Below are 230,686 nucleotides of genomic sequence, written 5' to 3'. Positions count from 1 at the left end.
AGTATCCTTTGGAATTGGCAACAATTTACCAGCGGTGAACTCGTTCATCCAGTGGACCAAATCAGGCTTGGCAGTCATCCGAAATTGATGGGTTAGCTGGTAACTTTCGTGATAGTAAGGAGCAAGAAGCTTTTTTAAACGACTTTGATCCCAGTAGCACTTGGTTCGTAAGACCTGATTCATGTCAAAGACGGCAATTACAACCTTGCTCGATTTGATAATCTCTTCTAACTGATTTTCCTGGTAGAAGTTGTTGTAATGGTCAGGTGATGAGAGTAAGAGGTGAGCTTCATCAACAATGACCACGTCAGCACGTTCGTCTTTTTTATGCATTTGGTTAATAAACGAGGTTGGACGCATAAAGTTTTTCTTTAAGACGTTATTTTCTGATCCAGCAATCTGTTTGTAGACTTTCAAGATTTCGGGATGGTTGACCAAAAAATAATTCTTGGTGCCATGAAGTTTGCCATCCCTTCGTGCGGCTTGCTGAATGTTGAAGAAGAGTTGACTTAAAATCACGCTCTTCCCGGTTCCAGCGTCACCAAAGATGGTAAAAATCGAATGCTGTTTCTGATCAATTCGCTGATTAATAAATTGTTCAATTCGATCAATGAGCTGTTCCTGTTCGCCAGTCAATTCGTGGAGATTAGGAGCAAGCTTCTTAATTGCTTGATTGTTATGCATTTTGAGTGTTGTGCTTTCTTTGAATGGTCCAGTTGACCAAGGTTAAAATTAAACCAGCAACTGCTAAGACGAATAGTAAGAGGAAGTCCATGTGACCACCCATGATGGTTTTGGCAACGTACTGAGCGGCATCATGTGCTTGGTTCTGATTGAAGGCGTAGATGGTTGCTAGCACACTGGTACCAATTGAACCCGCATATTGTTGCAACATGTTGAACAAAGAGTTCACATCGGCTGAATCGGACTGAGGTGCCGTTTCCTGAGCGTTAGTAATGGTACATGAGAATGCACAGTTAAATCCAAATCGGAGAAGGGCAAACAGTAACATTAAAATGATGGTACTAAACATGGCGGTCATCGTACTAAACAAGAACATGGCAATCGTCAATAGGACCATTCCAGTGATGATCGGTTTGAAAGCCCCAAAACGATCGTAGACACCACCAGCAAATGGTGAGGTTACACCACCAATGATGGAACCAGGCAACAGGATTAATCCAGCAACCATGGCACTCGAATGGAGGACCGTTTCCGCATAAATCGGGATGACAAATGAAGCACCAATGTTGATGAACATCAACAAGAAGTAGTTAATGGCATTTAATGAGACCGTTGGAATTTTAAGGGGATGAAGTGACATTAGTTGGGAGTCACCGTGACCATTGAGGTAAATGAACAGTCCGAGGGTGATTAAACCAATGATAATTGGGATCAGTCCGCTCATGAAGGTTGCACCCTTAACGCCGAACTGGTTGGCACCCCATACAAATGAGAAGAGGGTGACAATCAGGAGGGCAAAACTGATGAAATCAAATCGTTTAGAAATTCCAGGAGCCTGAAGGTCGATACTCTTGAGCCCAATGAATAACGTGATTAAGACGATTGGGAAGGCGATGATAAAGATGTATCGCCATGAGAGTAGGGATGATAAGGTTCCACCATAGGTTGGACCAAGGGCTGGAGCAATTGAAATTACCATTGAGGCAATCCCAGTGTAGAAGCCAATCTTTGGTCGTGGAACTTCAGCGAAGATGATTTGGTACATCATGGGTAAAGAAAGTCCGGTGGCAGCGGCCTGAATTAAACGTCCGATTAAGAGTAACCAGAAGTTAGGTGCAATTGCACACAAGACGTCACCTACGGTAAAGGCTAGGACAGCGAAGACGAAGATCTTCTTTAGTGAGAACCTCTTAAGTAGATAAGCGGTGGTAGCCATCGTAATCGTTACCACTAATAAGTATCCGGTTGAAATCCACTGAACTAAATTCAATGAAATGTGAAAAATTTGGGAAAGTTCTGGGAACGTCACGTTCATTGAGGTTTCCAGTAAAATTCCACAAAATGATAATAACGCGGTTGCGAGGATCGCGATTTTGGTTTTTAAACTTACTTTTGAATCCAAATAATTTCCTCCATTAGCGTCTTTTATTGATTGGCGTCGTTAACTGCTTTGTTGACAGCGTTTCTAAATCCAGTTGCATCTAAAGCGACCACTCCCTTGATGGTAGATCCACCAGGTGAAGTAACTTGATCCTTCAGGGTGGCCGGTGAGATGCCAGTGTCTAACGCTAATTTACCGCTACCTTGCACCATGCTGGCCGCAACTTTAAAGGCGGTTTCACGATCAAGGCCATTTTGAACGGCTGCATCAGCAAGGGCATCCATAAAGACGTCGACAAAGGCAGGGCCACATCCGGCAACGGTACCAACGATACCCAGATTTTGGTTACTGGTCTTGATTAAAGTACCAAGACTAGCAACCACCTTTAAAGCAGTTTTTACGTCGTCTTCATTCGCATGATCTGATTCGCCAACGGCAATGCAACCCGCGTTGACGGCAACCGGGATGTTAGGGACGATACAAACTACCGAATTGTTTTTGTGAACGTTGTTAATTTCTGCCTCAGTTACACCCTGGGCAGCTGAAACAATGACCGTTTGGTCGGGCAACTTCGTGTTTTTTAAGACACTAACCGTAATGGGTGCCGGGGTTGTTACAAATAGCACGTTCAAATCGCTTGGAAAATCATCATCAACGATTGTGAATCCCAACGTCTTTGATAAATCTTTCAGTTCTGAGGTAACGTGGTGTCCTTTTACAAGAATGTCACGAGGGTCATATTTATTAACTAAACCCTTAATGATGGCGCTGCCCATGTGGCCGGCACCGAGTAATCCAATTTTCATGTATTTCACTCCTTAATTTACTATTATGATAATAATACATCATTGTTAATTGGTTATGTAAGGCTGAATTCGGAAACCACGGATTTTGTGAAAACTGATCATTATTGGTAAGCGCTTACAGCAAATGATATAATAAAAGTAGGGTTTTATGAATGAAGTACGAGAAAAGGGGCTGGTAATTTGAATTTAAAGGGTTGGTTTCATAACTTAACTAATAAAGAAACGCCGAGCCTTTCAGACACAAAATTAGCTGATAACATCGAGTTTATTGATAATGAAGGTAAATACCTGGAAACGGTCGTTAATAGTTTTAGGGACAAATCTGGTCTGGTTCACTACCGGGGTGAGGGTTATACCGTTGAAAATTCGTTTGCCTTTGCCATTGGAGACCTTGTGAATGACGATAATCTCATTGAAAAGTGTACATATTCGATCAAGGTGTTAAAAAGAATGCGTGCACCTAAGAAGTCCAAATTAGCTACATTAATTGCTCAGATGATTAAAATGATCGGTCATGTTTCCGACTACATTAACGGGATGCGACGTGATATGCACAAGGGGACTTCCGGACACGCTGCCATTCAAATGTATTGGCGCAGTGAGAAGGCGATTAAAGACTTTAAAGTCGAAAAGGTGTACACGGTGGCCCTTGTGAATGCTGATAAACCACTAGTTAAGTGAAAATAAAAAAACTGGACTCGTTTGAGTCCAGTTTTTTGATGGTTTAATTTATTGATTTAATAATTCGTCATCGACAGCCTTAACGTAGCTTTGTAGTTTCTTATCAGCAGCTTCCGCAGTATCAGCTTTAACACCAATGTAGAATTTGATTTTTGGTTCAGTTCCAGAAGGACGGATGGCAAGCCATGTGCCATCATCGAGCCAGTACTTTAAGACGTTTGATTGAGGTAAATCAATCTTTTGGGTTGATCCATCCGCCATTGTAGTGGTTGAAGTTTGGAAGTCTTCCAGTTTGACAACTTTAGCACCATTAAATGAAGTCATAGGGTGATCCCTAAAGTTCTTCATGATGGCTGCCATTTTGGACTTACCTTCAAGACCATCAAATTCTTTGGAAATGGTCTTTTCTCTAAAGTATCCATACTTCTTGTAGATTTCTTGTAAGCCGTCGTACAAGGTCATTCCCTTTTCCTTGTAGTATGCGGCTACTTCAGCAAGTAGCAAGGTGGATTGAATGGCGTCCTTATCACGAACGAATGGTTTGATCAGGTAACCATAACTTTCTTCAAAGCCAAACAAGAAGGTGTGATCATGATTTTGTTCAAAGTTCTTGATTTGTTCGGCAATAAACTTAAATCCGGTGAGGACATCTTTCATTTCAACACCGTAGTTCTTGGCAATGTCAGTAGCCAGTTCCGTGGAAACGATTGATTTGACCACGACACCATCCTTAGGAAGGTCACCAGCATCTTTTTTGGCCTGCAAAATGTAATTGAGAAGGACACTAGCAATCTGGTTTCCGGTCATGAGTTTGTATTCGCCATCGGGCTGTCTAACCGCAGCTCCCAGACGATCAGCGTCAGGATCAGTCGCGATGAGGACGTCCGCGTCTTCTTTTTTACCTAACTGAATGGCCAGGTCAAAAGTCTGTGGGAACTCTGGATTAGGAAACGGAGTGGTGGGAAATTCAGGATCAGCGATGGTCTGTTCAACCACGGCATCGTAATTCTTGAATCCAGCGTCTGATAAAGCCCGTCTGGCAATGATTTTACCAGTTCCATGAAGCGGAGTGTAGACAAACTTTAGGTCTTTTCCTACCTTATTAATTAGGTCATGATTAACATTGACGGTTTGAACGGCTTGAAGATAAGGAACGTCGACATTTTCACCAACGATGCTCATCAGTCCGTTATTTCGCAAGTCTTTTTCCTCAGAAACGGGAATCTTGAATAAATCGTCAACCTTACGGACGTAGGTAGTCATTAAATCGGATTCCTTTGGTGGCATCTGACCCCCGTCTTCACCGTAAATTTTGTATCCATTGTACTGTTTAGGGTTATGGCTGGCGGTAATCATGATGCCCGCGTAGGTGTGTAAATGACGAACCGCAAACGATAGTTCTGGGGTAGGGCGAATGTCGTCAAAAACAAACGTCTTAATTCCGTGAGCACCCAATACTCGAGCTGCTTCGTGAGCAAAAAGCTGGGAATTGTAACGAGGATCAAAGCTGATTACCACGCCCCGATTCTTTACCTTAGGATCAAGCGTATCCATTAACTGAGCCAAACCTTCAGTGGCTTGACGAACAGTGTAGACGTTCATTCGGTTAGTTCCAGCGCCTAAGGTTCCCCTCATTCCAGCTGTTCCAAACGAAAGTGAAGAGCCAAAAGCATCTTTGATTTGATCTGGATTATCACGCATTTTTGCTAAATCAATTTTTAATTCTGCGGGCATATCTTCCTGGGAAACCCAGTTTAGGTATTCCTTTTTAGTATCTGTTGAACTCATAATTCTCCTCCTGGAAAGCAATTTTTTCCACGTCGAATAGTGTGAATTGTAACTTCTATAAAGGATTATAGTTAAAGTCTGACACTCCGTCAATGTAAGCGCCTTTATATTGCCATCGTGACTATGATATACTGATATCAAGGTGGTGAGACAAATGAAATTTGATTATGAACCAGGACGTTTTTACGCTAACGATGTACATGGCAACCTAATTGCCGAGGTAACTTTTACTGAAGATAATGGAGTGGTCTCCATTAATGAAACGTTTGTTAACCCAAACTATCGCGGGCAAGGACTCGCTGGGAAGTTAATTATGGTAATGATTGATTACGCTAAGAAAAACCATTACCAGATCAAACCCGTTTGTTCCTTCGCCGTTAAATTTTTCGAAAAAAACACTCAATACGATGATTTATTAGTAGGAGGTAAATAAGATGGCTGTACTAGTTGCCGGAGGAGCCGGATATATCGGTTCTCACATGGTAGATCGCTTGATTAATGAAGGATATGACGTTGTTGTGGTTGATAATTTGTCAACTGGACATCGTCAGGCCATTAATCCAAAGGCAAGGTTTTATGAAGGGGACACCCGTGACTCGGATTTCTTGGACGACGTGTTTTCTAAAGAAAAGATTGATGCGGTCATCCACATGGATGCATTCTCACTCGTTCCCGAATCAATGAAAGATCCACTAAAATACTTTGATAATAATGTAATTGGGATGATTAAGTTACTGGAATCAATGAAGAAAGCGGGCATTAAGTACCTGGTCTTCTCTTCAACTGCCGCTACTTACGGGAATCCAGAACGAATCCCGATTTATGAAAAGGATCGTAAAGACCCCATTAACCCTTATGGTGAAAGTAAATTAATCATGGAACACATCATGAAGTGGGTAGACGATGCCTATGGCATTAAGTTTGTGGCATTACGTTACTTCAATGCTGCTGGAGCCAAGGAAGATGGCTCAATTGGTGAGGATCATCATCCAGAAACGCATTTGATTCCCATTGTTTTAAAGGTGGCAGCCGGTCAGCAGGATACGATGAAGATTTTTGGGGACGATTATGATACTCCGGATGGAACTAACGTCCGGGATTACGTCCATGTCCTTGATTTAGCCGATGCTCATATCTTGGCCATGAAATATCTGGAAAAGGGTAATCCAAGCAATATCTTTAACCTGGGTTCTTCAACTGGCTTTTCTAACAAACAGATTATTGATGCAGCACGAAAAGTGACTGGAAAGAAGATTCCAACTGAGATTGCTCCAAGACGTGGCGGTGATCCTGATACGCTGGTTGCAAATTCTGACAAGGCTCGTGAAGTCCTTGGCTGGAAACCACAATTCGATAATATCGACTCTATCATCAAAACCGCTTGGACGTGGAAAACGAAGCATCCAAATGGTTATGAAGATAAATAAATGGGGCACAAATATTGAAGAAGAGTAAAACTTACATTGGTGTCATCCTAGCGATTGCTGGTGCCATCATGTGGGGAATTCAAGGACCAGTTTCGCAGTTTTTGTTTCAAGACAAGAGTTTTTCAACGGAATGGCTTATGGGAGTTAAGATGTCGGTTGCTGGCATCTTAATTCTTTTGTTTACAAAATTTGTTCAAAAGAATCACATTTTAAAGATTTGGCATACGGGTCGAAGCTGGATGATCCTGCTTTGTTATGCCATTTTCGGACTTTCAGCGGTTCAGTACCTTTATTTACTTACGACGCGTGCCAGTAATGCAGCCACTTCGACGATCATGCAGAGTTTAGGAACGGTTATCATCATGATCCTAACCGTCATCGTCTATCATCAAGCTCCGACAATTCAACAGGGTGTAGCCGTTATTGTGGCCCTAATTGGAACCTGGTTACTGGTAACAAAGGGTGACCTAACGCATTTAGCGATGAGTCCGAAGGCGTTCACCCTTGGCCTTTGTTTGGCATTCGCGGGAGCTCTTCAGACCATGCTGCCAGTTAAACTGCAGGAAAAGTTCAGCACGTTTGTCATCATTGGGTGGGCCATGATCGTTGGTGGCGTAATTTTTACCTGTATCCATCCCTTCTGGGTCGATGTTCCTCATCTGACGCTTGGCGGAATCTTAGGAGTGGCCTTTATTGTACTTTTTGGCACAATGCTGTCATTTCTTTGTTTTACTTCCAGTCTACGATACGTATCCGCTACCACCGCGGGACTACTAGATACGTTTGAACCACTCTCAGCAACCATTGGAACGGTTGTGTTTTTGCACACTAGTTTCAATCTTTACGAAACTATCGGTGGCATTTTGGTCTTGAGCACCGTCTTTATCCTGGCAATTAGACCGCGAAAATCGTAATGATAGCACTAACTAATTAGTTGGTGCTTTTTTAATTGACTTGTTTTCGTTGTATTGCTTGTTTGTGATCAATTTTGTATAATTGAAAGCGTTACACATGAATTAATATGTTAATTAAAATATTAAGCGTTGAGGAGGAGTTCGATGAATAAATTCGTCAAAAAATACATATTTTTTGCGGCATTCTGGGTCATTGCTGTTTTAGCCGCTGTCTTATTTTTGCCTAACATTTCACAGATAACTGCGGAACACGGACAAACTAAGATTCCAGCTAACATGCAGAGCCAGGTTGCAGAAAATATTCAAAAGCACTGGGGTCATCACATTAGTGATACTAGACAAGTGGTCTTGGTATACAACAATGGTGATAAAAAGATTGATGCGGGCAAACAAGCCGACATTAATCACACTGTCTCAAAGTTAAAAAATAATGCTGATTACTACGGCATCAAGGGTGTAACGTCCGCTAATGAAAATGCGGCGACTAAGAAACAGCTGATTTCAAAGGATGGTACCACTGAGCTGGTCCAACTGAATGTTTCTAAGAAGGATTCGGTTGAGACGATGAATAACAAGCTTAAAAAGGGTGCCAAAACGTCGAATCTGAAGTCGTACGTCACTGGGTCGGACGTTTTAAACGATGATATGCGGCAATCGATGATTGACGGAATTAAACAGACCGAGGTTATTGCCGCCGTCTTCATCTTGATTGTCCTGATCATTGTCTTCAGATCGCCAATTGTCCCATTAATTTCACTATTAACCGTGGGAGTATCGTTCATCGTTTCCTTGAGCGTTGTGATGAATTTGGCTAAGTACATGAACTTCCCACTGTCAAACTTCACCCAAGTCTTTATGGTGGTGGTCTTATTCGGGATTGGAACGGATTACAATATCCTGCTGTACGACAGGTTTAAAGATAATCTGGGTCAAGGAATGGATAAGGTTGAAGCCACCGTGGACGCGAGAAAACGAGCTGGAAAGACCATCCTTTATAGTGGGGGATCCGTTTTAATCGGGTTCTTTGCACTGGGACTGGCGAAATTCTCTATTTACCAGTCCGGAGTAGCCGTTGCCATTGGGGTAGTCGTTCTCCTGTTGGTTCTACTTTCATTGAACCCATTCTTTATGGCACTCCTTGGTAAGACCATGTACTGGCCTGCCAAGAATCTTTCCCCCAAGAAGCGTGGAAGTCGCATTTGGCACTTCCTTTCAAGTCATTCGGTGGCTCATCCCATCATCGCGATTGCGTTGGTCTTAGTCCTAACGCTGCCACTGATCTTCTTTACCGGAAAGAGTAGCTTAAACTACGATAATTCGGTTGAACTAAGTGATTCATTGCCTTCTAAACAGGGATTGAACACGGTTCAGCAACACTTCTCCAAGGGAACTGCTGAACCTTCCACCATTTACATTCAATCTAAGCATAAAGTTAACAACGAGAAATCGATGATGGAGATTGACCGCATCACTCGTCAATTGAAGAAGAACAAGGAAATTAAGACGGTTGCGTCGGTTACCCAACCAAGTGGGGAACCGGTAAATCAACTCTACTTAAATAATCAACTTGGTACGCTTAATAGTAAGATGCAACAAGCTAACGCAGGATTAAGTCAGATTCAGGCCGGGGCTAACGGTGGTTCCTTTAATGCCGATCAACTAAGGTCGATTGGAGCTTCAGCTCAATCCATTGGAAATCACTTGAAGACCATTCAAGGGGTTAGTGGGGCAAGTACTACTCCTGGTCAAACTTCTGGTCAGGCAGTAATTGCTCAGATGCAGCAACAGGCAACTGCCATGGGATCACCAATGAGCCCACAACAGTTACAAATCGTTGCTAGTGGACTTCAAAACGTTAGTTCTCAAGTTCAGATGCAACAAGCATCTGCGATGTCTGGTTTGCAAAATGAATTAACTGGTATTGCTTCAGACACACAAAATATCGGAAACAATGCGCAAGCCATGGGGCAACAACTCCAAGGAATTCAGTCACAATTGACACAGGCTAACGCTGGTCTTAATAAGATTAATCAGGGAATGCAACAATCCAACGAATACCTGACGGGACTTCAAGATTCAGCTGCCGCTGCTAATACGTTCTACATTCCAAATCAGGTACTTAAGAGTAAAACCTTTAAGCAATCGTTGAATAATTACGTCTCCTCAAACGATAAGATTACTAACATTACCGTTGTTTTGAAGGATAATCCATCCAACGCGAAGTCAATGAACCTTGTTAAGAATGTGCAAAACCAAGTTAAGCAGTCTCTTAAAGGAACCAGTCTAAATGACGCTACCGTTGCCATTGGTGGTGAAACAGCTACGATGTCTGATACCCATGACATTGCATCGCAAGACTTCTTTAGAACGGCCGTTATCATGTTGGTTGGAATCCTGATTGCGTTGATGTTTGTAACGCGTTCCATTTTGCAACCACTCTATATTGAAGGAACGTTGATTTTGACGTACTTCACTTCGTTAACGTTAACCCGTTTGTTCTCAGAGACCTTCTTAGGCCAAAGTATGTTAACTTGGAATACACCGTTCTTCACCTTTATTATGCTGATTGCGTTGGGTGTTGATTACAGTATCTTCCTGATGATGAGGTATCGTGAGACCACGGATGGATCACCAGCGGAACGAATTGTAAGTTCTGCCAACTACATTGGTGTTGTGGTATTGTCAGCTGCCGTCATCTTAGGTGGTACCTTTGCCGCACTGATTCCATCTGGAATCTTGACACTGATTCAGGTTGCCATTGGTGTCATCATTGGTTTGATTATTCTAGTAATTATCTTGCCAATCCTGTTACCAGCTGCCATTCGTTTAACTTATCAGCCAATTAGCTTTAAACGAAATAAGAACTAAGCTTAAGCTTTAAATTAAAAGAGAGATCAGTTTTGACTGACCTCTCTTTTTTGTGTCATCTAAAATGACATGGGCTATTGACCGGCTTTCGCTTTACGCCTAAAATTAACTTATTAATATGTAAAAAAATAAATCGGTCGTGACCGAGTTAGGGTGAAAATATGAGTGAAGCTAAGACTAGCATCGGAAAAAGTAAAGTATTAAAAGGGATTGCCTGGGCAACCCTGGCATCAACCTTTTGGGGTATTTCTGGAGTGGTCCTTCAGTTTGTCTCACAAAATGCTGCCATTCCAGCCTCATGGTTCTTGTCAGTAAGAACCATTTTTTCTGGAATTTTGCTTTTAGTAATCGGATCCATCATGTATGGAACCAAGATTTTTCATGTCTTTAAAGACTGGAAGTCCATTATTTGTATCGTCGCTTATGGAATCATTGGATTAGGTGCTAACCTAATGTCATTTTACCTTAGTGTTCAGGATGGAAATGCTGCTTCGGCAACGATCCTGCAGTACTTATCGCCATTATTTATCCTGTTGGGTGGATTTTTGTTCATGCATAAGCGACCTTACAAGATCGATTTAATCGTTTTTCTACTAGCTCTTGTAGGGGTCTTTCTGGCAATTACCAAGGGTGACATTAATCAATTAGCCATCCCACTTCCAGCCCTACTTTGGGGAATTGTTTCTGGAATTACCGCCGCTTGTTACGTGGTCATCCCTCGTCCACTAATGGAAGAAAATTCACCCATCGTGGTTCTCGGTTGGGGAACTTTGATTGCGGGCTTGGTCTTTAACATTCATCAACCAGTCTGGGTTGGGGTTCCACACCTAACTACTGGTGCCATCGTTGGAATTGGAGCCATCGTAATCATTGGAACGGTCATTCCATTTGCATGTTTGCTTCACAGTTTGCACTTTGCTTCCTCAGAAGACGTTAGTTTGGTGGATGCTGTTCAGCCAGTGGTCACTTTCATCTTGAGTGTGCTCTTCTTACATACTAAGATTAGTTTGATGGAAGTAGTTGGATCGGTGTTGGTAATTCTCGCAATTTACATTTTGCAGGATTCCAAGCGCCGGAACGTGAAACAACAGAAGCTGTAACAAAGATAATCATGGCAAATAAATATAAAGTAATGCGTTTTACCGGAGTTCCACTGGCAATGGATGATGCCGGTAATTATGTAATTAAAAAAGATGAGAACGGCAATTTTAAACTTCATACTTGGCGAATTGGAAAACATACCAGGGGCCATTTTCATCGGATCGGTCAAGTTTTTTTAACGGAAAATCGATTAAGGGTTGCCATTGTGCAGGATTTTAGTGTATCTTTTAACAAACGGCATCGGTATACGCCGATGGAGCGTTTTTTAGATGACTATGTTGATAAAAAAGTTATTGATGAAGCTGAGTCACACTTGGATTAATTGGAAACTTTGAGGAGATAATATGAAAAGTAGAACAGGTAAGATGAGCAACACCGTTAAGGGAATTTGTTTAGCGGCGTTTGCGTCAACTTCATGGGGTGTTGCTGGTGTCATTACACAGTATGTTTCACAAAATGTTGGGATTCCAGCTTCCTGGTTTCTATCAGCCCGTACCACTGGTGCGGCCATTGTTTTGTTACTAGTTAGTGCCATTATTTATGGTAAGGGAATCTTTAGTGTCTTTAAGTCGTGGAAGTCAATCATGTGGTTGGTTTTGTATGGTTTGTTTGGACTAGCAGCTAACATGGGAAGTTTCTATGTCAGTATTCAGACCGGTAACGCAGCGGCAACTACGATCTTGCAGTACCTATCACCACTGTTTATCTTATTAGGTGGATTTGTGTTTATGCATAAAAAGCCGATGAAGATGGACATCGTGGTCTTCGTTTTGGCCTTGGCTGGAGTGTTTTTATCAATTACCAAGGGTGATATTTCACAACTATCAATTCCAATGGACTCATTTTTCTGGGGAATTATTTCTGGAATTACCGCCGCTTTATACGTGGTTCTGCCACGTCCATTGGCTCACGATAATTCACCCATCGTTGTTCTTGGTTGGGGAACTTTAATTGCCAGCTTGGCCTTTAACATTAATCACCCGGTATGGACCAACGTTCCCCACTTAGGAATGGGCGGAGTGCTTGGCGTTTGCGGAATCATCCTGTTCGGAACTTTGCTTACTTTCTCCTCACTAATCTACGCTTCTCGTTTTACCTCATCAGAGGTCATCAGTTTACTGGATGCGATTCAGCCAGTAGCGACCTTTGTCCTGAGTGTGATCTTCTTACATACTCACATTAGTTGGGTTGAAGTCTTAGGTGCTGTCCTGGTTATTCTGGCGGTTTATATCCTTCAGTATGTACAACGCCACAAGAATCAAGAGGAGCTCTTATAACTTTCTTAAGCATTTGAGCATATTGGTTTGAAAGCCCAATCTTTCAGGATATAATAGTGTCAATCTTAATAAAGGGAGAGATTATTATGGCAGAAGAAAGTAAAGAAACAAAAGCATTGGACAAAATTTCAGAAATCATGAACAAGTTGCAAAAGACTTTGGACAAAGAAGGCACTGAATCAAAAGAGGGCCACAAAGTTCATAGTTGGTTGGAAGAACACCGTGCTATTCATGAAATCAAACGAACCCTTCACGAAGTTGGCAAGTTCGACAAGTTTGACTCAGCCGCTTACGACAAATTCATGAAGGATTACGAAAAAGTTGTTAATGATTTGGACGACAACGATTAATAATCTATAATTTCTAGGGAAGCTGCAATGGTAGCTTCTCTTTTTTTGTGAGGATCTTTAAAAAGAAGGGAAATGATAATTTGGCAGGTACGACGAATGAGTTCAGCTTTGATGGATTCACTTTAAATCCGGCGGTAGGTGAGTTGAGTAGTAATACGCAATCCATTAAATTAACCGCTACTGAAACCTCGCTGATGGTGCTTTTTATTGAGCACAAAGACAAGTTAGTATCAAAAAAAGAATTAATGACTTTTCTGTGGGCCAACGGTGCTTTTATTGATAAAGATGCCATTGAAGATGATATCAGCAGATTGAGACATAAACTTGGTCAAGTGGGTTTAAAAGATAAGATCAAGACGGTGCCAATGCGAGGATATAAGTTGGTTACAAATCGGTAGGGTTAATAATCAAAAAGAGAGATGACAAAAATGTCATCTCTCTTTCTTTGTATAAAAAAGAATCCATCAATTAATTGATGGACTCAGGAAAATAAAAAATTATTTCTTAAGTAACTTTTCAGCATCAGCTTTAACGTCGTCATCGCTCATGTCTAAGTACTTTTCCATGTCGGATTCAGTCTTCATGGTGTCATGACTGTTATCTTCCATGTAGTGGTCCCATAAGGCATCACGGACAGGAATTGAGTCATCGCTCCAATCAAATACTTCTGACATCTTTTCGTCTAATACACGTGGTGTTTCAAAATCATCAGCCATGTTATATATCCCCTTTTCATTTATTCACTTCTATTTTAATTCTTTTTAACAAAAAGTGTTAGCTATTTGCACTTAATTTCGCCTTTTTACTTAATTTTTTGATGCCAGGAATGCTTAACATTGTCACAAAGCTAATTAAATATAGAACGGAAAGGAAAATCATTACAACCATCAGGTTATACTGGTCCATTAAAATCCCAATGATCACCGATGACATTCCGCCAACCGCTCGACCGACACCAACAATAATGTTGTTAGCACTACTTCTAACCTCGGTGGGGTAGAGTTGACTGACAACTGCACCATATCCGCCATACATCCCATTGGAGAAGAAACCGACGATCGCTCCAATTACTAGGAGGGCAATCGTAGTGTGAGCGAGTACTAGGAGATAGACCATGATTGACGAGGCAATTAAAAAGATGCCAAATGAAAGTCTAGGACCAATGCGATCCAAGATGGAACCAAAGGTCATCATTCCCACACTCATTCCGATAATGGTGGAAATCATCCAAAGTGATGATCCGGCAACGTTCAATCCACTTTGCTTTTGAACGATGGTGGGTAACCAGTTCATAAGGCCGAAATAACCAGCGATTTGGACGGTGGTCATGATCATTAAACCGATACTTTGATAAGATGTTTGAAAGTCAGAAAACATGTATTTTCGAATGGCTTCTGTGGTAGAAATGGTTTGTTCCTGCTTGGACTTCAGAAATTCATTGGATTCCGAAAGGTGTCGGCGAACGAAGAAGATTAAGACAATGGGAATTAATCCAAATAGGTAGAGTGCGTGCCAACCCAAGTGGGGAATAATAAAAGCAGCTAAGACGGCCGCAAGCAGTGCACCGACTTGACCGCCAACCGAGGCAATCGACGACATTTTACCTAACTTATTCTTGGGAAAGGCTTCCGCAAGGAGCGTAATTCCCAGCCCGTATTCACCGCCTGCTCCGATTCCGGTCAGTAGTCTCAAAAAGTAAATGAGATGGATGTTGTTGGCAAATCCCATTAAAGCCGTCGCAAACGCAAAGATGAAGATGGTGTATGTAAACGTTTTGACCCTGCCAAATCGATCGCCCAGAAAGCCAAAGATGACTCCACCAAGTAACATTCCCCAGTTAGTAATGGTTCCAATCAGACCGGCAGCTCCGGCTGAAATGTGGAGCGAAGCAATCATCGAACTCATCGTGAAAGATAGAAAGAGCACATCCATGTTTTCAAGACCAAATCCAGAACTAGATGATAGTAAAACTAGTTTTTGGTTCTTGCTCATTGCGTGGCTGTGCTCAGTATCATTGGTTATATTATTATCCATAATTTCCTCCAAATTAAGACTCACAGGTCTTTTTTATTTGTTGCTGTTAGCGATTATTGCATAGCAAAATTATTTTCGCAAGGTCCAATTTGAACTTGACGAGCCGACCAATCTTCCCTATATTAGGAGTAATCATTAATTAAATTGGTTCAGAGAAGCCAAAATTATGTTTATCAATTCATATAAATTTAATTCTAAAGGACCATTCTCTGACATTTGTCTCGGAATGGTCCATTTTTGTGAGGTAAAAAATGAAAAAAACAATGATGATCGCGTTGGATTTTCCAACCCAAATGGATGTGAATACTTTTCTTGATCAATTTCCGTATCCAGAACAGTTGACTGTTAAGATTGGGATGGAACTCTTTTACCATTACGGACCAGAAGCAGTGCGGGAAATTCAAAATAAGGGATGCTCGATTTTCCTGGATCTAAAGTTAATGGACATTCCCAATACGGTTTATGCTGGAATGTTTCAACTGGCCAAACTGGGAGTCGATTACGTGACGGTCCATACCCTTGGTGGTAGTGAGATGATGCGTGCCGCCAAACGGGGGCTAGTTGATGGGAGTGCGGAGGCAAATAAGAAGGTGCCCGAACTACTGGGAGTAACCGAATTAACCTCCATTTCCCAGATGGCGCTTACTAACGAGCAAAACTGTTCGTTAACTATGAATGAACAGGTCGTTTCCCTTGCTAACTTAGCCAAAGCATCCGGTTGTGATGGCGTAATTACGTCCGCCAAAGAATTGAGTGATCTTGTGGAACAGGTCGGCGATGATTTTGACTACGTGGTTCCTGGCATCCGGAGCAAGGATGACGCCAGTGAGGATCAGAAGCGGGTGGCAACTCCAGAGCAGGCTCGAGAACACGGTGCTTCCGCCATTGTCGTCGGAAGGCCAATTACTCAGAATGAGCATCCCTATCGAGCCTATCAAAAGTATGATGATGAATGGAATCTTAAGAAAAGGGTGGATTAATGATGAATACAACTAGCATTTTAAAGGACCTCGTGAGTGATCGAATTGTCCAACTCAACTCCAGTCAGCCGTTTACGTTTGCGAGTGGGATTAAGTCGCCAATCTATACGGACCTTCGTTTGACCATTTCGTATCCGGAGTTAAGACGTAAAATTTATCAGGCCCTTGGTCAGTTGATTGAAACTAACTTTCCTAACACCACTGTCATTGGCGGTGTTGCTACCGCTGGCATTCCTCATGCTGCGTGGGTAGCGGAAGAAATGCAGTTACCGATGATCTACGTCAGATCCAAGCCCAAAGATCACGGAACCAGTAAACAAATCGAGGGAAGGGTAACTCCGTCTGACCACATTGTTTTAATTGATGACCTGATTTCAACCGGTGGAAGCGTGATTAAAGCTTCCAAAGCAGTTCAAGCTGACGGCTATCAAGTTGACGGGGTGGTTTCAATTTTCTCCTATGGGTTTGCGGACGCTACTGATAATTTTAAAAAGGCTAATTTAAAATTTGTGCCACTACTAACTTATCCAGAATTAATTAAGCAAATGCTTAACGATGAACAAATTCAAAATGATGAGTATGAACGGTTGAACAAGTGGCACCATGATCCATGGTCATGGAAATAAATTACCGTTTTTATTTCCCAATTTTTAAGGATATATTACGATCTGTTATCGCTTACAATTCGTTATTGACACGTGAAAAATTTAACTATATGATAGGAATTGTTGATAGATAGATGAATATAGTTACAAAAATAGGAGAAGTGATTATGGTTAAAGCAGCAGTTGTTAGAGATAATTCAGATGGATATGTAGACGTTAAAGACGTCAAGTTACGTCCAATTCATGAGGGTGAAGCCCTAGTTAAAGTTGAATATTGTGGTCTTTGTCACACTGACTTGCACGTGGCTTCAGGTGATTTCGGTGAGGTTCCTGGCCGAATCATTGGACATGAAGGCGTTGGCCGAGTAATTCAAGTTGCCGACGATGTAACCGACTTAAAGATTGGTGATCGGGTTTCGATTGCCTGGTTCTACTCAGCCGACGGAACTTGTGAGTACTGTGTTACTGGGAATGAAACTTTATGTCGGAACGTTAAAAACTCCGGGTTCACTGTTAATGGTGCGATGGCTGAAGAATGTATCGTAGACGCTAAGTACGCTGTTAAGGTTCCAGAAGGTTTGGATCCCGTAGAAGCAACTTCATTAACCTGTGCTGGTGTTACGACTTACAAAGCCTTGAAGATTGGTGACACGAAACCAGGTAAGTGGGTTGAAGTCGTAGGTGCCGGTGGTTTAGGTAACCTTGGAGTTCAATTAGCTCACAACGTTTTTGGTGCCCCAGTGGTTGTCGTTGACGGTGACCCCAAGAAGTTGGAAGCCGCTAAAAAGAACGGTGCCGATGTTTTGATTAACCGTCACGATGGTAACGTAGCTGAACAAATCCAGGACAAGGTTGGCGGTGTTTACGATTCTATCGTTACGGCCGTTAATCCAGACGCTTTCACTCAATCAGTTAACGCCTTGAGACCTAATGGAACATTGGTTGCCGTTGCTCTTCCTAAGGGTGACATGGCACTTAACATTGATAAGACGGTTCTTGACGGCATCAAGGTTGCTGGTTCACTTGTGGGAACTAGACAAGACCTAAGAGAAACCTTCCAGTTCGGTGCTGAAGGAAAGGTTAAACCAATCGTTAGAACCGACAAATTGGAAAACATCAATAACGTCATTGATGACATGAAGGCCGGTAAGATTGTTGGTCGAGTTGTCTTTGATTTCACTGGTGACGACAAATAATTTAAACTTATAATTAATTAAGAAGCAGAATTGTTCAAATTCTGCTTCTTTTTTTAATAATTACTTCGATGTTCGTTATAATGGAGAAATGAGATTATTTTTAAATTCATAACGAACGAGGAAGCATAATGAAAGAAAAACCCAAGTATAAAATTGCCATTCCAAATCAAGTGGTAGAACGCTTGCACATTAAGCCCGGTGCTAAATTGAAGCTAGCGTTACGGCGGCAAGGGATGATAGTTGAAAAAATCAATGATGGGAGTACGGACTCTTGGAACGTGTCCATCTGGTGGTCACTCGTTCCGGCCATTTTAACTGCCATCATGGTTCTAATATTTTTTAAGTATCGGAATTTTCGAATTATTCCCTTGAGTGGTCAGTTTTCGATTGCAAGTGGAACCATTATTTTTGGTCTGATTTTTGGTGCACTCTTATTCACGCTTTTTCTGGTGAAGAGTCGGAAAAATCCGCAAAATACCATTTATCGCAACATTTATTGGCGAAATTTCCCAACGATTGTCCTGTCATTTACGGCTAGCTTGTTGGTTGGATTGCTGGGAATCTTTTGGATTCTGGGAATTGCCTTTAAGGGAGCAACGTTTGATGTTTATACAGCGACTATCATCATTGCGGTTTTAGAGGGAATCGTGAACTACGTCATGATCGGGGTAGCCGTGGCTTTGACGCCCACGTTACTAGTTGATCTCTTGAACCTGATTATCGTGTCTGGAGTCCTCATCTCCATGTCGTCTAACAGTCATCGTTACTGGTGGAAGCATAACCTGAGCTTTCTTGGAACCAGTCGGGCCACTGATAGCTGGCAGTTTAATTTGACCATTATTTTCTCGGCTTTGTTGATGTGGGCCGTGATTGATTTCTTGTTTGTTTCATTGAAGTCGGTGCAAAAGCCCACGGTTCAGACTTGGGTTTTAAGGACCCTGATGACCCTAATGGCTTTTAACGTTGCTGCGATCGGGATCATTCCAAATGACATTCAGGTTCCGTGGATGCACTTCTGGCATACGCAGTTTGGGTGGTCGTTAGTCTGGATTATCATTATTTTAATTGCGGGAATTCGGTGGCTGTGGCCGGGGATTTCCAAGAACTTTTTAAAGACCTCTTATCTGATTGGTTTTCTCCTGGTACTAGCCAGTATTCTCTTCCAGGTCGTGCACTACTTTTCACTTACAGCTTTTGAGATTACCTCGTTTACGTTGGCGTTTGCGTGGATTTTGATGTTATTTCAGTACATTTTAAACGTCGTGAACAAGGGAATTCTAGATTTTACGGTTACTTTAACCCAAAATAAATAAGCAGAATCCATGAAATAAATAGCGTGATATCCTACAATGTATTCATGGAGGTGTTAAGTATGAGTAGAGACTTAGAATCAAAAGTACGTTTAAATAATGGCGTTGAAATGCCCCAATTAGGAATGGGTGTTTGGAAGAGTAACAACAAAACTGCCGCTCAATCCGTTGAATGGGCACTAAACGATGGTTATCGAGCAATCGATACCGCTAAACAATATGGTAATGAAGCCGGTGTTGGTGAAGGTCTGAAAAAGGGCTTAGCTGACAATGGATTAAAACGTGAAGACGTTTTTCTAACAACTAAAGTATTTAACGGTGATCAAGGATATGACTCAACACTTGAAGCTTTTGAAGGCCAATTGAAGCGTCTTCAAACTCCATACGTTGATTTACTATTGATTCACTGGCCAGTAAATGGCAAGTACAAGGAAACATGGCGCGCCCTTGAAAAGATTTATCATGAAGGTAAAGCTCGCGCAATTGGAGTTTCAAACTTCAACATTCGTCGTCTTAGAGACTTAATGAAGCATTCTTCCGTAAAGCCAGCCGTTAACCAAATGGAATTCCATCCATTGGAACAAGAAGCTGACATTAAAGAATACTGTGATTTAAATGACATCAAACTCGAAGCATGGTCACCACTTGGTGGTGGAGAAGCCTTAGGCAATCCACTTGTTAAGAAGTTGGCTGAAAAGTACGGTAAATCAACCGCACAAATCATCCTTCGTTGGGACATGCAACGTGGTATTATTTCAATTCCAAAGTCAGCTCACGAAAAGTATATCCAAGCTAATGCTGACATCTTTGACTTTGAACTTGATGATGACGACATTCGTTTAATTAACAGTCTAAACGTTGACAAGCGTTCAATTTGGTACGGTGACTTCCGTTGGAACGGAAATCCTGATGCTCCAGTTGACACTGTTGATCAATGGGACGATTAATATTAATCAAAAGAGAAGCATAGGCTTCTCTTTTTTATTGCCTGCAATGGCGACTGATAGCGTTTTTATTAAGATTTAGTTATAATAAAAGGGTAAAACAAATTAACAAAGGGAGAAATATTATGATTATTAAAGCAATTAAAAGTGCCTTAAATATCACTAAAAAGCATTTTTGGATCTTGCTGGCAATGGTTGTTCCCGCTATCCTAATCTCTGCGATTCTTGGCGGAGTTGTTAGCAGCCTGCAGAATTCTGAAGCTTTGAGTTTAAGTTATAGTTTTGGTGCTAGTTTTAGTGTCTGGTTAATATCCGTCTTGGTTGGAATTATCGGAGTGGTTCTGTTCGAGTCGGCCGCCATGGGTTATCTTACTGGTGATGAGACCGAGACCTTTAAGTTTGAAGATGCCTTTGTGGCCTTTAAACAAGGGAATACTTGGTTGGTAGCAGCCTTATACGCTGCCTTCATGGATCTGATTAGCTTCATTTTTGGAGCACTGTTTGTTGCCGCTGTTGGGGTAATTAGTGCGTCATTTGTACCCCAGGCCTTTGGTTTTAATACCACAACCGCTCAGATCATTGCTCTGATTATTGTGGGCATTGTGATTTTGGCTTTAGTCGGAATCGCTTGGATTTTCGTTGCTACCGGCCTAGCCTTTATCTACCTAACTTACTTTGACGCTAAACGGAAGGGTCAAGAATTGCATTTGATGGCTGGATTCTCGAAATCTTGGAACCTCATGAATGGTAAGCGTTGGGATTTGATTGGTTTGAAACTTTTGACCTTAATCATTGCCGTCGTTACCTTTGCTATCATTGCGGTAGTTGGGGCCTTGTTATGGTGGATCTTTGCCTCAATGCTAACTTGGACCGTCTTTGCGATTGTACTAGAAGCAGTTTTGGCTGTTCTTGCCGTTGCTATTTCAATTTTTTACACGGTATGGTTCGCAATGGCTAATATCAAGTTCTACGAAGAAATTAAATAGTTAATAAGATAATTTTAAAAGAGAAGCTGATGGGCTTCTCTTTTTTTGTGGATTTTCATTTTACGCAAAAGTTCGTTATCCTGGACCTAATTAATTTTAAGGGAGAGTATCATATCTATGGCAATTGAAGCAATTAGTAAAGCACTTAGTACCACCAAAAAATATTTCTGGCGACTCCTCTTGATGACGGTTCCGTATGTGATTATTTATTTCGCTTTAACTGGGATCGAGATCTATTTTATGAAGGAAACCCAGATCATGAACTTGGACGATATTTTTACATCAGGGGTTTCAATGATCATGCGGATCGTGATCACACTTATCACCAACATTTTGGGGATATCCATTATTATGGGATATCTTTTGGGTGAAAAAGACGATCATTTTCCCTTTAAAAATGCGTTTGCAGTTTTTACTAGGGGTAACACGTGGCTGATTTCGATTGGTTATTCACTTCTTATAATTGTGATTATGATTTTATACGCTGGTGTCACGATAGGTGGAATTTTGGGGATTGCGACCCTGTTAGGAAGCTTTTCCCTAAACGTGTGGCTGAAACTGTTGATTGCGATCGTCGGGATTGGTTTAATAGTTGCCTGGTTCTTTTTGTATGCTTACGTTGGATTAGGACTGCAGTTTATGTATCTGGCTTACTTTGAAGCCAAGGGACAAAATAAGCACGTTTCCTTCTTTTATGGTATTAGAGCCTCTTTAGAAATGATGAAGGGACACCGATGGAGCCTCTTTGGATTCAAATTTACCTTATTATTAGTTGCCCTGGCAATTTTCCTGTTGTTAGGAATTATCGGAATTATCTTATGGGCGATCTTTGCTGTTGCTCTATCGTTAAGGATTTTAGGAACCATCTTTCTGATTTTAATTGGTCTGATGGCGTTTGCAGTTTTTCTTTTCTTTAATGTATGGATTTTCATGGGTTACGCAAAATTTTATGAGGAAATTAAATAACAAAATGAAGCACAACCAGCCACTTGGTTGTGCTTTTTACATTGTCAAAACGAACGGGGCGTGTGATAATTCTAGTAACGGAAAATGGAGGAATTACATATGATTGCAAACGCAATGACGAAATCGTGGGAAGTTGTTAAGAAACACTGGTGGATGATGTTTTTAATGGGGATTCCGGCCGGAATTGTTGGGGCATTTTCTGATCCTTCAATGCTATTGAAGCTGCAGGGAATGCAAAGGGCCCTTTTCTCAATCTTTGAGCTAATTGTCGGGTTAGTGGGCATCTTATTTTCAGCCTCGTTAGCAATGGGATATGCCAAAAGTATGCAGACGGGGAGTTTCAAGTTCAAGAATGCCTTTGTGGCTTTTAACCGGAAGTATAACTGGCCCGTTATTATTCTTGTGGGACTTTTGATGGCACTTGCTGAAGCATTTGCAACGCTACTGTTCATCGTTCCCGGAGTAATTTTATCCGTTGGTTGGGGACTATGGATGTATTCGTATCAAGACAGTATTGAAGCTGGCGATGAGGTTGGCATTACCCAGGCATTTACGGATGCATGGAAAACGACTAAGGGATACAAATGGAACTTCTTTAGATTACAACTGTTGTTTTTCTGCATGTACATGGTGTTAACCATTCTGCTGACCGCCATCACCTCAGCTTTTAAGGGGAATGGGATCGTTGTTGCTGTGGTTTCAGTGCTAGTCTATATCCCGATGATCATCATTAGCTTTTGGAACTCAGCGGCTCAGATTATTTTCTATCGCGAAATTAAAAAGTAAATTAACGTAAAAAAAGAGCTTACCATCGGTAAGCTCTTTTTAGTATTCTAATTATTATTTAAAAAGGGTATTAATTTGATCGTACTCAGCATGAGTAAGATTGATATCCAAGGCTTTAGCATTACTCTTAACTTGTTCTGGTTTCTTAGCACCAGGAATGACAACTGTGATATCGGGATTCTTGATGTACCAAGCTAGGACAATTTGGGCAATTGTGGCATCGTGTTTGTCAGCAATTGGCTTTAATTGATCAACCTTATCAACGATTTTTTCAAATTCTTTACCCTTAAAGTCAGGGTTATCATGTCTAATATCGTCTTCAGGGAACTTGGTTTCCTTACTGTACTTACCGGTCAAAAGACCTGATGCCAGTGGGAAGAATGGTACAAATGAAATATCATGTTCCTTCAAGTATGGGAATCTCTCTTTTTCTGCCGAACGGTCGATTAGGTTGTATTCCTCTTCATCAATGTCAACTAAGCCGTCAAGGTTAGCTTGTTTCAATTGGTCCATTGACATGTTTGAGACTCCGATGGCACGAATCTTACCAGCTTTTTTCATTTCATTTAGAGCAGCAACCGATTCGTTTAATGGAGTGTGATCGTCTGGAAAATGAATGTAAAAGATGTCAAGGTAGTCCGTTTGAAGTCGTTTGAGGCTATCTTCAACGCATTGCTTCAAGTATTCTGGTGAGTCGTCGATCACAACGCTGCCATCACTTTGAACTTTTTGACAACCCTTGGTAGCGATCTGGATCTTGGAACGATCATAATCTTTGATGGCTTCACCAATAAGCTTTTCTGATTCACCCATGCCGTATGCAAAAGCGGTGTCCAAAAGGGTGATTCCAGAATCTAGGGCTGTTTTAACAATTTCGATTCCAGTTTGATCACTTAGATTAGGGAACAAGTTATGTCCACCAACGGCATTGGTACCTAAACCTAATGGAACTGTGGTGACGTCTGATTTACCGATTTTTACTGTTTTCATGTTAAATTCCTCCATTACTGATTGAGTTCTGCTTTAACCTCTGGTTGGTCTAGCAAGTAGTGATAGATAATAATTGCTTGATTGTGCTTGGTATCCTTCGCTCCATACAATAAAATTACGTTACCAGATTTTAGATGAGTGGCCACTAATGATACAAATCCTGGCATCTGTGAATTGTTTTTTAATTCTTCCAGGTATTTTTGTTTGAATTCATCAAACTTAGCTGGATCATGTCCGAACCACTTCCGAAGGTCGGTGCTTGGGGCAATTGATTTAAACCAGACATCCAGATCGGCATTGACCTTGGAAATTCCACGGGGCCATAACCGATCCACTAAAATACGATAACCGTCTTTATCAGCGGGTTTGGTGTAGATTCGTTCAAGCTTTAATTCCATTTTTCTTGCCTACCTCCATCGATTATTGAATCTCTTGTACTATAAGTAAGTATACGATATTTGAGGGTGCAAACGTTAGAATTTAGTCTCCGATGTGGTAAAATCAAGTGTTAAAAAATTTAAGGAGGGACAGTATATTGGTTAGAAAAAATCGGATTTCGGATGGCATTTCAAAGTTGCATGGATCAGCCAATGGATTTTTGAAAAAATTTCAAACTGAAATCGATGAAAAGCGACATCCTAATAAACGAAGAGTGATTGATGGAACAGATATTGAACTGGCGCCACGACAAAAAATCGAACGTCATCGTTATCCTGATTTGGTGGACTATGGGACCTATTATTCTGCGATGATGAATAATGGTCATACTGTTCTGGTTAATCCAGATTACCCTGAATATAGTGTTGAAGTGATGCCTGGATCCTATGATCAGGAACATCATTTCATGAATGACACCAAACATTGGCGGATGTATTATGTTGATGGTGTTGGAATTGATCGATATTCAGCCCCAATTCCCGAATCATACGATTACTTACAAGATATGGATAGCGACGAAGCCGATAAATTTCCTGGAATTCCTGGAGATCGATACGGAAATCGTTGGGCAATTGGATATAATTCGAAGGATAAAGTTTTGTTAGTAAGTAATGAAGCTTTGAGCTTAAATAAGCGTTAGGGTGTTACCAAACGTCACATCTGTAACGTCAAACTAAATTTTGTGAGATGAAAAAATGGAACAGTTAAGCATTGATAAAATTATGGAAATTCTTCCAAACAAAAATCCGACCTTATTTGTGGACCGGGTGGACCAACTAACTCCAGGCGAGTCAATTGATGCAGTGAAAAACGTGACCGCTAATGAAAACTATTTTCAGGGTCATTTTCCTGGCTTTCCATTAATGCCGGGAGTCTTAATTGTTGAGACCCTTTCTCAGGTGGCGTCAATCCTAATTTTGAAATCAATTGATGAAGATCCCCAGAAGAAAGAAACGAAACTCGATAAAACAAAGAACGTCAAGTTTCGTCACATGGTTCGACCCGGCGATACTTTGAAAGTTCACGTTGATCTTAAAGAAGCTGCTAACGGCAGATACGTTGTAGCAGCTGATGGTGAAGTGGACGGTAATAAGGCCTGCTCGGCCACCTTGGAGTTTTCGTTAGCAGATCGGCTTGATTGATGATTAGTAGGTGTTAGGTAATGAGTGCTTTTAAGATTATGGCAAGTTCCAAGAGTGTCCCACATCGGGTGGTCACTAATGATGACCTAGCTCAGATTATGGATACTTCTGATGAATGGATTAAGCGACGCACGGGAATCTCACGCCGGCACATTGCAACGGAAGAATCAACTACTTCAATGAGCATTGAGGTTGCCCAAGCGCTTTTAAAGAAGGCCCGAATTGATCCCAAAGACTTGGATTACGTGATTGTAGCCACGATGTCGTCTGATTATCAGACACCAGCAACGGCTGCCAGCGTTCAGGGAGCTATCGGCGCCACGAACGCGGTTGCTTTTGACATCGACGCAGCATGTACTGGTTTTGCATTTGGAACGTCGATCCTTAATTCACTGTTAGCAAAAAAGAGCGGTAGTTGTGGAATCTTGATTGGAGCAGAAGTTTTAAGTAAACTTCTGGACTGGTCAGATCGATCAACCGCCGTGCTTTTTGGTGATGGGGCAGCTGGGGTGTTAGTTCAAAATGATCCCAGCTCATCTTCACAAGTTTTAGGGGAATCGCTTAAGACTTTTGGTAATTTAGGTTCAGCGCTAACTGCTGGCCATTTTGCTGACGTTACTCCTTTTGGCAAAAATCCAAACCAAGAAAAACAATTTTTCAAGATGGATGGGCACCAAGTTTTTAATTTTGCTTTAAAAAAGGTTCCACTTTCAATTAAAGAAGCACTGACTGATGCGGATTTATCACTCAATGACATTGATGTTTTTGTCATGCATCAGGCCAATGCACGTATCATTGCGAGTGTTGTCAGAAAGCTGGGCTTACCAAAAAATCGATTCCCGATAGATATTGATGAGTACGGCAATACAGCGGCGGCCAGTGAACCGCTGCTATTGGCAGATTTGCTTACAAGCGGTAAAATTCAAAGAGGGAACAAGATTGCCCTTGTCGGTTTTGGTGGCGGATTAACTACTGGAACTGTTATAATTAATTATTGAGAACAAATAAATTTTATTAATGGAGTGATTATTTATGGCTGAAAAAGCAGATAAGAATCAGATTTTTGACAAGATTAAATCGGTGGTTACGGACCAAACCGATATCAACCCAGATGACATCAAGATGGATGCCAACTTCAAGGATAACTTAGACTTAGATTCACTAGATATCTTTGAAATCGTTGATGCCTTAGAAGATGCTTACGACATCGAAATTGACAGTGACGAAGGTATGGAAACTGTTTCTGACTTGGTTGATTACGTTGCCGAACAGATTGACGACAAGGACAAAAAGTAAATAAGATTTAGGAGTGTTTTGAATTTTGAAAATCGGTTATTTATTCAGTGGACAGGGACAACAGTTTCCTGGCATGGGATCTGACTTGTATCAAAATAATGATACTTATCGAAACGTGGTCGATACCGCGTCACGGACTTTAAATCTCGATTTATCCGATCCCAAGGTTTTTGACGATCCTGAAAACACTCAGGTTGCCATCTTAACGATGAGTTATGGTATTTATCGCATTTTAGCGGATCAATTACCAAAGGCTCAAGCGATGATGGGACTTAGTTTGGGTGAATATAGTGCTTTAGTATCCGCTAAAGCACTATATTTTCAATCAGGATTAAAACTAGTTCGGGATCGAAGCCACTATATGGATGAAGCCGGGAAACAAAATCCAGGCTCCATGGCAGCGGTCCTAAAAATTGACCCGGACGTAGTGGTCGATGTTACCAGTAAAATTGACGGAGCGTATCCTGCCAACTTTAATACAAGTGAACAAACTGTGATTGGTGGAACCAAAGCCGGGGTTGAAAAAGCCAGCGCGGTCCTTAAGGAACGGGGTGCTAAGCGCGTCGTTCCATTAAAAGTGGCGGTGTCTTCTCACACGCCACTTATGCAATTAGCGAGTGATTTGCTGGCCAAGCGCATGGATAACGTCGCATTTAAGACTCCTACCATCCCAGTTATTAGTAACACCGATGTGGATCTCTTTAATGAGAATAATCTGGCCGATACGTTGACACGTCAATTAGTTAACCCCACCCATTTTAGAGAAGATTTGGAATTGATGGTTAATAATTATGGGGTTGATACGCTCATTGAGATCGGGCCTGGAAACACCCTAACTAAATTTGTGAAAAAAACGCTTAAAGATATTAACGCGTATAGTGTTGATAGTTTAAAGAAATTAACTGACTTACAAGAAAAACTTGGTTTGGAGGACTAATTCATGACAACAACAAATGATAAAAGCACGGTCTTAATTACTGGTGCTACCAAGGGAATTGGTCTGGCAACTGCCAAACGTTTAGCTAAGAATCCCAATAATTTGGTGATCATTAACTCGCATAGAGAACTGAGTGACGATGAGGTAAAAGATTTAAAGTCACAGTTTGATACCGAGATTGAGATTCTGATTGGTGATGTCTCAAAAGAAGAAGACGCCGAATCAATGGTTAATCAAATTCTAGACGAGCATGATCACTTGGACGTTTTGGTGAATAACGCTGGCATTACCAAGGATAAATTACTGACTCGGATGAGTGAAGAAGACTTCAAGGCCGTGTTAGATACGAACTTGGTTGGAACCTTCAACATGACGAAGTACGCTTTAAAGACCATGCAAAAGAAACGAGCTGGAGTAATTGTAAACACTTCAAGTATTTCGGGTCTTCATGGAAATATGGGCCAAGCCAATTATTCTGCCAGTAAGTCAGGAATTGTCGGTTTAACTAAGACCACCGCTCAAGAGGGATCACTTCGAGGCGTCCGTTGTAACGCGGTTGCTCCCGGAATGATTAAGACCGATATGACGGCTAAGTTAAGCGACAAGATTATTTCAAAGTGGGAAGATACTATCCCACTTCATCGTTTTGGAAATGCTGAAGAAGTAGCCGAAACAATCGAGTTTTTAATTAATAATCAATACATTACTGGTCAAGTAATCACTGTTGATGGCGGACTCACAATGTAGTTCCGTTTACTTAAGGGAGGATTCAATTGGGTAATAGAGTTGTTGTTACGGGTATGGGTGCAGTAACCCCGATCGGAAACGATGCTGAAACTTTTATTGATAATTTGTTGGCTTCAAAGGTCGGAATTGAAAAAATCACTAGTTTTGACACTTCTGAGATTAAAGCTCACGTGGCAGCTGGTGTAAAGGACTTTGATCCAGGCAAACGCTTAGCTAAACGAGACTATCATCGAGTAGATCCATTTGCACAATACGCACTTTATAGTGCCGTGGAAGCAATGAATCAAGCTGGGTTAAAACGTGGTGAGTACGATGGAAAGGATCTGGGTGTCATTTATGGATCTGGAATCGGTGGGATTAGTACCATCGAAACACAGGTTCTCAAGATGTATAAGAAGGGTCCCCGTCGACTTTCCCCGTTATTTATTCCAGAAACCATCATTAACATGGCGGCTGGAAATATTTCAATCTACTTTGGTGCAAAAAATACCAGTAAAGCAGTGGTAACTGCTTGTGCGACTGGGACCAACGCCATTGGGGATGCATACGAATACATCAAAGCTGGAAAGGCCAAGATGATGATTGCGGGAGGATCCGAAGCAGCGATTACTCCCGTCGGCATTTCGGCCTTTGCTGCCTTAACAGCCTTATCTTCAAGTGAAGATCCCGAACGCGCCTCGATGCCATTTGATCAAGATCGTGATGGCTTTGTAATGGGTGCTGGTGCTGGGACCCTTGTTCTTGAAGATTATGATCACGCGAAAGCACGTGGTGCACATATCTTAGGTGAAATCGTGGGCTACGGCCAAACCAGTGATGCTTATAACCTAACGGCTCCAGATCCAGACGGAGAAGGTGCCATTGGAGCAATGCAACAAGCACTTGATGAAGCTAACATTAAGACGGCTGATTTAGACTACATTAACGCTCACGGAACCGCTACTCAGTCCAACGATATTGCTGAGTCTAAGGCCATTAGTAAGTTATTTAACGATAATGATCACGTTTTGGTTAGCTCAACTAAAGGGATGACCGGTCATGCATTGGGAGCTGCCGGAGCCATTGAGGCGGTAGCAATCCTTGGTGCCATGAAACGGAGCCAGATGCCCGTGAACGTTGGGGTTACTCATCAGGATCCCGAGAGTCATATTCGACTGGTTGATCAGGCCAACGCTAAACGACCAGTTAATACGGCAATTAGTAACTCGTTTGGATTTGGTGGCCATAACGCGGTCCTTGCAATAAAGAAGTGGAATCAATAATGAATGAAAAAGATATTGAAAAGTTAATTACAAAGTTTGATAAATCAAATCTGCAGGAATTAAAAGTTGATGAAAATGGTCAACAGGTTTATTTCTCAAAGATTGATAGTCATTCAAAGCCAGTAACACACGTTGAAAAAAGTGATGTTGGTGATGAAAATGAAGCCAAAAAAGAAAACTTGCAGCTTAATGCGCCAACCAATGATAATTATCAGTTAAAGGCGCCCATGGTAGGGATTCTTTATTTCGCTCCTAGTCCCGAGAAACCTGATTTTAAAAAAGATGGTGATCGGGTTGAAAAGGGTGAGACGGTTTGCATTATTGAGGCCATGAAGATGGTTAACGAAGTTAAGAGTCCTGTTAGTGGAACGATTGTTAAACGATTGGTTGATAATGGCTCCATGGTTGAGTACAACGAACCGGTTTATGAGATTAAGGAGGACTAATTATGACACTGAATGTTAATGATTACATTCCTCAACGTCCTCCAATTCAAATGATTGATAAGATTGAGGACATTACTCCTGGTGAGGGAGCAACGGCGACTAAGATGCTGGCTGGTAACGAGTGGTATTTTGCTAATCAGGGCAATCATCCTACGTTGCCACGACCATTAGTGCTTGAATCGATGGCTCAGACTGGGGTAGTGGCCTTATTATCAATGCCAGAGTATCACGGAAAAAACGCGTTCTTTGGCGGGATTAAGCAAGCTGAATTTAAAGATGACTTCAGGCCGGGGGACGTTTTACATCTCAAGGTGGATTTACTGAAGGTTAAACATAATATTGGAATTGGCAAAGGTGTTGTAACTAGGGATGGGCAAGAAATCGCTAATGCAACGTTGATGTTTGCGGTTGAATCATAGTGAGTGAAAGGTGATTTAATGTTTAAAAAGGTACTGGTGGCTAATCGGGGCGAAATTGCGGTCCAGATTATCCGTGCGCTTCATGATATGAATATTAAAGCGGTGGCGGTTTATTCAACGGCTGATGCTGATAGTTTATTCGTAAAATTGGCCGATGAGTCAGTATGTATCGGTGGACCATTTCCAGACGAGTCATATCTCAATATGGCGGCAATTGTTGATGCAGCGGTATTAACCGGTTGTGATGCTTTGCACCCGGGGTATGGCTTTTTGTCTGAAAACGCTGATTTTGCCGAACTTTGTAATCAATGTGGCGTGAAGTTCATTGGACCAAGTGCCAAGGTCATTAACCTCATGGGTAACAAGGGGCATGCGAAAGAAGCCATGAAGAAGAGCGGGGTTCCAACGATTCCTGGTAGTGACGGCTTCATCGATTCCGTCGAGCAAGCTAAAAAAGTTGCTCATCAGATTGGTTATCCGGTTATGCTAAAAGCTGCTGCAGGTGGCGGAGGCAAAGGAATTCGGAAGGTTGCCGATGATGATGAACTTTTAAAGTCCTTTCAGGATACCAAGCGGGAAGCTAAGCTTTCGTTTGGAGACGATCGGTTGTACATGGAAAAAGACCTAAATGATGCCAAACACATCGAGATGCAGGTCATTGCTGATGAACATGGCGACATCGTCTATTTCCCAGAACGGGACTGCTCACTTCAACGTAATCATCAAAAGGTAATTGAGGAGAGTCCTTGTTCTGAGATTAACCCTGACAAACGAAAAGAACTTGGTCAGATTGTAGTAAACGCTACCAAGGGAATCCAATATACAAATACAGGTACATATGAATTCTTAATGGATCAAGATCATAACTTCTACTTTATGGAAATGAATACGCGACTGCAGGTTGAGTACACCATTACCGAAGAAGTAGCTGATGTTGAAATCATCAAGGCTCAAATTTTGGTTGCTGAAGGAGAAAAGTTACCCTTTACTCAATCAGATTGTGAAGTTAAGGGATATGCTCTTGAGTGTCGAATTGACGCTGAGGACCCTAGCAATAATTTTGCCCCATCGCCCGGTAAAATCACCAGCCTGCATCAAACTTACGGAACCAAGGGTGTCCGGGTTGATTCGGGAATTGGACAAAATGACGTCATTTCGCCGTACTATGACTCGATGATTGCCAAGATCATTGTTCATTTACCGACTAAGAAGCAAGCAGTACACAAAATGCGACGGGTTCTTAATGAATTTCACATTGAAGGAGTTAAAACCAACCGTGATTTCTTGATTGCACTGTTAGCGGACAAGCATTTCTTAGCTGGTGACTTTAACAATAATTATATTGAAAGTACGTTCTTAAAAGAATGGATGAAGAAACATGGCAAAAAATAATTTTGAGAATTTGAGTTCTGATGAACTATCCAGAAGAATGGATCAAATTCCTGAAGATATTTGGATAAAATGTCCATACTGTGGGACCACATTTTTTAAAAAGAAGTTGGGTAAGTACAAAGAGTGTCCGAATTGTGGTTATGCCTTCAGAATTGGGGCCAAAGAACGCATTGCAATGATGTGTGACGATTTTACCCCAATTAACACGGAGTTGAAGGCGTCGAAAAAATTTAAAGACGCTAAATACGTGGCTAAATTGAAAAAAGCACGGGAAGTAACCGGTATTAATGAAAGTGTCCTTTCGGGGATTGGAACCATTGACGGTACCAAGGTCGCAATTGCTGCCATGGACTGGCGGTTTGTGATGGCCAGTCTTGGAACGGCAACTGGTGAAATTCTGGCCCGTTTATTTGAAACGGCTACTAAAAAGAACCTACCAGTGATCGTCTTCACCGCATCGGGAGGAGCCCGAATGCAAGAAGGCATTCACTCTTTGATGCAGATGGCTAAGGTCTCTGAAGCCGTGGCTGAGCACAGTAAGGCCGGATTACTTTACATTAGTGTTTTAGGCGATCCAACTACTGGGGGCGTGACGGCCAGCTTTGCGATGCAGGGAGACATTTTGTTGTCAGAACCACACGCATTGATTGGTTTTGCGGGTCGTCGTGTGATTGAAAAGACGATTCAACAACGACCGCCCAAGGATTTCCAACGATCCGAAACATTACTTAAAAATGGTTTTCTTGATGACATAGTTAAACGTTCAGAATTAAAGCCAACTTTAAGTAAGCTACTAAAGTGGCATGAGGTAGGTGATCTTAATGGCTAAAAAAACTGCTTGGGACAAGGTCTTGGCTGCAAGAGCAGCCAAAAAAATCGGAGTCGATGATCTTATCAATGGAATTACTGATGATTTCATGGAGCTTCATGGAGATCGAGCCTATGGTGACGATCCGGCTGTTTATGGTGGAATTGGCACGATGGATAACATCCCCACTACGTTTGTGGGAATTAGAAAGGGTGCCGACCTGAACTCCAACATCGAACGGCACTTTGGTTCTGCGGAACCGGATGGTTATCGCAAGGCCCTGCGCTTGATGAAACAAGCCGAAAAGTTTAACCGCCCCATCGTCACGTTGATTAACACTCCAGGGGCTTATCCCGGAGTCGATGCTGAGTATCACGGAATTGGTTATACGATTGCTCAACTGATTTTACAGGGGATGCAACTAACCGTTCCCTATATCAGTGTCATCGTCGGTGAAGGTGGCAGTGGTGGTGCGCTAGCCCTGGCCGTGGGTGATTGCGTCTGGGCCTTTGAAGATAGTATCTATTCGGTGCTTTCCCCCGAAGGCTACGCCACCATCTTGTGGAAAGATCCCAGTCGAATGAAGGAAGCCGCTTCGGTCATGAAATTAACTCCTGATGAATTACTATCGGAGGGAATTATTGATCGAATTATTCCTGAAGCTAATACCGTCGACGGCTTTGAACGGTTTCGGAACGATTTAGTTAAAAAAATCAGGGAACTAAATGCGCTTTCCAAAGATGATTTGGTTTCAAAGCGACTTGCCCGTTACCGAAATTTTTAAGTAGGAAATTAATTTTTTGATATAATAGTGTAAATTTGATATTTGGTTCTAGGAGGATTTTGAAAATGGCAGATTTATTAAAAGGAAAAAAAGTTGTTGTGATGGGTGTGGCGAATAAAAAAAGTATCGCCTGGGGTTGTGCTCAAGCCATCAAGTCACTAGGTGCTCAAGTTATTTTAACTTACCAAAATGATCGTTTGAAAAAGAGTATTGAAAAAACGATTGGTGATGAAGAATTCCCATTGGTTGAATGTGACGTTGCTGAAGATGCTAACGTGCAAAAGGCTTTTGACGAGATCCATGATCGTTTTGGTAACATTGATGGTGTCATCCATGCCATTGCGTTTGCCGACAAGGAAACCCTCCAAAACGGTGTGATTAACACCAAGAAAGACGGTTATAACTTGGCTGAGGACATTAGTTCTTACTCATTTATCTCAGTAACCCGTTACGCAAGCAAGATCATGAACAAGCCAGGTAGTATCTTGACACTAACCTACATGGGCTCTACTCGTGCTATTCCTGACTACAACATGATGGGGATTGCTAAGGCCTCCCTTGAATCCACCATGCGTTATCTAGCTGCTGAACTTGGAAAAGACCAAATTCGTGTTAATGCGATTTCTGCTGGAGCAGTTAAGACTTTAGCAGTTACTGGCATTAAGGGTCATCGTGATCTTTTGAAGATGTCACAATCATTCACCGTTGACGGTGAAAGTGTTACAACTGACCAAATTGGAAACGTTGCTGCTTTCTTAGTTAGTGATTTATCCACCGGAGTTACTGGTGACATTATCTACGTTGACAAGGGTGTTCACTTACTTGCCTAACAAAAATTAAATTAAAACGTTAAATATCTCATAACCAAAATTGGTTATGAGATATTTTTTTGTTTTTGCGAGTGGTGAATTGAGCATGATTACACATTAAAACAAGTGTAACCAGACGTTCATCAGCTTTAGATCATTGGTGTGACAAGTTTTTACCTCACAATCATCACGATCTGGTTGGGTTTTGATTGCTAAATATGGGAATTTTGTTGAATATGAGTACATGGTAATTATGCGAAGTGCCATATTTGAATCAAAATAGTTTAGTAGAGGTGAATAATTTGAGTTTAATGAACGCAAAAGAAATCATGGATCTCATCCCGAACCGTTATCCAATCTTATTTATTGATCGGGTCGATGCGATGGATCCAGGTAAGTCAATCACGGCTACCAAGAATGTCACAATTAACGAAAATTATTTCCAAGGACATTTTCCTGGTAATCCAGTTATGCCCGGCGTTTTAATTATTGAATCAATGGCCCAGGTGGCTTCGATCTTAATTTTGAAGTCGCCACAATTTGAAAATAAGACGGTTTATATGGGCAGTATTAGAAATGCCAAGTTTCGAAAAATGGTTGAACCCGGAGATGTTCTGCGCTTTGAAGTCAAAATTGACAAAGTTAGAGGAAGTGCTGGGTCGGTTTCATGTGTGGCCTACGTTGGTGATAAAAAAGCATGTGAGGCTCAACTAACCTTCATTGTCAGTGCAAAAGAAAGAGAAGAGTAAGCGAGTATAGGAGTCGCAAATGGGAAGTTTTTCAATCTTAGAGACGGCAAGATCAACCCCTGAGCGGATCGTAACGAATCAAGATTTGACTAAAGTGATGGACACTTCCGATGAGTGGATTAAGCGCCGGACTGGAATTAGTGAACGTCACATTTCTCAAGCTGAGACCAATACGTCCATGTGTGCAGATGTGGCCTCTCAACTAGTTAGTAAGGCAAACGTTTCCGCAGATGACATTGATTTTATCATCGTGGCTACCATGTCATCTGACTACCAGACGCCATCAGCTGCGGCAGCGGTTCAGGGACTACTTCATGCTAAAAATGCGATTGCGTTTGATATCAATGCGGCTTGTTCCGGATTTGCGTACGGTATTTACGTTTTAAACTCGTTACTTAGTAATCGACCCAATTCCAAAGGAATTCTGATTGGTGGCGAGCAACTTAGTAAATACATTGACTGGTCCGACCGGTCAACGGCGGTGCTGTTTGGTGATGGAGCAGCCGGAATCTTAGTTGCAAATGATGGTAGTCGTTCTGAGGTGTTAGCTAGTAATCTTGAAACGGTTGGGGAACTTGGCGGGTCTCTAACAGCTGGGCATTTAGCGGATGATAAGCATCGTCCATACTTTAAGATGGATGGTCACGAAGTCTATCGCTTTGCCACCCAAAGGGTTCCACGATCCATTCGTTCAGCCATTGCTGATACCAACATTGAGTTAGATGATGTGAAGTACTTTATTGTTCATCAGGCTAACGAACGAATCATTAAAAGTATTGCTAATAAACTTGATTTACCGATGGAAAAGTTCCCGGTGAACATCAATAAATATGGCAATACGGCCGCTGCTAGTGAACCACTGCTTCTTAGTGAGTTGGTGGATTCCAAGCAAGTTAAACGCGGTGATAATCTTGTTTTAACCGGATTCGGTGGTGGCTTAACCATCGGAACCGTTGTAATTCGATACTAAAATACAAAAAATTATGGAGTGATATATTATGGCAGACCAAAACGAAATTTTTAACAAAATCAAAGACTTAATTGCAAAACAAACTGATGTACCTGCAACAGACATCAAAATGGATACAAACCTTAAGGAAGATGTTGATATTGATAGCCTTGACTTCTTTGAAGTGGTTGATGGACTTGAAAATGAATACGACATCGAAATTGAAAGTGATGAAGACATCAGTACGGTTGCTCAATTAGTTGATTACATCCAAAAGAAAATTGCAGAAAAAGATAAATAATCTAATTCACTATTTACTTGAACAGGAGGGAATCATTTGAGTAATCGAGTCGTTGTAACAGGAATGGGAGCCGTTACTCCCATTGGAAATGATGCCAATGCTTTTGCCCACAACTTATTTAATTCTAAGGTTGGAATTGCGCCAATCACTAAATTTGATGCTAGTGACACTGGCGTTACTGTGGCTGCTGAAGTTAAGGATTTTGATCCAGGCCAACGCTTAGATAAGCGGGACTACAAACGGATTGATCTTTTTTCTCAGTACGCCTTATATAGTGCCAAGGAAGCAATGGATCAGGCCGGCTTAAAAAAGGGTGACTATGATCCAGAAGACTTAGGGGTTATGTATGGAAATGGAATTGGCGGTTTAACCACCATTGAAAGTGACATTATCAAAATGCATGATAAGGGTCCTAAGCGAGTCTCACCACTGTTTGTTCCCAAAGCAATTGCCAACATGGCCTCCGGAAATGTTTCCATTTATTTTGATGCTGAAAACACCTCCCAGACCATCGTAACGGCTTGTGCTTCCGCCAACAATGCAATCGGAAATGCCTTTGAATTAATCAAGCAAGGAAAGGCCAAAATGATGATTGCAGGTGGGACAGAAGCTGCCATTACCGAGATTGGGATTGCCGGCTTTGCCAAGTTAACCGCACTTTCAACTGCCAAAAGGGTCGAAGATGCTTCCATGCCATTCGATGAAAACCGAAATGGATTTGTCATGGGTGAAGGTGCTGGGACACTAATCCTTGAAGATTACGATCATGCCAAAGCACGTGGTGCCAACATTTTGGCCGAAGTAGTTGGATACGGTGCTACTAGTGATGCCTACCATATGACTGCTCCTAATCCATCTGGAAAGGGTGCCATTAAGGCCATGCAAGAGGCCCTTGATGAAGGCAATATTAAGACGAGCGAGTTAGATTACGTGAACGCTCATGGGACCAGTACGCACGCCAACGATGTTGCTGAAGCAGGCGCAATTGAAAAGTTGTTTAATGATAACGATCACGTCAAGGTTAGTTCCATTAAAGGAATGGTTGGACACTCCTTGGGAGCTGCTGGTGGACTAGAAGCGGTCGCCCTTGTGGCTGCCCTTCAAAATGACCAAATGCCAGTGAACGTTGGGATGAAACATAAGGATCCTGAGATTCACGTTGATTTGGTTGATGAAAACAACAAAAAGGCGCCTGTAAATACTGCCATTAGCAATGCATTTGGCTTTGGTGGTCACAATGCGGTAATTGCGATGAAGAAGTGGAATGAAGATTAGTGAATGAACGAGAAATTGAAAAATTAATTGATAAATTTGAAAAGTCAAACTTACAGGAGATCAGGGTTAATGACGATAATGGAGAAGTTTACTTCTCCAAAATTCCTGATCACGGTAATTTGAAACCGACGAGCGAGCATCAAGAAGAGACTGCCAAACCAACGGCAATCAAAGCCTCAAAAACGGATGCGACCACGACGTCGGATAATTACCAGTTAAAGGCTCCAATGGTTGGGATCTTGTACTATGCTCCAAGTCCTGAAAAGGATGATTTCAAAAAGGATGGAGATCACGTTAAGAAGGGTGAAACCGTCTGTGTGATTGAAGCGATGAAGCTAGTTAACGAAGTAAAAAGTCCCGTTAGTGGAACCATCATAAAACGAATTCCAAAGAGCGGCTCAATGGTTGAGTACAACGAACCAATTTTTGAAATTCAGGAAGACTAAGAATATCAATGCACGTTAGTTTTGAAGGGTGATTTAATGTTTAAAAAAGTGCTGGTGGCGAACCGCGGCGAAGTCGCAGTTCAGATTATCCGTGCACTTCACGAAATGAACATCAAGGCCGTGGCGGTTTATTCAACCGCCGATGCCGATAGTTTATTTGTAAAATTAGCTGATGAATCCGTATGTATTGGTGGACCGTTTCCAGATGAGTCATACTTAAACATGGCAGCCATCATTGATTCCGCGGTTCTTTGCGGATGTGATGCCCTCCATCCTGGGTATGGCTTTTTGTCTGAAAACGCTGATTTTGCAGAATTATGTGAACAGTGCGGAATTAAATTTATTGGACCAAGCGCCAAAGTGATCAACTTGATGGGAAATAAGGGGAATGCGAAGGAAGCCATGCGACAAAATGGAGTTCCAACGATTCCTGGAAGTGACGGTTTTGTTGATACTTATAAGCAAGCCAAAGAGGTTGCTAAAGAGACGGGTTATCCGGTCATGTTAAAAGCTGCTGCTGGTGGCGGTGGTAAAGGAATCCGAAAGGTTTTAAATGAAGCCGAGCTAAGAAAAGCCTTTACCGACACTAAACGTGAGGCCAAACTCTCATTTGGGGATGACCGGCTTTACATGGAAAAAGATTTAAGTGATGCTAAGCACATCGAGATGCAGATCATTGCCGATGAGCATGGGCACGTGGTTTACTTTCCAGAACGGGACTGTTCCATGCAGCGTAATCATCAAAAGGTGATTGAGGAAAGTCCCTGTTCCCAGATTACCGAACAGAAGCGACAGGAACTGGGCCAGATTGTGGTCAAAGCTGCTAAGGGAATTGGCTATACCAATACTGGAACCTTTGAGTTCTTAATGGATCAGGATCACAACTTTTACTTCATGGAAATGAATACGCGTCTGCAGGTTGAATACACTATTACTGAAGAAGTCACTGGGGTCGAAATTATCAAAGCACAAATTATGGTGGCTCAGGGACAAGAACTACCATTTACCCAAGCCGACTGTGCCGTAAAGGGTTACTCAATTGAGTGCCGTATCAACGCTGAAGATCCTAGTAACAACTTCACCCCATCGCCAGGAAAGCTTGAGCAAATGAAGTTTCCCGATGAATCGGACTCCATCCGGATTGATTCCGGGGTGGAAGCAGGTGATATGATTTCACCTTACTATGATTCAATGATTGCTAAAATCATCGTTCATAAACCCACTAAGCGTGAAGCCGTTAGTGAAATGAAACGGATTTTGACTAATTTTGTGGTGGAAGGTGTAACAACGAACCGGGACTTCTTAATCGATTTGATTTCTGATCGCCACTTTCTTGCGGGTGATTTTAATAATAATTACATTGAGAGTACGTTCTTAAAAGAATGGATGAAACAGTATGACAAACAAACAGTTTGAAAAGATTAGTCCAGCGAAATTAAATGAGCGAATGGATCAAATTCCTGATCACATCTGGGTTCAATGCCCAATTTGTAAGAAGAGTTTTTACAAAAAGGATCTAGGAAAATTCAAAGAGTGTCCGAACTGTCATTATGCTTTTCGAATTGGCGCTAAGGAACGGATTCAACTGATGTTGGATGAGTTTGAACCAATCAATACTGATTTGAAGGCTTCAAAGAAATTTAATGACGCTCAGTACGTAGCTAAATTGAAGAAGGCTCGTGAGGTTACTGGAATTAATGAAAGTGTGTTATCGGGGATTGGAACCCTTGATGGAATGCAAGTAGCTGTGGCAGCGATGGACTGGCGGTTTGTGATGGCCAGTCTTGGAACGGCAACCGGTGAAATTCTGGCCCGTTTATTTGAGACCGCTACGGAAAAGAAATTACCAGTGATTGTCTTCACCGCATCGGGAGGCGCCCGAATGCAAGAGGGCATTCATTCCTTGATGCAGATGGCTAAGGTTTCTGAAGCCGTGGCTGAACACAGTAAGGCCGGTCTACTTTATGTGAGTGTCCCTTGTGATCCAACTACTGGAGGCGTAACGGCTAGTTTTGCGATGCAGGGAGACGTTATTTTGTCGGAACCGCACGCATTGATTGGTTTTGCGGGGCGCCGTGTGATTGAAAAGACGATTCAACAACGCCCGCCCAAGGATTTTCAGCGATCCGAAACTCTTCTTAAGAACGGGTTCTTGGATGCCGTGGTAAGGCGTCGTGACATGAAGACAACCCTGACAAAAATTCTTAGGTGGCATCAGGTAGGTGATAATAATGAGTAAACCAACTGCATGGGATAAAGTTGTTAACGCAAGAGCTGCTGGTAAAATCGGAGTTGATGATCTCATTAATGGAATTACTGATGACTTCATGGAACTTCATGGAGATCGAGCCTACGGTGACGATCCGGCTGTTTATGGTGGAATTGGGACGATGGATGATATCCCCACTACGTTTGTAGGGATCAGAAAGGGTGCTGACCTGAACTCCAACATCGAACGGCACTTTGGTTCTGCGGAACCAGATGGTTATCGCAAGGCGCTGCGCTTGATGAAACAAGCCGAAAAGTTTAACCGCCCCATCGTCACATTGATCAACACCCCAGGGGCTTATCCCGGAGTCGATGCTGAATACCATGGAATTGGGTATGCGATTGCCCAGTTGATCTTACAGGGGATGCAACTAACCGTTCCTTATATCAGTGTCATCGTCGGTGAAGGTGGCAGTGGTGGTGCGCTAGCCCTGGCAGTAGGTGATTGCGTCTGGGCCTTTGAAGATAGTATCTATTCGGTGCTTTCTCCGGAGGGATACGCCACCATCTTGTGGAAAGATCCCAGTCGGATGAAGGAAGCCGCTTCGGTCATGAAGTTGACCCCAGATGATCTTTTGAAGGAGGGTATCATCGACCGGATCATTCCTGAAGTGAATACCGCCGACGGCTTTGAACGGTTTCGTGGTGATTTGGTAAAGAAAATCAAAGAACTGAATGCAATGTCAAAGGATGAGATGCTTCAGAAACGATTGGCCCGATACCGTAATTTTTAGTAAATGACCGAAACGAGTGAGAGTGTTACTATTGTACCTGTTGAAAATAGTGAGACTCTTATTTTGTCTCTTATTGATGATTTTTAATAAAACGAAAAATGGAGAATTACATGATTAAATTTTTAAGTGATTCGATAACTACGAAGGCATTTCAACCTTACTACCAAGAACTAGGGATTATCGACCAACCAAAGAAACAACAAACTTTGGTGGGACGAGTCCTGTTAGCCAATTTGGTGGGAATGCCCGTTAAAGACGCCATTAAAAACGTTGACATTGATTTCGGTCACTACGGGAAACCATACTTTGTACCAAATGGTTATCATTTCAACATTGCCCATTCCCATGATGCTGTTTTAGTCGCCATTGCCGATCATCCCATTGGGGTTGATTTAGAGCAGATTCGTCCCTACGATTACACCAGAATTACCAGAGCCTTTACGCCTGATGAACTGGAATATCTCAAGAATTTAAAGGGAAAACGGCAGGGAGAACAGGCATTACGTTTGTGGACCATTAAGGAAGCGGTTTTGAAGTTGCAAGGAGTTGGCTTGATTGGAAAGCCTAAGACCGTCGTGACCACGCTTCCTCACATGGAAAGTGCGAGAAGAAATGATGATTTGTATCAGATTAACTTTTTAGACGTAGGCTGGAAGTACATTGGGACACTAGCAATTCAAGTGGAGAATGAGAATGAACGATAAGTTGAACGCACGGGTGATTCACAGTCTGATTAGTTTTCCCATCGATCAAATTGAGGTCTATGATCAGTTACCCTCGACCAACGAAGAGGCTCAGACTGAGGTGTGGCAAAGACCCGGAATGATCATTGCCAACGAACAAACCAAGGGGAAGGGCCAAAATGGTCACCATTTTTACTCGCCCGCTGATAATGGCGTTTATTTTACGGTGATTTTTCCGGCCAAAAACGAATTCGTTCAAAATCCGGGGATCCTGACCCTTGGGATTGGTGTCGCAGTGACACAAGCCATTAACCAAGTTTACGGAATCGATTCCCAGTTAAAGTGGGTAAACGATATCTATTATGATGATAGTAAGGTTGGAGGGATTCTGACCGAAATCCAGAGTAACGAAAATAACCAACCAGAAAACTTCATCATGGGAATTGGTCTGGATATCGGCATCATGCCATTTTCACGTAATGAGGATCAAATGGTGGGCAGCTTGAATGTTATTCCGCCGTTACAACGTAATCAGGTCATTGCGGCTATATACAATCATCTGTATGCTATTTACTATGAGTGGACTGCTGATCAAATCATAGTGGAGTACGTTAAACATTTAATGTGGCTTAACGATTGGGTCTCACTGATCAATCAGGGCCGTGAAATGTCTGGTCAATTAGTTGGAATCAACGATGAGGGGCATTTACTGTTAAAGACACCCGATGATCAAATGATGAGCTTAGATCCAAATGAAACCCAAAATATTAGAAAAAAGGAGTCTGACAGTTAGTGACAGATTCCTTTTTTCTATTGATTAAATGAAAACGTATGCTAAAATTAGCAGCAAGTTTAGGAGGTAGTAATATGGTTAAGTTAAACGAAATGAGAGACTACGTTAATCAAAAGCAACTTGATGTGGCTTACATCAGTAACTTTGAAGACATCAAGTATTTCACGGGCTTTGGCAGTGATCCTGTTGAACGGGTTTTGGCACTCTTTATTTTTCCTGATGCCGAACCATTCTTGTTTGCACCAGAGCTAGAGGTCGAAGCCATCAAGGAATCAGGCTGGAAGTATCCGGTTTATGGTTACCTTGATCACGAGGATCCCTTTAAATTAATCGCTAAACATATTCGGGACGTTAATCCAGATCCCAAGCGCTTTGGGATTGAAGACGATAACTTGGTTATTAGCCGTTACCAGCAGTTACAAGCAGAGTTTCCGAAGGCTGATTTTAAGACCAACGTTGCTCCTAAAGTGAACGAGTTACGTGTGATTAAGACCCCTTACGAGATTGAACAACTGGATGCAGCTGGCAAGGAAGCAGACTTTGCCTTTAAGGTGGGCTTTGAAGCCGCTAAGGCTGGCAAGACCGAAGCCGAAGTTGAGTACCAAGAAAAGATTCGTGGTGTGATGAATATGAGCTTTGATACTCTGGTTCAGACCGGTCCTCATGCTGCGGAACCACACGGGGCAACTGACATGAATCAGATTAAAAATAATAACTTATTACTGTTTGATCTTGGAACGGTCCACAACGGATACATTTCGGATGCTTCTAGGACGGTAGCGGTTGGTGATAAAATTCCAGCAAAACAAAAAGAAATTTACGACGTTGTGTTAGAAGCCCAACTAGCGGCTCAATCGGCTGCCAAACCAGGAATTCGAGCTGAGGAACTGGACGCGATTGCTAGAAATATCATTGATAAAGCTGGTTATGGTAAGTACTTCATTCACAGACTTGGTCATGGAATGGGAATGAGCGAACACGAATTTCCTTCCATCATGGAGGGCAACCAGATGGTCTTGAAAGAGGGCATGTGCTTCTCCATTGAACCTGGAATCTACATCCCCGGAGTGGCCGGAGTTCGGATTGAAGACTGCATTCATTTAACGAAAGACGGTAACGAACCATTTACGCATACTTCCAAAGAATTACGGTACGTATAAGAGAATATAAAAAGACCTTGGATTGAATTATCCAAGGTCTTATTTTTTTACATTTGATGAGTTTGCTCACGTTTGGGACCAGTTGAAAAGGTGACAAGGGGAATTCCGACAAGTTCTGAGACACGATCAAGAAACTTTTGAGCGTTCTCTGGGAGTTTGTCGTAAGTATCACAGTCCGTGATGTCTTCATTCCATCCTGGCAGGGTTTCATAAACCGGCTTGCACTTATCGAGAGTGTCGAGGTTAGCGGGATAATAGGTAATTTTTTTACCGTTTAATTCGTATGCGGTACAAATCTTAATTTCCTTAAGTCCATCAAGAACATCTAAACAGTTGAGGGCTAAGTGGGTTAGACCTGAGACTCGACGGGCGTGACGTAGTGCCACGCTATCAAACCAGCCAATCCGACGGGGACGTTTGGTAACGACTCCGTATTCATGAGCGGTCTCACGGATGTGATCGCCGGTGGCGTCTAAGAGTTCAGTTGGAAAGGGTCCCTCACCAACTCGAGAAGTATAGGCCTTACAAGTTCCGATGACACGATCAATTTTACTTGGACCAATTCCTGCACCAACGGCAGCTCCACCTGCGACTGGATTAGATGAAGTCACGTATGGATAAGTCCCATGATCGACGTCTAACATGATCCCCTGAGCTCCTTCAAATAAGACGTTCTTGTGGTTATCAATTTCATCGTTTAAAAGGACCGAAGTTTCTGTCACGTACGGTTTAAGTTGTTTTCCAAGTTGAACGTATTCGTCATAGATCTCGTCAAAGTTCAGTGGAGCGTGATCGTATAACTTCACTAGGAGTTCGTTCTTTTCCGACAAAACATCCTTAAGACGATGCTTAAACGTTACCGGATCGATTAGATCAGCCACGCGAATTCCGACCCTAGCGACTTTATCCATGTAAGCTGGTCCGATTCCCTTCTGGGTGGTTCCAATCTTATGATTTTTGTGTTCCTCTTGTAGTTTGTCGAAGAGGGGATGATAAGGCATAATTACTTGTGCACGAGATGAGACCCGTAAGTTGTCGGTTGAAACGCCATGTTCATTAAGATAGTCAACTTCCTTAAAGAGTGACTTCGGGTTTAAAACAACTCCATTTCCAATTACGGCCAACTTATCTGGATAGAAGATTCCGGATGGAACTAGTTGAACGTGAAAATTTTGATTGTTAAAAACGATGGTATGACCAGCGTTGTCACCACCCTGATATCTGGCAATGATATCCGCATCGGCGCTTAGGGTATCAACAATCTTCCCTTTTCCTTCGTCGCCCCATTGACTACCAACCACAACTGTTACAGACATATATAGCACCTCGTAAATGAATTTTTTGACCAAGAACAGTTTACCAATCGGATTTAGAAAAATCAAGAACATTCCTAATATTGTCAAAAATAATGTTCGGGTTTTACGAACGATTAGAAATGGCTTAAAATGATTTTGGGGTTTATTTGACTGAAAAGAAAACGTTATGTAAGATTATCGTGTAATTACAATGAGGTGAATGAAATGATTGATCGTTATACGCGAGCACCAATGAAACAGATCTGGAGTAAACAGAACCAGTATCAGACTTGGCTGGAAGTGGAGATTGCTATTGATGAAGCTTGGAGTAAGCTAGGCAAGATCCCTGAGGCCGACGTCACCGCCATTAAAAAGAATGCTACTTTTGACGTTGATCGAATTGCACAGATTGAGGCCGAAACTCATCACGATGTGGTGGCCTTTACTCGAGATGTCTCCGAATCGCTTGGGCCTGAGAAAAAGTGGATTCATTATGGGGTTACCAGTACCGATGTTGTTGATACTGCCCAAGGGCTTCGTTTAAAACAGGCTGATAAGGTAATCAGACAAGACATTTTGACATTGATGGATACCATTAAGGCCAAGGCGTTAAAATACAAGGACACCGTTGAAATTGGTCGAACTCATGGAGTTCAGGCGGAACCAATGACGTTCGGTTTAAAGATGGCCCGCTGGTATTCAGAAATGAAACGAAATTTGAAACGATTTAATGAAGCTTCTGACGGAGTGGAAGCCGGAAAGATTTCCGGAGCAGTTGGTACTTTTGCTAACATTGATCCGCAGGTAGAAGCCTATGTGTGCAATAAATTAGGACTTCGGGCACAAGAGATCACTAGTCAGGTGTTGCCCCGTGATTTACACGCGGAGTATATTTCAACCTTGGCACTAATTGCTACCAGCTTGGAGAACTTTGCCACGGAAATTCGGGGACTCCAACGTTCTGAAATTCATGAAGTTGAAGAACACTTTAATCCTGGTCAAAAAGGATCATCGGCGATGCCGCACAAACGGAATCCAATTGGTTCCGAAAACATTTGTGGACTGGCCAGAACGATGCGTGGCTTAATTACAACGGCCTACGAAAACGTGTCATTGTGGCATGAACGTGACATTTCTCACTCATCAGCCGAGCGGATCATTTTGCCGGAGAGTACCACGCTTTTAGATTATATGTTGCACCGTTTCAACAATATTCTTTCTAATCTAGATGTTTTTCCTGAGCGGATGAAAGAGAACATGAAGTTGACTTATGGCTTGATCTACAGTCAACGAGTAATGTTGAAGTTGATTGATAGTGGCATGAGTAGGGAAGCTGCTTATGACCTAGTACAACCACTTACCGCTCAGTCATGGGAGAATCATGAGTCATTTGAAAAGTTAGTTAAAGATAATAAGCAAATTAGTGAGCGTTTATCCGATCAAGAAATTAATGATGCGTTTGATTATCATTACCATCTGCGTCATGTCGATGACATCTTCAAGCGGGTTGGACTTGAATAATAATCTTTGTTCACTTTTTGATTGCTTTTATTAATCATCCATTATATCATTAGCATGAATTATATAATTCTGGGGTGCCGTATGGCTGAGATAATACCCATTGAACCTGATCAGGTTAAGACCTGCGAAGGGATCCGACTACACTATAAGTGTCATTTTAATCATGTGTTGAAGTTCCCGGAGGAGATCCTGGAACTTTTTTTGTTGGAGGAGATAACATGAAAGTATTAAGAGAATGGCATTTAAAGGACATCATTTTAGTAACGTTAATTGGAGCTTTTTGTGGGGTAATCTTCTGGGGAACCTCGTTTCTGTACAACTTGTTGGCCGCAGCTTTGACCCCGTTTGGCTTGCAGCCATTTGCCAACGAAGCCACCTTTGGCTTGTACACACTAGCTGGCCCACTAGCGGCTTTTATCATTAGACTTCCCTTTTCAGCCACCCTTGGTGAATTCTTGGGAGCGTTTGTTGAAATGATTTTAGGAAGTCAGTGGGGAGTGGCTGATTTACTCTCTGGTCTAATTCAGGGACTATCTTCAGAGCTAGGATTTGCTGTATTAGGTTATAAACATTATAATTGGTTAGGAATCATAAGTACGACGATTACCACCACGGTAATTACGTTTGCTTGGGACATGATCAAGAGTGGTTACGCTAACTATCACATTGGTTTCTTGCTGCTCTTATTCCTTACTCGTCTTGTGTCAGTCTTCTTATTTAGCGGAGTGTTGACATACTTAATCAGTCGATTACTCGAGAAGAGTCAGGTCCTAAGTCGATAGGTCGTACCCAATACTAACTAGGGGATGACAGAATGTCTGATTATCGAATTGAAAGTGACACACTCGGAAACGTGAAGGTGCCAAAGAATGCCTTATGGGGAGCTCAGACAGAACGCAGCCGCCATAATTTCCCAGTCGGTCCCAAAATGCCGGTTCTGGTGATTCGAGCACTTATCAACATTAAAGCCAGTGCGGCTGAAGTTAGCGTTCAACAAAAGACGATTGAGAAACAAAAGGGTGCCTTGATTGAGAAATCCGCAGCTAGGCTACTCGAATTGTCTGATGAACAGCTCATGCAAAATTTTCCGTTACACATTTATCAAACTGGATCAGGAACTCAGACAAATATGAACGTCAATGAAGTCATTGCCCATGTTGCAAAACAGATTGATCCAGACGTTGAGATTTTGCCAAATGATGATGTAAATCATTCACAAAGTTCTAATGATACGTTTCCAACCGCGATGAACATTGCGAGTTTGGTTGCCATTAACCAGTTATTGCCAGAATTACAGCACTTAATTAAGGTGATGCAACGTCTCCAGAGGAAGTACTGGGATGTGGTGAAGATTGGTCGCACTCACTTACAGGATGCGACCCCCATGACGTTTGGTCAGGAAGTATCTGGATGGGCTAGCACCATTCAACACGACCTCCAATTTGTGGCTGACAATTCTAAATCATTGTTGGGATTGCCGATTGGTGGCACAGCAGTTGGCACCGGACTAAATACCGCTCAAAATTTTGATGTTGAAATGGTTAAGAACCTAGGGGACAAGTATCACGAACCGTTTGAAGTAGAAAATAAGTTTTACGGTTTGGCATCTCACTCGGCCCTTACGATGACACACGGAGCGGTTAGAACCCTTGCTACTGACTTAATGAAAATTGCTAATGACATTAAATTCTTGGCAAGTGGCCCGCGAGCTGGCTATGGCGAAATTACCATTCCAGCCAACGAACCCGGATCATCAATTATGCCGGGAAAAGTAAATCCAACTCAAGGAGAAGCCATGGACATGGTAGTGGCTCGCATCATGGGGAATGATACTACGATTGAAATGGCTAATACCCAAGGAAACTTTGAGATGAACGTTTATAAGCCTATCATTATTGAGTGTTTTCTCGATTCCGTTCAGTCGTTAACTGGCATCTTGAGTCATTTTACGGACCTGATGGTTGATGGAATTGAAGTAAACCAAGATCGAATGGAAGAATTAGTTCATAATTCGCTTATGACGGTGACCGCCTTATCACCACACATTGGATATCACCGAGCCGCTGAGATTGCCCAAGCGGCTTTGAACGGAAAGACCGACCTTAGACAGGCTGCCGTTGAGTCGGGATACGTTACTGGATTCGACTTTGATAAGTGGGTTAAACCTCTTGAAATGACGAATCATAATCGTAAACAATAGGGAAATGAAAAAAGCCAAAGATTAACATTTAGTTAATCTCTGGCTTTTAGTTATTTAATTATTTTTTCGAATCATCGTTTTGGTTGTTTTGATCCTTAGAACCCTGATCAGAATTATTTTTAGGCTGACCAGTTGATTGGGGATCAACATTACCATTCTTGCTTCGCTTCATCATTTCGGCCATCAACATTCTGTATTGAGTACGGTATGCATTGTAAGCCTTCTGAGAGTCCTCCATGTTGGTCTGAGCGTCGTGAAGTCTAGTTCCTAGTTGTTGGTTAGTGTAACCGGATAAGTTCATCTGAACGTTCAGAGTGGCGTTATAAGCATGGGTCAAATAATGATACCCAGATAACGTTGCTTTGGAAATGGTACTTGCAGCATGTTTAACCGTTGGTTGTTCACTGAAGTCGTCGATTCCATTAACAATTGGATCACTGATGTGCTTGTTCCAGTAAGCGATTAATGGACCAGCAAAGAATGCCACAATAATTGATGCAAATCCAACGGGACCACCTGCAAGGACAGCGGCAATTAAGAATAAGATATCTTGAATTACACGAGCGGTCTTATACTTAATGTGGAGTCGTGATGAAACAATTGGAGCAATCGCATCGTACGGTGCAACCCCTAGGTTAGGCGCCATGTAGATGGAACTACCAGCGGTAAATAGAATTAATCCAAGGAAAGCATTAGCAACGATTACGAAGAAATTAATGCCCTCTGGGAAAATCTGTTGATAAAATTGGGTGAAGATTTGGATCTCGAATCCAACTAAGACCATGTTCATGATGGTTCCAATTCCGATCATGTGACGGTCAAGGAACAGGACAAACACGAAGATTACTAAGTTGGCTAGTAATTGATACAAACCAAGTGACATATGTAGGTGGTTTGACATCCCAATATTAACGGCCGTAAATGGATCAAGTCCTAAAATTTTACTTGATCGAAGTAGGGTAGCACCAAGTGATAACATGGTGATCCCAACAAATGACATTAAAACTTTAAGTAATATGTTAAATGTCTTACCGTACCACGTCATTTTTGGTGCGGCGGAATTAGCTGACGGATTAGAATTACTCATTGAATTAGACTTCCTTCTTAAAATTGTTATTAATATTATAACTTATTGATGAAACAATTGTAAGGGTAACGACTGCCAGGAAGCCATTTTACGTGGTGAAATTTGCGATAGATGACTAATTTCCAATTATGTATTATAATGCTTGGTAACTTAAACTAATCATTTAAGTTGATTTTGTAAATCGGAGGGATTGCTTATGAATATTAAAGTATTAAACAAGCAAAGCGCTCAGCCAGTTAAAGAATGGCAACAGCGCGAAAATAACCTTTTTCGAGTTCATCAATTAATGCATAATAAAAAACTTCAATTGAGTAAATCAGCGCAGGCGATGATTTCGCCCGTCTTAAAACCGTTAACTTAGAGAATCTTAATAATTTAATTGCAAGACATCACGATTTCAACTAAAATGCATTTGTCTAGGAAGTGAGTATAATGGCTGATTCAGATTTGAAACAACAAGTCGAAGATTTAACGGCTCGTAATAAAGAGCTTCACAGTAAGATTCAAGCTTTGACGAATGATACTGACATTTCTGATAAGAGCACTAATGAGTTGAAATCCCAAGTAATCCAATTTCAAGACGAACTAAAAAACGCTCAAGATCGGGCGACTCAGTATGAAGATAAATATAATAAAATGAGTACTGAATACATGGAATTATCCAATCAGTACCGTGAATTGCAGACGCAACTTGATTCATTAAAAAATAAATAAGTGTGAGGAAGTTTTCTTCACGCTTATTTATTTATTGTGACAAGCTTTAAAATGTTAATAGTGAATGGTGAAATTATGTCAAAAAAAGAAACAGCCAAAAAAAGAATAATTGATGGGATGTTTGAGATGCTTCAGACAAAGTCCTATCAAGAGATTACGGTCAAGGACGTCTCCAAACACGTTGGGGTTTCCCGTATGACATTTTATCGTAACTTTCACACCAAAGAAGATGTCATCGTAGGTCAATTTCAAGAAACCTTTACCACCTTTATTAATCGGCTCCTAGCTCAAAAGATCTCGAATTTTAATGGGCTAGCAACGACCTTTTTTACGATTATTAAGGAAAATAAGCCAATGATGGATGCCATCGTTGATAATGACTTGTCTTATTTACTGTTGAAGGTCTTGAAAAAATACATTACCAATCTAGTTGACGATGACATTCTAGAATTACGTGCTAATTCGTCAAAGATGCTAATTGCGATGATATCTGGTGGTTTAACGGAAGTGCTATTAACGTGGACCGAAGATGGGATGGAAGAACCCGTTGAGGAGCTGGTCATCTTTGCGTCGAAGTATTTGAACTTCAAGGTTAATTAAGCTTCATTAATGTTTTAATTTAAAAATATGTATAAAAAAAGAGCTCAGCGCTTACTGAGTTCTTTTTGTTTGGCTAAAACTAGTCCATTGGAGTAACGTTAGCAGCTTGGGGACCACGGTCTCCCTCTTCAACGTCCAAAGTAACCTTTTCGCCTTCGTCAAGGGTCTTGAAACCATCCTTGTTGATAGCTGAGTAATGTACGAATACATCACCATCATCAGTAGTAATAAAACCATAACCCTTGTCAGCATTAAACCATTTAACAGTACCTTGTTTCATAATATGAAACCTCCTAGCGCATAGCGCAATAAATTTTTCAGTGTTGCTTAGTTTGAATCTTAAAAGGAAGTCATTTCATAATAATACAAAACAAGAAACCTTAGAAACTCGAAACCATTCACACATCTATTTAAATATAACATAAATCCGTGGGATGTCAATATGATAGACTTAGATTAATCAATTAAAAGAAGATGAAGATATGAAAACACTAATAATCGTTTCACACCCTGAATTTCAGGACTCCATTACCCAAGCATTCTTAAAAACAAGTCAAGCAGACCTAGATGACGTCACGTGGCATTGTTTAGACGAAATCTATGGAAGTGATCCGATTGACGTTCAAGCTGAACGAGAACTCTTAAATGGAGCTGACCGCATTATTTTTCAATTTCCACTTTATTGGTACAGCGCTCCAGCCTCCCTTAAAATTTGGGAAGATGATGTTTTGAGTCGAGCGTATACCTATGCAAGTGAAGAGGGGCACTTGAAAAATAAAGAATTGGGGATCGTCACGAGCGTTGGTTATCCCAAGTCGGCTTTTGCCGCAGGTGCTAGCCAATCGTTCAGTATTTCCCAGATTATGATTCCATACGAAGCTCTGGCAAAGCAAGCGGGAATGAAGTTTATGAAACCACTTGTAATTGCGCAGTTCGGCTATTCAACTGATGAAGAAAAATCACAACTGTTGGTCGATTACCAAATGTATCTGACCGCCAAGTATCCCTTTAGTTTTAACGAGCGTGAGACTTGGATGATTCATCAGCTGAAGAAGTTGGCAAGTGGCAGTATGAAGAATCATCAACAAGAACTTGATTTAATTATTCAAGAACTTGAGACAGGTCAAGACGACTTAAACGACTTAAAGGAACAGATTAATTTAATTCGAAATAAGGAGGAAGATTAAGATGAGTGACAATGAAGATTGGACTATCAATCAGATCGATGAATTGATAAAGAGTCAAACATCATTTATTAATCGATCCTTACTCGAGGGATGTGAACGATTGGTAAAAGAACAGGCTAAGAGAAATGAGCAGGCTGAAAATGAAATTGATGGGCGGAGTTGGAGCCCTGAGAAATGGTAGGATTTTTACTGAAATTGAGAGATAAATGTTGACAAATCGGTTTTAAATAATATTATTGGATTAATTTAGTTTGATGAAACGTCCTGATAGCTTTAAGTTTTGAGGTTATGAGGACGTTTTTTACTAATCAGACCAAATAATCTAATCGAAGAGAGTGATTTTGTGGAAGTTCAATTAAAACGAGTCACCAATACCCCAGTCAACGTTAAGATGTTGCAAAAAATCATCCATCAAACTTTTATTAATACCTATCAAAAAGATACTGCAAAATCAGAGCTTCAGACGTATTTGGATCGGGAGTACAATGTGAGCCAGATTCAAAAACAGTTAGACGATCTGAATTGTCAATTTTACATCTGTGTCGTTGATCGACAGGTTGCTGGTTACATGAAATTGAATTTAGGTAATAAACAAACGGAAGCTTTTCCAACCGCAAGTGTCGAAGTTGAAAAATTGTACATTTACCCGGAATTCAAACGGCTTGGACTAGGAACTAAGTTTCTAAAGAAAGCTGAAAGGGTCGCAAAGCAGGCGGAAGCTAAAATGCTCTGGATCGGTGTCTGGGAAGAAAATGAGAAGGCAATTAAGTTTTATCGTAAACTGGGCTTTAAATATTTAAAAACCCATGAATTTAGACTTGGGAGTGAGATTCAACGTGATTTGATTCTAGCGAAGCGGATTCAATAAGATTTAAAATTTAATTTTCAAATAGAACGGGTGACAAACATGCAAAAAGCAGACAAACTGAACATTTTAAGGGATTTAGTCGGAATTAACACCGTTAATGGTAATGAAGTTAAGGCTGCCAAGTATCTCCAATCACTTTTGAAGCGGTATGGAATTGACGGTCAATTAATCGACCTTGGAAACCATCAAGCTAATTTAGTGGTGGAATACGGAAACGGACAAAAACCAGTTTTAGCGGTGAGTGGACACATGGATACGGTGGCCGTGAATGAAGAAATGTGGAACACCAATCCGTTTGAACTTGTAATTAAGGACGATGTCATGACGGGAAGCGGGGTAACCGACATGAAAGGTGGCCTGGCTGCCATCGTGATTGCCCTAATTGAAATAAAAGAAGCAGCCGTTAAGATTGACGGAACAATCCGGCTCCTGATTACAGCTGGTGAAGAAGTGGGAATGAATGGTTCACATAGTCTTCAATCACAAGGGTACATGGATGATGTGGATGCTTTGTTAATTACTGAACCAACTGGTTATCGGATTGTGCGTGCCAATAAGGGTGAAGTTGATTTCTTGGTTACTTCAACTGGGAAAGAGGCCCATAGTTCACGACCTAACTTAGGGATTAATGCGATCCAAAACCTGATGGATGTTCTAGAGGAAGTGAAGCAAGTCATTTCTACGAGAGCTGAGCAAAATGCCAGTGAGGTTTTGGGACAAACCACCTATACTGTTGATGTATTTAACGGAGGAATTCAAATTAATGCCATCCCAGGTTCTGCTAAAGCGGCGATTAATACCCGGATTGTGCCAAACTATGATAATCAGCAGGTCATCGATGACTTTAACCAGATAGTTGATGATTTTAACCAAACCCATGACGGGGAAATTAATCTCGAGATTTTGATGAATATTGCGCCAGTGGTTGCGAAACCAAATTCTAAGTTGATTAAGGAACTTTTAGCTATTGCAACTCCATACATGAAGAAGATGAAGTACAGTTCTGATGAAGTCAAGATGGGCCAAGAGATGATGGTTAAGCAGGGATTTAATCCCTTTGCAACGGATCAGATTACGGTAATGAGTGCAGCAGGTGGAACCGACGCCTCTGAGCTTTTATCCCAAAAATTAAACGGTGCTAATTATGCTGTGTTTGGCCCGGGGAATCCAATGAAGATGCACCAAAATAATGAATCAACGTCCCTTCAAATGTGGTTAGACTTCATTGAAATTTATAAGAAACTTTTTAGTCAGTACTTTGTTAATTAGATAAAAAAATCGTCTTGAAGGTCAACCTTCAAGACGATTTTTATTTAATTAAGCTTTATTTTCTGGTCCAAAGACCTTGATACGATCAAGGCACATCTCTTTAAGTGCGTTTGTTCCAGCCTTTAAGAAAATCCGTGGATCATAGTTTTTGCCTTCAAGATCCTTATCAGAGTGAACGTAGTCTCGCATGGCCTGATGAAAGGCTAGTTGCCCTTCTGTGTTGACATTGATCTTGGAAATTCCAAGTTGGATTGCTTTTCTGATTTGATCATCAGGAATACCAGAGCCACCGTGTAGAACCAATGGTAACTGTTTGCCGGTTTGGTTATAGATGGCTTGATCAATTTTCTTTAGGTGATCAAAGTTTAAGCCCTTCCAGTCCTTGGGATATTTTCCGTGGATGTTACCGATTCCGACTGCTAGCATGTCGACCCCGGTCTCAGCCATTTTAACGGCTGAGTCGACGGGGGCAATTTCACCGTCAGCAATCACACCATCTTCTTCACCACCAATGGTGCCAACTTCAGCTTCGACACTAACATCCTCAGCGTGGGATAATTTAACGAGCGTCTTGGTCTTATCGAGGTTCTCGTCCAAGGGAAGAGCAGAGCCATCAAACATGATGGAAGTGAACTTAATTCCCAAAGTCTTAATGGCGTCGTAAAAGGTACCATGGTCAAGATGAATTGAAACGGGGACGGTGATGTTTAAGGCGTAGTACATGTCCACAATCAAGTCATAAACCAGTCGGAAACTCCCCATGTAGTTAGCGGCTCCAGAAGTTGCCTGGATAATTACAGGTGACTTAGCTTCTTCGGCTGCTTCAAGAATGGCTCTAGCCCATTCCAAGTTATTAACGTTGAATGCTGGAACGGCGTAGTGTTCTTTTCGAGCCTTATCTAACATTTCAGTACTGTTTGTAATCATTTTCTTCTCCTTTATTCCCAATTTTCCTTTTGAAACGTACTTACATTTCCGTGAATGACGTACTTGGGATTCTGATTGGATTTCTTTACGGCAGTTTTTATGTCACTTGTTTGTTGACTGTTTTGGGCAATGTCAATTAAGAAGGAAACTAGATCATCCTTCCAAGTGAGACGTTTGTCTAATCCATACTGAATCCAGACGCTATTAGTCTTAGGATCATTCCACGAACTTGCCCCATGATAAGGACGATCATCGATCAAAATTCCACCAACATAGTGAACTAATCCTTTATCGTGGGTCATTGTTATTTTTTTATAAAATGGACTGTTTTTCTCAGATCCAAAGAAGTGCTGAATCCACGCTACTTTATCCTGCCAAGCACTTGGATTACTCCAAGGAGCAGTGGTCAAGATGTATAGATCATAGTAGTCAGCTAATTTATTGACGCTTGCGATGGCATCTTCAGTTGGATCTAAGTCCCGAAAAATTCCAGGGATCCGATCGGGACGAACATTATCTGGGAGAGATTTAGCTCTTTGGTTTAAAACCGGAATAGTGTTGACCAATACGTTGTCCATGTCTAAAAATAACTTTATTTCTTTTTTTAATTTCATGAAACATGATATTCCTTTCTTTTGTGAATAATGCACTTCAATTATAAAATTTAAAAATTATTCAAGCTTGAATAATTAGAAGATACCACAATAATATTAAATTGCTTTAATTTAAATTTTTTAATAAGGTGATTATTCAAAAAAAGAGGTACAAATTCAACATAACAAAATGTTAATTTGTACCATAAGTTATCTTGCCCAGTGGTTAATTGGACCATACTTGTGGCCAACCTGGATTTCATCTTCGATTGCACCGTCAACGTACTGCTTGGCAATCTTAATGGAATCGGCAACGGTGTGACCCTTAGCTAGTTCAGCGGTGATTCCAGCTGAGAGGGTATCACCAGTTCCGTTTTTACGATCGGTAGTGAAGTAAGGGCCATTTAAGTTAAAGTGCTGGCCATCTTCTAACAAAACGTAGTCAGAAACCTTTGTTTGACTGGGATCGTCATGGCGACCCTTCACAATGACGTTGCTAGCGCCCATGTCCTGCATGGCTTTAGCTGATTTAGCCATGAAATCAGGATCATCAACATCGAGTCCAGTAAGCTTTTGTGCTTCAAAGAAGTTGGGTGTTAAAACGGTTGCCATTGGTACTAATTCGTTTTTCATGGCATCGAAGGCGTCTTCTTCAAGCAACATGGTTCCAAACTTAGTGGTAATTACTGGGTCAACCACTAGTGGACCAAAGTCGTATAGCTGATAGTCTTTTACCACCGTATTGATAATGTTGGCATCAGAGAGCATCCCAGTCTTAGCGGCTAAGATATGAAAGTCATCACCTAGATCTTTGAATTCTTGATCAATAAAACTAGTTGGCATGTTGACACTATCATGAATTCCATAGGAGTTCCCTGATACACATGCCGTAATAATTGAAGCACCGTACACACGACGAGCAAAGAAAGTTTCTAAGTCAGCCTGAATTCCAGCGCTGCCATCACTATCACTGCCGGCAATTGTTACTGCTTGCGGATAATCTTTAGTCATTTTTGAGTCCCCATTTCCACTTTAATTTGATTTTTACCTGTTCCATGTATTATAATACTAAGAGCTGATGTATTTAAGAGTTTAGACTTAATTGGAAGGAGTTTTTCATCATGAGAATTTGTCATCCAAATGGTGTCCAAGGTCGTCGTCCGATCGACACTAAAAAACGTAAAGCAAAACAAAAAGAAGTAGCAGATTTACAAAAATTTTTGAAGCAAAAACCTGCTAAATAATTTAACTAATTAACTTTTACTAGACATCTGATGGTCGGTTCTCCGATCGTTAGGGTCTATTTTTTTACGAACATTTTCTTTGATAACTATTGCACAAGATGTGATAATGAGGGTGAAAAATAGAAGGAACGGGATGATACCAATGGGTGTGAGTAACGGTTAGCTCAAAGTTATTTTCATGAATCAACGATTATGTAGAGGGGACTTAAAATTATGACTGACGTAAGTATTCCAAACTATGATAAAAATAACATGCCAAAGACCACGAAGAGTGCGGTCTTAGAGAAAGTGTTCGACATTGACATGAAGGACACCAAACTAAAAGAAATGGGTCCAACTGACGTTTTGATTAAAGTGGTAGCGGTTGGAATTTGTGGTTCCGATGTTCATTACTATGACCAGGGTCATATTGGTGACTTTGTGGTTAAGAAACCACTGATTTTGGGCCATGAGAGTTCCGGTGTTATTGTTGCTGTTGGCGATAAAGTTACTAAGTTCAAACGTGGTGATCGGGTTGCCATGGAACCTGGTGTTCCATGCGGTCACTGTGAAGCTTGTCGAACTGGTCACTACAACCTTTGCCCGAATATGCAGTTTATGGCAACGCCACCCGTTAATGGTGACTTAACTCAATTTATCGTTTATCCTCAAGACTTTGTTTACCCAATTCCTGAAAATGTCTCATATGAAGAAGCTACTTTGAACGAACCATTGTCAGTTGGTGTTCATGCTACGCAAAAATTAGGTGTAGATGTTGGTTCATCAGTTCTGATTTCCGGAATGGGTCCCATTGGTTTACTGGCAATTCTGGCCGCTAAAGCCCATGGAGCTGATCAGATCATTGTTAGTGATGCTGAGCAATCACGATTGGACGTTGCAAAAAAGTTAGGAGCCACTAACGCGGTTAACATTAAGAATGCTGATGTTCTTGATACCGTTAAAACTCTTACCAACGGGGTTGGAGTTGACTATGCCATTGAAGCTTCTGGAACGGTTCCTGGTGAACAAACTTCCCTGCATGCCTTAAAACGGGGCGGAAAGGTTGCTTACATTGGAGTTCCAACGACTGACCAAACTCCACTGGACGTTCCGTTTATGACTGATCATGAAACTACGATCATGGGGATCTTTAGATACTGTAATAATTATCAAACTGGTTTGAAGATTTTAGCTAAGAATACAAAACTGGTTGATAATTTGTTAACTAACTTCTATCCATTGGATCAAACTAAGGCAGCACTTGAAAAGTCCAGAACCGATAAAAGTAATTCAATTAAGGTCATTATTTATCCAAATGAACAACTGAGAAAATAGCGCCATAAGTGGATTCTGCAACGGGTAATTGCAGAGTCCATTTTTTTTGCAAAATAATTTGCTAAATTAGTAGACAAGCTATTAAGACCTGTGTATACTTATGAACAACAAATTAAGTATTTCATTATTGCTGTGTAGTTCAGTTGGTAGAAACGCTTCACTGTTAATGAAGATGTCGCTGGTTCGAGCCCAGCCACAGCAGCTATTTAAAAAGCACCACTCGTAATTGAGTGGTGCTTTTTTATTGATAATAAAAACCACAATTAGGATTGTGGTTTTTAAATTAATGCTTCTTACCTTTTTTAGCTTTTTTAGGTTTACGCTTTTTAGGTTTTGACATTTGTCTCAGTTGATCTTTCATGCCTTCAATTTCTTTTGCATGCTCCTGTTTCCATTCTTTGAATGATGATCCTGAATCAGAATCGGCGGGTTTAAGACCGGTATCTAACCAGAATAATGCTTCTGATAGACTAGGGAAATTGTGCAACCAAAGCGTTTGACCATTCTCAGAATCGAAAGCAACGTATGAGCGAGAGCGCCGCTTTAAGAAGGTATGCTTTCTAATCTTGAACGCTTCTCTTTTTCTAGTTAAAAAGTAATCTGGTAAAATGTATTTACCGGGAGTCATTAACTTTGGAAAACGTTCATTTTTTTGAGCATGACGGTCTTTGAGCATTGCTAACGCTTGATCAACTGTAATTAATTTTGCAGCTATATCGGCCATTGTATGAATCCCCTCCTACATATTATTTTCGCATAAATATTACAAAATGCAAAATGATATGACTAAATGTAAGAATTAATTAAGAATTTGAATGGAGTAAAAATGGGAAAGACAAAGAAGTATTACGCAGTCAGGCGAGGGCGTCATCCTGGAATTTATCCGACCTGGGATTTGGCCAAAACTCAGATTGACGGATATTCAGGAGCGCAGTATAAAAGCTTTCAAACCAAACGGGAGGCGAGTGCGTACTTGTATAATGAACAAGCACCAACCACAGAAACAGAGGGAGGTCACACCCAACGTCCTGACATTATTGTTTTCACCGATGGTGGGTCACGAAATCATGGTAATGTCGCTGGTGGTCACGTTAAGTCCAACGATAAAGCAGCCTGGGCGTACCTCATTGACGCTCCAACGGGTCAACACGTTGACTCTGGTGGGGAATATGGGGTTACTAACAATCGGATGGAAATCATGGCACTCGTGAGGGCCCTTCAGTGGCTATCTGAGCACCAACTAAATCATGCTGGCATTGGTGTAGTCAGTGATTCCAGATACGTTTTAAACGCAATTACAAAGCATTGGATTGATGGCTGGAAAAAGCGAGGCTGGAAACGCAGTGGTGGTGAACTGAAAAATAAGGAGCTCTGGCAACAGCTTGATGAACTTTTGCATCAGTTTTCCAACATCCAGTTTGGTTGGACGAAGGGTCACGCCACTAACAAGGGAAACGTCTTTGTTGACGAGAAATTGAATCAGACTATGGACAAAATGTAAATTTGCTTAATAATAAAGATGAAACCCCAAAGGAGTGATTCAATGACAAGTGAGAGAGAAAAGATGACAAATGGTGAACCGTACAATCAGTTTGATAAGGAATTGATTAGTCGGCGAATTTTATGTCGAAAGCAGTTACAGGAGGCTAATAATACCCTTGATAACGAGAAACGAAACGGATTAATTCAGGACTTATTGGCTAAGAGTGGTCCGAAGTTCTTTGTTGAAACTGGAATTGAGTTTGATTATGGTTTTAACATTTATATTGGTGACAATTTTTATGCTAATTATGGGTTAACCCTTTTGGACACCGCTCCAATTACGTTTGGTAAAAACTGTTACATAGGTCCTAATTGTGGACTATATACCAACGTTCATCCCCTAAATGCAAAGGAACGGGTGGCAGACGTTGAAATGGCTGCCCCAATTACCATTGGTGATAATGCTTGGTTTGGTGGTCATGTCACAATTGTTCCGGGAGTGACCCTCGGGAATAATGTGGTCGTAGGAGCTGGATCCGTTGTCACCAAGTCATTTGGCGATGATGTGGTCCTGGTAGGTAATCCTGCAAAAGTATTAAAAAAGATTGATAATAATTAACGAATTTTACTTATTATCTTAGTTGTGTATAATGATAATGAAAGATAAGTAATTATCATTTGTGTGACCGTTATAACGCTATGCAAGTGTCTCTATGAGCACCATGCATAGCGTTTTTTATTGTGAAAAAGTATTTGGAGGGATTTCTTTATTTTTAAAAAATTTAATATTGATAAATTCGTCTTTATTCCCACGCTGTTAATCTTTGGAGTGGGATCGATCATTTTGATCGTTGGTGGTTCAAAATTACAGGGGATTTTAGCTCTGGCTTTAAATTGGATCACTAATCAAATGGGTTGGGCCTACATGGTTGTTTACATAATTAATTTCTTATTTTTTATGTGGCTAATCTTTTCAAAATATGGTGCCATCAGACTGGGAGAACCACACTCGAAGCCAGAATACAGTGACCTTCAGTGGGGAAGCATGGTGTTTGCGACTGCAATTGATGCTAGTATTCTGATGTTGAGTATGGTTGATCCGTTAAGGTATCTCCAACATCCACCATTTGGCGCAAAACCATTTTCTGAAAGTGCGTATAACTACGCGCATATGTTTGGTCAATTTAATTGGGGACCGATGGCATGGATGATGTTTGCCCCGGCCACCATTGCAATTGCGTACATCTTGTTCGTTAAGCACGGGAAGGTTCAGCGTCTAAGTTCTGCGATTGATTTCATTCAAGGAGAAGCCAAGTGGAAGTACTATCTCAGACAATTAGTTGACTTTCTGGTTGTCTTTGGAATCATGGGTGGAGTTGGATCTTCCGTTGGAATGGAGATTCCAATCATTTCCAACGTCTTGAGTCGCTTATTGGGAATTCCTGATAATTTAATTCTGAAGATTGCGCTCTTCGGTGTTCTCTTTGTCATCTTTGCATGGACTGTCTACAAGGGGCTTAACGGTGGGATTGACCGATTGAGTGATGCCCACATTTGGACCGCCATTATCTTCTTGGCGTTTGTCTTGTTAGTTGGTCCAACGATTTACATTTTAAGTTCAGAGACAAATAGTTTGGGACTACTAGCTGATAAGTTCGTTGCCATGTCGACGAACACCATTCCCAATGGTCCGGCAGATGTTGCTAAACAAGAAACGATCTTTTACTGGGGTTGGTGGTTATCATACATGCCAGTCATGGGATTGTTTATTGCACGTATTTCAAAGGGACGCACGATTCGTTCGACGCTGATTGGAATGCTTGGATATGGTTCGGTTGGTTGCTTGAGTTTTTATGCCATTCTTGGTGGATACTCATTGTGGCTTCAAAAAACCGGCCAAATTAATCTGGTTCATATCTTGAATACACAGGGGCAGGCCGCAGTAATTACTGCTGTCTTGTCTAATCTGCCGTTTAAGGCGATTGTGTTCGCGGTCTACTGTATTTCTTGTTTTATTTTTCTTGCTACGACAATTTCATCGTCGGCCTTTATCGTTTCATCGTTTACGAGTCTAGGACTCAAAGAAGGTCAAGAACCAACCCAGTTTAACCGAATGACCTGGGTGGTCGTCTTCGTGTTGTTCTCCTTCGGACTTGTGGTCGTTGGAGGATTTAGCACCATTCAGACCTTCTGTGCGATCGCGGGATTCCCACTAATGTTTGTATGTATCATGATCCTGATATCGATTTATCACATGGTGAAGAATGATGAGGGAATCGTCCTTAAGAACAAAGCAATGGATGATTTACGAATTAAGAAGAAGAAAGAAAAGATGCGTCGGATTCACGCCAAGAAAATGGTCAAGAGTATTGAAGATGCTCAGGGTAACGATCATGAGGCCTCACTTCCTGATCCTAATAAAGAATAAATAATTAGTAATAATCAGTAGTTTTCTACTGATTATTTTTTTGTCGAAAATTTTAAAATTAATGATATGATATTACTGAAAGGGGATGAAAAAAATGGAAAAATTTGAGCCATTAACGTTTCAAAGAATTTTATTGACCGTTGACCCTGATGACAGTAAGTCAACTCAACGTGCTTTCCGTTATGCGGTAACAATGGCCATTAAGTTTAAAGCATCACTTGGAATTTGCTCGGTGTTAGAAAATAATGATATTAATATTTATGATTCTTTAACACCAAGTAAAATCGAAGCTAAACGTGACCAACTACGAGAAGTAGTTGGTGGCTATGCTGATTGCGCTTCAAAGGCTGGAGTTGAAGATGTTACACCAATTATTTCGGTTGGTGGAAGTATTGATGATGAGATTTTGGACTCAATCGCACCTAAGTTTCAGGCTGATTTGCTCATCTGTGGAGCTGATGCTACCGGTGAACACGGTAATCGGAGTATAAGTGTTAAGTTAGTTAAGAAGTCTAAGATTTCAACGATTATCATTCGTTAGTTTCTAAATCTTTAAGTAGGTAGGGATGGATTTTGTCAGATAAATTAAGAAGATTTTTTAATGAAGGTACCACCGATGAGATCACCAAGAGGATGCTCGGAACGTTACTTGTTTATCATTCACCCAAGGGTTTAATGAGTGGCTACATTACCGAAGCAGAGGCTTATTTAGGGCAAAAAGATTCAGCAGCTCATGCTTACCAAGGGAAACGAACTCCATCTAATGAAGCTTTGTATGGAGTTCCAGGTACAATCTACATCTATTCGATTCATGGTCGCCTTTGTTTAGATGTGGCTGCTCAAGCCAAGGACGTTCCCGAGGGAATTCTGATTCGGGGAATTGAACCATATCAGGGAATTGATTTGATGAAAGCCAATCGCCCGAAATCCGGCTTTGAGTTAACCAACGGACCGGGAAAGCTAATGGATGCCCTTGGAATCTATGATAAGGACATGAACCTAATTGAGTTAGGTGATACTGCCCTTGATCTTGACGTTGATAATGTGAAAGTTCCAAAGAAGATTGTGGAGTCAGGGCGGATTGGTGTGAGTGATCGTGGAACCTGGACTGACAAACCGTATCGATTTTACGTAAAAGGAAATCCTTACGTATCCAAGCTACCCAAACGTGAGATGGATTTAAAAACTTACGGATGGAAATAAAAAGGGGATGCTACTTTATGAGTAGCATCCCCTTTAAACTTGCTTATTTTTCGTTATATAAAGCCTCAACACCGCTAATATCACTTGGTCCAATTTGATTGGGATTGAGTGAATTGTAGTAGGTATCATTAGGGTACATGATACTATCTTTTTCGTGATTGTGTTTTAGTCCCATGGCGTGGCCTAATTCGTGTTCAACGGTAAGTAATTGTTGGTTATAAGTGTAACGCATGTTAGCCATGACCCTGGGATTCAAAGTGATTTTGGCCCCAGTTTGAAAAGTGTGATCATTAACATTTTTGGTTTTAGTTAGATTAAGGGTGACACCAGCGTAATGGTTACCCTTCCAAAATCCTTGATTACTGTTAGTGATGCCAATCGTAGTTGGAACCTTGGTCTTGGAACGAACCCAGGTAAAGGCGTGGGTTTTGTTCCAATTAGTGATGGCTTGATTGATAATAATACGATAACTTTGGGGTGTCCCTTTGCGAATATAATATTTGGCGGTGGGCTGTTCATAACGAAACCCAATGTTAGGGTCGACGTTTTGGTCCGCTTTGGCATTTGAACTGGGTAGTGAACTAAAGGCAACGAGTGAAATGATGAGTGCCATAATGATTCCAGTAATTTTTGAAAGTTGTTTCATGATATCCCACCTTTGTGACTTATTTTAGTCAAATTTATACTAGCATAAATGAACATCAGGAAGAATCAAAAGGAAAAGGGTACGAAATTCTTAACAATTTCGTACCCTTTTTGTGAATTATTATTTTTTAAACATGTACTTGGCGTCTGCAACGTGATCTTGAGAGGTTAAGATCTTAGGACCATCTTCTGTGATTGCTAGAGTGTGTTCGTATTGAGCTGAATAAGAACCATCTTGGCTGACATAGTAAGTCCAGTCATCCTTCTTATCGTAGTCATCCTTAATTTTCCAAGTTCCTAGGTTGACCATTGGTTCAATCGTAATGGTCATTCCGGGACGAAGACGCATTCCATGACCTGCAACTCCGTAAGCTGGAACAGCTGGATCTTCGTGAATTGAAGGTTGAATCCCATGACCGATTAATTCTCGAACATCACCCATGTGATTTTCGTCTTCAACATAGTGTTGGATGGCAGCACCAATGTCACCAATTCGATTGCCGACTTGAGCTTGATCAATACCAAGGTAGAGACCCTTGCGGGTTACTTCCATTAACTTTTTAATCTTTGGAGAAACGTCTCCAACAGCGTATGACCAGCAAGAGTCACTTTCAAAGCCATCTTTGTTCACACACATGTCAACTTTAACGATGTCACCGTTCTTAAGTTTCAGACCACGACGTGGAATCCCATGGGCAACCTCGTTATTGATGGAAATGCAGGTTCCATAATTATAGCCATCAAATCCTTTTTCGGAGGGAGTGGCACCATGGTCGGTAATGTACTTGTCAGCGAATTCTTCGATTTCCCAGGTATCGATTCCCGGTTTAATAATTTTTTTAAGTCCGTTGTGGACCCCAGCAAGTACGGCACCAGATTCTGCCATTTTTTCAATTTCACGGTCTGATTTTAAAGTAATCAAGTAAATATCTCCTTTTTATTACTGTGGTAATTTGTTTTTCTACTATATTATTAAAGATTAAAAATGATTTTAAATTACCAACTTTTTTAATAGATTTCTCACGCCTCTAATATATCACTATTTGACCTCTTATTTCTAATCTTAAATTAATTGACTCATCTTTGTGAAAACGCATCGTAGAAATATTTTCCAAAATTTATAAATTGCATGGTATCATGTTACAATATCAATGAATTAAGTAATGGATTAGTTACTGAAAACAATTATATGAAGACTTTTCACTATTAATAAGTATCAATATTATGTTATTATTATTATAATATTATGCGGATTTTGTGTAATTCAATTTAACACAAGATATCGATGAGACTAGGCTTTGTGTTTTTCAGTTCACTAAGATTGTTAAACATATACATATCGTAATTTTTAAATTATTCTTAGAAAATGTGAAATCTGAATTCAAAAGTTAACTAATTTTTGTATCAAAGAATGTTGGATTGGGAAATTAATTAACAGGTTGAATGCTCTTTTTATTTGTTAGGGTAGGAGAGGTGAGGATATTGCTAAAAAGAATGAAGTACGTGAGCATATTACTATGTAGTCTCTTTGTAGTGGTATGCTCACTTTCTTTAGCTCCAAGGGCTGATGGTTTAATTAATTATTCACAAAACAATGATACCCATATTGGTCTAAACGTTCAGGGAAGATTAAATGTCCCCATTATTAATCCGTTTACCCCCAATGACAATTCTAACATTGGTGATAACGGTGCAGCAGGAGAAAATAACGATCCGACTGCGCTAGATTACGTGCCTAAAGAGTTAACGTTTCAATCGTTACGTGATCCTAACTTTGCTGATAGTCCACTTACGGCGGACGGAACCAGCGTATCAAAAGACGGGAATCAGAATAATTTTGTGTTTGCCCAAGTCCATGATTTTGGTGGAACTGGTCCCATGGCTTTAAAGGCAACTTTACGACCTGACCAAAACGGAAATGGATTTACTAACGATCAGGGTGGAGCACTACCAGGAGCATTCATTAAACTTTCTAACACCCAGTTGTTTCAGTACAATATCGGGGATGTAATCTATAATAATATTTCTAGTCCAGCCTCACCAGACAACATTGGAACTACTACAATTACCACTGATGCTGATGCGCCAGTGATGCTTTCTAATACCGACAATGGTCCAGCTGATCAATCTTCTGCCCCAGTTGGTTCTTTTGGGGTCTATGAGTTAGCCTGGACATTAGATAATATGCGGCTTGAGGTTCCATTTGATAGTAATAGTTTTACTGGACAAGCTAAGATGCCGTCTCAGAATACCGAATATAATGGAACGATTGATTGGAACTATTCACCTCAGGTTAACAATTAATAGTTAAGGACACGGATTATGAAGAAACTACTGAAGTCATTATTAGTTACATTATTTACACTATCTGTGATGGGGACTTTAAGCTGTTTCACGGTCTCAGCTGCTAACTTGAGTAGTACGGTTCCGTTAAGCGTAAGGATTGACGATAGTAGCCACATATCAAAGCAAAAAGCATATTACCAGATTCAGGCCAATCAGACCCGTGATTTTCCGATTGCAATTTCAGTAACAAACATGAGTAAAACCAATTCTTGTCAGGTAAGTACTCGGGTTGACGCGGCTTCTACTTCATCAAAATTAGCGTTGTTTTATGATAATGATCAGAGTAAATTTGAAAAACTCCCGTTTAACATGCGAAAGTTGGTTACATTTGCTAATGGGTCTGATCGCAACTTTCAACTAAATCCCGGTCAAACGCGCAACATTAAGATGTCACTTAACCTAAATAATGATCAGTTTAAAAATTTTAACGGTGAAATCTTGGGGGCGGTGACTTTTACTCAAGATGCCCCGACCGTTAAGGGTGAGATTAATAATCAATTTTCTTACACCATCCCGGTTCAGGTAAAAAAAGGAAAGATTCCAACTGGCGAAGTTGAAAAGACGAGTGCTAGTTTGAAGAGGCCAGCGATCCAGCATTCAATGCTAATGTTTGGATTAGCTAATCCAAAACCAGCGATGTTAAATAATGTGAAAGCTAATGTTAGTTTAAAAAATACGACATTGAACCAAACAATCACTAGAACTAGTATCAAACGAGGTCAGATTGCCCCGAATAGTCAATTTACGGTTAAGCAACCATTAAATAAGCAGTTGTTGCCGGGAAAATACATCGCAACAATTAATCTAAATGGAAAAGATCCAGTTGATGAAACGCCCAGTAACGTGGAATTACGAAAGGAATTTACCATCAACCCAGTGGATTACGTGAGAACATTTTCATATCAGACGGTCCTGATCTTTGTAGGAATCGTAATGATCATGTTGATCATCATTGCGGGCTTGACGTTCTTGATTATCCGGAATCATCGCAAAAATAAGCTTTAAATCTATGCTGAGGAGGAGAATGAACAATGAAAAAGAAAAATCGGAATCAATTAATAACTTTAAGCGGAATTGCGCCATTATTCGTGGTTGCATGTGCCGTCTTGTTTATGTACACTTCTAGTTCAAATAATCCTGTCTCAGCAAAAGCTGGAAATAATGTCAAGACGGAGGCTAAAGCTTCAAGTTCGTCATCAACTAGTTCCAGTCAGAGCCAAGCCTCTTCTAGTAGCACTCAAAGTAGCTCTTCAAGCCAATCTTCTAGTAGCTCGTCGGCAAAAATAAGCTCAGATAATAAGGCTAGTGAGGAATCAAGCAAGCAGGCCGCTCAAGACGTTCAGAAGACCAAGACCTCTGCCAATGAAGCTAAGGCCAAAAAAGATCCTAATGACACCAAAAATATTAAACTAATTCAAGAAAGTAAGAATGCCGAAAGTGAGTTTAAGAGTGGAAAGTATGTTCCAGCCACGAAATTATCAGCTGCCCAAATTAAAACGGCTGACTTATCAACCATTTCAGTTGGCGATTGGGATAGTTATGTAGCGGCAATTCAAAATTCAAATGTTGATCATATTTTGATCGCAAATGATATTGCTTCTCCTGATACTGGTCATAACCAGATCCAAGCTGCTCCACGACCGAGTGGTAATTTAGTCGTGGATGGTCAGGTAACTAATTCTAATAATAGTCCCGATGGACAACATGTCGGTGGGCCGACGGTTGATCTAGGTGGTAATAGTTTTGACTGGCATGGAAATAATGGCTCCTATTCAGATGGAACATCAAGATTTCCTAATATCCAGGTAAACAACCTAAACGTGTACAGTGGAAACTACTACGGAATGTTTTGTGATAGTAACGGTGGTACTCACGGTGATATTCAAACGTACACCAACTATTCCTTTACGGGAGCTCAACCATTTGTTAACTATGGTGGACTCAATATCCTAAAGGGCAAACAACGGCTTAATCAAGTTAGTTATTATACGGCTTTGGGTAGAACTAATACCGACGTTGATAACGGTGGTCAACAACTAATGGAGGGCTGTGCCCTTTGGATTGCTGATAGTAACGATAAAAATAATCCCACTGATCTGAAAACAACTGTTAATAACAATGGTTCTACTCCAAACTTCGAAATTGGTGATTGGGGAGATGAACGTTGGGATCGTCGAATCCAAAATCCCCCTATCAATCCTAATACTAATCAACCATTTGGTATTGGCCAGATTGCCATTGGCAATAATGTTAACGTTAATATGAATTCTGCTGCTAAACAAAATACTGGTGGGGGAAATACCGGCATTTCCGGACAAACCACTGGCTTTGATCTAGGTAGAGGAAGCAAGCCAGATGATTTTAGTATTGGTAACAATTCGAATGTTAACTTTAGTATGAGTCCGGGACATTATGCCATTGTTTCTTACAATCGTGCCACTAGTAGTGCCTCATCAGGGATTAGCATTGGGAGTTCCAAGGTTACCGTTAATACTGTGAACAATGGATATGGTAGTCCATCATCAGGAACTCCTTCAATTTGGGCTAACAGTGACATTACCGTCAAACCGAATACGAATGAATCAACCAATTCACCTGATGATAGTCCTAATATTAGTATGTATAAAGACGCTCAAAGTGATTCTCCAACCATGATGCAATCCAGACGGGGAAACATTGATTTGAGTGGCATGGGTCACGGGGATTTTCGTTTACAAAATTATGGTCAGTATAAAAACGATAGTTTGGATGATCCGTTACTCCAGGTTAGAAATTCTGGAAGTGGCAGTCAGCAAAGTAGTGGTCCACAAATTATGTTTCCTGGTGGAGAGCCCCTGAATGCTTGGGACCTAAATGGTGCCAATAATGATGGTCCATCTCAATTTCAATGGATGACCCCTAGCAGTGGATTTTCTTATCCAAAACAAACCGCAGTTAATGGTAGTAATTTTAATATTTACCAGTACTCACGACTAAAGGTAGGATCATCGACCACCCAGGGAAACATCGAGTTTACGCACCCACTAAATGATGCTCATGATTCAAAGTATTCCAGAACCATTTCAGGAAGAGTTACTGATAATAATGGGAAAGGAATGGGCGGCGTCTTCGTCAGTTTAACGGGGGATCCCAACATCAGCCCAGATGATGCCGTTGATAGCATTAATGATGGGTATGTATATGGTTATCCATACTTTACTCCGAAAGCTCCCGATAACATTAGTTCACGTCAGTATACAACGTACACTAATTCTGATGGAACTTTCGATTATACTTTGCCCAAGGGTAAGTATTTAAGTGCTGACGAGACCATTAATGGATTTGCGGCTTATTATGATAGGGCCAATAGTGATTCGTGGTTTCAGACAAATGATGCCCAAGAATCAGTTGATGGTGTGAGTGAACCAGGAGTCATTAATCCTTACGAACCACAAACACCAGGAACTCCTGATCCTAATCATCCCGATCAAACTTATCCAGATAATGTTAAGGCGGGAGATCAGGTATCCGGCAAAAATAACCCATCTAATAATAATCCTCCGGCAATGTTAAGACTGGATGCGGTTCCTCAAAGCATGCAATTCAACATGGAAGGGAAGAACTCAACCCCATCAAATGGGCGTGTAGCTGTTCCTATTTCACAAGACGGAACCTCATTAGCTTATAATCCTAATAGTTCCGATCCAGGCATCTTTACTCAGTTTACTAACTCCGCTGGAAGCGAAATGAATGATGTGGGCTGGGGTCTTACAGTCACGGCTCAGTCAGGTTCAGCTCAGAATAACTTGTTGAATAACGCTTCACTTGATTTAGGAGGATCCTCTTTAGGTGATGGGTTCTTACAGGAACTGTCGCTCAATCAGGATAAGAGTATGCTAACGTGGAATAAAACCGGAAATAATCTTGGAAACACGATTAACTTTGACGGACAAGCCACTCCGATTGTTTCAAGTTCAAACGTTGACTTGGATAACTCTACTTATCAAGCGTTCTGGAATTTGGCCAACGTTAAGTTGAATCTTGATGAAAATGTTTTGAAAAATAATAATGCTGGTTTAGGTGGTAATTCACAAAATGCAAGCGGAACGTTGACTTGGAACTTATCACATGGACCTTCAGAAGGAAATTAACCAACATAAAAGACGATAATAATTGAAAGATTGTTATCGTCTTTTGTACATAAGCAATTAATTATAATATTGGGGTGGATTGATAATGAAAGTAAGCAAAAAATTAGCAATAATCGGGTTGACTGTGATTGCTAGTGTTCTCATGATTGTGATGGTGACTCCAACCACTCATGCTGACACCCAGAATCAGGTTCCCCTTGAGGTTCTGCCACAGTTAAACGGAGTTAAGGGACAGCAAAAGGGTGCCAATTATTTTGATATTAAGGCATCTCCAGGCATGAAACAGCAACTGAAGGTGCAATTGATCAACCGTAGTACTAAGATGCCCTTAAAAGTAAAATTAGGGATTAATCCAGCAACTACTTCGGGAGCTCCTACGATTAGTTACGCCAATAAGGCTCAAGCAACCAACAATCATTTACAATTTCCGATTGAACAACTGGTAACTTTTAACAAGGCTTCAGATCAGACAGTTTCTTTACAACCGCACCAGAAACAAACCGTTACTTTGAACCTAAATGTTCCAAACGACGAGAACTTTCAGAAGTTTAATGGAACAATTCTCGGTGGACTTTACGTAGTTGAAGATAATGGTAACAAGTCGTCTTCCCCGGTTAATTCCCTGTATTCGTATTCGGTTGGAATCCAACTAAAACAGGGGAAGCAACTCGCTAACATGAAAATGAATGGCGTTAAGACGTTACCAGCTGGGAATCCGAACCTCATAAAGGTGAAGTTAGCTAATGATAGGGCTGCTGTGTTAGGGAAGACCAAGATTAGAACTGATATTACCCCAATCAATAGTTCCAATGTGGTGGCTTCACATACCACTGCCAATGCCATTATTGCACCCAATAGTTCGTTTGATTACTTGGTTCCTAAACCCACGAAGAGTTTACCTAATGGTCAATACACCCTTCACCTAAAAATGACCTCAAATGATCCTCAATTTAAGGCGACAAAGGTTTGGAATTTTACGCATAACTTTACCGTTAATAATCCCGTTTCGGCGACTAACTCAGGTAGGAAAACAGTTGCTAAGAGCATCTTTTGGCTCGTTATGTTAATATTGTTATTAGGTATTATTGGAGCCTGTATTTACTTCTTCTTCGTTGGAAGAAAGCAGGATGAAATCTAACTTTGAAGTATAAGAAAGCGTTCAGATGTCAAGATGTGAGTTAGCTTAATGACATTTGATTCGTTAAATTTTAATGCAATATCTCTGAATTACTAGTATCCTTAAATTATTAGAACAAAGGAAGAGTGATTTTTTGGAAAAAGCAACAAAGAAAAACATTTTTTTATTTGCGATCGGAATCATTGTAGTGGTTGCTGGCTTTTTGTTTATTGAATTTGGAATTAACGTTGATGGCGTTAAGCAACATGATCATACGCCCATTTTATTTGTATCTGACTTAAACAAAACTTCTAAGGCTGCCAATCATTTGACGGTTACTTCTAGTCGTGAGGGTGGTGAATATGCCATGAAGATTAATGTTTATCCAGATGGCAAGATTTATTATCATCCGAATGAAAACGTGCATGCTAAGTATCCGATCATTAAGGTTAACTTCAATGACAATACTGCTTCTACAGTAGTTCAGGCGAAGTGGTTAAACGAAATCTTAGTTCATTTGAATCGTAAGTATCGTTATCAGCAGTACAATGCCCTGGGCTTTGGCTCTGGAAGTTTAACGGTTTATCAAAATGCCGTTTCTTACGGACAGGAAGCTAATCACATGCGCTTAACGAAGTTCATTTCGATTGGTGGTCCCTTCAAGGGAATTATGCCAAAACAAAATATCATGAATCATCGTTATCCAAAAGTGAGCGAACTGCGAGATGGTTCGAAGACCTTTCCTAAGGGTGTCAGTGTCCTGAACGTCTATGGCCAGTTGAGTCGGGCTAACAAGTCGGATGGACGGGTTACAACGTCGTCGGCTAGAGAACTCAAGAAGTTGGTTCCAGGATCTGATTATCAAGAAATTAAGGTTAGTGGAAAGTCTGGACGTCACAGTAAGCTGTTGAGTAATCAGATGGCTTCACGAATTATCGAACGATTCTTGTTCGCTGAATAATAAAAGATAAAAAAGCGGAAGCACTTCATTGAAGTGCTTCCGCTTTTTACGTTTCTAATTAAAGTTGATTAACGACACCTTTTTCAACGGCACGGTTCAGTGCCTGTAGTTCGTTAATTTTGGACTCAATGAGGTATTGGCCTTTGACCTCACTCTTGTCTTTGGCGTCTTGTAATTGTTGATCTAAGAATTGAATTTGTTTATCGATATAATCAGTAAGTTTCATATTATTCGCTCCAATCTATTCTGTTTTCCACTTACATCCTACCAGATCTGAACCCGTTTATCAGGTTTTAAGTACATCTTATCTTCAGATGTTACGTCAAAGGTCGTGTAAAAGTCATCCAAATTTTTGACTTGAACGGATGCTCGAAGTGGGGAGGGAGCGTGAACGTCAATTGATAGTAGCAGGTTTTGGTATTCTGGAGTGGCTTTCATGCGCCAGATTCGACCCCAGTTAGTAAAGAATTGATATAAATCGGGGTCGGTGTCATTTTTAGCGGCTTCCTCAGCACAACTGAGTCCACCAGCATCAGCAATATTTTCAGAAACCGTCAATTTTCCGTTAACTTTTCCGCCAGCAAATGGAATACCGTTGAATTCATCAATCATCTTTTGAGCTAGTTTAGCAAAGTGTTCGTGGTCCGATTTGGTCCACCAGTTGTTCAGATTGCCATACTGATCAAACAAAGAACCGTTATTATCAAAGGCATGTGAGATTTCATGCGCCATCACAGCACCAATTCCACCATAATTGGCACTCTCAGGTTGATCAAGACTGTAGAATGGTGCTTGTAGGATGGCAGCTGGAAAGACAATGATATTCTTAAAGGGATGGTAATAAGCGTTCACGGTGTTGGCACTCATTTCCCAGCGTTCTCTTTCAACTGGTTTATTCCACTTGGAGAACTCGTACTGGTTAGCAATCTTTTCAAAGTCGAGGAGGTTACTTAAAACCGTACCACCATCTTTTTCCTCCGTTACGTGGAACTTCTTGTACAAAGGATCAAGTTCATCAGGATATCCAACCTGAACACCAAGGGTTGAAAGCTTTTTGATGGCCATTTTCTTAGTGTCTTCACTTAACCAATCATTGTTAGTAAGGCGATTCTTGTAGACGTTAATCATGTTGTTAACCATCTGATGAACGTCATCCTTTGCTTTTTCACCGAAGTACTTCTTCCCGTAGTAGTCGCCGATGACCTGGTCGAAAGTACCAGAAGCAAGGTAGTAGGCCGCTTTTTTCTTATTAGTGGCCTCTTTCTTACCAGAAAGGGCTCGGCTGTAGGTTCCACCAGTTACTCGGAATTCGTCCGAAAGGGCTCCACTGTAGCCATTAAGGGTCTTAACGAGCATCCAATCCTTCATGAGCTTAAAGTGTGATGAGGTAAGAAGTTCAGACAGATTTTCAAAGAATTGAGGTTCGGTCACAATGATCTTTTCAGGGAGGGCACCAACGAGTTGGTTAATGGCTTCCTTTAGGTTTAATACGTTGGTTGATTTGGCCAGTTGGTCAGGACTTTCAGGATTATACATCTTACTATAATCCGCAGCTTCCTCGGCTGACTTAACGTTAGGGGCAATTAAACGATCAAATTCAACCGCATTTTCAACGATGTTTTTGCTATCTTCTTCACTGTATCCGGCCATTTCGAATAACTTGACGGTCATTTTAATGAAGATTGGCATTAAGGTCTTAGCGGCCTCATTGTCCTTTTCATAGTAAGTTTTGTCGGGCATGAATAAGGAAGGACCGCTCGCAAAGAGGGCGTTGACCTTAGCGTTCTTCATGTCAGGGTCAAGGCCAAGTGAAAATGGGGTAGGGAGACCTGAAAGAATCCAGTCGGGAAGTTGGTCGTTTAGATCATCGTAGTTATCAAGGTTGGTAATGCGATCAAGGACTGGTTTTAAGGGCTTCACGCCATCTTCGTCACGCTTTTTAAAATTGGTGGTCATATTGTAGAACTTTTTGTACTCCTCTAATTCAGGAGAGGTGGCGTTTAGCTTGCCACTCTGGAGTTCTGCTGAATCCTTCATCAGGGTTTTATCGATATCATCAACTAGATCCATGAATCCACCAGTTGAAGAGTGATCGGATGGAATCGTAGCTTGTTTAATCCACGAACCATTGATGGCATCATAAAAGTCATCTTTTAGTTCGGGTTTGTTAATTGGAAAATCTTTCTTTGTCATAGTCATTGTCCTTTCGAAACTTTTATCATAACTAAATGGTATCAAAAAAGTCCCATGAACGACATTCACGGGACTTAATTTTACTGATTATTTATTTTTTAAGGTCTTCAATTGAGTTAACGTTCTTCATGTACTTCGGAACGGCTAATCCAACCTTTGCCTTGTCGATACTAGTACCAATGATTTCAACGTTGTTCTTGTACTTCTTGTACATTGGAGCCATTGTAGTTGGCAACCAACCAGCAGTTGAAGCATCAGCGGATCCCGTTGAAAGGGAGGTCCACATTGGTTGAGCTTCCATTGCTGAAAGGGTTGGTTTGTAACCCTTCATTCGAAGTAACTGGGCAACCACGTTAGAAGATGATAATTCCGAGTCCCATGAAACTAGGACAAGTTTAACGGGTTGACCGTGTCCTTCAGGAACACCATTGAGCCATTGTTTAACTAGTTCAGGATGTTTAGCAATAAATTCCTTGGAAGCTTTTTCAGCATTTTCACCCTTGTCAATCTTGAACATCACTTCACTCATTAGTTCATCATTCCAATGGAACTGTTTGAGTAACTTAGTTGCGCCAGGATCTTTCTTTTCAAATCCCTTATGGATAATGGTTTGAATGTGTTCACCTTTTCCATAAGCATTCTTTGGATCCTTCAAGAATTTGATTGGATACTTTTGAAACATCCAATGAGGTGTCCAACCAGTAATAACGATTGGTTGTTTATACTTTAGGGCTTTGTCTAAGGATGAAAGCATGGCAGCAGTAGAACTAGCCTGAAGTTGCCACTTTTCTTTTTTTAGTCCGTAGGTATTAATTGCTTTAGTAGTGGATGACATGATTCCAGCTCCGGAATCAATTCCAGTTATTGTGTAGTTAACTTGTGGTCCAACTTTTGCGTTGGGATTGTACTTTGGTGGATTTACACTACATGCGGTTAAGGTCACCGCTAGAAGTAACGCAGAAGTGATTCCGAGAATCCATTTAGTAAATTTTTTATTCATTATTCGTTAGATCCTGCATCAGTTTTATTGGCACCACCAAGGCCTTTACTGATTTTATCAAGGACAATTGCCAGAATAACGATTGCGATACCAGCTGCAAAACCAGTACCAACGTCATTTCTACCAACGGCGAAGTAAACGGCTTCTCCAAGTCCCATCGTTCCAATCATTGAAGCAATAACAACCATTGAAAGGGCAAGCATGATTCCCTGGTTAATTCCAGACATAACGGTTGGTTTAGCCAATGGGAATTGAACTTTGAAAAGCTTTTGCCATGCGGTACAACCGAATGATTCTGAAACTTCCAGGTATTCACTAGGTACTTGTCTAATTCCAAGGTTAGTCATGTTGACGATTGGTGGAATTGAGAAGATTACTGATGCAAACACACCAGGAACTTGACCGATTCCAAACAAAGCAACGGCAGGGATCAAGTAAACGAAGGCTGGCATCGTTTGTAGAAATGACATGATTGGACTAACGATGGTTTGTACAATCTTACTCTTAGCCATCCAAGTTCCAAGTGGAACCCCAATGATGATAATTAAAAGACAGGTTGTAAGAACCAGATCCAGAGTCTGAGTCATTTCACGCCAGTAACCCTGGTTCCAAATTAATAGAAATCCTAATAATTCAAAGAGCATGAAGCCCCAGTGCTTAGTTTTTCTGAATAAGAACCAAGTTCCAAGCAGGATAATCACAATGAATAACCAGATTGGAATAATGTCAAAGACCCATTGAATACCATTCATAACGGTATTCAAGAACAGTGTAATGGCATTAAAAAAGCCAGCAAATCCAGTTAGCCAAGCAAAAAAGGCATTCACCCATTTAGCGATTGGAATTGCACCAATGCTAGCAATTGATAATAAACTATTCATTAGTCATCTGCTCCTTTCGTTGCCATGGCATCAAGAACGGCACTTCGAAGAATAATTCCCTGTAAGTGCTTTTCGTCATCAACGACTGCGTATGGAATTGGCGATTTAGAAATTGCATTGAACAATTCGCCAATTGGGGTGTTTGGAGCAGTTGTTGGCACGTCAGTTTTAAGTGCAGTATGAAGGTCTTTCTCGTTCTTATCAATCATTTCGTTAGCATCATCAGCATCGACAATTCCCACAAAATGATTGTCGGAATCAACCACGAAGATACTTGAAATCTGATCTTCTTTCATACGACGAAGGGCCAACTTAGGACCATCCTTATCAATGTTAACGGTGTTTGGTTTAACCATTACATTGGAAGCAGTCAGAATCTTAGAACGATCAACGTTTTCGATAAATTTCTTAACGTATTCATTTTTAGGATGATCAAGTAAGTCTTCAGGAGTATCAACCTGAATGACGTCACCATCATGCATCATCATGATTCGGTCACCAACTCGTAGTGCTTCGTTTAAGTCATGACTAATGAAGATAATGGTTTTGTGAAGTTTTCGTTGCAGTTCCAATAACTCATTCTGCATTTCACGACGATTCAGTGGATCAAGGGCTGAGAAGGCCTCATCCATCAGGAGAATATCCGGATCGTTGGTAATGGCACGAGCCAAACCAACACGTTGTTGCATCCCACCAGATAGTTCCCCTGGATAACTGTCGTCATATCCGTGAAGGCCGACCATTTCAAGTGATTCATGAGCCTTCTTGTCACGTTCTTCCTTCTTAACGTCTTGAACTTCAAGCCCGAAGGCAGCGTTTTCAAGGATCGTACGGTTAGGAAGTAATCCAAAGCCTTGAAAGACCATGCTCATTTTCTTTCGACGAAGATCAAGTAATTGTTTCTTGTCAAACTTCATGATATCTTTTCCATCCAAATAGATGGCACCAGATGTTGGATCGATTAAACGATTAAACATCCGTAACATGGTTGACTTACCTGAACCAGATAGTCCCATGATAACGAAAATCTCGTTATTTTTGATTGAGAAGGTCGCGTTATCAACACCAACGGTACTACCGGTCTCATCAAGAATGTGGGCCTTGTCTTCTCCCTTAGATAAAAGTTCTTGTGCTTTTCTAACATGAGGACCAAAGATCTTTGTAATGTGATCTACTTTGATTTTTTCATTATTATTTTGAGTCACAGAACTCCTCCTTTCGATTAACATCTTCATTAAAAATAAAAATATCTACGTTAACCAACTTAACAATTTGAAAGGTATATGTCAAATTATCTATCATTTGGAAATAGCGGCACGTCGGTTTTTATAGCCTCTATACTCCTACTCTGATATAGGTTTACCGTAATGTAATTTTATCTAAAAATTAATGTTAAAGGTTGAGAATTATGTTAGAAGAATTGTCCGATCCCATAATGGATAATCATGGTGATGATTCCAACGATGACGTTTCGAACTACGGCGATCTTGACCAAGCCGTTTCCGAGTTCTGCACTTAGAAATCCAGTGATGGCAACGGCGATGATGACGGCAATAATGGTTCCAGGCCACTGAAGACCAACCGGGAGGAGGGTCATTGCTAATAAGGGAAGGATCCCACCAAGAGAGGCCGAACATAGAGAAGACAGGGCCGCACTCCATGGACTCAAATACTTTCCTAATTGAAGGTCATATTTCACACTTACGACGGTCTCTAAGGGTTTCTTTGAAAGAAGGTCCTTAGCGATTGCGGTGGCCGTTTTTTGACTAACTCCTCGGCCCACATAAAATTCGATTACACTTTGAAGTTCTTCATTAAAGTTGGTTTTAAGTAACTTACTTTCGGTTTTGACGGCCGCTTGCTCGGTATCACGCTGAGAACTAACAGAAGCATACTCCCCACCGGCCATCGAAAAAGCGCAGGCAAGTAAGTCAGACAGTCCAGCAATGAAAATGGTAAGGGGGTTAGTAGTGGCAACCGCCACTGAGAAGAGGACACCCACGACGGTCAAAATCCCGTCGTTTGACCCAAGGACTCCGGCTCGTAGGTTATTCAGTTTTTCGTCCATGGTGTTGTCATTGTTATCTTTGTGATCTTTCTTAAAATGAAAACTCATCTAGTGTCCCTCCTTAAAATACTAACCCGACTAAACGACCAACAAGGTATGCGACGGTCATGGTGACTAATCCAGAGATGACATTTCGTATTAGTGACTTAGTCCGATTAGCATTTCCTAGAACGGCAGCTACGTATCCGGTAATTGAAAGTGCCAAGATGATGGCAAGATAAGTTCCAAGAACCCGGTACTGAGATGGAGCGACAAAGATGGTGACTAGAGGCAGAATTGATCCCGTGGGAAACGAAATCATGGAAGCAATTGCGGCAGCGTACGGACTGGTAAAATCTTTTCTATCAAACGAGTATTTTTCCCGCACGACTGTCGTTAACGCATCTTCTTGCATCATTTCGGAAGTGGCTTTTTCTGCCAATTCAGGAGCCATTCCCGTTTTGAGATACTTATTTTTCACAAAGTTAAATTCACCATCGTAATCGTTGGCAAGACCACGTTTTACAAAGTCGATGGCCTGTCGTTGTGAATCCTTTTGGGTGTTGACTGAAACGTATTCTCCCATTGTCATTGAAACCGTTCCGGCTAGCATTCCCGCCAAACCAGAAATCAGGATTGCCCAGTTACTGGTTGACGCTCCAGCGACACCTAGGACAATCCCTGCGACTGATAGGATACCGTCATTAGCACCCATGACACTTGCTCGCAAAACGTTGATTTTTTGCGCAAGTGATGTTTTCTTTTTTGCCATAATTAATTCCTCCAGTTTATAATGATTATAATCTAGCTCAACTACTATTTTACCGCAATCTCTTGATCTAGTAAACATGAATGATAAATTATGCACAAAAAAAGCATCATGACAAACGTCATAATGCTTAATTCTGAAATAAAATTAGTTTTTAAGTGATGCTTTCGGCATTTCAACTACTCTTTTGTTACTACTCTTACCCTGATCTTGCTTAGGTTCTTGAGCGTTCTTTTTAGCCTGGCATTCTTTACAAGTGCCGTGAACTTCTACGTTTGAGACTGATGGATCAAATCCAACTTTCTTAGTGGCGTCTTGGAGTTCTTCGTCGATCTTCTTGAATTTAGGATCATCAATATCAATAATCTTACCACAAGTGTCACAAATGGCGTGGAAATGGGGATGACTGTAAAAGTCATAACGATATCCGCCATCTGGGTTTGGTAATTCAATCACAATCCTAAGCTTTTTAAATAAGCGCAGGTTATTGTAAACGGTTGCCATACTAAGGTTGGGGAACGTTTCTTCCAAGAAATGGAAGATCGTCTCAACAGAAGGATGGTTGTTGTGATCAATTAGGTACTTCAAAATAATTTGACGTTGTGGGGTAATACGAACATTATTGCTTTTCAAAATGTCCATAGCTTTCCCATAAGCTTCTTTCTTCTCTCTATCATTCATAAATATGCACTCCCATACATTATAATGTTACTCTTTTATTTCAATAATCATTCTAGTAGCTTATGGAACACAATTCAACTGAAATTACTGAAATAATTGAAATCTAGAGGATTTAGCTGATTTAGCGATTTGGGAGAGTCCTAAAGTTTTTATTATACTCATAAGATTATGTTGGTTATTATTTAATAGGAGAGAAATACTAGATTGTTTTAATTCTTTAAAAGTAAATTGTATCATATGGTCAAATAATTCGCTGATAAAATCTGGAGCAATCCCAACTTCAAAGATAAAGTTAAATTGGGGTTCATTATTGGCTAGGTTGGTGATGGCAAAAATTCCCAATAAGACTTGGGTTTGCTTGTCTTTGACTGCCCAAATTAAAGCTTGGGATTGCATGATTTGGCGCATGTCATCGTTTACAAGGTCAGCAGTCCTTGATGCATCGTACTCACCGTCAAGACGAACGTTGGCAATGGTACGACCGTTTAATAATTGAGTAATTTGCCCCAAACTAGTAGTGGTTAACCAATCTAGCTCAAGATGAGCAGTAAAAATAGGGTGGTAACTTTCAAATTTAGTCATGACTTTCTCCCTTCAAATGGTTCCAGAATTGGTGGAGATCATTTTCTAATTCACGTGGATTATGAGCAATGTGATAATTTTTCCATTGCGGTGGGTAAAGATTCGTGTATCTTTTTTGGGTAAATCTTTGATCCATCATTACAATAACACCTTGATCATGTTTTCCACGGATTAGGCGCCCAGCTGCTTGAAAAACGTGGTTTAATCCAGGAAGTTGATAGGCATATTCAAACCCGTGACCGTTCTCGGCGTCAAAGTAGTCCCGAATGAGGTTGGTCTCCGAGTTAAGTCCTGGAAGTCCAACCCCGACGATTCCAACGCCGATTAACTTATCCCCGACAAGGTCAATCCCCTCCGAAAAAATACCACCCAAAAGGGCAAAACCCACCGTCGGTTGATCATCGGGATGATCGAACTGGTGAATGAAGCGAGAGCGGGCTTGATCGTCCATCCCTGACTCTTGTTTGATGGTGTGAATGGTTGGATGTTGTTTGGTAAATTCAGCGTAGATTTTCTCAAGGTATAATCCGGATGGGGCAAAAATGAGATAGTTACCCTTCTTGGCAGTCACCATTTGATTAATGGTAGCGACAATTTTGGCGATGCTTTGGTCTCGGTTTCGGAACGTAGTATTAATGTATGAAGTCACAATAATGGACTGGTTTTCAGGTGGAAAGGGAGATGGTAGTTCATACTTTAGACTGTCGGGTTCGTCACCTAAAACCTTAGCGTAGTAGTCCATTGGTGAGAGGGTGGCTGAAAATAAGACGGCTCCGCCACCTAAGTTGAGGGTCTCGGCTAGATCATGGCTGGGATCCATACAAAAGAGGCGCACGGTGACATTTTTTCCATCCAGTAAGATGCGAACTTTATAATTAGGACCAAAATATTCATTGATTTTAAGGTACCCGGTGCACTGAAAGAAAAAATCGAGTACGACGTCTAAGTCGTCACCATCATCCTGTTTGGCAATCCACTTCCGCATCACCTTAACTAGGTTAGTAACCGCCTTCGTAAATTTATCGAGAGGGTCATCAGTGGCCGTTTCAAAGACGTGATCATCACGCAATGGCTTAGCAACTGCATTAAACTGACGCTTGAGTGAACGGAGCTTGGTTAACACCTTTTTGTTTGATTCCTTATCCCTTGAAATGATTTTGATAACGTCGGCTAGCGAACTAGACGATAGTTCAGTTGAATACATCTCGCGGGAACGATCCACGAGGTTATGAGCCTCATCAATTAAGTAAAAGTTACGATAGTCTTGAACCTCAAAGAAACGTTGCAGGTGAACCTGGGGATCAAAGAGGTAGTTATAGTCACCAATGATTACATCGCAAAAAAGGCTGATATCAAGTGAAAATTCAAACGGGTCCAGTGTGTATTTTTTTGCATACTTTTCTATGACGTCACGCGTAATCTGATGATTGTGACGCAAAAGGTCCTTTAGGGCGGGCTTCAAGCGATCGTAGTAGCCAATCATATAGGGATTATCTTCAGGAGCTTGGTCTCGCTCCTCTTCAAACATGATCTGGTCCTTGGCCGTAAGGGTGATGCTTCTTAACCGCAGCCCCTTGTCACTCATAAGGCGAATGGCATCTTCAGCGACTCTTCGGGTGCTCTGCTTAGCCGTTAGGTAAAACACCTTGGAAATAAGGTCATTTCCCATGGCTTTTATGGTAGGAAAAAGGGTTGAAATGGTTTTTCCCGTCCCAGTGGGCGCCTCGGCAAACAGGTGCCGATGGGTCACCACCGTCTTGTAAACGGCGGCGGCTAATTCATGCTGACCGTCACGATATTCCTTGAAAGGAAATTGGAGTTTTTGGGCGGTAGTGTGTTTCTCTTCATCTAATTGATCTTTAAGCTTAAGCCACTCACTGAATTCTTTGATTAAATTGTTAAAGAAACTTTCTGCATCTGTGAATGTAATTGATTGTTCTTTTTGGGTGATTTCTTCTTCGGGAGTTTGAACGTAGGTGAGCCGCATTGTTACGGTTTTGATTGCTGGATTTTCGTTCATGAGTAAGTAGGCATAGGCTTTGACTTGCCCCCAGTAGAGAATCATTTTATTTTCAGGGATGTCTTGAAATTCGATGTCAGAGGTTTTGATTTCTTCAATGATAGCCGAATCATCGTTGAGGATTACACCATCAGCCCGACCATGCACCAGGAAATCGTTGTGATTTACTTGAACCGTTTTTTCAAGATAGTATTCTTTTTGGTAGTTTTTTGTTCGATTCTTTTGTAGTTTGTGGTGGATCCTAGTGCCAGCTTGAGCCGTGTTTAAACTACTTAAACTACTATTGAGATCGCCACTTCTTAGTAAGAACTCAACGAGATCTCTGACTCCAACTTTGTTCACCATTTCCACCTCCATTTTTCCATAAAAAAACAACTTCAAGCGAAGTTGTTTTATTCCTCACGCCAACGATTGAACTCGTCCGCGTGTGATCCTAAGTAATTCATTGCTTCTTTAGTTAACCGGTCAACCTCGGGCTTGGTTTGATCCGGCATCACGTGATAAAAGTTGCAGACATATCCTTCGGCGATGTTTTCGTATTGTTCTTTACGACCGTATCCGGCGTCATTGAATAGTTTATCTAAACCCTTGACGTCATCTTTGCCTGCTTCGTAGATTTGCTGAGCTAAGTTAGTTTTGTTTTCTCCTAACATTGTGGCAGCGTATTTAATGATGAAATCGTTCATATCAATAATGATGTTTTGGCGTTGCTTACGTTCAATTTTCTTCTTCGACATATTTTCACCTCAATCTCATTTTAAAGCATTCATGGTATAAATGAAAATAGAAAGTAAAAGCTTAAAAAGAACGCAAAATTTATGTTATGATAGGCGCACTAATCTTGGTCGAATCCTTACATGTGATAAGATTAAACTGATGTTACTAGAGAAGTAGGTGATAATTTGAATAATTCGGTTGATCAAGTTGTCAAAGACTTGAGGTATTCGATGAATAATAATTTATTGGTAAATTTGACCCAACGAAACACCACGGTTTTTTATACTGGGGTCGTGGTTGCCCTTGATGCTGCTGGAGCCATTCTAATTACGTATGATGACTATGGATTAGCTAACGGACTGGTATATGTAGTTTATGGTGACATTGACGACATTGATTTTCAAAGTGAAGACCTGACCAAGATGGAAGGTCGGATTCGGATGTCACGCCAACTAAAGCTGAACGGGACAAAACAGGAAGTAATGAAGCTTAATTCGAAGAATGATCTATTAACTCAGATCTTAGGAAATTCCTTTGTTGACCAGCAAGCTATCATGGTGGTGACTCAGGACGGCAATTCCGTTGAAGGTTTTATTAATTCGTTGTCAGACTTTGAATTTTCACTTTCTGTAATTGATAAGTTTGATAATGAGAACGTGACACACAAGACCATTATTAAGCCATTGGTTCGATCCGTTGAGTTTTTGGGAACGGAATTAAAATTATTAACGGATTCCAAGTCGGTGTTATTTGCTAAACACATTGATCCTCAAGTAGTAGATGGCCAATTAGCGATTGAAGCTAACCTCTATTCCGCGATGGAAACCGGGAGACGGATTGTGATGATTCCTAAGATTCATTCCGATCTCTTCTTTATTGGTCAGATTCGGGCGGTTAATTCAGATTCGGTAATCTTTTCGTTGGTTGATATGATGGGACGATTTGGCGGTTATGAATTAATTAAAATTGATGAGATTGATAAGTTAGTGATTAAAAGTGATTATTTGCGTTTGATTAATCATTTTGTCTCCATTAATTCAGCCAACGGCGTTTTCGTTCAACCAGTTTTAAATAATGATCGGAGTTTTGATGCAACGGTCAACTTGTTTGCCGCTACGATTGAGATGGCCATCAAGTTTCAACGGGTGGTTCGCATTAAAATGAATGACGGACAATCGTACCTCGGTTTTCCCGTAAAGTACGAGCGGGGACAGGTTACGGTTCAGATTGTTGATAAAGCTAAATTATTTGTCGTAAATAACCAACTGATTAATTTAAATGATATTGATGAGATTGCCTTTGGCTATCTTGATTCGTATCTAATTGAACAACAAATTGGATAAAAAAACGATGACTTTCATGAAAGCCATCGTTTTTTACTTGTTATGAACAATAAACTGTTTAATTATTTTTACTTCATCCTGAGTGGGTTGAACTTGCATACTCTTGATGGCGTGAAATCTTTCCACGGTCATATGTAAGTCAACTGCCATCTGGTTATCAGGAATATCATGTTTTTCTTGGAATTTAATCAGATCAGTTGCTACTTGACTAAATTCTTCACCAATTTTCATTTTGTTTCCTCCTCTACTTCTCTTACTTGAGTCCATTATACATTAATTTATTTAATTGAGACAAAGAATACTAAAGGAGAAGTAGGATCGCTTGAAGTAAAATTACGTTGAAAACGAAGACCAGCCAGTCTACCATCGTAATTTTAACCGGCTCATAAAAAGTTCGAGACTGACCCTCAACGAATCCATGCGATTCCATTCCTTGCGCTAAGTTTTCTGACCACCGAATGGCTGACAAAATGGCCTTAAAGTATAGGGTAGGTGACCACCAGTGTAATTTAACGCCGCGCATTAAACTCGCGGTTTTGATTTTATTAACTTCGGCCTGAATCTCAGGAAGAAGGTTGAACGCTGCCATGGCACCGTAAACGAATTTGCTTGGAAGATGGAGATTCTGTTCAAGTGAATTGACTAACTCATAGAGCTTGGTTGTTAAGGTGAATGCTGCTCCGTAGATCACATAGACGTAGATTCGAGTGAAAAGGAGGATCCCGGCGTGGCTACTCTTAGCGTACAAGATTTGCGAAATAAGGAGCCCAATGGCAGGGATCAACGCAATCAGGAGGATCCATAAAAGACGCTTTAATTTAACACGTTTAACTAAAAGGTAGAGAAGCCCCACTACGATTAAAATCACGTTGCCAACAATACTGTTAGTAAATGATACTTCGAGTGCAATGATCAGGACTAAGATGAATTTTAGACTAGGATTCATGAACATCCTCCTTATAAGTCAAGCGGTGATTAGCGAGTTCGATGTAAAAATCAGCGTTGTCCACCAATTCCGTTTGTTGATGAGAAGCAAAAATGATCGTTTTGCCAGCGTGGGCCTCGCCTTCAAGCAACCTTGAGATAATCGTGGTCGATTCTTGATCAAGTCCGGCAAACGGTTCGTCCAACATGAGAATGGGAGCATCTCTGATTAACATGATTACGATTTGCAGTTTCTTTTTTTGACCGCCACTAAGTGAGTAGACAACTCGATCGGTGAGTTGATCTAAATGGAGTTCTTCCATTAAGTCATTGATCCGATCATCCGTCCAATTCTTCGTAATGGCGTTCTTTTTGGCCAATTGAATCTCATCATTAATGGTAATGGTCAAAAATTGGTCTTCTGAATTTTGGAAAACAAGATTTTCATATCGCATGAGAAATGGGAGGGATGACTTCTTAATGTTGCGATTAAGGATTTTGACGACCCCGTTATAAGAGTGGAGACGTGATAAGGCTTTGAAGAAAGTTGATTTACCACTCCCGTTCTTCCCATTTAAGTAAGTGATGCCAGGATACAAATCAATGTTTTCTGGTTCAATTAAGTTTTGGTTGCCATCGGTCATGGAGAAATTGAGTAGATTAATGATGGGATCATTGTCTGACATGATCCTGTATTCAATCTCTTTGTCAGGATGGTGTGGGAGACGGTTCTTAATTTGCTTAACCGGAATTGGTTTGACGGAATCGTTTTGAACGTTGAAGAAGTGATCGGCGATTCCAATGTAATCGCTCAAGTTATGATCGGAAATGATGATGGTCCGATTGTGTTCTTCCTTAAGTTGAACGAGTCGCCTGATGATGTCTTTCTTACTTTCGACGTCGACGTTACTAAAAGGTTCATCAAGGAGAAGAACGGGACGTTTCATGGCAACTGTCACTGCTAAAGCAACTTTTTGTTTCTCACCCCCAGATAAGGTTGAGATGGTCCGATTTTTAAGACTGCTGATTCCACAAAAGGCTAGGGCCGCATCAATGCGATTGGGCATTTGAGCGGGATCGATCTGTAAGTTTCCGAGGGCGAAGATTAGTTCTTCTTTGACGGTTTTCATCGCAAATTGGTGGTTAGGATCCTGAAACAGCATGGCTGTCTTTTCATCCATGTCAATTTTTCCACTCATTTCGCCCTTACTGTACTTAGGATACAGTCCCGCAATCAGCTTCAAGAGCGTGGTCTTCCCGCTTCCAGTTGGACCAAATAGTAAGTTAATACTATTTGGCTCAAACTTTAAATTAATTTGATTTAAGATTTTATCCTGTTCAGGATATGAAAATGATAGATCTTTGATATTTATCATCATTTATTCTCCATAAAAAAAGACGTCCAAACCGCGAGTGGGAGAACGTCCAGCTGATGTATTTAACAAGCTTAGTTATATATTTCCTGCGCTGGTATTGTCCAAGTCAGGTTCAACGGGTATGATCTCAGCCACTCGGCACCCCAATGTTTAATTAAGTTTAGTATATCAAATATGGCATAAAAATCAATTTTCAATTAGAATAGGGGAGATAGGAAAAATAGAGCGGAGGATACTTTCATGAATTCATGGTGGAATCTTGTAGGTGTAATTGCGTGGTTAATTGTTTTGGTAGTTTTAATCCTTGTGATTAAAAACATTCGTTCACGCCGAATTAAAATGATCGTCCAAGATAAAAAGACTTTTGAATGGCGAAATTTGCTGATCTCAATCGTTGAAATCGTTGTTTTCTTGGTTTTGCTGGCTTTGATGGTTTACACGACCTTCTTTAGAAACATTACCAAGACGAACAACCGGAACGTTGTTACCACGACGCAAGTGGAACCATTAATCATTCAAAGTGACGAGCACGGTTCTTATTACGTGAAGGTTGATGGTAATAGGGGCCCGATTCAACAATATTCGTTCTGGTTAAAGAACGTTAAGTATCAGCTTCCAAGTACCAATGCACAAGTAGTTACGACGCGTGGTAATGCTGAAGTTACTGGGCGCAGTTACAAATTGAATCACAAAAACATTAAATTAAACGACCAGCACTTCCAGAACGCATGGGCCAAGGTAGTTACTTTGACATATAAAGGGAACTTCTGGAATGGTTTGGGGATGCATGCCGGAAAGGATGCCAACCAATTCATTTTAATTCGGGTTCCTAATAAGACGTTCGTACAGAGAAATAAATAATTATTTAACCACCGATGTTTACGGACCGGTGGTTTTGTTTAAAGATGGAGGAATTGAAATGAGTGCAAAGATTCCAGAGACGATGGATGAAGTTAAAAACTTGTGGGATGAGCTCAAAAAAGAAGGCAAGGACATTACACTTGATGAGTTGATCAAAAGTAACGTCCAGGATTTAACCCAAGCCTACCTGGATTCAGCTGAAGAGGGTCACTATGACTCGGCTAAGTTGGTTAATGATCAAACCATTGCGTTTGTTAGCATCACCGGGAGAACGATTGGAAAGTATGTTACCAAGGGAACCAGCCTGGTTGATGACTTTAAAAATAACTCTTTAAAGCTAGAGTTAGACCTAGAAGCGGCTGCAAATAAAGTCGCAAATAAATAATTTACTTGCAATTTACTGTGTTTATCGATAGCATAGTATTTGTTAAGCGCCCTTAGTGTAATGGATAGCACATGAGATTTCGGTCCTCATGATCCGAGTTCGACTCTCGGGGGGCGCATTTATATTAGTTTCAAAGCATTGATATAACAGCATTTAAAAACAAGTTGGTCTCTATTTGGCTTCAGTTAATAGGAAGGGCTGACAAAATTCTTAAAACTGGTATACTTATTTAACGGAGATTAAGTCGCAAAGAAGCCTCACTACTTTTGGGTAGTGGGGCTTCTTTTGTATTTAAACTTGTATTTTATGTGTGCGTAATTTTTTATCACCAAACGCCAAAAATGTTTGTTTTCCCAAATGGTGGTAAACTTTTCATGAATTAACTTTAGGAGGTAAATTTATGAGTGAAAGTGTAGTAATCTTTGGTGTTGGAAAGGGCTTTGGCTTTTCCATTGCCAAGAAATTTGGTGAAGCAGGCAAGACTCCAATTTTAGTAGCCCGGAACGCTAATCAATTGAAACAGTTTGTAAAAGATTTGAGTAACGATGGCATTAAAGCTGATTTCATTGTCGCAGATGTAACCGATCCTACTCAGGTAACCAATGTCTTTAGTAAGGTCAAAATGGCTTATGGAATTCCAGAGACCATGGTTTATAACGTTGGTGATAAAACTTTGGATACACCATTTTCATTGCCATTGGATCAAATTAAAGGAATTTATGACACCAATGTTTTTGGTGCCATTACAACAACACGACAATTCGTTGGTCTTTCAGATGATTCTAAGTTGAATCGGAATATTTTAATCACTGGTGGTGGAGCAGCTTTTCATCCCACGAAGGATAACGTCACTTTAGCGGCTACCAAGGCAGCTTTAAGTGATTACGCATTTTCACTTCATGATGCAGTTGAAGATGATAATATTTACGTTGGTTTGATTACCATTCAAGGGCTTTCTGGTAGTAGTGAAGAGATGCAACCAGACAACGTTGCTAAAGTCTATGTAAAGGCTGCTCAGGATCGTTCTGAAAGGGAAATTAAGTATCCAACAAAACCGTCTGATTTTTAGGAAATCGAGGCATTAAAATGGCAGATAAAGACGCACTTCTAATTATTGACTATACTAATGATTTTGTGGATGATCAGGGATCTCTGACCGCTGGTGAGCCAGCTCAGAAACTTGATCAGTCCATTGTTGATTTGGCTGAAAAATTTAAAGATGACAATCAATTCGTGATTTTTCCAACTGATGTGCATAAAAAGGACGATCCATACAGTCCCGAAACCAAGCTTTATCCAACTCACAACGTGCGGGAAACCTGGGGTCGTCAGTTGTATGGAAACGTTGGAAAGTGGTTTGATAAGAACCAAGATTTGGATAATGTTTGGCAAATGGATAAAACCAGATACAGTGCGTTTGCTGGGACGGATCTCGATCTTAGACTCAGAGAACGAAACGTGAAAACGTTGCATTTGGTGGGTGTCTGCACCGACATTTGTGTTTTACACACCGCGATTGCTGGATATAATTTAGATTACAACTTGGTCATTCATCAGAGCGGAGTGGCAACCTTCTCTGATTTGGGACAGAAATTTGCGATGGATCACTTCAAGAATGTTCTGGGCGCAAAGATTGTTGATTAAAATTGTCATACTGATTTTTAAAGTATATACTAAAAATAATTGAACAATTGTATGAGGGGGTGCCATTTGGCTGAGATTATACCCATTGAACTTGAACTGGTTAATACCTGCGAAAGGAATCGTGCGTATCTTTAATTAAAAATGTAATTAAGGGCTCCTCATCATTGATGAGGAGCCTTTTTGTATTGGGGATGTTAGTAATTGAGAAAAGTAAAGTTTACCGATGAATTAATAGAAAACTCAACAGAAATAATGGATCAGATCATGGATTGTGATTATGTTGAGGGGATTAAGGTTGGAGAAGTTCCGAAATCTGCACTTATCAGATACGTTCAACAAGACGAAATGTATCTGAATGGTTATGCTGATCAATTTCAACAAATAAAAAAAGAGACAATGGATTTAAAATTGCAAAAGTTTTTAGTAATTTGTGTTAACGGAATTAGAGATGAGCATACACCACATGATGTCATGATGAGAGTTATAGACATTACCGGCAAGCAGGTTCAAAGAGTTCCCATGCTTTCAGTTACAAAAAATTATGTTAAAAGTATGCATAATGCCGTTAATACCAAGTCAATTTTGATTGGACTGTGTGCACTTGCTCCGTGTATTTGGACTTATTATGTGATTGCTTATCAGTTAAATAAAAGTGATTGTAGAAATAATCCTTTTAATGATTGGATCAAATTTTATTTGGATCCCAGTGAAATGAAAAGTGTTTTTTACTTTATTAATCAACTGGCGGAAATTCATCCTGACGAAAGAGGGAGGGCTAATATGGTATTTCAAAGTAGCTGTCAATATGAGTTGGATTTTTGGAATACGATGTATGACGCTTAAAGTCATGAGAGGGAGATATTATGAGTAATGAAATTAAACAATATCCAGAAGCATTAACAATCGCAGGAACAGATTCTGGCGGTGGCGCAGGGATGGAATCAGATATAAAAACCATGCAAGCATGTCAAGTATCCAGTACCAACGTGGTTGTTGGTATAACTGCTCAGAATACCATTGGGGTTCAGGATACTTATCCACTTCCTGAGAAAATTATTAATGAACAATTTGCTTCTATCTGTGACGATTTTGACATTAAAGCAACTAAAACTGGGGCATTATTTGATGAAAGACATGTTCAATTAGTGGCGGATAACATTAAGAAGTATAAATTAGGTCAAATTGTAGTTGATCCTGTTATGGTAGCTAAGGGAGGTTCAATTCTACTTGAAGAAAGTGCCATTGAAACTTTGATTAATGAATTGATCCCACTAGCCGATTTAGTAACACCAAACTTGCCTGAAGCAGAGAAAATTACGAATCAATCGATCGAATCAGATGAAGAAGTTAAAAAAGCCGCTCGAAATATCCAGATTGCTGGTGCTAAGAATGTCATGATTAAAGGCGGCCATGGTACTAACAAGATCGTAAAAGACTATGTTCTTTTAGAAGATGGTTCTGATTTTTGGTTAACTGTCAATCGAATTGATACGGTTAGAACCCATGGGACTGGAGATACGCTTTCTTCGGCAATTGTTTCAGCATTAGCACGTGGTGAAAAAATGGAATCCGCTATCCGTTTTGGAAAAAATTATTTGGATAAAATTATTAGGAATCCACTGATCATTGGTCATGGTCATGGGCCGTTAAATCATGGAATGTGGGAGTAATTAACATGCAGTTTAATAAGGAAGTACTTCAAATTTATTTGGTAGCTGGAACTCAAAATTTTGCTGGCTCTGACGCTGAATTCGTAAATCATATTGAGCAAGCTTTAAGTAATGGAGTAACAGCTCTCCAATATCGTGAAAAAGGTCCAGGATCATTAACTGGTCAGAGAAAAATTGAAATGGGTAAAAAGCTCCGTAAAATTACTACCAAGCATCACGTCCCATTAATTGTTGATGATGATGTGAATTTGGCAAATGAAATTAATGCGGATGGAATCCACGTTGGTCAGAGTGATGAAAGTGTTCAAAAGATAATTCACGATAATCCAAATTTAATAGTGGGGTTATCGATTAGTACCGAAAGTGAGTTAGAGTACAGTAAGCCACTTATTGGAATTAATTATTTGGGAATTGGTCCAATTTTTCCTACTATTAGTAAAGCAGATGCTAAACCTCCAATTGGTATTAATGGCTTAGTACAATTGCAAAATCAGGTTTCACTACCTGTGGTCGCAATTGGCGGTATTAATACTAGTAACTGCCAGTCGATTTATCAGGCTTCGAAGGCTGGAATTGCTGTAATTTCCGTAATCATGGATAGTAAAAATGTAAAAGAGACAATCGATGAATTAGAAAGGAAATAAGAATATGACATCAATTTTAGAAGAAATTCGTAGAGAGAATCCAGTTGTCTTAGATATTCCTAATATGGTAACCCCACAAAAAGTAGCTGATGCAATTAGTTATGTTGGCGGTTCGCCAATTATGTGTGATTCTTCAAACGAAGGTCGTGACTTAGTGGCCACTGCGAACAGTTTGGTCTTGAACCTAGGAACGATGAATGATGATAACGTAAAATTGGATATTATCGCTGGTCAAGCGGCTAATAATCGTAACTTACCCGTTATTGTTGATCCAGTGGCGGTCAGTGCTTCGGAACTAAGAACGGAAGTTTTCAAGAAAATAAGTAACGAGGTCAATATTGATATTTTGCGGGGTAATGTTGGTGAGATTGCTTTTACGGCTGGAATAGATTGGGGAACTCGTGGAATCGATGCAGATGATGGAAATGGTGATCGTGTTCAAGTTGCCAAGATGGCTGCCAAACAGTTCCATTCAATTGTGGTGATTTCAGGGGTTGATGATGTGATTTCTGATGGTTCAGAAACATACGTGGTTCACAATGGCAGTAAAGAATTAGCCATTAACGTGGGTTCTGGAGACGTGTTGGATGGTGTCCTTGGAGTTGTCGCTGCTCATCATCGTGGCATTCATGCCGTTGCACTTGGAACTGCCATTGTCAGTGTGGCAGGTGAGTTAGCGGAAAGGAACTATCCGGCTGACCCAGCATCATTTGAAATGGAGTTCTTTAATAACTTATACAAATTGGATGATCATCAACTTTCTGATGAAATTAGAATTGAAAAGATTAATAACTAAAATAAAAAAAGATCGATTTAAAGTCGATCTTTTTGTTTGGGTTAATTTTAACGACGTCGGTGTCTTAAAAAGGTAAAGAAATGAAGCAGAATGGCGAGTAGGACGTAGAAAATCACAACGAATGCAACGTAGAAGAGCCAGAATTCTCCGTTGAATTTCAGTCCAAAAACCAGTCCTTCGATTACCATTGTAACCAGTGACATCACAGCGATCATGCCAAATAATTCAATATAACGTTTCAAAGTACTATCATCCTTTCGCGGTTTGTTAGCAATTTTTTGTCCCCATCGTTTACATAGCTCAAGTTTCTTGGGATTAGGAATCCCCTTACTTCCCCAAGTGTGGGTACCAATGACTTCGCCAAGCTTGATCAAACCAGCTGACGTCATAATTTTATCAATGGTTCGAAAGGTTTGATCGGTAATTCCGGTAAAGAGATTTTGAAATGAAGACAAAAAGCAGGTGGTTAAGCTTAAGTAATGTTTATTTTTGAACTTGCCCGGGAGAGTGTCTCCAATACTGTTCATTTTAACCATGCGGTGACGCATGCAGTCAAATAGGTTTTTGGTAACCCCGGATAGATCGGCGAAGTAAGTGGGTGAGGCGATGATCCACACATCGGCTGCTTCCATCTTCTTTTCAATCATATCAAGCGTTGGGTTAGGGTGTCTTAAATTATCGGGTTTGATGTCATAGTCTTGAAGAAATAGGGTTTCAACTTCGGCGTCCTTTGGGAGACCCGAGATAACCGCGTTCAAGTATTTGGCCGTCAAACCATCCTTACTCTGTGATCCTAAAAATGCTAAATAACGCAAATTTATGACCTCCTTTGAAATTAATTGATACTTACCTATTCATGGTATATTTTTGTGAAAATAATATCAATTAAAAATCCCATTTTCAACTTTTGCTGAAAATGGGATGCAATAAATCATAATTAAAATGTGCGAGCATGGCGTGCGTGTCTGCCCACGGGTCTTTGTCTTTTAGGAAGATCTTTAACGACCTGGGTAAAGGCATAGATAAACGGAGCAAACATATATGCATTGGTAAGCTGGGTTTCAATAATTCCCTGAACTGCCAAAGCAATCAGGATTACACAAAGAAAGTAGTTATTGTCTTGTTTGGCCTTGTAAGCACTTCCGATGAATAACGCTAGGAGAAGCATTAGACCAATGAAGCCAGCGCTTAGAAGGATAAATAAGAAGGTATTATCGACCCATAAGTTCGATCGTGCTCCCAGTAGTGGAAGATTTTGACCGATAATCTTTGGTGAATAGAAATACTGGATGACGGTTAATTGTTGACCAGGACGTCCTGATAACGTGCTATTTAGAGTGTTAAAGAGCGGTAGTGATGAACCCCAAGCTACCATTCCAATTCCAATAACAAAGGTTAATGAGACGATCACCCAAGTGACTTTGGGTAGCCAACGAACGATTCTTTTAGAGTAACTCAGTCCAAATCCGAGGATCAGGACAGCTCCGGCAACCATAAATCCACGTGATCCCGTCAGATAAGCAATCACTAGATAAACAACCAAAAGAAGAGCGTAAATCAAATACGTAAAGTGCTTTCGGATGTTCTGCAATAGTAAGAGGGCGGAACAAAGGATACTTAAAATAAACCCACTTAGAACATTTGGATGAGTAAATCCAATGGCATAACGTGTGGAAGTCCCCCGGGTAAATGAAATTGCATTCTGTGATGGGAAAACATGGAAGATCAAGAAGGCGAAGATGACCACTAAAATAATGAGTTTAGTGGCTAGGTCGATTGTTGCAAAGGCATTTTCGCTTAAAAGATCGGCATTTGCCATAAACAGGAACAGTAGGAAAAGAGTACTAGTAATCACATTGAGCTTTAGAAAATAGGATAGGACAAAGATAATTAGCATCAGGCCGATTACTGACCACTGTTTTAAGCCGTGTCTTCTGGTTAGTAACAACACAATTTGAACGAAGATAACAATCAGGGTCACAATTCCCGCAATTTTCCATTGTAAGAAACTTTTAGCTGAGTATACGTTATTGAATTGACTGTTCAAAAGAATTACTGACGATGCCAGAAATACTATGTAACTCAGCACGTAAACGTACTGATATAAACGATTTTTAAGGGTTAAAAACATTAATTATTCTCCCATTAGTTGTCAAATTTATCGGTAAAGAAATATTCAGCAATAATTTTGACGATCGACGGATTCTCATGAAGCATGGTGTGTTGAGCCTGTGAGCTGTTTCCATGGTATACGTAAAGTTTATAATTCTTGACGTGTCCGGTAACTAATCCCTTCATTGGGATCTCACTCTTCATAGTAACTTCACCATCGGTTCCGGAATGGTTCATATCTCCGACCAAGTTCATGATTTGGAGATTTTTAGGTAAGTTTTTAACATCAGGATCGTTTGGAGCATAGTTAGTAGCGAGTGAGATGAATTTATTTACTGTTGGTACTTCCTTTAGGTTAGGATAGTGTGCCAAGTAGTAATAAATGATGTTTCCACCCGAAGAATGCCCAATCATGTTGACAGAACGAATGTTGTACTTGGTATACAAGTAATGCATAACCTTAGGCATTTGAGTTGATTGGAAATAAGGACGATGGTTTTCTTGGAAAACGATTTGAACGGTGGGGTTATCAGCACCGATCTTATGAAATTGCTTGGTTGTTTTAACCGTTCCATCTTTTTTGACGTACAGTTGCAGAGTCTTAGTGGCTAAGTGATAACGGTTTAGAGTATCAACCATGTAGCCAGTGGTGATGTTGTTTCCACCTAACCCAGGAATGAATACAGTAGCGGTTTTGCTTTGATTAACGTCTAACTTACCGAGAAAACTACCATGATTATTCCAATAATAATATCCACCGCCAGCAAATATAGCCACTACAATAACGACAAAGAGGGCGATGAATGATTTGGTGTGTTTTCTTTTTTTGATGTGCATTGTAAACATTCCTTTTAATTAATTTAAATTTATATACTAGCAGTTAACATCATATAACAATTAGAGTGATTCAGCTAGGCGAACTAAATGATTTCTTCGGATAATGGGCAAGAAAAAATAGCTAAGTGTAAGGGCTTAGCTATTCTTCCTTAAATAATTGTTAATTATTTGATTGGGGTGTTCTTCATGTCAGTTCTGACGATGATAACATCACAACCAGCATGCGAATTGACGTATCCAGTGACTGAACCTTCTAGCATTCGATACAGCCGACCTTTACCGGTTGCACCCATCATGATGAGGTCAGTTTGGTGGTCGCGTGGGAACTCATAAGTGATAACTTCTCTAGGACTTCCAAAACGAGCATGAATATGAATATCTTCAATCCCAGTTTTATCCTTGATCTTGTTAACTAAATCTTTTAAATAGGTAAGTTCATCGTTAACGATTTGAGTAATGACACTACCGTCAACGACGCCGAGACTGTACCCATAGTTTGTGGTGTTGATGACGTTTAAGACGTCAACTCGACCTTTATTTCTTTGTGCTACAGCGGCAGCCTTGTATAAAGCAGCTTCTGCTTCTTTTGATCCATCAACTGGTACTAAAACGTGTTTGTATCCATTTAGCATTATGAAGCCCTCCGTTTTAATTTTTTACTGGTAAAATTTGTTCCGCACTAGCAACAATATGACCTGACATTTTTTGCTTAAGTTCGTTAAGCCAAAATCCATCAGATAAGTTTAATTTTTGGTCCAAAGCGTATACGTGCAACTGATAGTCATGCGGCTTATCAGGAGGGGTTGGACCAACATAATGTTGATTTAATTTAGGATTAGTAACATTGACTAGTCCGCCAGCCAAGCTGTTCTTTCCAAGAGTCATGTTAATTGAACGGTCTTGACTCGCATTTTCTGGGATCTCAGATACATCGGGGTCGATATTAGCAGCGACCCAGTGAATGTAGGTGAAACCACAAACAGGAATTGAATCGTCATCTAGTAGCATCACTACTAGTGACTTAGCATCACTTGGCACATCTGAAATCTTGATTGGAAATGAAATGACGGGATGTCCGTCTAACATTTCATCTGGTTGAGCATGCTTCGTGTATTTATCAGGTAAAAATCCATTTTGAAGTGGAGTATTAATTTTCATAATAGTACCTCCTATACAGTTCATTATACCAAAATCATCAGAATATAAAAAAATAAGGAACTATAAATAGTTCCTTATTTGACGAATTGTAAGGTATAGAATCCCTGACCATTCCGCTCAATCGTGAAGTTAGAGTAACCAGCTGCTAACCAACTTTTTTGAGTTGCACGTGCATAATTTTTGGCGTCTTGCACCGAATCAAATGTTTTAGGGGTCGCAAACATTGAATTTGAATCATTTGCTGAATTGTTTTCATTAGAATTATTTGCATTTGATGCTTGCGATCTATTTTGACTAGTGGATGCTTGATTTTGACTTACCGAAGATGCACTTTGGTTAGGTAATTGTTCTGCCCTATTAAAGTTTTTTGCTTTTTTCTCTGATCGAATAGCTTTGCTACTCTGTTGACTTGTGGAAGGAACACTTAGTTGTTTCAATCCATTGCCACTCGTCAGAAGGTGAATTCCAAAGACTAGTAGAATAACGATTGCTACTAAACCTAGGACCCACGGCCACGCCTTAAAGGTTTTCTTTTGATGTCTTGGGTCGTTAGTGGCATTAAAGTCATAACGTTCATATCTCGAATCTGGATCTTGATTATTCATAAGAATCCCTCCATCCATTTCAAGAAAAACAAGATGCATTACGTATTATAACAAAATTCTTATGCTTTTGCAGTAGATTAACTAATCGTCAACCTGATCATCTTCGACTTGTTCGTTAACGCTTTTGGCGTTAAGCATGTTGCCAGTACGTTGATAACTAAAGACACCCCAGTAGAAGAATACCAAGGAAACCACAATAATTACAATGAAATCATATGGATAATGAATCCAGTTTTGGCCACCAAATGGAGTTGATCCAATGTATGAGAATGCTGCCATAAAGATGAGGTATACAACCATCCAGGCTCCACCACGGAATTTAGTGAGCGTATCTTTCCAACCGTTCTTATTTTCATAGAAGAAGTAGAATGGTAAACCAAGCATAATAACGATGATAACCTCAACGGTAGTAGGCCACATTGCCCAGTAAATTGCTAAACTAGCAAGAACGAAGGCTAATGGTGCCATGATTCCAGCGAAACTAATTTTAACTGGACGTTTGAAATGAGGTGCGTGAAGACGTAATGATCCCAATGTGACGGGTCCAGTAAGGTAGGCAATCATCGTGGAAGTGGCAATTACACTAGCCAAGACAGCCCAGTTTCTGAATACTGAGACCAAGATACAACTGACAATCCAGTTGACAATCATGGCGATTCTGGGCGTTCCCCATTTTTTGTTAATTTTTCCTAGGAACTTAGGCATATGACCATTTTCAGTCATTGCGGCCAAAGTCCGACTAGTTGAGGCAACAAATGAAACTCCGGTTCCAAATGGTGAAACGAAAGCATCAATGTATAATAGGATGACTAACCAGTTCAAGTTCAGCATAATGGCAAGATCAGCAAATGGTGAACTAAAGTTAATGCCATTCCATCCGTGTTTGGCTAAAGTTCCAGGATCAATTACACCAATAAAGGTAAATTGAAGCATAACGTAAATTACGATACTGATTAGAAGCGAAATGACGATTCCACGCCAAATGTTCTTCTTCGGGTTTTCAATTTCGTCACCAACGTTAATAACCGTTTGAAAGGCATTATATGAGAAGATAATACCGGATACGGTAGTAGCCGTAAAGATTGGAGCAGTCCCGTATGGGAAGAAGCCACCAGTAGCTACATTATTAAAGTTTTGTGAATGGAAACCAGAAGCAAGTAACATAATAATAGTAAGAACTGGAACCACAATCTTAAAGATTGAAGTTAGCGTAGTGAAACGTGTCAGTAAATTAACTGACCAGTAGTTCAACAGGGTAAACACGAGGATAAAGATAAATACAATGAATAATCCTTCGGTGGTCACGGTTCCGTTTGCGTAGAATCCGTGAGTCCAACTTGCCCATTTCCATGGCCATGAGCTCATGTATTGAACGGCAGCCACTGCTTCAATTGGCAGTAAGGTTACCAGTGAAACCCAGTTTGACCACGATGCGATGAATCCGAGGAGGGGACCATGGGTGTATTGAGCGTATTTACTCATTCCCCCACTTTCGGGGAACATTGTGCCTAATTCTATGTAATTAAACGCGATCGCGCCAATTACAACCGCACCAATGACCCACGAAATAATGGCCGCTGGTCCTGCGGTTTTGGCACCTTCCCAGGATCCAAACAGCCATCCTGAACCGATGATTGAGCTTAACGCTAACATCGTAACGCTAAAAAGACTCATCTTCGGTTTTGCAACTTTTTGCTTTGAATTGTTTTCTGAATTTTTTGTTTTCATAAATATCCTTTCTTTTTGCGTATTCGACGAATATAACAAAAATGATTATGGTTGTAAAATTAAAAAAGGCTAACTCGCGGGGGTTTTGATGATGTTGTATTCTCTTTCATTCCTATCGTTGGTACTCTCTAATCTCAATCAAATTTTTATCAGGATCATTAATGAAAAGGGAATTCATTTTGCCGTTGTGTCCTTGACTTTCAAGTGGACCTGCTATGATGGTAACAAAATAATTAGCAAGGTGGGATTGAATGGAGGCAAGCGGATCCCTTACAACCACACTAAAACTGGTAGAACCAGGATTAGGGTGGGCTGGTTTGACGTTGTCATCATTAGCGGTGACACAAACGAGTCGTTGGTGACCAAGCTGAAATTCAATTCGAGATTCAGTTTCGATCACAACGGGTAAATCTAGAACTTCGTGATAAAAGCGCATCGATTTTTCGATGTCATTTACTGATAAGGTGATGTGATCAATATCTTTGATTTTCATAGGTACTCTTCTTTCATAAAAATGTACCTATAATTATACCACTCAAATTGACATAATTGACGTTGATTACGGTTCGGTGTTACGGTATTAGTTATGAAATAATGGAGGGAAATATATAATGGCGTTATTAAGTGTATCGAATCTAAGCATGAGTTTTGCTGATAAAGACCTCTACTCAGATGCTACATTTCAGCTAAATAAGGGTGAGCACATGGGAATTGTGGGCCAAAACGGAGTTGGGAAATCAACTTTGATTAAAATTTTGACCAATAAGCAACTTCCTCTAACTGGTGACATCAAATGGCAAAAGGGAACCAAAGTTGGTTACCTGGATCAATACGTTAATATTCCGAAGGGAATGACGTTAATTGATTTCTTACACACCGCCTTTTCTGACCTCTATAATATGAATCAGCATATGAGTGATTTATACATGAAATATGCCGACAATATGGATGAAAAATTACTTGAACAGGCTGGTCGAATCCAAGAACAGCTTGAATCGCGGAACTTTTATGATATTGATACGGAAGTTGAGCAGGTAATTAATGGCTTAGGTCTTGACGATATTGGTAGAGATCAGACCATTTCAGAAATGAGTGGTGGACAACGTTCGAAGATTATTTTAGCTAAATTAATTCTGGAACATCCAGATGTGATTTTGCTTGATGAACCGACGAACTACTTGGATACTGCTCACATTAATTGGTTGGAAGATTATTTAAATAGTTTTGACGGGGCAGCAATGATTATTTCCCATGATTACGATTTCTTGGAAAAAGTCACCAACTGCATTGTCAACGTTGCTTTTGGGAAAGTTACTAAGTATCGTGGTGACTTTAAGTCAGCGATGCGACAAAAAGACGAAAAAGAAATGACCCAGCAACGGGAATATGAAAAGCAACAAGAGGAAATCTCAAAGGCCAAGACCTTCATTCAGAAGAACAAGGCCGGTAGTCATTCTAATATGGCGAAGTCAAGAGAAAAAATGTTGAAACGCATGAATGTCATTGAGCCACCTTCAAGTAACATTCAAGCTTCGTTCAAATTCCCTTATGCTGACACTGGTTCACAGAATGCTTTGGTAGTAGATCAACTTTCAGTTGGATACGATCGCCCATTACTTCGGCCCGTTACTTTCTCGGTTAATACTGACCAAAAAGTTGGACTACAAGGATTTAACGGAGTTGGAAAGTCAACTTTGATTAAGTCCATTCTGGGCCAGATTCCGGCAAAGGGTGGTGAGGCTGACTTTTCACCATCCGCTAAGGTTAATTACTTTAGTCAGGATTTGGTTTGGCCTAACCGCAAGATGACGCCACTTCAGATCATTCAGGATAAGTATCCTAAGTTAACCCAGAAGGAGATTCGATCTCAATTAGGGCGTTGTGGACTTGATGCCGCTAATGCCATGAAGCCGATTGGTGAACTTTCTGGTGGGGAACAGACGAAGGTGAAGTTAGCTCTGATGGAATTTGTTCCAAGCAACTTCTTAATCATGGATGAACCTACGAATCATTTGGACGATGAAACCAAGAATGCTTTAAAGCAGGCCATTATCAAGTTTCCTGGAAATGCCATCATCGTTAGTCATGAAGCGAGTTTCTATGATGGACTGGTTGATAAAACCATTGATGTGGAAAAGTTAAGTTTAACGAAAAAATAATAACAAAAAAGACACTTCATAAAATGAAGTGTCTTTTTATTGGTCTAATTTTGATTAAATGTACCATTTTCAACTTGTTTAATAAAGTTTGCCAAATGGTCATAGTAAACGGGAGCATTGTCAATCATGTGATGATGACCACCATTTGGAGTTGAAACAAACTTAGCGTTTGGAATCATTTTGGCCATTCGTTTTCCGGTTTCCATTGGCATGGTTTCATGTTCACCAAAGGTCACAAGGGTTGGAACCTTAATGTCTTTTAGATGATCAGTAAAGTTCCAGTCCTTTAACTTTCCGGTAATAACAAATTCGTTGTCACCCTGAAAGGCGTTGTAGATTGGTTTACTCATGGTATCCACTAAGTGAGCGATTGCTGGCGGCTGTTTTCTGTCAACGTATTCACGATTAAGCAGTTCAACGAGTTCCTGATATTTATCGTTATCATAATCGTTGTTGGCTTCACACTTTTTCATGTATGCTAACTGGTCGGGAGTTAAAGCCGTTTCTCTGATTTGAGCCAAGTGCTTAGTATAGTCGCCAATACGATCAACCATTGATGAAATGATAGCACCCTTCAGATGATCGCCATACTTAGCAGCGTACATCTGAACTAAGGCACCACCCCAAGATTGACCGATGAGGTAAAACTTGTCGATTCCTAGTTTTTGACGAGCTTCTTCAACTTCATCGAGGAAGTAATCGTAAGTCAAAACTTTATTTGCTACCTTGGGATCGTCAAAATCAGGGGTATCTGAATACCATGATCCTAACTGATCGTACATATGAACCTGAACGTTCAATCCTTGTTTTTTGAGTTCATCAGCGGTGTTTTCCCAATATTCGTGTGTACCACCAGGGCCTCCATGAAGAGCCAGAAGATGAATATCTCCAGTTCCTTGAGTGTTAGTCCATAGGTGGTAACCATTATCTAATGTAATGATTTTGGTTCCTTGTTTCATAACATTCACCTACTTATTTGATTTAGTTATTATGATACCACTTTGAAACGGTAAAAAAAGTGGGGGGGAAACGTAATTGGGAAATGTGGTCAACGTGTACAGGACAATTATTCTAGGATATAATAAGAGGAGTTTAAAAAGGAGTAGGATCGGTAATGAGGTTCTGTTTAGAACGTTTTATTAAAAATGTTAACGTTCGTTATTTTTTAGCTTTCGTACTAGTAGCACTTGTTTTTATTGGGATGTTTAGTTATGCATCCCCGCTTTATTATTTTGACTATTCACCCGATATCAACTGTTTTTTTACGGTTGGTAAGGGAATGATGCATGGACTAGTTCCTTATAAAGATGTCTTTGAGCAGAAGGGACCATACGTCTATCTTTTATATGGATTAGCTTATCTGATCAGCCATTATTCAATTATTGGTATTACAATAGTAGAAATAATTTCGCTGGCTACGTCCATGTTTTTGGTTTTTAAAACAGCTCACCTCTATCTTAATAAACCGACCGCTGCAATTCTGGCCTTAATAACACCGTTCTTTTTGATGTTTCAGGAATATTTTACGTATGGTGGCTTAGTCGAGGAATTCGTGTTTCCGATGATTTTATCGGCTGTCTATTTAACGTTTAAAGCTTGCAACGATCATTTTATGATTAGTAATGGGAACTGGCTTATTCAGGGATTCCTAGTAGGAGTGGTTTTCCTCTCTAAATATACTTTACTTGGAACCTGGATTGCGTTTTACATTATCTTTGCGGTGGTCTACTTGTATCATCGCCAATTTAATAGTCTTTTCAAGATGGTAATCGCGAGTGGGATTGGTTTTCTACTTTCGGTAGTACCATGGGGAATTTATTTTCTTGTCACCAATTCTTTCAAGGCGTTTTACGATGTCTATTTTGTTTCCAATATGACGGTTTACAACACTTCCGTTGGTGGTGGAATTCTTACTAAAATTGCTGGACCGTTTGCGATCTTCAGTGAGTTTTTGATCGATAAACCACAACTTTTTGTACTTGGTGCCATTCCACTTGCACTTTTTGTCGTATTTAATAAAGGGATCTCGAAAGTCCTTTTTTTGTGTATGATGTTTGTGAGCGCCTTTTTTGCTGTTTATAGTTATACTCCTGACACGCTTTATGTTTACTATCAGTTGGCTTTTATGCCTTATGTGGTAGTTACATTGGTAATTTTAGTTGCCAAACTTTTGCGTTATCAACATTTTAAGTTGCCAAAGGAACGATTGGTTCCAATGTTTATTGGAATGGCGCTCTTAATGCTATTTTTTACCATGGGAGTTAATGATAATTTTCAAAAATCAAAGTTGTTTCCTGATAACAATGAAGAGACCTTGGATATGAATGACAAGCAGACCGCACAACAAAAATTTGGTAAGATCATGCGTGAGGAGAGTAAGGGGACTCCAACCCTACTGAACTATGGCTATCTTGACTTGGGGATGTACACGGTTTCTGGGGCACTGCCCACTCAGTACTATTTTCAAATCAATAATATTCCGTATGATAAGAACCCTAAGATAGTGAAGTCCCAGAATAAAGCGGTTCAAGATAAAGCAGTTCAGTGGATTGTAGTAAAAACCAATCAGGCAGACTCAATCAAAACGTATTTTGGCCAGCATGGTTCGACCCGACCAGCCTCTAAGACACTGTTAGAAAATTATCGGGTTGTGTCGACTCATGAACAAAAAGCTCCGAATAATCGTAAATCGACCTATTGGTTACTCAAACGGCGTTAACAATCTTAAGATAACTTTATAAAATGTTGAAGTGCCGTTCTTCATTTTGGGCAGTGTGGTATAATTGCCACTATTATTGAGTACAATATAAATTTCTGAATGATTGGAAGAACATCTTATGCTAAAGAAACTAAAAACTAAACCATATCTATTTGGTTTAACTTTTGTGGTAATGAGTATCATCATAATATTGCTTTTATCGTTTGCTTCACCGTTTTATTATTTTGATACATCGCCTGATAGTAATAACTTCTTTACTGTTGGTAAGGCTATGTTTCATGGGATTATTCCTTATAAAGATGTTTTTGAACAAAAGGGACCCTTTGTTTATCTGATCTATGGACTATCATCATTACTTACCAAGCGTTCTTTGGTGGGAATGATGCCGTTTGAAATCATTGCCATGATTATTATCATGACCATGGCATACAAGATTGCTCGGTTGTATTTGTCACAGAATTGGTCATTTGTAATTTCACTGTTTATGCCGGTCTTTGCCGTGCTTCAGCCATTCTATGACTATGGTGGATCAGTTGAATTCTTTGTTTTTCCAGCTGTTTTGTATTTGATTTACGTGGCTTTGAAAGCGAGTCAAAACCATTTTGATATCAAATGGTGGGAATGGATGATTCAAGGATTCATGGTAGGAGTTGTGTTCTTCTCGAAGTACACCTTGCTGGGTCCGTGGATCGGATTTTATGTATTTATGTTTGTTTTCTATGTTTATCACCGTCGCTTTAAAGAGATGTGGCGGTTGATTTTATTCAGTGGATTAAGTTTCTTGATTGCCCTTGTCCCTTGGTTAATTTACTTTGTAGTGACTGGCAGTCTTAAAGCGTTTATTCACGTTTACTTTACGATCAATATGACCGTTTATGGATCTTCTGGAATTATTCCCACTAAGATGCTTATGGCCACTGGCTTCTTCATGAAGTTTTTAACTCAGTATCCAATTACCACGGTTTTTGGACTACTAGGTCTCATCTACGTTTTGTTTGATCATGAAATCTTCAAGAATGGGGTTTCAAAGTCCCTCTTTTTATTCATGATGATTGTCAATGCGATTGTTGCCGTTTATGGTCATACCTTTGGAAAGATCTATCAGTACTATCAATTAGCGTACTTCCCATTTATCCTGGTAACGACCATCTTCTTATTGGTCTTCTTTATTAAACATTTTGAATCTAACAGGAAACTTGCTCTGCCATGGACATTTGTTGCTGTGGCACTATGCATGGCGCTAACGTTTGTGCTTGGATCAAACAATAACTTTATTTATTCAAAGTTACATCCCCAAAACTTATACGTTACCCTTAATCCTAAGAAGGGACAGTATCAACAACCTGCTCAAGTGTCATTTGGAAAGATTATCAGAGATGAAAGTAAAGGAACCCCAACCCTTTTGACCTATAGTCGTTTGGAAAACGGCTTCTATACGAGTTCTGGTGCCTACCCAACGCACTATTTCTTTGAGCGAAACAACATTCCTAGTCGGGCTTATCCAAGAATGATGAGATCGGCTAACAAGGTGGTGCAGAAAAAACAGGTTCAGTGGTTGGTAATCCGAGTTGATAATACGAGTGGTAAGAATAACGATAAATTATATAGTTATATGAGCAGTGGTTCCAGAAAAGGTGGACGTGATGCTCTAATTAAAAATTACAGATTGCGTAGCAGTCATGCGCAGATGTTTGAGGCACGACGGGCTACTTACTACTTGTTTGAAGCAAGAACTAAGTCCAACCCCAAGGCCAAGAAAATGATAAAAGAACATAAGTTTTATTAATTAGTGGAGTTTGTCAAATTGGCAAACTCTGCTTTTTTTGAAGGATAGGGAATAATGGAGGTAATAAAATGGAGTATTTAGCGTCGATTGGTTTAATTTTAATTTCCACGCTGATCTTAGGGGTGTTGAGCCAAAGAATTGGAATGCCGGCAGTTGTTGGTGAAATCCTAGCAGGGCTACTACTGGGACCAGCGGTCTTACACCTAGTTAACTTAAATCATATGGTTTCGGTTGGCTCCGAAATTGGGGTGATTTTTTTAATGTTTATTGCCGGGTTGGAATGTGACTTTGATCTGGTTAAGAAGTACTTGAAGCCAGCGTTTAGTGTGGCGATTTGTGGGGTTATTTTACCAGTCTTAGCATTCACCCTTTATGGTCAAATCTTAGGACAGGGCATTGAAAAAGCCTTGTTTTGGGGTGTGATTTTTTCAGCCACCTCAGTTTCAATTAGTGTGGAAGTTTTACAGGAATTCGGTAAATTAAAATCGGTCGCTGGAGCTACCATTTTGGGAGCGGCCGTGGTTGACGATGTAATTTCCATCGTTCTGTTGAGTGTTTTTTCTAGTGTTTTTGGCACGGGATCTGGTTCGAAAAATCTACTGGTGTTATTTACGTGGCAAATCCTATTCTTTGTGTTGATTATACTGGTCATTAAATGGATTGCGCCATGGTTAATGCGCTTAGCCGACTTACTTCCGGCTAATTCAGCTGTTTCGGTGGTTGGAATTAGTATTTGCTTGTTGATGGCTTATTTGGCAGAAGCAGCCAATTTAAGTACGGTTTTAGGGGCCTTCTTTGCTGGAATTGCCATCGCCAGAACGTCACTTCGAGATCAGGTAATAAAGAGTGCTAACCAGGTTGGTTATTCTTTCTTCATTCCCATTTTCTTTGCCGCCATTGGGATGGAAATGAGTTTTAAGGGGCTTTCTAGTACGTGGATAATTGTAATTGTGATGACCGTTTTGGCCCTCCTTACCAAGTGGATTGGTTGTGGAATCGGTGCTAAATTAACTGGATTGACTTGGAATGAAGCCAACGTAGTCGGGTCAGGAATGGTTTCTAGAGGTGAGATGGCACTGATTGTGGCTCAGATCGGACTGGCTAGCCACTTGCTTGCTCCAGAATTATATTCTGAGATTATTATGGTGATTGTTCTTTCTACCATTTTGTCGCCAATCATGCTTAAGTTTAGTATTAAATCAGTGTAGTTTTTGATTTTTTGGTACAATGAAAGAAACAAATAAATGGGGCATTTTTATGATTAATGAAATTGACGGTGGAACGATTGCCTTCCAACTTAAAGACAACCAACCACTTTATCTACTTTTAAAAAGTGCAACTAGTAATTTTTGGGGCTATCCTAAGGGACACGTAGAAGGAAACGAAACGTTGCAACAAGCGGCTCAGCGAGAATTAAGGGAAGAAACTGGGATTCGTGCCGACATTGATGATGGGTTTCACTTCAAGGTGGAATATGACATGAAGAATGGTCACCACAAAGAGGTCACCTTCTTTGTGACCGAAGTTCCCGTTGGGACACCGGTTACTAAACAGGATGAAGAAATTAGTGAATATCGTTGGTGCACTTATGATGAAGCGCTTAAATTAGTAACCTATGACAATTTACTTCCTCCACTTAAAAAAGCGAATAAGTACATTGAGGAGCATTATGTCAAATAAACGATTTGTAATTGTGATTACTGGTGCAGCTGGCACTGGGAAGACCACTATCTCAGATTATTTAATGAAAAGGTATGGCATCCCCAAAGTTATCACTCACACAACGAGACCTCCACGGGACCACGAGCAAAATGGAGTGGATTACTATTTTGAAACCCAACAGAGTTTTAAACAACTCCATCTTTTGGAATCCGTGAAGTACTCCGGTAATTACTATGGATCGTCATATGAGGGGTTAGAACGGGCTTTTGCCAAGTCATCCATTGTTTCGATCGTGTTAGATACCAAGGGAGCGATCACGTACAAGGATAAGCTGGGATCGGAAGCAGTGGTCATCTTTTTAAGGGTCAAAAATCCAGCTGAACTGAAACAGCGCATGATTGACCGTGGTGACACCATGGCCCAGATCCAAGTTCGAATGGAGAGTAAAGAAGATGAACGAGATCTAACCCTCCCTAGTGCATTAAAGGGTCGATCCATTGTGATTGATAATGAGGAGTGGAGTCAAACCCGAGAACGGATTGATCAGATTGTTTTAAACTTAAGGAAGCAACTTTAAGAAATCTTTTCTGGATTGGAATGATTTCTTTACTTTTATGCGTAATAATTAAAGATTTAAAAAGAGAATATATGTTGAGAGGATGATTAAATGCCAAATCGAGTGCCACCGTTTCTTACTCCGTTTGCCATTATTTCAATTTGTTTGGCCCTTGGAGCTACCAACGTGGTGGTTAATAAAGCCACCAATACCCATGAAGGTGCCAAAGTGACATCCCATCCAACTAATCAAAAGAAGTCCATCTTTGGTTTTAAGTTGAAGGGAAACGATGATAACAGTAAAGATTCTAAGAACCAGAGCTCAGATTCTAATGGCGATAGCGGTAAAAATGAATCTAATAATTCTGGAAATAGTCAGAACAATACGGAGAACACCAATAAGTCACAAAACGATGATCAAAATAAGACCACTTCGGGTAAACAGGATCAGAATAATTCGACTAATTCGGATGGGAATAATTCCAATACTGACAATGGTAGTAATGCCCAGAAGACGACCACTGGCAACAATAACAATGGAAGTACCGGAAAATCGAGCCAAAATGAAAATAATGGCGGCAATACTAATAACAATACTGGAAATGATTCCAATAACACCCAAAATAATACACAAGAAAAGGCCACCACTACGGGAGGTGATCGTTAATGTTTAGTTTTCTAGATATTATTAATCACTACCTGGGTTACGTTACGATTGAAACGAACACTAAAAGTCGAATTTATGTGATTTTAGGTGTGTTAGGGGATTTATATCTCCTTTACGTTGCCTACCGTTTTGCTGCCAACGGATTCATCATTAGGGGGATTTTGGTCTTCTTAGTAGTGTTGATCCTGGCGTACTTCTTGTATTTGAACATCATGTATTATTTCACCAAGAAGAGAGCCAAGTTTGACGTAACACCAGTAATCAATAAAGTATTACACATTCAACCCAAGAGTGAAGAAAAGCCAATAAGTGGTGAACAGCGTCGTTATCGCAATATTCCCGCTAACGGATTGTTCGATGAGCGAAAGACGATGCCCGCTAAGTTGGAATCCACTCTGAGTGAACGGCATAACATTCATGAGCTAGCTGAGACCATGATTAACAAGAAAGTAGCCAACTATGACTACAATGGTTTGGGTGAACGAGCCCTTCTTTCTGAAATAAAGACCAGTCCCAAGCATCGTGTTTATGCGATGGGGGATGGTGCCTTAATTCCGTACTTTGATTTAAGAGAAGAGAATGGAAAATATGAGGTATACGCAGGGATGAATCAGGTTAACTGTGAGCCGGTTGGTCATATTGTCCAAGCAGGTTTTGAAGATATTCAAAACCTCGATAAGAATAAGGTTAAGCTATACTTAGCTGAGGCCTTTTTAGTAGGTGGAAAGTATAAAACGGCTGGTCGGGCTGGATTAATTGATGGTGCCGACGATTACGCGGTTCAAATTAAAATCGCATACCGGAAAAAGTAAAAAAGAGATCTCAAACGAGATCTCTTTTTTATTTATTTTGGAGTTTTATTTTCTTACTGGTTACTTCGAAATAATAAACTGGAATTCCAAGGGCCACAATTCCAAGGGAACAAACTACCCCAATAAAATCGGAACCAATTTCGGAACAAATTACGAAAAGGGAAGCTAAAATTGCGATAATTGGCGTAAATGGATAGAGGGGAACCGAGAAGACTCGTTTTCGATCTGGATGACGTTTTCTTAAAATGAAGACCCCGAAAAACGCCATGACGTAGAAACAGTAAACCGTGAAGATGCATAGTTCGGAAAGGCGATCGGCATCAAAGAAACAAATCATGATAATTACGATGGCTAATACCGCAGCAATGGAAACGATCGGAGTTCTAGTCTTTGGGTTTAAGTAAGCTAACTGTTTTGAAAAGGGAAGTTGATTTTCCTTTGCCATAGCATACATGATACGAGGGAAGGTCATGATTTTTCCGTTCATACAACCGATGATTGAAATGATAATTCCGATACTCAGGATCTTTCCACCGATGACACCAAAATCCTTGTTTGCCATGTACGGGATTGCGTTGGTCCCGAGCTCATGAATTTTCTGAGGACCAATACTTTTAAGAACCCCGTATGAAACTAACATGTAAATTGCAATGACGGCTAGGATTCCAAAGGTAATAGCACGTGGCAACATCTTCTTCGGATTTTTAATTTCTCCACCCAGGTTAGCAACTAAAATCCAACCGTCGAAAGCAAAAAGAGTGGCTAACATGGCAACTCCAAAGCCACCAACTGTGGAATGGACGTCACTGACACTTTGAGTGAAAGCGTCCGCGTGGCCAAAGAAAAGACCAAAAATAATCAAAGCGGCTACGGGAACTAATTTGCAAATAGTAGTAACGATTGAGAAGGCAGCTCCGAACCGGTTGGGGAAGGTGTTAAGCAACCCAACAGCAACCACGGCCACAATCGCAATTGGGATGTTCCACTGGGGTTGGATATGGAAGAAGTCCCCTAAAAGAATTGCTAGGTAGGCACCTAATGAGGCGATCATGGCAGGTCCATATACGATAATTTGCATCCAACCTGAGAGAAAGCCCCAGAACTTGTTGTAAATCACTTCCATATAGGCGTATAAGCCACCCGTGGCGGGAATTTGTGAAGCAATTTCGGCAATTGAGAGGCCAGCGGCTAAGGTTAATAGGCCACCAGCTAGCCAAGCTAGCATGGCACCCGTTGCTGATCCAGCGTCATTTAAGACGGCTGCTTGTCTAACAAAGATACCAACCCCGATGATGGTTCCAACTACAAGCGAGAGTGCGGACCAAAGTCCAAGCGAACGATTAAGTTTAACGTTTGAATCTGCTTCCTTTTTTTTCATAATAAATTCCCCCTTTTTGAGAATAAAAAAAGTCCCCGACAAATAAATGTCAGGGACGCAAGTTTACGCGGTTCCACCCAAAATTCTCTGAATAAACCAGAGCACTTTCTGTTGGTTATTAATCTATTTTTAAGAGGTGGTGAAATAAAGAGTAGTCAGCCAACTTCCAGAATAACGTCAGCCTCTCTTAGGCAATTTCTTTAAATATTGTTCTCTTAAATTAATTATAGGACTATTTAACCGCGATCTATCTTAAATGTCAACTAAAATTTTATTCATTAACTTCATATTTTTTATATTTTCCCGCGGATGTTTCTGGAAGTTCGACCCGTAAAACGGTTCCTTGATCAGTATAGTCAGTCTGATAAACCGTCTCGTTTTCGTTTAAATCAGAGATAACCTGACCATTACTAAACGGAACTAGGTAAGTTTTTTTGATGTAATCCTTAAACAAGTTTTCGGAGATAATGTCAACCAAGCGGTTAATGGAATTAGGGTCCAAAGCGGACATGATGATATTATTGCCCTCACGAACAGGGTAGTTCTCGCCACTTTTGTCAGCCTTGTTGAAGACCTTAATCATTGGGATATCCGGAACCCCAATTTCTTTTAGGGTTGCTTCGGTGGTCTGCATCATTAATTCCTGATTAGGATCAGAATAATCAACCACTTGAATCAGTAGATCCGCATTAGCTGCTTCAGCCAGAGTTGATTTGAAGGCTTGAATGAGTTGGTGGGGAAGTTGACTTACAAAACCAACCGTATCGGTTGCCAGAAATCGTTTGTGGTTTGGTAATTCAATCTTTCTAACGCTGGTGTCTAGGGTAGCAAACAGCATGTTTTTAACCGTAACTTCTTTATCTTCATTCTCCCCAAAGCGTTTGACCAGTTGGTTCATAATGGTAGATTTTCCAGCATTCGTATATCCAACCAGTGCAATGGTTTTAAGGTCATTTTGTTTGCGCTTTTTACTCTGCGTGTCGTATGATTTGTCAATTTCTTTTAGTTCGTGACGAACATGATTAATTTGGTGTTGGATGGTTCGCCGATTTAACTCAATTTGGGTTTCACCAGCACCACGGTTAGCAAGACCTCCTCCAGCAGACTGCTGGTCTAGGCGTTGACTTGCGCTGGTTCGGAGTCTGGGAAGTTGATAGTTAAGTTTAGCAAGCTGAACCTGCAATTTGGCTTCACGGGAGCGTGCCCGGTTGGCGAAGATTTCTAAGATGAGTCCTGTTCGGTCAATGATTTTGGCATTAATCAATTTTTCCAGATTTCGAATCTGACTGGGACTCAATTCATCGTTGGCGACGATCACGTCCGTTTCCGTGGTCTTAACGAGTTGCTCAAGAAATTCCACTTTTCCCTTACCAAAGTAAGTAGCAGGATCAGGATGATCCAATTTTTGCGTAACGGTCTCAACACTTTGCATGTTATTAGCCGTGACGAGATTATTGAGTTCTTCCATTGAGTACTGAAAATTGGCATCATTTAAATCTAAGCCAATTGTAATTACATCAGTAAGATTATCGTTCATTAAAGCTCCTTTAGACTGGATCAGAAATATTGTTATAGTACTTTACGACGTAGTCACCGTCTTTATATTCGATTTTAGTAACACTCCCGTTATGAATTGGATCACTAATGTCAATGTCACTAAACCGACTGACGATGCTTCGAATAAAGGTTCCATGAGCGGTGATTAAGATATCATCACCGTCTTCAGCATTGTTAACGATTTCGTCCAGTCCAGTTTGAACTCGTTGCCAAAACTGAGAATCATTTTCGGCGTCGCCGTAAGGGTCAGCATCCGCAATCATGTCACGGGTCTTCTCCATCGTGTAGGTTGCGATCATCTGACTATAAGAATCAGCTCCAGAAGGTCCACCAATGATGTGCCAAACTTGACCCATGTCGTTTCCCTCAAAATAGCCAAAGTTTTCTTCTCTGAGATTTTCCATCTCAATGGGTTCAATTAATCCTGATGGGTTTTCTTTTAAAATTAATTCAGCCGTGTCACGCGCTCTTTTGGTGTCACTACTGTATGCTTTGTCAAAGTTAATTTTGCTAAGGTGTTTACCGGCATCAATTGCATCTGTAATTCCCTTATCGGTCAATGCAGAATCTGCCCAACCCTGTAGACGATGATAACGGTTTAGATAAGTTTGACCGTGTCTTACAAAATATAAATTAAGTGAAGTCATTTTATTTTCCTCCTGATTGACTAGTTGCCTAATTCTAGCATATTTTGGCCCTTAATATAAACGTGGGCGAAGTGGAATTGGTATAATTTAATAATTATTTGAAGTAATTAGTTTCTTAATTGAGATAAAATGGTGGCATAAAAAATAAACTCCACTAACTTGTTGAGTTAGAAGAGGTTATTAGGACTTCATTTATTCATCAGGATTAAATTCATTTCTGATTTGAATGCCAGTTCCTTTTTTAGCCGAGAAGATAATTTGATCACCCAACATCAAAGTAGTGTTTCCAGTTGGATGAAGCGGTTGATGATCTCTGAAAATTTCATTAATGGTAATGTCATTACTAAACGGAAGACTCTTGATTGGGGTATTGGCAAGACTCGGATTGGTTAACTTAACCTCATGGAGAATTGATTCGTTGGATTCAATCATCTTAAAGGTAGATGGTACTTCGATCAGTTCTCTGAGCATAGCAATGTTAACGGACAGATTATTGTAAATTTCAACCCCTAGATCAAGAAGTTCTTTCTTGTGTTTGTCAAGGACGTCCCGATTTTCAAAACGGGCAATGACACGACGTACCCCGTACTTCTTAGCTGCCTTAGCTAATTCATAACTTGTTTCTGAGTCAAAGTAGGCCATAACGGTGATGTCACAGTCAAAGTATCCGTTCTCAATCAGGGATTGTGGATCCAATTTGTCGACCAGATGAACGTTAGCCTGACTGTTATAGGAACGGTAGTGTTCCTCGTTGTCAGTATAGACGTTAACGTCATACCATCCGGTTGACAGTTGTTGGGCAACTGGAATGGTTGTTAGGTTGACCCCGAAAAAGTTTACTTTAATCTTAGGATAGGTTTCTGGTTCAACCTTAAAGGCCTTGTTAAAGACCAGGGGTCCAAGGATACAAGTAATAATGGCAGCCAGTAAGAATGCTCCAGATTGTTGCGAGGTAATAACCTTCATGCCCTTGGCAACCTGAAGGATGGCTAACACCATCGTGATGGTGGCACTTGGAAGCGCCATTCCCGCTAGTGAATTTCGCTTATTGAAGCGAAGCCTAAAAATGGGATAAAGTCCCAATTTGGAGATAATATAACTCGCAAAGAAGACTGGGATGAGTATCAGTGTAGCTGGATTAGACAATAACTCTTTGACATTCAAACCGACACCACTCATGATGAAGAAGACAGGGATAAACAGACCGTATCCAATTGAATCCAGCCGGTCTTTAGTCGTTTCGGATGGTTGCAAAAGTTTGTATACCATTCCACCGATGAAGGCTCCTAAGATATCTTCTGAGCCCACGAAAACCGCAATGGTTGATAGGAGCACGATGATAAAGAATGCGAGCCGAATATCAATCTGAGTGGTTGATTTGTTGATTTGGTCTGAGAATTTAAAGAAGCGTTTGAACCACCAGAGTAGAAATCCCGCTACCACAAAGAGAATCAAAATTAACCATAATGACTTACTATCTTTACCGAAGACGGATGCATAGATTGTAAGGGCAAAGATTGGTAAAACTTCACCTAAAGCTGCAATTAACAGAATGGTTTGACCAAAATCACTACCGGTCACATCCTTTTCTTTTAGGGCAGCAATTACGACTCCTAGTGAAATGGTAGCAAATAGAATGGAAGCTAACCAAAAATCACTGAAAAGGCCGCTTAATTTACAGAAGTATCCTAGAATTAATGATAGGATAATAACGGTTGCGTAACCCATGAAGGCTAGTTGGACCGAAGAAAAACGAGGAGCGTTCTTGTTTGACTTCTTTTCGAGTTCACTCGGGTTCTTATTTTTGGGCTTAAATAGTGAAAAATCGATTTCCATTCCACTCAAAAACAGGAGGACAATTACACCGATTTTGGAAAGAATGGATAAGATATTTGAGTCCGATACAATGTTAAATAGACTGGGACCTAAGATGATTCCAACTAAGATTTCTACGACCGCCGTTGGTAGCATAGAAATGTGGAATCTAGCCATGATTAATGGCGTTATGAGGGCCGCCAGTAGAACAATTACTAATGAAATTGAATCCATATTACGATCACCTTGGTTTTTTATATTTTGTCGAGCTGATGTAATATGTTAGAATATTTAGTCAAGTTTAGCAAGCAGGAGGGATTATCCGTTGGAAAATTCAATTAAAAAATCAGAACAGAAGCACCTTGATTTTGTGGAAAGCAAGATTGAAATGGCAGAAGTCGACGCTGCTAAAAAAATTAAAAAAGCGAAGGGTGACCAATCGGAAATCCAAAAAAACTTTTTTAATGATGTTCGTCTGAAGACCAGTACATATAGTGGTCAGATGGAAACCGGAGTCTCAGTCAGACAGCAACAACAACTGTTATCAGAACGGGAAAATCGATGGAAGAATGCCGCTAGAGACTTAGGCACGTTAAAACGGTTGGATCAAAACCCTTATTTCGCACGCATTGATTTTCACGAAGAGGGTGAAAAGCACACCGAGACGATCTATATTGGACTAGCTTCATTTACCGATAATCCAGATGACTACCTGGTTTATGATTGGCGAGCTCCCATTTCCAGTATTTACTATGATAGTGGAATCGGTCAGATGACCTATGATTCACCAGCTGGACCACAGAAGGTGGATGTCAAATTAAAGCGACAAATTGAGATTAAAGACGGTAAGATTGAGACCATCTTTGATACGGATGAAGCGTTAGGCGATAATCTGTTACTAGAAAACCTTAGTCACCAGTCTGATACGAAGATGAAGAGTATCGTAACCACGATCCAGAAGGAACAAAATCAAATCATTCGAGATACTAATTCTGACCTTCTTTTCGTTCAAGGAGCGGCTGGATCAGGAAAAACGGCTGCAGTTTTACAACGAATTGCGTACCTCCTTTACCGTTACCGGGGGAATTTGAACTCTGGTCAAGTCATCTTGTTTTCACCTAACCAATTATTTAATGATTATATTAATGAAGTTTTACCTGAACTAGGGGAACAAAATATGGTTCAGATGACGTATTATCAGTACACTAATCGGCGCGTTCCGCACCTAAGTGTGGAGACGGTTGGTGAGCGTTTCACTGAGACCCACGAAAAGCATCAGCAGAAAGTGGTCGACTTTAAGAACAGTTTGGACTTCTTTAAGTTGGTGGGGAAGTATGCTCATCATTTAAATAAGGAAAATTTCCAATTTAAGGATATTAAGTTTGAACAGAATGTCTTTATCTCCAAAGAAGAGATTAGTGAGATTTACTATCGTTTTAACCAGAACTATAACTTGCGAAATCGATTGGAAGCCACTAAGGAAGAATTAAGTAAGATTTTGAATCGCCACATTGGAAGTGAAATGCGTAAGAAGTGGGTGGAAGAGACCATTGAAGGTCTTGATCAACAACAACTGCAAGCCATTTACGCCAAGTTTGGTGAGAGTATGGATAACCCAGACAAGGAATACAATTTCCTTGCTAAAAAGATTGTCCAAAATGCTTTTCGAAACGTCAAAAAGGCCATTACCCGCGGTCGTTTTGTCAGTATCAACCGTCAATTTGTTAACTTACTAAGAAATGTTCCTCGAATCGCGGACCTGAGTAAATATGGAATTAGTGAGCAGGAATGGAACGATGGAGTGGAAAAATCGATTGATCGTTTAAAGAATGGAAAAATCAGTGATGCTGACATCTCCATTTATCTCTATTTATACGACTTGATTTCTGGGAAACGTCCTGATGTTCATATGCGTTACCTGTTTGTTGATGAAGTTCAGGACTATACTCCATTTCAGTTGGCTTACTTGAAGTTTAATTTTCCCCGAGCTAAGTTTACTTTACTGGGAGATCTTAATCAGGCCATTTTCACCCATGAAAGTAGCCAGAGTTTGTTAAAAGAAATGGAAACGATGTTTGATCCGGAAAAAACTCGTGTCATCGAACTTAATAAATCGTACCGGTCAACCGAACAAATTACTGATTTTACGAAGCATTTGATTCCGGATGGAAGTAAGATTCAATCCTTTGCGAGAACGGGGGAACTCCCTAAGATTAACGTGGTAGGTGATGTTGATAGTGGCATTGACGCTTTAAAAGAGACGATTCAGACCAACGATCAAGCGAACGACACCACGGCTATAATTGCGAAATCATTGGATGAATGTAAACGAGTGCACGAAAAGCTCGAGCAGAAGGGAATTAAATCCACTTTGATTCAGACCGAAAATCAGCGGTTAGTTAAGGGTGTCATTGTGGTCCCAGCTTATCTAGCCAAGGGACTTGAGTTTGATGCCGTTGTTATGTGGAATGGTTCTAAACAAGAATATCCAACGGAACGTGACGATCAGTTAGTTTATACGATTTGTAGTCGTGCCATGCATCGTTTAGATGTGATTTCAATTGGTGAATTATCACCACTGTTTAATGATGTTCCAAAGGATGAATATCAGTTGGTAACCAAGTAGGTGATTGGCGATGAAAGATTTTTATGAATTCAGTAAAAATGAATGGAAAGAGTTTTATCCGAACGAATCAGCGCCGATTACTCAGGCTAATTTGGAACGGTTAAAAGCCTTTAACGACCAAATTTCATTGGATGATGTGTCTAACATCTACATGCCATTGGTTCATTTGTTGGAATTGGCTTCGAAACATTATCAAAATTGGGAAAATACCGAGAGTCACTTTCTAAAACGTTTGACTCCCAAAATTCCGTTTATTATTGGAATTTCAGGAAGTGTAGCAGTTGGGAAATCCACGGCCGCACGCTTACTGCGATACCTTTTTACCGATTTATTACCGGACATGAAGACCCAATTAATTACCACGGACGGCTTTTTGTATCCAACAAAGATCTTGAAGGAGAAGGGAATCCTTGATCGTAAGGGCTTTCCTGAAAGCTATGACATGGAATCTTTAATTCAATTTTTGGTTAAGATTAAAGCCGGGGTAAAAGAAGTGAAAGCTCCCGTTTATTCTCATCAGACTTATGACATTATTCCCAACCGATACGATGTCATTAAGAATCCTGATATCTTAATTATTGAAGGGATCAATACCCTCCAAATTCCGGATCATCAGAAGCTTTACATTGGTGATTTTACTGATTTTTCAATTTACATTGATGCTGATCCGAAATTAATTGAAACGTGGTATCTCAACCGTTTCAAAAAGTTAATGAAGACCGCGTTTAAAGATCCGACCAATTATTATTACAAATATGCGAAAGAGGAACCCCAAAAAGCGATTGAAATGGCTGAAAATGTTTGGAATACCGTTAATTTACCAAATTTAAACGAGTATATATTGCCAACCCGAGAACGGGCTAACCTTATTATTCATAAGGGTAAGGGTCATATCGTGGATAAAGTTTACCTTAGAAAATACTAAAAAAGAGTGATTAATTACTGAGACGACGGTAACTAACCACTCTTTTATTTATGCAGGAGATTTAAAATCCTTGCCAAGTTTACAATTGTAGATTATATTTAGAACTGAGTTTACATATGTAAATTAAATGTTTGAGGGGTGATAGAGTTGAATGAAGTTAAAAAAATTGATGAAATCACACCTGCTGAATGGCAAATTATGCGGCTAATTTGGACCATGGGTTCTAGTTCATCACGAAGCATTATTGATGCTGTCGCCAGTAAACGGGACTGGAAGGAATCAACCATCAAAACCCTACTTGGTCGCTTGGTTAAAAAGGGACTGCTGACAAGAGTAAAACAAGGTCAGCACTTTGTTTATTCATCAACAGTTAGTGAACAAAATGCGATGAATCTGAGCGCTGAGGAACTTTTTAAACAGATGTGTGATATGCGAAAAGGGCAAACGATTATGGATTTAGTTAGTCAAAGTAAGATTAGTAAGGGCGATATTAATCAGTTGGTAAAAATGTTAAACCAAAAATTAAAAACGGCGCCTGATAAAGTTGACTGTAACTGCTTGCCAGGCAATATGAACATGGATTGTCAGTAGAGAGGAGCTTTTTAATGAAAGACATGAACAACGGGAAGCATGATTCAATGAATAATATGAACATGAATCATGACGACCATAAAATGAAAAATATGAATTCCCAAAATAATAAGTCACAAATGAACATGGGTAGTAATCATAAAATGAAGATGGATCATGGTTCGATGAAGATGAAACATGGATCCATGAACATGAATATGAGCGGTGGCTCAATGGACATGGGTGGCGGCCACATGATGAACATGGGAAACTTTAAGCGTCGCTTTTGGATTTCATTGATCCTTACGATCCCCATCCTATTACTTTCTCCATTCATGGGAATGAAACTACCATTTCAGATTACTTTTCCCGGATCAGACTGGGTTGTTATGATCCTCTCAACGATTTTATTCTTCTACGGTGGAGAACCATTCTTTAAGGGAGCTAAAGGTGAATTAGAGAATCGTGCTCCTGCCATGATGACGTTGATCACGCTTGGAATTGGTGCATCTTACTTCTACAGTTTATATGCATTTATCATGAACACCTTTGTTAATCCAAGCGGTCACGTGATGAATTTCTTCTGGGAACTAGCAACGTTGATTGTCATCATGCTTCTAGGTCACTGGATTGAAATGGATGCGGTCATGAACGCTGGAGATGCTCTGAAGAAAATGGCGGCACTGCTTCCTAATACCGCTCATTTAGTTGAACCAAATGGCAAGACAAAGGATGTTAATCTGGATCAGTTGCAAGTTGGCAATGTGGTTCTTGTTCAACCAGGTGAAAAAGTCCCATCCGACGGGGTTGTTGATTCTGGCACGAGTGCCGTAAACGAGTCTTTAGTAACGGGTGAATCAAGAGCTGTTACCAAGAAACCTGGTAGTAAAGTTATTGGTGGATCTGTTAACGGTGACGGTAGTATTAAGGTAAAAGTTACCGCGACTGCCAAAGACGGTTACCTGGCTCAAGTTATCAAGATGGTTCAGGCGTCCCAGAAGGAAAAATCAAAGGCTCAAACGATGGCTGACAAGGTTTCACGTTGGTTGTTCTACGGTGCTTTGATAATTGGAATTCTGGCATTAATTATTTGGACCATTCTTAGTGGACTGAGTTATGGACTACAAAGAATGATTACCGTCTTAGTAATTGCATGTCCTCATGCTTTAGGACTCGCAATTCCCTTGGTTGTTGCTCGAAGCACCTCAATTGGAGCTCAAAATGGTCTTTTAATTCGCCACCGTCAGGCAATTGAAGAAGTTAAGCGCCTTGACTACGTCTTTATGGATAAGACTGGAACTTTAACTGAAGGGGTCTTCCAGGTTAATGACGTCACATCTGATTCAGATATGAGCGACAATGAATTACTTACAAAGTTTGCTGATCTTGAAGCTAATTCAAGCCATCCTCTTGCAACTGGAATTTTAGCTAAGGCTAAAAGGGAAGGGATCAATGTAACTCCGGCTAAAAATGTTCAAGCAATTCAAGGAGTTGGGTTGACCGGTCAGATTGATGACCAAGAATACAAGATTGTTACTGCTAAATATTTATCAGACAATCATTTGGACTATAGCCAAAAGCAGTTTGATGATTTAGCAAGTCAAGGAAATTCAATCAGTTACCTTGTAAGTAATGACAAGGTTCTGGGGGTTATTGCTCAAGGTGATGTCCTTCGTCCGAAGTCAATTGACCTTATCAAGGCTTTAAGAAGAATGAATATCACTCCAGTCATGCTCACTGGTGATAATGATTTAGCTGCTAAACGAGTCGCACATCAGTTAGGTGACATTGATTATCGTGCTGAACTACTTCCACAGAACAAGGAAGAAATCATTAAAGAGTATCAGAGTAAGGGTAACGATGTCATGATGGTCGGAGATGGTATCAACGATGCACCAAGTTTGTCTCGAGCTAACATTGGAGTTGCCATCGGTGCTGGAACCGACGTTGCAATTGAATCGGCTGATGTTGTTTTAGTCAAAAGTGATCCGGAAGATATCATTGATTTCTTGGATCTCGCTAGAGCAACTAACCGTAAAATGGTTGAGAACCTCTGGTGGGGTGCTGGATACAATATTATTGCGATGCCGCTAGCTGCTGGGATTCTTGCTCCATGGGGTATCATCCTTTCTCCAGCGGTTGGAGCCTTAATTATGTCAGCTTCAACGATTATCGTTGCTGTTAATGCTTTAACTCTTCACATGGGAAAAATTAAAGAATAAATTCTTAAAAGAACATAATTAACAATTAATTAGTTGATTAAGTTAGAGTGGCTTCCATTTGCCACTCTTTTTTTGTATAATCGATTCATTAAGTAACAAATTAAGTAATAAGGGATGGTGGAGTTCATGGATCAAGAAAAGAAAAAATATTCTCCAATGATGAAATTTTCATTATTGGCAGTTTCATTAGTTTTGGCGTCATCATTATCAGTTTCAGCTGAAGTGCCTCAATGGCAGTGTGCGTTCCCTGGACATTCTTACTCAAGTATTGAGTTAATTGCCACCATGCCCGCTCTTGCCGTTATCATTTTTTTGTTGGCAAGTAGTTGGATTGCTAAAAAAATTGGTCCCAAGCGAACGGTGATCTTTGGACTGTTGGTTAGTGGAATAGCTGGGGTCATTCCCATCTTCGTCACTAATTATTATGTTATGCTCATTTCCAGATTTGCCTTTGGTATTGGTTTGGGATTATTAAATGGATTAGCCGTTAGTCTGATCGGAACCTTCTTTAAGGGAAAAGAGAAGAATCAGCTAATGGGGGTTAGAAGTGGCTTTGAGATGTTAGGAAATGCCATTTCGGCCTATGTTGCTGGTGCGCTACTGGTTGACTTTGGTTGGCACAGTGCCTTCTTGATTTATACTTTGGCATTTCCAGTGGCCATCCTGTTCTTCTTCTTTGTGCCAAATCCACCGCAAGAGGAACATTATCAAGCCGAACGAAAAAATCAGTATTTCCCAAAAGTTAATACCGATGTTTTATTTTGGACAATTCTTTTGGCTGTTTATCAAATTACTTACGTCGGAGCAACCGTTCGAATTGCCGAGTTCATCGAAGGAACGGGAATTGGTTCTACCCAACAATCGGCCGTGGTAATTAGTATTGCCCCAATCTTTGGACTAGTTGGTGGGATTATTTTTAGTGTGGCACTCATGAAATTAAAGAAGTATCTATTGCCCGTTGGAATCATTGCGAGTGGAATTTGTCAGTTATGGATTGGCTTGTCACATTCCTTCTTTAGTGCCGCACTTGGATTCTTTTTGGTAACTTTCCTTGATGCCGTGGTAGTTTCATACATTTTAAACATTGCCACCGAGATCTCATCAAAGGGAACTTTAAACCTAACAACTTCGATTTTGTTGATCGGTAGTAATTGTGGAATTTTCTTAGCACCAATCGCTTTAGGTGGAATTGATTCAGTCTTTAGTTCCAATAAACCTGCTTTAACCTTCGTGGTTTGTGGAATTATTCTTCTTGCTATGGGAGCAGTTGGTTTATGGGACATTAAAATCTTTCGTAGAAAAATCTTTAAATAAGGCAGTGCGATGCACCGCCTTATTTATTTTGTCTGAAGGAGGAAATCATGAAAGTCGATTTTAAAAGTGAAAGCCACCATCCTTTATCGCTAAAAGCCTTTTTAACTCAACAAGGAATTAGTCATCGAATGTATGCCGACCTGAAACGACAAAGTCATCCTTTAGAAATTAATGGTAAGCGAGTTGATCCAGATGGGACCGTTAATTTTGGCGACTTGGTCTCCGTTCATTTTCCTAATGAGCCATCGGATCCACGAATCATAACGAGTTTTCAGCCAATTAAAGTGATTTATGAGGATGATAATTGGCTGGTTGTCAACAAGGAGGCTGGGTTAACGTCAGTTCCTGGTCCAAGTAATCAAGACGATACGTTAGTGAACCGGATTAAGGGTCATTTAGTGAAAGAAAAAGCGGCCAACTTAAAGCCCCATATTATTACCCGGTTAGATCGGTTTACGAGTGGGGGTGGTTCTTGTCGCTAAGAATCGGTTGGCTAATAGTTATGCAAACATGGAACTTAATCAGCACCAAATTGATAAACGATATTTAGCACTGGTGGTTGGAAAAATGGATCATCAGCACGGGATGATTGACCAGCCGATTGGTAGGATCGGAAATGACTTTGCACGCCAGGTGACGCCAAACGGACATTCAGCTCAAACGGAATACTGGGTAAAAGAGGAATTTTCTGGCTATTCATTACTTGAAATTAAGCTTCACACGGGGAGAACCCACCAGATTCGGGTTCACATGACATCCATTAATCATCGGCTTTTAGGTGATCAATTGTATCAAGGTCCCATGGACCGAGGCATGGACCGAGGGATTACCCGTCAGGCTTTGCATGCATCATTCATCTCTTTTTTTGATCCATTTCAAAAGCAACAGTTGAATTTTAAAGCCAAAGTCCCCGATGATATGCAAGGATTGATTTCTAAAAACTAGTATGTAATTTTTTCAAAGTTTGCTACAATTAAATTAAATTAGTAAGGAGCATGGTCGAATGGAAGACAACATTCAGTTAGGTGAAAAGCCGTTTGATAAGATGATGTTTGTACTTAAGAATCCGGTGACCGAAAAAAATCATCTCGATTATAAGTTCAAAGAATACGAAATGCAGCAGATTGCAGATGATATCTGGGCAATGCCCGCGTATATGAAAAAAGACGATGATTTTACCATCTTTTTTATTGTTACTAAGGTTGACAGTGGAGAAGTCGTGGTAGCCATGGCAGAGGGTCAATCTGGTAAAAACGGCCAGTTTGATCTCTCACGTCCCATTAACACGGGAGCGGGTTTGAATGCTTTAAACAAACACGATCAAAGTCAAGCCCTTGAAGCACTGCACTTTTTAAATTTAATTTCAAAAGCCGGTGAAGGCGAATGGCGAATGGTAGAAGATTAGACAAAGACAAGGAGAATTAACATGGCCCAAATCTATTTAGCAAGTCCCTTTTTCAGTGACGAACAGATTCAAAGAATTGAAGTCGTTGAAAAAGCGTTAGAAGCAAACCCAACGGTTACCGATTTTTATTCCCCACGGAAACATCAAGATGCCGAAAATGAACAGTTTACTCTGCCATGGGCAAACGAGATTTATCATCGTGACATGGAAAACTTAGCAGCTGCTAAAGTGGTAGTTGCTGTGGTCGACTTTGTTGGTGATAATGTTGACAGTGGAACTGCTTATGAAATTGGTGCTGGAGTTCAGATGGGCAAACCAGTGGTTGTTTTTCAACAAAAGGATGAACCATTAAATTTGATGATTTCAGAAAGCTTGCATGCTTACCTTAGAAATGGGGAGCAGCTTCAGGCTTATGACTTTTCTAAGATGCCAGAAAGTCATTACACAGGTAGTATTTTTTAATATAAATCGAAATAAAGGAGAAAGATTATGAATAATGATCAATTATCTGGAATGAGATTTTTCGAAGTCACGGTATTAAATGCAGTTATTACGATCCTTGAATTTTTAGGGGGGATTTTTTCTGGAAGCTTATCACTTCTTTCAGATGCATTCCATAATCTGGGAGATTCCATTTCAATTGTATTGAGCTATATTGCTCATCGGATTAGTAAAAAACAGCAAACCAAGCAGAATACGTATGGATTTAAACGAGCTGAAATTATTTCGGCCTTTCTCAATTCATTGTTTTTGATCTTGATTTCCATTTTTTTAATTATTGAAGCGATTAGTCGAATCTCACATCCAGAAACCATTGATGGCCCAGTAATGTTGGGAGTTGCGATTGTGGGAACCATTGCTAACTTCGTTTCAGCATTTCTGCTCAACAAGGGAGCCAAACACAATTTAAACATGAAGGCGACTTACCTTCATCTTCTAAGTGATTCATTGTCCTCACTTGGAATCATCTTTGGCGGAATTTTAATCTCATTTTTTAACTGGACGATTGTGGATCCGATCGTAACGATTTTGGTGGCTTTGTATATCATGTGGGAAAGCTGGCCTATCATTAAGAAGACGGTTGGAATTCTAATGGAATGTGCTCCCAATCTTAATTACGCTGCCATTAAAAAGGATTTGCTTAAAATCAACGGTGTGACTAGTGTTCATCACGTTCACGCCATGATGGTTGACGAGAATAGCATTGTCTTTTCAGCTCATGTCAACATGAAGGATATGCCACTTAGTCAAGTTCAATTAATTTATGATCAAATTAATAAATTATTAAAAGGAAAATATCACATTGACCACGTTACGATTCAACCAGAAGTTGATCGGGGTCGCCACGATGATTTATTTTATGATAATGGAAAAGACATCTAAAAAAAGCTTCTATCCATGTAGGATAGAAGCTTTTTTAATGAATTAGAGTGAACTATAAAGTATTGTCAGGATCTAACTTATTAGTTGCGTTAACGTACCATTCTGACCAATCGACGGTAGGATTACCGTTTTCGAAGTAAGTCTGACTTAACTTACTTAATAGACTAGCGAAGTCATCATAGTCGAACTTGATGACGTCAGCCACAATATCACGTGGACTATTATTACTTACGGTTACAATTTCACGGTTAAGGTCGGCAATGACGCCAGATTCGCCGTCAAATGTACTCATAACTTCCAAGTTGTTGTTTCTGAATAATTGGATATAAAAGGGAACAAAATCGTTAACAACCTTTTGTTGAGCTTGTTCACTTAAATCATTAAACTTTACATTGTCACTCATATTTTTCCTCCTATGCGATACCATTACAAATCTAATTTAATTATATCTGTCTCGCTACCATTCGTAAAATAATTTTTTGCTGTGGTAACTCTTTGAGATTTTTGGGGAATATTTTGATATGCTAGAAATATTAAAGAAAAGGGGTGAGTCGAATGTTTGGGAAAAATCAGTTGGATCCGGATTCTCGCTTTCGTAACTATAGTGATTTGGTCATTAAAACCTGTATGTTAGCCGGTAAAATCATGATTGAGAATGGTTCTGAAATGACCCGTGTCAACGATACCATTAAACGAATTGCTAGAAACGCGGGCATGCCAAACTTGAAGACTTACATTACAATTACGGGGATCATGATCTCCGTTAACGATAATTCAGAAACACAAATTACTGAGATTGATAAACGAGCCTTTGATCTTCGTAAAATCACGGCCGTAAATGACCTATCCAGACGCTTTGCTGAGCATAAAACCACCCTAGAGCAATTTTATCAGGAGTTACAACACGTAAGTGACCTGGATACGTATTTTCCGTACTGGATGAAAATATTATCCGCAGCAATTCTATCGGGGTCAATTGAGGTGGTCTTTCGGGGAGATTATTCCGTGTTTTTTATTACCTGTGTGATTGGGATGCTGGGATGGATTATCTTTGATTACCTGAACCGCATTGTGAAGGTGGAGTTTATTAATGAGTTTACGGCTGCCATTTCGATTGGAATGTTGGCCATGTTAGCGCGTAAATTAGGACTTGGCAGTGGGGTTGATAATATGATCATCGGAGGTGTAATGCCCCTAGTTCCTGGAGTTCAGATTACTAATGCGGTTCGAGATCTTATGTCAGGGAACCTTGTTAGTGGGCCAGCTCGTGCCATGGAAGCCATTATGGGTGCTTGTGCGCTTGGTTTTGGTGTAGCATTGGCCTTGAAATGGTTTGGATAGGAGGGTTGGATATCGAATTCTTAGTTAAAGTTATCGGGGTCTACGTAGCAACCCTTTGTTTTGCGATATTAATCAACGTTCCACCACGCGCACTTAATTTGGGTGGTCTTGTTGGGGTGGCCAGTTACCTAGTTTATCTAACCTACAATTCGATCTTTGGTGGTTACGTTGGTGGAAATGTCTTTGGAGCTTTCACGATTGGGATCCTTGGAATGTTGGCCGCAAGATACAAGAAAATGCCGATCATCGTTTTTAATATTCCCGCCTTGGTACCGTTGGTTCCGGGAGGGCAGGCTTATGAGGTGATGAAGTATATTGCGACTGGAAACACGCACCTGGCCTTTGTTTACTTGATGCAGGTGGCGATGATTGCTGGTGCTTTGGCAATCGGCTTTTTACTTGCTGAGTTGGCCATTCAACTTTTCTTTCACGTTACGCATCTTTTAAAAAGTTTTGTTTCCTAACCCTAAACTAAAAAATATCCTCATTGATTTTTTGTCAATGAGGATATTTTTAGTTAGTTTGAAGTTGTTTAACAAAATTCTTGTAATCACGTTCCTCACCAGTATCAGAAATTTGAATCTGGTTAAGGTTGGAATTGTGAAGATCATCTTCACTAATGGTTAACTTGTTAGTGAAGGTGGCATTTCCAATTAGGTGAAGTTCATACTGATCTCCTGTCCGCTTGATGTGAGTTCTTACCATCCCACCAGGATTGTAGACGTTAACTAACTCATCAAAGTCGCCATCATGGGTAAGGATTTCATAGATGAGGCTAGTGGCAGTCATTCCAGTTCCACATGCATTGGTCAGACCGACACCACGTTCAAAGGTCCGCACGAATAACTCATTTTCATCCATAACGTTTGCAAAACTCACGTTGACGCCGTCGGTAAAGTATGGATTTTTTTTGTTTAACATGGTTCCGAGATGGACAAGATCGTCAGACTTCACTTGATCCATCCCCATGAAGCTAATGAGATGGGGATTAGGAACGGCAACAGCCGAATACTCTAATCCAGAAATAAAATCGTCAACTGGCTGATCAATTAGCGGGGTTTTGAGATTTTCTAACGGGAGACTTTTACCATCGAATGAAATGGGGGAGATTTGAACACTAAATGCTGGAACGCCCTCAGCAATGTCAGCTTCCCTTTGAACGTCAAGATCGGCATCGTTGGTTTCTACTTTAAAATGCGTTTGGTTGAACTTTTGAGCGAGATATCGGGATACCGTTCGGAGTCCGTTACCACACATGGAAGCCTCACTGCCATCGGCGTTAAAGACTCGCATTTTACCAAGAGCACCTGGATGGCTGGATGAATCGACCACCAGAAGTCCGTCTGCACCATTTAAGACGTTATTTTCAGGGTCAGCGATGGTTTGTGCTAGTTGTTTTAATTCATTATCATTTAACTTTTGGTGTAGGGTGGTTTGATCCAGGATAAAGAATTGGTTCTCTGATCCGTGGACTTTAAGTAAATTAGCCATTATTTTTTCTCCTAGTAAATTAGTCGGTTATTATCGAAAAAGTTGCGATATATTAATTTAACCGCTTTGTCTGAATCCTTAATATCGGTTCCAAGCATCACTGAAATCTTAGAGGCCCCTTCATTAATCATGTGAATGGAGATTCCGTTATCCGTTAGTGGACGAATGATTTTTTCGATGGTGTGATTGTCAGATTGCATGCCTTCCCCAACAATCATGATGATGGCATAGTCGTTAATCCAGCGAAGTTGATCGGGATGAAGGGCGGCTTTAATTTCCTTGGTAATTTCTTTTACGATGTGATCATTTAGTTGTGACTTATCAAAAATGATGGTCAAATCATCGATCCCGGAAGGCATGTGTTCGTATGAAACACCGTACTTATACAGAATCTTTAGGATGGTAAGGGTAAATCCAACCTGCTTATTAAGTAAGTAACGATGAATGTAAAGGGCTGAGAAGTGCTTGGCACTCGCCACGCCAGTAATTACTCGCGTAGGTTGAAATTTATTTTCGGGAACGATCATCGTTCCTGGAAGGTCAGGGGCCGACGTGTTTTTGACGTTGATCGGGATGCCAACCTGAATGGCTGGAATGATGGCCTCATCATGAAAGACCGAGAAGCCAGCATATGAAAGTTCTCGCATTTCCCGATAGGTCATTACGTCAATGGCTTTCGGATTCTTAACCACCCGTGGATCAACCGAATAAATCGCGTTTACGTCGGTAAAATTTTCGTACAAGTCAGCTTGAAGTCCTCTGGCAACGATTGAACCAGTAATGTCAGATCCACCTCGCGAAAAGGTGGCGATTTGGTTGTCATCATTGATACCGAAAAAGCCAGGAAAAACCATTTTTTCTTTTATGTCACGAAACTTGCGGATGTTTTCATAAGTGGCCGGGTTAATTTGAGCGTCTTCAACGTTACCAGTGACTTTGAAACCGATCTGCTTGGGATCCATGAATTTGGCGGGAATTTCAAGCTGATTTAAAATCATGGTTAACATCTGAGCATTCAGGAACTCACCTTGAGCCTTAAAAGTACTCATCAAGTGTGCAGTATCCGGGAACGATTGGTTGGGTAAATCATTTAATTGCGTAACAATTTGATTAATCTGTTGCTCATTAACGTGAAATGAACGGCCAATTTCTTGGTATCGATCAATAATCTGATTGAGGGTATCGGAGAAATCTTCGTGATTAATGACCTGGTTGGCGTACTCAATCAATAGGTCTGTCACCTTAATGTCACCCTTGAAGCGGGTTCCAGGGGCGGAAACCACGATGGCTCTGCGATCGGGATCTGATTTAATAATGTTGATTACCTTTTGAAATTGGGGTCCGTTGGCTAGCGAACTACCACCAAACTTAGTTACTTTCATGAATTACTCATCCTTAAGAATTTAATTAAGTTGAATTGTAGCATTATTTTTAGATTTATCAATCGCATTAACAAAATATATGTGAAATAATTATTAATTAAGTTATATCAATTGACGAATTGGTGGAAATGGGGTATATTCTTAACAAATTCAAATAGAGGTTGCAGACAACAAGATTAGCTAACGGAGATGTTACTCGTTACTGAACTTAGTGAAAGGGTTGCTTGCCGAAGCACTATGCCAGAGTAGGGACATGGTTGCTGGGACGTGATTTAATAAGTTGCGGACTGTCGCAGATATTCTGCGGGGAGCTATTCAAGAATATTTGATCAAATAATGTCAAACGAATTATTTTTAGATCTTTTTGTTCAACTCCTGAGCAAAGAGATCTTTTTTTATAAATTATTTAAGAGGTGCGATGATGAAGTCGGTTATTGATAAGCAGGATATTAGGGATCATGATTTGTACATTGGCGGTATTAAAGCCAGTGATTTGGCAAAGGAATACGGAACACCTTTAGAAGTTTATGACGTTACTCAGATCAGAAGTCAGATCAGAAAATTTAAACAAGTGTTTGAAGAACGCCACGTCGATTACTCGGTGAATTATGCTAGTAAAGCCTTTGCCACGATCGGAATGTATCAGATTGTGAAGCAAGAAGGGGCTGGGATCGACGTTGTTTCTGGTGGCGAGTTGTTTACGGCTCTTCAAGCTGATTTTCCGATGAATCGCGTGAGTTTTCACGGCAATAATAAGTCAAAGGATGAATTAGAGATGGCCGTGAAAAACGGGGTAGGGACGATCATGTTGGATAATTTCCATGAGATCGACTTATTACACGACGTTTTAGAGGAACAAAATGCCAATATTGATGTGATGTTACGAATTACTCCAGGGATCTCAGCTCACACCCATGAGTATATCCAGACGGGTCAAGTCGACAGTAAATTTGGGTTTGACCTTGGTTCAGGTCAAGCCGATGAAGCACTTCAACGGGTCTTAAAGGAAAAGCGAATGAACATGAAGGGTGTTCATGCCCATATTGGCTCTCAGATCTTTTCGACGAAGGGTTTTGTGGGAGCTGCCGATAAATTAGTGGATGTGATGAAACACTGGCACGATGACTTTGGTTACACTGCTAAGGTTGTTAATGTTGGTGGGGGATTTGGAATTCAGTACACTGACGAAGAACATCCGGTTGCACCAGAGGAATTTGTATCAGCAATCGTAGATGAGATTAAACAGAAGACGAAATCATATGATTTGCCGACACCCGCAATTTGGATTGAACCAGGACGCTCGATCGTTGGTACCGCTGGTTATAGCTTGTACACCATTGGCTCTAGAAAAGATGTTCCTGGAATTAAGTCCTACGTTGCTGTAGACGGTGGAATGGGCGATAACATTCGGCCAGCTTTGTATGAAGCTGATTATGAAGGTGCCCTTGCCACCAACGCTGATGGCAAACCCGTTGAGGATGTTCGCATCGCTGGAAAGTATTGTGAATCAGGCGATATTTTAATTCAAAATCAGCCCATTCCTAAGAGCAAGCCTGGCGACATATTCGTTATTTTTAATACTGGTGCTTACGGATACTCGATGGCTTCTAACTATAATCGCAATCCACGACCAGCCGTGGTTTTTGTCGAGAATGGGAAATCTCAGATCGCGGTTAAACGTGAGAGCTACGCAGACTTAAGTCGGTTAGATACAAAATTAAAGGAGAATTAGCATGGCACAATTAGACGCACAATCAATCATTAAATTTATTTCTGAGTCAGATAAAAAGACTCCCGTTAAGGTCTACCTAAAGGGTAAGCTAGGCAAAATTAAATTTCCTAAGGGAATTGAGAATTTTACCACGAATAAAACGGGAGTAATCTTTGGCGATTGGGCCAACGTCTCCAAATTTCTCAAGAAAAACAAGAAGTTAATTAGTAAGTATGAAATTGAAAGTGATGCTCGAAATTCGGCGGTGCCACTCCTTGATACCAAGAATCTAGATGCTCGAATTGAGCCAGGTGCCATCATTCGGGACCAAGTGGTAATTGGCAAACATGTGGTTATCATGATGGGAGCCTTGATTAACATTGGAGCCGAAATTGGTGATGATTCTATGATTGACATGGGAACCATTCTTGGCGGTCGTGCCATTGTTGGTAAACACTGTCACATTGGTGCTGGGGCCGTTTTAGCGGGTGTAATTGAACCCGCCAGTGCCGAACCAGTTCGGATTGATGATAACGTCCTAGTCGGTGCAAACGCCGTGGTAATCGAGGGTGTTCATGTTGGTGAAGGAGCGGTCATCGCTGCCGGATCCGTCGTATTACACGATGTTGAGCCCAACACAATGGTAGCTGGAGTTCCCGCTAAAAAGATCAAAGATATTGATAATCAGACTAAGTCCAAAACAAAACTCGAAGATGATTTAAGGAAGTGATGGATGTGTCCAAGACTGAAACGAAGTTGAGTAATAACGATTTACTAAAAATTTATCGGCATCTTCATCAGATTCCTGAATTAGCCATGCATGAGTTTGAAACCCATGAATATTTAAAGCATGTGATTGACGGGTTAACGACTTCTTACATGGAAACAGAAGTGCCAGAAAAATTACCAACGGCCATCTTGGTATTAGTTCATGGAACCAAGCCGAAACGGACAATTGGTTATCGAACTGATATTGACGCTTTGCCCGTTAGCGAAAAGACCGACTTACCCTTTGCGTCTAAGCATGCAGGAGTGATGCATGCATGTGGACATGATATTCACATGACGGTAGCTTTGAGTATCTTAAATTACTACTCTCAGCATCAACCTCAGGATAACCTATTGATGTTTTTCCAACCGGCCGAAGAAAGTGAAAATGGTGGGAAGGTTGCCTATGAAGACGACATTTTCACCGGGAAGTGGCGTCCTGATGAGTTTTATGGATTACATGACAATCCGCAGTTACCGGCTGGTACGATTGGTTGTCGGATGGGAACCCTTTTCGCTGGGACTACTGAAGTTAATGTTGATCTAGTGGGAAAGAGTGGTCATGCGGCTTATCCGCAGGACGCCAACGATATGATCGTGGCCGCTAGTCAGTTTATTAATCAGGTCCAAACGATTGTGTCACGGAGTGTTGATCCCATTGAAGGTGGAGTTGTTACCTTTGGAAAGATGGAGGCGGGAACGATTCGGAATGTCATCGCTGGCCATGCTCGCATTGAAGGAACGATTCGAGGATTAACACAAAAGATGATTGAATTGATTGATCAACGGCTAAAAGAGGTCGCCAATGGGATTGCTACCAGTTACGATTGCAAGGTTCAATTGGACTTGAATCAGGGTGGTTATCTTCCAGTTGAAAATAATCCAAAGTTAACCAGTAATTTTATTAATTACATGGAGAATCAAGCGGACGTTGATTTTATTAACACGATGCCAGCCATGACAGGGGAAGACTTTGGGTATCTTCTATCTAAGATTCCTGGCACAATGTTTTGGTTAGGCATTGGTGATCCCGATTCTCAACTTCATGAGGCAACGCTTACCCCTAATCCAGCAGCAATTAAGATTGGCAGCAGAGCCATTATTGGATTTTTGAATTTCCGGATGCAGCAAGCAGCAAAGTAAGGAGATTATATATTATGGTAGAAAAAGCAGATTTACTTACGGCCATCGTCACCCCATTTAGTGATGATGGGGAGGTGGATATTGGACGACTGAAAAAGTTGATTCAACACTTAATTGATACGGGCACCAACGGATTTGTGGTTGGCGGGACAACTGGTGAGACACCAACGTTATCGGAAGACGAAAAATTAAAGTTATACGGCGAATTTGGCAGGATCGTTGGTGACAAGTATCCTGTGATCGCCGGCACTGGTTCTAATAACACGCAGCAAACTGCTGAATTCAATCAAAAAGTCATGCAGTTAGATGGAATTGATTACGGACTCGTAGTTGTTCCTTATTACAACAAGCCTAACCAACGTGGCATGAAAGAGCACTTTAAGTATGTGGCGGATCATTCCGATAAACCTATTATCATTTACAATATTCCTGGTCGTACGGGAGTAAACATGGATAAAGAGACGGTGGTTGAATTGTCGGAGTACAATAACATTGCTGGCATTAAGCAATGTGGTTCTCTCCCTGATATGGAATATATTATCTCAAACACTCCCGATGACTTTCTTGTTTACAGTGGAGAAGATCCCCAAGCATTGGCTACGAAGATGCTGGGTGGTGACGGTGTGATTTCGGTTGCGTCCCATGTCTACGGAGATCAACTTAGAGCCATGTACGATGATTTAGACCACGGCGACTACCAAGCAGCTGGAAAGTTGCAGCGTTGGTTAACGCCAAAAATGCAAGCCCTATTCATGTTCCCATCACCATCACCAACGAAGGCTGCTTTGAATGCTAATGGATTAAGCGTTGGTGGATGTCGTTTACCAATTGCAACCCTAAATCGGGATGAAAAAGAAGAGTTGGCACAAGCACTAGACGTCAATTCTTTGGGAGACATTTTAAATGATTAAAGTATTAGTAGCTGGTTTTCGTGGCTCAATGGGTCAGAAGGCCATTAAAATGATTGAAAAAAATGATGATTTTCAATTGGTTGGAGTCTATGATCCCAAGGCCGAAGATTTAAGTCCTAAGAGTCATAATCTACCCGATGATGTTCACGTATATAATAATTTTGACCAGATTAATGGCAAAGATATTGATGTTTGGGTGGACTTTACGGTTCCTAAAGCAGCCTATCCTAACACCAAGTTTGCCCTTGAAAATGGCATTCATCCTGTGATCGGAACTAGTGGTCTGAGTGACGATCAACTTTCTGAGTTACAAAAAATTGCGGATGCTCAGGAAGTGAGTGGCATTATCGCTCCTAACTTTGGCATTTCGGCGGTGTTGTTAATGAAATTTGCTAAAGAAGCGGCCCAATACTTTCCGGATGCTGAGATTATTGAGATGCATCATCAGGATAAAAAGGATGCGCCATCAGGGACTGCTATCAACACCGCTAAGTTAATTAGTGCGGGAAGAAAAGAACAACCCAAGAAGGTGAAGACTGAAGAAACATTGAAGGGCGCGCGTGGAGCTGAGTATGATGGAGTACCAATTCATGCTGTGCGACTGCCAGGATACGTTGCTCACGAACAAGTCTTATTTGGCGGTGATGGCGAAGCCTTAACGATTCGTCAGGATTCGTTTGACCGGGATTCGTTTATGAACGGGTTAAAAGTCGCCATTCAAAAAGTCGATAACGTTAATGGTTTAGTGGTTGGATTAGAAAATATTTTATAGAGGAGCAATTAGTGATGAGAGAGTATAATGTAGCAATTTTAGGTGCCACAGGTGCTGTTGGAACACGTCTCATGCAGAAGTTAGCTGAGTCGAATATCCCGGTTAAGAGTTTGAAGTTATTAGCTTCCAAACGTTCAGCTGGAAAAAAGTTAAAGTATCGAGATGATGTTTTGACCGTTGAAGAGGCTACTCCCGATTCTTTTGATGGGGTCGACTTAGTGCTTGCTTCAGCAGGTGGTGCCGTTTCAAAGAAATTGTTACCAGAAGCCGTTAAACGGGGTGCAGTTGCGGTCGATAATACCAGTGCCTTTCGGATGGATCCAGAAGTCCCGTTAGTGGTTCCGGAAGTTAACCCGGATGCACTTGAAAATCATCATGGAATTATTGCTAACCCCAACTGTTCTACCATTCAAATGGTGGTTGCCCTAGAACCAATCAGAAAACAGTTTGGTTTAAAGCAAATCATTGTTTCTACCTACCAGGCTGCTTCTGGAGCTGGTCAAAGTGGACTCGATGAGTTAAGGGATGAGGCACAAGAACACCTTGACGGTAAAAAAATGGATGCTCATATCTTCCCAGTTAAGGGTGAGAAGGAACATTATCCACTTGCATTTAACCTACTTCCTCAAATTGATGTCTTTGAAAAAGACGGTTACACCCACGAAGAGTGGAAGATGATTCATGAAACCAAGAAGATCATGTTAAATGACATGAATTCTGGAGCAATTAAGGTTACTGCAACTTGTGTGCGGGTTCCAGTTGAAATTTGTCATGGAGAGTCAGTTTACTTCACCGTTGATGATGCTAAGGATGCTAATCGAGAGAAGATTCAAAGCATTTTAAACGATGAACCGGGTGTGACGCTTAAAGATGATCCAAAGAAGCAACTTTATCCACAACCAATTGACGCTGCCGGCAAAGAAGATACATACGTTGGTAGGGTGCGACCAGATCAAGAAAATGACAATGCTTATAACATGTGGGTAGTTGCTGATAACTTATTAAAGGGAGCTGCCTTAAACACGGTTGAAATTGGTGAGGAACTAGTTAAAAGAGATTTAATTTAGTCGTTAGATCTTCAGATGATGAGGAAAATTAATATGCCTACTTTAAATGAAAACTTACAAAATCGTTTTAATCAAAATCTAACTGAGTTACAACCATCAGCCATTCGTGCTTTCTCAGAGTCGATTGCTGACATTGATGGATTAGTGATGTTGTCAGTTGGTGAACCAGGTTTTAACACTCCTGAACACGTAAAAAAAGCCATGATGAAAAGCATTGCGGACAACCATTCACACTATTCTCCTCACAAGGGAATTAAGCCGCTTCGTGACGCCATTAGTCATTTTATGAGCCAAAAATACAATCTGCATTATGATCCCGATACGGAAATTATGGTTAATATGGGCGCAACGGAAGCAATTGCTGCATCGGTTTTTACAACGGTTAACCCTGGAGATGAAGTGCTAATTCCAGCACCGTTCTATCCACTTTACGAGTCCCTGGTTCGTTTCGCCGGTGGAAAACCGATTTTCATTAACACCGCAAAATCTGATTTTGTTTTAACCCCAGATGAACTGGAAACGGTTCTTACAAAGCATCCCAACGCGAAGGCCTTAATCTTGAATTACCCAAACAACCCTACAGGGGTAGAATACACACCGGAACAGTTGCAAGCGCTAGTGCCAGTTTTGAAGCAACATGCGATCTTTGTAATTGCTGATGAGATCTACAGTGAATTGACCTATGGAATCAAACATCATTCACTGGCCGAGTATTTGCCAGGTCAAACCGTGGTTATTAATGGAGTTTCCAAATCGCACGCAATGACCGGTTATCGGTTAGGTTTTACAATGGGTCCAGAGGAGTTTATCACCCAAGCCAATAAGATGCATGGTTACCTGGTTTCATCTCCATCAGATCCAGCTCAGTACGGAGCGCTGGAAGCTTTAAGTAATGGAATGGATGATGCCTTCCCGATGCGTGACGAATACCAGAAGAACCGGGATGAAGCCATCGCACGTTTAAAGGGCATGGGACTTGAGCCGATTGCTCCAACGGGAGCTTTCTACATCTTTGTTAAAATTCCCACTGAGTATGGGCAAGATGACGTTAAGTTTGCTCAGGATTTGGCCCAGAACGCGAAGGTTGGTGTCATTCCAGGATCAGCCTTTGGTAAAGCTGGTAAGGGTTACATTCGGATTTCGTACGCTGCGTCTAAAGATGACTTAGAAACAGGCTTAACCAGAATGGAAGATTATTTAAATTAGACCAAACAAAAACAGTTAGACATTAATGTCTAACTGTTTTTTGTGTTTTAAAGATGAAGAAAAGTTCCAAGGAAGAAACTAATCAGTAAAATGATAAAAACAATCGTGGTAATAATTACGTACATTTTATCATGTTCTTTATAGAAAGAGTAGATGGAAACGACTACTCGCAGAACTGGTGTGAGGATCAAAGCGAATACACCTAGCATCATAATCGAATATGGTTTTAACGAAATGATTCCTTTCAGTAATTGACCGAAGGAAGTGAGGTAATAGTGACTTCCAAATCCAGTTGTTCCGGTAACAATGTATAGAACCAATCCAAAAAGCATGATGATGACGGAGATGATAACCCCGATTCGCATGATCTTTCCAATTAATTGTTCAATTCTGATATTTTCAGCTTTTTGTTCCGCCTGACTATTTTTTACGTTGTTTTGATTACTCATGATAGGAGGTTCACCCCGAATCCTTTAAGAATCATCTGCACTCCTAGATAAATTAAGATCGGAATAAAAATAATTCGAATCAACTTAGAAGGCATGATTTGCATTACTCGTGAACCCACCGTGGCACCTAGAATAATCCCGAGTGCCAGTGGAACTGCAATCTGTGGCAGAATTGAACCATTAAAAAAGTAGATAGTTGCACTAGCCGCTGCGGTTACTCCCATCATTAGATTGCTGGTTGAACTAGATGGTTTTAATGGCATTTTCATGAAAGTATCCATGGCAATGACCTTAAAGGCACCTGATCCAATTCCGAGTAATCCACTGGCAATCCCGGCGCCAAACATAACCGTGAGACCAGCAGGAACGTTGGTAACTTTATAATCAATTTGTTTCTTTAGGTTCTTGTCGTAGTATGAACCATTTAGTTTTAACTTCTTCGCAATGGCATCATTGCTAGTTGCGTTAGTCTGCACCTGCTTGCCCCAGATCTTTTTAATCATGTTCAGTCCAGAGAAAAACAGTAGGAGTCCAAATAAAATATAAAGAAAAATGGGATTAATTACTCCCGTTAATAGGGCTCCTGCCACGGCACCAATTGAAGTGGCAATCTCTAAGAACATGGCCACCCTTAAATTTAAGACGTTATCTTTTAGATATGCGATGGTGGCCCCCGAACTAGTTGCGATTACCGCGATAATACTAGCTCCAATGGCGTATTTGATGTCCAGGTTAAAACCAATGGTTAAAACGGGCGTAATGATCATCCCACCACCAATACCGAGGATGGCACCAAGTACTCCCGCAAAGATTCCCACGAGCACCATGATAATAATACTATGAATCATTCATAAGACCCCAATCTATAAAATTCATGTTGTAATTATATCATATTAGTACGACTGTAATTTAGTCCTTGTCTCTAATGAGCGATTGATATTATGTTATACTTTTTTTATATGAATTCCTGGAGGTAATTGTACTTATGATGATTGGAAGGGACGTTAGTCGCCCGTATAAACTAACCATTTCGTTTCTCCTGTCGTTAATATTAACGATTGGAGTCAAAATGAGTTTTGGCTACGTTGGTTTTTTAGATTCCATGTTAATTGGAACGATTCAAGGTTATCCTTCTTCATTTGAGGAGACCATTTTTTCAATAATTAGTTTTGTCGCGAGTCCGAAGATGGACATCGTCTGGATCCTGATAATCGCTATTATTCTGTGGTGGTTTAAATTCAAGGTTCCCGCGTTCTTTTCATTGGCCCTAGTCTTTGGAGGGGACGCCGTTGGGTTTGTTATTAAGCACATTGTGGCAAAACCTAGACCATCAATGCATTTGCCGGGTGATACTGGTTTTAGCTATCCCAGTGGTCACGTGCTAGGGGCTTTCTTAGTGATTAGTGTGTTGTGGATTATTGTGGTACCAATGATTAATCGCCAATCAACACGCTGGATTGTCAGAACGATCCTGGTCATCGTGCTTTTCTTGGTAATGATTTCAAGAGTTTATCTTAACGCTCACTTTCCGTCTGACACAATTGGAGCCGCTTTGATTGCTTACACTTGGCTTCAGATTTGTGAGTATGGTTACGTTAAATGGGCGAGAAGTTTAAGTAACAAACGAATCTTTCGAAATACAATTTATTAATTTTGAAAATTTGATTGATAATCAAAAATTTATCACTTATAATTTAACTATAATTAAATATGAAATTCTAAGAAGAGGCGCGACTTTTATTAGTAATTAGCTGGAGATTTACTAAATCAACGAAGGCTTATGAAAGGAAGGGTTGCCGAAACTAATCACGTGGTGAATGGTTAGTTGGGTCTTGGTTCAATAAATCAAGGACTGTCGTGCAATCGCACGGAGAGCTTTCTAAGATTACGATTAGTAAGAATACGGACTCTTTTGGAAATCATTCAAAAGGGTCTTTTTATTTATCGTTTTATTACGAGGGATCTTCTTAATTATTTAGGAGGAGAATTTATGTCTGAGAAAAAAGGAAACGGACAAGTTAAGCGGGGTCTAAAGTCAAGACACGTGTCTATGATTGCCCTAGGTGGTTGTATCGGAACCGGTCTTTTTGTAACTAGTGGTGGAGCTATTCACAATGCTGGACCCGGTGGAGCCTTAGTGGCTTATGTATGTATGGGAATCATGGTGTACTTTTTAATGACCAGTTTAGGAGAGATGGCCACTAACATGCCGGTTTCTGGGTCATTTGCAACGTATTCGGCCAAATACGTGGACCCAGCTTTAGGATTCGCCATGGGTTGGAATTACTGGTTTAACTGGGCCATTACCGTAGCTGTTGATGTTAGTACGGTGGCCATTGTAATGCAATTTTGGCTTCCGCATTTTCCAAGTTGGGTCTGGAGTCTGGCGGCGTTATCACTGATTTTATTGATTAACATTTTATCAGTAAAGGCGTTTGGTGAAACGGAATTCTGGATGTCACTGATCAAAGTGATTACCATCTTTATTTTCCTTGCCGTTGGGGTCTTAACCATCTTTGGAATTATGGGTGGCCACTTCATTGGGATGCGTAACTTTACTTATAAACAAGCTCCCTTCGTAAATGGAATTCCCGGGATTTTAAGCGTCTTTGTCATTGCCGGGTTCTCATTTCAAGGAACCGAATTAGTTGGAATTACTGCTGGTGAATCAGAGGACCCACAAAAGACGGTTCCCAAGGCCATTCATGAAGTTTTCTGGCGAATTATTTTATTCTATATTTTAGCAATCGTTGTGATTGCTGCCATCATTCCGTACACTAGTCATGACCTACTCGGATCGAGTGCTTCGGATGTTACAATCAGTCCCTTCACCATTGTGTTTGAAAGAGCTGGCCTAGCCGGGGCAGCAAGCCTTATGAATGCTGTTATTTTAACGTCGGTTATTTCTTCAGCTAACTCAGGGATGTATGCCTCTACCAGAATGCTCTATTCGATGGCTGATGAAGGTTATGCTCCTAAAATTTTCGGTAAAGTATCAAAACGTGGAATTCCGGTGCTAGCACTCCTAGCTACCATGGTAGTTTCACTTCTAACCTTCATGACTAGTATTTTTGGATCCAAGATTTACATGTGGTTAGTGGCTGCTTCTGGCTTAACTGGATTTATTGCTTGGTTTGGAATTGCTTTATCACACTATCGATTTAGAAGGGCCTTTATAAAGCAGGGTCATAAGCTTTCTGAGCTTAAATATCATGCGACCTGGTTCCCAGTTGGTCCAATTATTACGCTACTCTTGTGTATCGTTGTAATTTGTGGTCAAGACATCGGAGCCTTCGCTCACTTCAACTTATTTGAAATTGCGGTCACTTATATGAGTGTTCCCCTTGTAATTATTTTGTACTTTAGTTACAAGATCATTCATCACACTCACATTATTCCGTTGGACAAAGTGGATGTCTCACCATCGGAAGATTACACGGATGAAATTAAAAATAATGAAAGTAAATCTTAAATTCATGATTTTGAAATGGTACAATTACAAGTGCAAATTCTTTAAAACTAGTCTAAGGGGATTAAATAAATGATTGTATTATCTGGAACTATTGGAGCAGGGAAGACGACATTAACGACGTTACTCGCTGAGAGGTTGAACTCCCCAGCTTATTATGAGTCCGTCGATGATAATAAGATTCTCCCATTGTTCTATAAAGATCCGAAGAAGTACGCCTTTTTACTCCAAATTTATTTTTTGAACAAACGCTTGGATAGTATTAAAGAAGCTTCCACGAATAAGTACAGTGTAATGGATCGTTCGATTTTTGAGGATTCACTGTTATTTCATTTAAATGCTGATCTAGGACGAGCTACTGAGACTGAGGTTCAAATCTACGACTCTTTGTTAAAGAATATGATGAAGCCTAGTCCTGGCGGTAAGTACCAAAAGACACCTGATTTGTTAATCTATATTGATATTTCGTTTAGTACCATGCTGAAAAGAATCAAAAAGCGGGGACGGGATTATGAACAGATTGACAACGATAGTAGTTTATATGAGTATTATCGTGAATTAAATCAGCGATATGCGACTTGGTATAAAAATTATGATTTGTCGCCGAAGATTAAAATTAATGGTGATAAGTATGATTTTGTTGAGGATCCAAATGCTAGAGAAAAAGTTTTAAAGACTCTTTCTGATAAAGTTCAAGAAGTATTAGGATAATTTCTTAGATTATTGTATAATTAGTTTGATAAATAAACGTGACGTGCCTATTAAGTAGAATCACAGAGAGATGACGTTGGTGAGAGTTGTCATTTGAAAATTCCAGCACGTGTTTCGGGCGGTTAATCCCGCACGGCAATTACCGTTATTAATTAATCGAGTGCCTTAATTGGAACTTGGGTGGTACCGCGAAAAGACTTTCGTCCCAACATGACGAAGGTCTTTTTGTGTCTTTTAAGGGAGGAAATTGAAATGTTAGATATGAAGTTGATCAGAAGTAACCCAGATTGGTACAAGGGAAAGTTGGCAGAGCGAAATGTTCCTGGCGAAGTGATTGATAATTTGCTAAGAAAAGATTCGGAACGCCGTGATCTGATTGTCAAAAGTGAATCATTAAAGGCGGAGCGAAATGAAGTCTCCGAAAAGATCTCACAGCTAAAGCGCAACAAGAAAAATGCTGATGATCAAATTCAACGAATGCGTGAAGTTGGCAAGGAGATTAAAGAACTTGATGAAAAATTAGAGGGAATTAAAGCTGAACAACATGACATTGAAGCTCATTTACCAAATGTTCCTGCCGATGAGGTTCCAGTTAGCCTCACAGAAGAAGGGTCCAAGGAGCTTAGAAGAATTGGTGAGCCACGTAAGTTTGATTTTACGCCTAAACCCCACTGGGAAATTGGTGAAAATCTAGATATTTTAGACTTCAAAAGAAGTGCCAAGGTATCCGGAAGCCGATTTGTATATTACTTAGGGGCTGGAGCTCAGTTAGAACGGGCCGTCTATAACTTTTATTTGGACCAGAATACGGAGGCTGGGTATACAGAAGTGCTGCCTCCTTACATGGTGAACTCTGATTCAATGTTTGGAACGGGACAATTCCCTAAGTTTTTAGAAAACAAAGCCGGCTTTGAGATCAAAGACAGTGATTTAACCATGATTCCAACCGCTGAGGTACCATTAGTTAACTTTTACCGTGATGAAGTGATTCCTGAAGCAAAACTACCAGTGAAGTTTACGGCCTTAACCCCCGCTTTCAGATCGGAAGCTGGGAGTGCTGGTAAAGATACACGTGGCTTAATTCGTTTACACCAATTCAATAAGGTTGAGATGGTGCAGTTTACTAAACCAGACGAATCATGGGATGCTTTGGAAGAAATTACTCATCAAGCTGAGACCCTCTTACAAAAACTCGGAATTCCGTATCATGTCATTACTTTAACTTCGAGTGACATGAGCTTTACCGCCGCTGAGACCCATGACTTAGAAGTTTGGATGCCAGCTCAGAATCGGTACCGTGAGATTTCAAGTTGCTCTAATACCCTTGATTTTCAAGCAAGAAGGGCTCACATTCAATATCGGGATGAGAACGGGAAGCTTCAGTATGTTCATACCCTGAATGGTTCTGGCTTAGCAGTTGGAAGAACGGTAGCTGCCATTTTAGAGAATTATCAAAATGAAGACGGAACCGTGAATGTACCAGAAGTTTTGCAACCTTACATGCATGGAATGAAAAAAATTGTTAAAAATGAGAAATTTTAACCAAAATCAGTAGAAATCAATGCGACATTTCGGTATAATAATATTTGTTGTCTGACTGGCGTGAAGAAACAGTATCATCATTGTAGGTTAGCCAAATTTGTTCTTGACGCTTAAACTGCAAAATGATATTATATAATAGTTGTCATCACACAGTATGTGGGTGATATCTATCAATGGAGGATTAGCTCAGCTGGGAGAGCATCTGCCTTACAAGCAGGAGGTCACAGGTTCGATCCCTGTATCCTCCATTTGAGCCGTTAGCTCAGTTGGTAGAGCATCTGACTTTTAATCAGAGGGTCGGCGGTTCGAACCCGCCACGGCTCATTGCCAGTAACACATTATTATGCGGGCGTGGCGGAACTGGCAGACGCGCTAGATTTAGGTTCTAGTGTCTTAGGACGTGGGGGTTCGAATCCCTTCGCCCGCATTGATTTTTTGCCGACTTAGCTCAGTTGGCTAGAGCGCTTCACTAGTAATGAAGAGGTCGTAGGTTCGAATCCTATAGTCGGCATATGCGGAAGTAGTTCAGTGGTAGAACGCCACCTTGCCATGGTGGAGGTCGCGGGTTCGAATCCCGTCTTCCGCTTTTTTGGTATCATCCTGCCGGAGTGGCGGAATTGGCAGACGCACAGGACTTAAAATCCTGCGGTCAGTGATGACCGTACCGGTTCGATCCCGGTCCCCGGCATTTAAATATTGGAATTTTAGTGAGAGAGCCCTAATATTAGGAGCTCTCTTTTTTATTCAAAATATTAATTCTATACTGGAAATGCCACCAAAACAGCGCTACTATAGAACTGAATTGATATTGTGATATCCATAATAAGTTGATTTAACGTTAAGGTCCCGTGTAGAATATGAATAACGTAATCAACATAATTGATCAGACGTAGATTTAGAATCCAAGGAGAAACAAGATGAAACTCGAGAAAAAATCGCCTTATGGGCTGAACAACGTCAGTGCTTTACTTAATGACGTTTCAATGAACGATGATCAATTAATTCATGCTGGCGAAAAAATGAGTAATGATGCCAACATGGAAGCAATGCGAAATTTCAAAGCTAAAAAGCGAGACATTAAACCGATCTTAACCGAAAGAGATTCGTTGTTACTAAGTGGTTTACTGGGGTTGAAGCGTGAACGAATGGCTAAGAATCCATTTTCATTTTATCGCGGAAGCGTGGAACTCATGAATCATGACTTGGAGCGTATTCCGATGAGTGATATTAATCTGCTGATTGCAGGTGATGCGCATCTAGGTAACTTTGGTTTTTATGGTTCACCAGAACACCAACTTTTGTTTGATTTAAATGATTTTGATGAATCACACGTTGGCCATTTTGAGGATGACCTTCTGCGTTTTATGGTAAGTGCCTTGCTTGTTGCTAAGCAACAAGGATTTGATATTGAAAATGAGGTCAATCCGTTTCTAAGAGACGTGCTCGATACCTATCGCAGTGCGTTAGTGAGAATGACGGAAATTCCAGCCATGGATAAACTTACGCTTCCTAATTCAATTAGAAATATTTCTAAAATCTTTGGTACGCTGAAAGATGGCGAAAAACACTTTAAGAAATCGTTTCAAAAAATCACCGCTAAAAGCATTAACAAAGCTCTTAGAAGTACTTCTGATTACGCTGTTGAGAAGTATACAACGGTACTTCCAAACGGTGAACGGCAGTTTATTGATAATGAGCCGGTGACTGTTCACATTGGTAAGAAAGATTATCAAAAAATTAGTGATGGTCTTGATCGTTACTATAATCATACTAAAAGTGATATTCGTTTCTTTCTTTCCAATTTTCAAATTGTGGACATCGTGAGACATAGTGTTGGTGTTGGAAGTGTAGGGACACTATGCTTCTTGGTATTACTGGAGGATGCTAACAATAATTATCTGGTCTTACAGATTAAGCAGGCTCTTCCAATTTATAAAAATAACGTAATTGGAATGAACAAGAACGATTCGTTGGGTGAGAACATTGTGGACTGTCAATTGATCCTTCAAACGGCGTCGGATCCGTTTTTAGGTTGGTTTAATACCCAAAACAAGAGTTATTACGTACGTCAGTTTAAGGACATGAAGGGTTCAGTAAACCTTAACAAGTTAGATTTAGATGCATTTAAAGATTACGTGCTGGTTTGTGTCATCTTGTTGGCACGGGCACACAGTCAGTCTCCAACCTTTCCAATGATCATTGGTTATTTAAAAAATAGTGATAAGGTCAAAAAGTCATTTATTGAATTTGCAAATGAGTATATGAAACAAGTGGAGATGGATTATCACACATTTATTAAGGATTTGAAATAACATGAAAAGAAATGAAGAATACGTTGACTCATGCTATAACCGGGATTTGAGCTGGACATTATTTAATCGAAGAGTGATTAATTTAGCTACTGAGACGGTCACACCATTCCTGGAGAAACTAAAATTTTTAGCAATTGGGTCCAACAATTTAGATGAATTTTATAGTGTTCGGGTACCAAGTATTCAGGGTCAGATGGAATTAAGTGATAATGGGGTCGAAAAAAAGTCCGGCCTTCACTACAGTCAGATTCTAAATCAGATTCATACCCGCAATAATGAAAACTTCCAGATTCAATATCATGATTACGATAAACTTAATCGTGAATTGAAAGAGAAGGATATTTGTTCGATCGAATCATATGAAGATTTGGACGACAAACAAAAAAACAAAGCTAATCAATATTTTATTAAAAACATTCAGCCAGAGCTGGCATTCAAGGAATTTGATAAGAATTACACTCTGAAATTTCTCTCCAATAAACAAATTGCAATTGGAGTATTAGTTGAGGGTGACGACAAAAAAGTCATTCGGATTATTCCAGTACCACTTAAATTTGATCGATTGGTTCCAGTAAAATCCAATGGGATTGATACTTATATTTTGTTAGAGGACCTGATTAATCACAACTTAAAGCGGTTATTTAATGGAAAAGAAATCACAGGTACGGTTGTCTTTCGCGTCACCCGTGATCTTGATGCTACTTTAGACGTTGAAAAAGAAGATAATAATTTTGAGACCATTTCTAGAATGCGTCAGTACCTTGTTGATCGTGAAAAGGGAAAAGTAACTAGATTTGAAGTTGAAGAATTTGATGGTAATACCGATGATGACTTTTTGCGTGATTTTATTTCCAAATTCAATCTTGGTGAAGATGCCATTTTTAAAATTCCTGGACCCGTTGATCTAACTTATCTTTTTGAGATTGTTAGTAAGTATTCCCCAGATTATCCCGAATATTGTTATGCTAAATTCAATCCACGGACCTGGTCTGATTCAGAATCAATGCTTGCTTACCTAGATCAAAAGGATCTGTTGATTCAGTATCCTTATGATTCCTTTAGTCAGTTTTTACAGTTCTTAAAGGAAGCCGTTGAGAGTCCCAAGACCGTTGCCATTAAGCAAACGCTATATCGGGTTTCAAAGCATTCTGAAGTGGTCGATTTATTAGCTAAAGCTGCTCAAAAAGGGATTAAGACCACCGTAGTGGTTGAACTGAGAGCTCGGTTTGACGAGAAAAATAATTTAAAGGTCACTGAAAAGCTAAAAAACGCTGGGGTTCATGTCATTTTTGGAAAGCAGGACATGAAGGTTCACAGTAAGACTTGCTTAGTCTTAACTAAAGTGGGTGAGCATCCTCAAGGTTACATTCAGGTTGGAACTGGGAACTATAACATGCAAACTGCCAAGGGATTTGTTGATTTGAGCTTCTTTACCAGTAAAGATGATTATGTCAGAGATTTATCCAAGTTCTTTGATTACTTACAGGCTCCGGATGCCGCTCAACCAAGTTATCAAGTTTTATCAGCATCTCCTCACCAAATTCAGGATCAGGTAATTGATGGAATTCAAGAAGTGAAAGAAAGTTACCTAAAAACTGGGAAGGGTGCTGTCTTTCTAAAAATTAATTCTTTAACCGATGTGGAAGTTATTTCAGCTATCTATGATGCTGCTCGCGTTGGGGTACCGTTCCGATTGGTAGTTAGAGGTGCTTGTTGTCTCAAGTTAGGAATTTGTGGTAAGAAAGAAAAAATTGTGGTTTCAAGTATTGTTGGTGAGTTTTTGGAACACAGTCGGATCTACGGTTTCTTCACTAATGATGATTCTAAGTTATGGATTTCGTCGGCTGATTTAATGACTAGGAACATGGATAATCGGGTTGAGTTAGCGGCTCCGATTCTTGATCCTAAACTGAAAAAGCAGTTACTCAATATCATTGATATTTATGCGCAGGATGATGTGGACGGCAGCTTTCTTAAACCGGACGGACAGTACTTTAAGTTTAAGCATCCTAAGGGCAAATCAGCCCAACAAACCTTTCTTAGGATTATTGATGATCCAAAGTTGAATAATAAAAAACACATTTCTAAGCGTCATGACATTCGCATTAACGTAAAGAATGGCTCGAATCTCAAAAATGATTGGACCTACATCTCAATTTTAGTGGTTACAATCATCGTAGTTGTGGCGATTTTATTGTGGTGGTAAAAATAACTAGATATTTCTAGTTATTTTTTTATTTTTCTTTACCAAAAGTGCTAGTCTCTGGTATAATATTATTTGTTCGCTGGTAATTAGTGAACTTCTAAATATTTTATGCACCTATAGCGCAATTGGATAGAGTGTCTGACTACGAATCAGAAGGTTGTAGGTTCGACTCCTACTAGGTGCATTTTTCATCGGGAAGTAGCTCAGCTTGGTAGAGCACCTGGTTTGGGACCAGGGGGTCGCAGGTTCGAATCCTGTCTTCCCGATTTTTATATATACTCACATTTTAATGTTTACGCATCGGGAAATAGCTCAGCTTGGTAGAGCGCCACGTTCGGGACGTGGAGGTCGCAAGTTCGAATCTTGTTTTCCCGATTTTTTTATTACGTTCGTTTACAAGAGCATTTACTTGGAATTTACGATTCTTCTTTGTATAATAATAGTCAACATTAGTCAGAGATGAGATGAGTTTATGGCAAGCCGTAATATATCAGACATTATTGAAGATTATTTAAAGGATATGCTGGGTGACAACGATCAAGAGCGAGTTGAGATTCGTCGGTCAGATATTGCCAATCATTTTGACGTGGTACCATCACAGATCAACTATGTAATCAAAACTCGATTTACCTTGCGAAATGGTTATCTAGTTGAAAGTAAACGTGGTGGCGGTGGCTATATCAGAATTGAAAAAATCAATTTAATGGATAATTCGGATGTCTTAGATAGTTTGATCGACTCAATTGGTGATGAAATTTCTGAAAAAGATGAAGAATCAATTTTAACCACCTTGTATGCTAATGGAGTTATTACCGAAAAAGAGAAGAACATGATTGCAGCTATCTTGAAGAAGGAAGCAATCAGTTTGCCTGATCAGACAATGGAGTATCAGGTTAGAGCGAGCGTTTTGGAGGCTTTACTTTACCGGCTTAAGTATGAGTGTTAGTTTAATTGTGGATTATGATTTGAAGAGAAATGAAGGGAGATTTGCATATGCATAATTTATTTACCCCTAGTGCAAAAAACGTTTTAGTAATTGCTCAAGAACAAGCAAAAAGCTTTCAACACCAAGCTGTTGGAACCGAACACATGTTGTTGGCACTTACAATTGAAAAGAATGGGATTGCTTATCAGACTCTTCAACAACTCGCTGTCAGCGAGGCAGACGTTAGAGAAGAAATTGAGCAGTTAGCTGGATATGGTAACTTGAAGGTTGATGGAAACACTTACTTGCCATATTCACCAAAAATGAAGGAAATTCTAGCCTTAGCTGGTAAAATTGCGAAACAATATGGAGCAACTAAGGTGGGCACTGAACATATCTTGCTAGCTTTGACTAGTGATGATGCAATGCTCTCTTCTAGAATTTTGACTAACTTAGGTGTTAGCCCAGAACAAGTTCGGAAAGTAACGATCCGAAAGATGGGAGTTGCAGACACTAACATGGCTTCTGATACTAATTCTAATAATGATTCAGAACAAAGTGATACCCCAACTTTAGATTCACTTGCCCGTGATTTAACCAAAGCTGCTCGTGATAATCAGCTTGATCCAGTTGTGGGACGTACTTCAGAAGTTCGGCGTGTGATCCAAGTCTTGAGTCGGAGAACTAAGAATAACCCCGTTCTAATTGGTGAACCCGGAGTTGGTAAAACTGCCATTGCTGAAGGCTTAGCGGAAAAGATTGTTGGTAAGTCGGTTCCATCTGACATGCAAAACAAACGTGTTATGGAACTTGATATGGGATCATTAGTTGCTGGCACTAAGTATCGTGGCCAATTTGAAGACCGTCTGAAGAAGGTTCTAAAAGAGGTTGAAGATAGTGGAAATGTAATTCTATTTATTGATGAATTGCATACCCTGATTGGTGCCGGTGGTACTGAGGGATCAGTTGATGCCTCAAACATTTTGAAACCATCCCTTGCTCGAGGTCAAGTTCAAGTAATGGGTGCTACCACACTTGATGAATATCAAAAGTACATTGAATCCGATGAAGCTTTGGAACGTCGATTTGCAACGGTTGAAATTGAAGAACCAAGTAAGGATGAGTCTCGTAAGATTCTTAAGGGATTACGTCCTAAGTATGAGGAACATCACCATGTTCAGATTACTGATGATGCCATTAATGCTGCCGTTGATTTATCTAGTCGATACATCAGCAATCGTTATCTACCTGACAAGGCCATTGATCTAATGGATGAAGGTGCTGCTAAGGTTAGACTTGATTCAACTGGTAAAGATGATAAGTTGGCAAATGCTGAGTCTAAGTTAAGTTCCGTTAAGAACGACAAGGACAAAGCAATTGAAGAACAACGTTTTGAAGATGCAGTTTCAATTCGGAAGCAAGAACAGAAATTGCAGAAGGAAATCGCTGATTTAACTCAGAAACAAAGAATTAAAGAAAATGATGCTAACAAGACGCATAATTATCGATTGAAGGAAAATGCTGAAGACATTGCACAGATTGTTTCCGAATGGACTGGAATTCCAGTTACTCATTTGAAACAGTCTGACAAGAAACGTTTGGTAAATCTGGAAAAGATTTTGCACGAACGAGTGGTAGGTCAAGACGAGGCTGTTTCAGCTGTTGCCCGAGCAATTCGTCGTGCAAGAAGTGGACTTAAAGATCCTAATCGTCCAATTGGATCATTTATGTTTCTTGGACCAACTGGAGTTGGGAAGACTGAACTTGCTAAGGACTTAGCTGAAGCAATGTTTGGTTCAGAAGATGACATGATTCGTGTTGACATGAGTGAATTCATGGAGAAGTACTCAACTAGTCGAATGGTTGGATCTGCTCCTGGATACGTTGGATATGACGAAGGTGGTCAACTAACTGAAAAGGTTAGAAAGCATCCTTACTCAGTTGTTTTACTTGATGAAGTTGAGAAGGCTCATCCTGACGTCTTTAACCTGTTACTTCAAGTTCTAGACGATGGATACTTGACTGATGCTAAAGGTCGAAAGGTTGACTTTCGAAATACTGTTATCATTATGACCTCTAACATTGGAGCTACTGAACTTCAGTACAAGAACACCGTTGGATTTGCGGCCGAAAAGTCGGATGACGACTATGCTGCAATGAAGGCTACCATTCAAGATCAGTTGAAGAAATTCTTCAAACCAGAATTCTTGAACCGAATTGATGATACGGTTGTCTTCCATTCTTTGACTAAATCAGAACTTCACCGTATCGTGAAATTGATGTCGCAAGACTTACTCAATCGAGCTGATGGAATGGGTTACAAAGTTCGGATGACACCTGCTGCCATTGATTTGGTTGCTGAAGTTGGGTACAATCCAACTTATGGTGCACGACCAATTCGGAGAGCACTACAAGATAAGGTGGAAGATCCATTGAGTGAAGATTTACTTGCTGGTAAATTCAAACCTGGTGACCAGATCACCATTGGAGCCCATAAGAATAAGATCACGATTAATAAACGTGATGTTAAGAATCCAAAAGAAGAAATTTTAAGTAAATAACGTAAAAAAATCCCAGTAAAAATTTACTGGGATTTTTGGTGCATATTCTTTGACATTATCAGGGATTCTTTGTATTATGTATAGAGTATGTAACTGGGAATTGAAATGAGTCGTTGCGATCTATTGTCCGTGATGGCGTTTATAAGAACCAAAAGTAAGATTTTAATCTTATTTTTGGATTTTTTTTGCTCAAAAACCTGAAAAATGGCCATTTGTAACAAAAACGTAACATTTCTTTTCGTAGAATTTTAGGGAGAGGTGAATAACTTGGCAGGACACATTGTAAAGTACGGAAAACACAGGACCCGTAGAAGTTATTCCAGAATTAAGAAAGTATTGGATCTTCCAAATTTGATTGAGATTCAAACTAATTCTTATAACTGGTTCTTAGACGAAGGTTTGCGTCAAATGTTTAAAGATATTATGCCAATCGAGGATTTTCAAGGAAAGCTTTCATTAGACTTCGTTGATTATAAACTATTGGAACCTAAGTACACGGTTGATGAAGCACGTGCTCATGAGGCAAATTATTCAGCCCCATTACACGTTACTCTTAAGTTAACGAACCATGAGACTGGTGAAATCAAGACCCAAGATGTTTTCTTTGGTGACTTTCCATTGATGACTGACCAAGGGACTTTCATCATTAATGGTGCGGAACGAGTTATTGTTTCACAATTAGTTCGATCACCTGGTGTTTACTACCACAAGGATCTCGATAAAAATGGTCGTGAAATTTACAGCTCAACTGTAATTCCTAACCGTGGTGCTTGGATGGAATTTGAAACTGATGCTAAGAACATTTCATACGTTCGAATCGATCGGACAAGAAAGATTCCTTTGACTGAATTAGTTCGTGCACTTGGTTTTGGTTCTGATGATGAAATCACTGAGATTTTTGGGAAGACTAACGATAGCCTTTCACTTACCCTTGAAAAGGATGTTCATAAAGATGCTGATGATTCCCGTGTTGAAGAATCATTAAAGGATATTTATGAACGATTGCGTCCTGGTGAACCCAAGACCGCTGAATCAGCAAGAAACTTATTGACTCAAAGATTCTTTGATCCTAAACGTTATGACATGGCTCCCGTTGGTCGTTACAAGACTAACCAAAAGTTAAGCATGAAGACCCGCTTGATGGGATTAGCATTGGCTGAAACCTTAGCTGATCCTGATACTGGTGAAATCATTGCTAACAAGGGTGATGTCATTGATAAGGGACTGATGGAAAAATTGAAGCCATACTTGGCTAAGAAAGATTTCAAGGCTTACACCTTTAATCCATCTGACCAAGCGGTTGTTACTGATCCAGTAACAGTTCAAGTAATTAAAGTATATTCAAACACAGATCCTGATAAGGTCGTTCCTATCATTGGTAATGACAATATCGATCTGGACTACAAACACATTACCCCAGCTGATATTTTAGCTGAAATTAACTACTTCTTTGATCTTCAAGAGGGAATTGGTTCCATTGATGATATTGATCACTTGGGGAACCGTCGTGTTCGTTCAGTTGGTGAATTGCTGCAAAACCAATTCCGAATTGGACTTTCACGAATGGAACGAGTTGTTAGAGAAAGAATGTCAATCCAGGATGCTTCAACTGTAACACCACAACAATTGATCAATATTAGACCAGTGGTTGCTTCAGTTAAGGAATTCTTTGGTTCATCACAACTCTCACAATTCATGGATCAAACTAACCCATTGGGTGAATTAACCCACAAACGTCGTTTATCTGCATTAGGACCTGGTGGTATCACTAGAGACCGTGCTGGATATGAAGTTCGTGATGTTAATTACACCCACTATGGTCGAATTTGTCCAATTGAAACTCCCGAAGGTCCTAACATTGGACTAATTAACTCACTTTCGAGTTATGCTCGGGTTAATAAGTATGGATTTATCGAAACTCCATACCGTCGTGTTGACTGGACTACTCATAAAGTTACCGATAAGATTGATTATCTGACCGCTAATGACGAAGATAAATACGTTATTGCCCAGGCAAACTCTCCGTTAAATGAAGATGCTACCTTCCAAGATGATCAAGTTATGGCACGTGATAAGTCACAATACGTTGAAACTAATTCAAAGAATGTTGACTACATGGACGTTTCACCAAAACAAGTTGTTGCGGTTGCAACGGCATGTATCCCATTCCTAGAAAATGATGATTCTAACCGTGCTTTGATGGGTGCTAACATGCAGCGTCAGGCGGTTCCTTTGATTAGACCACATGCACCACTTGTTGGTACTGGAATGGAATATCAAGCTGCTCATGATTCTGGAGTTGCTAAGATTGCTAAATATCCTGGAACTGTAGAATACGTTGATGCAAGAGAAATTCGAGTACGACGCGATAATGGAACTTTAGATACTTACAAGTTGATGAAGTTCATGCGTTCAAATGGTGGTAAGAACTATAACCAAACCCCAATTGTTAAAGTTGGAGATCACGTTGACGCTGATGAAATTATTGCGGACGGTCCAGCAATGGAAAATGGTGAATTAGCATTGGGTCAAAACCCAACCGTTGCCTTTATGACATGGCAGGGTTATAACTTTGAAGATGCCATCGCTATTTCAGAACGACTCGTTAAAGATGATGCGTATACCTCAATTCATATTGAAGAGTACGAATCAGAAACTAGAGATACTAAACTTGGACCGGAAGAAATGACTCGTGAGATTCCAAATGTTGGTGAAGATGCACTTAAGGATCTTGACGAAGATGGAATTATCAGAGTTGGTGCCGAAGTTCATGACAATGACATTTTGGTTGGTAAGGTAACTCCTAAGGGTGTTACTGAATTATCTTCTGAAGAGAGATTACTTCACGCTATCTTTGGTGAAAAGGCTAGAGAAGTTCGTGATACATCCCTTCGAGTACCTCATGGTGCCGGTGGAATTGTTCAGGACGTTAAGGTCTTTACCAGAGAAAATGGTGACGAATTGAAGCCAGGTGTAAACAAGATGGTTCGAGTTTACATTGCCCAGAAACGTAAGCTTCAAGTTGGTGATAAGATGGCTGGTAAGCATGGTAACAAAGGTACCGTTTCCGTTATCATTCCTGAAGAAGATATGCCTTACATGCCAGATGGTACTCCAATTGACATTTTACTAAGTCCCATGGGTGTTCCATCACGTATGAATATTGGACAGGTGCTTGAAATGCACTTAGGGATGGCTGCTAAGAAGCTTGGTATTCACGTTGCTACTCCTGTATTTGATGGAGCTCGTAGTGAAGACATTACTCAAGCTTTGAAGGAAGCCGGAATGCCTGCTGATGGTAAATCCGTTCTATATGATGGTAGAACTGGTGAACCATTTGACAAACGAATCGCTGTTGGAGTCATGGGTTACTTGAAACTTAACCATATGGCAGAAGACAAGATTCATGCTAGAGCCATTGGACCTTACTCACTGGTTACTCAACAACCACTTGGTGGTAAAGCTCAATTTGGTGGCCAGCGTTTTGGTGAAATGGAAGTTTGGGCCCTTGAAGCATATGGTGCTGCTCATACCTTACAAGAAATTTTGACTTACAAGTCAGATGATGTTGTAGGACGTGTAAAGACTTATGAAGCCATTGTTAAGGGTGATCCAATTCCAAAGCCCGGTGTTCCTGAATCATTCCGAGTTTTAGTTAAAGAATTACAAGCATTAGGCCTTGATATGAAGGTTCTGGATGCTGATAACAAACAAATCGATTTGCGTGATATGGATGATGACGAAGATGTTGTTAACGTAAACGCATTGAGTAAGTTTGCTCAAAAACAAGATGAAAAAAATGAGAAAGACAAAGAAAAGAAGAATGAGAGTGACAAACAAACTCCAACTTCATCTGACTCTGACTCAAAAAATGATACAAATGACGACAATAAATAATAAAGGAGGGTACGCCAATGGTTGATGTTAATAAATTCAAAAGTATGCAAATTGGTTTAGCTTCACCTGAAACCATCCGGAGTTGGTCATACGGGGAAGTTAAAAAGCCAGAGACAATTAACTATCGAACTCTAAAACCTGAAAAAGACGGTTTGTTTGATGAAAGAATCTTCGGTCCTACTAAGGATTGGAAATGTGCCTGTGGTAAGTACAAGGGTGTCAGATACAAGGGCATCGTTTGTGATCGTTGTGGTGTTGAAGTTACCCGTTCTAAAGTTCGTCGTGAACGAATGGGACACATCGAATTAGCCGCTCCGGTAACCCATATCTGGTACTTCAAAGGTATCCCAAGTCGAATGGGATTAGTTCTTGACATGAGCCCAAGAGCTCTTGAAGAAATCATCTACTTTGCTTCATACGTTGTTACTGATCCAGGCAACACACCAATGGAGAAGAAGCAGTTGCTTTCAGAGCAAGAATACCGTGACAAGAAGCGTGAATATGGCAACCGTTTCCACGCTGAAATTGGTGCGGAAGCGATCAGGACTTTATTAAATGATGTTGATATCGATAAAGAAGTTAAAGAATTAAAGGATACCCTTAAAAAGGCAACTGGCCAAAAGAGAACCCGTGCGGTTCGTCGTTTGGACATTCTTGAAGCATTTGCTACTTCTGGTAATCAATTGTCATGGATGGTTATGGATGCAATTCCAGTTATGCCACCTGATTTACGTCCAATGGTTCAACTTGAAGGTGGTCGTTTTGCCACTTCTGATTTGAATGATTTGTACCGTCGGGTAATTAACCGAAATAATCGTTTGAAACGTTTGTTAGACCTTAATGCTCCTGGCATTATTGTTCAAAACGAAAAACGAATGTTGCAAGAAGCTGTCGATGCCTTGATTGATAATGGTCGTCGTGGTCGTCCTGTTGCTGGCCCTGGTAATCGTCCACTTAAATCTCTTTCTCACTTATTGAAGGGGAAGCAAGGACGATTCAGACAGAACTTGCTTGGTAAACGTGTTGATTATTCAGGTCGTTCAGTTATTGATGTTGGTCCTAATTTGAAGTTAAGCCAAATGGGACTTCCAGTATCAATGGCTCTTGAATTGTTCAAGCCATTTATCATGCATGCTTTGGTTCAACGTGGATTGGCTTCAAACATTAAGAATGCTAAACGTCAGATTGAACGTCAAGACGACGCTGTCTTTGAAGTTCTTCCTGATGTAATTAAAGAGCATCCAGTTCTTTTGAACCGTGCTCCTACCTTGCATAGACTTGGAATTCAAGCTTTCGAACCCGTCCTAGTTAGTGGTAAGTCAATGCGTTTGCATCCATTAGTTTGTGCTGCATATAATGCTGACTTTGATGGTGACCAGATGGCTATTCACGTTCCTCTATCTGATGAAGCTCAAGCCGAATCAAGATTGTTAATGGCTGCTGCTGGACACATTTTGGCACCCAAGGATGGTAAGCCAGTTGTTACTCCTTCACAGGATATGGTAATTGGTAACTACTATCTAACATTTGAAGAAGCAGGTGCCGAAGGCGAAGGAATGATCTTCAACGACCCAGACGAAGTTGAATTAGCATACCGTGATGGAAAAGTTCATTGGCATACCAGAATTGGTATTCCAGCAAGTGCCTTTCCTGACAAGTCATTTACTGACGATCAAAAAGGTAAGATCTTAGTAACTACGGTTGGTAAGGTAATCTTCAATGGAATTTTGCCAAAGGAATTCACTTATCTTAATGAACCAACTTCAACTAATTTGCATGGATACGTTCCTGACAAGTACTTCTTGAAGCCAGGTGAGGATATCCATGAACATTTAAAGAATGCTGAATTGGTTAAACCGTTTAAGAAGGGCTTTCTAAGTGACATCATTGCTGAAGTTTACAGTCAATACCAAGTTACGGAAACTTCTGAACTGCTTGACCGAATTAAAGACTTAGGTTATGACAAGTCCACTAAATCTGGTTTAACTGTTGGTATTTCTGACATTACTGATTTGAAAGAAAAACCAGAAATTGTTGCTAATGCTCATAAGAAAGTTGATACCATTACTAAACAATTCCGTCGTGGTTTAATCACTAACCAAGAACGTTACGAACGAGTTGTTAACGTTTGGAACGATGCAAAAGACGAAATTCAAAACAAATTGATGAAAAACTTCGATCCTCAGAACCCAATCTTTATGATGAGTGATTCTGGTGCTCGTGGTAACATTTCTAACTTTACTCAGTTAGCTGGAATGCGTGGTTTGATGGCTTCTCCTAATGGTGAAATCATGGAACTACCAATCACTTCTAACTTTAAGGAAGGACTTTCAGTCTTGGAAATGTTCATTTCAACCCACGGTGCTCGTAAAGGTATGACCGATACGGCTCTTAAGACTGCTAACTCTGGTTACTTGACTCGTCGACTTGTTGATGTTGCTCAAGACGTTATTGTCAGAGAAGAAGACTGTGGAACTGATCGTGGATTGGTTGTTCGTGCCATTACTGAAGGTGACGAAATGATCGAACCATTGTATGACCGAATTCTTGGTCGTAATGCAATGAAGACCGTTAAGAATCCTAAGACTGGTAAAGTAATTGTTAAGAAGAATCAAATGATTGATGAAGACGTCGCACAAGAAATTGTGGACGCTGGCATTGATTCAGTTGAGATTCGTTCGGCATTTACATGTAACACAGCTCACGGTGTTTGTGAGAAGTGTTATGGTCGAAACCTTGCTACTGGTGACGAAGTTGAAGTTGGTGAAGCTGTTGGTACCATTGCCGCTCAATCAATCGGTGAACCTGGTACTCAGTTAACCCTTCGAACTTTCCATACCGGTGGTGTTGCAAGTAGTTCTGATATTACCCAAGGACTTCCTCGTGTTCAAGAAATCATGGAAGCTCGTAATCCTAAAGGTAAAGCAATTATCAGTGAAGTTACTGGTACAGTTGAATTAATTGAAGAAGATCCTGCCGAAGGGATTAAGGAAGTTACCGTTAAAGGTAAGTCCGATACCCGAAAGTACAAGGTTCCAATTAAGGCTCGTATGAGAGTTGCTGAAGGCGACACTGTTCGTCGTGGTGATCCTCTTAATGAAGGTTCAATTGATCCTAAGGAATTGCTTAAAGTTCGTGATGTTTTGTCAACTGAAACTTACTTGTTAACTGCGGTTCAAGAAGTTTATAGAAGACAAGGTGTTGAAGTTAACGATAAGCATGCCGAAATCATGGTACGACAAATGTTACGTAAGGTTCGTGTTATGGACCCAGGTGACACCGATATCTTACCTGGTACTTTGATGGACATTGATGACTTCAAAGACCGTAATAAGGATGCAGTTATTAGTGGTAAAACACCTGCAACTGCTCGTCCAGTCTTGCTTGGAATTACTAAGGCTGCTCTTGAAACTAACAGTTTCTTGTCAGCTGCGTCATTCCAGGAAACCACTCGTGTTCTTACTGATGCCGCAATTCGTGGTAAGGTTGATCCATTAGTTGGTTTGAAGGAAAATGTTATCATTGGTAAGTTATTACCTGCTGGAACTGGTGTTGGAAAATACGAAAACATCGAACCAGAAGAAGAGGGTAAGACTTCTACCAAGGGCGTTACTTCTTTAAGTGATGTTGAAAAAGAAATGCAACAAAAAAATTCTAGTAAAAACTAGACTTTAAACTAAAAGAGCTCATCTTATGATGAGCTCTTTTTTGATACATATTTTGATTGAATTAATCTTTTTTAAACGTGACTTCATTATCATTAAGGGATGCAATCCTCGCCAAGGATTCAAGATGAATTCCATGATTCGTGATCCAGTCAGCACCAGGTTGAAATGATTTTTCAATTACGATTCCAACCCCAACGAGATGAGCTTGAGCAGCTTCTACAATTTTAATCATCCCCTTGGTTGCTTCGCCATTGGCGAGAAAGTCATCAATAATTAGAACATTATCATTGGGTGAAATAAATTTCTTTTCGATGAAAATCCGATTTGTTTTTTGCTTGGTGTATGAATATACATCGGCGGAGTAGGCCGCATCATTTAAAGTAGAGGGTTTCTTCTTTCGTGCAAAGATAACCGGGGCACCTAATACTAGTCCAGTCATGACCGCTGGTGCAATTCCTGATGATTCTACGGTGATAACCTTAGTGATGTTGTCATCAGCAAAGCGTTTCACAAATTCCTTGCCAATTTCATACATTAAAGTTGGATCAATTTGATGATTTAAAAAGGAATTGACTTTTAAAATGTTGCCAGGTAAGACCTGACCTTTATTTTTGATTGCATCTTCTAATTCTTTCATTAATTATTCTCCCATTCAAAAAGACCCTAGGTACAGTCGTCTAGGGTCTTGTTCTAATAGTTTGGAATTATGGTTCCAAGTAGAGACAGCCGACCCATTACGGCGATATATTAGACTTTTAGTTATTAATGCAATAATAATTGAATTTTATGGTTTTGGCAAACTAGATTAATACGATAAGTAGAGCGGTATAAATGAATGGAACAAACGCAATCATATGCTTTGTCATTATAAATGAATAGATAATGGCTAGGAGGGATCCAATTAGTATGATGAGATTAGTGAGAAGGAAGCCGTGAGCAATTGTTAAAATCAAAAATAAATCTAAATCCCCATCTCCAATCAAATGAGCATGTTGATTTATGATGATGAGAATCAAGTAACATAAGATTTCAAGGAAAATGATGGCAAATGACTGCGAAGAAATGGTAATGGCAAGTGCGAGTGAGATGACCGAATAGGGCAATGGAAAGTGATAGGTTAACAAGTCGAAGGTGGCTGAGATTTGAATTAATAAAAGTAAGCATAAGCTTTTGCCATTGCTTAAATTGATTGGTGGAAATAATGTAAAAGTTAGAGCTGTCGTACATTCAAAGTAGAATAGGTGAAATGGCAAGTGTGCCTTACACTTTCGGCACTTTCCCAGTTGAATCAGGTAACTAACGATTGGGATGAGTTCATACCATTTTAAGGTAACTTGACAACGACTACAGTGGGACCGTCCCATGATGAAGTTTTGGTGGGAAATTGTTCGTTCCACCATGACGTTTAAAAAGGAACCAACGATGGATCCTACAACAAACCAGTAAATTAGCATAATAAAACCTCCACCAAAAAGTACGGAAACTAGGAGAAGTCTTGTTGACACGTCTTTTTCTACGTGGTATTCTACTTATTGTGCTTATAAACAACTAAGCGATTTTTTTAACTTCAAAAAAGAACCGCCTGGATGTGTGGACTTAAAAAATATATTATATTAGGAAAGGGAGGACTTTTTAGATGCCTACAATTAATCAATTGGTTCGTAAAGGCCGTAAATCTAGAACTTCTAAATCAAAATCCCCAGCTTTAGGCTTCGGATATAACAGTTACAAAAAGAAAAACACACAAAACCCTGCACCTCAGAAACGTGGAGTTGCAACTCGTGTTGGTACTATGACTCCTAAAAAGCCTAACTCAGCTTTACGTAAGTACGCTCGTGTTAGACTTTCTAACTTGATTGAAGTTACTGCATACATTCCTGGAATTGGACATAACTTGCAAGAGCATAGTGTTGTTTTAATTCGTGGTGGACGTGTTAAGGATTTGCCTGGTGTTAGATATCATGTTGTTCGTGGTGCTTTAGATACTGCGGGTGTAAGTGATCGTCGCCAAGGTCGTTCTAAATACGGTACTAAGAAACCGAAGGAATAGACAATTAATTAAGTTATTATTGAGGAGGACTTTTACATGCCTAGAAAAGGGAAAGTGCAAAAAAGAGAAATCCTTCCTGATCCAATCTACAACTCAAAATTGGTTTCTAAATTAATTAACCATTTGATGTTAGATGGTAAGAGAGGGACTGCATCAGAAATTTTATACGGTGCATTTGACATGATCAAAGATCAAACTGGAAATGACCCAGTTGATGTATTCGAAGAAGCAATGAAGAACGTTATGCCAGTTCTTGAAGTTAAGGCTCGTCGTGTTGGTGGCTCTAACTACCAAGTTCCAATCGAAGTTCGTCCTGATCGAAGAACTACTTTAGGCTTACGTTGGATTGTTAACTATGCAAGACTACGTGGTGAACATACTATGACTGAACGTCTTGCAAAAGAAATCATCGATGCTTCAAATAACACCGGTGCAGCAGTTAAGAAGCGTGAGGATACTCACAAGATGGCCGAAGCTAACCGTGCCTTTGCACATTACCGTTGGTAATCAGCTTTTAGCTTTTTTACTGTTAAAGTGGGTGGCTAAAGTGATTTAGCCACTTTTTTAAAATAATGAAATTGTGAATGATTGAGAGGAGTTAAATAATGGCTAACAAGCGAGAATTCCCGTTAGACAAAACTCGTAATATTGGTATTGTTGCCCATATTGATGCCGGTAAGACTACTACTACTGAACGTATCTTGTACTATACCGGTCGTATCCACAAAATTGGTGAAACCCATGAAGGGGATTCACAAATGGACTGGATGGAAGAAGAAAAAGAACGTGGTATCACCATTACTTCAGCTGCTACTACTGCTGAATGGAAGGGATACCGTGTTAACATCATTGATACCCCAGGACACGTTGATTTCACTGCCGAAGTTGAGCGTTCACTTCGTGTTCTAGATGGTGGAATTGTTGTTCTAGACGGTCAAGCTGGGGTTGAACCACAGACTGAAACCGTATGGCGTCAATCATCAGACTTTGCTGTTCCACGAATTGTTTTCATTAACAAGATGGATAAAGTGGGTGCTGATTTTGACATGTCAGTAAAGAGTTTGCACGATCGTTTAGGTGCTAACGCTCAAGCTGTTCAGATGCCAATTGGTGCTGAAGCAGACTTTACTGGTGTTATTGATTTAATTACCATGCAAGCATACGTCTATGACGAAGACAAAGAAGGATCAGAATGGGATGTTGATGAAATCCCTGCTGATATGCAAGAAGAGGCTCAAAAGCGTCATGATGCATTAATTGAGGCCGTTGCTGATGTTGATGATGACATCATGGAGAAATTCTTGGATGGAAAGGAAATCTCACAAGATGACCTTAAAGCCGGAATCCGGCGTGCAACCTTAAATCTTGACTTTTACCCTGTATTCGCTGGTTCTGCGTTCAAGAATAAGGGAGTTCAGATGTTGATGGATGGTGTTGTTGACTATCTTCCATCTCCACTTGATGTTCGTCCTTACACTGCTCTTGACCCAGATGATGACGACAAGAAGGTTGAAATTCGTGCTAATGATAAAGAGCCATTTGCCTCATTAGCATTTAAGATTGCTACCGATCCATACGTTGGTCGTTTGACTTACATTCGTGTATACCGTGGTACTTTAAAGGCTGGTTCATACGTCTTGAATGCTACTAATGGTAAACGTGAACGTGTTGGTCGTCTTCTTCAAATGCATTCCAATAATCGTCAAGAAATTCCAGAAGTATTCTCAGGTGATATTGCTGCTGCAATTGGTTTGAAGAATACTACCACTGGTGATTCATTGACTGATCCAGATCATCCCTTACATCTTGAATCAATGGAATTCCCTGAACCAGTTATTCAGGTTGCTGTTGAACCAAAGACTAAGGCTGATCAAGATAAGATGAATGATGCTTTACAAAAGCTATCTGAAGAAGATCCAACCTTTAGAGCTGAAACTAATCCTGAAACTGGTCAAACTTTAATTGCCGGAATGGGTGAACTTCAGTTGAACATCTTGATTGAACGTATGAGACGTGAATTTAACGTTGAAGCTAACATCGGTGCTCCTCAAGTTGCTTATCGTGAAGCCTTTACTAAACCAGTTAAAGCTGAAGGTAAGTTCATTCGTCAGTCTGGTGGTAAAGGTCAATATGGTGATGTTTGGATTGAATTTACTCCAAACGACGAAGGAAAAGGATTCGAATTCGACGATGCTATCGTTGGTGGTGTTGTTCCTAGAGAATTCATTCCATCAGTTGAACAAGGTCTAAAAGAAGCCATGGAAAATGGTGTCCTTGCTGGATATCCATTGATTGATCTGAAGGCTAAGCTTTATGATGGTAGTTATCATGAAGTCGATTCAAGTGAAGCTGCATTTAAGATTGCTGCCTCAATTGCCTTGAGAGAAGCTGCTAAGAAAGCTGATCCAGTTATTCTTGAACCAATCATGAAAGTTGATATTCGTGTTCCAGAAGAATACATGGGTGATGTCATGGGACAAGTTACTGCTCGACGTGGAAACGTTGAGGGTATGGAAGCCCAGGATAAAGCACAAAATATCCATGCAATGGTTCCATTATCAGAAATGTTTGGTTATGCAACTGACTTGCGTTCTGCTTCTCAGGGACGTGGAACATTCGTAATGAGCTTTGATCACTACAGTGCGGTTCCTAAGAGCATTCAGGAAGACATCATTAAGAAAAATGGTGGCGACAACAAAAAGGAAGAAAAGTAATTTCTTTAAAAGTTCTAGAAATTTGAAATGGTTTCTAGAACTTTTTTTATTGCTAATATTCTGAGAACCCTTGAAAAGTCAAAGAATATCAGGTATGATAGTTAAGTACTTGGTTTTGGGGGATAGACTGCCCAAAATTGTACAATGTTTAGCTTTGATGTGGGAGGTTGCGACACACCCGGCCGCTTTGCCATGCGAGGATGTGCCGGTAATTTCCACGGAGCTAGTCTTATTTTGAAAATAGACGAAGGAGGGAAAAACATGGCAAAAGAAAAGATTCGTATTCGTTTGAAAGCTTATGAACACCGTATTTTAGATCAAGCTGCTGACAAGATTGTGGCAACTGCACAACGGACTGGTGCTACTATTTCTGGTCCAATTCCATTACCAACGGACAGAGCCCTATATACCGTATTAGCATCACCATTTAAGTACAGTAAAGCTCAAGAACAATTTGAAATGTTAACTCACAAGCGTTTAATTGATATTTTGAACCCAACACCTAAAACTGTTGATTCATTAATGAAATTAGACTTGCCAAGTGGTGTTGACATCGAGATCAAACTATAATAATTACAGAATATCGGAGGTGTACTCATGGCTAAAAAAGGAATCTTAGGTAAAAAAGTCGGAATGACTCAAGTTTTTACTGATAACGGTGAACTCGTTCCAGTTACTGTTGTTGATGTAACCCCTAACGTTGTTTTACAAGTTAAGAACAACAAATCAGATGGTTACGATGCAATTCAACTTGGATTCGATGACAAACGTCCAGTATTAAGCAATAAACCTGAACAAGGTCATGTTAAAAAAGCAAAAACTACTCCTAAGCGCTTCATTCGTGAAATCAGAGATGTTGACTTGGGAGATTACAAAGTTGGAGACAAAGTTAAAGCTGATGTATTTCAACCAGGTGACGTCGTTGATGTAACGGGTACTACTAAAGGTCATGGTTACCAAGGTAACATCCATAAAAACGGACAACGTCGTGGACCTGAAACCCACGGATCAAGATATCATCGTCGTCCCGGTTCATTAGGTGTCATCATTAACCGAGTTGTTAAGGGTATGAAATTACCAGGACGAATGGGTAACAATCGAGTTACCATTCAAAATCTTGAAGTTGTTAATGCAGACGTTGATAACAACGTATTGTTAATCAAGGGAAATGTTCCTGGTGCAAACAAATCATTAGTAACAGTTAGAACATCAGTTATTGAATCAAGAAAATAAGAAAGGAGGAACCGTAGATGGCAAGCGTAACATTATACAAACAAGACGGTAGTAAACAAGGAACGGTTGATTTAAACGATGCTGTTTTTGCCGTTGAACCAAATGAAAACGTTGTTTACGACACTGTCGTAATGCAAAGAGCATCACAACGCCAAGGTACTAATGGTGTTAAATCCAGAGGTAAAGTGCGTGGTGGTGGTAAGAAACCATGGCGTCAAAAGGGTACTGGCCGTGCTCGTCAAGGTTCCATTCGTGCCCCACAATGGGTTGGCGGTGGAGTTGTTTTCGGACCAACCACTCGTTCATACGCATATCACCTTCCAAAGAAGGTTACTAGATTAGCTGTTAAATCAGTTCTTTCTGAAAAAGTTGCAAATGATGATTTAGTAGTAGTTGATTCATTAGACTACAAGGCTCCAAAGACTAAGGATTTATCAGATCTTTTAAAGAAACTGGACGCATCAACTAAGACACTAGTAGTTTTGGAAGATAACAATGAAAACGCCGCACGTTCCGCAAGAAATATTGAGAATGTACGAGTTATTAATGCCAAGAGTGTTAATACACTTGATGTGTTAAACAGTAACAAGGTTGTTATTACAAAAGCTGCTCTTTCTCAAGTAGAGGAGGTGCTCGCATAATGGAAGCACGAGATATCATTTTACGTCCGGTAGTTACTGAAGCTTCAACCGATGTAATGGACGACAAAAAATATACTTTTGATGTTGATGTACGAGCAACTAAGACTCAAGTTAAAAATGCTGTTGAAGAGATTTTTAACGTTAAAGTTGTTAAAGTTAATATTATGAATGTAAAAGGTAAGAAAAAGCGACAAGGACAATATGTAGGACGCACAAAGAAGCGTCGTAAGGCTATTGTTACTTTGTCCGATGATTCTGATGAAATTAAGATTTTCTCAGAAGAATAATCTTTGAATAGGAGGGAAATAACGTGGCTCTAAAAAAGTACAAACCAACTACTAATGGCCGTCGTAATATGACTAGTATTGACTATAGTGAAATTACTACCAACGTGCCAGAAAAAAGTTTAATTGAGTCAAATGCTCATAGCGGTGGTCGTAATAGCCAAGGTAAAATGACTGTTCGACATCGTGGTGGTGGAAACAAACATCGTTATCGTTTAATTGATTTTAAGCGTGATCACGATGGCGTTCCTGCAACCGTTAAGACCATTGAATATGATCCAAACAGAACCGCAAACATTGCCTTAATCGTTTATGAAGACGGAGTTAAATCATATATCATTGCGCCTAAGGGATTGAAAGTTGGAGATGTTGTTGAATCTGGTAAGGATGCTGATATTAAGGCTGGTAACACTCTTAGATTAGCTGATATTCCTGTTGGTTCAACTATCTTTAATATCGAGTTAAAGCCTGGTAAGGGTGGACAACTTGTTCGTTCTGCTGGAGCTTCAGCACAATTACTTGGAAACGAAGGAAAGTATGCATTAGTTAAATTGCCATCTGGCGAAGTTAGAATGGTACTTTCAGTTTGCCGTGCTACTGTTGGTAGTGTTGGTAATGATGAACATGGATTAGTTGTTTGGGGTAAAGCTGGTAGAACTCGTTACCGTGGTCAAAGACCTCACGTACGTGGATCTGTTATGAACCCTAACGATCACCCACATGGTGGTGGTGAAGGTAAAGCTCCAGTTGGTTACCCAAGTCCATTGTCTCCATGGCATAAGAAGACAACTGGTAAGAAGACTAGATCAAAGAAAGCACGTTCAAACAAGTTTATTGTTCGTCACCGTAAAGGTTCAAAGATGTAGTCTGAATCATTTATTTATTGAGTAATCGCAGAGGAGGTTTCATAATGAGTCGAAGTTTAAAAAAGGGACCTTTTGCCGATCAATCACTATTGAAGAAGATCGATGCACAAAAAGATCAAGATAAAAAATCGGTAATTAAAACATGGTCACGTCGTTCAACCATTTTCCCAAGCTTTATTGGATACACCATTGCTGTTTACAATGGTAGAAAACATGTCCCAGTTTACATTCAAGAAGACATGGTGGGCCACAAGCTCGGAGAATTCGTACCTACTCGTACATTCCATGGACATGGAAATGGCGACGCAGATAAAAAGACAGTTTAAGCAAGGAGGATAACCAATGGCTGAACAACAAGTTACATCAGCAAAAGCTACTGCAAAGACTGTTCGTATCGCCGCTCGTAAGGTTCGCCTTGTTGTAGATCTTATTAGAGGCAAAAGCGTATCAGAAGCTACTGCAATTTTAAAGTTCACCCCTAGAGGTGCTTCACCAGTTGTAGAAAAGGTTTTGATGTCAGCTGTAGCAAATGCAGAAAATAATTTTGATTTAGATCGTCAAGATCTAGTTGTTAGTGAAGCATATGTTAACGAAGGACCAACCTTAAAACGTTTCCGTCCCCGTGCTAAAGGTTCTGCTTCACCAATCAACAAAAGAACTAGTCACATTACAATTGTAGTGTCAGAAAAGTAGGAGGGATAAACGTGGGTCAAAAAATTAATCCAAATGGTTTACGAATTGGCGTTAACCGTGGTTGGCAAGCTAAATGGTATGCTAACGACGATAAGTTCGCTTCATACTTAAACGAAGATTTAAAAATTCGTAACTATCTAGCAAAGAGACTCGCTGATGCTTCTGTATCAAGTGTTGACATTGAACGTGCTGCAAAGCGTGTTAATGTTTCTATCCATACTGCAAAACCAGGAATGGTTATTGGTAAAGGTGGAGCAGAAGTTGAAAGTCTACGTAAAGAATTAAACAAGTTAACTGGCCGTCGTGTTCATGTTAATATTGTTGAAGTTAAAAAACCCGACCTAGAAGCTGATCTTGTTGGTGAAAACGTAGCAAGACAACTTGAAGGTCGTGTAGCATTCCGTCGTGCAATGCGTCAGGCAATGCAAAGAGTTATGCGTTCTGGAGCAAAAGGTGTTAAAGTTCAATCTTCAGGTCGTTTAAATGGTGCTGATATGACACGAATCGAGAGATATTCAGACGGAAGTGTTCCACTTCATACTCTTAGAGCTGATATCGATTATTCATGGAATGAAGCAGATACTACTTATGGTAAAATCGGTGTTAAGACTTGGATCAACCGTGGTGAAGTTTTGCCCGATAAACCGGAGGAAAAAACTGAAAAAGGAGGGAAATAAGCATGCTAGTACCTAAACGTGTTAAGTTCAGGAGACAACACAGAGGTAAGTTGCGTGGTCATTCAAAAGGTGGAAATACTGTTACTTTTGGTGATTACGGTTTGCAAGCACTTGATTCACATTGGATCAGTAACAGACAAATCGAAGCTTGCCGTGTTGCCATGACTCGTTATATGAAACGTGGTGGAAAAATTTGGATCAAAATTTTCCCTCAAAAATCATATACTGAAAAAGGTATCGGTGTTCGAATGGGTAAAGGTAAAGGTACCCCAGCAGGTTGGGTTTCAACTGTTAGACGCGGAAAAGTTCTTTTCGAAGTTGGCGGTGTTTCCAAAGAAACTGCTGAAGAAGCTTTACGTTTAGCATCCATGAAGTTGCCTGTTAGAACCCGAGTTATTAAACGTGAGGAAGTAGGTGGCGAATCAAATGAAGGCTAAAGAAATTAATGAATTAACCACTGATGAAATGCGTGCTAAGGAACAAGATTACAAGAAAGAATTGTTTAATCTTCGTTTTCAATTAGCCACTGGTCAATTAGAAAATACTGCTAGATTGAAGACTGTGCGAAAAACAATCGCTAGAATCAAGACGGCGTTAAGACAACAAGAATTAAAGAAATAGAATACGATAGAAAGGAAGGTTAACACTTTATGAGCGAAGAACGTAACGAACGTAAGAGTTACAGAGGCCGTGTTGTTTCAGACAAGATGGATAAAACCATTACAGTTGTTGTTGAAACTTACAAAACTCATCCAACTTACGGGAAACGTATTAAATATTCTAAGAAATATAAAGTTCAAGATGAAAATAACGAAGCAAAAGTTAACGATATTGTTGACATCATGGAAACTCGTCCATTGTCTAAGACTAAGCGCTTCCGTCTAGTAGACGTTGTTGAAAAGGCAGTTATTATCTAGCTTTTTTATCTATCGTATTCTGATTTTAAGTTGAAGGGAGGACACTAACCATGATCCAACAAGAGAGTCGTTTAAAGGTTGCTGACAACTCTGGAGCACGTGAACTTTTAACTATTAAAGTCCTAGGTGGTTCAAGAGTTAGATACGCAGGTATCGGTGATGTGATCGTTGCTACTGTTAAACAGGCAACACCAGGTGGCGTTGTCAAAAAAGGAGACGTCGTTAAGGCTGTTGTTGTTAGAACAAAGTCCGCTGCACACAGAACTGATGGTTCATACATCCGTTTTGATGAAAATGCCGCTGTTTTGATTAACGATGATAAGAGTCCTAAAGGTACCCGTATTTTCGGTCCGGTTGCTCGTGAATTACGTAGTAATAATTTTATGAAGATCGTTTCATTAGCGCCTGAAGTACTTTAATACTATTGGAAAACAAGGAGGTGCCAGGATTATGTTCTTGAAAACTGGTGACAAAGTTCGTGTTATTAGCGGTAAAGACAAGGGTAAAGACGGTAAAGTCGTTAAAACCATTGCTGCTAAGAACCGTGTAGTTGTTGAAGGAATCAACAAGATCAAGAAACATCAAAAGGCTTCACAAGACAATCCCCAAGGTGGAATTGCTGATGTAGATGCTCCAATCGATGCTTCAAATGTAATGCTAATTGATCCATCTACTAACGAACCTACTAAGGTAAGTTTTGAAGTTAAAGATGGCAAAAAAGTTCGTATTTCAAAAAAATCAAACAAACCAATCGATTAGGATTGGAATTGAAAGGAGGAAATTAATCGCATGGCAGCTCGCTTAGAAGAAAGATACAAAGAAGATATTCTCCCAGCACTTGTTAAGAAGTTTGACTATTCGTCAGTAATGGAAGCACCAAAGCTTGACAAAATTGTTTTAAACATGGGTGTTGGTGATGCTGTAACAAATTCTAAAAACCTTGATGAGGCAGTTCAAGAATTAAGTTTAATTTCTGGACAAAAGCCTATTGTAACTAAAGCTAAAAAATCAATTGCCGGTTTCCGTCTTAGAGAAGGAATGCCAATTGGTGCCAAAGTTACATTAAGAGGAGAAAGAATGTACGATTTCTTGGATAAGTTAGTTAATGTTTCATTGCCACGTGTTCGAGATTTCCACGGTGTAAGCAACAAATCATTTGATGGTCGTGGAAATTACACATTGGGTATCAAAGAACAACTAATTTTCCCAGAAATTAATTACGATGATGTTAACCGTGTTAGAGGTTTAGATATCGTACTTGTAACAACCGCTAATACGGATGAAGAATCACATGAATTGTTAGCTCAATTCGGAATGCCATTCGCTAAATAGGAGGTTTAATATTGGCTAAAAAATCATTAATTAAAAAAAGTGAACGTCCAGCTAAGTTCTCAACTCAGAACTACACTCGTTGTGAACGTTGTGGTCGACCTCGTGCGGTTTACCAAAAGTTTCACTTATGCCGAATTTGCTTGAGACAACTTGCCCACAAGGGTCAAATTCCTGGTATGAAGAAAGCTAGTTGGTAAAATAATAAAACTGAAAAGGAGGTTTCACGTTTATGTCCATGACAGATCCAATTGCAGACTTTTTAACTCGAATTCGTAACGCCAATATGGCTAGACACGATTCAGTTGACGTTCCTGCATCAAAAATCAAAAGAAACATTGCTGAAATTTTGAAGCGTGAAGGCTTTGTACGCGATGTTGAATACATCGATGACGATAAACAAGGTGTTATCCGTGTATACCTTAAATATGGAAAAGACAATCAACGTGTTATTACTGGTTTAAAGAGAATTTCAAAGCCAGGATTACGTTCATATGTTAAATCAGATGATGTTCCTAAAGTTTTAAATGGTTTAGGAATTGCAATCATCTCAACTTCAGATGGTGTTATTACTGATAAAGAAGCCCGCGACAAAAAAGTCGGTGGCGAAGTATTAGCATACGTTTGGTAAAAATTAAAAAAGAATTGGAGGTGTTAATATGAGTAGAATTGGTTATAAAACTGTTGATCTTCCAGACGGCGTTGAAGTAAGTCACAGAGGTACTAACGTAACTGTTAAAGGACCAAAGGGTACACTTACTGCCACATTTGCACCAGAAATCAAGATGCAAGTTAAGGGTAATGAAGTAAACTTCACCCCAACTGGTAAGTATGACAACAAAGAACGTGCCTTACATGGTACAACCCGTGCTAACTTCAACAACATGGTTGAAGGAGTTATGAATGGTTTTCATAAGACCCTTAAATTAGTTGGAGTTGGATATCGTGCCCAATTAAAGGGTAATACTTTGACTTTAAACGTTGGTTACTCAAATCCTGTTGAAGTTCAAGTTCCTGAAGATCTCACTGTAGCTGTTCCTGATAACACTACTATTAACATTAGTGGAATCAACAAGCAACATGTTGGTGACTTCGCTGCCGAAGTTCGTTCATACCGTTCACCAGAACCATATAAAGGTAAGGGAATTAGATATGAAAATGAACACATTACCCTCAAGGAAGGTAAGACTGGTAAGTAGTTTAACAATATAAAAAATAAGAGGTGACTATTTTGATTTCCAAACCAGACAAGAATAAAACACGTAAGATTCGTCATAATCGTGTTAGAAGTAAAATTTCTGGTACTGCTGAGTGCCCACGTTTGAACGTTTTCCGTTCTAATAAAAACATTTACGCTCAAGTTATTGATGATGTAAAGGGTGTAACGCTAGCTAGTGCCTCAACTGTTGACAAGGAAGTTTCCGGAAACAATAAATCAGAACAAGCCGCAAGCGTTGGCGCTCTACTCGCTAAACGTGCAGTTGAAAAAAATGTTAAAAATGTTGTTTTTGATCGTGGTGGATACTTATATCACGGACGTGTACAAGCCCTTGCAGATGCAGCACGTGAAAATGGACTTGAATTTTAAAAAGGAGGAATATAACGCACATGGCAAAGTTTATTAATCCAGACAAACTGGACTTAGAAGATAACGTTGTTGCTATCAACCGGATCACTAAGGTTGTTAAGGGTGGTCGTCGACTACGTTTTGCTGCATTAGTTGTTGTTGGTGACAAAAATGGCCACGTTGGCTTTGGTACTGGTAAAGCTCAAGAAGTTCCTGAAGCGATCAGAAAAGCCGTTGATAGTGCCCAAAAGAACTTGATTGAAGTCCCAATTGTTGGAACTACTATCCCTCACGAAGTTATCGGTCGTTATGGCGGTGGAAAGATCATGTTGAAGCCTGCTGAAGAAGGTTCTGGAGTTGCTGCTGGTGGTGCTGTTCGATCAGTTATGGAATTAGCTGGTGTGAATGATGTTACTAGTAAGCGTTTAGGCTCTGATACACCTGTTAACGTAATTCGTGCAACTTTTGAAGGTCTTAAAGATCTTAAGGATGCTGAAGAAATTTCATCATTACGTGGTGTATCATCAGATCACTTAGCTGAATAATAAGGAGGGGTTAGAAGATGGCTCAATTAAAGATTACTTTAGTTCATAGTGCTGCTCACCGTCTCCCTAAACAACGTAAGATTGTTAAGGCCCTTGGATTGGGACGAGTAAATAGTAGTGTTATTAAGCCTGACAATGAAGCAACTCGTGGAGCTCTATTCAAGATTGCTCATTTAATCAAGGTTGAACAAATCGATTAATATTCTTTAAAAGATAAGGAGGTGCAACTCAATGAAGTTAAATGAATTAAAAGCTGCTAAGGGTTCACGTTCATCAAGAACTCGTTTAGGTCGTGGACTTGGTAGTAAAGGTAAGACTTCAGGTCGTGGCCAAAAAGGCCAAAAAGCTCGTGGAAAGACACGGATTGGTTTTGAAGGTGGCCAAATGCCTTTATACCGTCAAATTCCAAAACGTGGATTTACCAACTTCAACAGAAAAGTATTAGCTATTGTTAACTTGGCTGATTTAGATAATTTTGATGATGGCTCAGAAGTAACTCCAGATGTTTTGATTCAAGCTGGAATGATCAAAGGCTCAAACGATGGCGTTAAAGTTCTTGCAGATGGCAAGCTAACTAAGAAGCTCACTGTTAAAGCTAACAAATTCTCAAAGAGTGCTGAAAAAGCAATTGAAGATGCCGGCGGTAAAGCTGAGGTGATTTAATGTTCACTACCTTAAAGAATGCGTTTGAAGAAAAAGATATTAGAAAAAGGATTTTATTTACCCTTTTTGTATTGGCAGTCTTTCGTTTAGGTGCATATATTACGGTACCTGGAATCAATGCCGAAGCTCTACAAAGCGTAGCATCTTCGGGTTTAGTTAATGTATTAAATATGTTTAGTGGTGGTGGATTAACTAATTATTCATTGTTTGCGATGGGTGTTTCTCCATACATTACTGCACAAATTGTTGTTCAGTTACTTCAAATGGATATTGTTCCTCGATTCGTTGAATGGGGGAAGCAAGGTGAAGTTGGAAGACAAAAACTGGATCAAGTAACTAGATGGTTGACGATTGTATTAGCTTTCGTTCAATCAATTGGTATTACTGCTGGATTTAACGCATTAAGTAGTTTGCACTTGGTTAAAAACCCAGGAATGGGGACCTACATTAGTATTGGTTTGATCTTAACCGGTGGAACAATGCTTACTACTTGGATGGGTGATATGATTACTGATAAAGGAATTGGTCAAGGAGTTTCCATGATCATCTTTGCCGGAATTGTTGCCGAAATGCCAACTGGGATCATGAGTGTTTATCGTCAATATGTCGAAGGCACCCCAATGAATCAAATGTGGAAACCAGCCTTGTTTATCATTGCGTTGATCATTGTAATTTTAATCATCGTGACCTTTGTTACTTGGGTACAGCAAGCTGAACGTAGGATTCCAATTCAATATACTAGAAGAACATCAGGTTCGCCTGACAGCAGTTACCTTCCTTTGAAGGTTAATGTTGCTGGAGTTATTCCAGTTATTTTCGCAAGTGCATTTATTTCCACTCCTCAAACGATTTTGATGTTTTTCACCAAAAACTTTCAGGGAGCTGGTTGGTATGAATTTCTAAGTAAGTTGTTTAATATGCAAACTCCACTTGGAGCGGCATTTTACACTTTCTTAATTGTTGTATTTACTTTCTTCTATGCGTTTGTTCAAGTTAACCCACAAAAATTATCAGAGAATTTGCAAAAGCAGGGTAGCTATATCCCAGGTGTATGGCCTGGCCATGAAACGCAGTTGTACATCTCTCGTTTACTTATGAGACTAAGTACTGTCGGTGCTTTGTTTTTAGGAATCGTTTCTTTAATTCCGTTAGTTGCCCAAAACGTATGGAATCTAAATCAATCCATTGGATTAGGTGGTACAAATCTGTTGATTATTGTTGGAGTGGCAATTGAAACCATTCAACAAATTCGAGGTTTAATGATGAGAAAAGAGTACGTTGGATTTATTCAAAGCACTCCAGATGACAACAAGTAGTGGAGGAATTTAAATGTCAATGAATTTATTATTAATGGGTCTCCCAGGAGCCGGAAAAGGTACTCAAGCTGAATTCATTGTTCAAAAATATGGCATCCCACATATTTCAACTGGGGACATATTTCGAGCAGCAATGAAAAATAAAACCCCCATGGGTGTAAAAGCTCAACAGTATATCGATAAGGGAGAACTTGTTCCTGATGATGTTACCTGTGGGATTGTTGAGGATCGTCTCAAACAGCCTGACACAGACAAAGGATATTTGTTAGACGGTTTTCCTAGAAACATTGATCAGGCTAAAAGTCTGGAAGATATGACTAGGAAAATGGGCAAAGAGTTAGATGCAGTTATTAACATTGAAGTTGACCCTAAAGTCTTAGTTGATCGTTTATCTGGTCGGTTCATCTGTAAAAACTGTGGCGCAACTTATCATAAATTATATAAGAAGCCTATAGTTGATGGTACTTGTGATGTTTGCGGTGCTCATGTGTTTTACCAAAGAAGTGATGATAAACCTGAAACTGTTAAAAATCGTCTAAAAGTTAATGAGAAGAGTAATGCTCCTCTAATTGATTTTTACAAAGATCGCGGTATTTTACATTCAGTTGACGGTGACCGGGACATTGCAGACGTTAGTAAAGACATTGATAAAATTCTTAGCAACTTAAATTAGCAAACTGTCGTTTAATTGCTGGAATAGCAGTAATGTGGTATATTATAGTTTGTATGTCTATTTGTAAGTAATACTTACGAGTTTAGTAATTTTGGAGGATTATTCGTGTCTAAAAATAATGTAATTGAAGTTGAGGGTAAAGTTTCTGAAACTTTACCTAATGCAATGTTTAAGGTCGAGCTTGAAAATGGTCATGAAATTTTGGCACACGTTTCTGGTAAGATCAGAATGCATTACATTCGTATCCTGCCAGGAGATCGTGTAACCGTTGAAATGTCACCGTATGATTTAACAAAGGGTCGAATTACTTATCGATTTAAGTAAGCCCTTCATATAGGAGGTTATTAAAATGAAAGTACGTCCATCAGTAAAAAAAATGTGTGAACATTGTAAGATTATTAAGAGAAAAGGCCGTGTGATGGTGGTTTGCCCTGTAAACCCTAAGCACAAGCAAAGACAAGGAAAGTAATTAAATTAGAATTATAGGAGGTGGATTTAATGGCTCGTATTGCCGGAGTTGATTTACCACGTGATAAGCGAATCGTTATTGCTTTAACATACATTTATGGTGTTGGAAACACAACTGCTCAACAAGTTTTGAAAAAAGCTGGAGTATCAGAAGACGTTCGTGTACGTGATTTAACACCTGATCAAGAAGATAAGATCAGAGAAGCTCTTGATGGTTACACAATCGAAGGTGACTTACGTAGAGAAGTTACTATGAGCATCAAGACTCTTCAAGAAATCGGTTCATATCGTGGAATGCGTCATCGTCGTGGTTTACCTGTTAGAGGTCAACATACGAAGAATAACGCACGTACAAGAAAAGGTAAGAAAACCACAATCACTGGTAAAAAATAATAAAGAAGGAGGCTATCAGTTTCTATGGCTAAAACTAAAAATACTCGTAAGCGTAAAGCAAGAAAAAACGTTGAGTCTGGTGTAGCACATATTCACTCAACTTTTAATAACACTTTGGTTATGATTACCGATGTTCAAGGAAATGCTATTGCATGGTCATCAGCTGGTGCATTAGGATTCCGTGGAAGTCGTAAATCTACTCCATTTGCTGCTCAAATGGCTGCTGAAGCAGCTGCTAAGACTGCAATGGAACATGGAATGAAATCAGTAGAAGTTGCTGTTAAAGGTCCTGGTTCAGGTCGTGAGTCAGCTATTCGTGCTTTACAAAGTACTGGTTTGGAAGTTGCTGCAATTCGAGATGTAACTCCAGTTCCACATAATGGTTCTCGTCCTCCAAAACGTCGTAGAGTTTAATATTTAATGAACGTTAAAGTTTTAAATTACTCAATGCGTTTTGAAAGGGGTAGAGACTACAATGATTGAATTTGAAAAGCCAAACATTCACAAAATTGAAGAAACAGACAACTATGGTGAAATAGTTGTAGAACCACTCGAAAGAGGATATGGTACAACGCTTGGCAATTCACTGCGACGTGTTTTGTTAGCATCATTACCAGGTGCTGCGGTAACCAGTATTCAAATCGACGGTGTCCTACACGAATTTTCAACTGTAAAGGGTGTAGTTGAAGACGTTACTCAAATTATCTTGAATGTTAAAAAGATTAATTTGAAAATCAACTCAGATGACAATGAAACAAAGTCCATGAGTATTAATGTAACGGGACCAGCCGACGTAACCGCAGGTGATATTGTAACTGACAGTGATGTTGAAATTTTAAATCCTGACTTACACATTGCAACGGTTGCCGATGGAGCTACATTCCATATGAACATGACTGCCAATAAAGGTCGTGGCTATGTTTCTGCTGAAGAAAACAAAGCTAAAAACGATGGTATGCCAATTGGTGTTCTACCAGTTGATTCTATTTATACCCCAATCGAACGTGTTAATTATCAAGTAGAAGATGCACGTGTTGGTCAACGTGATGATTACGACAAGTTGACATTAGACGTTTGGACCAATGGTTCAATTACTCCTTCCGATGCAATTAGTTTGGCAGCTAAGATTTTAAATCAACATTTCCAATTGTTTATTGATTTAACTGACAGAGCCAAGAATGCAAACGTTATGGTTGAGAAGGAAGAAAGCCATAAGGAAAAAATGCTTGAAATGTCAATTGAAGAATTAGATCTTTCGGTTCGTTCATACAATTGTTTGAAACGTGCTGGAATCAATACTGTGCAAGAATTAACTGATAAGTCTGAAGCTGACATGATGAAGGTTAGAAATCTAGGCCGGAAGTCACTTGATGAAGTCAAAGAAAAACTAGCAGCATTAGGACTATCTTTACGTAAAGAAGACTAAAAAGGAGGATATCCGGTTATGAGTTATCGCAAACTACAACGTACGAGTGCTCAACGTCGTGCTTTACTTCGTAATTTAACCACTGACTTAATTGTTAAAGGTCAAATTAAAACAACAGAAGCTCGCGCTAAGGATGTTAGATCATTAGCCGACAAGATGGTTACCTTAGGTAAGAAGGGTGACTTGAACGCACGTCGTCAAGCTGCAGCTTACTTACAAAATACCATTGCTGATGTAAAAGAAGACGGCGACAGTATCAAAGTAACTAGTGCATTGCAAAAGTTGTTTGACGAAGTTGCACCTAAGTATGCTGACCGTAATGGTGGTTACACTCGCATTCTTAAGACAATGCCTCGTCGTGGTGACGGTGCACCAATGGTAATCTTACAATTTGTCGAATAATTTCGATATTTGATAAGAAATAATAATATTTCACTATAGGAATCACTAAGATTAAAGGTATAAAGTGTTACGATGATGGATTTTCCAAGTCTAGCTTGAATGTGGTTAATTCCATGCGCCTTAATCTTTTAGTGATTTTTTTATACATAATTTTAAACGGAGGGTTGCCAAATGGATCCAATCATTAAGGTTTCAAATCTTTCATTTCAATATGATGATGCTTCTAAAATATTAGATGACATTTCTTTTCAGTGTGAAAAGGGTGAATATGTTTCTTTGATTGGGAAAAACGGTAGCGGTAAAAGTACCATTGCTAAATTAATTGATGGGCTTTTAGCTCCACAAACTGGAACAATTAAGATTAATGACATTGGGTTAAGTTCTCATGAAAATGACCGAGAGATGCGAAAGTCGATTGGATTAGTATTTCAAAATCCGGACGATCAATTTGTGGGTGCTACCGTAGCTAGTGACGTGGCCTTTGGTCTTGAAAACCGTGCTGTTCCGAGAGAAATAATGAAATCAAAAGTTAAGGTGGCCCTTAAGAGAGTTGGCATGTGGGACTTTCGAAACGAGATGCCAAGTAGTCTTTCTGGAGGACAAAAACAAAGGGTCGCCATTGCGGGAGCCATTGTTTTAGATCCTCAGATTTTGATTCTTGACGAAGCAACGAGCATGTTGGATCCGCTAGCAACGAAACAAATCCATGAAGTTGTAAACAAATTAAATCAAAAGCAAAACATGACAATTCTTTCCATCACGCATGATATTAACGTGACGGCTAAATCTGATCGGATTTTGGCATTAAATGATAGTAAGATTATATTTGATGGTAAACCAAGTGTCTTTTTTCAAAAGCATGAATTAATTGCGAACATGGATCTAGAACTTCCATTTAGTGAGAAATTAAGGCAGAAATTTATTGATGCAGGATATGATATTTCTGATCGGTACATGGATGATGAGGAGATTAGTCAATGGATAAGCAAATTATTTTAAAAAACGTTGATTTCATCTATCAGCCAGATTTACCTTCTGAAAAACAGGCTTTAACTAATGTTAGTTTGGAGATCGAAAACGGTGAATTTATGGCGATCGTTGGTAAAACGGGAAGTGGTAAATCAACATTGGTCCAAATGATTAATGGTCTCTTAAAGCCAACTTTAGGAGAGGTCATGGTTGGTGATATTAAAATCAATAATCAGACTAATAATCATAATTTGAGTGAATTAAGGCAGAAAGTTGGGATGATATTCCAGTTTCCAGAAAAACAGTTGTTTGAAGACACCGTTTTAAAGGATGTTGCCTTTGGTCCCCTTAATTTTGGTGACGATGAACCAACCGCTAATACTAAAGCGATTAAAGCACTTTCGATCGTTGGTGTTTCTAAAAAATTGTATGATCGCTCTCCTTTCGAACTTTCAGGTGGACAAATGCGACGGGTGGCGATTGCTGGAACGATCGCGTGTGAACCTCAAATTCTGATCCTTGATGAACCAACCGTTGGTTTAGATCCTAACGGTAAAAATGAGATCTTAAAAATCATTCATCAGTTAAATGAAAAGGGAGTCACCATTATTATGGTCACTCATGACATGGATGTGGTTGCCCAAAATGCTAACCGTGTTGTGGTGATGAATAAGGGGCGTGTCAGTTCAGATTCAACTCCTCGAGAATTATTTGCCAATTCTGAATTAATCGCTAATAATTCACTCGCACTTCCAGATTCAGTCCAGATATACTATGATTTAGTTCATGATGGTATTCAATTATCTCAGATTCCGTTAACTGCAAATGAGGTTGTTGAACAAATAACGCAAAAACGAAGTGGAGTGAAGTAGAATCGATCAATTTGTGTTTGGAAAATATTTTCCTGGCAACTCATTCATCCATCAATTGAATCCTGCATTTAAAATCTTAGGATCAATTGTTCTGATTACGTTAATTTTGATGTGTAATAATTGGGCCAGCTATGGGTGTATGACGGTTATAACATTGACATTAGTATACTTGTCCCATTCACGAATAAAAATGCTTCTACGTGGTGTGAAGCCCATTCTATGGTTAATCATTTTTACCGTTCTAATTCAGATTCTTTTTGGTCACGGAGGAACGGTTTATTTTCACCTGTGGTTTATTTCCATTACTTCATTGGGAATTATTAATGCCATGATGATATTTGTTCGTTTACTATTGATCATTATCATTGCCACCATTTTAACGATTACAACTAGTCCATCGATGATTGCCTTAGGTGTGGAGACGATTTTAGTTCCCTTAAAGTGGATTAAGGTGCCGACTGAGACAATTGGGATGATGGTATCAATTGCACTTCAATTTATTCCAACTCTAATTGATGAATTGGATGATATTATGAATGCTCAAAGGGCTCGAGGAGTAGATTTTGGTAAGGGGAAGTTAATAAAACGTGCTCAGAGCTTAGTATCGTTGATCATTCCTTTATTTATTTCTTCTTTTCGCCATGCCGAGCATTTAGCAGATGCAATGGAGGCACGTGGATACTCAGATGAGGTTAAAAGAAGTCATTATCAACTTGTCGCGTGGACTAAACTGGATTGGATTGCACTATTGTTTATGATTCTTTTAACGGTGGTCGTTGTTTTAGTGAGGAGTTAAATGAATAATCGATATAAAATTACCTTTGCGTACGATGGAACTAAGTTTGCTGGGTTTCAGAAGCAACCTAAGCAACGGACCGTTGAGGGTACTTTGACTCATATTGTTAATAAAATGGCACAGAAAAGCGGACGCCAGATTGCGATATATGGATCAGGACGAACTGATGCGGGAGTTCATGCGCTTGGACAGGTGGCTCACTTCGACTTTCCCTATGAATTAAGTGAGGAAAGTATGCTTAAGGGATTAAATAGTATGTGTCCACTAGATATTGAAATATTAAAGGTCCAACGAGTTAATGACGATTTTCATGCTCGTTACGATGTAACCGGGAAAAAATACTTATACCGCTTGGATTTAGGTCAATTTACCGATCCCTTTAAAAGAAACTATACTGCTCATTGGCGATTTCCAGTTGATTTTGGACGGATTAAGTTAGCAATTCAAGATTACGTAGGGACACACGACTTTTCTTCCTTTGTGGCTTCTGGTGCAAAGGATGGCAGTCGGGTTCGAACCGTTTTTTCTGTGAAGGCAAATTGGGATAAGAATGCGAACGAAATTCAGTTGGAATTTTATGGCGACGGATTTATGTATAATCAAATTCGAATTATGGTCGGTGTTTTAATGGAAATTGGTCAAGGTAAGCGACCAATTCATGACATTAAGCGCTTAATTAAAGTAAGAGATCGTAATGAAGCACGCTTAACAATGCCAGCCAATGGACTTTACTTAAAAAGGGTCTTTTATCCGGGTGATGATCCTAAGCATTCTGTTAGAAAACATCACCTCGATGATCAAAATTGAGTTTGACTTTCGAGGGAAATGTTAGTACTATTGTAACTGGTATTGTTTGCCCCACGATAAGCCCCGGAAACTTATTAGGTGTCGAACAAACACGGAAACATGGAGGAATTAAAAGTGCATACAACATATATGGCTAAACCCGGCGAAGTAGAACGCAAGTGGTACGTTATTGACGCAGATGGTGTTGAACTAGGACGTCTTTCAAGTGTCGTTGCTTCTATTTTACGCGGAAAAAACAAACCTACATTTACACCAAACGTAGATACAGGTGACAATGTTATTGTAATCAATGCAGCTAAAGTTGCGCTGTCTGGTAAGAAAGCTAGTGGCAAAATTTATTACCATCACACATCTTACATTGGTGGACTTAAGTCAATTACTGCTGGTCAAATGAGAGCAGAAAAGCCTGACCGACTTATTGAAACATCAGTTAAGGGTATGCTTCCTCACGGTACATTAGGTCGTCAAATCGCTAAGAAACTTCACGTTTATGCAGGTGAAGATCACACACATGAAGCTCAAAAACCAGAAGTTCTTGATATTAAGAACCTAATTTAAGGAGGAAACATAATTGGCTAAAGTACAATATACCGGCACAGGTCGCCGTAAAGATTCAGTTGCTCGTGTACGCTTAGTACCAGGTACTGGAAAAGTTGTAATCAACGACAAAGACGTTGAAGACTACATCCCATTTCCTAATTTAAGAGAAATCATTTTACAACCATACAATGTTACTGAGACTCTTGGTAACTATGACACATTAGCTAACGTTAATGGTGGTGGATATTCAGGTCAAGCTGGTGCCGTTCGCTTAGGAATTGCACGTGCTTTACTCGAAGTTGATCCAGACTTTAGAGAATCACTTAAGAAGGCTGGTTTATTAACACGTGACCCTCGTATGAAGGAACGTAAGAAGCCAGGTCTTAAGAAAGCTCGTAAGGCTGGTCAATTCTCAAAACGTTAATCAGAAGATTATATTTTGGCGCTCATGTCCGCATGGGTGTCTTTTTATTTAACGGGTGAATTTAAAATGAAAAAAACACGAAATTACCATATCGCTATTTTGTCAGTTTTTATTGCTATTATTTTGATTCAAAATTTTGTTCCAATCTTGGGATACATTCCAGTTGGACCACTAAGCATCACTTTGATCCCGATTACTGTTATTGTGGCCGCTCTGGTTCTCGGGCTAAAGGATGGGGTCATCCTAGGAACATTGTGGGGTGCAATTGTTTTTATAAGGGCTTTTACGTGGCCGACAAGTCCGATTGCACCTTTAGTTTTTGAAAACCCCATAACAGCTATTCTGCCGCGAGCACTTATCCCCGTAGTGGCATACTTTGCCTACAAGTGGTTGAAAAAAATTATGAATCACAGAATATCATTAATAGTTGCTTGTGCCCTGGGATCGATGACCAATACCATCTTAGTCTTGTTATTTATCTATATCTTTAATCGTAAACAAGCTCCTATTTTGTATCACGTTAGTGTCGACAAGATTATTTATGCATTACTAGGAATTGTTGGTACCAACGGGCTAGTGGAAATGGTCATTACAGCCGTTATTTGTCCTTTAATAATCATTTCGTTAAATAAAGTTATCCAAAAATAAAAAGCAGATCAATTAAGATCTGCTTTTGATTACTTGGTTGTATCTGATGACTTTTGATCATCATCTTTTTTCGAATCATCATCCGACCCCTCATCAGGATCCTTTTGAATTCGTGGAGCTTGCTTAATCATTTTAAGATCCTTGTGATTAACAACGGTCTTATTATGATACTTATCAATTATTTCTGGATCATTTGATTCAAATGTAATTAAAAAGGCGTTATTGTAAGCTTTATCAATGTAACCAGTGAAGTCATTTTTTTCAAGCTTAAATTCGACCTCATCACCAACTTCAAAGGGTGATTTTTCGGTCTCTGTTTGTTCATCATGCTTCTTTGCCAAGCTGACCACCTCCAAATTGTATTCAACTAATGAAATATAAACGAATAATTAACATTTGTCAATTTTTAGCGTTTTTGTAGTACAATTTAATCAGTAAAATTATTCGTAAGGAGGGTTAGTTTGGCGCGGAAAAAAAAGCGAAAGCAAAATAAGTTAGCTGCTTATGTCCTCACCACGCTAATCTTATTGGTCATGTTTGTGGGCGCTGTGATGATTTTAGGTAATTATCACTTTAATCCTAGTTATGAACAAAGTAACGTCAGTGCCCAGCACAAGAAATTTATTAATAAAATTTTGCCAAAGTCTGTTGAAATGCAACGAAAATACAAAATTTTGACCAGTATTACGATTGCCCAAGCGATCCTTGAATCGGATTGGGGACAAAGTCGGTTAGCCGCAAAATATAACAATCTTTTTGGAGTTAAAGCTGGTCCAGGTCAGAAAAGTGTTACTTTGGATACAACGGAGTATACAAGTGGATCTCCGGTTATGGTACATGGAAAGTTTCGGGTTTACGATAATTGGGATGAGTCAATTGAATCCCACGCTTTTTTGCTCGCCCACGGAACGGATTGGAATCCCATGCAATACAAAGAAGTGGTGGATGCTGATAACTACGTTGATTCAGCTAAAGCACTTAGTACTGACGGTTACGCTACTGATCCGGCGTACGCTGAAAAAATCATTAAAATTATCAAGAAGTATCATCTAAATCAATATGATAAACAATAAGATATCAAAAGATTTATGGAGGTTAAACTATGGATTCAGTATTACTCTACCCAGGAAGCACAATTGGAATTATTGGTGACTATTTTAGCAGCACCCAATTAGTCAATGTGGCCCGTGATGCTGGGCTAAAGATTGCCACCTATAGTTCCAATTCAGATAGTGAGATTGCTCGTCAATCAGATTATGCCTTTACTGGTGATATGAACGACGTTGATACTTTAAGGGAATTTGCGGAGAAGTGCGATCTGGTTACCTACGTTTCAAATGATATCGATCCCCAGGTTATTAGTGAAATTGAAAAGTATACTTATGTTCCTCAGGGAGAATCCCTTTTAGAGATTAGTCAGGATCGGGTGATGGAAAGAGCCTTCTTTGACCAGATTAACGTTAATACCTCTCCCTACGTTACGATTATTAATCTAGAAGATATTTATCAAGCGATTGATTCAATTGGCTATCCGGCAATCTTGAAGCCCATTCAAAGACACATGGTTAATAACCAACAGTTAGTTATTAATGAATCAAATGACATTGCTCTGGCTTCTGATATGTTAAAACGGGGACCATATATTTTGGAATCATATGTTCCGTATCGATCTGAATACTCAATTATTGCCACCAAATCGGTCAAAGACAATTTGCAGCAGTTTCCCGCTGTTAAAACCAGTTATTTAGGGAATGTACTTCAGACTGCTAGTACTGATATTTCTAAGGTTGATCAAAAGGTCATTGAAGAAATGATAAGAATCGTTAACCAAATTGGTAAAAACGTGAAGTACGTGGGTTCATTTGAAGTTTCTTTTGGTGTTACCGCTGATCACAATATTTATGTTACTAACATTGACCCAACCGTCAATAACACTGGTTTCTTATTTAATCTTGCTACCGAAATTAGTGAATATGATCAGCACCTTCGGGCCATTTCAGGACTACCACTTGCTAAGATTAAGAAAATTAGTGATGTGGTTTCTCGATCATTTACCAAGAAACAGTATGAACAGGTTTTAAGGCAACGAATTTTGCAGCCCAATTGGCAGTTTTATTTTAATTATCACAATAATGCAAGGGATAATGACGTCGTTGGGGTCATCTTAATTCCGACGGATTCGGTTGAAGAAGCATTTCATCGAATTGTAAATACTGGGATTTGGACTAAGAATTAAATGATATTAAAAATTGAGGGAGTCGACAATTTTGTCGGCTCTATTTTGATATAATTAATTATGGATTTATTAAGCGAGAGGATTGGTTGAAGTGTCAAAAACAGACCTATTAAAAACGATGAATGATAAGCAACAAGAAGCTGTAGAGCAAACGGAAGGTCCGCTTTTGATTATGGCAGGAGCAGGCAGTGGAAAAACGCGAGTCTTGACTCATCGAATTGCGTACCTGATTGAAGAAAAGGGGGTAATGCCATGGAATATTTTGGCAATTACCTTTACCAATAAGGCTGCTCGTGAAATGAAAGAACGAGTTAGTAAATTACTTGGTGTAGGCGGCGATGACGTTTGGGTTTCAACGTTCCATGCTCTAGGAGTGCGGATTCTAAGAAGAGACATCGATAAGCTTGGGTACAATCGAGCTTTTTCAATTACGGATTCTGGAGAACAAAAAACACTTGTGAAACGAATTTTAAAGGATCTTGATTTAGATCCCAAGAAGAATGATCCAAGAGCTATCTTGGGAGCAATTTCAAACGCTAAAAATAACCTTCAAACTCCTCGAGATTACAAGAAGACTCATTCTACTAGTAATCCCTTTGAAGAGGTAGTGGGCAACGTCTATGCAGAGTATCAGAAGCGGCTTCAAGAAAATCAAGCAGTTGATTTTGATGATCTAATCATGTTAACCATTAGATTATTTGAACAGTACCCAGAGATTTTGAACTATTATCAGGATAAATTTCATTATATTCACGTTGATGAATATCAGGATACTAACGAGGCCCAGTACAAATTAGTGTCAATGCTTGCACAAAAGTACCAGAATCTATGTGTAGTGGGTGATGCTGATCAAAGTATTTATGGATGGCGTGGAGCTAACATGAATAATATTTTGGATTTTGAGAACGATTATAAAAATGCCCATGTTGTCAAATTGGAACAAAATTATCGATCAACTAAGAATATTTTGAGTGCAGCAAACGACGTTATTCAAAACAATGCTGAGCGAAAGGATAAGAATCTTTGGACCGAAAATGAAACTGGCGATAAGGTTACATACTATCGAGCTCAAAGCGAGGCTAGCGAAGCTCACTATGTGGTTTCTAAGATTAAAGAAGAAGTTCAGAAAAATCATTATTCTTATAATGATTTTGCCGTTTTGTATCGAACTAACGCGCAGTCACGGGTGATTGAAGAGACGTTTTTGAAATCAAATATTCCTTATACGATGGTTGGGGGTCATAAATTCTACGACCGAAAGGAAATTCGTGACATTCTTTCTTACCTAACTTTAGTGGCTAATCCAAGCGACTCCCTTAGCTTTGAACGGGTTATCAATGTCCCTAAGCGTGGAATTGGTAATTCTAGTGTTGAAAAGTTAAGAGATTTTGCCAGGGATAACGGATGGAGTCTGTTAGAGGCTGCTAAAAACGTTAATTTAGCTAACAATCTTCCTAGTCGTGCCAGAAACGCCATTGCCAGCTTTGCAAACGTGATTGCAAATGTTCAATCAAAGCAAAAAGATATGTCGGTGACCGAAATTACCCAGACGATCTTAGATCAGTCAGGCTATATGGCCGACCTTAAGAAAACCAATTCGTTAGAATCACAGACCCGAATTGAGAATATCGAAGAGTTTCTTTCGGTTACTAAGGATGCCGATATTAAGTATGATGAGGACACGGGTAATAGTGACAGTCGATTGACTGATTTTTTAGCTGATTTAGCGCTTGTGTCAGCACAAGATGATGTTGATGAGTCAACTAAACAGGTTACCTTAATGACCCTTCATGCTGCTAAAGGACTAGAATTTCCGGTTGTTTTCATGGTCGGGATGGAAGAGGGAATTTTCCCGCTGAGTCGAGCAACCGAAAAAGAAGATGAATTAGAGGAAGAACGGCGATTAGCATATGTTGGCATTACTCGGGCGCAAAAGAAGCTCTATATGACCAATGCGTATTCACGAATGTTGTATGGTAGGATGCAAAACAATCCTGAATCTCGCTTTATGGATGAGATTGATTCGAGTGTGCTCGATAATGAAAGTTCCATCCCCACTGGACCGAAAACGCCGTTTGATAAGAGTAGTGAATATAATCGAAGAACTAATCGGGCTTTCAGCGAACCTTATCATCGTCCGACTCAGCGAGTTGAGAAGCCTAAGGGAACTGGAGCTGATAAGAAAGTTTGGAACATTGGCGATAAGGTTAAGCATAAAGCATGGGGAACTGGAACAGTTGTCAAAATTAATGGAACTGGTGAAGACATGGAACTTGATATTGCCTTCCCAGAAAAAGGCATCAAGCGTTTGTTAGCGGCCTTTGCACCAATATCAAAAATTTAATAAATGAGTAAGGGAGTGGTTAAATTGTTTAAGATTCCAATGGATCAAGTGAATGAAGATGAAGCAAAAAAGGAAGCTGCTGAGTTAAGACCTAAGTTAATTAAATGGGGAAAGCAATACTACGAACAAGATCAGCCGACCGTAGAGGATGCTGAGTATGACCGAAACTATGCTCGTTTACAGGATCTTGAGTCTAAGTTTCCCGCAATTGTCACTCCTGATTCACCTACCCAACATGTTGGGGGTGCAACCTCAAATGAATTTACGAAGGTTAATCATGAGATTCCAATGCTTTCCCTTGGAGATGTTTTCTCACCCCAGGAATTAAAGGATTTTGTCATTCGCCTTAAACAAAATTATCCAGAAGACAAGCAGTACAATTGTGAATTAAAAATTGATGGATTAGCCATCTCCTTGCGATATGAACACGGAGTTTTTGTTCAAGGATCAACCCGTGGTAATGGACAAATTGGTGAAGATATCACTGAAAACCTGAAAACCATTCCTTCAATTCCTAAAAAACTAAGTCGACCAATTGATATCGAAGTTCGGGGCGAATGTTATATGGGAAAAGAAGCCTTCTTGAAGCTAAACGAGCGACGTCAAGCCGATGGGAAACCCACTTTTGCTAATCCGAGAAATGCGGCTGCAGGTAGTCTTAGGCAGCTAGATCCAAAAGTTACTAAAGAGCGTCATTTAAGTACTTTTATGTACAACGTTGCTAATTATGACGATCTAAAGGCTGATACTCAGAGTGGCCTCTTAGAGGAATTGAAAGAACTCGGTTTTACCATTAATGAGCATTACCAAGTGGCTGATAACATGGACCAAATTGATGATTACATTAAAAAGTATTCTGCTTCTAGGGATAACTTGACCTTTGGGATTGATGGAATTGTGATTAAAACCAATTCTCTTCCACTCCAAATGGAGATTGGCCATACGGTTAAAGTTCCTAAGTGGGCCATCGCTTATAAGTTTCCACCAGAAGAAGTTCATACGAAAATTTTGCGTATCGAATGGACGGTTGGAAGAACCGGAGTTGTGACTCCAACGGCAATTATGAATCCAGTGCAATTAGCTGGAACAACAGTTGCCAGAGCTTCACTTCATAATCCTGATTATATTGAGAAAAAGGACTTACGGGTTGGCGACACGGTCGTCTTATATAAAGCAGGGGACATTATTCCTGAAGTTGAGCGGTATCTGCCCGATTTACGACCCAAGGATTCTAAGCCATATGTTATCCCAGAGCGGTGTCCCTCTTGTGGCGCTAAGCTGGTCCACTTAGATGGAGAAGTTGCTTTGCGTTGCATTAATCCTAAGTGTCCGGCTCAGCTAGTTGAACAGATTAATCATTTTGCTTCTAGAAACGCCATGGATATTGATGGTCTGGGTCCTAAAATTGTAAAACAGTTGTTTGATAAAAAGATGGTTTCAGACGTGGCTAGCCTGTATCGTTTAAACTATGATGAACTTCTAACGCTTGATAAGTTTGGTGATAAATCGGCTAATAACTTGCTTTCATCAATTGATGCTAGCCGGAGTAATTCACTCGAAAGGTTACTCTTTGGATTAGGGATCAGACACGTTGGAGCAAAAGCGGCCCGATTAATGGCAGCGCATTTTAAAACAATGGATGCTTTAATGAATGCAAGCGTTGATGAAATTGCAGCAATTGGTACCATTGGTCAAGTAATTGCTGATAGTGTGCACACTTATTTTGAAAATCCTGCCAGCAAAGAATTAATTGGCGAACTTGTTGGCGTTGGTGTTAATATGGACTATGTAAATAATGAAGACACAGTACAAACTGATAACTTTTTCAATGGTAAACGAGTTGTATTAACTGGAAAAATGGTTGATTTGACTAGAGGGCAAGCCAGTGAATGGCTTGAGAACCATGGAGCAGATGTCACGAGTAGTGTTTCTAAAAATACCGACCTGGTAATTGCAGGAGAGGATGCTGGTAGTAAGTTAACAAAAGCTCAGTCTCTTTCGGTTCCAGTATGGGATGAAACTCATTTTAAAGATGAAATGCAAAAAGATCGTTAAGAAGGCGGAGGAGTTTAAGTTGAAACGCTTAAAAGTAATTTTAATGGTGGCAGCCAGTGCATTGTTGCTAGTAGCGTGTGGCAGCAGTAATAATAAAAGCGCTGGTACTACAAGTAATAAGAATACACAGCTGACCGGTCAAGCCGGCGGTAAGAACTACCAGGGTGTCATTAAAGATGGTCATTATCAGACCAGCAAATCACGTGGAGTTGATATTCAACAAAATGATAATCAATTTAATTTAAAGGGATTCCAGAATGGGTTACTTGGGATTTCTAAACAAAATTTTTCGACGAATAAATATGTTTTTCAAGAGGGTCAGTATATATCTACTGATACAACTGAAAAGTGGCTTGATAGAAAGTCGAAACAAAATCCAGAGGGGCTTAATCCCAGTCAGCAAAAGGGAAAAGTTACCCCAATGTATCTTCAACAGATTGACGAACAAGATTTCTTAGTTCCTGATGGCAATAAAACAACCATGAAAGGCATGACAATTGGGCTGGGAATTAATTCAGTTTATTATTACACGAAACAAAAATATGGGAGTCAGTATCAGCAAAAGATTCCAGACGATGTGGTTGAAAAACAAGGAAAAGAAATGGCTAATACCATTCTTAAACGTTTGAGACAGAATAAAGAGTTAAAGAATATCCCCATCGTCATTGCTTTGTACAAGCAAGCACCCAATGATAGTTTAACGGGTGGTAATTTCTTTGCTTCGTCTGTTAATAATCCTGGCACCACCTCTGTCAATTCATGGAAACCCATTAATGAAAAATCGTACGTTTTCCCAATTGCAGATGGTTCAAAGGGTCCTAATACCAATGATTTATCGGCGTTTAATCAATTTAAATCCCAAATTCAAAACTTTTTCCCTAACTTAAGTGGAATTACGGCTCAAGCTCAGTATAAGGGGAAGCAACTACAAGGGATGCACATTAACATTACGACCCAATTCTATAGTCAGACTGAGATCATTAGCTTTACTCAGTACCTACAGAATGCGGCACAGAAGTATTTGCCTGCTAACGTGCCAATTGACATTACCGTTAAATCAACGGATGGAATCCAAAGCTTCTTGAATCGAAACTCTGGTGGGAAAACCTTTAGTTCGCACGTATTTAATAGTTATTAAAATTTAGTAAAAGAGGGGATAAAATGGCTGATAAAATTACCGAAGAGCAAACTCAACACATTGCTGGGTTAGCTAAACTTGAGTTAAAACAAGCAGAATTACCTGAATTCACCCAACAATTAAATGATCTGTTGAAAATGTTGGATACACTGGAAAAGGTGGATACAACTGGAGTTGAGCCAACCTACACCGTAACGGATCAAATCAACATTACTAGAAAAGATATCGCAGAGGATTGGGGCGAGCGAGATGCATTATTGAAGAATGCACCTGATACTTCTGATGGTTTAATTAAAGTTCCTGCAATTATTGATGAAAGTGAGGATGAATAATGAATTATTTAAACAAGGACCTCAACTCACTTCATCAAATGTTGGTAAACAAAGAAATTTCAGCTGTTGATCTAGTTAAGGGCACTCTGAGTAACATTAAGGCTACCGATCAAGAGATTGACGCTTTTAATAACTTAAATGATCGGGCCTTAGAAGATGCTAAAGCAGTTGATGCACGTGGGATCGATGCTAATAATATCCTGGATGGAATTCCATTAGCTTTAAAGGACAACATCGTTACCAAAGAACTGCCAACCACTGCTTCATCAAATATGTTGAAAAATTTTACCTCAATTTATGATGCTACGGTAGCTAAAAAACTTTCAGACCTAGGATCAATTAACGTTGGGAAAACCAACATGGATGAGTTTGCAATGGGAAGTTCAACCGAAAACTCCGCTTTTAAAACTACCCATAATCCATGGGATTACAGTAAGGTGCCCGGTGGTTCATCTGGTGGCTCAGCTGCAGCGGTTGCTTCTGGAGAGGTTCCATTTGCACTTGGATCTGATACCGGTGGTTCAATCAGACAACCTGCTTCCTTCACGGGGATTGTAGGAATGAAACCAACTTACGGTCGCGTTTCCCGTTGGGGATTGATCGCAATGGCATCTAGTTTTGATCAAATTGGTCCTTTAACTAAAAATGTTTTTGATAATGCGTTAGTGTTAAATGCAATTTCGGGACATGATGATCATGATTCTACCAGTTCTGAAAAGGAAGTTCCTGATTTTACCGAACACATTCAAGATGGTGTAAAGGGAATGAAAATCGGGATTCCTAAAGAATACGTCAATAAACTAGCTCCAGATGTTTCTGAGGCAATTCAAAATGCGGCTGAAACCTTTAAAAAGTTAGGTGCTCAGGTTGATTGGGTCTCAATGCCTAATTCAAAGTATGGGGTTACCGCATATAATGCTTTACAGACCGCCGAAGCTTCATCTAACTTAGAGCGATTTGATGGAATTCGTTATGGATATCGAGCTTCTGATGCAAAAACATTAGATGAGTTATACATCAAATCCCGATCTGAAGGTTTTGGTGATGAGGTTAAGCGTCGAATCATGTTAGGAACACTATCTCTTTCATACGACAACGTTGACAAGTACTACAAACAAGCTGCTAAAATTCGGACTTTGATCATTAATGATTTTAAAAAGGTTTTTGCCGACCATGACTTAATTTTAAGTCCAACATCACGAGTTACCGCCTTTACCATTGGGGTTGAAGATCAGGATCCAATTGAAATGTACATGAATGATATTTTAACTATTCCTGCTAACATGGCAGGGGTTCCAGCGATGTCACAAATTGCTGGTTTTAGTAATAGTTTACCAGTTGGAATGCAATTAATGGGGAAACCCTTTGATGAAAGTACTATTTATAAAGCTGGATATGCTTTTGAACAAAATACTGATTTCCATAAACAGACACCTAAGATGGGAGGTAAATAATTATGAATTTTGAAACTACCATTGGTCTAGAAGTTCATATTGAACTTAAAACCAATTCAAAAATTTATAGTCCATCAGCTGCCCAATTTGGGGATGAACCAAATAGTAATACGAATGTGATTGATTGGGGTTATCCTGGAACGCTTCCAGTTGTTAACAAGCAAGTGGTTGCCGATGGAATTACGGCAGCCTTGGCTTTACACGCGAAGATTGAAAGACATCCTCATTTTGATCGAAAAAACTACTTCTATCCCGATAATCCCAAGGGTTACCAGGTAACCCAGAATGATACGCCTACTGCCAGAGATGGTTGGATTGAGGTTGATACCAAGAATGGGAAGAAGAAAATTGGGATTGAAGAAATGCACATTGAGGAAGATGCCGGTAAGAATACTCATGAACAAAAATATTCTTACGTTGATCTGAACCGTCAGGGAACTCCGTTAATTGAAATTGTTTCAAAACCAGATATGTCTACTCCCCAACAAGCATATGATTATCTGGAAGGATTAAGACAACGAATCCAATTCACAGGAATTTCTGATGTGAAAATGGAAGAAGGATCAATGCGAGTTGACGTTAACGTTTCAATTCGTCCCATTGGAAGTAAGAAATTAGGTCAAAAAGTCGAATTAAAGAACCTGAATTCGTTTAATTATGTAAAGAAAGCACTTGAATACGAAGAACAACGACAACAACAGGTTCTAATGGCTGGCGGTGAGATTAATTCTGAGACCAGACGATTTGATGAAACAAATGGTAAAACAGAGTTAATGCGAGTTAAGGAAGGTAAAGATGATTATCGTTACTTCCCAGAGCCAGATTTACCAACTTTAAGTATTTCAGATGAATGGATTGATGAATTAAAAGATTCAATGCCAGAGATGCCAGCCAATCGTCGTGATCGTTACGTTAATCAACTTGGCATCACTGACTACGATGCGATGGTTATCACTCAGACGAAAGAAATGTCTGATTTTTATGATAAAATGGTTGAATTGGGTGCTGATCCAAAGTTAGCAGCTAACTACCTTCAGGATAACGTTAATGCTTACTTAAATGATAATCAGACTAATTTGGAAGACACTAAAATTACTCCTGAAGCAATGGCAACAATGATCAAAATGATTATGGATGATACCATCTCAAGTAAAATGGCCAAAAAAGTTTTCAAGGCGGTTACGAAGGGGAAAGACCCTAAGCAATTCGTTGAAGAAAAGGGATTGGTTCAACTATCTGATCCGAAAAAGTTGCAGCCAATTATCGATGGTGTTTTAAATGATAATCAACAATCTGTTGATGACTATCATAATGGTAAGGATCGTGCCGTAGGGTACTTGGTTGGACAAATTATGAAGCAAACGCATGGACAAGCTAATCCACAAGTTGTAAACAAATTATTGAAAGGTTCTTTAGATAAATAAGGTGAGGTAAGAATGGTCAAAAAAGCACGAGTAATCTACAATCCAACGTCTGGACGTGAAATGTTAAAACCGCAGTTGGTTAATATTTTAAATGTTTTGGAAAATGGTGGATATGAAGCCAGTGCTTTTGCGACTACGCCAAAACCACATTCAGCTCGAGATGAAGCGACCCGTGCTTCAAAGGAAGGATTTGACCTCATCGTAGCGGCTGGTGGAGATGGCACCATTAACGAAGTAATTAATGGAATTGCTCCCCTTGACTATCGACCAGAATTAGGGATTATTCCAGCTGGAACCACCAATGATTTTGCACGGGCATTACACATTCCAAGAGATGATTATGTGGAAGCAGCTCGGGTGATCACTAATGGTAACGTTTCAAAAATGGATGTTGGCAAAGCCTACAATGATGAGATTACTAATTATTTCATTAACATTGCGGCTGGTGGCTTTATGACAGAACTCACTTATAACGTTCCGTCTGATTTAAAAACCATTTTTGGTTATTTAGCATACTTGGTAAAGGGAGCAGAAATGTTGCCTAACGTTAAACCAGTTCCAATGCATTTAAAGTACGATGGTGGAGAATATCGTGGAAAAGCATCAATGTTTTTTTTAGCTATGACTAATTCAGTGGGCGGTTTCGAACAAATTGTCCCCAATGCGGCCATGGATGATGGTAAATTTACCATGATCATTGTTAAAACTGGCAATTTGGTTGAGATGTTACAACTAATTGCGAAAGCTTTTAATGGTGGTCGACACATTGATGATCCAAGAATCATATACAAGAAGACCAATACGTTTGAAGCATTTCCTGAGGATGAAAGCCGTCTTCAGATTAACCTTGATGGAGAGTATGGTGGAGATGCACCGATGAAGTTTGTTGATTTAAAGCAACGGATTAGTATTTACTCTAATCTTAAGACGGACGACATTAGTGAGTCATCTAGTGTGGCTCCTCAGGTAAAAAATGCTGAAAAGAAGTTTGTCAAAAAGGTTGATGAACTTCCATCAGATAGTGAAAAATAAGTTTTGCCGGGATTCGGCAAAACTTTTTAGTAAGGAGAACAAATGAGGATTAAAAGGGAAGCCCCAGTACAGAAAAATGAGGAATTAGAAGTCGATGTGATCGATCTAACTTATCAAGGGATGGGAGTCGCTAAGGTTTCTGATTTTCCTATTTTTATTGAAGATGCTCTACCAGGGGAAAGAGTCCAAGTGAAGATTCTTAAAGTTAAGAAGAATTTTGCCTTTGGAAAATTGGAAAAGATCATTAAAGCTAGTCCAGATCGAGTTCAGGCAATTGATCGACGCTTTACACAGTCTGGGATTGCTCCATTACAGCATCTTGCTTATCCTAAACAGTTAGAGTTTAAACAACATCAGATTAAAGAGTTATTTAACAAGGCTCATCTGGACGTTCAAGTGGCACCAACGATTGGAATGGATAATCCATCGAAGTATCGTAATAAGGCTCAGATCCCGGTTCGAAAAATTAATGGTAAGTTGGAAACTGGTTTCTATCGCCGCCATAGTCATGATTTAATTCCAATTGAGGACTTTTACATTCAGGATCCGCATATCGATGAGGCCATTATTAAAGTTCGTGATATTTTAAGAGATTATCATGTCAGTGCGTACAATGAAGTTACTCATAAGGGCTGCATTCGAAATATCATGGTTCGCTATGGACGAGCTACTCATGAAATGATGGTCGTTTTAGTTACTAATGGTAAGAACCTTCCTCATAAAGAAGACATTATTAAAGCAATTCAAAGCAAACTACCAGACTTGGATAGCCTAATCCAGAACGTTAATGATTCCCACGGAAATCGTTTGATGGGGGATAAGAATGTTTTGTTGGCAGGAAAAGCTTACATTGAAGATGAATTATTAGATACCAAATTCTTGATTTCACCAATGTCATTTTATCAAGTTAATCCAATTCAAACCGAAAAGCTCTACTCATTAGCCATTGACAAAGCCCAGTTATCAAAAGATGACGTAGTTGTTGATGCTTACTGTGGGATTGGAACCATTTCCTTGGCCATGGCACCTAAGGTGAAGCATGTTTATGGGGTAGACGTTGTTTCTGAGGCAATCGAGGATGCTAGAAAGAATGCTAAATTGAATCAGATTGATAATGCTACCTTTGTGATTGCTAAGGCAGAAGATCAAATGAAGAAGTGGGCTGACGAGGGGATTAGACCAAACGTTGTAGTAGTTGATCCTCCACGCAAGGGAATTGACCCTACTTTTATCGAAAGCGTCTTAGAAATGAAGCCAGAGCGACTGGTTTATGTATCGTGTAATCCTGCTACTCTGGTAAGAGACTGTCAGGCATTGATCAATGGTGGTTATGAGATTAAACAACCCGTTCAACCAGTTGATCAGTTTCCACAGACACCTCACGTTGAAAGCGTGACCGTACTAGAACGAGGTAAATAAAAAATAATCTAGGAAAAATTTTTCCTAGATTATTTTTTTTACTTTTCAGTTGAAGTTTTTTTCATCATCTTGTGTCCATAATAGATGGGAATACCTATCAGAGTGGCAATAATTCCAATAATGGCTAAAGTGGTTTGGGTAAGAATCGTTGAGATTAAGATAAATACACCACCAACAAGAGCGATAATTGGGACCACTGGATACCAGGGAACTTTGTATGGACGAACTAATTCAGGTTCTCGTTTTCTGAGGATAAACAAAGCAACGAACAGGAGGCAATTAAAGATCCACATCACGAACACTAACATATCGGTTAGCATGTCGAAACTGCCCATGAAAATCATGACTACCGCCACAGCAAACATGAATAATCCTGAGACATATGGAGCTGCCGTGTGCTTAGACAATCGAGCAAAGTACTTACTAAATGGGAGTTGATCGTCTTTTGCCATTGCGTATGGGACTCGAATTCCCGTTAGAATGTAGCCGTTCATGGCACCATAAACAGAAATTAAAATTCCAATTGTAACTAATTTTCCACCAATTCCACCAAATAATTTCATAGCAACTTCATAAGCGGTGTTTTGGTTACCAGCAATTTGATTCAAAGGCATATTTTTCAAAAAGACCCAGTTAACTAAAACGTATATAATCATGATGAACGTTAGTCCCAAAATGATTGCTTTAGGTAGATCTTTTTGGGGATTTTTCATTTCTCCGGCGATACTTCCGATGTTGATCCAACCATCATAAGCAAACATGGTAGCTAATAGTCCACCACCAAACGCGGTTAGTAAGTTGCCAGATCCATTGCTTGGCATCGGCGGCCAGAATGAGACATCAACGTGGCCAGGTAGGAGTAAACCGGCAATTACAATGATGAAAATCGGAATCAATTTAACAATTAGAGTTAGCGATTGAACACTTCCCGCTATTTTAGAACCTAAGAGGTTAATTACCGTAATGCTCAAAGCACAAATGATTGCAATGGTAATTGATAAAGAAGCTGATAGGTGAAACAGATTAATGAGTTGGGTGGAAAAGACAATCGAGAGGGCAGCTAGGTTGGCTGGAAAATAGACTAGCATTTCGGCCCATCCTAGTAAGAAACCGGTTAGAGGCCCATAAGTGTACTTTAAGTATTGAATGGTTCCACCAGTTTTGGGAATGGCAGCGGCTAACTCTGAAACGGTTAGTCCACCACAAATGGTTAATAGTCCACCAATGATCCAAGCTAGAATTGTGAGAGTGACTGAATGAGTATTCGCTACTACACTAGCGGTTTTGAAGAAGACTCCTGCTCCAATTACGGTTCCCATGACGGTTGAGAGAGCTGCACCAATTCCAATGTTTTTCTTTAAGTTGCTTTGAGGCATATGCTTCACTCCTTTTTGCGTAATGATTAATTATATCATGCAGTTATATTGAAGTCAGTACATAAAGAGAAATAAAAAAGCATCCAAAAAGGATGCTTCAATAATTTTTAATTAGTCTTCGTCTTTAGGACCAGTTTTCCAATCATTTTCATGTTCACGCTGATAGTTAGCGATGTTCTTGTATTCTGGTTGAAGGTGACGACTTAATCGAATGTAAATTGGAATTAATTCACGGTAAGCTTTGTAATTCTTTGGATTTGGCTTGTGAGTGTTAGTAACACCAACAAATTGGCTAACATCATAAAGACTGTTAATCATGCCAAGACTGTACATTCCAAGGGTAGCGGCACCAAGGGCAGTCCCTTCAAAACTTTCGGGAATGTTAACATCTTGTTCAAAGATGTCAGCTAACATTTGACGCCATAACTCTGAACGAGCAAATCCACCAGTTGCTTGAATACTCTTTGGCTCACCAACCACTTCTTCAAGGGCCAACATAACCGTGTAGAGGTTGTAAACAATCCCTTCAAGAGCTGCTCTAATCATATGAGCACGGGTGTGTTTTCTGGTCAAGCCAAAGTAGGTTCCACGTGCATCAGCATCCCAAATTGGGGCTCTTTCACCACCTAAGAATGGTAAGAAGATTAATCCTTCTGATCCGGCTGGAATCTTAGAAGCAATTTCAGTCAAAAGATCGTAAGCGTCAATGTTCATTTGTTCAGCAGTAACTTTTTCTGGTAAGCACAACTGATCACGAACCCAACGGAAGACAATTCCACCGTTATTAACGGGTCCGCCAACTACCCACATGTTCTTAGCAAGGTAGTAACAAAAGACTCTTCCTTTAGGATCAATTCTTGGCTTATCAGTGACAACCCGAACGGCACCAGATGTACCAATGGTGACGGCAACAACTCCAGGTTTGATAGCATCAACACCTAAGTTAGCTAATGGACCATCGGAAGCTCCAATTACAAATGGAGTATCTTTATCGATTCCAATCATTTGAGCGTATTTTTCGTTGAGACCCTTAAGTTGGTAGGTGGTATCAACTAATTCTGGGAGTTGGTCACGTTTGATTCCTGCGACCTTTAAAGCTTCATCGTCCCAGTCCATATCAAAAATATTAAATAATCCAGTTGCGTTAGCAATTGAATAGTCTTCCTTTAAAACACCAAATAACTTGTAGTTGATGTATTCTTTAACACCAACAAAATAACGAGCTTTCTTGAATAATTCAGGCTTTTCATTTCTGAGCCAGATGGATTTAACGAGTGGACTCATTGGATGAGTGGGAACACCAGTCTTTTTATATAATTCCATCCCAATGCCATTCTTTTTTAATTCCTCTGAATAATCAACGGCACGATTATCGGCCCAGGTAATTGCACGAGTTAATGGTTTGTGATTTTCATCCAATAAAATTAAACTATGCATTGCACATGAGTACGAAATCCCTTTTAGTGTGTCCTTTTTAGGATCAACTTTTTTGAGGACATTCTGTAAACCTTGAATCATCGCAGAAAAAATTTCCTCGGGATCTTCTTCGGCCATATCTGCAGTATCTTGATACAAAGTATATCCGTCGTTTGAATAACCCTTAACTTTACCTTTCTCATCGTATAAAACGGTCTTGACACTTGTAGTTCCAATGTCGACACCAATTACGTTTTCCATTATAATCTTTCCCTTCCATGCTAGTTGATACACTTTGTGGCGGATTCTGTGCCAACTTTATCAAGTGATCGAGTAAAAAAATTATACTACCTATAACGCTTTCATTATATTGAAATCAACGTTTGAATTCAAGCGAATATCGGTAAATAGTGATAATATTAAACTGTAATTATACTAATCATAAGAATTGATCTGGGAGTACAAATGGCTGAGATTAATCGGGCTGACCTTCGAAAAAAAATAAGAAAAGAGAAGTTAACCAAATGGGGCTTAATTGGACTTGGAATCACTTTGGTGTTAGTTATCATTTTCTCCGTTGGGATGTACTTCATCAATAAGAATCATAACCGTGAGATGTTGTTAAGGAGATATCCCGTTCAAGGTGTCATGATTGATCAAGATGATGGTTACGTCGATTTTACTGCCCTGAAACAAAAGGACCAGAAGTTCGTATACATTCGCTCAACTCAGGGAGCTAGCTTTGCAGATGATAACTTTGATAATAACTACAATCGGAGTCAAGGATCGGGTTTAAAAATCGGTGTCTATCATACTTATGGATTTAAAAGTAGTATTAAAGACCAAGAAAATAACTTCGTAACCCAAGTTAAGGACAATACGGGGACTTTGCCTATCGTGATTCAAGTCCAGTATTATTATCCGTACAGTGAAAAGAACGTCAATTTCAAGCAACAAAAACAGCGAATTAATGAGTTAGTGCAATTTTTGTACCGGAGATACAGTCGACCTGTTATTATTAATACTAATGAGGGGATGTACCAGGAATTTAAGTCCATTCCCCATACAGCTTTTTGGTTAAATAGTGAGGACGATTCAAAGGATGCACATGTCCGGTTTGTTAACATGGATTCATCTGATCATTTAACGATTGATGGCCAAAGGGGCAGTTTTGATTCAGTGGCTTTTAATGGGAATCAAAAGCAATGGAATCAGTACCTTGGTCAGGTAAATATAATGAATAACGAAGAAATGCAATGGGAGAACTTTAATGATTAATTTAGGAGTAATTGGAACCAATTGGATCACCCAAAAATTTATTGATGCTGCGGCTAGCACGGGAAAATACAAGTTAAATGCCGTTTATTCAAGAAAATTAGATACAGCACGTCAGTTTGCTCAGCCGAATGACTGTGATAACTTATTTGATGATCTTCAAGTTTTTTTTGAATCAAATAAATTTGATACGGTTTATATTGCTTCACCGAATGCCATTCATTATCAACAGGTAATCGCGGCACTTAAACATGATAAAAATGTCATCGTAGAGAAGCCAGCCTTTATTGGACCTTATCAATTTCAATCTGCAATGGATACTTTAAAGAAGCATCCCAAGGCACGTTTGATGGAAGCTGCTCGCAATGTTCATATGCCAGCTTTTAAAGCTGTTCAAGATCAAATTGATGATATTGAAATTGACGGGGCAGAATTCACTTACAGTAAGTATTCATCACGGTATGATAAGGTTCTAAATGGTGAAATTCCAAATGTTTTCAACCTGAAATTTGGTGGTGGAGCACTCGAAGACTTGGGTGTGTATCCTGTTTATGACACGGTTGCATTGTTTGGTTTGCCACGCACCCAGATGTATTATCCTAAGTTTATTTCCACTGGAGCAGATGGTGGTGGAGTTGCGGTATTGAACTATGGCACTTTTAACGTCACCCTTAACTTTAGTAAAGTGACGACTTCCTATCAGCAATCAGAGATCTATTGTGGAAGACAAACCATCTTAATTGATAGTGCTGGTGATTTTACTGAGGCCAAATTGATGAACGAGGGAAGAGAAAGTCAAATTGCACCGACATATACCGATAATCCCATGATTCCTGAAGCAAATGACTTTGCTGAGATAATTAATCATCCAGGGAATCCAGTTTATGAGGACCAGTATGTCGATGGATTGAACGTCATGCAAAAAGTTAATGCTTTAATGGGTCGACTTGCTGATAGTGCTGGAATTGAATACTTAAAATAGGAGAGTAACGTGCTGGAACAATTTGTAAAACGTTTTGAAAAATTAGGATATCAAGAACAAACTCCGATTCAGAAGGCAGTTTACCAACCAATGATTGAGGGAGAAAATGACATCGTTGCTCTTTCTCCAACTGGATCTGGAAAGACCGTGGCTTTTACGATGCCCATTTTAGCCAATTCAATGCCTGGTAGTGGAACTCAGGTAATAGTAATTGAGCCCACCCAAGAATTAGCGATGCAAGTTGCAAACGTAATTCGGGACTGGGCGGTCGCTTTTAAAGTTAAAATATTGCCACTAATTGGTGGAGCAAACGTAAAACGGCAGCAAGAACAGCTGAAAAAGCATCCTGAGATTGTGGTTGGAACACCTGGACGGATTCTCAGTTTGATTAACGAACAAAAATTAAAGGTAAGTGAAGTTGACACCGTAGTTGTTGATGAAGCTGACGACTTGTTAAATGATACTTCACTGGACCAGGTCAAAAACATTGTTGCCTCAGTTCCAAGGGATGCTCAAGTAGCATACTTTTCCGCTACAGCTACCGATGTTTTGTATCATCTAAAGGAAAAAATGGGCAAGGATGCCGATATTATTGATGTCAGAGATGTTGATAAGACGAGGGGAAAAGTGACCCATGGACTATTTCAGATCTCACGTGCCAAGCGAAATGAAATGTTGAATCGTCTTTCTAAAATGCAGGGTTTTAAAGCATTGGTATTTTTTAACCAGACTGAAACCCTTAATCGGGCTTATAACTTTTTTAAGCATGAAGGTAATTCTAGGGTTCAAAAGTTAACCTCTGGTGAAAATAAACAGAGTCGAAAAAAGGCTTTAGATGATTTTCGATTAGGTCGAATTAAGCTCTTGTTAACGACTGATGTAGCGGCTCGTGGCCTTGATATTGCTAAATTGCCAGCGGTCATTAATTACGATTTGCCTAGCGAAAAGAACGTTTATATTCATCGAGTGGGACGAACCGGACGGATGGGTGAACCTGGCTTAGTAATTAATTTTGGGGATGACCATGATCTGCGGGATTTGAAACATGTTTTGGAAGATAGTGAGTATGATTTAAAACCCATTTATTATTTTAATGGGGAAATTGTTGATCACATTGATGATTCGCAGTTAGCCCATCAAAAAGAAATTAAGCAGCAGGCGGAAATCAAAAAGAAGCAGATTAGTGCAAAAAGCCAACTGAAGCCCCAAAAGAATAAGCATCGTAAACGAAAACAAAAAAATAAGGGAAAACCAAGTAATCATAAAAACCATCATTAGTTGCTTCTTTACTAAATATTTTATTAGTGAGAGAATAATAGATGGTTTTGGCCCCATAGCACAACTGGATAGGGCAACCGCCTCCTAAGCGGTCGATCTCAGTTCGAGTCTGAGTGGGGTCACTTATTTGACACTTCATCATAAGATGAAGTGTTTTTTGTTGGCATAATTCCCATTGTGACAATTAATTGATTGATTTTTGCATTCATACGCGATTATAATATGTGTGTTAAAGAAACTTACATTTAGGGGGAATTTACGTTGAATATTTTGATTGCTTTACTCCCAGCGCTAGGTTGGGGTTTTCTTCCTATTGCGACTGGCTTAATTGGTGGAAAGCCAATCAATCAATTGATGGGAACTACATATGGTGCATTAATTATTGCCATACTTGTGTTTATTTTTAAGCAACCGGTTATTACCATGCAAGACTTTTGGTGGTGTTTACTTTCTGGAATGGCTTGGGCTGTGGGTCAAATGACTCAGTACATGGCCTTTACTCAAATTGGGGTATCGAGAACCATGCCGATCTCAACTGGTTTGCAGTTGGTTGGTACTTCAGTTACCGGAGTAATCTTCTTTGGTGAATGGGCCGGATTGATTCCAAAGCTGGCTGGGTTTGGATCCATTATCCTAATTATTGTTGGTGTTTTACTTACAACCTTAAAAGATAATGGCAATAATGAACCGAAGACAGCGGAAGAAAATGCCGCTCAGCACACCCGTAACGGACTAATTCTTTTGGTAATTGGGATGTTTGGATACATTGGTTACTCGGACTTTCCAAGGGTTGCCAATACTAACGGTTGGTCAGCATTTTTACCCCAGACCATTGGGATGGTTATTATGGGTACCATCTTTGTTATTATTAGTGCATACAAAACAAAGGTTAATCCCTTTAAGCAAGCCGTTTCTTACAAAAACATCATTACTGGTTTCTTATTCGGATTTGGTGCTTTCTTCTACTTAATTTCAACTGAATTAAATGGTGTCGCAACTGGATTTACCATTTCACAGATGTGTGTGGTAATTTCAACCTTTGGTGGCATTGTGATTCTCCATGAACGTAAGACAAAGAAAGAATTGGTCTTTGTTACCCTTGGAATGATTTGTGTCATTCTTGGTGGTATCATTACTAGTTTTGCTTAAACTAAAGATCACAAATAAAAGAGACATTTTAAATGTCTCTTTTTATTTTGCTAATGATGGTATTCAATTAATTGATGAAATAGTACACTGAATGTATTGCAGTTTGTGATAAAAATCTTTATTAAATGGAGGAATCAGGTTTGAATATTTTAATTGCATTGCTGCCCGCAATTGCTTGGGGAGTTCTGCCAATTTCAACTGGCAAAATGGGTGGGAAACCCATTAACCAGTTAATGGGGACTACATATGGAGCCATTATAATCGCGGTGGTTGTTTATCTCATTAAGCAACCGACGATCACTTCAAAAGTGTTTTGGTTGTGTTTGCTGTCAGGAATGGCTTGGGCACTGGGACAATTCACTCAGTATACGGCCTTTGCAATGATGGGAGTATCACTAACCATGCCGGCCTCAACGGGCTTGCAACTGATTGGTAATTCTATAGTTGGTGTCATTGTCTTTGGTGAGTGGGCTGGATTAATCCCGAAGATAGCTGGGTTTGGTTCCATTCTTTTGATTATCATTGGGGTGTTATTAACCACTAAAAAAGATGGGACATCTGAACCTCAGACTCAAGCAGAGCAACAAAGGGCAAGTATCCGAAAGGGAATTTTGGTGTTAGTAATTGGAACTTTTGGTTATATGGGTTATTCATCATTTCCGAAGTTAGCTAACACCAACGGTTGGTCGGCTTTCTTACCCCAAACCATTGGGATGGTCATTATGGGGACCGTCTTTGTAGCCTTTACCTCATTCAGGACAAAAGTGAATCCTTTTAAACAAGCGGCAACTTACAAAAACATTGTAAGTGGGTTTTTATTTGGCTTTGGTGCCTTAACCTATTTGATTTCAACTGAATTAAATGGTGTCGCAACTGGATTTACTATTTCACAGATGTGTGTGGTAATCTCAACCTTTGGTGGCATTATCTTTCTTCATGAACGTAAGACGAAAAAAGAACTTGTTTACATTACCATCGGAATGATTTGTGTCATTATTGGTGGAGTGATTACTAGTTTTATTAAATAAAAGGGCTCGTGGAGCTCTTTTTTTATGTTCACTTTTAAAAGAAAGTATTGAAACCTGCTATGAAAACGTATACAATTAATTTATATCATTGTTTTAATTTAATAATTGGAAAGAGGAAAAGAAATGTCATACATGCCCTTCATAGTGTTGATTCTAGGAATCGCACTTCTCCTTTTCATGATCATCAAACTCAAGTTAAACACTTTTGTTTCTTTGATCATCACAGCTATTTTGGTTGCGCTTGGATTAGGAATGAACCCAGCATCAATTGCTGATGCCATTAAGACTGGTATCGGAAGTACGTTAGGTGAATTGGCCATTGTCTTCGGATTTGGTGCAATGATCGGTCGTTTGGTTTCTGACTCTGGTGGTTCTTATCGAATTGCTAAGACACTGATCGATAAGTTCGGTAAGAAGCGATTACAGATTGCCATCGTAATTGCTTCGTTCATTATCGGAATGTCATTGTTCTTCGAAGTTGGATTGGTGCTATTAACCCCAATCGTCTTCGCGGTTGCACTTGAAGCCGACGTACCGTTTGTTTACTTAGGAATTCCAATGGCTGCTGCTTTATCAGCAACTCAAGGATTCTTACCACCACAACCTGCTCCAACTGCTGTTGCAACAGCCTTAGGTGCTAACATTGGTGAGGTATTGCTCTTTGGTATCATTGTTGCCATTCCAGCTGTTTTAATTGCTGGTCCTTTATTTACGAAATTTGCCAAGAAGTTCGTTCCTAGTGCTTTCGTAGTTAAGAAGAGTTTGCCAGCATTTGGTGAAGTTAAGGAATACAAATTAGACGAAACTCCTAGTTTCGGTCTTTCTGTATTAACTTCATTGTTACCAGCTATTTTCATGGCTGTTAACACTATTTATCAGTTGATTTTCCATGGTGGAAAGGCCGTTGCCAAGCCATCTGGATTTGACGCTGTGATCTCGATGTTAGGTAACCCAATGATTGCCATGGTAATTGCTTTAGTATTTGCCATTTGGTCAATGGGCTTCCATCGTGGTAAGAAAATGAGTGATGTTTCTAAGAGTATTGAAGCTTCCGTTAAATCCATTGCAATGCTTCTATTAGTTATTGGTGGTGGTGGAGCCTTCAAACAAGTCTTAATTGATGGTGGTGTTGGTGATGCTGTTAAGAACATCATGATGCACTCCTCATTATCTCCAATCATCCTTGGTTGGTTAGTGGCTGTTATCCTTCGAGTTTCACTAGGATCCGCTACCGTTGCCGGAATGACTGCCGCTGGACTAGTTATGCCACTAATGGCTTCTTTGAACGTTAACCCAGTAATGATGGCATTAGCCATTGGTGCCGGTTCACTGGCCGCATCACACGTTAATGATGCTGGATTCTGGATGTTCAAAGAGTACTTTGATTTAACCATGAAACAAACTTTCTCAATATGGACGGTTCTAGAAACACTGATTTCGATTGTGGGACTGATAATGGTTCTAATTTTGAATGCCATTCTAGGGTTATTCTGACCATAATTAAATAACTAAAAAGCACTTCACTGAATGTGAGGTGCTTTTTTTGATATTTTGAGGCAAAAAAACTGAGATCGCAATAAACGGTCTCAGTTTTTTAATTAAGCTTCGTCTTTAATAATGTATTGCGGACGGTGTTTGGTTTCTAAGTAAATCTTTCCGATGTATTTTCCTAAAATTCCTAGACAGAAAAGTTGGATACCACCGATTAAAAGAATGATTGAAACAAGTGAAGGCCACCCAGCAACGGCACCACCGAAGAATAATGCCCTAATAACTACAAAGGCAATTCCGATTAATGAAATCAAAAATGAGATTACACCCACATAGGTCGCAAACGTAAGGGGAGCATCAGAAAAATCGATAATTCCTTCCATGGAGTATTCTACTAACTGGGAAAAAGACCAGTGGGTTTCTCCAGCTGCCCGAGGAACACCTTGGTATTTTAAGTACTTGGTGTTAAAACCAACCCAAGCAAAAATGCCTTTTGAGAAACGATTATATTCCGTTAGTTCGTTAACGGCGTCTACATAACGACGTGACATTAGACGGTAATCACGAACATTTGGCTTAATCTGAACGTCCGACATTTTATCAATTACTTTGTAGAACATTGAGGAACAAAACGCTCTTACCGGGTTTTGTTTTCTACTAGTTTGGATGCAGCCAACACAGTCATAATCCTCTGTTTGGATAATATGGAGCATTTTGGGAAGTAGGGCCGGCGGATCCTGAAGATCAACATCCATAAGAGCAACGTAGTCACCCTTGGCATTTCTAAGTCCAGCAGCCATCCCAGCTTCTTTTCCAAAGTTTCTTGAAAAGGAGATGAAGTGAACCGTATCGGGGTGCTGTTCGTGGAGGTTCTTAATGATCTTAAAAGTATCGTCACTCGAGCCGTCATTTACGAAAAGGTAGTCAGGTTCATACTTCTTTTCATTTTTATTCATTTGTGCAAAAACTTTTTCTACCGTTTTGTAGAAAAGTTCAATTGATTCTTGTTCGTTATAACAAGGAACAATTAGACTAATTTTTTCCAAAATTAATTACTCCTTAGTACTTGGCAATTAAAACTTTTACAAAGAAATGTTACCAATTATTTACAGATTGATTATTATCATTTTATCATTAATTAGGATAGTTTGGCATCGGAATTAGACAAATCTTTTGATATAATTAAGATACTAGACAGCGGAGGTGTTAAAGATGGGAAAGCCAATTAAAGTTATGACCGTTTTTGGAACTCGGCCAGAAGCCATTAAAATGGCTCCAATTATTTTAGAAATGAACCGTCATCGTAATCAATTTACTCCCATCACCGTTGTCACTGGACAGCATCGCGAGATGTTGCAACAGGTGCTAGATATTTTCAAGATCGTCCCAGACTATAATTTGAATATTATGAAAAAAGCACAAACACTTAGCGATATCACAGTTTCCGTGATTGCCCAGTTAAATCCGATTATTGCTAAGACTGATCCTGATATTGTTTTGGTTCATGGTGATACCACCAGTACATTTGCTGCATCAGTGGCCACTTTTTATCATAAAAAAATGCTTGCCCACGTTGAAGCAGGGTTACGAACGCATGATAAATATTCTCCCTATCCGGAAGAAATGAATCGTCAACTAACTGATGTTCTAGCTGATTTGTATTTTGCGCCAACGGAGTTAAGTAAAAAGAACTTATTGAAAGAAAATCATCCAGAGTCTCACATTTTTGTGACCGGTAATACTGCAATTGATGCGCTCCATCAAACGGTTAGTGATCATTATCATCATTCCATTTTGGATAAGATTAATCCTAAACATCGGATTATTTTACTTACCATGCATCGTCGTGAAAATCTGGGCGAACCAATGAAACGAACGTTTGAAACCATTAAAGAAGTAGTCGATCATCATTCGGATGTTGATGTGGTTTATCCCGTTCATTTGAATCCGGTTGTACAGCAAATGGCTCGTCAAATTTTCAAAGATGATCCGCGCATTCATTTAATTGAGCCATTAGACGTGGTTGATTTTCATAATATGGCTGCTCGAAGTTACTTTATTATGACTGATTCTGGTGGGGTCCAAGAGGAAGCGCCGTCCCTTGGTAAACCAGTTTTGGTACTTAGAACGTCAACAGAGCGACCTGAGGGAGTTAAAGCTGGTACTTTAAAGTTAGTAGGAACTGATCCTCAGACAATTCGAAGAGCTATGGAAGATCTCTTAGATCATCCAGCTGAATACCAAAAAATGGCTGATGCACATAATCCATACGGAGATGGGACAGCATCTCAGAAAATTTTATCTGCAATTGAGGCAACTTTTAAAAAGGAGTCCTAGCTTGTGGAATTGAAAATAAACCAAAAATTTGTTTCTTTCATTAAATTGGTAATGAAGCATTTTAAGATGGGAAATGTGTCTGATTCTGCCATTGTCTTGGCATACTACGCTTTGCTATCTCTATTTCCCATTTTAATTATGCTGGGCAGTATCATTAAGTTACTACACGGAGATCCAAATGATATTTTAACGTACATCAAAACAGCGGTTCCGCCATCAATCTATACGATGCTCCTTCCCATGATTAAATCAGCCTTTGATAATAATAATAGTGGGGGAAGTTTATCGATTGGACTGCTACTGGTAATTTGGTCTGCTAGTCAAGCAATGGCAGCCTTTCAAAGAACGGTTAATCGAACGTATGGCGTGGCTGATGATCAAAATCCGATTATGAATCGCTTAATTTCGTTTGTATGGATGCTTTTATTGGTACTTTTATTGATCATTTTGATGATTCTCCAAGGATTTGGTCAAGGGATTATTATGTATTTAAGACCCATTTTGCATCTTTCCACCGTCGCAACTAAAGTTGTGGCAGAGATCCGAATTCCCTTTATCATCGCAGTATCATTTATAATTGTTATGCTTCTTTATTATTTTGTTCCCAGCGTTAAAACCAAGATTCGATATACTATTTTTGGTTCAGGTATTTCAGTAATCGGACTAATGATTTTGTCTCAAGCATTTTCGTTGATCATTGAGTACTTTTTTAGAAATATTACTGCTTACAAAACATTAGGAACATTTATCGTAATTATGTTGTGGTTATATTTTATTGGACTCGTTTTGATGTTTGGATCTGTCATTAATGCAAGCGTTCAAGAATATTATACTGGAAGTATTGAATCGACGAGGGGATCAGTTCGCTCAATTATTACCAACGCTCGTAGATTTCGTTCTGAAAAGAAAAACACCACCAAAAATTAAGTGGTGGCGTTTTATTGATTGATTACTTGCGACTTGCTTCGACTAATTGGCGTGAAAATTCATCGAGATCTTTAATGTCGTTTTCATCTGGTTCAAGGTTGATTTTGACACTTTCAGCCCCTTGAGTAGCGTTGGTTGCTTTTAGAGCCTTGGTGAATTCGTCAACAGCAACATTATAGTATTCCTGGTAAAAGACGTCTCCAGATCCTGCCACTCCAAAGATTTTGCCCTCTAAATTAAGGGAATCAAGATCTTCGAAAAAGTCCATTCCCTCTTCGGGGAGAGCCCCTTCATCGTACGTATAAGGACATATCACAATAATATCGGTATCTTTAAGTTCATCAGCATCGGTTTGAGAAATTTCGGTTTCTTCAACGTCGACACCAAGGTCTTCTAACCCCTCGGTCACGATGTCAGCAACATCTTCGTTATTTCCGGTAATGGTGGCATAAATCACGTGTGCTTTTGGCATGAGTGAATCCACTTCCTTTATAGTATTTGCAAATAAGTATATCAGAATAGTTTTAACTTGTTAATTTGATGGGAGTTGACGTTGTTGGACAAACAATCGGCAAAAAAATTAAAAGTGACTAAGATCGTCACTCAAAAAAGACCCGGAAGATATAATGTGTACATTAATGATCACTATGCCTTCCCAGTTAGCGAAGAAGTGATGATTCAATTTGGCATTTTTAAGGATTCAGAGCTAGATCAGAATCAGATCAATCAAATTAAAGCAGCAGATGATGTTTCAAAGTTATATAATAAGGCTATCAATTTTATTTCATATCAGACACGCTCAAAAAGGGAAGTTAGGGACAAATTAAAGTCATTTTCAGATAATCTGGAAGCAATTGATAAGGCAGTTGAACAACTGGAACAGATCAATCTGCTTAACGATGAGCACTATGCTGATACATATGTAAAGGGAGTTGTTGAACAGCAAAACAAGGGTCCCATGGATGTTTCACGTTATTTAAAACAGAAGGGAATTGCGGATGAATCCATTAACATTGCGATTGAAAATAATTATCCAGAAGAAGCGGTACTAAGAAATGGGGAAAATCAAGCAAAAAAGGTTTTTGCGCATAACCAGCGTTTTCCATTCAATAAGCGGATTCAAAAAACAAAGACTTCCCTATACCGGAAGGGCTATTCATTTGATGATATTGACACCATTATTAGCGAGATGAACTTTCAGGGTGACGCTGAACAGCAAGATGAGTTACTAAATAAAGAGGGTAACAAAGTCTGGCACAAATATCGAAATTATGATGACGCCAAACAACGTCAGAAATCAAAACAGTCACTTTATCGGAAGGGTTTTGATCTGGATGACATTGATCAATTTCTGGACACAAAAGAAAATTAATTGGAGTGAATTAAATGAACAGATTTAAGAATTCAGCTTTATTTTTTTGGACGATTGAGATCCTAATTGCGGTAGGAATTGTTTATTTGTGTTCCAAAGTTGGTTTTATCTTTTCACCAATTGTCATTTTTGTATCAACCATCTTTGTTCCCCTGCTACTGGCGGGATTCTTGTACTATATGCTTAATCCGATCGTTAATTTACTGATGAAAATAAAAATTACCAAAACGAAGAAAATCAATCGAACGTGGGCAACTGCCATTGTGTTCTTGATTGTGATTGGCGTCATTGTTTACATGGTCTTTTCGTTTGTTCCCCGCTTAATTACACAGGTAGCAAATATGGTAGGGGCCGCACCCGAGTTCGCTAAACAAGGCCAAGAATTATTAACTAAGGTTACTCGTTATGGATTTTTAAAAAAGGTGGACTGGCGTCCCATTGTTGATAAACTACAGTCTTCCTATTCATCGTATCTAAAGACGGTTCTTGCAAACTTAACTAGTAGTGTCGGATCCATCATTTCAATGGCTACTAACGTAGTGGTAACAGCAATTACGGTTCCAGTAATCTTATTTTACATGTTAAAAGATGGAAATAAGTTATTACCAAGTATTGAGAAACTAATGCCCGCTCTATCAAAACATCATCAGAAACAGACCGTTACATTACTAAAGAAGATGAATCACACGCTTTCACGATACATTGGAGGTCAAGTGATTGAGTGTCTGTTTGTTGGAACATTTACCTCGTTAGGCTACGTTTTGATTGGTCAAAAGTATGCACTTCTGTTAGGGGTATTTGCCGGGTTATGTAACATCATTCCTTACGTTGGTCCTTACATTGGAATTATTCCATCGCTTTTCGTTGCCTTTTCAGATAATATTATGCAAGTTATTTGGGTAATTGTGGTGGTTATTATCGTGCAACAAATCGATGGTAATCTGGTTTATCCAAATGTAATCGGTAAGTCACTCAAAATTCATCCCCTTACCATTATTATTATTTTACTAGCAGCTGGACACATTGCGGGATTATTTGGGATGATTTTAGCCATTCCGGTTTATGCGATTGCTAAAGTAATTATCGAGTATTGTTATAATATTTGGCTAGTACAACATGATAATTCCAATACTACCCCTAAGGGCGATGCACCAAGTTAAAATTTTTTTATGGAATAATTAATTTGATTGACGGTAATGGAAGATATGCTAACATTTAATTATGAATTAAAGATAAGTGAACCTCTACAGGAGATATTATGACAAAAGTAATTACATATGGCACTTTTGATCTACTTCATAAGGGTCATGTACGTTTATTAAAACGTGCTCGTGAATTAGGTGACTCGTTGACGGTTGGTCTTTCGACGGACGAGTTTAACGCCGTAAAAGGGAAACGAGCTTATAATTCTTACGAAGATCGAAAGTATATCTTGGATGCCATTCGATATGTTGATGAAGTAATTCCTGAAAAGGGCTGGAATCAGAAAATCTCTGATATTAAAAATCACAATATTGATATTTTTGTAATGGGTGATGATTGGAAGGGGAAGTTTGACTTTCTTAAAGATTACTGCAAGGTAATTTATCTTCCACGAACTCAGGGGATTTCAACCTCTAAAATCAAGTCTGATTTAGGTGTTACAAGTAAAAGTGATTGGGAAGAATAGATTTTGTACACGGATACCCTAGTTTAATTGCTAGGATATTTTGGCGTCTAAAGGGAGAAAAATGGCACAGGCACTTTTTTTGGTAACTTCAGTTCACGGAGCTCAAAAAGCTAATTTTAAAGATAGACTTAGAAGAATGGTTGATGATGGAAATGAAATTAAAATTGTAATTTCTATTTTTAACTACGACGAATCACAATACGTGGCCGCTCTTATTAATGAACTAGCAAGTTCATTTCGAAATCATAAGCAAGTTGAAATTCTGCAATTATTTGATATCTTCTATAAACAACGGGGGACGAAAGACCCAGATAATGAAACAGATGTTGATCTTGCTTCATTAAATGTGCAAAAAAAAGTGGTTAAAAACCATCATATCGAAGTTTATAGTGATGATAATGGATTAGTTCGGGCTGAGCTCTATGAAATTCTACCCCAATCTAGTTTGTACAAATTAAATTGCTATAAGGGATCGGACGTTTCTAAAGTGATTTATTATAATGAACAAAAGAAACCCGTTGCTGTAACTAGTCAGGTTAATAGTAATCATTGGACAACTAAATTTTTAAATCAAAATGAGGCCATTTCATGTTGTGTTGATCAATTATCCGGAGGGCCCATGCAACAGTATTATTTAAGCAAGACTTCCATTATCCAATCGCCTGAAAAGAGTGTAAAGCTTTCTAAGCCAGTTAGTAATCTAGTTGATGATGATGAAAATACTGGGAACGTAAAATACGTGATGAAGGATTCGGCGGTTTCTTCCTACGTGATTTCAGATTATGGTAATGCGAGTCGATACAGTGACTTGGCTGCTTTTAATGTTTCTTTGATCAATCAGTACGGCGGTAACAGTGATACCACTGTTTTTATTGATCTGGATGACATGATCAATTTTTCGAAATATCTCAATAGAAACGTAATTTTCAACTATTAAGGAGAAACAATGCGAGTAATACTTTCTAACGTTACTGAAGAACAATCAAAGCTGAAAATTGAATTTGAGTTGGTTAATCCTAGTTATGCAAATGAAGATGCAACTGTTACCCTGATTGAGAAAGAAAGTTTAGCTTCGATTACCGTTCCCGTGCCTGCTCAAAATGTTAATGGTAATACGGCGATTATTACAATTGATCCAACTAAATTTCACTTTGATTTGATTGGACAGGATGAATTTCAGTGGCAGCTTTATTACTCTTGCGGAAATACAGAGCATCGCGCACTTATCCAAGTTGAGGGTGAGTACGTCAGTGCCGTTCATCGAATTGGCTTTAAAGCTTATTATCAGTACGATATTGATCCATCAGGAATGGCAGTTTTTTATGTCCGAACTAATCGGACTGCCAAACAATTTGTAATGAACTCAGCTAATTTATTTGGAAATGGTATGCTGCGTTTAACTGGTTTTGATCAAATTAATGACCAAAAGCTTAATAAAATGGCCATTATTCTTAGAAAGGCGAGCGATCAAAGTGAACAAACTTATCCAGTGTATAAGCGTCCCTTCAAAGGGATTTTTGAAATCACCATTCCCTTAGAACAACTTGATGACGAGGATACATATCGTCTTTACATTGAATATGATTATCAGGAAAAACATTTGCGCCAAAGATTAGTAATGGATACCTCGTTGAGTTCATTTAGAACCATTGCCAAACTGGCTAATCATCACGAATTGGTCTTAAAAGAGGGCCATAAGGGTCAATTACGGGTCGTTGCAAGAAAACAGCCGGATGCATCAAAGCAAATTGCTAAATTTCGTCACAAGTTAACCCACTTGTGGAAATCGTTTAAGATTCTAGCTGGCAAAGTTAATCGTTTACGACTGAGAAAATTATTTAAGCGCGGTCATACACCGTTTGCTACTACGACAATTGTTTTTGAAAGCTTTGGGGGACGCCAGGTTAGTGACAGTCCGTATGCCATTTATCAAGTTTTTAAGAAATTATATCCTAAACTTAATTTTGTGTGGTCAATTCAAAAATCACAAAAGCAGTTTTGTAAGGATCATAATATAAATTACGTGATCAAAAATACTGGGCGTTGGGTTCGAATCATGGGGAAAGCTAAGGTATGGATCAGTAACGCTCGTTTTCCAGCCTGGGTCATTAAACCTGATTACGTAACCTACGTTCAAACGTGGCATGGCACCCCACTTAAGAAATTAGGATTGGATATTGAACGAGTTTCAATGCCTGGAACCACGACCAATAAGTATCATGATAACTTTGTAAAAGAGGCCAATCGGTGGGATGCTTTGATTTCCCCCAATGATTTTTCAACAAAAGTTTTTAGAAGTGCGTTTGGTTATGAAAATCAAATTTTAAAAGTTGGTTACCCACGAAATGATGAACTGATCAACGACAATTACCCAACCGAAATTAATAAGATTAAGGATAAACTTGGCATCCCACGGAATAAGAAAGTGGTGCTGTATGCACCCACCTATCGTGATAATCAGTTTGAAAGTAAGGGGAAGTATACCTTTAAACTACCATTTAGTTTAGATGAGTTTAAACAACGTTTTGGGGAAGATACCGTCTTGATTTTACGGATGCATTATTTGATTTCAAACGTGTTAGACGTGTCTGACTATCATGGGTACGTTTATGACCTATCAAATTATTCAAATATTTCTGACTTGTATCTGATTTCTGACTTATTAATTACGGATTATTCTTCAGTCTTTTTTGATTACGCTTACCTTAAGCGTCCCATCTTGTTTTATCCTTATGATTACCATACTTATAAGGATGAACTACGTGGATTTTATCTTAACTATGAACGTGATTTGCCTGGGGAAATTGTTTATGATTCTGAGCAACTAATGAATGGGATTGAAAGTGCCTTAAAGAATGGTGACGTTGAACACGATCCTAAATTTATGGATTTTTATAATCGGTTCTGTAGGATTAATGATGGATTAAGTTCAATTAAAGTAATTGATTATGTAATGCAGCAAATTCGTTAAAAGTAATCCGGAATTTCCGGATTTTTTGTTTTATGGTATACAATCAGTCTATAAAGAAAGGAAGTAAAGATGAAAAAAGCAGACCTAGAAAAAGAAGTTGATAAACGGAGAACTTTTGCCATTATTTCTCATCCGGATGCCGGGAAAACAACGATTACCGAGCAGTTGTTACTTTTTGGTGGAATTGTTCGAGAAGCCGGAACCGTAAAAGCGAAGAAAAGTGGCAATTTTGCTAAATCAGATTGGATGGAGATTGAGCAGAAACGTGGAATTTCCGTCACTAGTTCCGTGATGCAATTTGATTACCAAGGGAAACGAATTAATATTTTGGATACTCCTGGTCATGAGGATTTTTCAGAAGACACTTATCGAACTCTCATGGCGGTTGATTCTGCCGTCATGGTTATCGATGCTGCCAAGGGGATTGAACCACAAACTAAGAAATTGTTTAAGATCTGTAAAATGCGGGGAATTCCAATTTTTACTTTTATGAATAAGTTGGACCGTGACAGTAAAGATCCAATGGAGTTAATTGATCAACTTGAAAATGTACTTGGTATTGAAGCTTATCCGATGAATTGGCCGATTGGATCAGGAAGAATTTTAAAGGGCTTATACGACCGTTATAATCGGCGAATTGAATTATATAAGACGGAAGCCAAGGGTGAAAGTTTTATTAAGTTAGATGATGACGGCAATATTGTTGGCGATAGTCCGTTAAAAGATGACAGTATTTACCAAGACGCAAGAAGCGAGATGGATCTAATTTCTGAAGCGGGGAACCAATTTAGCAAAACCAAGATTGCTAATGGTGATCAGACGCCCGTCTTCTTTGGATCTGCCTTGGTTAATTTTGGGGTAAAAACATTTTTGGATGCTTACTTGAAGCTTTCTCCGGCTCCTGGTCCTCACAAAACGTTGCAAGGGAATGAAGTTGAGCCCACTTCGCCAGAATTTTCGGGTTTTGTGTTTAAGATTCAGGCTAATATGAATCCGCGTCATCGTGATCGAATTGCGTTTGTACGGATTTGTTCCGGTGAATTTCAGAAGGGGATGGATGTTACACTTGATCGGACCCAAAAATCCATTCGTTTATCTAACGTAACTGAGTTTATGGCTAATACTCGAGAAAACGTACAGACGGCCGTTGCTGGCGACATCATTGGCCTTTATGATACGGGTAATTTCCAGATTGGTGATACGATTTATACGGGAAAGAAACCAATTGCGTTCGAAAAGCTACCGCAGTTTACCCCGGAACTATTCATGCGAGTTTCAGCTAAAAATGTTATGAAACAAAAGTCATTTCACAAGGGAATCAAACAACTCGTTCAAGAAGGTGCCATTCAGCTTTACACTAATTACAGTACTGGTCAGTACATTTTAGGGGCAGTTGGGCAACTTCAGTTTGAAGTATTTCAGTTTAGAATGAAAAATGAATACAATTCTGACGTTGTGATGGAGCCGATGGGTCATAAGATTGCTCGTTGGATTGATCCTGATCAACTGGATGAGAAAATGTCTTCATCCCGAAACATTTTGGTGCGTGATCAGAAGGGAGATCCATTGTTCCTATTTGAAAACGAATTTGCTGAACGATGGTTTAAAGATAAGTATCCTGATGTTAAGTTAACTGCCAAGCTTTAGGATTGAATTAACACAATATTAGTCTTAAACTGGCATTTATGAGAGGTAGATGTGAATTATGAAAAAACTAAGTGCTTGCACGAGTGTAATGGTTGGAAAAGATGCTAGTGTTGATGGTTCAACGATGATTTCGCGTAATGATGATACTTTTTTGCCATTGACGCCGCAACGTTTCTACGTTCAGCCTGCATATCAAAATGAGGATAAAGTTTGGAAATCCAATCAAAATGGTTTTACAGCTCAGATGCCAAAATCAGGTTATCGGATTTTAATGACTCCTAACGCTGATGTTAAAAAAGAAGGGGTTTACGCTGAAAGTGGTTTTAACGAGAAAAATGTTGCCATGAGTGCTACTGAGAGCGTTTATGGAAATGAACATGCTTTAGCTCATGACCCATTAGTTGAACATGGATTAGCCGAAGACTCATTACAATCAATGGTGTTACCTTACATTAATTCTGCACGTGATGGGGTTAAGTACCTAGGAAACTTAATTAAAAACTATGGTTCTCCAGAGGGTAATGGGGTCCTCTTTAGTGATAAAAATGAAGTTTGGTATATGGAAATTGTTACTGGTCACCATTGGGTTGCTCAGCGGATCCCAGATGATAGTTATGCCGTAGTGGCAAATGAAGTAGCAATCCAACAGGTTGATTTTGATGATCCTGAAAACTTTATGTATTCTGATGGATTGCAAGAGTTTGTGGAAAAATACCACTTAAATCCTGATCAAGCTGGTTTTAATTTCAGACATATTTTTGGTACTCACAATGAGTTTGATCATCATTACAATACCCCACGAGTTTGGTATGGACAAAAAGTCTTGAATCCTGAGATTGAACAAAGTCCTACTTCCAATGACTTACCATTTATTAGAAAAGCCGATCGTAAGATTGAAGTTAGTGATGTTGAATTTATTTTGAGTTCACATTATAACGAAACTAAGTATGATCCCTTAGCTAAGGATCCACAGGAATCTAACACTCAATTTCGACCAATTTCAATGAACCGAACTCAAAATTCACATGTTCTTCAGATTCGAAACGATGTCAGTGAAAAATGTTCTACCATTATGTGGTTGAATTTTGGGGTTCCTGCTTTTAGTCCATATGTTCCCTTCTTTGCGAACGTTAATGAGACAGATCCTAGTTACGAAAATACTCCATTAACTATGGATGACAAGAGTGCGTACTGGATGTACCGAAAGTTATCAATGATTGTTGAATCACATTACAGTAATTTTATTCAACAAGATCGTGATTTTAAAAAGTCTGCTAATGAACTGTTTTTAGGCCATCTTTCGGATACTATTAATCAAGCATCGAATATGAGTGAATCAGATGCCTCAGAGTTTTTGAAGGATCAAAACCAACGGCTCGTTAAAGAGATGCGAGCTCGGACCTATCAGTTTATGCATGAACTGATTGAAAAGGGACTTACACTTTCTAAATTAACTTATAATATGGATAAAAATCTATAATAAAAAGCCTACTCATTTGAGTAGGCTTTTTTAGTTTAAACGTTTGTCAAAGTTATTAACTCGAATTGTTTGATGTTTTTTGACCCATTGGGAACCACCAAGATTTAGCCAATCACCTTGATTGGTTTTAATCTCAGTGAAAACTCGCCATGTCGATCCAGCTGGTAAGATTTGATCGTATTTGCGATTTTGTTGGGGTGAATCATACACCGACGTTGGAATTTTCATTTTAACGAGATAGTTAACTGACTGAACCACTTTCCAATTAGAACGGCGATAATACAAGATGATGTTCTGGGGCTTTTCAGTGAACTGACCGTTTAAATCTCCAATTGAAAGATGGAGGTCGTAATTTGAGATAACTGGTGCCTGAAGTGAGAAATGATGATGAAAAGAACCGTTCACAATAATTGGGGTCTGGAGAAGCCGGAAAGTATCAAAATCGAAGCAATAAACACTAACTGGCTGACCAAGTTTAGGCATGTAATGGAATTTAATTAACTGGTTGGACGTGTTCATTTTTCTAGTTAATCCATCGATATTGATAAGAATGTAATTTTGGATTTGTGGAACGATGAAATTAATGGGGGTCACCAATGGAACCACTAATGATTTCAGTTGGTTTGAGTTGATTACCAGCTTGATCCACAAACTCCATTAAGACGGTGCTTGGTTTTTTTGCTCCGGATTGTTTAGAAGAGGGACGTTTAGTCTCTGATGTGGAACTTTTATGTATGGGCTGCTGGTTAAATGAGTTATCAGGAACCGAAGGGGTTTGAGTGGGGTTGCTAGTTTGTTTGCTTGGTTGATGGACCCGATGTTTGGTGTGTTTATAATGATGACCGGTTCTCAAAAGAATTTTTTTCATCCAATTAAACATAATTTTCCTCCACTGATGATTTATATTGATTTTACCATTTTTTGAAATAAAAAAAGACCCCGATTAGAATTCTAATCGGGGTCTAACTTAGTTACTTAGCGTTAATAATGATATTGTTATCTTTATCGGTATCGGCAACTAAATTGTTAGTTTCTGGGTGATTCAAGAAGTAATCAGCAGTTTGATCTTCTAATTGTTCTTGAATTACTCTTCTAAGTGGACGAGCTCCCATTGAAGGATTGTATCCTAATTCAACAATTTTTTGTTTAGCTGAATCAGTAACCGCAATATGAACGTTCCGTGATGAAAGCATGTTGTTCATGTCTTTAATCATTAAGTCAACGATTTGATTCAAATCGTTCTTAGTGAGTTGATTGAACTCAACAATATCATCGAAACGATTCAAGAATTCAGGTTTGAAGTAAAGTCCAAGCTTATCCATTACTGAATGAGTCTTACCAGTTGATTCTGGGGTAAATCCAACGCTTGCTTCTGCGTCACTTCCAGCGTTACTAGTCATGATAATGACAGTATCCTTGAAGGAAACGGTTCGACCTTGTGAATCAGTTAAACGACCATCATCCAAGATTTGAAGGAACGTGTGCAGAACATCAGGGTGAGCTTTTTCAACTTCATCCAATAAGATTAAGCTGTAAGGATTACGACGAACTTTTTCAGTTAACTGACCAGCTTCATCGTATCCAACATAGCCAGGTGGTGAACCAATCAACTTTGCGACTGATTGTGGTTCACGATATTCTGACATGTCAAATCGGATCATTGAATCTTCAGATCCAAATAATTCTCTAGCAAGTTGTTTAGCCATTTCAGTCTTACCAATTCCAGTTGATCCAACGAATAAGAATGAACCAATTGGACGACCACTACCATTAAAACCAATTCGGTTTCGTTTGATTGCCTTAGCAACCGAATCAACAGCCTTGTCTTGTCCAATAACATGTTGCTTTAAGTTCGGAGCCAAATCCTTTAACTGTTGTTGTTCCTTGGTTTGTAGTTCACCAACTGGGATATTAGTCATTTCTTCAACAACTTGTTGCATATCTTTTTCGGTAACGGTGTTGTGCTTTTCACTTGTAGCACCCTTATCTTTACTTTGGTGTAGTCGTTTGATCTTATCGCGATAGTAAGCAGCTTGTTCGTAATCTTCCTTATCTAAAGCAACTTCTTTTTCATGCTCGGCACTATCAATTTCTTTATCAATTGTTTTAGGATCGATAATGTTTAAAGTTAAGTTCTTTCTTGATCCGGTTTCGTCCAATAAATCAATGGCCTTATCGGGAAGATAACGATCACTGATGTAACGATCGGAGAGGGTAGCAGCCGCTTTGACGGCTTTATCAGTATATTTAACTAAATGATAGTTTTCATACCGGTTTTGCAGACCCTTTAAAATTTTAATTGATTGATCGACCGTTGGTTCTTTAACCATGATGGGTTGCAATCGACGTGAAAGAGCTGAATCTTTTTCAATATCACGATACTCTTTCATGGTGGTTGCACCAATTAACTGAAAATCACCACGAGCAAGGGCTGGCTTTAGAACATTACCAGCGTCCATGCCACCTTCAGCATTTCCAGCTCCCATGATTTCATGAATTTCATCAATGAATAAAATAACGTTTCGGTTGGATTGAACTTCCTTAATTAATTGTTGCATTCTTTTTTCAAATTGACCACGAACTCCAGTACCTTGAACCATGGATACCATGTCTAATTGGATAACTTGCTTGTTTTGTAGCTTTTGGGGAACGGTTCCATCAGCAATCTTTTGGGCTAAGCCCTCAACAATCGCTGTTTTTCCGACTCCAGCTTCACCAATTAAAACGGGATTATTCTTACCTCGACGGTTTAAGACTTCAATGGCACGTGCGGTTTCTTTATCACGTCCAATGACTGGATCGAGTTTTCCAGCTTTGGCTTTCTTAGTTAAGTCAGTTCCATAGGTAGAAAGAATTGATTTTGAACCATTTCTACCATTACCTTGTCCACTTTGTGGTGGAACTTGGTAGTCGTTTACTTGACCATTTTGCATTGCGCGAAGAAAGTCATCAAGACTACCAAATCCATATGAACCTTGTCCTTCCATAGTTTAAGCCTCCTTTTGCTAAACTAAATCGTCAGACAAAAGTCTGACCTTTATTGACCATTCATGAATATTATACGCACTAATGATATTCAATCAAGTATTTTGACTGATCTAAGAATGGTTTTAAATGTGTTAAGATTGAAGTTAATTAGGAGGATGTTATGAGTAAAAATAAAGATGATTTTACTAAATTATTAAATCAATTAAAAGATGGTGAAATTAAAGATTTGACAATTAATCCAAAAGATTTTCCCGAATTTCAACAAGCTTTTATGAATTTTCCAACCCGGAAGAGGATCGTGGGCAAAGCCAGTGAAAAGGGTATTTTAACCTATCACTATTCATCTGAAAATTAGCGCTATGACAATTATGTAAGCGATTAATGATAATTACTTGTTTTTTAGATGATAAATTGATATTCTTAAACTGTAAATAGAGTTAAATAAACGATTAAAGGAGTGCGTTCATTATGGAGAAACGTCAATTCAAAATTACTGCAGAAACTGGCATTCACGCTCGTCCAGCAACGTTGTTAGTTCAAACTGCAAGTAAATTTGATTCAAACATTAGTCTTGAATACGGAGACAAATCTGTTAACTTAAAGTCAATCATGGGTGTTATGTCATTAGGTGTCGGCGAAGGTGCTGAGATTACAATTTCAGCAGATGGCGACGATGCTAAGGAAGCTCTTGATGCAATTGCCAAGACTATGAAGGATGAAGGATTGATCGACTAATATGACTACCCTAAAAGGTGTCGGTGTTAGTGATGGAATCGCATTCGGTAAAGCTTATTGTTTAGCTAAACCAGATTTGACTTTTGATAAAGATACCTTTTTAGGTATAGAACAAGAAGAAGCACGCCTTAAAAAAGCATTTCGAGATACTAAAACAACTATTATGAACATTAAACAGCATAATAGTGCCGAAATGGCTAAAAAGTATCTTGATATTTTAGATTTTTATTTAGAAGTTTTATCTGATCCAGAGTTAATCAATGAAGTTAAACGGGTCATAACAGAAGAAAATAAGAATGCTGCAGTTGCATTGAATCGTGTGTTCAATCAATATGCAGCTATTTTTTTAAAAATGAACGACGAATATCTAAGGGAACGTGTTCATGATATTAATGATATGCGTGACCAGCTTCTAGGACGTTTACTTGATATTGATACTCCTGATCTTTCGCTTATTGACCAGCCCGTAGTAATCGTTGCGAATTCCATTTCTCCAACTCAAATCGCACAAGTTCAAAAGAAAAATATTCTTGGGATCGTCACAGCGGTGGGAACCAAAACTTCCCATGCTGCAATTATTTCTCGCAGCATGGATGTTCCAGCTGTGTTAGGATTACAACCCCGTCTAAGTGACATAAAAAATGGGGAACAATTAATCGTTGACGGAAGTAGTGGCGAGGTAGTTACGGCCCCTGATCCCCATGAAATTAAGAAATACCAAAGAAAATCAGAAAAATTTAAACAACAAAGAAAAGTTTGGGCTAAATTTATAAACCAGCCTACCAAAACGCTTGATGGGCAAAAGCTTTTACTAGGGGCAAACGTTAGTAGTGAAAGTGAGGTTGAAAACGCCCTAAATGTCGGTGCCGATTCAATGGGATTGTTTCGGACTGAATATATTTATATGAATTCTGATCATCTCCCGAGTGAAGATGAACAAGCTTCGATTTACCAAAACATCGTCTCGAAGGTTAATGGAAAGCAACTAACTTTTAGAACGATGGACATTGGTGGCGATAAATTAGTTAGTTATTTACCTAATATTGCGCACAAAGAGTCCAATCCCTTTCTGGGGTATCGAGCCATTCGTTATAGTTTGGGGGAAAGTTCTATTTTTCGTACCCAGATCAGAGCACTTCTTAGATCCTCTGCTTATGGACCAATCCGAATTATGTTTCCAATGATATCGACAATTTCAGAACTAGACCAAGCACTTTCAATTTATAATGAGGAACGACAAAATTTAATTAATGAGGGTGTTCCGGTTGGTTCAGTTCAGTTAGGAACTATGATTGAGGTACCAGCTGCAGCAATTATGATTGATAAAATTATCTCTAAGGTGGATTTTGTCAGCATTGGAACCAATGATTTAGTCCAGTATACGGTAGCCGTTGATCGTGGGAATGAACGAGTTTCGTATCTATACCAAGCTTGTGATCCTGCGGTACTACGACTAATTGGTCACGTCGTGAGGACGGTTCATAAGGCAGGAAAAACCGTGGGAATTTGTGGAGAAGTAGCTGCTGATCCTCAGGTAATTCCGTTTTTAATTGGACTAGGAATGGATGAATTATCGACGACGCCCACTCAAATTTTAAAAACAAGAGCTTATATTAGTAGAATCAATTCGCAAACTGCAGGTCAATTGGCAGATAATATTATTTTAAACGCTGGCACTACTAGTGAAGTTAATAATATGATTCAGGACTTCACTTCTAAAATGCCAGAATAAACGTATCATTGAGACTTGAATAGATGAACACAAAGTTGCAAACCACATTTTAAACCCATATAATTACATTTGTTTAACGTCAAAGAGAGAAGGGGAAACTACGTGAATATTGGTTTGTTTACAGATACTTACTTCCCGCAAGTCAGTGGAGTTGCTACATCAATCAAAACATTAAAGGATGAGCTCGAAAGACGTGGTAATCACGTATACATTTTTACCACAACTGATCCTAATGTAGAAAAAAACGATGATAGTGAAAAAGACATTTATCGTTTTTCAAGTGTTCCTTTTATTTCTTTTACCGAACGAAGAATTGCAGTTAGAGGGATTTTTCAAGCTTATCAAATCGCTAAGCAACTTAAATTAGATATTGTTCACACTCAAACTGAATTTTCGCTTGGAATCATCGGTAAATTTGTTGCTAAAAATTTAAACATCCCGTGTATTCATACTTATCACACTATGTATGAAGATTATTTGCATTATGTTGCCAACGGTAAACTATTGAAGCCCATCCATGTAAAGGAAATGATGTTAGCTTTTTGTCATCACATGGATGGTGTAGTGGCGCCAAGTAAGCGAGTTTTGGATAAGTTAACGGACTATGGAGTGAAAAGTCCTATTCGGATTATTCCAACTGGGATTGATGTGAAGCACTATGAAAAAAATGATCATGTTGATATCAGAAAAAAGCTGGGTCTTAATTCCAATACTCCGGTAATGGTGTCTGTCAGTCGAGTTGCATATGAGAAAAACATTTCAGAAATGATCGATGCTTTGCCCAAAATCTTGAAGCAAGTTCCTAATGCCATGTTGGTCATTGTTGGTGAGGGACCTGCTGAAGACGATTTAATGAAGCAAGTGAGTGACATGAAACTTAATGATCACGTTATTTTTACTGGAGAGATTAACAACAATAACGTTAATGATTATTATAGAATGGCTGATGTTTTTGTTTCTACCTCGAATTCTGAATCTCAGGGATTAACTTATATTGAAGCGGTGGCTGCTGGTACGAAAGTAGTTGTGGCGCGAAGTCCATATACAGATGACTTAATTGATGATAAATCCATTGGGATGACATTTGAATCTGAAGATAAATTTGTGGAAGAGACAGTCGATTATTTGCAAAATCGTGGTCGATATCCAGATTATCAGAATGTACGAGAACAAAAATTGCATGAGATCTCTGCAGAATATTTTGTAGATCAAATGCTGAGCTTTTACGAGGATACCATTCAAGAGTTTGATCGAACGAAAGCTAAACAAACTAACACATCTGACTGAGGAGTTTTGTTGATGTTAAAGATTGACATGTTTTCAACGGCCGATAAAGTAAAGGGCCAAGGTGTTGGGAGTGCCTATGTTGAATTGATTGCAATGTTAAAAAAACATTTTCCCAATGATTTTGACATTGAAATTAACAAATTTAATCGTTCCGATATTAGTCATTACCACACCATTAATCCATCTTTTTATTTATCGACCTTTTCAAAAAAACGAGGAAGAAAGATTGGATATGTTCATTTTTTGCCGGAAACGCTCGAAGGAAGCTTAAAAATTCCAACACCTTTTCGACAAATTTTTTATAAGTATGTAGTGGCATTTTATAAGCGGATGGATCACATTGTAGTTGTAAACCCTATGTTTATTCCTAAACTGGAGAAATATGGGATTGACAAGCAAAAAATTACATATATTCCTAATTTTGTTAGTAAAAAGGAATTTTATCCGATCTCAAAACCCCAAAAGAAACAACTACGATATCAATACGGTTATGAGGAGAATCGTTTTACCGTTCTTGGAACTGGCCAAGTTCAAACTCGGAAGGGTGTAATTGATTTTGGTAAGTTGGCTAAGCAAAATCCTGATATTCAGTTTATTTGGGCTGGCGGCTTTTCATTTGGAAAAATGACGGATGGGTATTCTGAACTGAAAAAATTAGTTGATAATCCACCCCAAAATCTTAGTTTCCCTGGGATTGTTGATCGTAAAGAATTAGTTAATTATTATAATATGGCTGATTTATTTCTTTTACCGTCGTATAATGAATTATTCCCAATGTCAGTTTTAGAGGCATTTTCGTGTGGAATTCCAGTTATGTTAAGAAATTTATCTTTATATAAAAAGATTATTGACGGATATTATATTTCAGCAAATAATGAAGTTGAAATGGATAAAAAGCTTAAGGTGTTATTAAATGACCCTAACTTACTAAAACAGTATGCGGAAAAGTCACTTAAAGCATCAGATTATTATTCCGAGGATCATCTAGCCAAGATTTGGCATGATTTTTATTTTGACCAGGCGAAAAAGGGGTAATTGAATGTCCAGAAGAAATAAAATTTCACTACTTATCATGATTGCCCTTGGGCTCTTAATTTCGTGGTATGCGGCAAGAGACATCAAGTTTAGTGTGCTTATAAGAGACATTGTTGATATTAATCCATTGTGGCTTTTAATCGCACTTGGCTGCATCTTGCTTTACTTTGGCCTTGAATCAGTAATTACTTATATGTTAGTGCGTAACAGTGATCCGAACTTTACGTTTCGGGATGCGATTCGGGTTCCCTTAGTTGAACAATTATTCAATGGGATAACGCCATTTTCATCTGGTGGTCAGCCAGCTCAATTGTTTGTCTTGATTCAATCTGGTGTTGATGGGGGGCGAGCAAGCTCGGCTTTACTGATGAAATTTGTGGTTTATCAAGCAATGATTGTAATCAACTTCTTTATTGCTTTAATTATTGGATTTAACTATGTAATTGATAAGATGCACGCTTTGGCGTGGTTTGTTGTCTTTGGATTTGTAATTCATATGTTTGTAATTGTGTCATTATTGATGATTATGTACTGGCACTCATTTACTAAAAAATTTGTTAATATTTGTATTAAACCGGTGAAATGGTTTGTTAAAGATGATACATTTTATAAGTTAGTAAATACTTTAAATCAAAAAATTGATAACTTTTATAAAGAAAGTGTGAAAATTGCTCATCAAGGTAAATTGATGGTAAAAGTATTCGTCATCACTTTCTTTCAGCTCCTTTTTTATTACTTAATTCCTTACTTCATTATGCTTGCGTTGGGTTATACTAATGCTAATGTAGTAATGGTTACTAGTCTTCATATTTTAATTGTAATGATTATTTCGATTTTCCCAATTCCCGGTGGGGCTGGGGGAGCAGAATATAGTTTTGAGATGATCTTTCGAAGTTACATCACTAATGGAAGTAAACTTGTACTAGCGATGATTTTGTGGAGAATTCTTACGTATTACCTTGGCTTAATTCTTGGAGTATTTGCGCTTGTAATGAAACCAAGTGAGAAGGCACAAAAGAGTAGAAGGATATTAAAGGGCAAAAGTCATAAGAGTTTTGGAGGAAGCTAGAATGTCTCGAATATTAAAAAGCATTCGTAATTTTTTTAATACCACTATTGGTTTTTTTGTGCTGGTAATCGTTCTGTACTGGATAACCACATTGGTTGTTTATAACGTTGATTTTAGTTTGGGTGTCAAAGGTGGCATGCAAACGTTTTTACTCATCGTTAATCCGATTCCTTCAGGACTGTTGTTATTTGGGATTGCCCTGTACTTTCGTGGGAAACTTTCTTATTGGTTAATGTTAATAATTGATTTTCTTCAATCAACTTGGCTCTTTGCCAACGTTTTATATTATAGGGAATTCTCCGATTTTTTATCAATTGGAATTATTAAGGGAACTGGTGATGTCCAGAATAACCTAGGAAAAAGTATGATGGAGATTTTGCATCCAGCTGACTTTTTGATTTATCTAGATGTTTTGGCCTTGATTTTATTACTGGTTTTTAAAATCATTAAGATTGATTATCGTCCGTTTAAGTATCGTTATGCGATTGGAATAACTTTATTGTCTATTTTGTTAATGGGTGGAGAATATTCACTTGCTAATTCAGATCGAAGTGGCCTTTTGACGAGGACTTTTGATAATAACTATATTGTTAAGTATTTAGGGTTAAATGAATACGCGGCCTTTAATGCCTATCAGACCCATCAAGAAAGTTCTACTAGAGCAAAAGCTAAGGCTTCTGATTTAAATAGTGTGAAGAAGTTTATTAACCAACACCAGACCTATCCAAGTGTTAAATACTTTGGAAAGGAAAAGGGAAAGAACGTCTTCATTATTCATTTGGAGAGTTTTCAACAATTTTTGATTAATTATAAGGTTAATGGACAAGAAGTAACTCCTAATATTAATAAGTTTTACAGTGATCAACACACGATTTCGTTTGATAATTTCTATCATCAAGTGGCTCAAGGTAAAACTTCAGACGCTGAAATGATGCTGGAAAATTCGTTGTATGGTTTGCCACAGGGATCTGCCATGGTTACATATGGTTCACAGAACACTTTCCAGGCGGCTCCTGCAATATTAGGCCAGAAAGGTTATTCAACGGCTGTCTTTCACGGAGATGTCCCTAGCTTTTGGAATCGTGACAATACCTATAAGTCATGGGGATACCAGTACTTCTTCGATAGCAATTATTATAAGAAGAAGGCTTCATACAACGTTGGATATGGTATGAAAGATAAGATCTTGTTTAGAGATTCCATTCCATATTTGGAAAAGTTACCGCAACCATTTTATGCTAAAATGATTACTCTTACTAACCATTATCCATATGAACTGGATAAGCAGAATGTATCGTTCCCTGCACTTAAAACAGGGGATAGCACTGTCGATCCGTATGTTCAGACAGCTCACTATTTGGACCAGTCTTTTGGTGAATTTGAGGACTATTTGAACAAGAGTGGTTTAATGAAAAATAGTGTAATTGTGTTATATGGTGATCACTATGGTATTTCTAATAATCATCGACCAGCAATTGCCAAACTATTAAATAAAAAGTCAGTTAATAATTATGATTTAGCTAACTTCCAGAAAGTGCCATTTATGATTCATGCTGATAATTTGGATGGGCATGTTGATCATACTTATGGTGGAGAAATAGATGTTTTGCCAACCTTACTCCATCTATTAGGCATTAAGAATAATAATATGATTCAGTTTGGACATGATTTGTTAGGGAATAATCCTAACCAAATTGTTCCATTTCGGGATGGCGATTTTGTTACACCACAATACACTAAGATTGGCGGAACGGTTTATGATTCTAAGACTGGGCAAGATCTCAAACTGAATAAAGAACAACAGCAACAGGTTGATGATATTCAAAATTATGTAACGAGTGACCTATCATTGTCGGACCGAGTTATTTATGGCGATTTGCTTCGTTTTTATCATCCAAAGGGATTCAAACCAGTAAATCGAAAAGATTATAACTATAAACCTAAGAATGCGATGGAACAATTGGATAAAGCCGATAAAGAACATAAGACAGACCTGATTGATCAGCATGGAGGAAAATCGACTGTTCCTATGTATCATACTGATGCGCCAGAGCTTAAGTAGGCAATTTAAGCATTTAGATGAAAATCTAAATGCTTTTTTTATAAAAAAGTCTTGACGGAATTTTATTTACTTGGTATAGTAGTTCTTGTCGTTAAGTCCGCCAAAACAATTTGGTTAAAATTAGTCAGACTTTTCTATTGACAACAAATTAACCACATGGTATATTAATATATGCGGCGTTGAGGTAAAACAAAACGGCGATCAGTAAGAGTAGATCTTTGAAAACTGAACAAGATTTTGATTACAAGTGTAAGGTAGTTTTAAGTGTACAAGCTTAAAATTA

At 39.6% G+C, this 230,686-nt stretch carries 240 protein-coding genes, 12 tRNA genes and 6 riboswitches (1 of these 258 cut by a window edge); of the genes, 193 read left to right on the top strand and 59 right to left on the bottom strand.

Annotation, left to right across the window (positions count from 1 at the left end; translation table 11 throughout):
• The 3 genes in view from AC6UD2_RS01260 to AC6UD2_RS01250 are tightly spaced (at most 23 nt apart) and all read right to left on the bottom strand, a layout consistent with a single transcriptional unit that may run on beyond the window.
• A protein-coding gene (locus AC6UD2_RS01260) for a DUF2075 domain-containing protein (RefSeq protein ID WP_500697757.1) crosses the window boundary here: on the bottom strand, positions 1–684 show its 5' portion. The gene continues 540 nt to the left of window position 1, outside the view; the window shows 684 of its 1,224 coding nt (coding positions 1–684); its start codon is at positions 682–684; the stop codon falls past the left edge of the window.
• Positions 677–2,086: an MFS transporter gene (locus tag AC6UD2_RS01255; protein WP_500697756.1), complete on the bottom strand. Its 1,410-nt coding sequence runs from the start codon at positions 2,084–2,086 to the stop codon at positions 677–679. Before AC6UD2_RS01255 ends, AC6UD2_RS01260 begins: the two co-directional genes overlap by 8 nt.
• A 23-nt stretch (positions 2,087–2,109) precedes the next feature.
• Positions 2,110–2,871: a pyrroline-5-carboxylate reductase family protein gene (locus AC6UD2_RS01250; protein WP_500697755.1), complete on the bottom strand. Its 762-nt coding sequence runs from the start codon at positions 2,869–2,871 to the stop codon at positions 2,110–2,112.
• A gap of 180 nt (positions 2,872–3,051) precedes the next feature.
• On the opposite strand from AC6UD2_RS01250, the gene AC6UD2_RS01245 reads away from it, so the two are divergent.
• Positions 3,052–3,552 carry a hypothetical protein gene (locus AC6UD2_RS01245; protein ID WP_500697754.1) on the top strand — a complete coding sequence of 167 codons (501 nt, stop codon included), beginning with the start codon at positions 3,052–3,054 and terminating at the stop codon, positions 3,550–3,552.
• Positions 3,553–3,600: 48 nt separating this feature from the next.
• Here the strand turns inward: AC6UD2_RS01245 and AC6UD2_RS01240 are convergent, their stop codons facing one another.
• Positions 3,601–5,340 (bottom strand): phospho-sugar mutase, encoded by a 1,740-nt coding sequence (locus tag AC6UD2_RS01240; protein ID WP_500697753.1) that lies wholly within the window; start codon positions 5,338–5,340, stop codon positions 3,601–3,603.
• Between the two features lie 154 nt (positions 5,341–5,494).
• Between AC6UD2_RS01240 and AC6UD2_RS01235 the strand changes: the two genes are divergently transcribed.
• The 9 genes from AC6UD2_RS01235 (at position 5,495) to AC6UD2_RS01195 (ending at position 13,675) form a co-directional block, all read left to right on the top strand.
• Positions 5,495–5,773, top strand: a complete 279-nt coding sequence (locus tag AC6UD2_RS01235) for a GNAT family N-acetyltransferase (RefSeq protein ID WP_039143157.1) — start codon at positions 5,495–5,497, stop codon at positions 5,771–5,773.
• A 1-nt stretch (position 5,774) separates the two neighbouring features.
• Positions 5,775–6,767: a UDP-glucose 4-epimerase GalE gene (galE, locus tag AC6UD2_RS01230; RefSeq protein WP_500697752.1), complete on the top strand. Its 993-nt coding sequence runs from the start codon at positions 5,775–5,777 to the stop codon at positions 6,765–6,767.
• Positions 6,768–6,781: 14 nt separating this feature from the next.
• Positions 6,782–7,681 (top strand): DMT family transporter, encoded by a 900-nt coding sequence (locus AC6UD2_RS01225; RefSeq protein WP_500697751.1) that lies wholly within the window; start codon positions 6,782–6,784, stop codon positions 7,679–7,681.
• Positions 7,682–7,825: 144 nt separating this feature from the next.
• Positions 7,826–10,549: an MMPL family transporter gene (locus AC6UD2_RS01220; RefSeq protein WP_500697750.1), complete on the top strand. Its 2,724-nt coding sequence runs from the start codon at positions 7,826–7,828 to the stop codon at positions 10,547–10,549.
• A 161-nt stretch (positions 10,550–10,710) separates the two neighbouring features.
• On the top strand, positions 10,711–11,649 hold the full coding sequence (locus AC6UD2_RS01215; protein WP_500697749.1) for a DMT family transporter: 939 nt from the start codon (positions 10,711–10,713) through the stop codon (positions 11,647–11,649).
• Positions 11,650–11,660: 11 nt separating this feature from the next.
• Positions 11,661–11,972 (top strand): DUF7671 family protein, encoded by a 312-nt coding sequence (locus tag AC6UD2_RS01210; protein WP_039143143.1) that lies wholly within the window; start codon positions 11,661–11,663, stop codon positions 11,970–11,972.
• Positions 11,973–11,994: 22 nt separating this feature from the next.
• Positions 11,995–12,927: a DMT family transporter gene (locus AC6UD2_RS01205; protein ID WP_039143139.1), complete on the top strand. Its 933-nt coding sequence runs from the start codon at positions 11,995–11,997 to the stop codon at positions 12,925–12,927.
• A gap of 86 nt (positions 12,928–13,013) precedes the next feature.
• Positions 13,014–13,277 (top strand): hypothetical protein, encoded by a 264-nt coding sequence (locus tag AC6UD2_RS01200; protein WP_010022492.1) that lies wholly within the window; start codon positions 13,014–13,016, stop codon positions 13,275–13,277.
• Positions 13,278–13,324: 47 nt separating this feature from the next.
• Positions 13,325–13,675, top strand: a complete 351-nt coding sequence (locus AC6UD2_RS01195; RefSeq protein ID WP_500697748.1) for a winged helix-turn-helix domain-containing protein — start codon at positions 13,325–13,327, stop codon at positions 13,673–13,675.
• Between the two features lie 99 nt (positions 13,676–13,774).
• Here AC6UD2_RS01195 and AC6UD2_RS01190 read toward each other — a convergent pair whose 3' ends face one another.
• Together AC6UD2_RS01190 and AC6UD2_RS01185 are read right to left on the bottom strand one after the other, a co-directional pair.
• Positions 13,775–13,993, bottom strand: coding sequence for a P8 family protein (locus AC6UD2_RS01190; protein ID WP_010022495.1), 219 nt, complete (start codon positions 13,991–13,993; stop codon positions 13,775–13,777).
• A 58-nt stretch (positions 13,994–14,051) separates the two neighbouring features.
• Positions 14,052–15,311: an MFS transporter gene (locus tag AC6UD2_RS01185; protein WP_500697747.1), complete on the bottom strand. Its 1,260-nt coding sequence runs from the start codon at positions 15,309–15,311 to the stop codon at positions 14,052–14,054.
• A gap of 251 nt (positions 15,312–15,562) precedes the next feature.
• Between AC6UD2_RS01185 and pyrF the strand changes: the two genes are divergently transcribed.
• The 8 genes from pyrF to AC6UD2_RS01145 all read left to right on the top strand — a co-directional run bounded on the left by pyrF (position 15,563) and on the right by AC6UD2_RS01145 (position 23,084).
• Positions 15,563–16,291 carry an orotidine-5'-phosphate decarboxylase gene (gene pyrF, locus AC6UD2_RS01180; RefSeq protein WP_500697746.1) on the top strand — a complete coding sequence of 243 codons (729 nt, stop codon included), beginning with the start codon at positions 15,563–15,565 and terminating at the stop codon, positions 16,289–16,291.
• A 2-nt stretch (positions 16,292–16,293) separates the two neighbouring features.
• Positions 16,294–16,917 carry an orotate phosphoribosyltransferase gene (pyrE, locus tag AC6UD2_RS01175; RefSeq protein WP_500697926.1) on the top strand — a complete coding sequence of 208 codons (624 nt, stop codon included), beginning with the start codon at positions 16,294–16,296 and terminating at the stop codon, positions 16,915–16,917.
• A 146-nt stretch (positions 16,918–17,063) separates the two neighbouring features.
• Positions 17,064–18,092: an alcohol dehydrogenase AdhP gene (adhP, locus tag AC6UD2_RS01170; protein ID WP_039143129.1), complete on the top strand. Its 1,029-nt coding sequence runs from the start codon at positions 17,064–17,066 to the stop codon at positions 18,090–18,092.
• Between the two features lie 128 nt (positions 18,093–18,220).
• Positions 18,221–19,405: an AbrB/MazE/SpoVT family DNA-binding domain-containing protein gene (locus AC6UD2_RS01165; RefSeq protein WP_500697745.1), complete on the top strand. Its 1,185-nt coding sequence runs from the start codon at positions 18,221–18,223 to the stop codon at positions 19,403–19,405.
• 59 nt (positions 19,406–19,464) lie between these two features.
• Positions 19,465–20,349: an aldo/keto reductase gene (locus AC6UD2_RS01160; protein WP_010022503.1), complete on the top strand. Its 885-nt coding sequence runs from the start codon at positions 19,465–19,467 to the stop codon at positions 20,347–20,349.
• 122 nt (positions 20,350–20,471) lie between these two features.
• The gene (locus AC6UD2_RS01155) at positions 20,472–21,332 is read left to right on the top strand and encodes a hypothetical protein (RefSeq protein WP_259739926.1); all 861 of its coding nucleotides are present in this window, start codon (positions 20,472–20,474) and stop codon (positions 21,330–21,332) included.
• 117 nt (positions 21,333–21,449) lie between these two features.
• Entirely contained in the window at positions 21,450–22,298 is an 849-nt protein-coding gene (locus AC6UD2_RS01150; RefSeq protein WP_500697744.1) for a hypothetical protein, read from the top strand.
• 99 nt (positions 22,299–22,397) lie between these two features.
• Positions 22,398–23,084, top strand: coding sequence for a hypothetical protein (locus AC6UD2_RS01145; RefSeq protein WP_500697743.1), 687 nt, complete (start codon positions 22,398–22,400; stop codon positions 23,082–23,084).
• A gap of 54 nt (positions 23,085–23,138) precedes the next feature.
• On the opposite strand, the gene AC6UD2_RS01140 is transcribed toward AC6UD2_RS01145, so the two are convergent.
• Complete coding sequence (locus AC6UD2_RS01140) at positions 23,139–24,074, bottom strand: aldo/keto reductase (RefSeq protein WP_039143114.1); 936 nt, start codon at positions 24,072–24,074, stop codon at positions 23,139–23,141.
• 14 nt (positions 24,075–24,088) lie between these two features.
• Positions 24,089–24,472, bottom strand: a complete 384-nt coding sequence (locus AC6UD2_RS01135; protein ID WP_500697742.1) for a DUF488 domain-containing protein — start codon at positions 24,470–24,472, stop codon at positions 24,089–24,091.
• Positions 24,473–24,609: 137 nt separating this feature from the next.
• Between AC6UD2_RS01135 and AC6UD2_RS01130 the strand changes: the two genes are divergently transcribed.
• The 24 genes from AC6UD2_RS01130 to AC6UD2_RS01015 all read left to right on the top strand — a co-directional run bounded on the left by AC6UD2_RS01130 (position 24,610) and on the right by AC6UD2_RS01015 (position 43,912).
• Positions 24,610–25,152 (top strand): hypothetical protein, encoded by a 543-nt coding sequence (locus tag AC6UD2_RS01130; RefSeq protein WP_010022510.1) that lies wholly within the window; start codon positions 24,610–24,612, stop codon positions 25,150–25,152.
• A gap of 55 nt (positions 25,153–25,207) precedes the next feature.
• A complete protein-coding gene (fabZ, locus tag AC6UD2_RS01125; RefSeq protein ID WP_039143105.1) occupies positions 25,208–25,654 on the top strand; it encodes a 3-hydroxyacyl-ACP dehydratase FabZ in 447 nt (148 codons plus the stop codon).
• Between the two features lie 20 nt (positions 25,655–25,674).
• Positions 25,675–26,652 (top strand): beta-ketoacyl-ACP synthase III, encoded by a 978-nt coding sequence (locus AC6UD2_RS01120; RefSeq protein WP_500697741.1) that lies wholly within the window; start codon positions 25,675–25,677, stop codon positions 26,650–26,652.
• A 34-nt stretch (positions 26,653–26,686) separates the two neighbouring features.
• A complete protein-coding gene (locus AC6UD2_RS01115; RefSeq protein ID WP_500697740.1) occupies positions 26,687–26,950 on the top strand; it encodes an acyl carrier protein in 264 nt (87 codons plus the stop codon).
• Between the two features lie 25 nt (positions 26,951–26,975).
• Positions 26,976–27,887: an ACP S-malonyltransferase gene (locus AC6UD2_RS01110; protein WP_500697739.1), complete on the top strand. Its 912-nt coding sequence runs from the start codon at positions 26,976–26,978 to the stop codon at positions 27,885–27,887.
• Between the two features lie 3 nt (positions 27,888–27,890).
• On the top strand, positions 27,891–28,634 hold the full coding sequence (gene fabG, locus AC6UD2_RS01105; protein ID WP_500697738.1) for a 3-oxoacyl-ACP reductase FabG: 744 nt from the start codon (positions 27,891–27,893) through the stop codon (positions 28,632–28,634).
• Positions 28,635–28,660: 26 nt separating this feature from the next.
• Positions 28,661–29,896 (top strand): beta-ketoacyl-ACP synthase II, encoded by a 1,236-nt coding sequence (gene fabF, locus AC6UD2_RS01100; RefSeq protein WP_500697737.1) that lies wholly within the window; start codon positions 28,661–28,663, stop codon positions 29,894–29,896.
• Complete coding sequence (locus AC6UD2_RS01095) at positions 29,896–30,342, top strand: acetyl-CoA carboxylase biotin carboxyl carrier protein (protein WP_500697736.1); 447 nt, start codon at positions 29,896–29,898, stop codon at positions 30,340–30,342. The genes fabF (AC6UD2_RS01100) and AC6UD2_RS01095 overlap by 1 nt, the downstream gene beginning before the upstream one ends.
• A gap of 2 nt (positions 30,343–30,344) precedes the next feature.
• Positions 30,345–30,761 carry a 3-hydroxyacyl-ACP dehydratase FabZ family protein gene (locus tag AC6UD2_RS01090; protein WP_039143088.1) on the top strand — a complete coding sequence of 139 codons (417 nt, stop codon included), beginning with the start codon at positions 30,345–30,347 and terminating at the stop codon, positions 30,759–30,761.
• A gap of 18 nt (positions 30,762–30,779) precedes the next feature.
• Complete coding sequence (gene accC, locus AC6UD2_RS01085; RefSeq protein WP_500697735.1) at positions 30,780–32,153, top strand: acetyl-CoA carboxylase biotin carboxylase subunit; 1,374 nt, start codon at positions 30,780–30,782, stop codon at positions 32,151–32,153.
• A complete protein-coding gene (locus tag AC6UD2_RS01080) occupies positions 32,140–32,982 on the top strand; it encodes an acetyl-CoA carboxylase carboxyltransferase subunit beta (RefSeq protein WP_500697734.1) in 843 nt (280 codons plus the stop codon). Before accC ends, AC6UD2_RS01080 begins: the two co-directional genes overlap by 14 nt.
• Entirely contained in the window at positions 32,975–33,745 is a 771-nt protein-coding gene (accA, locus tag AC6UD2_RS01075; RefSeq protein WP_500697733.1) for a carboxyltransferase subunit alpha, read from the top strand. Before AC6UD2_RS01080 ends, accA (AC6UD2_RS01075) begins: the two co-directional genes overlap by 8 nt.
• Positions 33,746–33,810: 65 nt before the next feature.
• The gene (gene fabI, locus AC6UD2_RS01070) at positions 33,811–34,575 is read left to right on the top strand and encodes an enoyl-ACP reductase FabI (RefSeq protein WP_010022527.1); all 765 of its coding nucleotides are present in this window, start codon (positions 33,811–33,813) and stop codon (positions 34,573–34,575) included.
• A gap of 281 nt (positions 34,576–34,856) precedes the next feature.
• Positions 34,857–35,303 carry a 3-hydroxyacyl-ACP dehydratase FabZ gene (fabZ, locus tag AC6UD2_RS01065; protein WP_010022529.1) on the top strand — a complete coding sequence of 149 codons (447 nt, stop codon included), beginning with the start codon at positions 34,857–34,859 and terminating at the stop codon, positions 35,301–35,303.
• Between the two features lie 19 nt (positions 35,304–35,322).
• Entirely contained in the window at positions 35,323–36,273 is a 951-nt protein-coding gene (locus AC6UD2_RS01060; protein WP_500697732.1) for a beta-ketoacyl-ACP synthase III, read from the top strand.
• Positions 36,274–36,301: 28 nt separating this feature from the next.
• Positions 36,302–36,553: an acyl carrier protein gene (locus tag AC6UD2_RS01055; RefSeq protein ID WP_010022532.1), complete on the top strand. Its 252-nt coding sequence runs from the start codon at positions 36,302–36,304 to the stop codon at positions 36,551–36,553.
• A gap of 36 nt (positions 36,554–36,589) precedes the next feature.
• On the top strand, positions 36,590–37,828 hold the full coding sequence (fabF, locus tag AC6UD2_RS01050) for a beta-ketoacyl-ACP synthase II (protein WP_500697731.1): 1,239 nt from the start codon (positions 36,590–36,592) through the stop codon (positions 37,826–37,828).
• Entirely contained in the window at positions 37,828–38,274 is a 447-nt protein-coding gene (locus AC6UD2_RS01045) for an acetyl-CoA carboxylase biotin carboxyl carrier protein (RefSeq protein WP_500697730.1), read from the top strand. Before fabF (AC6UD2_RS01050) ends, AC6UD2_RS01045 begins: the two co-directional genes overlap by 1 nt.
• Positions 38,275–38,310: 36 nt before the next feature.
• Entirely contained in the window at positions 38,311–39,690 is a 1,380-nt protein-coding gene (locus tag AC6UD2_RS01040) for an acetyl-CoA carboxylase biotin carboxylase subunit (protein WP_500697729.1), read from the top strand.
• Positions 39,671–40,513, top strand: coding sequence for an acetyl-CoA carboxylase carboxyltransferase subunit beta (locus AC6UD2_RS01035; RefSeq protein ID WP_500697728.1), 843 nt, complete (start codon positions 39,671–39,673; stop codon positions 40,511–40,513). Before AC6UD2_RS01040 ends, AC6UD2_RS01035 begins: the two co-directional genes overlap by 20 nt.
• Positions 40,506–41,276: a carboxyltransferase subunit alpha gene (accA, locus tag AC6UD2_RS01030; RefSeq protein ID WP_500697727.1), complete on the top strand. Its 771-nt coding sequence runs from the start codon at positions 40,506–40,508 to the stop codon at positions 41,274–41,276. The genes AC6UD2_RS01035 and accA (AC6UD2_RS01030) overlap by 8 nt, the downstream gene beginning before the upstream one ends.
• A gap of 110 nt (positions 41,277–41,386) precedes the next feature.
• The gene (locus AC6UD2_RS01025) at positions 41,387–41,980 is read left to right on the top strand and encodes a 4'-phosphopantetheinyl transferase family protein (RefSeq protein ID WP_500697726.1); all 594 of its coding nucleotides are present in this window, start codon (positions 41,387–41,389) and stop codon (positions 41,978–41,980) included.
• Positions 41,970–42,752 carry a biotin--[acetyl-CoA-carboxylase] ligase gene (locus AC6UD2_RS01020; RefSeq protein WP_500697725.1) on the top strand — a complete coding sequence of 261 codons (783 nt, stop codon included), beginning with the start codon at positions 41,970–41,972 and terminating at the stop codon, positions 42,750–42,752. The genes AC6UD2_RS01025 and AC6UD2_RS01020 overlap by 11 nt, the downstream gene beginning before the upstream one ends.
• Positions 42,753–42,826: 74 nt before the next feature.
• Positions 42,827–43,912 carry a M24 family metallopeptidase gene (locus tag AC6UD2_RS01015; RefSeq protein ID WP_500697724.1) on the top strand — a complete coding sequence of 362 codons (1,086 nt, stop codon included), beginning with the start codon at positions 42,827–42,829 and terminating at the stop codon, positions 43,910–43,912.
• A 47-nt stretch (positions 43,913–43,959) separates the two neighbouring features.
• On the opposite strand, the gene AC6UD2_RS01010 is transcribed toward AC6UD2_RS01015, so the two are convergent.
• The gene (locus tag AC6UD2_RS01010; protein WP_500697723.1) at positions 43,960–45,228 is read right to left on the bottom strand and encodes an adenylosuccinate synthase; all 1,269 of its coding nucleotides are present in this window, start codon (positions 45,226–45,228) and stop codon (positions 43,960–43,962) included.
• A gap of 204 nt (positions 45,229–45,432) precedes the next feature.
• Between AC6UD2_RS01010 and purB the strand changes: the two genes are divergently transcribed.
• From purB to AC6UD2_RS00995, 3 genes are all read left to right on the top strand, one after another.
• Entirely contained in the window at positions 45,433–46,728 is a 1,296-nt protein-coding gene (gene purB / locus AC6UD2_RS01005; protein WP_500697722.1) for an adenylosuccinate lyase, read from the top strand.
• A gap of 60 nt (positions 46,729–46,788) precedes the next feature.
• Positions 46,789–46,880, top strand: a riboswitch (TPP riboswitch).
• A 66-nt stretch (positions 46,881–46,946) separates the two neighbouring features.
• Positions 46,947–47,510 carry an ECF transporter S component gene (locus tag AC6UD2_RS01000; protein ID WP_500697721.1) on the top strand — a complete coding sequence of 188 codons (564 nt, stop codon included), beginning with the start codon at positions 46,947–46,949 and terminating at the stop codon, positions 47,508–47,510.
• A gap of 32 nt (positions 47,511–47,542) precedes the next feature.
• Positions 47,543–48,928: a class II fumarate hydratase gene (locus AC6UD2_RS00995; RefSeq protein ID WP_500697720.1), complete on the top strand. Its 1,386-nt coding sequence runs from the start codon at positions 47,543–47,545 to the stop codon at positions 48,926–48,928.
• 58 nt (positions 48,929–48,986) lie between these two features.
• Here AC6UD2_RS00995 and AC6UD2_RS00990 read toward each other — a convergent pair whose 3' ends face one another.
• Entirely contained in the window at positions 48,987–50,015 is a 1,029-nt protein-coding gene (locus tag AC6UD2_RS00990; RefSeq protein ID WP_500697719.1) for a YczE/YyaS/YitT family protein, read from the bottom strand.
• 196 nt (positions 50,016–50,211) lie between these two features.
• Between AC6UD2_RS00990 and AC6UD2_RS00985 the strand changes: the two genes are divergently transcribed.
• From AC6UD2_RS00985 to AC6UD2_RS00975, 3 genes are all read left to right on the top strand, one after another.
• Positions 50,212–50,376, top strand: a complete 165-nt coding sequence (locus tag AC6UD2_RS00985) for a hypothetical protein (RefSeq protein ID WP_156112346.1) — start codon at positions 50,212–50,214, stop codon at positions 50,374–50,376.
• Positions 50,377–50,447: 71 nt separating this feature from the next.
• Positions 50,448–50,729 carry a hypothetical protein gene (locus tag AC6UD2_RS00980; RefSeq protein WP_039144051.1) on the top strand — a complete coding sequence of 94 codons (282 nt, stop codon included), beginning with the start codon at positions 50,448–50,450 and terminating at the stop codon, positions 50,727–50,729.
• Positions 50,730–50,804: 75 nt separating this feature from the next.
• On the top strand, positions 50,805–51,329 hold the full coding sequence (locus AC6UD2_RS00975; protein WP_056979271.1) for a TetR/AcrR family transcriptional regulator: 525 nt from the start codon (positions 50,805–50,807) through the stop codon (positions 51,327–51,329).
• Between the two features lie 79 nt (positions 51,330–51,408).
• Here the strand turns inward: AC6UD2_RS00975 and AC6UD2_RS00970 are convergent, their stop codons facing one another.
• Positions 51,409–51,609 (bottom strand): cold-shock protein, encoded by a 201-nt coding sequence (locus tag AC6UD2_RS00970; protein ID WP_010022560.1) that lies wholly within the window; start codon positions 51,607–51,609, stop codon positions 51,409–51,411.
• A gap of 202 nt (positions 51,610–51,811) precedes the next feature.
• Here AC6UD2_RS00970 and AC6UD2_RS00965 point away from each other — a divergent pair, with 202 nt between their 5' ends.
• The 4 genes from AC6UD2_RS00965 to AC6UD2_RS00950 all read left to right on the top strand — a co-directional run bounded on the left by AC6UD2_RS00965 (position 51,812) and on the right by AC6UD2_RS00950 (position 54,653).
• Positions 51,812–52,516 (top strand): NAD(P)H-dependent oxidoreductase, encoded by a 705-nt coding sequence (locus AC6UD2_RS00965; RefSeq protein ID WP_500697718.1) that lies wholly within the window; start codon positions 51,812–51,814, stop codon positions 52,514–52,516.
• Position 52,517: 1 nt separating this feature from the next.
• On the top strand, positions 52,518–52,697 hold the full coding sequence (locus AC6UD2_RS00960) for a hypothetical protein (RefSeq protein ID WP_500697717.1): 180 nt from the start codon (positions 52,518–52,520) through the stop codon (positions 52,695–52,697).
• Positions 52,698–52,859: 162 nt separating this feature from the next.
• Positions 52,860–53,384, top strand: coding sequence for a GNAT family N-acetyltransferase (locus tag AC6UD2_RS00955; RefSeq protein ID WP_500697716.1), 525 nt, complete (start codon positions 52,860–52,862; stop codon positions 53,382–53,384).
• Between the two features lie 39 nt (positions 53,385–53,423).
• Positions 53,424–54,653: an ArgE/DapE family deacylase gene (locus AC6UD2_RS00950; protein ID WP_500697715.1), complete on the top strand. Its 1,230-nt coding sequence runs from the start codon at positions 53,424–53,426 to the stop codon at positions 54,651–54,653.
• A gap of 48 nt (positions 54,654–54,701) precedes the next feature.
• On the opposite strand, the gene fba is transcribed toward AC6UD2_RS00950, so the two are convergent.
• The 3 genes from fba to thiD (AC6UD2_RS00935) form a co-directional block, all read right to left on the bottom strand.
• Positions 54,702–55,580, bottom strand: a complete 879-nt coding sequence (gene fba / locus AC6UD2_RS00945; protein ID WP_500697714.1) for a class II fructose-1,6-bisphosphate aldolase — start codon at positions 55,578–55,580, stop codon at positions 54,702–54,704.
• 11 nt (positions 55,581–55,591) lie between these two features.
• Positions 55,592–56,194, bottom strand: a complete 603-nt coding sequence (locus AC6UD2_RS00940; RefSeq protein ID WP_500697713.1) for a 5' nucleotidase, NT5C type — start codon at positions 56,192–56,194, stop codon at positions 55,592–55,594.
• A gap of 189 nt (positions 56,195–56,383) precedes the next feature.
• A complete protein-coding gene (gene thiD, locus AC6UD2_RS00935; protein ID WP_039144065.1) occupies positions 56,384–57,184 on the bottom strand; it encodes a bifunctional hydroxymethylpyrimidine kinase/phosphomethylpyrimidine kinase in 801 nt (266 codons plus the stop codon).
• 110 nt (positions 57,185–57,294) lie between these two features.
• Here thiD (AC6UD2_RS00935) and AC6UD2_RS00930 point away from each other — a divergent pair, with 110 nt between their 5' ends.
• The 3 genes from AC6UD2_RS00930 (at position 57,295) to AC6UD2_RS00920 (ending at position 58,933) form a co-directional block, all read left to right on the top strand.
• Complete coding sequence (locus AC6UD2_RS00930; RefSeq protein WP_010022570.1) at positions 57,295–57,417, top strand: hypothetical protein; 123 nt, start codon at positions 57,295–57,297, stop codon at positions 57,415–57,417.
• Between the two features lie 213 nt (positions 57,418–57,630).
• Complete coding sequence (locus AC6UD2_RS00925) at positions 57,631–58,731, top strand: NAD(P)-dependent alcohol dehydrogenase (RefSeq protein WP_500697712.1); 1,101 nt, start codon at positions 57,631–57,633, stop codon at positions 58,729–58,731.
• 128 nt (positions 58,732–58,859) lie between these two features.
• A tRNA-Asn gene (locus AC6UD2_RS00920) sits at positions 58,860–58,933 on the top strand.
• Positions 58,934–59,014: 81 nt separating this feature from the next.
• Here the strand turns inward: AC6UD2_RS00920 and AC6UD2_RS00915 are convergent.
• On the bottom strand, positions 59,015–59,455 hold the full coding sequence (locus AC6UD2_RS00915) for a hypothetical protein (RefSeq protein WP_039144067.1): 441 nt from the start codon (positions 59,453–59,455) through the stop codon (positions 59,015–59,017).
• Between the two features lie 102 nt (positions 59,456–59,557).
• Between AC6UD2_RS00915 and AC6UD2_RS00910 the strand changes: the two genes are divergently transcribed.
• The 5 genes from AC6UD2_RS00910 to AC6UD2_RS00890 all read left to right on the top strand — a co-directional run bounded on the left by AC6UD2_RS00910 (position 59,558) and on the right by AC6UD2_RS00890 (position 63,844).
• Positions 59,558–60,232 carry a ribonuclease H family protein gene (locus AC6UD2_RS00910; RefSeq protein ID WP_500697711.1) on the top strand — a complete coding sequence of 225 codons (675 nt, stop codon included), beginning with the start codon at positions 59,558–59,560 and terminating at the stop codon, positions 60,230–60,232.
• A gap of 42 nt (positions 60,233–60,274) precedes the next feature.
• Positions 60,275–60,832 carry a sugar O-acetyltransferase gene (locus AC6UD2_RS00905; RefSeq protein ID WP_500697710.1) on the top strand — a complete coding sequence of 186 codons (558 nt, stop codon included), beginning with the start codon at positions 60,275–60,277 and terminating at the stop codon, positions 60,830–60,832.
• Between the two features lie 186 nt (positions 60,833–61,018).
• On the top strand, positions 61,019–62,641 hold the full coding sequence (locus AC6UD2_RS00900; protein ID WP_500697925.1) for a BCCT family transporter: 1,623 nt from the start codon (positions 61,019–61,021) through the stop codon (positions 62,639–62,641).
• A gap of 94 nt (positions 62,642–62,735) precedes the next feature.
• Positions 62,736–63,182: a universal stress protein gene (locus AC6UD2_RS00895; protein WP_500697709.1), complete on the top strand. Its 447-nt coding sequence runs from the start codon at positions 62,736–62,738 to the stop codon at positions 63,180–63,182.
• A gap of 32 nt (positions 63,183–63,214) precedes the next feature.
• Positions 63,215–63,844, top strand: a complete 630-nt coding sequence (locus AC6UD2_RS00890; RefSeq protein WP_010022580.1) for a DNA-3-methyladenine glycosylase — start codon at positions 63,215–63,217, stop codon at positions 63,842–63,844.
• A 43-nt stretch (positions 63,845–63,887) separates the two neighbouring features.
• Here AC6UD2_RS00890 and AC6UD2_RS00885 read toward each other — a convergent pair whose 3' ends face one another.
• Together AC6UD2_RS00885 and map are read right to left on the bottom strand one after the other, a co-directional pair.
• Positions 63,888–64,490 carry a matrixin family metalloprotease gene (locus AC6UD2_RS00885; RefSeq protein WP_500697708.1) on the bottom strand — a complete coding sequence of 201 codons (603 nt, stop codon included), beginning with the start codon at positions 64,488–64,490 and terminating at the stop codon, positions 63,888–63,890.
• 120 nt (positions 64,491–64,610) lie between these two features.
• Positions 64,611–65,411 carry a type I methionyl aminopeptidase gene (gene map, locus AC6UD2_RS00880; protein ID WP_010022584.1) on the bottom strand — a complete coding sequence of 267 codons (801 nt, stop codon included), beginning with the start codon at positions 65,409–65,411 and terminating at the stop codon, positions 64,611–64,613.
• Between the two features lie 560 nt (positions 65,412–65,971).
• Between map and AC6UD2_RS00875 the strand changes: the two genes are divergently transcribed.
• The 5 genes from AC6UD2_RS00875 (at position 65,972) to AC6UD2_RS00855 (ending at position 73,043) form a co-directional block, all read left to right on the top strand.
• On the top strand, positions 65,972–66,793 hold the full coding sequence (locus AC6UD2_RS00875; protein ID WP_039144078.1) for a WxL domain-containing protein: 822 nt from the start codon (positions 65,972–65,974) through the stop codon (positions 66,791–66,793).
• 18 nt (positions 66,794–66,811) lie between these two features.
• Positions 66,812–67,840: a WxL protein host-binding domain-containing protein gene (locus tag AC6UD2_RS00870; protein ID WP_500697707.1), complete on the top strand. Its 1,029-nt coding sequence runs from the start codon at positions 66,812–66,814 to the stop codon at positions 67,838–67,840.
• Between the two features lie 26 nt (positions 67,841–67,866).
• Positions 67,867–70,965, top strand: a complete 3,099-nt coding sequence (locus AC6UD2_RS00865) for a pectate lyase-like adhesive domain-containing protein (RefSeq protein ID WP_500697706.1) — start codon at positions 67,867–67,869, stop codon at positions 70,963–70,965.
• 85 nt (positions 70,966–71,050) lie between these two features.
• The gene (locus AC6UD2_RS00860; RefSeq protein ID WP_500697705.1) at positions 71,051–72,103 is read left to right on the top strand and encodes a WxL protein host-binding domain-containing protein; all 1,053 of its coding nucleotides are present in this window, start codon (positions 71,051–71,053) and stop codon (positions 72,101–72,103) included.
• 133 nt (positions 72,104–72,236) lie between these two features.
• On the top strand, positions 72,237–73,043 hold the full coding sequence (locus tag AC6UD2_RS00855) for an alpha/beta hydrolase (protein ID WP_052236592.1): 807 nt from the start codon (positions 72,237–72,239) through the stop codon (positions 73,041–73,043).
• Positions 73,044–73,101: 58 nt separating this feature from the next.
• On the opposite strand, the gene AC6UD2_RS00850 is transcribed toward AC6UD2_RS00855, so the two are convergent.
• The 11 genes from AC6UD2_RS00850 to AC6UD2_RS00800 all read right to left on the bottom strand — a co-directional run bounded on the left by AC6UD2_RS00850 (position 73,102) and on the right by AC6UD2_RS00800 (position 83,953).
• Positions 73,102–73,269, bottom strand: coding sequence for a hypothetical protein (locus tag AC6UD2_RS00850; RefSeq protein WP_500697704.1), 168 nt, complete (start codon positions 73,267–73,269; stop codon positions 73,102–73,104).
• Positions 73,270–73,307: 38 nt separating this feature from the next.
• Complete coding sequence (locus AC6UD2_RS00845) at positions 73,308–75,236, bottom strand: M13 family metallopeptidase (protein WP_500697703.1); 1,929 nt, start codon at positions 75,234–75,236, stop codon at positions 73,308–73,310.
• Between the two features lie 91 nt (positions 75,237–75,327).
• Positions 75,328–76,236, bottom strand: coding sequence for a glycine betaine ABC transporter substrate-binding protein (locus tag AC6UD2_RS00840; protein WP_082019958.1), 909 nt, complete (start codon positions 76,234–76,236; stop codon positions 75,328–75,330).
• On the bottom strand, positions 76,236–77,117 hold the full coding sequence (locus AC6UD2_RS00835) for an ABC transporter permease (RefSeq protein ID WP_191978918.1): 882 nt from the start codon (positions 77,115–77,117) through the stop codon (positions 76,236–76,238). Before AC6UD2_RS00835 ends, AC6UD2_RS00840 begins: the two co-directional genes overlap by 1 nt.
• Positions 77,117–78,346 carry a quaternary amine ABC transporter ATP-binding protein gene (locus AC6UD2_RS00830; RefSeq protein ID WP_052236593.1) on the bottom strand — a complete coding sequence of 410 codons (1,230 nt, stop codon included), beginning with the start codon at positions 78,344–78,346 and terminating at the stop codon, positions 77,117–77,119. The genes AC6UD2_RS00835 and AC6UD2_RS00830 overlap by 1 nt, the downstream gene beginning before the upstream one ends.
• 182 nt (positions 78,347–78,528) lie before the next feature.
• Complete coding sequence (locus AC6UD2_RS00825) at positions 78,529–79,233, bottom strand: VIT1/CCC1 transporter family protein (protein WP_039144086.1); 705 nt, start codon at positions 79,231–79,233, stop codon at positions 78,529–78,531.
• A 13-nt stretch (positions 79,234–79,246) separates the two neighbouring features.
• Positions 79,247–79,936, bottom strand: a complete 690-nt coding sequence (locus tag AC6UD2_RS00820; RefSeq protein ID WP_500697702.1) for a VIT1/CCC1 transporter family protein — start codon at positions 79,934–79,936, stop codon at positions 79,247–79,249.
• Positions 79,937–80,080: 144 nt separating this feature from the next.
• Positions 80,081–80,614, bottom strand: coding sequence for a Fur family transcriptional regulator (locus AC6UD2_RS00815; protein WP_500697701.1), 534 nt, complete (start codon positions 80,612–80,614; stop codon positions 80,081–80,083).
• A gap of 84 nt (positions 80,615–80,698) precedes the next feature.
• Positions 80,699–81,196, bottom strand: a complete 498-nt coding sequence (locus tag AC6UD2_RS00810) for a hypothetical protein (RefSeq protein WP_500697700.1) — start codon at positions 81,194–81,196, stop codon at positions 80,699–80,701.
• Positions 81,189–83,561: a helicase C-terminal domain-containing protein gene (locus tag AC6UD2_RS00805; protein ID WP_500697699.1), complete on the bottom strand. Its 2,373-nt coding sequence runs from the start codon at positions 83,559–83,561 to the stop codon at positions 81,189–81,191. The genes AC6UD2_RS00810 and AC6UD2_RS00805 overlap by 8 nt, the downstream gene beginning before the upstream one ends.
• Before the next feature lie 47 nt (positions 83,562–83,608).
• Positions 83,609–83,953 (bottom strand): hypothetical protein, encoded by a 345-nt coding sequence (locus tag AC6UD2_RS00800; RefSeq protein WP_039144089.1) that lies wholly within the window; start codon positions 83,951–83,953, stop codon positions 83,609–83,611.
• A 165-nt stretch (positions 83,954–84,118) separates the two neighbouring features.
• On the opposite strand from AC6UD2_RS00800, the gene AC6UD2_RS00795 reads away from it, so the two are divergent.
• Positions 84,119–85,276, top strand: a complete 1,158-nt coding sequence (locus tag AC6UD2_RS00795) for a hypothetical protein (protein ID WP_500697698.1) — start codon at positions 84,119–84,121, stop codon at positions 85,274–85,276.
• A 33-nt stretch (positions 85,277–85,309) separates the two neighbouring features.
• Here AC6UD2_RS00795 and AC6UD2_RS00790 read toward each other — a convergent pair whose 3' ends face one another.
• The 3 genes from AC6UD2_RS00790 to AC6UD2_RS00780 all read right to left on the bottom strand — a co-directional run bounded on the left by AC6UD2_RS00790 (position 85,310) and on the right by AC6UD2_RS00780 (position 87,579).
• Positions 85,310–85,507: an LBP_cg2779 family protein gene (locus AC6UD2_RS00790; RefSeq protein ID WP_010022611.1), complete on the bottom strand. Its 198-nt coding sequence runs from the start codon at positions 85,505–85,507 to the stop codon at positions 85,310–85,312.
• A gap of 70 nt (positions 85,508–85,577) precedes the next feature.
• Complete coding sequence (locus AC6UD2_RS00785) at positions 85,578–86,222, bottom strand: energy-coupling factor transporter transmembrane component T family protein (protein ID WP_500697697.1); 645 nt, start codon at positions 86,220–86,222, stop codon at positions 85,578–85,580.
• Entirely contained in the window at positions 86,212–87,579 is a 1,368-nt protein-coding gene (locus AC6UD2_RS00780) for an ATP-binding cassette domain-containing protein (protein ID WP_500697696.1), read from the bottom strand. Before AC6UD2_RS00780 ends, AC6UD2_RS00785 begins: the two co-directional genes overlap by 11 nt.
• A gap of 63 nt (positions 87,580–87,642) precedes the next feature.
• A riboswitch (TPP riboswitch) is annotated at positions 87,643–87,732 on the bottom strand.
• 84 nt (positions 87,733–87,816) lie between these two features.
• On the opposite strand from AC6UD2_RS00780, the gene AC6UD2_RS00775 reads away from it, so the two are divergent.
• From AC6UD2_RS00775 to thiM, 9 genes are all read left to right on the top strand, one after another.
• Positions 87,817–88,437: an LVIS_2131 family protein gene (locus AC6UD2_RS00775; protein WP_039144093.1), complete on the top strand. Its 621-nt coding sequence runs from the start codon at positions 87,817–87,819 to the stop codon at positions 88,435–88,437.
• A 58-nt stretch (positions 88,438–88,495) separates the two neighbouring features.
• Positions 88,496–88,822 (top strand): hypothetical protein, encoded by a 327-nt coding sequence (locus AC6UD2_RS00770; RefSeq protein ID WP_010022617.1) that lies wholly within the window; start codon positions 88,496–88,498, stop codon positions 88,820–88,822.
• Positions 88,823–88,868: 46 nt separating this feature from the next.
• Positions 88,869–88,940 (top strand) — tRNA-Arg (locus AC6UD2_RS00765).
• 282 nt (positions 88,941–89,222) lie between these two features.
• Positions 89,223–89,891, top strand: a complete 669-nt coding sequence (locus AC6UD2_RS00760; protein WP_500697695.1) for an SDR family NAD(P)-dependent oxidoreductase — start codon at positions 89,223–89,225, stop codon at positions 89,889–89,891.
• Between the two features lie 17 nt (positions 89,892–89,908).
• Positions 89,909–90,466 carry a cysteine hydrolase family protein gene (locus tag AC6UD2_RS00755; protein ID WP_500697694.1) on the top strand — a complete coding sequence of 186 codons (558 nt, stop codon included), beginning with the start codon at positions 89,909–89,911 and terminating at the stop codon, positions 90,464–90,466.
• Between the two features lie 45 nt (positions 90,467–90,511).
• Positions 90,512–90,602, top strand: a riboswitch (TPP riboswitch).
• Between the two features lie 65 nt (positions 90,603–90,667).
• Complete coding sequence (locus AC6UD2_RS00750; protein ID WP_500697693.1) at positions 90,668–91,309, top strand: TenA family protein; 642 nt, start codon at positions 90,668–90,670, stop codon at positions 91,307–91,309.
• Positions 91,310–91,329: 20 nt separating this feature from the next.
• The gene (thiD, locus tag AC6UD2_RS00745; RefSeq protein WP_500697692.1) at positions 91,330–92,136 is read left to right on the top strand and encodes a bifunctional hydroxymethylpyrimidine kinase/phosphomethylpyrimidine kinase; all 807 of its coding nucleotides are present in this window, start codon (positions 91,330–91,332) and stop codon (positions 92,134–92,136) included.
• A 5-nt stretch (positions 92,137–92,141) separates the two neighbouring features.
• Positions 92,142–92,780, top strand: a complete 639-nt coding sequence (gene thiE, locus AC6UD2_RS00740; RefSeq protein ID WP_500697691.1) for a thiamine phosphate synthase — start codon at positions 92,142–92,144, stop codon at positions 92,778–92,780.
• A gap of 4 nt (positions 92,781–92,784) precedes the next feature.
• Complete coding sequence (thiM, locus tag AC6UD2_RS00735) at positions 92,785–93,576, top strand: hydroxyethylthiazole kinase (RefSeq protein ID WP_500697690.1); 792 nt, start codon at positions 92,785–92,787, stop codon at positions 93,574–93,576.
• 47 nt (positions 93,577–93,623) lie between these two features.
• Here the strand turns inward: thiM and AC6UD2_RS00730 are convergent, their stop codons facing one another.
• The 8 genes from AC6UD2_RS00730 to AC6UD2_RS00695 form a co-directional block, all read right to left on the bottom strand.
• Positions 93,624–94,391 (bottom strand): flavodoxin family protein, encoded by a 768-nt coding sequence (locus AC6UD2_RS00730; RefSeq protein ID WP_500697689.1) that lies wholly within the window; start codon positions 94,389–94,391, stop codon positions 93,624–93,626.
• Positions 94,392–94,513: 122 nt separating this feature from the next.
• The gene (locus AC6UD2_RS00725) at positions 94,514–95,707 is read right to left on the bottom strand and encodes an O-antigen ligase family protein (RefSeq protein WP_500697688.1); all 1,194 of its coding nucleotides are present in this window, start codon (positions 95,705–95,707) and stop codon (positions 94,514–94,516) included.
• A 14-nt stretch (positions 95,708–95,721) separates the two neighbouring features.
• The gene (locus AC6UD2_RS00720; protein WP_010022632.1) at positions 95,722–96,525 is read right to left on the bottom strand and encodes an alpha/beta fold hydrolase; all 804 of its coding nucleotides are present in this window, start codon (positions 96,523–96,525) and stop codon (positions 95,722–95,724) included.
• A 164-nt stretch (positions 96,526–96,689) separates the two neighbouring features.
• The gene (locus AC6UD2_RS00715; RefSeq protein ID WP_010022633.1) at positions 96,690–97,157 is read right to left on the bottom strand and encodes a universal stress protein; all 468 of its coding nucleotides are present in this window, start codon (positions 97,155–97,157) and stop codon (positions 96,690–96,692) included.
• A gap of 16 nt (positions 97,158–97,173) precedes the next feature.
• Positions 97,174–97,683 (bottom strand): YbhB/YbcL family Raf kinase inhibitor-like protein, encoded by a 510-nt coding sequence (locus AC6UD2_RS00710; RefSeq protein WP_010022634.1) that lies wholly within the window; start codon positions 97,681–97,683, stop codon positions 97,174–97,176.
• Positions 97,684–97,757: 74 nt separating this feature from the next.
• Complete coding sequence (locus tag AC6UD2_RS00705) at positions 97,758–98,288, bottom strand: hypothetical protein (RefSeq protein WP_500697687.1); 531 nt, start codon at positions 98,286–98,288, stop codon at positions 97,758–97,760.
• 81 nt (positions 98,289–98,369) lie between these two features.
• Complete coding sequence (locus AC6UD2_RS00700; RefSeq protein ID WP_500697686.1) at positions 98,370–100,016, bottom strand: APC family permease; 1,647 nt, start codon at positions 100,014–100,016, stop codon at positions 98,370–98,372.
• Between the two features lie 112 nt (positions 100,017–100,128).
• The gene (locus tag AC6UD2_RS00695; RefSeq protein ID WP_500697685.1) at positions 100,129–100,509 is read right to left on the bottom strand and encodes a VOC family protein; all 381 of its coding nucleotides are present in this window, start codon (positions 100,507–100,509) and stop codon (positions 100,129–100,131) included.
• A gap of 118 nt (positions 100,510–100,627) precedes the next feature.
• On the opposite strand from AC6UD2_RS00695, the gene AC6UD2_RS00690 reads away from it, so the two are divergent.
• Positions 100,628–102,175, top strand: coding sequence for an ABC-F family ATP-binding cassette domain-containing protein (locus tag AC6UD2_RS00690; RefSeq protein WP_010022640.1), 1,548 nt, complete (start codon positions 100,628–100,630; stop codon positions 102,173–102,175).
• A 44-nt stretch (positions 102,176–102,219) separates the two neighbouring features.
• On the opposite strand, the gene AC6UD2_RS00685 is transcribed toward AC6UD2_RS00690, so the two are convergent.
• On the bottom strand, positions 102,220–103,134 hold the full coding sequence (locus tag AC6UD2_RS00685; RefSeq protein ID WP_500697684.1) for a proline-specific peptidase family protein: 915 nt from the start codon (positions 103,132–103,134) through the stop codon (positions 102,220–102,222).
• Between the two features lie 155 nt (positions 103,135–103,289).
• On the opposite strand from AC6UD2_RS00685, the gene AC6UD2_RS00680 reads away from it, so the two are divergent.
• The 7 genes from AC6UD2_RS00680 (at position 103,290) to AC6UD2_RS00650 (ending at position 110,376) form a co-directional block, all read left to right on the top strand.
• The gene (locus AC6UD2_RS00680; RefSeq protein WP_500697683.1) at positions 103,290–104,894 is read left to right on the top strand and encodes an ArnT family glycosyltransferase; all 1,605 of its coding nucleotides are present in this window, start codon (positions 103,290–103,292) and stop codon (positions 104,892–104,894) included.
• A gap of 118 nt (positions 104,895–105,012) precedes the next feature.
• Positions 105,013–106,680, top strand: a complete 1,668-nt coding sequence (locus tag AC6UD2_RS00675) for a glycosyltransferase family 39 protein (protein WP_500697682.1) — start codon at positions 105,013–105,015, stop codon at positions 106,678–106,680.
• Positions 106,681–106,748: 68 nt separating this feature from the next.
• Positions 106,749–107,888 carry a cation:proton antiporter gene (locus AC6UD2_RS00670; RefSeq protein WP_500697681.1) on the top strand — a complete coding sequence of 380 codons (1,140 nt, stop codon included), beginning with the start codon at positions 106,749–106,751 and terminating at the stop codon, positions 107,886–107,888.
• A 49-nt stretch (positions 107,889–107,937) separates the two neighbouring features.
• Positions 107,938–108,360, top strand: a complete 423-nt coding sequence (locus tag AC6UD2_RS00665) for a bis(5'-nucleosyl)-tetraphosphatase (protein WP_010022647.1) — start codon at positions 107,938–107,940, stop codon at positions 108,358–108,360.
• On the top strand, positions 108,350–108,919 hold the full coding sequence (locus tag AC6UD2_RS00660; protein WP_500697680.1) for a guanylate kinase: 570 nt from the start codon (positions 108,350–108,352) through the stop codon (positions 108,917–108,919). Before AC6UD2_RS00665 ends, AC6UD2_RS00660 begins: the two co-directional genes overlap by 11 nt.
• 90 nt (positions 108,920–109,009) lie before the next feature.
• Complete coding sequence (locus AC6UD2_RS00655) at positions 109,010–109,564, top strand: hypothetical protein (protein ID WP_500697679.1); 555 nt, start codon at positions 109,010–109,012, stop codon at positions 109,562–109,564.
• Positions 109,564–110,376: a DUF6681 family protein gene (locus AC6UD2_RS00650; RefSeq protein WP_500697678.1), complete on the top strand. Its 813-nt coding sequence runs from the start codon at positions 109,564–109,566 to the stop codon at positions 110,374–110,376. Before AC6UD2_RS00655 ends, AC6UD2_RS00650 begins: the two co-directional genes overlap by 1 nt.
• 28 nt (positions 110,377–110,404) lie before the next feature.
• On the opposite strand, the gene AC6UD2_RS00645 is transcribed toward AC6UD2_RS00650, so the two are convergent.
• From AC6UD2_RS00645 to AC6UD2_RS00630, 4 genes are all read right to left on the bottom strand, one after another.
• Complete coding sequence (locus AC6UD2_RS00645) at positions 110,405–111,754, bottom strand: APC family permease (RefSeq protein WP_500697677.1); 1,350 nt, start codon at positions 111,752–111,754, stop codon at positions 110,405–110,407.
• Positions 111,755–112,025: 271 nt separating this feature from the next.
• Positions 112,026–113,291, bottom strand: a complete 1,266-nt coding sequence (gene hflX / locus AC6UD2_RS00640) for a GTPase HflX (protein ID WP_500697676.1) — start codon at positions 113,289–113,291, stop codon at positions 112,026–112,028.
• Between the two features lie 10 nt (positions 113,292–113,301).
• Entirely contained in the window at positions 113,302–113,958 is a 657-nt protein-coding gene (locus AC6UD2_RS00635; protein ID WP_039144119.1) for a histidine phosphatase family protein, read from the bottom strand.
• A 192-nt stretch (positions 113,959–114,150) separates the two neighbouring features.
• Positions 114,151–116,007: a cation:proton antiporter domain-containing protein gene (locus AC6UD2_RS00630; RefSeq protein WP_500697675.1), complete on the bottom strand. Its 1,857-nt coding sequence runs from the start codon at positions 116,005–116,007 to the stop codon at positions 114,151–114,153.
• A gap of 91 nt (positions 116,008–116,098) precedes the next feature.
• On the opposite strand from AC6UD2_RS00630, the gene helD reads away from it, so the two are divergent.
• The 10 genes from helD to AC6UD2_RS00580 all read left to right on the top strand — a co-directional run bounded on the left by helD (position 116,099) and on the right by AC6UD2_RS00580 (position 126,218).
• Positions 116,099–118,399, top strand: coding sequence for an RNA polymerase recycling motor HelD (gene helD, locus AC6UD2_RS00625; protein WP_500697674.1), 2,301 nt, complete (start codon positions 116,099–116,101; stop codon positions 118,397–118,399).
• A gap of 10 nt (positions 118,400–118,409) precedes the next feature.
• Positions 118,410–119,324 carry a type I pantothenate kinase gene (gene coaA, locus AC6UD2_RS00620; RefSeq protein WP_039144122.1) on the top strand — a complete coding sequence of 305 codons (915 nt, stop codon included), beginning with the start codon at positions 118,410–118,412 and terminating at the stop codon, positions 119,322–119,324.
• Between the two features lie 147 nt (positions 119,325–119,471).
• Positions 119,472–119,915: a CopY/TcrY family copper transport repressor gene (locus AC6UD2_RS00615; RefSeq protein ID WP_500697673.1), complete on the top strand. Its 444-nt coding sequence runs from the start codon at positions 119,472–119,474 to the stop codon at positions 119,913–119,915.
• Between the two features lie 14 nt (positions 119,916–119,929).
• Entirely contained in the window at positions 119,930–122,116 is a 2,187-nt protein-coding gene (locus tag AC6UD2_RS00610; protein ID WP_052236597.1) for a heavy metal translocating P-type ATPase, read from the top strand.
• Positions 122,117–122,242: 126 nt separating this feature from the next.
• On the top strand, positions 122,243–123,430 hold the full coding sequence (locus tag AC6UD2_RS00605) for an MFS transporter (protein ID WP_500697672.1): 1,188 nt from the start codon (positions 122,243–122,245) through the stop codon (positions 123,428–123,430).
• Between the two features lie 47 nt (positions 123,431–123,477).
• Entirely contained in the window at positions 123,478–123,912 is a 435-nt protein-coding gene (locus AC6UD2_RS00600; protein WP_500697671.1) for a hypothetical protein, read from the top strand.
• Positions 123,890–124,375, top strand: coding sequence for an RluA family pseudouridine synthase (locus AC6UD2_RS00595; RefSeq protein ID WP_500697670.1), 486 nt, complete (start codon positions 123,890–123,892; stop codon positions 124,373–124,375). Before AC6UD2_RS00600 ends, AC6UD2_RS00595 begins: the two co-directional genes overlap by 23 nt.
• Before the next feature lie 58 nt (positions 124,376–124,433).
• Entirely contained in the window at positions 124,434–124,835 is a 402-nt protein-coding gene (locus tag AC6UD2_RS00590) for a hypothetical protein (protein ID WP_039144128.1), read from the top strand.
• 21 nt (positions 124,836–124,856) lie between these two features.
• A complete protein-coding gene (locus AC6UD2_RS00585; RefSeq protein WP_010022667.1) occupies positions 124,857–125,297 on the top strand; it encodes a nucleoside 2-deoxyribosyltransferase in 441 nt (146 codons plus the stop codon).
• 27 nt (positions 125,298–125,324) lie between these two features.
• Positions 125,325–126,218 carry a cation diffusion facilitator family transporter gene (locus AC6UD2_RS00580; protein ID WP_056978995.1) on the top strand — a complete coding sequence of 298 codons (894 nt, stop codon included), beginning with the start codon at positions 125,325–125,327 and terminating at the stop codon, positions 126,216–126,218.
• Positions 126,219–126,270: 52 nt separating this feature from the next.
• Here AC6UD2_RS00580 and AC6UD2_RS00575 read toward each other — a convergent pair whose 3' ends face one another.
• The gene (locus tag AC6UD2_RS00575; protein ID WP_010022669.1) at positions 126,271–126,621 is read right to left on the bottom strand and encodes a hypothetical protein; all 351 of its coding nucleotides are present in this window, start codon (positions 126,619–126,621) and stop codon (positions 126,271–126,273) included.
• 152 nt (positions 126,622–126,773) lie between these two features.
• Between AC6UD2_RS00575 and AC6UD2_RS00570 the strand changes: the two genes are divergently transcribed.
• On the top strand, positions 126,774–127,559 hold the full coding sequence (locus AC6UD2_RS00570; RefSeq protein WP_010022670.1) for a threonine/serine exporter family protein: 786 nt from the start codon (positions 126,774–126,776) through the stop codon (positions 127,557–127,559).
• Positions 127,560–127,564: 5 nt separating this feature from the next.
• Positions 127,565–128,023 (top strand): threonine/serine exporter family protein, encoded by a 459-nt coding sequence (locus AC6UD2_RS00565; protein WP_052236601.1) that lies wholly within the window; start codon positions 127,565–127,567, stop codon positions 128,021–128,023.
• Positions 128,024–128,072: 49 nt separating this feature from the next.
• On the opposite strand, the gene dapF is transcribed toward AC6UD2_RS00565, so the two are convergent.
• Both dapF and AC6UD2_RS00555 read right to left on the bottom strand, forming a co-directional pair.
• A complete protein-coding gene (gene dapF, locus AC6UD2_RS00560) occupies positions 128,073–129,050 on the bottom strand; it encodes a diaminopimelate epimerase (protein ID WP_500697669.1) in 978 nt (325 codons plus the stop codon).
• 11 nt (positions 129,051–129,061) lie between these two features.
• Positions 129,062–130,432 (bottom strand): aspartate kinase, encoded by a 1,371-nt coding sequence (locus tag AC6UD2_RS00555; protein WP_500697668.1) that lies wholly within the window; start codon positions 130,430–130,432, stop codon positions 129,062–129,064.
• Between the two features lie 147 nt (positions 130,433–130,579).
• A riboswitch (Lysine riboswitch) is annotated at positions 130,580–130,754 on the top strand.
• A 96-nt stretch (positions 130,755–130,850) separates the two neighbouring features.
• Here AC6UD2_RS00555 and lysA point away from each other — a divergent pair.
• The 7 genes from lysA to AC6UD2_RS00520 are packed head-to-tail and all read left to right on the top strand — an operon-like array spanning position 130,851 to position 138,010.
• Complete coding sequence (gene lysA / locus AC6UD2_RS00550; RefSeq protein WP_500697667.1) at positions 130,851–132,164, top strand: diaminopimelate decarboxylase; 1,314 nt, start codon at positions 130,851–130,853, stop codon at positions 132,162–132,164.
• A 1-nt stretch (position 132,165) separates the two neighbouring features.
• Positions 132,166–132,873: a 2,3,4,5-tetrahydropyridine-2,6-dicarboxylate N-acetyltransferase gene (gene dapD, locus AC6UD2_RS00545; protein WP_010022676.1), complete on the top strand. Its 708-nt coding sequence runs from the start codon at positions 132,166–132,168 to the stop codon at positions 132,871–132,873.
• Positions 132,873–134,054 carry an N-acetyldiaminopimelate deacetylase gene (locus AC6UD2_RS00540; protein ID WP_500697666.1) on the top strand — a complete coding sequence of 394 codons (1,182 nt, stop codon included), beginning with the start codon at positions 132,873–132,875 and terminating at the stop codon, positions 134,052–134,054. The genes dapD and AC6UD2_RS00540 overlap by 1 nt, the downstream gene beginning before the upstream one ends.
• A gap of 14 nt (positions 134,055–134,068) precedes the next feature.
• Positions 134,069–134,965, top strand: coding sequence for a 4-hydroxy-tetrahydrodipicolinate synthase (gene dapA, locus AC6UD2_RS00535; RefSeq protein ID WP_500697665.1), 897 nt, complete (start codon positions 134,069–134,071; stop codon positions 134,963–134,965).
• Entirely contained in the window at positions 134,958–135,737 is a 780-nt protein-coding gene (gene dapB, locus AC6UD2_RS00530; RefSeq protein WP_500697664.1) for a 4-hydroxy-tetrahydrodipicolinate reductase, read from the top strand. Before dapA ends, dapB begins: the two co-directional genes overlap by 8 nt.
• Before the next feature lie 11 nt (positions 135,738–135,748).
• The gene (locus AC6UD2_RS00525) at positions 135,749–136,804 is read left to right on the top strand and encodes an aspartate-semialdehyde dehydrogenase (RefSeq protein WP_500697663.1); all 1,056 of its coding nucleotides are present in this window, start codon (positions 135,749–135,751) and stop codon (positions 136,802–136,804) included.
• Positions 136,805–136,837: 33 nt separating this feature from the next.
• Positions 136,838–138,010, top strand: coding sequence for an aminotransferase class I/II-fold pyridoxal phosphate-dependent enzyme (locus AC6UD2_RS00520; RefSeq protein ID WP_500697662.1), 1,173 nt, complete (start codon positions 136,838–136,840; stop codon positions 138,008–138,010).
• 47 nt (positions 138,011–138,057) lie between these two features.
• Here the strand turns inward: AC6UD2_RS00520 and AC6UD2_RS00515 are convergent, their stop codons facing one another.
• Complete coding sequence (locus tag AC6UD2_RS00515; protein WP_500697661.1) at positions 138,058–138,459, bottom strand: DUF1634 domain-containing protein; 402 nt, start codon at positions 138,457–138,459, stop codon at positions 138,058–138,060.
• A complete protein-coding gene (locus AC6UD2_RS00510) occupies positions 138,456–139,307 on the bottom strand; it encodes a sulfite exporter TauE/SafE family protein (protein ID WP_056936303.1) in 852 nt (283 codons plus the stop codon). Before AC6UD2_RS00510 ends, AC6UD2_RS00515 begins: the two co-directional genes overlap by 4 nt.
• Positions 139,308–139,444: 137 nt before the next feature.
• Between AC6UD2_RS00510 and AC6UD2_RS00505 the strand changes: the two genes are divergently transcribed.
• From AC6UD2_RS00505 to rpoC, 19 genes are all read left to right on the top strand, one after another.
• The gene (locus AC6UD2_RS00505) at positions 139,445–140,110 is read left to right on the top strand and encodes a phosphatase PAP2 family protein (protein ID WP_500697660.1); all 666 of its coding nucleotides are present in this window, start codon (positions 139,445–139,447) and stop codon (positions 140,108–140,110) included.
• A 64-nt stretch (positions 140,111–140,174) separates the two neighbouring features.
• Positions 140,175–140,345: riboswitch (Lysine riboswitch) on the top strand.
• Between the two features lie 104 nt (positions 140,346–140,449).
• The gene (locus AC6UD2_RS00500) at positions 140,450–141,931 is read left to right on the top strand and encodes an amino acid permease (RefSeq protein WP_500697659.1); all 1,482 of its coding nucleotides are present in this window, start codon (positions 140,450–140,452) and stop codon (positions 141,929–141,931) included.
• Positions 141,932–142,000: 69 nt separating this feature from the next.
• Positions 142,001–142,639 (top strand): deoxynucleoside kinase, encoded by a 639-nt coding sequence (locus tag AC6UD2_RS00495; RefSeq protein WP_500697658.1) that lies wholly within the window; start codon positions 142,001–142,003, stop codon positions 142,637–142,639.
• Between the two features lie 252 nt (positions 142,640–142,891).
• A complete protein-coding gene (serS, locus tag AC6UD2_RS00490; RefSeq protein WP_500697657.1) occupies positions 142,892–144,181 on the top strand; it encodes a serine--tRNA ligase in 1,290 nt (429 codons plus the stop codon).
• A gap of 175 nt (positions 144,182–144,356) precedes the next feature.
• Positions 144,357–144,429 (top strand) — tRNA-Val (locus tag AC6UD2_RS00485).
• 3 nt (positions 144,430–144,432) lie between these two features.
• A tRNA-Lys gene (locus AC6UD2_RS00480) sits at positions 144,433–144,505 on the top strand.
• A gap of 21 nt (positions 144,506–144,526) precedes the next feature.
• Positions 144,527–144,608: transfer RNA gene (locus AC6UD2_RS00475), tRNA-Leu, on the top strand.
• A gap of 10 nt (positions 144,609–144,618) precedes the next feature.
• Positions 144,619–144,692: transfer RNA gene (locus tag AC6UD2_RS00470), tRNA-Thr, on the top strand.
• Positions 144,693–144,695: 3 nt separating this feature from the next.
• A tRNA-Gly gene (locus AC6UD2_RS00465) sits at positions 144,696–144,767 on the top strand.
• A 16-nt stretch (positions 144,768–144,783) separates the two neighbouring features.
• Positions 144,784–144,869 (top strand) — tRNA-Leu (locus tag AC6UD2_RS00460).
• Between the two features lie 229 nt (positions 144,870–145,098).
• Positions 145,099–146,493 carry a DUF2252 domain-containing protein gene (locus AC6UD2_RS00455; protein WP_039144157.1) on the top strand — a complete coding sequence of 465 codons (1,395 nt, stop codon included), beginning with the start codon at positions 145,099–145,101 and terminating at the stop codon, positions 146,491–146,493.
• Between the two features lies 1 nt (position 146,494).
• Positions 146,495–148,699: a polyphosphate kinase 1 gene (ppk1, locus tag AC6UD2_RS00450; RefSeq protein WP_500697656.1), complete on the top strand. Its 2,205-nt coding sequence runs from the start codon at positions 146,495–146,497 to the stop codon at positions 148,697–148,699.
• 110 nt (positions 148,700–148,809) lie between these two features.
• Positions 148,810–148,883, top strand: a tRNA-Arg gene (locus AC6UD2_RS00445).
• An 8-nt stretch (positions 148,884–148,891) separates the two neighbouring features.
• A tRNA-Pro gene (locus tag AC6UD2_RS00440) sits at positions 148,892–148,965 on the top strand.
• 35 nt (positions 148,966–149,000) lie between these two features.
• Positions 149,001–149,074: transfer RNA gene (locus AC6UD2_RS00435), tRNA-Pro, on the top strand.
• A 97-nt stretch (positions 149,075–149,171) separates the two neighbouring features.
• The gene (locus tag AC6UD2_RS00430) at positions 149,172–149,645 is read left to right on the top strand and encodes a CtsR family transcriptional regulator (protein ID WP_010022695.1); all 474 of its coding nucleotides are present in this window, start codon (positions 149,172–149,174) and stop codon (positions 149,643–149,645) included.
• Between the two features lie 47 nt (positions 149,646–149,692).
• Positions 149,693–152,185, top strand: coding sequence for an ATP-dependent Clp protease ATP-binding subunit (locus AC6UD2_RS00425; protein WP_500697655.1), 2,493 nt, complete (start codon positions 149,693–149,695; stop codon positions 152,183–152,185).
• Positions 152,186–152,443: 258 nt separating this feature from the next.
• Complete coding sequence (gene rpoB / locus AC6UD2_RS00420; RefSeq protein WP_039144792.1) at positions 152,444–156,082, top strand: DNA-directed RNA polymerase subunit beta; 3,639 nt, start codon at positions 152,444–152,446, stop codon at positions 156,080–156,082.
• A 17-nt stretch (positions 156,083–156,099) separates the two neighbouring features.
• The gene (rpoC, locus tag AC6UD2_RS00415) at positions 156,100–159,750 is read left to right on the top strand and encodes a DNA-directed RNA polymerase subunit beta' (RefSeq protein ID WP_500697654.1); all 3,651 of its coding nucleotides are present in this window, start codon (positions 156,100–156,102) and stop codon (positions 159,748–159,750) included.
• 61 nt (positions 159,751–159,811) lie between these two features.
• Here the strand turns inward: rpoC and AC6UD2_RS00410 are convergent, their stop codons facing one another.
• Both AC6UD2_RS00410 and AC6UD2_RS00405 read right to left on the bottom strand, forming a co-directional pair.
• Complete coding sequence (locus tag AC6UD2_RS00410) at positions 159,812–160,387, bottom strand: xanthine phosphoribosyltransferase (RefSeq protein WP_500697653.1); 576 nt, start codon at positions 160,385–160,387, stop codon at positions 159,812–159,814.
• A 37-nt stretch (positions 160,388–160,424) separates the two neighbouring features.
• Positions 160,425–160,520, bottom strand: a riboswitch (purine riboswitch).
• Positions 160,521–160,550: 30 nt separating this feature from the next.
• On the bottom strand, positions 160,551–161,204 hold the full coding sequence (locus tag AC6UD2_RS00405; RefSeq protein WP_500697652.1) for a prepilin peptidase: 654 nt from the start codon (positions 161,202–161,204) through the stop codon (positions 160,551–160,553).
• 182 nt (positions 161,205–161,386) lie between these two features.
• On the opposite strand from AC6UD2_RS00405, the gene rpsL reads away from it, so the two are divergent.
• The 39 genes from rpsL (at position 161,387) to AC6UD2_RS00210 (ending at position 183,663) form a co-directional block, all read left to right on the top strand.
• Positions 161,387–161,800: a 30S ribosomal protein S12 gene (rpsL, locus tag AC6UD2_RS00400; RefSeq protein ID WP_010022704.1), complete on the top strand. Its 414-nt coding sequence runs from the start codon at positions 161,387–161,389 to the stop codon at positions 161,798–161,800.
• A gap of 36 nt (positions 161,801–161,836) precedes the next feature.
• Complete coding sequence (gene rpsG / locus AC6UD2_RS00395) at positions 161,837–162,307, top strand: 30S ribosomal protein S7 (RefSeq protein ID WP_010022705.1); 471 nt, start codon at positions 161,837–161,839, stop codon at positions 162,305–162,307.
• 98 nt (positions 162,308–162,405) lie between these two features.
• The gene (fusA, locus tag AC6UD2_RS00390; protein ID WP_010022706.1) at positions 162,406–164,514 is read left to right on the top strand and encodes an elongation factor G; all 2,109 of its coding nucleotides are present in this window, start codon (positions 162,406–162,408) and stop codon (positions 164,512–164,514) included.
• A 261-nt stretch (positions 164,515–164,775) separates the two neighbouring features.
• Positions 164,776–165,084, top strand: a complete 309-nt coding sequence (gene rpsJ / locus AC6UD2_RS00385; protein WP_010022707.1) for a 30S ribosomal protein S10 — start codon at positions 164,776–164,778, stop codon at positions 165,082–165,084.
• Positions 165,085–165,111: 27 nt separating this feature from the next.
• Entirely contained in the window at positions 165,112–165,747 is a 636-nt protein-coding gene (gene rplC, locus AC6UD2_RS00380; RefSeq protein WP_010022708.1) for a 50S ribosomal protein L3, read from the top strand.
• A gap of 17 nt (positions 165,748–165,764) precedes the next feature.
• Positions 165,765–166,388, top strand: a complete 624-nt coding sequence (rplD, locus tag AC6UD2_RS00375) for a 50S ribosomal protein L4 (protein ID WP_039144784.1) — start codon at positions 165,765–165,767, stop codon at positions 166,386–166,388.
• Positions 166,388–166,675 (top strand): 50S ribosomal protein L23, encoded by a 288-nt coding sequence (rplW, locus tag AC6UD2_RS00370; RefSeq protein WP_010022712.1) that lies wholly within the window; start codon positions 166,388–166,390, stop codon positions 166,673–166,675. The genes rplD and rplW overlap by 1 nt, the downstream gene beginning before the upstream one ends.
• A gap of 23 nt (positions 166,676–166,698) precedes the next feature.
• Positions 166,699–167,538, top strand: coding sequence for a 50S ribosomal protein L2 (gene rplB, locus AC6UD2_RS00365; protein WP_039144783.1), 840 nt, complete (start codon positions 166,699–166,701; stop codon positions 167,536–167,538).
• 44 nt (positions 167,539–167,582) lie between these two features.
• Positions 167,583–167,864 (top strand): 30S ribosomal protein S19, encoded by a 282-nt coding sequence (gene rpsS, locus AC6UD2_RS00360; protein ID WP_010022714.1) that lies wholly within the window; start codon positions 167,583–167,585, stop codon positions 167,862–167,864.
• A gap of 16 nt (positions 167,865–167,880) precedes the next feature.
• Positions 167,881–168,231 (top strand): 50S ribosomal protein L22, encoded by a 351-nt coding sequence (gene rplV / locus AC6UD2_RS00355; RefSeq protein ID WP_010022715.1) that lies wholly within the window; start codon positions 167,881–167,883, stop codon positions 168,229–168,231.
• Positions 168,232–168,242: 11 nt separating this feature from the next.
• On the top strand, positions 168,243–168,908 hold the full coding sequence (gene rpsC / locus AC6UD2_RS00350; protein ID WP_010022717.1) for a 30S ribosomal protein S3: 666 nt from the start codon (positions 168,243–168,245) through the stop codon (positions 168,906–168,908).
• Between the two features lie 2 nt (positions 168,909–168,910).
• Positions 168,911–169,345 (top strand): 50S ribosomal protein L16, encoded by a 435-nt coding sequence (gene rplP / locus AC6UD2_RS00345; RefSeq protein WP_500697651.1) that lies wholly within the window; start codon positions 168,911–168,913, stop codon positions 169,343–169,345.
• Positions 169,335–169,529, top strand: coding sequence for a 50S ribosomal protein L29 (gene rpmC, locus AC6UD2_RS00340; protein ID WP_010022719.1), 195 nt, complete (start codon positions 169,335–169,337; stop codon positions 169,527–169,529). Before rplP ends, rpmC begins: the two co-directional genes overlap by 11 nt.
• Before the next feature lie 29 nt (positions 169,530–169,558).
• Positions 169,559–169,825: a 30S ribosomal protein S17 gene (gene rpsQ, locus AC6UD2_RS00335; protein WP_039144781.1), complete on the top strand. Its 267-nt coding sequence runs from the start codon at positions 169,559–169,561 to the stop codon at positions 169,823–169,825.
• Positions 169,826–169,875: 50 nt separating this feature from the next.
• Positions 169,876–170,244: a 50S ribosomal protein L14 gene (rplN, locus tag AC6UD2_RS00330; RefSeq protein WP_039144780.1), complete on the top strand. Its 369-nt coding sequence runs from the start codon at positions 169,876–169,878 to the stop codon at positions 170,242–170,244.
• 31 nt (positions 170,245–170,275) lie between these two features.
• Positions 170,276–170,584, top strand: a complete 309-nt coding sequence (rplX, locus tag AC6UD2_RS00325; RefSeq protein ID WP_010022722.1) for a 50S ribosomal protein L24 — start codon at positions 170,276–170,278, stop codon at positions 170,582–170,584.
• 30 nt (positions 170,585–170,614) lie between these two features.
• The gene (rplE, locus tag AC6UD2_RS00320; RefSeq protein ID WP_039144777.1) at positions 170,615–171,157 is read left to right on the top strand and encodes a 50S ribosomal protein L5; all 543 of its coding nucleotides are present in this window, start codon (positions 170,615–170,617) and stop codon (positions 171,155–171,157) included.
• A gap of 11 nt (positions 171,158–171,168) precedes the next feature.
• Positions 171,169–171,354, top strand: coding sequence for a type Z 30S ribosomal protein S14 (locus AC6UD2_RS00315; RefSeq protein ID WP_010022727.1), 186 nt, complete (start codon positions 171,169–171,171; stop codon positions 171,352–171,354).
• A gap of 32 nt (positions 171,355–171,386) precedes the next feature.
• Positions 171,387–171,785, top strand: coding sequence for a 30S ribosomal protein S8 (gene rpsH, locus AC6UD2_RS00310; RefSeq protein ID WP_010022729.1), 399 nt, complete (start codon positions 171,387–171,389; stop codon positions 171,783–171,785).
• 28 nt (positions 171,786–171,813) lie between these two features.
• Positions 171,814–172,353: a 50S ribosomal protein L6 gene (rplF, locus tag AC6UD2_RS00305; RefSeq protein ID WP_010022731.1), complete on the top strand. Its 540-nt coding sequence runs from the start codon at positions 171,814–171,816 to the stop codon at positions 172,351–172,353.
• A gap of 32 nt (positions 172,354–172,385) precedes the next feature.
• Positions 172,386–172,742 (top strand): 50S ribosomal protein L18, encoded by a 357-nt coding sequence (rplR, locus tag AC6UD2_RS00300; protein ID WP_010022733.1) that lies wholly within the window; start codon positions 172,386–172,388, stop codon positions 172,740–172,742.
• A 20-nt stretch (positions 172,743–172,762) separates the two neighbouring features.
• Positions 172,763–173,266: a 30S ribosomal protein S5 gene (rpsE, locus tag AC6UD2_RS00295; protein ID WP_039144772.1), complete on the top strand. Its 504-nt coding sequence runs from the start codon at positions 172,763–172,765 to the stop codon at positions 173,264–173,266.
• Positions 173,267–173,283: 17 nt separating this feature from the next.
• Positions 173,284–173,466, top strand: a complete 183-nt coding sequence (rpmD, locus tag AC6UD2_RS00290; protein ID WP_010022736.1) for a 50S ribosomal protein L30 — start codon at positions 173,284–173,286, stop codon at positions 173,464–173,466.
• 31 nt (positions 173,467–173,497) lie between these two features.
• Positions 173,498–173,929, top strand: a complete 432-nt coding sequence (rplO, locus tag AC6UD2_RS00285; RefSeq protein WP_010022738.1) for a 50S ribosomal protein L15 — start codon at positions 173,498–173,500, stop codon at positions 173,927–173,929.
• On the top strand, positions 173,929–175,245 hold the full coding sequence (gene secY / locus AC6UD2_RS00280; protein WP_039144768.1) for a preprotein translocase subunit SecY: 1,317 nt from the start codon (positions 173,929–173,931) through the stop codon (positions 175,243–175,245). Before rplO ends, secY begins: the two co-directional genes overlap by 1 nt.
• A gap of 13 nt (positions 175,246–175,258) precedes the next feature.
• Positions 175,259–175,918 (top strand): adenylate kinase, encoded by a 660-nt coding sequence (locus tag AC6UD2_RS00275; RefSeq protein ID WP_039144765.1) that lies wholly within the window; start codon positions 175,259–175,261, stop codon positions 175,916–175,918.
• A 105-nt stretch (positions 175,919–176,023) separates the two neighbouring features.
• On the top strand, positions 176,024–176,242 hold the full coding sequence (gene infA / locus AC6UD2_RS00270; RefSeq protein ID WP_010022742.1) for a translation initiation factor IF-1: 219 nt from the start codon (positions 176,024–176,026) through the stop codon (positions 176,240–176,242).
• Between the two features lie 25 nt (positions 176,243–176,267).
• A complete protein-coding gene (gene rpmJ, locus AC6UD2_RS00265; protein WP_010022743.1) occupies positions 176,268–176,387 on the top strand; it encodes a 50S ribosomal protein L36 in 120 nt (39 codons plus the stop codon).
• 29 nt (positions 176,388–176,416) lie between these two features.
• Positions 176,417–176,779, top strand: a complete 363-nt coding sequence (gene rpsM / locus AC6UD2_RS00260; protein WP_010022744.1) for a 30S ribosomal protein S13 — start codon at positions 176,417–176,419, stop codon at positions 176,777–176,779.
• 24 nt (positions 176,780–176,803) lie between these two features.
• Positions 176,804–177,193 carry a 30S ribosomal protein S11 gene (gene rpsK / locus AC6UD2_RS00255; protein WP_010022745.1) on the top strand — a complete coding sequence of 130 codons (390 nt, stop codon included), beginning with the start codon at positions 176,804–176,806 and terminating at the stop codon, positions 177,191–177,193.
• 61 nt (positions 177,194–177,254) lie between these two features.
• Positions 177,255–178,205 (top strand): DNA-directed RNA polymerase subunit alpha, encoded by a 951-nt coding sequence (locus AC6UD2_RS00250; protein WP_010022747.1) that lies wholly within the window; start codon positions 177,255–177,257, stop codon positions 178,203–178,205.
• 18 nt (positions 178,206–178,223) lie between these two features.
• Positions 178,224–178,607 carry a 50S ribosomal protein L17 gene (rplQ, locus tag AC6UD2_RS00245; protein ID WP_010022749.1) on the top strand — a complete coding sequence of 128 codons (384 nt, stop codon included), beginning with the start codon at positions 178,224–178,226 and terminating at the stop codon, positions 178,605–178,607.
• Between the two features lie 171 nt (positions 178,608–178,778).
• Complete coding sequence (locus tag AC6UD2_RS00240; RefSeq protein WP_500697650.1) at positions 178,779–179,606, top strand: energy-coupling factor transporter ATPase; 828 nt, start codon at positions 178,779–178,781, stop codon at positions 179,604–179,606.
• A complete protein-coding gene (locus tag AC6UD2_RS00235; RefSeq protein ID WP_500697649.1) occupies positions 179,585–180,448 on the top strand; it encodes an energy-coupling factor transporter ATPase in 864 nt (287 codons plus the stop codon). Before AC6UD2_RS00240 ends, AC6UD2_RS00235 begins: the two co-directional genes overlap by 22 nt.
• A gap of 13 nt (positions 180,449–180,461) precedes the next feature.
• Positions 180,462–181,244, top strand: a complete 783-nt coding sequence (locus AC6UD2_RS00230) for an energy-coupling factor transporter transmembrane component T family protein (protein WP_052236621.1) — start codon at positions 180,462–180,464, stop codon at positions 181,242–181,244.
• Complete coding sequence (gene truA, locus AC6UD2_RS00225; protein ID WP_500697648.1) at positions 181,245–182,051, top strand: tRNA pseudouridine(38-40) synthase TruA; 807 nt, start codon at positions 181,245–181,247, stop codon at positions 182,049–182,051.
• Between the two features lie 114 nt (positions 182,052–182,165).
• Entirely contained in the window at positions 182,166–182,609 is a 444-nt protein-coding gene (rplM, locus tag AC6UD2_RS00220; RefSeq protein ID WP_010022757.1) for a 50S ribosomal protein L13, read from the top strand.
• A gap of 13 nt (positions 182,610–182,622) precedes the next feature.
• Positions 182,623–183,015, top strand: coding sequence for a 30S ribosomal protein S9 (rpsI, locus tag AC6UD2_RS00215; RefSeq protein ID WP_010022758.1), 393 nt, complete (start codon positions 182,623–182,625; stop codon positions 183,013–183,015).
• Between the two features lie 66 nt (positions 183,016–183,081).
• A complete protein-coding gene (locus AC6UD2_RS00210) occupies positions 183,082–183,663 on the top strand; it encodes an ECF transporter S component (protein WP_500697647.1) in 582 nt (193 codons plus the stop codon).
• 29 nt (positions 183,664–183,692) lie between these two features.
• On the opposite strand, the gene AC6UD2_RS00205 is transcribed toward AC6UD2_RS00210, so the two are convergent.
• Positions 183,693–184,004 carry a DUF2187 family protein gene (locus AC6UD2_RS00205; RefSeq protein WP_010022762.1) on the bottom strand — a complete coding sequence of 104 codons (312 nt, stop codon included), beginning with the start codon at positions 184,002–184,004 and terminating at the stop codon, positions 183,693–183,695.
• A 120-nt stretch (positions 184,005–184,124) separates the two neighbouring features.
• Here AC6UD2_RS00205 and AC6UD2_RS00200 point away from each other — a divergent pair, with 120 nt between their 5' ends.
• From AC6UD2_RS00200 to rlmD, 10 genes are all read left to right on the top strand, one after another.
• Positions 184,125–184,736 carry a glycoside hydrolase family 73 protein gene (locus tag AC6UD2_RS00200; RefSeq protein WP_500697646.1) on the top strand — a complete coding sequence of 204 codons (612 nt, stop codon included), beginning with the start codon at positions 184,125–184,127 and terminating at the stop codon, positions 184,734–184,736.
• A 29-nt stretch (positions 184,737–184,765) separates the two neighbouring features.
• Entirely contained in the window at positions 184,766–185,899 is a 1,134-nt protein-coding gene (locus AC6UD2_RS00195) for an ATP-grasp domain-containing protein (protein ID WP_039144747.1), read from the top strand.
• Positions 185,900–185,990: 91 nt separating this feature from the next.
• Positions 185,991–188,243 (top strand): DNA helicase PcrA, encoded by a 2,253-nt coding sequence (gene pcrA, locus AC6UD2_RS00190; RefSeq protein WP_500697645.1) that lies wholly within the window; start codon positions 185,991–185,993, stop codon positions 188,241–188,243.
• 39 nt (positions 188,244–188,282) lie between these two features.
• Positions 188,283–190,298, top strand: a complete 2,016-nt coding sequence (gene ligA / locus AC6UD2_RS00185; protein WP_039144807.1) for an NAD-dependent DNA ligase LigA — start codon at positions 188,283–188,285, stop codon at positions 190,296–190,298.
• A complete protein-coding gene (locus AC6UD2_RS00180; protein WP_010022768.1) occupies positions 190,276–191,436 on the top strand; it encodes a CamS family sex pheromone protein in 1,161 nt (386 codons plus the stop codon). Before ligA ends, AC6UD2_RS00180 begins: the two co-directional genes overlap by 23 nt.
• Before the next feature lie 23 nt (positions 191,437–191,459).
• Positions 191,460–191,768, top strand: a complete 309-nt coding sequence (gene gatC / locus AC6UD2_RS00175; protein ID WP_500697644.1) for an Asp-tRNA(Asn)/Glu-tRNA(Gln) amidotransferase subunit GatC — start codon at positions 191,460–191,462, stop codon at positions 191,766–191,768.
• Positions 191,768–193,222 carry an Asp-tRNA(Asn)/Glu-tRNA(Gln) amidotransferase subunit GatA gene (gatA, locus tag AC6UD2_RS00170; RefSeq protein WP_500697643.1) on the top strand — a complete coding sequence of 485 codons (1,455 nt, stop codon included), beginning with the start codon at positions 191,768–191,770 and terminating at the stop codon, positions 193,220–193,222. The genes gatC and gatA overlap by 1 nt, the downstream gene beginning before the upstream one ends.
• 2 nt (positions 193,223–193,224) lie before the next feature.
• Positions 193,225–194,646: an Asp-tRNA(Asn)/Glu-tRNA(Gln) amidotransferase subunit GatB gene (gene gatB, locus AC6UD2_RS00165; RefSeq protein ID WP_500697642.1), complete on the top strand. Its 1,422-nt coding sequence runs from the start codon at positions 193,225–193,227 to the stop codon at positions 194,644–194,646.
• 12 nt (positions 194,647–194,658) lie between these two features.
• Entirely contained in the window at positions 194,659–195,678 is a 1,020-nt protein-coding gene (locus AC6UD2_RS00160; RefSeq protein ID WP_500697641.1) for a diacylglycerol kinase, read from the top strand.
• A 42-nt stretch (positions 195,679–195,720) separates the two neighbouring features.
• The gene (gene rlmD / locus AC6UD2_RS00155) at positions 195,721–197,097 is read left to right on the top strand and encodes a 23S rRNA (uracil(1939)-C(5))-methyltransferase RlmD (protein ID WP_500697640.1); all 1,377 of its coding nucleotides are present in this window, start codon (positions 195,721–195,723) and stop codon (positions 197,095–197,097) included.
• Positions 197,098–197,135: 38 nt separating this feature from the next.
• On the opposite strand, the gene AC6UD2_RS00150 is transcribed toward rlmD, so the two are convergent.
• Together AC6UD2_RS00150 and gntK are read right to left on the bottom strand one after the other, a co-directional pair.
• Positions 197,136–198,473: an APC family permease gene (locus AC6UD2_RS00150; RefSeq protein WP_039144734.1), complete on the bottom strand. Its 1,338-nt coding sequence runs from the start codon at positions 198,471–198,473 to the stop codon at positions 197,136–197,138.
• A gap of 111 nt (positions 198,474–198,584) precedes the next feature.
• Positions 198,585–200,150, bottom strand: coding sequence for a gluconokinase (gene gntK / locus AC6UD2_RS00145; protein WP_039144732.1), 1,566 nt, complete (start codon positions 200,148–200,150; stop codon positions 198,585–198,587).
• 204 nt (positions 200,151–200,354) lie between these two features.
• On the opposite strand from gntK, the gene AC6UD2_RS00140 reads away from it, so the two are divergent.
• The 7 genes from AC6UD2_RS00140 (at position 200,355) to AC6UD2_RS00110 (ending at position 207,095) form a co-directional block, all read left to right on the top strand.
• Positions 200,355–201,167 (top strand): GH25 family lysozyme, encoded by an 813-nt coding sequence (locus AC6UD2_RS00140; protein ID WP_500697639.1) that lies wholly within the window; start codon positions 200,355–200,357, stop codon positions 201,165–201,167.
• Entirely contained in the window at positions 201,160–202,146 is a 987-nt protein-coding gene (locus tag AC6UD2_RS00135) for a Gfo/Idh/MocA family protein (RefSeq protein WP_500697638.1), read from the top strand. Before AC6UD2_RS00140 ends, AC6UD2_RS00135 begins: the two co-directional genes overlap by 8 nt.
• Before the next feature lie 9 nt (positions 202,147–202,155).
• The gene (locus AC6UD2_RS00130; RefSeq protein ID WP_500697637.1) at positions 202,156–203,424 is read left to right on the top strand and encodes a DEAD/DEAH box helicase; all 1,269 of its coding nucleotides are present in this window, start codon (positions 202,156–202,158) and stop codon (positions 203,422–203,424) included.
• A 49-nt stretch (positions 203,425–203,473) separates the two neighbouring features.
• A tRNA-Arg gene (locus tag AC6UD2_RS00125) sits at positions 203,474–203,546 on the top strand.
• A gap of 139 nt (positions 203,547–203,685) precedes the next feature.
• Positions 203,686–204,573: a GRP family sugar transporter gene (locus tag AC6UD2_RS00120; protein WP_039144723.1), complete on the top strand. Its 888-nt coding sequence runs from the start codon at positions 203,686–203,688 to the stop codon at positions 204,571–204,573.
• A gap of 140 nt (positions 204,574–204,713) precedes the next feature.
• Entirely contained in the window at positions 204,714–205,601 is an 888-nt protein-coding gene (locus AC6UD2_RS00115; RefSeq protein WP_500697636.1) for a GRP family sugar transporter, read from the top strand.
• A 132-nt stretch (positions 205,602–205,733) separates the two neighbouring features.
• Positions 205,734–207,095: a gluconate:H+ symporter gene (locus AC6UD2_RS00110; RefSeq protein WP_039144801.1), complete on the top strand. Its 1,362-nt coding sequence runs from the start codon at positions 205,734–205,736 to the stop codon at positions 207,093–207,095.
• Between the two features lie 104 nt (positions 207,096–207,199).
• On the opposite strand, the gene AC6UD2_RS00105 is transcribed toward AC6UD2_RS00110, so the two are convergent.
• Positions 207,200–208,138, bottom strand: coding sequence for a glycosyltransferase family 2 protein (locus AC6UD2_RS00105; protein WP_039144717.1), 939 nt, complete (start codon positions 208,136–208,138; stop codon positions 207,200–207,202).
• A gap of 166 nt (positions 208,139–208,304) precedes the next feature.
• Here AC6UD2_RS00105 and wecB point away from each other — a divergent pair, with 166 nt between their 5' ends.
• Complete coding sequence (wecB, locus tag AC6UD2_RS00100) at positions 208,305–209,429, top strand: non-hydrolyzing UDP-N-acetylglucosamine 2-epimerase (RefSeq protein WP_500697634.1); 1,125 nt, start codon at positions 208,305–208,307, stop codon at positions 209,427–209,429.
• 3 nt (positions 209,430–209,432) lie between these two features.
• Complete coding sequence (locus AC6UD2_RS00095) at positions 209,433–210,356, top strand: YihY/virulence factor BrkB family protein (protein ID WP_500697633.1); 924 nt, start codon at positions 209,433–209,435, stop codon at positions 210,354–210,356.
• A gap of 22 nt (positions 210,357–210,378) precedes the next feature.
• Here the strand turns inward: AC6UD2_RS00095 and AC6UD2_RS00090 are convergent, their stop codons facing one another.
• Complete coding sequence (locus AC6UD2_RS00090; protein ID WP_500697632.1) at positions 210,379–210,828, bottom strand: flavodoxin; 450 nt, start codon at positions 210,826–210,828, stop codon at positions 210,379–210,381.
• Positions 210,829–210,909: 81 nt separating this feature from the next.
• On the opposite strand from AC6UD2_RS00090, the gene recX reads away from it, so the two are divergent.
• The 7 genes from recX (at position 210,910) to AC6UD2_RS00055 (ending at position 219,495) form a co-directional block, all read left to right on the top strand.
• Entirely contained in the window at positions 210,910–211,728 is an 819-nt protein-coding gene (gene recX / locus AC6UD2_RS00085; protein WP_500697631.1) for a recombination regulator RecX, read from the top strand.
• A gap of 14 nt (positions 211,729–211,742) precedes the next feature.
• Entirely contained in the window at positions 211,743–212,888 is a 1,146-nt protein-coding gene (locus AC6UD2_RS00080; RefSeq protein ID WP_500697630.1) for an AI-2E family transporter, read from the top strand.
• Between the two features lie 98 nt (positions 212,889–212,986).
• Complete coding sequence (gene tagD, locus AC6UD2_RS00075; RefSeq protein WP_010022794.1) at positions 212,987–213,397, top strand: glycerol-3-phosphate cytidylyltransferase; 411 nt, start codon at positions 212,987–212,989, stop codon at positions 213,395–213,397.
• A 61-nt stretch (positions 213,398–213,458) separates the two neighbouring features.
• Positions 213,459–214,334 carry a hypothetical protein gene (locus AC6UD2_RS00070; RefSeq protein ID WP_500697629.1) on the top strand — a complete coding sequence of 292 codons (876 nt, stop codon included), beginning with the start codon at positions 213,459–213,461 and terminating at the stop codon, positions 214,332–214,334.
• 9 nt (positions 214,335–214,343) lie between these two features.
• Complete coding sequence (locus tag AC6UD2_RS00065) at positions 214,344–216,368, top strand: CDP-glycerol glycerophosphotransferase family protein (protein ID WP_500697628.1); 2,025 nt, start codon at positions 214,344–214,346, stop codon at positions 216,366–216,368.
• A gap of 69 nt (positions 216,369–216,437) precedes the next feature.
• Positions 216,438–218,015: a peptide chain release factor 3 gene (locus AC6UD2_RS00060; protein ID WP_010022798.1), complete on the top strand. Its 1,578-nt coding sequence runs from the start codon at positions 216,438–216,440 to the stop codon at positions 218,013–218,015.
• Between the two features lie 58 nt (positions 218,016–218,073).
• Positions 218,074–219,495 (top strand): C69 family dipeptidase, encoded by a 1,422-nt coding sequence (locus AC6UD2_RS00055; protein ID WP_500697627.1) that lies wholly within the window; start codon positions 218,074–218,076, stop codon positions 219,493–219,495.
• A 30-nt stretch (positions 219,496–219,525) separates the two neighbouring features.
• Here the strand turns inward: AC6UD2_RS00055 and AC6UD2_RS00050 are convergent, their stop codons facing one another.
• The 3 genes from AC6UD2_RS00050 to AC6UD2_RS00040 form a co-directional block, all read right to left on the bottom strand.
• Positions 219,526–220,014 (bottom strand): MucBP domain-containing protein, encoded by a 489-nt coding sequence (locus AC6UD2_RS00050; protein WP_500697626.1) that lies wholly within the window; start codon positions 220,012–220,014, stop codon positions 219,526–219,528.
• 61 nt (positions 220,015–220,075) lie between these two features.
• Complete coding sequence (locus AC6UD2_RS00045; RefSeq protein WP_500697625.1) at positions 220,076–220,375, bottom strand: MucBP domain-containing protein; 300 nt, start codon at positions 220,373–220,375, stop codon at positions 220,076–220,078.
• A gap of 91 nt (positions 220,376–220,466) precedes the next feature.
• Entirely contained in the window at positions 220,467–222,482 is a 2,016-nt protein-coding gene (locus AC6UD2_RS00040) for an ATP-dependent Clp protease ATP-binding subunit (RefSeq protein WP_039144694.1), read from the bottom strand.
• Between the two features lie 161 nt (positions 222,483–222,643).
• Here AC6UD2_RS00040 and ykzS point away from each other — a divergent pair, with 161 nt between their 5' ends.
• From ykzS to AC6UD2_RS00005, 7 genes are all read left to right on the top strand, one after another.
• On the top strand, positions 222,644–222,838 hold the full coding sequence (gene ykzS / locus AC6UD2_RS00035; RefSeq protein WP_010022803.1) for a protein YkzS: 195 nt from the start codon (positions 222,644–222,646) through the stop codon (positions 222,836–222,838).
• Positions 222,839–222,951: 113 nt separating this feature from the next.
• Positions 222,952–223,218 carry a phosphocarrier protein HPr gene (locus AC6UD2_RS00030; RefSeq protein WP_039144692.1) on the top strand — a complete coding sequence of 89 codons (267 nt, stop codon included), beginning with the start codon at positions 222,952–222,954 and terminating at the stop codon, positions 223,216–223,218.
• A gap of 1 nt (position 223,219) precedes the next feature.
• Positions 223,220–224,950, top strand: coding sequence for a phosphoenolpyruvate--protein phosphotransferase (ptsP, locus tag AC6UD2_RS00025; RefSeq protein WP_500697624.1), 1,731 nt, complete (start codon positions 223,220–223,222; stop codon positions 224,948–224,950).
• A 102-nt stretch (positions 224,951–225,052) separates the two neighbouring features.
• Positions 225,053–226,237: a glycosyltransferase family 4 protein gene (locus AC6UD2_RS00020; protein ID WP_500697623.1), complete on the top strand. Its 1,185-nt coding sequence runs from the start codon at positions 225,053–225,055 to the stop codon at positions 226,235–226,237.
• 12 nt (positions 226,238–226,249) lie between these two features.
• Positions 226,250–227,272 (top strand): glycosyltransferase family 4 protein, encoded by a 1,023-nt coding sequence (locus AC6UD2_RS00015; protein WP_500697622.1) that lies wholly within the window; start codon positions 226,250–226,252, stop codon positions 227,270–227,272.
• 4 nt (positions 227,273–227,276) lie between these two features.
• Positions 227,277–228,341 carry a lysylphosphatidylglycerol synthase transmembrane domain-containing protein gene (locus AC6UD2_RS00010; RefSeq protein ID WP_500697621.1) on the top strand — a complete coding sequence of 355 codons (1,065 nt, stop codon included), beginning with the start codon at positions 227,277–227,279 and terminating at the stop codon, positions 228,339–228,341.
• Position 228,342: 1 nt separating this feature from the next.
• A complete protein-coding gene (locus AC6UD2_RS00005) occupies positions 228,343–230,403 on the top strand; it encodes an LTA synthase family protein (protein ID WP_500697620.1) in 2,061 nt (686 codons plus the stop codon).
• The last annotated feature ends 283 nt before the right edge of the window (positions 230,404–230,686 follow it).

The organism is Fructilactobacillus sp. X2R5C2, assembly GCF_059901375.1.
This window is presented reverse-complemented; position numbering and strand designations above follow the sequence as displayed.

Bases quoted from the DNA above. Each gene is read 5' to 3' on its own strand.
- rplF (WP_010022731.1), top strand. From the start codon at position 171,814: ATGAGTAGAATTGGTTATAAAACTGTTGATCTTCCAGACGGCGTTGAA.
- AC6UD2_RS00925 (WP_500697712.1), top strand. From the start codon at position 57,631: ATGACTGACGTAAGTATTCCAAACTATGATAAAAATAACATGCCAAAG.
- rpsQ (WP_039144781.1), top strand. From the start codon at position 169,559: ATGAGCGAAGAACGTAACGAACGTAAGAGTTACAGAGGCCGTGTTGTT.
- gatC (WP_500697644.1), top strand. From the start codon at position 191,460: ATGGCTGATAAAATTACCGAAGAGCAAACTCAACACATTGCTGGGTTA.
- adhP (WP_039143129.1), top strand. From the start codon at position 17,064: ATGGTTAAAGCAGCAGTTGTTAGAGATAATTCAGATGGATATGTAGAC.
- AC6UD2_RS01235 (WP_039143157.1), top strand. From the start codon at position 5,495: ATGAAATTTGATTATGAACCAGGACGTTTTTACGCTAACGATGTACAT.
- rplE (WP_039144777.1), top strand. From the start codon at position 170,615: ATGGCAGCTCGCTTAGAAGAAAGATACAAAGAAGATATTCTCCCAGCA.
- thiD (WP_500697692.1), top strand. From the start codon at position 91,330: ATGAGTAATGAAATTAAACAATATCCAGAAGCATTAACAATCGCAGGA.
- AC6UD2_RS00660 (WP_500697680.1), top strand. From the start codon at position 108,350: ATGTCAAATAAACGATTTGTAATTGTGATTACTGGTGCAGCTGGCACT.
- AC6UD2_RS00685 (WP_500697684.1), bottom strand. From the start codon at position 103,134: ATGAAACAAGGAACCAAAATCATTACATTAGATAATGGTTACCACCTA.
- AC6UD2_RS01135 (WP_500697742.1), bottom strand. From the start codon at position 24,472: ATGGAATTAAAGCTTGAACGAATCTACACCAAACCCGCTGATAAAGAC.
- AC6UD2_RS00820 (WP_500697702.1), bottom strand. From the start codon at position 79,936: ATGGCAAAAAAGAAAACATCACTTGCGCAAAAAATCAACGTTTTGCGA.
- dapF (WP_500697669.1), bottom strand. From the start codon at position 129,050: ATGGCTAATTTACTTAAAGTCCACGGATCAGAGAACCAATTCTTTATC.
- ligA (WP_039144807.1), top strand. From the start codon at position 188,283: ATGGATCAAGTGAATGAAGATGAAGCAAAAAAGGAAGCTGCTGAGTTA.
- AC6UD2_RS01055 (WP_010022532.1), top strand. From the start codon at position 36,302: ATGGCAGACCAAAACGAAATTTTTAACAAAATCAAAGACTTAATTGCA.
- AC6UD2_RS00180 (WP_010022768.1), top strand. From the start codon at position 190,276: ATGAAATGCAAAAAGATCGTTAAGAAGGCGGAGGAGTTTAAGTTGAAA.
- AC6UD2_RS00135 (WP_500697638.1), top strand. From the start codon at position 201,160: ATGATTAATTTAGGAGTAATTGGAACCAATTGGATCACCCAAAAATTT.
- AC6UD2_RS01020 (WP_500697725.1), top strand. From the start codon at position 41,970: ATGAACGATAAGTTGAACGCACGGGTGATTCACAGTCTGATTAGTTTT.
- AC6UD2_RS00515 (WP_500697661.1), bottom strand. From the start codon at position 138,459: ATGAGTAATCAAAACAACGTAAAAAATAGTCAGGCGGAACAAAAAGCT.
- AC6UD2_RS00610 (WP_052236597.1), top strand. From the start codon at position 119,930: ATGAAAGACATGAACAACGGGAAGCATGATTCAATGAATAATATGAAC.
- AC6UD2_RS00680 (WP_500697683.1), top strand. From the start codon at position 103,290: ATGAGGTTCTGTTTAGAACGTTTTATTAAAAATGTTAACGTTCGTTAT.
- AC6UD2_RS00500 (WP_500697659.1), top strand. From the start codon at position 140,450: ATGTCTGAGAAAAAAGGAAACGGACAAGTTAAGCGGGGTCTAAAGTCA.
- coaA (WP_039144122.1), top strand. From the start codon at position 118,410: ATGAAAGATTTTTATGAATTCAGTAAAAATGAATGGAAAGAGTTTTAT.
- rpsS (WP_010022714.1), top strand. From the start codon at position 167,583: ATGAGTCGAAGTTTAAAAAAGGGACCTTTTGCCGATCAATCACTATTG.
- AC6UD2_RS00700 (WP_500697686.1), bottom strand. From the start codon at position 100,016: ATGAAAACAAAAAATTCAGAAAACAATTCAAAGCAAAAAGTTGCAAAA.
- AC6UD2_RS00405 (WP_500697652.1), bottom strand. From the start codon at position 161,204: ATGCTAATTTACTGGTTTGTTGTAGGATCCATCGTTGGTTCCTTTTTA.
- AC6UD2_RS00140 (WP_500697639.1), top strand. From the start codon at position 200,355: ATGGCTGAGATTAATCGGGCTGACCTTCGAAAAAAAATAAGAAAAGAG.
- rpsK (WP_010022745.1), top strand. From the start codon at position 176,804: ATGGCTAAAACTAAAAATACTCGTAAGCGTAAAGCAAGAAAAAACGTT.
- AC6UD2_RS00005 (WP_500697620.1), top strand. From the start codon at position 228,343: ATGTCTCGAATATTAAAAAGCATTCGTAATTTTTTTAATACCACTATT.
- accA (WP_500697733.1), top strand. From the start codon at position 32,975: ATGGCTAAAAAAACTGCTTGGGACAAGGTCTTGGCTGCAAGAGCAGCC.
- fabI (WP_010022527.1), top strand. From the start codon at position 33,811: ATGGCAGATTTATTAAAAGGAAAAAAAGTTGTTGTGATGGGTGTGGCG.
- rpmD (WP_010022736.1), top strand. From the start codon at position 173,284: ATGGCTCAATTAAAGATTACTTTAGTTCATAGTGCTGCTCACCGTCTC.
- secY (WP_039144768.1), top strand. From the start codon at position 173,929: ATGTTCACTACCTTAAAGAATGCGTTTGAAGAAAAAGATATTAGAAAA.
- AC6UD2_RS00630 (WP_500697675.1), bottom strand. From the start codon at position 116,007: ATGGATTCAATTTCATTAGTAATTGTTCTACTGGCGGCCCTCATAACG.
- tagD (WP_010022794.1), top strand. From the start codon at position 212,987: ATGACAAAAGTAATTACATATGGCACTTTTGATCTACTTCATAAGGGT.
- AC6UD2_RS01145 (WP_500697743.1), top strand. From the start codon at position 22,398: ATGATTGCAAACGCAATGACGAAATCGTGGGAAGTTGTTAAGAAACAC.
- rplC (WP_010022708.1), top strand. From the start codon at position 165,112: ATGGCTAAAAAAGGAATCTTAGGTAAAAAAGTCGGAATGACTCAAGTT.
- AC6UD2_RS00710 (WP_010022634.1), bottom strand. From the start codon at position 97,683: ATGAAAATTAATACTCCACTTCAAAATGGATTTTTACCTGATAAATAC.
- AC6UD2_RS01220 (WP_500697750.1), top strand. From the start codon at position 7,826: ATGAATAAATTCGTCAAAAAATACATATTTTTTGCGGCATTCTGGGTC.
- AC6UD2_RS00805 (WP_500697699.1), bottom strand. From the start codon at position 83,561: ATGGTGAACAAAGTTGGAGTCAGAGATCTCGTTGAGTTCTTACTAAGA.
- rplQ (WP_010022749.1), top strand. From the start codon at position 178,224: ATGAGTTATCGCAAACTACAACGTACGAGTGCTCAACGTCGTGCTTTA.
- galE (WP_500697752.1), top strand. From the start codon at position 5,775: ATGGCTGTACTAGTTGCCGGAGGAGCCGGATATATCGGTTCTCACATG.
- gatB (WP_500697642.1), top strand. From the start codon at position 193,225: ATGAATTTTGAAACTACCATTGGTCTAGAAGTTCATATTGAACTTAAA.
- rplV (WP_010022715.1), top strand. From the start codon at position 167,881: ATGGCTGAACAACAAGTTACATCAGCAAAAGCTACTGCAAAGACTGTT.
- AC6UD2_RS01140 (WP_039143114.1), bottom strand. From the start codon at position 24,074: ATGAAAACAGTAAAAATCGGTAAATCAGACGTCACCACAGTTCCATTA.
- AC6UD2_RS00990 (WP_500697719.1), bottom strand. From the start codon at position 50,015: ATGAGTAATTCTAATCCGTCAGCTAATTCCGCCGCACCAAAAATGACG.
- AC6UD2_RS00815 (WP_500697701.1), bottom strand. From the start codon at position 80,614: ATGAATGATAGAGAGAAGAAAGAAGCTTATGGGAAAGCTATGGACATT.
- AC6UD2_RS01165 (WP_500697745.1), top strand. From the start codon at position 18,221: ATGAAAGAAAAACCCAAGTATAAAATTGCCATTCCAAATCAAGTGGTA.
- AC6UD2_RS01035 (WP_500697728.1), top strand. From the start codon at position 39,671: ATGACAAACAAACAGTTTGAAAAGATTAGTCCAGCGAAATTAAATGAG.
- pyrF (WP_500697746.1), top strand. From the start codon at position 15,563: ATGAAAAAAACAATGATGATCGCGTTGGATTTTCCAACCCAAATGGAT.
- AC6UD2_RS00235 (WP_500697649.1), top strand. From the start codon at position 179,585: ATGGATAAGCAAATTATTTTAAAAAACGTTGATTTCATCTATCAGCCA.
- AC6UD2_RS00055 (WP_500697627.1), top strand. From the start codon at position 218,074: ATGAAAAAACTAAGTGCTTGCACGAGTGTAATGGTTGGAAAAGATGCT.
- rplW (WP_010022712.1), top strand. From the start codon at position 166,388: ATGGAAGCACGAGATATCATTTTACGTCCGGTAGTTACTGAAGCTTCA.
- rplX (WP_010022722.1), top strand. From the start codon at position 170,276: ATGTTCTTGAAAACTGGTGACAAAGTTCGTGTTATTAGCGGTAAAGAC.
- fba (WP_500697714.1), bottom strand. From the start codon at position 55,580: ATGATTACAAACAGTACTGAAATGTTAGATAAGGCTCGAAAAGAACAC.
- AC6UD2_RS00275 (WP_039144765.1), top strand. From the start codon at position 175,259: ATGTCAATGAATTTATTATTAATGGGTCTCCCAGGAGCCGGAAAAGGT.
- AC6UD2_RS00910 (WP_500697711.1), top strand. From the start codon at position 59,558: ATGGGAAAGACAAAGAAGTATTACGCAGTCAGGCGAGGGCGTCATCCT.
- rpoC (WP_500697654.1), top strand. From the start codon at position 156,100: ATGGTTGATGTTAATAAATTCAAAAGTATGCAAATTGGTTTAGCTTCA.
- AC6UD2_RS00150 (WP_039144734.1), bottom strand. From the start codon at position 198,473: ATGCCTCAAAGCAACTTAAAGAAAAACATTGGAATTGGTGCAGCTCTC.
- dapD (WP_010022676.1), top strand. From the start codon at position 132,166: ATGGCACAATTAGACGCACAATCAATCATTAAATTTATTTCTGAGTCA.
- AC6UD2_RS00540 (WP_500697666.1), top strand. From the start codon at position 132,873: ATGGATGTGTCCAAGACTGAAACGAAGTTGAGTAATAACGATTTACTA.
- AC6UD2_RS00110 (WP_039144801.1), top strand. From the start codon at position 205,734: ATGCCCTTCATAGTGTTGATTCTAGGAATCGCACTTCTCCTTTTCATG.
- AC6UD2_RS00045 (WP_500697625.1), bottom strand. From the start codon at position 220,375: ATGTTTAATTGGATGAAAAAAATTCTTTTGAGAACCGGTCATCATTAT.
- AC6UD2_RS00850 (WP_500697704.1), bottom strand. From the start codon at position 73,269: ATGAAACTTACTGATTATATCGATAAACAAATTCAATTCTTAGATCAA.
- rpsJ (WP_010022707.1), top strand. From the start codon at position 164,776: ATGGCAAAAGAAAAGATTCGTATTCGTTTGAAAGCTTATGAACACCGT.
- hflX (WP_500697676.1), bottom strand. From the start codon at position 113,291: ATGAACGATAATCTTACTGATGTAATTACAATTGGCTTAGATTTAAAT.
- thiM (WP_500697690.1), top strand. From the start codon at position 92,785: ATGACATCAATTTTAGAAGAAATTCGTAGAGAGAATCCAGTTGTCTTA.
- AC6UD2_RS01205 (WP_039143139.1), top strand. From the start codon at position 11,995: ATGAAAAGTAGAACAGGTAAGATGAGCAACACCGTTAAGGGAATTTGT.
- AC6UD2_RS00965 (WP_500697718.1), top strand. From the start codon at position 51,812: ATGAAAACACTAATAATCGTTTCACACCCTGAATTTCAGGACTCCATT.
- AC6UD2_RS00790 (WP_010022611.1), bottom strand. From the start codon at position 85,507: ATGAAAATTGGTGAAGAATTTAGTCAAGTAGCAACTGATCTGATTAAA.
- dapB (WP_500697664.1), top strand. From the start codon at position 134,958: ATGATTAAAGTATTAGTAGCTGGTTTTCGTGGCTCAATGGGTCAGAAG.
- AC6UD2_RS00010 (WP_500697621.1), top strand. From the start codon at position 227,277: ATGTCCAGAAGAAATAAAATTTCACTACTTATCATGATTGCCCTTGGG.
- AC6UD2_RS01095 (WP_500697736.1), top strand. From the start codon at position 29,896: ATGAATGAAAAAGATATTGAAAAGTTAATTACAAAGTTTGATAAATCA.
- gntK (WP_039144732.1), bottom strand. From the start codon at position 200,150: ATGGAAAACGTAATTGGTGTCGACATTGGAACTACAAGTGTCAAGACC.
- AC6UD2_RS01240 (WP_500697753.1), bottom strand. From the start codon at position 5,340: ATGAGTTCAACAGATACTAAAAAGGAATACCTAAACTGGGTTTCCCAG.
- rplN (WP_039144780.1), top strand. From the start codon at position 169,876: ATGATCCAACAAGAGAGTCGTTTAAAGGTTGCTGACAACTCTGGAGCA.
- AC6UD2_RS00940 (WP_500697713.1), bottom strand. From the start codon at position 56,194: ATGAAATTAAAAAAAGAAATAAAGTTATTTTTAGACATGGACAACGTA.
- AC6UD2_RS00725 (WP_500697688.1), bottom strand. From the start codon at position 95,707: ATGTTTTTAACCCTTAAAAATCGTTTATATCAGTACGTTTACGTGCTG.
- AC6UD2_RS00590 (WP_039144128.1), top strand. From the start codon at position 124,434: ATGGAAGACAACATTCAGTTAGGTGAAAAGCCGTTTGATAAGATGATG.
- AC6UD2_RS00845 (WP_500697703.1), bottom strand. From the start codon at position 75,236: ATGACAAAGAAAGATTTTCCAATTAACAAACCCGAACTAAAAGATGAC.
- AC6UD2_RS00645 (WP_500697677.1), bottom strand. From the start codon at position 111,754: ATGAAAAAAAAGGAAGCAGATTCAAACGTTAAACTTAATCGTTCGCTT.
- AC6UD2_RS00575 (WP_010022669.1), bottom strand. From the start codon at position 126,621: ATGAGTGACAATGTAAAGTTTAATGATTTAAGTGAACAAGCTCAACAA.
- ykzS (WP_010022803.1), top strand. From the start codon at position 222,644: ATGAGTAAAAATAAAGATGATTTTACTAAATTATTAAATCAATTAAAA.
- rpmC (WP_010022719.1), top strand. From the start codon at position 169,335: ATGAAGGCTAAAGAAATTAATGAATTAACCACTGATGAAATGCGTGCT.
- AC6UD2_RS00860 (WP_500697705.1), top strand. From the start codon at position 71,051: ATGAAAGTAAGCAAAAAATTAGCAATAATCGGGTTGACTGTGATTGCT.
- serS (WP_500697657.1), top strand. From the start codon at position 142,892: ATGTTAGATATGAAGTTGATCAGAAGTAACCCAGATTGGTACAAGGGA.
- AC6UD2_RS00675 (WP_500697682.1), top strand. From the start codon at position 105,013: ATGCTAAAGAAACTAAAAACTAAACCATATCTATTTGGTTTAACTTTT.
- AC6UD2_RS00670 (WP_500697681.1), top strand. From the start codon at position 106,749: ATGGAGTATTTAGCGTCGATTGGTTTAATTTTAATTTCCACGCTGATC.
- AC6UD2_RS00520 (WP_500697662.1), top strand. From the start codon at position 136,838: ATGCCTACTTTAAATGAAAACTTACAAAATCGTTTTAATCAAAATCTA.
- AC6UD2_RS00605 (WP_500697672.1), top strand. From the start codon at position 122,243: ATGGATCAAGAAAAGAAAAAATATTCTCCAATGATGAAATTTTCATTA.
- AC6UD2_RS00800 (WP_039144089.1), bottom strand. From the start codon at position 83,953: ATGTCGAAGAAGAAAATTGAACGTAAGCAACGCCAAAACATCATTATT.
- AC6UD2_RS00070 (WP_500697629.1), top strand. From the start codon at position 213,459: ATGGCACAGGCACTTTTTTTGGTAACTTCAGTTCACGGAGCTCAAAAA.
- AC6UD2_RS00555 (WP_500697668.1), bottom strand. From the start codon at position 130,432: ATGAAAGTAACTAAGTTTGGTGGTAGTTCGCTAGCCAACGGACCCCAA.
- AC6UD2_RS00975 (WP_056979271.1), top strand. From the start codon at position 50,805: ATGTCAAAAAAAGAAACAGCCAAAAAAAGAATAATTGATGGGATGTTT.
- AC6UD2_RS00080 (WP_500697630.1), top strand. From the start codon at position 211,743: ATGAACAGATTTAAGAATTCAGCTTTATTTTTTTGGACGATTGAGATC.
- rpsL (WP_010022704.1), top strand. From the start codon at position 161,387: ATGCCTACAATTAATCAATTGGTTCGTAAAGGCCGTAAATCTAGAACT.
- AC6UD2_RS01250 (WP_500697755.1), bottom strand. From the start codon at position 2,871: ATGAAAATTGGATTACTCGGTGCCGGCCACATGGGCAGCGCCATCATT.
- AC6UD2_RS00585 (WP_010022667.1), top strand. From the start codon at position 124,857: ATGGCCCAAATCTATTTAGCAAGTCCCTTTTTCAGTGACGAACAGATT.
- AC6UD2_RS01185 (WP_500697747.1), bottom strand. From the start codon at position 15,311: ATGGATAATAATATAACCAATGATACTGAGCACAGCCACGCAATGAGC.
- AC6UD2_RS00505 (WP_500697660.1), top strand. From the start codon at position 139,445: ATGATGATTGGAAGGGACGTTAGTCGCCCGTATAAACTAACCATTTCG.
- AC6UD2_RS00065 (WP_500697628.1), top strand. From the start codon at position 214,344: ATGCGAGTAATACTTTCTAACGTTACTGAAGAACAATCAAAGCTGAAA.
- lysA (WP_500697667.1), top strand. From the start codon at position 130,851: ATGATGAAGTCGGTTATTGATAAGCAGGATATTAGGGATCATGATTTG.
- AC6UD2_RS00970 (WP_010022560.1), bottom strand. From the start codon at position 51,609: ATGAAACAAGGTACTGTTAAATGGTTTAATGCTGACAAGGGTTATGGT.
- AC6UD2_RS00090 (WP_500697632.1), bottom strand. From the start codon at position 210,828: ATGCCAAAAGCACACGTGATTTATGCCACCATTACCGGAAATAACGAA.
- AC6UD2_RS00905 (WP_500697710.1), top strand. From the start codon at position 60,275: ATGACAAGTGAGAGAGAAAAGATGACAAATGGTGAACCGTACAATCAG.
- AC6UD2_RS00430 (WP_010022695.1), top strand. From the start codon at position 149,172: ATGGCAAGCCGTAATATATCAGACATTATTGAAGATTATTTAAAGGAT.
- AC6UD2_RS00985 (WP_156112346.1), top strand. From the start codon at position 50,212: ATGAATATTAAAGTATTAAACAAGCAAAGCGCTCAGCCAGTTAAAGAA.
- rplD (WP_039144784.1), top strand. From the start codon at position 165,765: ATGGCAAGCGTAACATTATACAAACAAGACGGTAGTAAACAAGGAACG.
- truA (WP_500697648.1), top strand. From the start codon at position 181,245: ATGAATAATCGATATAAAATTACCTTTGCGTACGATGGAACTAAGTTT.
- AC6UD2_RS00160 (WP_500697641.1), top strand. From the start codon at position 194,659: ATGGTCAAAAAAGCACGAGTAATCTACAATCCAACGTCTGGACGTGAA.
- rpmJ (WP_010022743.1), top strand. From the start codon at position 176,268: ATGAAAGTACGTCCATCAGTAAAAAAAATGTGTGAACATTGTAAGATT.
- AC6UD2_RS00040 (WP_039144694.1), bottom strand. From the start codon at position 222,482: ATGGAAGGACAAGGTTCATATGGATTTGGTAGTCTTGATGACTTTCTT.
- AC6UD2_RS00980 (WP_039144051.1), top strand. From the start codon at position 50,448: ATGGCTGATTCAGATTTGAAACAACAAGTCGAAGATTTAACGGCTCGT.
- AC6UD2_RS00410 (WP_500697653.1), bottom strand. From the start codon at position 160,387: ATGAAAGAATTAGAAGATGCAATCAAAAATAAAGGTCAGGTCTTACCT.
- thiD (WP_039144065.1), bottom strand. From the start codon at position 57,184: ATGACTAAAGATTATCCGCAAGCAGTAACAATTGCCGGCAGTGATAGT.
- AC6UD2_RS00650 (WP_500697678.1), top strand. From the start codon at position 109,564: ATGTTTAGTTTTCTAGATATTATTAATCACTACCTGGGTTACGTTACG.
- AC6UD2_RS01010 (WP_500697723.1), bottom strand. From the start codon at position 45,228: ATGTCTGTAACAGTTGTGGTTGGTAGTCAATGGGGCGACGAAGGAAAA.
- AC6UD2_RS01120 (WP_500697741.1), top strand. From the start codon at position 25,675: ATGAGTGCTTTTAAGATTATGGCAAGTTCCAAGAGTGTCCCACATCGG.
- AC6UD2_RS00885 (WP_500697708.1), bottom strand. From the start codon at position 64,490: ATGAAACAACTTTCAAAAATTACTGGAATCATTATGGCACTCATCATT.
- AC6UD2_RS00570 (WP_010022670.1), top strand. From the start codon at position 126,774: ATGTTTGGGAAAAATCAGTTGGATCCGGATTCTCGCTTTCGTAACTAT.
- AC6UD2_RS00695 (WP_500697685.1), bottom strand. From the start codon at position 100,509: ATGAAAATCAAAGATATTGATCACATCACCTTATCAGTAAATGACATC.
- AC6UD2_RS00510 (WP_056936303.1), bottom strand. From the start codon at position 139,307: ATGATTCATAGTATTATTATCATGGTGCTCGTGGGAATCTTTGCGGGA.
- AC6UD2_RS00455 (WP_039144157.1), top strand. From the start codon at position 145,099: ATGAAACTCGAGAAAAAATCGCCTTATGGGCTGAACAACGTCAGTGCT.
- AC6UD2_RS00240 (WP_500697650.1), top strand. From the start codon at position 178,779: ATGGATCCAATCATTAAGGTTTCAAATCTTTCATTTCAATATGATGAT.
- AC6UD2_RS00960 (WP_500697717.1), top strand. From the start codon at position 52,518: ATGAGTGACAATGAAGATTGGACTATCAATCAGATCGATGAATTGATA.
- AC6UD2_RS00195 (WP_039144747.1), top strand. From the start codon at position 184,766: ATGGATTCAGTATTACTCTACCCAGGAAGCACAATTGGAATTATTGGT.
- AC6UD2_RS01025 (WP_500697726.1), top strand. From the start codon at position 41,387: ATGATTAAATTTTTAAGTGATTCGATAACTACGAAGGCATTTCAACCT.
- pyrE (WP_500697926.1), top strand. From the start codon at position 16,294: ATGAATACAACTAGCATTTTAAAGGACCTCGTGAGTGATCGAATTGTC.
- AC6UD2_RS00840 (WP_082019958.1), bottom strand. From the start codon at position 76,236: ATGAATAAAAAATTTACTAAATGGATTCTCGGAATCACTTCTGCGTTA.
- rplO (WP_010022738.1), top strand. From the start codon at position 173,498: ATGAAGTTAAATGAATTAAAAGCTGCTAAGGGTTCACGTTCATCAAGA.
- AC6UD2_RS00760 (WP_500697695.1), top strand. From the start codon at position 89,223: ATGAGTGAAAGTGTAGTAATCTTTGGTGTTGGAAAGGGCTTTGGCTTT.
- AC6UD2_RS00015 (WP_500697622.1), top strand. From the start codon at position 226,250: ATGTTAAAGATTGACATGTTTTCAACGGCCGATAAAGTAAAGGGCCAA.
- AC6UD2_RS00810 (WP_500697700.1), bottom strand. From the start codon at position 81,196: ATGACTAAATTTGAAAGTTACCACCCTATTTTTACTGCTCATCTTGAG.
- AC6UD2_RS00775 (WP_039144093.1), top strand. From the start codon at position 87,817: ATGAATTCATGGTGGAATCTTGTAGGTGTAATTGCGTGGTTAATTGTT.
- AC6UD2_RS00495 (WP_500697658.1), top strand. From the start codon at position 142,001: ATGATTGTATTATCTGGAACTATTGGAGCAGGGAAGACGACATTAACG.
- AC6UD2_RS01040 (WP_500697729.1), top strand. From the start codon at position 38,311: ATGTTTAAAAAAGTGCTGGTGGCGAACCGCGGCGAAGTCGCAGTTCAG.
- AC6UD2_RS00825 (WP_039144086.1), bottom strand. From the start codon at position 79,233: ATGAGTTTTCATTTTAAGAAAGATCACAAAGATAACAATGACAACACC.
- AC6UD2_RS01210 (WP_039143143.1), top strand. From the start codon at position 11,661: ATGGCAAATAAATATAAAGTAATGCGTTTTACCGGAGTTCCACTGGCA.
- AC6UD2_RS00835 (WP_191978918.1), bottom strand. From the start codon at position 77,117: ATGAATAGTTTATTATCAATTGCTAGCATTGGTGCAATTCCAATCGCT.
- AC6UD2_RS00030 (WP_039144692.1), top strand. From the start codon at position 222,952: ATGGAGAAACGTCAATTCAAAATTACTGCAGAAACTGGCATTCACGCT.
- AC6UD2_RS00250 (WP_010022747.1), top strand. From the start codon at position 177,255: ATGATTGAATTTGAAAAGCCAAACATTCACAAAATTGAAGAAACAGAC.
- gatA (WP_500697643.1), top strand. From the start codon at position 191,768: ATGAATTATTTAAACAAGGACCTCAACTCACTTCATCAAATGTTGGTA.
- AC6UD2_RS00995 (WP_500697720.1), top strand. From the start codon at position 47,543: ATGTCTGATTATCGAATTGAAAGTGACACACTCGGAAACGTGAAGGTG.
- AC6UD2_RS00690 (WP_010022640.1), top strand. From the start codon at position 100,628: ATGGCGTTATTAAGTGTATCGAATCTAAGCATGAGTTTTGCTGATAAA.
- rpsH (WP_010022729.1), top strand. From the start codon at position 171,387: ATGTCCATGACAGATCCAATTGCAGACTTTTTAACTCGAATTCGTAAC.
- rplP (WP_500697651.1), top strand. From the start codon at position 168,911: ATGCTAGTACCTAAACGTGTTAAGTTCAGGAGACAACACAGAGGTAAG.
- fusA (WP_010022706.1), top strand. From the start codon at position 162,406: ATGGCTAACAAGCGAGAATTCCCGTTAGACAAAACTCGTAATATTGGT.
- AC6UD2_RS01115 (WP_500697740.1), top strand. From the start codon at position 26,687: ATGGCTGAAAAAGCAGATAAGAATCAGATTTTTGACAAGATTAAATCG.
- AC6UD2_RS01160 (WP_010022503.1), top strand. From the start codon at position 19,465: ATGAGTAGAGACTTAGAATCAAAAGTACGTTTAAATAATGGCGTTGAA.
- AC6UD2_RS00705 (WP_500697687.1), bottom strand. From the start codon at position 98,288: ATGAATAATCAAGATCCAGATTCGAGATATGAACGTTATGACTTTAAT.
- AC6UD2_RS01000 (WP_500697721.1), top strand. From the start codon at position 46,947: ATGAAAGTATTAAGAGAATGGCATTTAAAGGACATCATTTTAGTAACG.
- AC6UD2_RS01090 (WP_039143088.1), top strand. From the start codon at position 30,345: ATGACACTGAATGTTAATGATTACATTCCTCAACGTCCTCCAATTCAA.
- AC6UD2_RS00915 (WP_039144067.1), bottom strand. From the start codon at position 59,455: ATGGCCGATATAGCTGCAAAATTAATTACAGTTGATCAAGCGTTAGCA.
- AC6UD2_RS00755 (WP_500697694.1), top strand. From the start codon at position 89,909: ATGGCAGATAAAGACGCACTTCTAATTATTGACTATACTAATGATTTT.
- AC6UD2_RS00580 (WP_056978995.1), top strand. From the start codon at position 125,325: ATGAATAATGATCAATTATCTGGAATGAGATTTTTCGAAGTCACGGTA.
- AC6UD2_RS00425 (WP_500697655.1), top strand. From the start codon at position 149,693: ATGCATAATTTATTTACCCCTAGTGCAAAAAACGTTTTAGTAATTGCT.
- AC6UD2_RS00785 (WP_500697697.1), bottom strand. From the start codon at position 86,222: ATGAATCCTAGTCTAAAATTCATCTTAGTCCTGATCATTGCACTCGAA.
- wecB (WP_500697634.1), top strand. From the start codon at position 208,305: ATGGGAAAGCCAATTAAAGTTATGACCGTTTTTGGAACTCGGCCAGAA.
- accC (WP_500697735.1), top strand. From the start codon at position 30,780: ATGTTTAAAAAGGTACTGGTGGCTAATCGGGGCGAAATTGCGGTCCAG.
- AC6UD2_RS00720 (WP_010022632.1), bottom strand. From the start codon at position 96,525: ATGCACATCAAAAAAAGAAAACACACCAAATCATTCATCGCCCTCTTT.
- AC6UD2_RS01190 (WP_010022495.1), bottom strand. From the start codon at position 13,993: ATGGCTGATGATTTTGAAACACCACGTGTATTAGACGAAAAGATGTCA.
- fabG (WP_500697738.1), top strand. From the start codon at position 27,891: ATGACAACAACAAATGATAAAAGCACGGTCTTAATTACTGGTGCTACC.
- AC6UD2_RS00950 (WP_500697715.1), top strand. From the start codon at position 53,424: ATGCAAAAAGCAGACAAACTGAACATTTTAAGGGATTTAGTCGGAATT.
- purB (WP_500697722.1), top strand. From the start codon at position 45,433: ATGATTGATCGTTATACGCGAGCACCAATGAAACAGATCTGGAGTAAA.
- AC6UD2_RS00635 (WP_039144119.1), bottom strand. From the start codon at position 113,958: ATGACTTCACTTAATTTATATTTTGTAAGACACGGTCAAACTTATCTA.
- AC6UD2_RS01215 (WP_500697749.1), top strand. From the start codon at position 10,711: ATGAGTGAAGCTAAGACTAGCATCGGAAAAAGTAAAGTATTAAAAGGG.
- AC6UD2_RS01155 (WP_259739926.1), top strand. From the start codon at position 20,472: ATGATTATTAAAGCAATTAAAAGTGCCTTAAATATCACTAAAAAGCAT.
- AC6UD2_RS01150 (WP_500697744.1), top strand. From the start codon at position 21,450: ATGGCAATTGAAGCAATTAGTAAAGCACTTAGTACCACCAAAAAATAT.
- AC6UD2_RS00210 (WP_500697647.1), top strand. From the start codon at position 183,082: ATGAAAAAAACACGAAATTACCATATCGCTATTTTGTCAGTTTTTATT.
- AC6UD2_RS00050 (WP_500697626.1), bottom strand. From the start codon at position 220,014: ATGAACACGTCCAACCAGTTAATTAAATTCCATTACATGCCTAAACTT.
- AC6UD2_RS00665 (WP_010022647.1), top strand. From the start codon at position 107,938: ATGATTAATGAAATTGACGGTGGAACGATTGCCTTCCAACTTAAAGAC.
- AC6UD2_RS00865 (WP_500697706.1), top strand. From the start codon at position 67,867: ATGAAAAAGAAAAATCGGAATCAATTAATAACTTTAAGCGGAATTGCG.
- thiE (WP_500697691.1), top strand. From the start codon at position 92,142: ATGCAGTTTAATAAGGAAGTACTTCAAATTTATTTGGTAGCTGGAACT.
- AC6UD2_RS00655 (WP_500697679.1), top strand. From the start codon at position 109,010: ATGCCAAATCGAGTGCCACCGTTTCTTACTCCGTTTGCCATTATTTCA.
- AC6UD2_RS00600 (WP_500697671.1), top strand. From the start codon at position 123,478: ATGAAAGTCGATTTTAAAAGTGAAAGCCACCATCCTTTATCGCTAAAA.
- fabZ (WP_039143105.1), top strand. From the start codon at position 25,208: ATGGAACAGTTAAGCATTGATAAAATTATGGAAATTCTTCCAAACAAA.
- ptsP (WP_500697624.1), top strand. From the start codon at position 223,220: ATGACTACCCTAAAAGGTGTCGGTGTTAGTGATGGAATCGCATTCGGT.
- ppk1 (WP_500697656.1), top strand. From the start codon at position 146,495: ATGAAAAGAAATGAAGAATACGTTGACTCATGCTATAACCGGGATTTG.
- AC6UD2_RS00715 (WP_010022633.1), bottom strand. From the start codon at position 97,157: ATGCTAAATGGATACAAACACGTTTTAGTACCAGTTGATGGATCAAAA.
- AC6UD2_RS00830 (WP_052236593.1), bottom strand. From the start codon at position 78,346: ATGTTAATCGAAAGGAGGAGTTCTGTGACTCAAAATAATAATGAAAAA.
- dapA (WP_500697665.1), top strand. From the start codon at position 134,069: ATGGTAGAAAAAGCAGATTTACTTACGGCCATCGTCACCCCATTTAGT.
- AC6UD2_RS00870 (WP_500697707.1), top strand. From the start codon at position 66,812: ATGAAGAAACTACTGAAGTCATTATTAGTTACATTATTTACACTATCT.
- rpsG (WP_010022705.1), top strand. From the start codon at position 161,837: ATGCCTAGAAAAGGGAAAGTGCAAAAAAGAGAAATCCTTCCTGATCCA.
- AC6UD2_RS01200 (WP_010022492.1), top strand. From the start codon at position 13,014: ATGGCAGAAGAAAGTAAAGAAACAAAAGCATTGGACAAAATTTCAGAA.
- rpsM (WP_010022744.1), top strand. From the start codon at position 176,417: ATGGCTCGTATTGCCGGAGTTGATTTACCACGTGATAAGCGAATCGTT.
- AC6UD2_RS00780 (WP_500697696.1), bottom strand. From the start codon at position 87,579: ATGATGATAAATATCAAAGATCTATCATTTTCATATCCTGAACAGGAT.
- AC6UD2_RS00930 (WP_010022570.1), top strand. From the start codon at position 57,295: ATGAGAATTTGTCATCCAAATGGTGTCCAAGGTCGTCGTCCGATCGAC.
- AC6UD2_RS00770 (WP_010022617.1), top strand. From the start codon at position 88,496: ATGAGTGCAAAGATTCCAGAGACGATGGATGAAGTTAAAAACTTGTGG.
- rlmD (WP_500697640.1), top strand. From the start codon at position 195,721: ATGAGGATTAAAAGGGAAGCCCCAGTACAGAAAAATGAGGAATTAGAA.
- AC6UD2_RS00895 (WP_500697709.1), top strand. From the start codon at position 62,736: ATGGAAAAATTTGAGCCATTAACGTTTCAAAGAATTTTATTGACCGTT.
- AC6UD2_RS01015 (WP_500697724.1), top strand. From the start codon at position 42,827: ATGGTTAAGTTAAACGAAATGAGAGACTACGTTAATCAAAAGCAACTT.
- AC6UD2_RS01060 (WP_500697732.1), top strand. From the start codon at position 35,323: ATGGGAAGTTTTTCAATCTTAGAGACGGCAAGATCAACCCCTGAGCGG.
- rpsE (WP_039144772.1), top strand. From the start codon at position 172,763: ATGGCAAAGTTTATTAATCCAGACAAACTGGACTTAGAAGATAACGTT.
- AC6UD2_RS01080 (WP_500697734.1), top strand. From the start codon at position 32,140: ATGGCAAAAAATAATTTTGAGAATTTGAGTTCTGATGAACTATCCAGA.
- AC6UD2_RS00060 (WP_010022798.1), top strand. From the start codon at position 216,438: ATGAAAAAAGCAGACCTAGAAAAAGAAGTTGATAAACGGAGAACTTTT.
- accA (WP_500697727.1), top strand. From the start codon at position 40,506: ATGAGTAAACCAACTGCATGGGATAAAGTTGTTAACGCAAGAGCTGCT.